The following is a 223,065-nucleotide window of genomic DNA, read 5'->3' as shown; positions in this document are numbered from 1 at the left end:
TGCGGGACATTTTTGTGCACCGCCCTGCTGCCGCACTATCCGGCGCTGCTGCGGGCGCTGCGTCAGCGCGGTTTTCAGGTCGCCGTGGATACCGGATGGCCGCCGCAAAGCTGGGACCCGGCGCTGCGCGAAGCGGCGCACCAGTGGCTTGCCGATTGCGACTGGCTGCTGCTCAATGAAGTCGAAACCCTCGGCCTCGCCGCGATGAGCGAGCTGCCGCAGGCGGCCCGCAGCCTGGCGTCGCGCCTCAGCGGCCGGGGCGGCTGCATCGTCAAGTGCGGCGCGGAGGGAGCCTGGTGGTGGACCGCGGAGCGCGGCGACCGCGCGCCGGTGAAGCCGGTCGAGGTGATTGACACCATCGGCGCGGGCGACAGCTTTAACGCCGGCTTTCTCGCCGGGTTGTTAAACGGCCAGCCGGCATCACAGGCGCTGCGCTGGGGCAACGCCGTCGCCGCGCACGCTATTAGCACCTCTCCCCGCCACTATCCTGACTGGCGAACCCTGCAACACCACATTGAGGAGACCGCCGATGGCCAGCGTTGAGCTGATAAAAGTCGCCAAACATTACGGCAAACAGACGGTGCTTCAGCCGCTGGATTTGACCATTCCTGACGGCAGCTTCACGGTGCTGGTCGGGCCGTCCGGCTGCGGGAAATCGACCCTGCTGCGGCTGCTGGCCGGACTTGAGGCCCTCTCCGCCGGTCAAATTTTGATGAACCGCCAGCCGATCGGCGATCTCGATCCCGCCGACCGCGACGTGGCGATGGTCTTTCAGAGCTACGCGCTCTACCCGCACCTGACGGTGGCCGAAAACCTCGCCTTCCATATGCAGGTCAAAAAGGTCGATAAAGAGACGCAGAAAAGCAAAGTCCAGCATATCGCCAGCCTGCTGGGGATCGATAAGCTGCTGGCCCGCTACCCGCGCGCGCTTTCCGGCGGCCAGCGCCAGCGCGTGGCGATGGGCCGGGCGATGGTACGCAACCCGCAGGTTTTCCTGTTTGATGAACCGCTCTCCAACCTTGACGCCCAGCTGCGCATGGAGCTGCGGGCGGAGATCAAATCGCTGCACCAGCGCTTTAAAACCACCATGATTTACGTCACCCACGATCAGGTTGAAGCTATGACTCTGGCCGACCAAATCGTGGTCATGCGCGAGGGCCTTATCGTCCAGCAGGGGCCGCCGCTGGAGATTTACGATCGCCCCTGCAACACCTTTGTGGCCCGCTTTATCGGCTCGCCGCCGATGAACCTGCTGGCGGGAGAGATCGTCAGCCGCGACGGGGTTCCCGGCGTGCGCTGCGGCGAGCTGTGGCTGGCGCTGCCGGAACGTTGGCAGCGGGCGGCGGCTCAGCAGGGAAGCGCGCCGGTCACCGTCGGCCTGCGCCCGCAGGATATCCAGCCGGCCGCTGACGGCCTGCCCGGGACGGTTAATATTATGGAGGTTACCGGGGAATCCACCCTGCTGCATCTCGACTGGCAGGGATTCCCGGTGCACGTGCAGGTTGCCGGACGTATCGACGCCCGGCTCCAGCAGCCGCTGAATCTCGCCGCCCGACGCGAGAAAATCCACCTCTTCGATGCCGCCAGCGGCGAGCGGCTGGCGGAGGAGGACTAGCCGACGCGGGTGCCCTGGGCGGCGCCCGCGCTGTTTTCGGCGAAACAGGGTAAATAGCGGATACCGGCGATGACGCCGGCCGCGGCGCAGATCATCAGCGACATTCCCAGCGATTGCCCCCAGCCGACCAGCGCCAGCCCGAGGCCAATCAGCAGATAGTAGGCGAGACCGAAAATGGCCCCGGCGGTGCCGCGACAATCGCTGTAGGCGCCGAGCGCCGAACCGAGCACCAGCGGGATCGCCATAGCGAAAGCCAGCGCGATGCCGGCCATCGGCAGCAGGAACCAAAGCGAGTCGCGCCAGAGGTACACCGCCGCGCCGCCGATAAGATGGAGCCAGCAGGCGAGCAGCAGCATCCGTCCCTGAGTCACGCCCCTGCGTAGCAGCCGGCGATTCAGCAACGCCCCGGCCAGGGAGCCGCTGGCCAGCGCAATACCGCTGTAGCCAAACGCGGCGACCGGCAGGCGCAGCTGCGCGAAGATAAACGGCGCCAGGCTGTAATAGCTGAACAGGCTGACGTTGAACGCCGCGATCAGGATGACCGCCAGGCCAATCTGCCCGTCCGTCGCCATCCGGCGCAGCACCGGCACAAACGCGGTCTTCGCGCTCTGCGCCGGCCGCGTCTCCGGCAGCAGCCAATGGCACAGCAGCAGCAAGACGCCGGCCAGCAGCGCCAGGGCGAAGAAAACGCCGCGCACTCCCCAGCCGGCGGCAAGTAAACCGCCGATCCAGACGCCTGCCGCCGGACTCACCGCCAGCGCCAGGCCAATAAGCGAAAACAGGCCGGCGAGCCGGCGGCCGCTAAAACGGTCCCGCAGTATCGTCTGGCTGACAACCGATCCGCTCGCCGCGCCAAATGCCGCTACGATCCGCGCCAGCAGCAGCAGGGTGAAATCCGTTACCGCCAGCGCCATCGCGCAGCCGAGGGCGTACACCGCGATCCCCGCCAGCAGCGCCGGACGCCGACCGTACAGATCGCTCGCCCGCCCCCAAAAAAGAACCCCGAGAGCAAAGCCGATAAAGTAAACCGCCAGGGTTTGCGCCGCCTGCTGCGCGCTGACGGCAAAACGGACGCTGATATCGGTCAACGCCGGGCTGTAAATGGTTTCCACAATCTGCGGAAACATCAGTAATGCGGTAACCAGCACTATGGCCGAACGCCCGAACATATCCACCTCCTGATAATAAGAGGCGCTATTGTAGGCAGGCCGCGGATCGGACATTATAAACATAGTGACTATATATATCGGAAATCGGACATTATGGCGTGGCTCGATGCGCAGGCGGCATTCAACCCGGATGCGCTGAACAAAACGGTGGTTGGCGTCCGGTCGGCGCTGGGCAACCATGACTCCGGCAGCCACCGGCACGACATGGCGCAGATCCTTTTTACCCGTCAGGGCTGCGTGAGCCTGACGCTCAACGACGGCGCGCTGTTGTGCCTGCTCCCTCCCACCCGGGCGGCGTGGATCCCGGCGGGCATACGCCATCGCGCGGAGATGAAAAGCATCGTCGACTATCGCTCGGTGTGGTTTGAGCCCTCCCGCTTTCCGGCTCTCCCCCAACGCCCGGCGATCCTCAACGTCGGCCCGCTGCTGCGCGAGCTGCTGGAGCGGGTGGCGGCGAGCCCGTGGGAAAGCGACTGGGAGAGCGGTACCGGCTGGCACCTTGCCGCCCTGTGCGCGGCGGAGATTAGCGCGGCGGCCCATGAGCCGATGATGCTCGCCCTGCCGCAGGATAAGCGCCTCGCCGCGCTGGGCGGCCACGCGCTGCCGCCGACGCTACGGGCGCTCTCCGCAGAGTGCGGCGCCAGTGAAAAGACCATCAGCCGTATTTTGCGCCGCGACACCGGGATGTCCTGGCAGCAGTGGCGGCAGCAGTGGCGATTGATGAAGGCGGTGGAGCTGCTGGCGACGGGGAAACGCATTACCGATGCCGCGCAGGCGCTGGATTTCGCCAGCGACAGCGCCTTTATCTACTTTTTCCGCACCATGACGGGGATGACGCCGGGGCGCTATCTTTCGTCATCGACCGTGATTTAACGCTCGCGCTCCGGCGCAAACGGCGGCAGCTTCTGGAACGTATTCTGCAGCCCTTCGGACCACGCCCTGCGGATGGTGTTGAAGTAAGGATCGCTTTCGGTTATCCGATGCTGCTCCGCGCCGCTCAGGCTGCCGCTGCGGTAGAGCAGCGTATCAAGGGGCAGGCCGACGGAGAGGTTGCTGCGCAGCGTCGAATCTATGGAGATCAGCGCGCAGCACATCGCCTGCTCCAGCGGCGTGTCTATAGTCAGCACCCGATCGATAATCGGTTTGCCGTACTTGCTTTCGCCAATCTGGAAATAGGGCGTATCGCGGGTGGCCTCAATAAAATTACCTTCCGGGTAGATATGGAACAGGCGGTGCGTCTCCCCCGCCAGCTGGCCGCCCAGCAGCAGGTTACAGTTAAAGTTGGTATTGCCGCAGTTTTGCTGGTTGCTGCTGTCGCGCTGAATAACCTCCTGCAGCGTTTTGCCCACCAGCATCGCCGCGTCATACATGGAGCTTACCTGCATCAGGTTAGGCTCCTGCTGGGTGCGAATTCGCGCGCTCAGCAGGCTAATCACGCTTTGGGTCGTAGCCAGATTGCCGGCGGACTGCAGCACCAGCACCCGTTCAGCCTCCTGCTGAAAAACATGAAGCTTTTTGAAAGTCGCAATATGATCCACGCCCGCATTGGTGCGCGAATCTGAGGCGAATACCAGCCCATCCGCTAAACACATGGCCACACAGTAGGTCATCGTTCTCCGTTCCTGCCTTTATTGCTGCTGTGCCTGTTGCGAATGCTCGCGCACTTCAGCGTTGGTTAACATAATTTCCCCGCCGCCGCCCAGTCGGGTACCGCGCACCGGACAGGCGTCAAGATAGTCCAGCCCGGTCGCCAGCCGCAGGTGCTGATTCAGGTTACGGGTATTATTGGTAATATCAAACGATTTCCAGCGCCCGTTGAGCCACACCTCGGCCCAGGCGTGCATCGCCACGTGCTGCGCGTTATCGCTATAAACATAGCCGCTAACGTAGCGCGCCGGGATCTCCATCGCCCGACAGCAGGCGAGGAAAACGTGGGTATGATCCTGGCACACGCCCTTAGATCGCGCGAAAGCGTCGGCGGCGGAGTCCTGCACCTGGGTGGCTCCCGGCGAGTATGGCATTTTTACCAGCAGTTCCGCCATCAGCTGATTGAGGCTCGCCTCCGGCTCATCGGCGCGGTACAGGTTCCGGGCAAACTCGCGGATCCGCTCGTCGGGGCGGGTCAGCGGCGTACAGCGTAAAAAGACCAGCGGTGAGAGCAGCTCCTCTTCGTCTACCCCGCACTCCTCATCCTCCTGCGCGATATCGACCACTCCGCTGGCGCGAATCGCGATCTCTTTATGCGGGTTATCCAGCGTCAATACGTGCAGCACGTTGCCCCACGCATCGGTGGTCGTAATGCTCGCCCCGTCCGGCAGCGTCAGCGTCCAGGAGCTGATTTTTTGCCGGCCGGAGCTGCGCGGCGTCAGGCGCAGATACTGAGTCGAAAACTTGACTTCTTCATCGTAGCCATAGCGGGTCAGGTGGTCGATAACCAGTTTCATAGCGCCTCCAGATAGGTTTGTCTGATGCTGTCGGACAGGGCGTTGATCCGCGCCAGCAGTCCGTTGAGGTAACTCTGCAGGTCGGCGCTGGCCAGGTCTTCCCGGGTGCTGAAGCGCAGGTCGACGTTCAGCTGATGCGCCAGGCGCAGCGGCAGATGGGAGCGATCGTTGGCGATATGCTCCAGCTGGCCGATCAGATCGGAAATTGAGGCCCGGAGCGAGCGCGGGACGTCGTTGCGCAAAATTAGCAGCTCCATAACCGTCTCCCGGCTCACCGGCTGGCGATAAATACTGTTGTAGGCTTCGCGCGCGCTGACCGCGTTCAGCAGCGTGTCCAGCCGGTAGTACTCGCGCACCGGGTCCGGGTCGCTGCTCAGCTGCTGGTCCTTGATCAGCAGCAGCTGGGTGGTCGCGTAGGCCCGTTCAATCAGCGTGCCGATGCCGATAAAGCTGAGGGCGTCGTTGCGCAGCAGCGTGCCCAGCACCGCGCCGCGAAACAGGTGCACCCGCTCTTTTACCCACTCAAGGAAACCATCGCTGCCGAGCTCGCTAATCCCCTGCTGGCGTAGCCTGCGCAGCTCAATCCGCGTCGCGTTAATGCACTCCCATACCTCCGCGGAGAGGCTGCCGCGCACCGCGTGGGCGTTATTCCACGCCATCTCGACGCAGCTGTAGATGCTGCCGGGGTTGTTGCCGTCGAGGGCAAAGAAGTTAAACAGATTGCCCATCGAGAAGCGCGCGTGGCGCTCCTGAAACAGCTCGTGGGTCTGCGACAGGTTCAGCGGTAGGGCCAGATCCCGCGCCTGCTGGCTATGACGGGGGATCATCGAGAGTTTCCAGGTTACGTCGAGCACCCGGGCGTAGCTTTCCGCGCGTTCCAGATAACGCGCCATCCAGAACAGTTCACTCGCTGTACGACTTAGCATGATTCGTCATCCTCCATCACCCAGGTATCTTTGGTGCCGCCGCCCTGCGATGAGTTCACCACCAGCGAGCCTTCCGTCAGCGCCACCCGCGTCAGGCCGCCGGGCACCAGGCGGATCTCCTGGCCGGAAAGCACGAAAGGACGCAGATCGATATGCCGGGGCGACAGGCCGTCTTCGACGAAGGTCGGGCAGGTCGAGAGCGCCAGGGTATCCTGGCCGATGTAGTTGGCCGGGTTTGCCAGCAGGCGCTGGCGGAACGCTTCACGCTCTTCTTTCGTCGAACGCGGGCCGACCAGCATGCCGTAGCCTCCGGCGCCGTGCACTTCCTTAACCACCATCCGATCGAGGTTGTTAAGCACGTACAGCAGGTCTTCCGGCTTGCGGCACTGCCAGGTCGGGATATTGTTGAGGATCGGCTGTTCGCCGAGATAGAAGCGGATCATCTCCGGCACAAAGGGGTAGATCGATTTATCGTCGGCCACGCCGGTGCCGATCGCGTTCGCCAGCACTACGCCTCCCGCGCGGTACACCGACAGCAGGCCGGGCACGCCGAGCATCGAATCGGCGCGGAAGGCCAGCGGGTCAAGATAGGCGTCGTCGACGCGGCGGTAGATCACGTCGACCCGCCGCGGCCCCTCGGTGGTGCGCATATAGACCGCGTCCGCTTTAATAAACAGATCGGCGCTCTCCACCAGCTCAACCCCCATCTGCTGGGCAAGAAAGCTGTGTTCAAAATAGGCGCTGTTAAAGCGGCCCGGCGTCATCACCACCACGCAGGGATCGTCCACGGGGGAGCTTTCACGCAGGGTTTGCAGCAGATAGCCCGGATAGCGCTCCACCGGCGCAATATGGTGCTGTTCAAACATCTCGGGATAGAGACGCATCATCATTTTGCGGTTTTCGAGCATATAGGAGACGCCCGACGGCGTGCGCAGATTGTCCTCCAGCACGTAGTACTGGCCGTCGCTGTTGCGCACCATATCGACCCCGGTGATATGGGCGTAGATATTATTGGGTAGATTAATCCCCTGCATGCAGGGCTGGTATTGATCGTTCGCCAGCACCTGTTCCGCCGGAATAATCCCGGCGCGCAGGATATTCTGCTCGTGGTAGATATCGTAAAGGAAGGCGTTCAGCGCCTTCACCCGCTGGCGGATGCCGCGATCGATGCGCCGCCACTCGGCGGCGGGGATAATGCGCGGTACGCTATCAAACGGGATCAGCCGTTCGGTCCCCTCGCCTTCGCCATACACGTTAAAGGTGATGCCAATACGGTGAAAAAGCAGCTCCGCCTGCTCTTTTTTTTGCCGGATAGAGAATTGATCGGTGTTGTGAAACCATTGCCACCAGGCGTTATAGTGCTGGCGCTGCTGTCCCTCGACGGTAAGCATCTCGTCATAATAATGCCCGTCAGGAAGCGTTATTTTTATCATGGCCGTCTCCTCCGGTTGTACTCACTTTGGGGTAACCCCGGGAAGAGATAAGCATTAATTATGCCAGGTCACGGCCGGTAACCTGGCTGTGCAAGCCCGCAGCCTCGCGCCGCTTAACTGTGCAAAAAACAACCCGTCATTTTTCTTATATTTCACCCGGACTGCACCACGATGAGGCACGGAAAGCCGCTTTGCGCCATTACGGCGAGAGCGTCTCCAGCCAGCGCGCATAGCGCTCCGGCCAGGCGACGGTTGGCGTGCCCGGGCGTCCCATCCCAAAGCCGTGACCGCCGCTGGCGTAGCGATACAGGCTGACCGCCACCTGATGCTGGCGGCAGGCGTCGGCCATAATCAGCGTATTGTGCGGATCGGACACCGGATCGTCCTGCGCCTGGGTTAAAAAGCAGGGCGGCGTGCGCCGGTTCACGTAGGTCTGCACCGACCAGGCGCGGTCAACCGCCGGTGAGGCGTGAGGTCCGGCGAGGACCCGGTGGGTCGCGGTATGGCTATAGGGCGGCTCCAGCGAAATAATCGGATAGATCAGCGCCGCTCCGTCGGCGCGGGCGGACAGCGCATCCCTCGCGTCGACCGGCGGATAAGAGGCAAAATCAGCCCGGCAGGCGGTCATTCCCAGCAGGTGGCCGCCGGCGGAAAAGCCCAGCAGGCTGACCTTTTGCTCGCGCTGGCGAATCAGACGCAGCGCGCGCTGGGCATCCTGCAGCGGCGCCAGGCCACCCGCCGCCCAGCCTTCGCCGGGAAGACGGTAGCTCAGCACATAGGCGGTATAGCCGCGGGCCGTTAGCCAGCGGGCGGCGGGCCACGCCTCCTTCGCCATTTCAATCCGCCGGTAGCCACCGCCGGCGGCGACCAGCACGCCGTGTCCGCGAGGCGCCGCCGGCTGCCACACCGACAGCTGCGGCCGCGCGATATGGCTGAGGGCGCCTCGGGCCGACCGCCGGCTCGCGCCCTGCGGCCCGCCGCCGCCCGGCGCGTCGCCGGGCCACAGCCACAGGGTTTCCTGCTCAGGATCGCGGGCGATGGCGCGGTTGGCCGCCAGCAGCGCCGCGGCGCTAAACAGTAGAAAATGACGTCGGTTCACGGCTCGCTCCCGGTGGGCTTTTAGCTCGTTGTTACGGTAGCGCGATTTTAGCAGAAAGCGGCCACCCGCATGGCGCCCTTATCCGCCCGGCGGCGGCGCAAAATGCAGGTAAATTATCTGTTTTCACGCAAAATGTTAGCTGCGACACGCGTAGCGGCGGATATTCGTCTAAGGTTTTCTGATGGTCAATCGCAGTGGCAAAATCGTCTGTAATGATAAGGAGAACTACCCATGACGAGATCCGTTTCACGTCGCCCGGCAACGCTGCCCTACGCTTTGCGTCTGGCGCTGGGAGGCGCCCTCTTTGCGCTGTCGGCGCTGGCAGCCCAGGCCGATGAGACAAAGCCCGCCCCGCCGCAGTCGCCGGATATTCTGCTAGGCCCGCTGTTCAACGATGTGCAAAGCGCCAAACTCTTCCCCGATCAGAAAACCTTCGCCGATGCGGTGCCGAACGGCGATCCGCTGATGATCCTCGCCGATTATCGCATGCAGAAAAATCAGGCCAGCTTCGACCTGCGCCACTTCGTCGGGCTCAACTTTACGCTACCGAAAGATAACGATACGTACGTACCGCCCAAGGGCCAGACCCTGCGCCAGCATATTGACGGCCTGTGGCCGGTGCTGACCCGCAGTACCGTTGAGGTCGAGAAATGGGATTCGCTGCTGCCGCTGCCCAGGCCTTACGTCGTCCCGGGCGGCCGCTTTCGCGAGGTCTACTACTGGGATAGCTACTTCACCATGCTGGGCCTGGCCGAGAGCGGGCACTGGGACAAAGTTGCAGATATGGTGGCTAACTTTGCCTATGAAATCGATACCTGGGGACATATCCCGAACGGCAACCGCAGCTATTATCTGAGCCGTTCACAGCCGCCGTTCTTTCCGTTTATGGTGGAGCTGCTGGCGACCCACGACGGAGACCAGGCGCTGAAAACCTGGCTGCCTGAGATGGAGAAAGAGTACCGCTACTGGATGGCGGGCGCCGATGCGCTGGAGCCGGGTAAAGCGAATCAGCGCGTGGTGCGCATGGAGGACGGCGCGCTGCTGAACCGCTACTGGGATGACAACGATACGCCGCGCCCGGAGTCCTGGCTCGATGATGTGACCACCGCCAAAAACAACCCCAACCGTCCGGCGACCGAGATCTACCGCGATCTGCGCTCCGCCGCGGCCTCCGGCTGGGACTTCAGCTCCCGCTGGATGGATAACCCGCAGCAGCTGGGCACCATTCGCACCACCAGCATCATTCCGGTCGATCTTAACTCGCTGATGTTCCGCATGGAGAAAACCCTCGCCCGCGCCAGCAAAGCCGCCGGCGATAGCGCGAAGGCGGCGCAGTACGACTCGCTGGCTAACGCCCGCCAGAAGGCGCTGGAGAAATACCTGTGGAATGACAAAGAGGGCTGGTACGCCGATTACGATCTCAAAAGCCACAAGGTGCGCAATCAGCTCACCGCCGCGGCCCTGTTCCCGCTGTACGTCAACGCCGCCTCCAGCGAACGCGCGGCCAAAGTTGCCGCCGCGACGCAGTCTCGTCTGCTAAAACCGGGCGGTTTAACCACCACTACCGTCAACAGCGGTCAGCAGTGGGATGCGCCGAACGGCTGGGCGCCGCTGCAGTGGGTGGCCGCCGAAGGGCTGCAAAACTACGGCCAGCAGAAAATCGCGATGGAGGTCAGCTGGCGCTTCCTCAGCAACGTGCAGCATACCTATGACAGCCAGCAGAAGCTGGTGGAAAAGTATGACGTCAGCTCAACCGGCACCGGCGGCGGAGGCGGTGAGTATCCGCTGCAGGATGGCTTCGGCTGGACCAACGGCGTGACCTTGAAAATGCTCGACCTGGTGTGCCCGAAAGAGAAACCCTGCGATTCGCTCCCGGCCGCGCGACCGGCGGCAAACGATAGCGCCGGTGGAACGGATAAGGCGGCGCCTGCCGCGCGACCGGCGGCAAACGATAGCGCCGGCGGAACGGATAAGGCGGCGCCTGCCGCGCGACCGACGGCAAACGATAGCGCCGGCGGAACGGATAAGGCGGCGCCTGCCGCGCGACCGACGGCAAACGATAGCGCCAGTGGAACGGATAAGGCGGCGCCTGCCGCCGCGCATTAACCCCTCACCGCTCCCGACTTACGCCCGGCGGCTCAGCAATGTCGGGCGTTTTCCCCTCCCGAATGGCCTTTCGACTTCACCTTACCCTTATGGAGTAAGGCGGAAACTAATGTGTCGATTTTTGATCTCTGGCAACTTCATCAACGTTATATATGTAAATATATAGCGGTTTTTTCATCACTTTGTTTCAGGATAGAAACATATGCCTTTTTCGCGCCGTACGTTCCTGCAGGCTTTAAGCCTCATGCTGTGCTTTCCCGGCCAGAAGAGTCGCGCCGCCACGCCTTTGGCCCTGAGCATTGGCGAACGCCCTGCGCCTGCGGCTATCCGGCGGATTGTCAGCGCGGGCGGGCCCGCCGATATGCTGCTGCTCGCCGCCGCGCCGGAAAAACTACTGGGATTTTCCTCTTTTGATTTTGCCCTCTTCCCGGACGCTCCGCTGCCCGAGCACATCGCCCGGCTGCCGAAAACGGGCCGTCTTGCCGGCCGGGCCAGCACCCTGTCGCTGGAGGGGCTGCTGGCGCTTGAGCCCGATCTGGTGGTGGACTGCGGGAATGCGGACGACACCTGGATCTCGCAGGCGCGCCGGGTTCACGCCCGCAGCCATATTCCGTGGGTGCTGATTACCGGCACCCTGGACTCCTCGGCGCAGCAGCTGCTGACGATCGGCGATATCGTCGGCACCGTCGAACGCACCCGGCGGCAGGCAGCGCTGGCGCAAACGTTTATCGCCGAGGCGCTCGCCTTCTCCTCCGGCGCCGGGGCGCGCACGCGTTTTTACGCCGCCCGGGGAGCCAGGGGACTGGAAACGGGCCTCGCCGGTTCACTGCACACGGAGGCGGCGGAGCTGCTGGGATTAGAGAACGTCGCGCGGGTGAGCGGACGCAGCGGGCTGGCCCAGGTCTCGCTGGAAAATCTGCTGGAATGGCAGCCGGATATCATCCTCACCCAGCAGGCCACGACGCGGGACGCGATTTTACACGACCCCGCCTGGCAGGGCGTCGCCGCCGTGGCGCAGCGGCGGGTTCTGCTGCTTGACGGCCTGCCTTTTGGCTGGCTGGACGCGCCGCCGGGGATCAACCGCCTCGCCGGGATGCGCCGCCTGCACGCCTGGCTCGATCCGCAGGTCCGCGCCACGCTGCAGGAGGATCTGACCCGCTACAGCACGCTATTCTGGCACGCGGCGTTAACGCCCGAGCGCTACACGAGGCTGGTGAATCGTCCATGAAGCCTGCAACTTTGAGCGCCGCGCTGCTGCTTGCCGCCCTGCTGGTCCTCTCGGCAGCCCTGCTAACCGGCCCGTGGAACCTGACCCTCGGACGGCTGTTCGATCTGCTGTTCGATCCGCACAGCGCCTCGCTTCCTCCGCAGGCCGGCATCGTATTCTGGCAGATACGCCTGCCGCGCATCGGCGCCGCGCTGGCCATCGGCGCGTCGCTCTCCGCCGCCGGAGCCGCCTACCAGGGAATGTTTCGCAATCCGCTGGTCTCGCCGGATATCCTTGGCGTCGCCGGCGGCGCCGGTCTCGGCGCCTGCCTGGCGCTGGTGTGCGGAATGTCGACGCTCTATATTCAGCTATTCGCCTTCTGCGGCGGCCTGCTGGTGGTGGCCGGCGTTGGGATCGTCTCCCGCGCCATCGTCCGCCACGATCCGGCGCTGACGCTGGTGCTGGTGGGGATTTGCCTCGGTACGCTGTGCGGGGCGGGAATTTCGCTTATCAAAATTCTCGCCGATCCCTACACCCAGCTCCCCTCCATCACCTTCTGGCTGATGGGCGGTCTCTCCGATATTACCCCCGCCGACCTGACCGTCGCCGCCCCGCTGATGATCGCCGGGTGCCTGCCGCTGTGGCTGCTGCGCTGGCGAATCAATCTGCTGACCCTGTCCGATGACGAAGCGCGATCGCTGGGGATCAACGTCGATCGCCTGCGGCTAATTGTGGTCGCCTGCGCGACCCTCGCGACCGCCAGCGCGGTCGCTATTGCCGGCATTATCGGCTGGGTCGGGCTGATCGTCCCCCATATCGGGCGGCTGCTGACCGGCAGCAATCATCAGCGCCTCCTGCCGGTGGCGATGGGGCTTGGCGCCGTGCTGCTGCTGCTCACCGACACCCTGGCGCGCGGACTGAGCGCCAGCGAAATCCCGCTCGGGATCCTGACCTCTTTTATCGGCGCGCCCTTCTTTCTGGCGCTGCTGCTGCGCAGGAGCCGACCATGACGCTACTGACGGTACGCCATGCCGAAATTGGCTATCCCAAACGCGCCGTTTTGCGCGACGTGTCGTTTTCGCTGCAGCCTGGCACGCTGTGCTGCCTGCTCGGCGCCAACGGCAGCGGGAAAACCACGCTGATGCGCAGCATACTCGGCCTCCTTCCTCTGCGCGACGGCCAGATCCTGATCGACGGTCTGCCGGTAACCCAGCTGTGCTCCCGCGATCGCGCCCGCGCGATCGCCTGGGTGCCGCAGGCGCACGACGGGGCCTTCGCCTTCAGCGTCCTCGATATGGTGCTGATGGGCCTTAGCCCCTATATCGGTACCTTCACCCAGCCCGCCAGAAGCGAACGCAGTATCGCCTACGCCCAGCTGGAGGCGCTGGGTATCGCTCATCTCGCCGAGCGGAACTGGGCCACGCTGAGCGGCGGCGAGCGCCAGCTGACCTTAATTGCCCGCGCGCTGGTCCAGCGCCCGCGTCTGCTGCTGCTGGATGAGCCGGCCTCAAGCCTCGACTTCGGCCACCAGATCCGCCTGCTCGACACCCTGCGCCAGCTGCGGCAAACCGGGATGACGCTGTTTATGGCCACCCACCATCCGCTGCACGCCCTCGCCATCGCCGATAGCGTGATCGCGGTCGAACCAAACGGCCTCGTCACTCAGGGAACGGCGGAGCAGCAGCTCTCACCGGGCAACCTCGCCACCCTGTACGGCGTGACGCCCGCCCAGATCCGCCACCATCTTGGCCACCCACACTTTCAGGAATAATTATGCTCATTGACGATATTGATTTTGCCGGGCTTTACCAACAGCAGCTCAGGCTCGCCGGACGCACCGAGAAATCGCCCGCCCACTGGGACGCGAGGGCGGAGAAAATGGCCGACAGCTGCGCCCAGCCTACGGACGGCTACCTGCTGCAGCTACTGGCAAAAATAGACTTAACCGGGGCGCAAAGCCTGTTTGATATGGGCTGCGGGCCGGGAACCGTCGCCCTGGCGCTGGCGGATAAACTCGCTGCGGTACACGGCGTCGATTACAGCCAGGGAATGCTGGAGGTAGCCGAAAAGCGCGCGGCGCAGATGCGCATCGCCAACGCCTGCTGGCATCTCCGGGCGTGGGAGGAGTCGTGGCACGATATTCCGCGCTGCGATATTGCAGTGGCCTCACGCTCAACGCTGGTCGGCAATATGCGCCAGGCGATGGATAAGCTCAACCGCCAGGCGCGGCTGCGCGTCTATACCACCCACCTCGTTCAGCCAACGTTTATGCCGCCGGCAATCCAGCGCGCGCTGGGACGCGAAGTGATCGAACTACCGAACTATATCTATGCGCTGAACGTCCTGTATCAAATGGGCATTCACGCGCGGGTCGATTTTATCCGTGGCCCCAGCTGCCAACGGGATAACGCCACCTTTGAACGTTTTGAAGAGAACGTCAAATGGACGCTTGGCGTACTCAACGAAGAGGATCGCGCGCGGCTTCGTCACTGGTATCAGCGGCAGGACCCGCAGGCCATCGCGCCAACCAACCGCGACTGGGCGCTTATCTCCTGGGAGTGTGGGGAAAACGTATGATCTACTTCCCCCAGGCGCTGACCGACGCGTGGCTGATGGAGGATATTCAGGGCGGCGACCTGACCACCCGTGCGCTGGCGATTGGCGCGCGCCCCGGCGTCATGACCTTCAGCCACCGTCAGGGCGGCTGCGTCAGCGGTATCTCTCCGGCTGGACAGATGCTGAAAAGCCTGGGATTAAGCGTAACCGCGCTACAGGAAGAGGGCGCGCACGTCCCGCCCGATGCGCCGCTGCTGCGTGCGACCGGCAGCGCTGAGGCGCTGCATCAGGGCTGGAAAGCGGCGCAGAACGTGCTGGAGTGGAGCTGCGGCGTATCGGCTTATGTCGCGGAAATGCTGACGCTGCTGCGCGCCCGCCATCCCGCAGCGCACATCGCCTGTACCCGCAAAGCCATTCCCGGCACCCGGCTGCTCGGTACCCAGGCCATCGTCGCCGCCGGCGGGCTGATCCACCGGGCCGGCTGCGCGGAAACCCTGCTGCTGTTCGCCAATCATCGCCGGTTCCTCGCCGACGACGGCGACTGGCGACACGCCGTTCAGCTCCTGCGCCGATCGGCACCGGAGAAAAAGGTTGCCGTTGAGGCCGACACGCTCGAAGAAGCGCTGGCCTCGCTGCAGGCGGAACCCGACATCCTGCAGCTGGATAAATTTACCCCGCCGCAGGCGCGCCAGGTTGCTGACCTGGCGCAGCGTATTGCCCCGCGCTGCACGCTCGCGCTGACGGGCGGAATTACCTTAACCACCTTAACCAACTACCTCGATTGTGGGATTGAATTGTTTATTACTTCGGCGCCGTGGTATGCGCCGCCGGCGGATATTCAGGTTCGCCTGGAGCCGGACAGTTCAAGATAAAAAAACGAAAACAGGAACAATAAAAATGAGAATCAGGAAGCGCTATCTTTGCACATTGATTAGCCTCAGCTTAGGTCAGACCGCCTGGGCAGACCCGGCGGAGGAGTCCATGACCGTCTGGTCAAGCCCCGTCCCGGCGGCGACCACCAATATCCTCGGACAGGAGACCATCAAGAGTCTGGATAAGCAGGATGTCGCGCACGCGCTATCGGTGGTCCCCGGCGTGGTGTTACAAAAGTCAGGCAGCCGCAACGAGCTGCAGGTAAAAGTCCGCGGCTTCGATGGCCGTCAGGTCCCGGTTTTTTTTGACGGCGTGCCGATCTACGTCCCCTACGACGGCAACCTCGACCTGGGCCGGTTTCTCACTTCCGATATCGCCTCGGTGGAGGTATCAAAAGGCTACTCTTCCCTGCTGCAGGGCCCCAACCAAATGGGCGGGGCGATCAACATAACCACCCCGCGCCCCAGTAAACCGCTGGAAGCCAGCATCGGCTATCGTCAGGGCTGGAGCCGCAGCGAAACTAATGCCTATGACACCCATGCCTCCCTTGGGGCCAGCGGCGATCTGGGCTACATCCAGCTCAGCGGCAGCCGCCTGAAGCAGGATTTCCTCGGCCTGCCTCACGGAACGAATAACCCCGTCGCCGGGGAAGACGGCAAGCTGGTCAACTCGGCAAGCGATGATAAGCGCGGCATTATTAAGCTCGGCTTCACGCCGCGCGCTAACGACGAGTACGCCCTGACCTATATCAAGCAGGATGGCGAGAAGCAGAACCCGCCTTACGCCGGAACCAGCAGCCAGAAATCCCGCTACTGGCAGTGGCCGGAGTACGATAAGGAGAGCTATTACTACCAGGGCACGACGCACCTCGGCGACAGCTTCACCCTGAAAAGCCGCCTCTATCACGACACCTTCAAAAACACCCTGCTGATGTATAACTCGCTGGCGGACCTGCACAATAAAAACGGCAGCTACAGCCACTATAGCGACTACAGCACCGGCGCGGGGCTGCAGCTCGCCGCCGACGTCCGCCAGAACGACCAGCTCTCTTTTGCCGTTAACTGGAAAGATGATGTGCATCGGGAGAAGAGCGCCGTCAACGGTCCTTACGATCGCTATAAGGATCGCACCTGGTCCGTCGCCAGCGAATACCAGTGGGCGGCGGCGGATAATCTCGACCTCGTCGCCGGGATGAGCTATGACTGGCGCAACAGCCTTCAGGGAATGAAGCACGAAAAGAACGGCAGCCTTACCCATTACGACGACAACCGGCAGAGCGCGTTTAACTGGGAAACAATGGCTCGCTACCGCTTTAGCAACGAAGATACCCTGTCACTCTCCTGGTCCGATCGCACCCGCTTCCCGACGCTCAAAGAGCGCTATACCACCTCGAAACCGTCGAAAGACCAGATTGCGCTGGTCAATCCGCAGCTCAAGCCCGAGCGCGCCCGCGGCGTCGATTTGACCTGGAATGGACACCTCAACGACCGCTGGGCCTACGAGATAAGCACCTACTATAACCGGGTCAGCGACGCCATCCTGGCGATCAATATCGATGCCGATACGGTGCAGAACCAAAACAGCGGCCGGGTTGACTATACCGGCCTGGATGTGGGGATCAAAGGCTCGCCGTTCGACCTGCTCGACGTCGGGCTAAGCTACGGTCTGATTCATGCTGATGCCAAACGCGAAGAGGCGGGCAAGGTCACCGACCTGCCGGTGCAGACGCTGACCGCCTGGCTGACGCTCAAGCCCGTCGAGCCGCTGCAAATCACGCTCTCTGAAGAGGCGCGCACCTCCAGCTATAGCAATAGCGACGGATCGCAAAAAGCGCCGGGATTTGCCATCACCCATCTGCGGACCGATTACGCCATCGGCCACGGTTTTAGCGTCAACGCCTCGGTCAATAACCTCTTCGATACCCGCTACTACTACGGCGAAGGATTTATTGAGGAAGGGCGTAACTTCTGGGCCGGCGTGGAATATAAATTCTGAGACCTTCTCCGCCGCGGCGGAGAAGAAGGAGGACATCATGATTGCAGATTTTCCGGTAATGCTGCGCAGCATTCTCGGCAACCAGCGCCAGGCGGACGGTTCCCTGCGTAAAACGGCGTTAAGCGGACGCGTCTTTCTCAACACCCACGGTCTGCAGGCAGAAAACGGTATTGAGGAGCATTTTGCCGATCCCGACTGCGCGCTGATGCACTACGCGCGGGAGCATTACGACTACTGGCGCGAACGCTATCCGGCGTTGGCGGGGCAGCAGCTGCATATCGGACTGTTCGGTGAGAACTTTTCCACCCGGGGGATGACGGAAGCCAACGTCTGTCCGGGGGATGTTTTTCGCCTCGGCAACGCTGAAATCCAGATCTCCTGGGGACGCGTGGCCTGTCAGACTATGGCCGAGCGGCTACGGGACCCTCACGCCCCGGAACTGATGCACCAGCAGTCGCGCAACGGCTGGTTTTACCGGGTACTCACCCCCGGCGAGGCCGGCTGCAGCGACAGCTTTGTGCTGCTCGATCGGCCGGCGGAGGGCTGGCCGCTTAGCCGGGTGCAGGCCATCGTCTTTAGCGACGGCGGTACGTCTGAAGAGCTGCTGGCGCTCTCAGCCATGCCGTTCCTTGCCGATGGCTGGAGAGCGCTGGCTCTGCTACGTCTGCAAAGCCGCTCTTAGCCCCCGCAGTTCCTTAGCGTCGGGCTACTAAATCTGGTAGCCCGGCGCGGCGGCTTTCGCCGCGACATCCCCTGTCCGCCACGCATGCGCCGATAAACACCATATTTATCATAGGGTTTTACTTTCCTGTGCGCCAATTACAACTTGATAACGAAAAAATAAACAATAATAATTCGCATTACTTTATGACGGAAATTGACACTTTCGCTTTTACTCGTGGCGGCGTACAGGAGGGAGTACCAGGCTGCGTAACTTCAGGATTATGCAATGATCGCTCGCGTCACCTTCAAACGCTCCGCCTTGCTGTGCGCCCTTGCTACCGCCTTCCCTCTCGCAGGCCTTGCGGAAGAGACGGTTGTCGTCACCGCCCAGCCCGTCGATTCCGCCAGCACGCCGACCACGAGCTATAGCGCAAAGACCTCCGCCGGGGCCACCAAAACCGATCAGCCGCTGATTACTACCGCCCAGTCGGTGTCGGTCATTACCCGACAACAAATGGCCGACCAGGGGGCGAATACGATTAGCCAGGCGCTGCAGTACACGCCCGGCGTCTACTCAAGCTTTGGCGGCGGCGCGACGCGTTTTGACACCGTCTCCCTGCGCGGCTATCACGGCGGCGACGTGGACAACCTGTTCCTCGACGGAATGCGCCTGATGAGCGATGGCGGGAGCCACAACGTCATTCAGGTCGATCCGTGGTTTATCGAGCGGGTGGACGTCATCCGCGGCCCCTCCTCCGCGCTGTACGGGCAAAGCGTGCCGGGCGGCGTGGTCAACCTGACCTCGAAGCGCCCGCAGTTCACTTCCGAAGGTCATTTCCGTCTTAGCGGCGGAACGCAAAATACCAAAGGCGCCGCCTTCGACTATACCGATGCCATTAACGACCAGTGGGCCTATCGGATTATCGGCATGACGCGCTCCAGCGATACCCAGTATGACAATTCCCGCGAAGAGCGTTACGCCATTTCGCCGTCCCTGCTCTGGCAGCCGGATACCGACACTTCTCTGCTGCTGCGCGCCTATCTGCAAAAAGATCCGTCGGGCGGCTATCACGGCTCGCTGCCGCTGGACGGCACCCGCTACGCGCACAACGGGCGTAAGCTCTCCACCGGCACCAACGAAGGCGATCCGTCCGATGGCTATCAGCGTCGCGAGCAGATCTACAGCTATGAATTTAATCACCAGTTCAGCGACGTCTGGTCGGCCTATTCCGCCGGCAGCTATACCCACACCAACGTCTCGTTAGATCAGGTGTATCAGGTGGGCTGGGTTGACGACAAGAATATGCTCTCCCGCGGCTACAGCGGCTCTCGCGGCTCGCTGGACGCGTGGTCCACGGATAACCGCCTGCGCGCCGATTTTAGTACCGGCGAGCTGGCGCATACCCTCATCCTCGGCGCGGAATACCACCGCTTCCGCAACGATTTATGGACCGGTGCCGGCGGCGCCTCGCCGCTCGATCCGTTTAGCGGCTATACAGCCCAAACCGGACACACCGTCACCTACAGCGATAACAATAACCGCCGCTACTATCAAACCGGGCTCTATCTGCAGGATGAGATGGTGTGGAATCGCTGGCATCTGGACCTCTCCGGCCGCTACGATCGCATCGTTTCCCAGCAGGTCAGCGACACGTTCGGCACCTCCAGCCGCCGTTCGGATGACCATATCAGCGGCCGCGCTTCCCTGCTGTACGCGCTGGAAAACGGCCTCTCGCCGTACCTGAGCTACAGCCAGGCAATTACCCCGGCGATGCTGCCGGGAGCCGACGGCACCCTGCTCAAACCGACGACCGCGGAACAGGTAGAAGCGGGTCTGAAGTTCCAGCCGCCGGGCAGCGCCGATATGTACAGCATCGCCATCTATGATTTAACCCAGAAAGACGTGGCCACCCGCGATCCGAATATCGCCACCGCGACCTTTGTTCCGGCCGGGAAAGTTCACTCTCAGGGCGTCGAGCTGGAGATGCATAACCAAATTACGCCGCAGCTGAGCACCATCGCCTCCTATACCTGGAACCGCCTGCGCTTCCAGGAAACCAAGGATGGCACCAACGATAATACGCCGCAGCTCTCGCCGGATCAGATGGCTTCCTTCTGGGCGCACTATCAGTTCCCGGCGGGGATCAGCGCCGGCGCGGGCGTACGCTACATTGGTAAACAGTGGGCGGATGACGCCAATACCGAGCGCCTGCCGTCGGTGACCCTGCTGGATGCGATGGTGCGTGCGGATCTCGGCGTCTGGTCGCCGTCGTTGAAAGGGGCGTTTGTGCAGGTGAACGCGAATAACCTCAGCGACCGGGAGTATCTGTCCGGCTGCTACGGAACCGGCAACTGCTACTGGGGCGCGGAGCGTAGCGTGACGGCCACCGTCGGCTACGATTTTTAAGAGATAGCCGATAACTCTCCCCCCGGCCGCTGCGCCTGCCGGGCTACAAAATCACGCGATCTGTAGCCCCGTTAAGCGCGGCGCGACCGGGGGAAGGCGGCAATGATTACATCGCATCCAGCGCTTTCTGCAGCTTCCAGATATAGCGTGGAGCCTGCGGAGCCGGATGCTTTTTCGCTACGTGCTCGAAGAAGTCGTCGGCATCCATATCATTGATCTCGTCAATCGCGTCCTGGCGATTCGACGAGAAGGTGCGCAGCAGCGCGCCGGCGCCGTTGGCGTAGGAGACCACCACCGCGTAACGCATCACCTGCGGATCTTTAATCCCGGCCAGCGGACCGTTCTCAAGAATGCTCAGGTAGGCCGCGCCCATCGAAATATTGCGCTCAGGATTTTTCAGCTCGCTAACCGACGGTTCGCCGCGCCAGCCCATGCGCTGATAGACGTCGCGCCCGGAGGTCGAAGGCTTCAGCTGCATCAAACCAACCGCGCCGGATTTACTCACTACCGTTGGATTACCGCCGGACTCAATGGCGATAATCGCCGTCACCAGCTGCGGGTCAACGCCCCACGCCGCGCCGGCTTTTTCGCTGATTGGCATCCACTGCATTGCCCGCTTCACCGGAACCTCGGCGTTCCACGGCGGATTGCGGTAATCATGTTTTGAGCTACAGCCGGCCAATAACACACATAAAAAAACGCACCATCTCAATTTCACACATCTATCCTTATTGGCTGAAGTTTGCCGCCTGGAGATGACAATAATCGCTCCAGGCGGCATGATAACCCTTTCATTCTTAGCAAGGAATTGTCATGTCTCAGTTTTATCTGGTCGCCCCCTCAGGCTACTGCACCAACCAGCAGGCCGCGGCCCGCGGCGTCAGCCGTCTGCAGGAAGCCGGACACCAGGTGATGCATCAGCAGGTCATTACCCGCCGACAGCAGCGCTTTGCCGGGACTGAGCAAGAACGCCTGAGCGATATCAACCAGCTCGCTACCCTCAGCGGCAGCAACCGCATCGTGATGCCGGTGCGCGGCGGCTACGGCGCCAGCCGCCTGCTGCCGCACATCGACTGGCAGGGCTTAACCGCGCGCCAGCAGCGCGACCCGCTGCTGATCTGCGGCCACAGTGATTTCACGGCGATCCAGCTGGGTCTGCTGGCAAAGGGTAGCATAATCACCTTCAGCGGGCCGATGCTGGCAGGTAACTTTGGTGCGGAAACGCTGGACCCGTTCACGGAATTTCACTTCTGGCAGGCGCTGAGCAGCCCGGAGTTTACCCTCGAATGGCACGGCGACGGTCCGGAGTGCCGCGCGCAGGGCACGCTGTGGGGCGGCAACCTGGCGATGCTCACCTCGCTTATCGGCACGCCGTGGCTGCCGCAGATTACCGACGGCATTTTGGTCGTGGAAGATATCAACGAGCACCCGTTCCGCGTCGAGCGTATGCTGCTGCAGCTGCTGCATAGCGGCATTCTTGCGCGCCAGCGGGCGATTATCCTCGGCAGCTTCAGCGGAGCCGCGCCCAACGATTACGACGCCGGGTACGATTTAGCGGCGGTTTACGCATACCTGCGCGCGCAGCTCGCGATTCCGCTGATCGACGGCCTGGATTTCGGCCACGAGCAGCGCACCGTCACCCTGCCGCTTGGCGCGAGGGCGCTGCTGGTGAACAATTCGGCCACCACCACCTTAACGCTGAGCGGCCATCCGGTGCTGACAGAATAAAATTTTCCGTGACACATTTCCGGATCCCCCGCAGATGGTTAATATGATGTCAAATTATCAAAATCTTCATACTCGTAAGGAGTACATGAACATTGGATGCCGGTGCGGTTATTAGTCTGTTTATTCTGGGTTCTGTATTAGTAACCTGTAGCATTTTATTGAGTTCCTTTTCCTCACGTCTCGGCATTCCGATTCTGGTCATCTTCCTGGCTATCGGGATGCTGGCGGGCGTTGACGGTATCGGCGGCATCCCTTTTGACAACTACCCTTTCGCCTATATGGTGAGTAACCTGGCGCTGGCGGTGATCCTGCTGGACGGCGGGATGCGCACCCAGGCCAGCTCCTTTCGCGTGGCGCTGTGGCCGGCGCTTTCGCTGGCCACCGTCGGGGTGCTGATCACCTCCTGCCTCACCGGGCTGATGGCGGCGTGGCTGTTTCACCTCAACCTGATTGAAGGGATGCTGATCGGCGCGATTGTCGGCTCAACCGACGCCGCGGCGGTGTTCTCCCTGCTCGGCGGCAAGGGTCTGAACGAACGCGTCGGCTCGACGCTGGAGATCGAATCCGGCAGCAACGATCCGATGGCGGTGTTCCTGACCATCACGCTTATCGAGATGATTCAGCAGCACGAATCCGGCCTGAGCTGGATGTTTGCGGTCCACATCGTGCAGCAGTTTGGCCTGGGGATCGTCATTGGTCTCGGCGGCGGCTACCTGCTCCTGCAGATGATAAACCGCATCGTGCTGCCTACCGGTCTCTATCCGCTGCTGGCGCTGAGCGGCGGAATTATGATTTTCGCCGTCACCACCTCGCTGGACGGCAGCGGCATCCTGGCGGTCTATCTGTGCGGTTTCCTGCTCGGCAACCGGCCGATTCGCAACCGTCACGGCATTCTGCAAAACTTCGACGGCCTGGCGTGGCTGGCGCAAATCGCCATGTTCCTGGTGCTCGGCCTGCTGGTGACGCCGTCCGACCTGTGGCCCATTGCGATCCCGGCGCTGCTGCTCTCGATGTGGATGATTTTTATCGCCCGTCCGCTGTCGGTTTTCGCCGGCCTGCTGCCATTTCGCGGGTTTAACCTGCGCGAGCGGATATTTATCAGCTGGGTGGGATTACGCGGCGCGGTACCGATTATTCTCGCCGTCTTTCCGATGATGGCCGGCCTTGAGAATGCGCGGCTGTTCTTCAACGTCGCCTTCTTCGTGGTGCTGGTCTCGCTGCTGCTGCAGGGGACCTCGCTGTCGTGGGCGGCGAAAAAAGCCAAAGTGGTGGTCCCGCCGGTGGGCTGGCCAATTTCCCGGGTCGGGCTGGATATTCATCCGGAAAATCCGTGGGAGCAGTTCGTCTATCAGCTCAGCGCGGATAAATGGTGCGTCGGCGCGGCGCTGCGCGATCTGCATATGCCGCCGGAAACGCGCATTGCCGCCCTGTTTCGCGATAACGCGCTGCTGCATCCCACCGGCAGCACCCGCCTGCTGGAAGGCGATATTCTGTGCGTTATCGGCCGCGAGCGCGACCTGCCCGCGCTGGGTAAAATGTTCAGCCAGTCGCCGCCGGTGGCGCTCGATCAGCGCTTCTTCGGTGACTTTATTCTTGACGCCAGCGCTAAGTTTGCCGACGTCGCGCAAATTTACGGCCTCGACGGCGGGGAAGAGTATCGCGATCGCCAGCAGTCGCTGGGCGACGTTGTGCAGCACCAGCTCGGGGCCGCGCCGGTGGTGGGCGACCACGTTGAGTTTGCCGGAATGGTATGGACGGTCGCAGAAAAAGAAGAGGACCACGTTCTGAAGGTCGGGGTGCGCGTTGCGGAAGATGAGGCGGAGTGAGCCGCCTCACGAGAAGTTACACGGTCACAACGGGAACGCGCGGCGCCAGGGCGCACATCAGCTCATAGCCGACGGTGCCGCTGGCGGCGGCAACATCGTCGATTTTAACCTCTTTGCCCCACAGTTCGACCGGCGCGCCGATCCCGGCCTGTGGGCAAGGCGTTAAGTCTACCGCCAGCATATCCATCGAGACGCGCCCCACCAGCGTGGTGCGCACGCCGTCAACCAGCACCGGCGTTCCAGCCGGCGCGATGCGCGGATAGCCGTCGGCATAGCCGCAGGCCACAATGCCAATCCGCTGCTCTTGCGTCGTCCGGTAGAGGCCGCCGTAGCCCACCGCCTCGCCCGCCTTCAGGTTCTGCACGGCGATAATCTCGCTGCTGAGGGTCATGACCGGCTTCAGGCCGCTGTTGGCGATGTCCTGCCACTGGCCGGACGGCGAGGCGCCGTACAGCACGATCCCCGGCCTGACCCAGTCAAAATGCGCTTCCGGGTGCCACAGCGTCGCCGCCGAATTCGCCAGCGAGCGCGAGCACGCCAGCCCTTCCGCCGCCTGCTCGATGCGGCGCATCGGCTCAACGATCCCCTGCGGGTTTTCCGCGTCGGCAAAGTGCGACATCAGCGTCATCTCGCTGACGTTGCCCAGCGCCCGCAGCTGCTGCCAGACGGTATGGATACGCTCCGGCATAAAGCCCAGCCGGTTCATTCCGCTGTTGACCTTAACGTAAATATCCAGCGGAGCGTGAAGCTTCGCCTGCTGTAGCGCCTTAATTTGCCAGTTGCTGTGCACGCTGGTGGTCAGGCGATACTTATCAAACAGCGCCAGCTCGTCGGCGTGGAAGAAACCCTCAAGCAGCAGAATCGGCCCTTTCCAGCCCTGCTCGCGCAGCAGGATCGCCTCTTCAAGATTCAGCAGCGCAAAGCCATCTGCGCCGCTCAGCGCGTGCCACACGCGCGCCAGGCCGTGACCGTAGGCGTTGGCTTTAACCACCGCCCACAGCCGCGAGCCAGGAGCCGCGCGCCGGACAATCTGTAAATTCTGCCGCAAGGCCGACAAATCAATGCTGGCCAGTACCGGACGGGACATGAAGACTCCTTAGTTGTGAACGCCGTGCAGGTGCTGAGCACGCGCCGGAGTGAAGCCCGGGCTATAGCGGGCGACGGCAAGATCGTCGTACGGAATAGCCGGAGTGCGACCCGATATTAAATCGCTCAAAAGCTGTCCTGAGCCGCATGCCATGGTCCAGCCGAGGGTGCCGTGCCCGGTATTCAGCCACAGGTTTTTATACGGCGTGCGGCCGACAACCGGCGTGCCGTCCGGGGTCATCGGACGTAAACCGGTCCAGAAGGTCGCCTGCTCTACGTGGCCGCCGCGCGGGAACAGATCGCGCACCACCATCTCCAGCGTTTCGCGACGCGGCTGCAGCAGCTCTTTGTTAAAGCCGACGATCTCCGCCATCCCGCCGACGCGGATCCGCTGGTCAAAGCGGGTAATCGCAATTTTGTATGTCTCATCAAGGATAGTCGATACCGGCGCCCCGTCTTCCTCGGCGATCGGGATCGTTAGCGAGTAGCCCTTCAGCGGGTAGACCGGAATGTCCACCAGCCCTTTCAGCATCGCCGTCGAGTAGGAGCCGAAGGCCATGACGTAGGCATCGCCTTTCACAATTTCATCGCCGCATTTCACGCCGGAGATCTGCTCTCCCTCGTACAGCAGCGCATCAACCGAAGTATTAAAGCGGAAGGTGACGCCCGCCTGCTCCGCCATCGCCGCCAGGCGCGTGGTAAACAGCTGGCAGTCGCCGGTTTCATCGTTCGGCAAACGCAGACCGCCGGTCAGCTTGTGGCTCACCTCGGCTAATGCCGGTTCGACTTCCAGCAGACGTTTCGCCTCCAGCAGCTGGTACGGCACGCCGGCATCTTGCAGCACGGCGATGTCGCGGGTGGCGTTCTCATACTGTTTTTCGGTACGGAAGAGCTGCAGCGTCCCGCCCTGCCGTCCCTCATACTGGATGCCGGTGCTTTCGCGCAGCGCCTTCAGGCAGTCGCGGCTGTACTCCGCCAGACGCACCATGCGGCCTTTGTTTTCCATATAGTGGCGGGTGTCGCAGTTGCGCAGCATCTGCCACATCCATTTGAGCTGGAACTGCGTGCCGTCAAGACCGATCGCCAGCGGCGCGTGGCGCTGGAACATCCACTTGATGGCCTTCAGCGGCACGCCGGGCGCGGCCCAGGGGGCGGCGTAGCCCGGAGAAATCTGTCCGGCGTTGGCGGCGCTGGTCTCTTCCGCCGGCCCCGGCTGACGATCGATAACCGTGACCTGATGTCCCGCCTGGCTCAAATACCACGCACTAGCTACCCCAACCACCCCACTTCCCAGTATGACGACTCGCATAGCGACTCCGTAATAGTTAAAGAACAATCATCTGATTACAAATTGATAACTCAGTTGAAAATATTATTCAACATACGCTTTATTTATGGTGACTAATCTCACACCAAACCGCACCAGCACTGACCCGGTAGATTTACTATCTCCTGCTGCGCTTCATTTTTCCTCAGAATAAAATTCTGCCATAAAGGCTGAATCAGGCCTTTAAGATTGTGAAATCGCGAAGAAAAGAAATTGTCCGCAGGCGCAGTTTGTCGAGCCGTGTTCTATGCTTATTGGGAGGCTCTCCGTATAGAGAGAGTCACCGACAATGAGGGCGCGCTAATGGCTACGATTGATTCCATGAACAGGGACACGACTCGTTTAAGCGATGGACCCGACTGGACTTTTGAACTGCTGGAAACCTACCTCGCCGAGGTTGACCGGGTGGCGAAGCTGTATCGTCTCGATACCTATCCGCATCAGATCGAAGTCATTACTTCCGAGCAGATGATGGATGCCTACTCCAGCGTCGGCATGCCAATCAACTACCCGCACTGGTCGTTTGGTAAGAAATTTATCGAAACCGAACAGGCGTATAAGCACGGCCAGCAGGGGCTGGCCTACGAAATTGTCATCAACTCCAACCCCTGTATCGCCTATCTGATGGAGGAGAATACCATTACCATGCAGGCGCTGGTGATGGCCCACGCCTGCTACGGGCACAACTCCTTTTTCAAGAATAACTACCTGTTCCGCAGCTGGACCGATGCCAGCTCGATCATCGATTACCTGATCTTCGCCCGAAAATACATCACCGAGTGCGAGGAGCGTTACGGCGTTGATGAGGTGGAGAAGCTGCTCGACTCCTGCCACGCATTGATGAACTACGGCGTTGACCGCTATAAACGTCCGCAGAAAATCTCGCTGCAGGAGGAGAAGGCGCGACAGAAAAGCCGGGAGGAGTATCTACAAAGCCAGGTGAATATGCTGTGGCGCACCCTGCCTAAGCGGGAAGAAGAGAAAGCCATCGAAACCGCGCGCCGCTATCCTTCTGAGCCGCAGGAAAACCTGCTCTACTTTATGGAGAAGAACGCCCCGCTGCTGGAGTCATGGCAGCGTGAAATCCTGCGTATCGTGCGTAAGGTGAGCCAGTATTTCTACCCGCAAAAGCAGACCCAGGTCATGAACGAGGGCTGGGCGACGTTCTGGCACTACACGATCCTCAACCACCTGTACGATGAAGGGAAAGTGACGGAACGCTTTATGCTGGAGTTTCTGCACAGCCACACCAACGTTATCTACCAGCCGCCCTACAACAGCCAGTGGTACAACGGGATTAACCCCTACGCGCTGGGCTTTGCCATGTTCCAGGATATCAAGCGCATTTGTCAGTCGCCGACCGAAGAGGACAAATACTGGTTCCCCGACATCGCCGGCTCAGACTGGCTGGAGACGCTGCATTTTGCCATGCGCGACTTCAAGGATGAGAGCTTTATCAGCCAGTTCCTGTCACCGAAAATTATGCGTGATTTCCGCTTCTTTACGGTGCTCGATGATGACCATCATAACTACCTGGAGATTTCCGCCATCCATAACGAAGAGGGGTATCGGGAGATTCGCGCCAAGCTTTCCGCCCAGTACAATCTGAGCAATCTGGAGCCGAATATTCAGGTGTGGAACGTCGACCTGCGGGGCGATCGTTCGCTGACGCTGCGCTACGTGCCGCATAACCGCGTACCGCTGGATAAGGGGCGTCGCGAGGTACTTAAGCACGTCCATCGCCTGTGGGGATTCGACATCCTGCTGGAGCAGCAAAATGCCGATGGCAGCATCGAACTGCTGGAACGCAGCCCGCCGCGGCAGAACGCGCTGTAAATCGCGGCAAACAAAACGCCCGGCATAATCGCCGGGCGTTTTTTATCTTATCGCGGGTCTTAGCGCATACCGATGACTAAATCACCCGGCAGCGTTTTCTGCATACGATGCCAGATTTCACCGCTGTCATGCCCGTAGCGACGGACGATCTCATAAACCTGCTCGTGCTGCCCCTCTTCACAGACTTTAGCCAGCTGGTGATAGAAGCCCAGCGCCAGGCTGCGCGCTTCCGGATTGGCAAAATAGTGACGGCCAATGCGGGTATAGAGGCCCTTCATGCCGTTGAGGATCAGACCGTAGATCGGGTTGCCGGAGGCAAACGCCAGGCCGCGGAAAATACCGTAATCGAGATCGGCGAAGGCGTCCGCGTGGTCTTCCACCTCACGCGCCGCGGCAAGAACCTGGAGCGCGTTTTCAGGATGCTGACGGAAGGCCGTGCGGATAAAGATAGTGGAGATATTGGTGCGCACCGACAGCAGGTTATCAATCAGCTGCGGGACGCTGTCGTGATCGAGGCGCGCCAGCGTTTCGAGAATATTCAGACCCGACGTTTCCCAGAAGTTGTTCACCTTCGTCGGTTTGCCGTGCTGTATCGTTAACCAACCGTCACGTGCCAGACGCTGCAGAACTTCGCGTAAGGTCGTACGGGTAACACCAATAAGTTCAGAAAGCTCACGTTCGGCGGGGAGAATTGTGCCCGGGGGAAAGCGATTATTCCATATACTTTCAATGATGTACTCTTCCGCGAAGCCCGCAGGGCTCTGCGCCTTAATGACCATAGTAAGATTTCCATTACACAGCGTTGCAAATTCTACTCATCATACCAGAGCAGCTATAGGGCAGATAGCGCCAGAAGGTAATTAAAAGGGGATCGCCGTTTCATTTTGAGATTTTGCTCCTGGTACTTGATGAAACCGGGCGCGAGGCGAACCAGGTTGCTACCCTTTTTACTCAACTGTTAGTCTTGCAAATAGTTATACGTAAAATCATGTCAATATTTGACGGGGAAGGATGTCTGTCGTGGAAATGTCTTATGGTCGCGCCCTGTGGCGTAATTTTCTTGGCCAGTCTCCGGACTGGTATAAGCTCACCTTAATTGTCTTCTTAATCCTTAACCCGCTGCTGTTCTGCTTCAATCCGTTTGTCGCCGGCTGGCTGCTGGTTGTTGAGTTTATTTTTACCCTGGCGATGGCGCTCAAATGCTACCCGCTGCTGCCCGGCGGCCTGCTGGCTATCGAAGCGGTATTTATCGGGATGACCAGCGCGGAGCATATTCGCGATGAGATCGCCGGCAACCTCGAAGTGCTCCTGCTGCTGATATTTATGGTGGCGGGGATCTACTTTATGAAGCAGCTGCTGCTGTTTATCTTTACCCGTCTGCTGCTGGGTATCCGCAGCAAAATGCTGCTGTCGCTGGCCTTTTGTCTGGCGGCGGCGTTCCTCTCCGCCTTCCTCGATGCGCTAACCGTGGTGGCGGTGGTGATTAGCGTCGCGGTTGGATTCTACGGTATTTATCATCGCGTGGCCTCCGCGCGGCCCGACGATCGCGATCTGCTGGACGATAGCCATATCGATCCGCACTATCGCGACGTACTGGAGCAGTTCCGCGGCTTTTTGCGTAGCCTGATGATGCACGCGGGCGTGGGTACCGCGCTGGGCGGCGTGATGACCATGGTTGGCGAACCGCAAAACCTGATCGTCGCGAAAGCCGCCGGATGGCACTTTGCCGGATTCTTCTTGCGCATGGCGCCGGTGACGCTGCCGGTCATCGTCTGCGGCCTGCTCACCTGCCTGCTGGTGGAGAAGTTCAGGCTGTTCGGCTACGGCGAACCGCTGCCGCCCGCGGTGCGTAAGGTTCTGCAGGATTATGACGATCGCAGCCGGCGCCAGCGCAGCCGTCAGGATCGCCTGCGGCTTATCGCCCAGGGGATTATCGGTATCTGGCTGATTACCGCGCTGGCCCTGCATCTGGCGGAAGTCGGCCTGATCGGTTTATCGGTGATTGTGCTGGCCACTACCTTCTCCGGCGTGACCGATGAGCACGCTATTGGTAAAGCCTTTACCGAGGCGCTGCCGTTCACCGCGCTACTGACGGTCTTTTTCGCCGTGGTCGCGGTGATTATCGACCAGCGCCTGTTCTCCCCGGTGATCCAGTTCGTGCTGCAGGCGTCGCCGCACGCCCAGCTGTCGCTGTTCTATCTGTTTAACGGCCTGCTGTCATCCATTTCCGATAACGTCTTCGTCGGCACGGTCTATATCAACGAGGCCAAAACCGCGCTCCAGCAGGGCACCATCAGCCTGCCGCAGTTTGAGCTGCTGGCCGTCGCGATTAATACCGGGACCAACCTGCCTTCGGTCGCCACGCCTAACGGGCAGGCGGCGTTCCTGTTCCTGCTGACCTCCGCGCTGGCGCCGTTGATTCGCCTCTCCTACGGGCGAATGGTATGGATGGCGCTGCCTTACACCATCGTGATGACCCTGGTCGGGCTGCTGGGCGTTGAGTTTACGCTGATGCCAGCGACGCAGTGGATGCTCGAACAGGGCTGGCTCGTGACGCCGCAGCTTCCCTGAAGCTGACGCGATATCGGCACATCCGCAACCCGCCGCCGGATGTGCAATATTTTTACGTAATATTTTCGGACTAGCTGCTGGCGTCGGTTCGGTTTTCGTTTACACTGCCATGATTTAGCATGTTTCAGGGAAAAGACTATGTTGCGATATTTAAACCAGTGCTCAAGGGGACGCGGAGCCTGGCTCCTGATGGCGTTCACCGCTTTCGCTCTTGAGCTGGTTGCGCTGTGGTTCCAGCACGTTATGTTGCTGCAGCCTTGCGTAATGTGTATTTACGAACGCTGTGCGCTATTAGGCATTATGGGAGCCGGTATCGTCGGCGCCATCGCACCGAAAACGCCGCTGCGCTATGTGGCGCTGGTTATCTGGCTCTATAGCGCGCTGCGGGGGCTGCAGCTGGCATGGGAACATACCATGATTCAGCTTCACCCTTCTCCGTTCCAGACCTGCGATTTTGCCGCCCGCTTCCCAACGTGGCTGCCGCTGGATAAGTGGCTGCCGCAGATGTTCGTGGCCAGCGGCGACTGTTCCGTGCGTCAATGGGAGTTTCTGACGCTGGAGATGCCGCAGTGGCTGGTGGGGATCTTTGCCGCCTACCTGGTTGTGGCGGTGCTGGTTGTGATTGCTCAGCCGTTCAAACCTAAAAAACGCGATCTGTTCGGTCGCTAATCCCGTCGCGGTGAAGTCGCGCCGCCGAGAGCAAAGCCTGTCAGTGAAACCGCTGGCAGGTTTTTTTTTGCCCCATCCCGTATTCTCTCCACGATGCTGAACGTTCGCTGATGAAAAGGCGCAGCGAAGGCGCATGTTCCGCCTGAGGTTCGGGTCGGCAGCATAGCGCCTTTGCGCGTTTTTTCTCTCCCGCGAGTTGACGTTCGCCCCTATAAGTTGCATATTAAATGCATCTTATTCGCGTCCGCTAAGGAGCTCACGATGTCTCACCTGCGTATTCCGGCTAACTGGAAAGTTAAACGCTCCACCCCCTTCTTTACCAAAGAGAACGTACCTGCCGCCCTGCTCACCCACCACAACACCGCCGCCGCCGTTTTCGGCCAGCTTTGCGTGATGGAAGGGACGGTAACTTATTATGGTTTCGCTGATGAACAGGCGACAGAGCCGGAGGTCAAAGTGGTGATTAACGCCGGGCAGTTTGCGACCAGCCCGCCTCAGTACTGGCATCGCATCGAATTAAGCGACGATGCCCAGTTCAATATCAACTTCTGGGTTGAAGATGACGCCGACGGCGAAAACGGGCTGTTCCACAGCAAAAAGTCGTAACCCCGCCTGCCGATGGCTGATAACAGAAAACCCGCCGGTGGCGGGTTTTGCTAACGTGGTTTGCAGAGTGAAGATTAAATTCGCTCTCCGCCGGGCAGGGTTATTAATACAGGCCCGCAACGTAGCTATTAATGGGTTGCGGCAACAAATCCTGAGGATGATCGCCACCGAAAGTGGCCCACTTACTCTTACCACTCAGAATGGATGAGGCGACCACGCGATCCGTGGAGGAATGATATACCGTGATTTTCACTTCAATTTTATCCGGAATTCCGGACCATTCTGTCGCTCTGTCTTCCCAATGCAGTATTTGAGGAATGACATAATAGCCTTCGCTAAGCGGGCGTTTATCCTTCAGGCAGCTCAGCGTCGTACACTCAGGGGCAACGGATACGCTGTCAGTATATCGGGAGAAAGCAGACTGAACCGCGAGAGCCGTAGCCTCCCCAGAGCCGCTGTATACTTTGGTTTCATAAACCCCGTTTGCCGGCTGAGCAATAACGACCGTTTTATCTTTCAGCAACAACTCAGTGCTTTTGGTAACTTCTGCTGTGTTGTATTTTGCCGAACATCCGCTAAGCAGGATCCCGGCAATTGCTATCATCACTATTTTTTTCATTTTATGTTTCCATTAATTGCAAACGGAAACACTTTATCACCAGTGACCATCGAGCTAAAACAGAAAACCCGCCGGTGGCGGGTTTTCTGTTTTAGCCGTTCTGTCTGGCGCGGCGGGCAGCGAGCGGCTACTGCGCCCAGTCAGGCTTGTTTAAAATAGGCGGCAGTATTTTTTGGTTCTGGGTTTTTATCTGGAGCATCTAGGTATATTTGAATAAGTTACCGCAGACGATTTCACCTCCTGTGTTTTAATGTGGGACATCTGCGGTGCTTTTATGCCCCATGCATGCCCCAGCATCAAATCGGGCAGTCATCCCGACGCAGATCGTTAACCGAAAACGTGACGACGCCGTAAACCTCTACTCCCTCCCCCTCGATCGCCTCCCCATCCCGGGTAATGAACGATTGCCCCTGCAGCCGGCCAAAATCCGTCATGCCGTCGTACCGGATAAGAACAATATCGTTCTGCTCTGGTCTCAGCGACATATCCAAAATAGCGTAGCCTGAGTCTGTTTTTACAACCCGTGAGTTGGCGTCCATCAGGCACAGTTTCGTGACGGTGAGAGTGTCCTCTACATAATCAGCTGCTGGCGACGAAAACCCCATCAGAGCACCCTCCCCATATTGCGAAGCATCCACAGCCTGTTTTCATTTCCATCCGTTGTTTTGTCGACAAAATACATCTGGTAGCGTTCTATCCACTGGTTCGCTTCGCGGCCGGAGAAATGAACGCCTCGTTCCTGCAGCGCGCAGACAAAGTCTCTGGTGCGTAAATATTGATACCCTTTAGGGTTGCGAGAGATAGAGGCGCAGAACGCCTCTCTGATTTTTGACTGGAGCATTGTCTGCCTCCCGATTAATGCTGGTTGTTCATACAGTAGTTTTATCGAGGAGGCAGATCAATAGCGGTTGCGCCTATCAATTTTCGCGACAGGAGCAACCTGTTGACTTAACTACCCGTAGTATTTTTCAAGCAGAATCTCTGCCAGCGCCTGGATCTCAAACGGCAACGGTGACGCTGCTGTGGTATTGAGGTTTGGCGGCCAGTTGTCCATTGGGCGAGGCATGGAGCCATCCGGGTTGATTTGCTCCTTCAGGTGGCCCAGCAGCGCCCGGCAGGCATTCTGCCCCGATAACCCCATCTGCTTATCCAGCGCATAAATCTGATAGGCATAGGTGAGAGAGCTCCCCTTGCGACTGTTTGAGATGCAGTAAATCTGCTCACGCAGGGCACCATACGCCGCAGTTGCCTGCAGCATGTACGTGCTCATGTTCAGTATCGGGGTTCTTTCCAGTAAATCGCAGGCCCTCAGATAGTCGTGATACGCATAGTCTGCATAGTGCAGGTAATGCGCCTGGCCCAGGATGGACGCGATATTCTCAGTGAAAATATTCTCCGTTTTCAGATACTGATTGATGTAGGTTTCCAGCCCCTGCAGGGCGGCGAGATATTTCCCTGTCGCGTCGCCGGTTAGTGCAATAGCTATTGCCAGGCAACGAATGGCGGTGGTGTTAGCATTTGATGGCGGTGCAGCAGTGAAGCTGTACTGCAACGGTACAAAACCTTTCTCGTTAAATGTCTGAACGAGAGCATCTGCGAGAGAGACGATACCCGCCTTCAACTGAGCCTGCTTCGCCGTGTCGCCATTTGCCACAGCCTCACGATAAAACCACTGGATGTTAGGCAGAATAGTCCGGCTGGCGAACTGCAGGACCAGAATATTATCGAAATACGACTGACCAAGATTAGTTATGCCGCCGTGGTACGTGACACAGTACTGCAGGAAATTCGCATAGATGGTTTCAAACGAATCTCCCTCACCCAGTAGCTTTCGAATCGCCAGATGGGCACAGTAGGCGACCGTTTTCGCGTTCGTTCCGTTCGCATCCCACCACGCTGATTGCGCATCGACATAATCCATCAGGTCCCGGTACAGTTGACGACGGGCTGCACGCTCAATGACGCCGCTCCCGGCCAGTCCATATGGCAGGTTGTGTGCTGCATTATTCGCAGAGAACAGGTTAGCGCGCTGCTGGTTCAGATCGATATAATACCCGTGCGCGAATGATCTTCCCTCTTCCAGCGCAACGACCGGGTAACTGGCTGAACGATACGCCCAGCCGCCGTACATGCGGACATGACCCGCGCTGGTACTGTTCAGGTCAACAATCGTGGACCAGGCCGGCAGCGTCGGCGCATACTGTGTACCGTCTCGGTGGATATCGCCGTGACAATAAAGCAGGTTCGCCGACCGTTTAACCCCACTGTTGCTCCAGAACGTCGTGGTTCTGTCCAGGTCGATCGCCTTGTCCGTCACAACGGAATCAAATTCCAGGCGCCCGGTAAGTCCGTAAACAGAATTGACAGGGATATCAGTAATGGCGGTAAACACGGTATCAATAAATACCTTCCCGCTGGCCATCATGCGGGTTTTTACCACGGCTTCTACATACTGGTTCTTCAGCGTGGTGGTGACCTCGACAAACACATCGCCGTATTCCGTCACCTGAACTGAGCCGCCCCACTGCGACATCGGCACATCATTACTCAGCCCAAACGCACAATATGCGGAGTATTTTGTCATCAGGGCGACGCTGTTTTCCGTGACAGAAGACAGCTGATAGCCGTTCGCACTACCGAAAAGATACGTTCTTCCCCCGAAGCTCAGTGCGTACCCGTCAGTTGTGGCAACCAGCAGCGGACGGACTGCCCGGAACCGGCGGTTCTGGTACACGTTGATAATGAAGTGCGCCACTTCACCCGAGGTGTAATTACGCTCAAAAATCAACGTACCGCAGCGCAATGAACCATCAGAGTGATAACCGTAACGCTCCCCTGTTGAGTAGTTCACGTTTGGCTCTGGAAGCCACTGGGCTGATACAGCATTTCCGTCGCCATCGGTCACTTCAATGCATGACGGATTCGGGCACTCCCCCGGGGCAAACTCCACGGAAATGCTGGATGGTATCGCCGACAGAGACGTGGAAATATTATTCTGCACATCAGCGCTGTATTTCACCGGCGTTGTGTCGCCAGGGTCAAACGCACTGATAGTCTGGGCATATGCGGATACCTGAAATGTTCCGGTTCCGGTCAGTGAAAGCGTGACGTCACTACCGGTCAGGAAAAGCCCCTGCGCAGGCTCCTTATGTGACTGAGCCGTTTTAACGAAAAACGTCCTGTCCAGATATGTCGCTACCACATAATCGTGAACGCCCTGATAAGAAATGTCATACCCGGCGGCAGTCACTTCCGTTTTGGGGATAATCAGCTGAATGCCGCCGTCCGTATGCGTAGAGATATAACGACCATTCCAGGTTTCCGGCACCTGAGTTGAGGCTGTAAATGTCCCTGTTTTATCAAAAACGTTACGTTGTGCTGTCTGACTGATAATGAAATCCACGTCCGGAAAAATTGCGATAAACCGGACAACGTCAGTATCAATACGCACCGAAAAATCAGAAAACGATGCAAGATGACGTGGAATAAATGGTGTGGTTTTGGTTTCGGCAGCAACCGACTCCCCCGGCAGCAGCATTAACGATGCAACAGCACCACCTGCAAAATTAAGGGTTGAGGCTGAAGATGAAGCATTCGCAAAGCTGTCGAGACGCAACAGGGTCAGCTCTCTGATAGTCAGTGTTCCGGCAGCCGATACCTGGTTGACCCGCTCACTAAAGACTATGCCAGTAAGTTGACTTAACGAAGACCCGTTATTGACCGAGGCAGATATCAGGTCGGCAACGGGATCGGATGATGCATAATTACCAACCAGTGTCTGGACCTGTCCGATGTTGGACATTGCAGGCATTTTCCGCCCGGTTGCCGTTAGCGTCCCACCATTATTGATATATTCATCAGCCAGAGAGCTGCCCGTGGCATTACGCACGTAAGTGGTGCTGCCATCAGGGATATTCGCAATATCAGCCTGGGCTGCCGTCAGCGTCATGTATTGTTTACCAAGGGGGATAAGGTTCAGGCGAGTTTCCTCAACCACTGCATCCCCTTCAGCCTTCATTCCATCGACGGTGTAGTGCACCCCACCAAGGCGATCCGTGTAGGTCAATTCAGTGCTGGTTACTACCTTATCCAGCATTCCACCTGCATAAATGTGGTCCCGAATATCATCACTCGGAACCGCCTTCTGCGTCGGGGTTGGTAATTCTGCCATTGTGCTTGTCGCCCTATATAAATGGCGCACGAAACCTTCAGAAACAAATCTGATGGAGTGCGCGAAGGTTGGTTATTGCTGCTGTGTGTTACGGATAAATCGAGTCTGAATATTCAGAAAGAGTTAGCGTCTGAGTGTCGTCGCCATTGGGTTTGGCTGTTTCGACGCGCCAGATGGTGGAGTTAAGTTCTGTGCTGGTTGCGATGAAATAGCGACTGGCGTTCTGCACCGTAGTGCGGTCGTAAATATTCAGGTCGAATGCATCAGCTGCAGCCTGGAACGCTTTAGTCTTTCCGGTTACGGGGTATGCTCGCCAGCGCCCGCGGTAATTACCCAGGCTATCCGTCATCACCACCCACAGATCTCCGAGAGTGAAATCAATGCGCTCTGACGTCGAAAACACATCCCCGCTGCGGGCGGTGATATAGCCGTTCTGCTGCTTGTTGTCGTACATGTCCGGACACTGCACCACTGCGCCGCGGATAACCTGCGTTGAGTCCAGCACTTTCACCGTCATACCGACGCGCGAGAGCAGAATGCGGCGCGCTTCCAGCCACGCCCGGTCCTCCGCCTGCGTTTTATTACGACAGCCGTCAAGACTGATCTGCAGCGCGTTGATAGTCGCATCTTCGACTTCAACGATGCCGCTCTGGTCTATCTGCAGATAGATGTACGACTTTTTATTGGTGAGCGGGTCGACATAATCCAACGTGACGCCGTCATAGCCGCCGGGCAGTGACATAGTCCATGTGACTTTGTACTCGTCCCAGAACATGTTTGAACGCGCAAAAACAGCATCAGGATTCGCTACTTTTTCATCGCGCCAGAACGTCAGCACATCGCCAATATTGTTCCCGTCGACGCGGGCTACATTGCAGATGGTTTTGATTCTCTCGCCAAGGGAGAGCTTTTCATCCGAGAAGGTGTAATCGAAATATCCTAACTCCGGAACGGTTATCGAGTCGGCGATCGCGTACAGCGTTGCGACATCGATACTCGAAACGTCCTGTCGGCCGATCACAATCCACTCGTGCAGAACCGCATCGGCAAAAGAGCGGCTCGGGCGCAGCGTATAGTCAATCAGACCAGTTGCGCGGTCATAGCTGATGGTATGGCGCTGAGCGAGCATGTTGTATTTCTGCTCGCGGTTACTGTTGCTGTTGTTCGGCCCCTTGATGGTGACCTTCGCGATAGTGTCATCTGGATAAACCACGTTTTCACGCGTATTGACCGCGTGGATCGCCATCAGCGTCACAACGTTGCCGTCATTGCTGTTATCCAGGCGTTCAATCGTCACAGCATACCGACCGGCGCCGGCGGCCGGTGTGTATTTGTGCGAGGTGCGAAAATACCGCGTAGTCACCTGGAAATCGTTATCGAAGAAATAATCGTACTGCTCGGAAGTGCCCGGTATCTGGTTGTTACTGTCGTCGACTTTCCAGAACCGGATCCGATAGCGTGACGTTCCCGCCGTTGCGCCGAGCTGAACCATTACGTGCACCCATACCTGAGATGACTCAAGCGGCGACACTGACGGCCCAATCACCAGCGGCGTCTGGTCGTTCAGAGTGAACAGCGTCAGGTTGATGGTTGCGTCCGCCGGTAGCGTGGTTATCTCCCCTGTCATCTCACCGAGATAGAAAGTGGTATAAGACAGGGTGTCGTCGCCGATAAAGCTCTCCGAATAGACGATATTGGCACTGCCGGTTACGTTGCGCGTTACAGTGCTGCCGCCAGCATTCCAGGTGGCATTGATAACGAACGTCACCGGGTGCGGAACGGCCAGAGCGGCGAAGTACGTAAAGTTGTCATCGTTCGAGAGCACCGTTGCCTTGATTTGGTTGCTCTCTATCACCATCGCCGTCGGCGCTGTAGTCGTCGCGGTCTGGGCCGGGAAATCCTCACTTTCGTTCAGGCCCGGAACCTCTTCGTTATCGACATCGTCAAACTGATACCCGACATCGATAGTCCCGATCGTCACTCCTGGGTCAAACGTCTGGTAGCTGGCGCCGGCCAAACTGCCGAGGTTTGATTCTGAGTAGCGCACAGAGGAAATCGTGTATTTCCCGTAGCCGACCTCAAACCATTCAGTGATGTATTTGTTGTTGTCGATAAACTCAAACAGCGCCTGCTGAATCAGGTCAGGAAAGACACGGCACTGGCCGTAAATATTCGGGCGCCCTTTATACAGTCGGGCCCGGTTGGTTTGCCCTGTTGCGTCGTTGTTCGGTGACTCGCCGGTTGAAATAGAGGGTGATGATGCAGTCTGTTGCCCGGTGATTCCCGCCAGCACCTTCTTGGTGAAGCGGATCGGGTTCAGGTGCTCAATCGGGTTAAGAAGCGTCTTTATCAGGCCTCCGCCCTCTGGCTGGTCAAATACGGCAACGACGTCGCCAGCGCGCAACGGACATGACAGGTCGAAATCATCATCCAGCTTACGGCCGTTGAGCTTAACCACGACGTTGTTATGCAATTTCAGCTTGTCGAGCAAGGCGATCAACTGAGTGCCAGGCTCTTCCGTTCCGCGTTGCTTGGGAGCGCCCGGCAGGCGCTGCAGCTCATATCGAACCATGCACCAGATACTCCGCGTTGTTATAGATTTTCTGAAGGATGACTGCGCTATCCATTCTCACGAAGCCGAACTCGCCGCGGGAGTGAAGGCATTTCCCCGGATTAATCATCACGCCGACGTGCGCCGGCTGATTGCCGTAATAGAACACCGCAAGGCAGCCGGAAACCGGCACCGGAACCCGGCGCCAGTGTTCGAGTTCTTCTTCGTAGCAGGTGATGAAATCTGAGCCAGACTCGTAGCCGGCGACGTGGTGAAGCTCCAGCCCCAGTACATGCCGGTAATACAACACCACGAGGCCCCAGCAATCCAGCTCGTCGAAAGTGCAGGCGCGGTTAGCCCAGGGCTTGCCATTAACCAGCCCGATAAATTCGCTCTGTGTCATACCGTAATTAGCCCAGGGTAGTCTTTCGTGGTGTAAATGATGGGGTTGGCCAGCGTGAGCGGGTTGGTCTTGCCAGAGTTCACAGTGACGTTGCTGCCGTCTGCACCGACGTCCTTCACAAAGAGTGACCAGGCCTTAAGCGGATCCGAATCACCGATCGCATTCCATTGTCGGTATACGCAGGTTATGGGGGTCATGCGCCCAGCTCCTTTCCAGCTCTTCAGCGTGTTCCTGACGTCCTCGGCGCCCTGCAGGAATGTGATAGCCATTGTGATGATGGCCGATCCGTTCTGTGTGGGCTCTGTAATTTCGAAGGCCGCAGGCTGGTAAACGTTCCCGCCGAACGACGCTTCACGAAACAGCTTATTGACCACGCGGTAGTAACCGAATGCCGGGTGATAAAACTCGACGGTCTGTTTGATATCGCTCGCCGGCCGGCGCTCCTTCCACTCTCTCAATGTCGGCATTAGTCAGCCCTCGGCATAACAGCAGTGACCAGATAATCCAGCCAGTAGCCGTAATTCTCTGGCGCCTCGACGATCCAGTCGTCGTAGTCCTCGGTGATGTCCTCAATGCCGTTACAGATGACGCTAGCGGTCCAGGTGACGATGTTCCCGTTTTTGCTGGTCTGTACCGGCATACTGATGAAATGCAGGGTCTGCAACTGCACGCCCTGCGTATCGCCAAGGTCAATCCGCATCTGGAACCAGTTACGCCCGCGGTCACAGTACGTCGGTGAGCGGAGCCACGATTTAAAGCGCTCGGCCTGCTGCAACGTGAATTTCCACTGCAGCGACCAGGTCGATTTCAGGTCAGTGGTTAACGGCGTGAAGATGACGGGACCGACCGCCGGAGTCGTCGTCTGCCACGCAGTATCCTGCGTCATGTTCTGGTCTGCGCGCTGAGGAAGCGGCAGCATATCCGGGTATGAAACTGTAGCCACGTTTCCTCCGGGCAATAAAAAACCCCGCCGGAGCGAGGTTTGTTGTTTGATGTGTCCAGAAAGCAAAAACCCGCCGGAGGGCAGGTTTAAGGAATTAATTTTTCTTAAATCTATCAATATCTTGAAATGTTATTTTTTGAATTTCTAGACAAACATTAGAAAAATCTCCGCCTTCAACTTCAAACTCCTTTAAGGTTGGATGGCTGCCAACGGTCACAAATAGACTTTTGGCATTGACGTCTGTTTTCAGTATCACCCAGCACCCCGCAACCTCGGGTTTAGATTGCTTAAATCCCAATACTGTGCCGATAAAGTATTTGCATGGGTTTGATTTTATGGCATTTGTTCCTTTAAGCACATACTCATCATTAACTAAATCCATAGGCAAAACATAACTTCTTTCAAAATTATCCTTATCCTTCCATGTTTTATCATCACTAAGACCAATCGACACGCGATAAGCCCGTAATAAATTTTTAATATTCTCTTCTAAGAATTTTATTCGAGTCAAAAACTGCTCATCGAGTAAATTTTTCTTATTAATCATGTCATTAAAGCTTCTAAACATAACGAATCTCCTTTTGCGTTAAAAAATAATATCCTATAAGAAATGCCTTTGGCTGAGAATGTATTTTTGTTGTCCAAACAATAAGCACTGATCATCTATCAGGATAGGAAAGCGCCAAAACCCAGGATAGTTTGTTGTCTCACACAGCAAAGGAGTTGAATATGGATTTTGGCTTACTGATTACGTCCCTCAAAAGTGGACTTGGTACTCTTTCTGCCGTTCAAAGCAACGAGGTTCTGCGCGAACGCATCGCTTTCATCGGCGAGCAGATTGACGTACTTCAGAAAGCCCATACTGCCACCGAGCAGAAACTTTCCGAGGCGGAAGCCAAAAACGTAGAACTTACGAAGCAGATAGAGGCTTACCGGGCAAAGGAGCAATTTGTCCTTCATCGCACTGCGGCCTTTAGAAAAGATTCCTCGGGTGGGTACGCAAGGGCTGTTTATTGCCCCAACTGTTTTAAAGCGGTCGGCGCCGACTTCAGTGACTCCACTTTTCATTGCGCATCCTGTGGTTGGGTTTCAGAGTTTGAGAGGCGAGATTTGGATGGGGTAATGAATTCTCTTCCTCAGTAATGAAACAACCCGCCGAAGCGGGTTGGTTTTAGTAATCGCCGTTTGCCTGCCGGCGGAGGCCGTAGGTGGACTCCATCTGGCTTGACATTGGGCCACCGGTTTCCATGTCGGTAATGAACGTTTCTATCAGCAGTTCGCTTCCATTCTGGCTGCTGCGCGTGTCAACGCTTACCCCGCTAGCGTAGTTGTAGACGTTATTGGTCACCTGCAGTGACCCGCCTCCGCCAGAACCGCTCAAATCCTTGTTGCTGATAACAGAACCATTATCACCGGGGATCATGTACTGGCTGCCATTACTGGCCTTGTAGATTTCAGGCATGCCGCCTTCGCCTATCTGGTACATCGAGCCCGCAGAAACTGGCCCGCCGTTTTTGCGCTTACCAGCCAGAGATGACCCTACAGCAAGGGCAGCAATCAGCGCGCCCAAGCCAATCACTGCCGCGCCACCGAAGGAACCGATGGATGCAACCAAGGCGGCCGGAGTCCATGCCGCTGTAGTCGCTGTCGCTGATGCTGCACTGGCTGTCGTGGTGGTGGCCAAGGAACCGACCTGCGCCGCAGTCGTGGTGGCAATCGCGGCATTCTGAGCCGTTGCCCCCATGATTGCTGATTTAGCCTGCTGGATACCCATTTGCACGAACGTGTTGATCACATCGTTCAAAATGGTGCTGCCAATTGAGCGGAGTGCGTCGCTCGCCGACATGCTTCCGGTGATTATTCCGGTTAGCGCATTAGATGCCTGGGCACCAAATGCGTCGACGGCGGCGCCCAGCGCCTCATAGCCCACACTCTGCTGAGTGAACAGAGCCCATTGCGCATCCGTCCTGGCCTTTTCATACTGCATGTCAGCTGCATTTTTCAACAGCAGAGCCTGGTTGTGAACAATAACGCCCTGCTGCTCATATTGCTGGATTAACGCAAGCTGCTGCGCGTGCTGGTTTGCCAGGTTCTGGACTGGGTCGACATCACCGGCGGCATGCTGCTGTGGCGTCACAGCCTGTTGTGAGCGAATTTTTGCGAGATTGGCCTGGTGCTGAGCCTCCAGTTGCTCACTGGTTTGGTCATACCGCTGCTGGGTGATTTTTTTTGCGTCCAGCGCAGTCTGTAAGTCCTTTACATCCTGCTGGTAAGACGCATTCTCTTTAGCTTCAGGGAGTAGTTTTTCAGCCGCTGCCTGAGCCCTGATGGCGTTAGCCGTATCCCACTTTTTAGCCGCATACTGGCCAGCAAGTGCGAGTTGCTCCTGAGTGGCTCCCTTACCGAGCGAAAGCTGAGCTGTCAAAATGGCCTGCTCTCGGCTCAACTCCTGAGTTGAGTCTGCAGCCAGTTCAGATTGCTGCTTGAGGTCGGAAAGTTTCTGAGTTACAGATTCCTGCTGATTACCAAACTTTTTAGCTTCTGAAGCTGCTTCCTTGGTCGCTTTCTTATTGCTTTGTTGAGCTTGCTGAGCATCATATTCAGCTGCTGCCCTATCCCTTGCGAGGTTTACATCAGCATCTGTGCCACCAAGTTTTCTTATGTCCTGCTCAGCCTTTAATTGAGCACGCTTTCTGTCATTAAGCTCACTCTGAAGCGTTACCTGATCCTGTAGCTTATCCAGATATTCCTGAACATCTTTCGGGCGCTCAACCATGAGACTGCTGGAATTAAATTTGTCTTTTGCCTTGGAAGCAAAATTAATCATATCTCCCAATTTGCTCATCATGCCGGCAGCAATTCCCGCTTCCTGTCCATCCCTGCGAAGCAAATCAATACCTTGCTTCATAGTTCCGTTTAGCGTAGCTCGACCAATATTAATGGCGTTTTGGGTTTGGCTTAGTCTGTTCTGGGCCTTCTCCAGCTCAAGGGTGGCTATAGCTAGGTTATCCTGTGCGCCGCCAAGCGCCTCGGCAGCCTGCCGCCCTCTCGTTGTATTCGTACCCCAGTTTGCAATTTCTCGCTGTTGTCGCTGGACAGCAGATGTCGCGTCATTGAATTCCTTTTGTGCGTCGGATACCGCGTCACTTAATTCAGGCAGGCTTTGGCTTAGCTTTCCTATCGTTGCCGCCAGCTCTGTATGCGACATCGTCTGGAATTTTGAGCTCAGATCGTTAACGCTATCTGCAAGGGCATTAGCGTCATTCCTGGCCTCTTTTGCGCGCTGTGAAAAGTAAAGGATTGCACTAGCAGCAAGCATTGCCGCTCCGGCAGGCCCACCAATTAACCCGAGAGCTCTGCTAGCCAGGCTGGCACCAGATGAGAGAGCCATTTGAGCAGCCCTGTTTGCCGCCAGTGCTCGATTGTAATTATCAACCGCACCGGCAGCCGCAACCCTGGCAACGGACAAGCGCTGTTCAGCTGCCGCAGCGTTGGTCTCGCTGATAGCAGTAAGCCGCATCATTTCTGCGAGCCTTATCTCATCTAAGGCCCGTTCTTTTGCGACCGCTGCAGCCCTGAGGTCTGCCGCTGCTTTATTCGCGGCAGCCTGAGCTGCTAATGATTCTTCTGCTGAAAGCGTGCGAGATGCGGCAGCTGCTTTGATTTTAGCCGCAGTGGCCATAGTTAAGGCGCCGACATACCGACTCCCAAGAATAGCCGCGACACCAGTCAGCAACGCGCTCAGTCCGCCAATATTTTCACTGATGGTGACGACTGCATCACTGAAAATTGCCGCGCCTGTTTTAACCGTAGAATTTTCACCAAAAAACTTAGTGATGTTGTTGCCAGCAACCTGAAGAGCCTGGCTGATAGTCGTAGTGGTGTTGGCAAATTCAGCACCGATTACACTCCCCTGGGAAAGCAGGCCGTTAACCACAACATCTGTCGTTAGCTTGCCCTGTGCCGCCATGTTGCGCATCTGGCCGATGCTGACCCCCATAGAGTCAGCAAGGGCTACGATAAGGCGGTTACCCTGCTCGTTTACAGAGTTGAATTCCTCACCGCGCAACGCGCCAGAGGCCAAGCCCTGAGATAGCTGAATAATGGCATTTTCAGCCTCTTGTGCCGTTGCGCCCGAAACCACAAATCCCTGATTGATAATCGTGGTTAATTTTGCCAGATCTCCAGCGCTGGTTCCGTATTGCCTGGTGGCTCTCTCTAAACGTGCATATAGGGATGCAGTAGCATCCAAGCTGCTGCGAGTCTGCTGCGTGATGTTGAAAACGCGTTCGGTTACATCAGCGAGTTGTTCAGACGGGCGAAGGGAGTTAGATAATTTATTATTAACCGTGGCCCACGCATCAGCATATCCAGCCACCTGCTGCACGGAAAGCGCCGCAGTAAGTCCAACAGCTACGCGCGATAGACTCGACATCGAGCGCTCTGTCGTATCAATAGAGCGTGACGTTTTATCAAAACCACGCTCCATCAGGTCCAGGCGCTGATTTACACGCTGCTGCGAAGTCAGCAGACCGCGTACATCCATCTCAATATCGTAATAAATGCCGCCGGCGTTCTCTGCCATTTACTTTTCTCCGGGGATTAAAAAACCCGCCGGAGCGGGTTGATAGAATTCTATGAGTTCGTGTGAAGGTACTACCCTGGATAATTATCTATATTGAACTTAAACTGTTTTTTCCCTTCCTGGTAAAATTCAGCCTCGATAATTACTTGCTTATGAGATTTAATGTTTTTTATGAATCCAGAGGGTGCTGAGAAGAAAATCACGTCAGCGCTGCCATCAGCAGCTTCATTCATTGAATATGTTTTTATCTTGTCTTGATCGAACTTAACAGACACATGGCAACCATCATACGAGTTACATAAAAACTGGCCTTTACTTATAAGTAACAGCGCCTCTGTTGGCATCAACTCCTCCGGCCTCTGACCCTTTTTCAAAGTGGTCTTTTTGGAGCGTAGGACAATTGACAGTTCAGAACCACCGTTATAGGGAAAATCAAAATCGGCAGAATTTTCAGAGTCAAGTGTTAGAAACTTCTGAGCTGTACCACGCATTTCATCGTTTTGATATGAAGGCGTCCAATCTTTTGCGTGTGTGCTAAATGCAACCAAAGCTATTGCTGCAAAAATAAATTTTTTCACATCCCTATCTCCATTGGTTTATTTTGGAACAGATTAGCAGGGATGTCTCAGGATTCAATGCAACCAGAAGCAAAAAACCTCACCGAAGTGAGGTTATCTTTGTGCTTAGTCGGCCCAGCCTGTCTTTGTGTTAATGGCCGACTCAGCCATCGTATACTTCGCCACAACGTCATCCTTAAACAGGATCGTAAGCTCTTTCTTTGTCCCGTTCGTACCGTTATGGAAAAGCCCATAGAACGGAATGAATGAGGTGCCATTAACTTTCACTTTAGCGAAGGAATACTTCCAGATTTCATTACCGCCGTCGGTATAAGACACGTTATCAGGCGATCCGAAGGTGTTCTTAACCTCTGCCTTGGTGGTTTTCCCTTCCTGAAGCTTTGACTGGACGCTGGTTTCAGACTCTTTACTGAGCTGCTGATTTCCAGAAGAGGCACAACCAGCCAGTGTTAAAGCAATCGCAGTTGCGACTAAAATTTTCTTCATTTTGTTTAATCATCCCTTTGGTATTGTTCTGAGCAATCCTATCAGGGATGTGGGGCACGACAAAAGCCATGGGGCGGAAACTATTTAATGAAACAGGACGTTTTGTCCTGTTTTTTATGCCAGAGATTCCCATAAATCAGATTAGGCTCTTACTGTTCTACTACCAGAACGTCTCTGCCTGACCGAGGATAAGAAATGAAACGACTGAAAAACGCTGTCAATGATCGCCGATTCACGAAAATGTGTGCATCCCTGGCAGCAATGGTGTCCGTGGGTGGTGCGGCAGGGGCCGGATCATTGATGATGGCGTTAGGGTTTGGTCTGGCTATCGTTGTCACACACGCCCGGTAATCCAGAAAGCAAAAACCCGCCGGAGGGCGGGTTTCATTCTTAACGCTACAGCCTTGCAACTTTAGTTCTAATCCTTCGCAGATTTTTTTCTTCTTTTTCTTCCTGCGACTTAAAGTTGTTGTAGGTTTCAAAATCAAAAAAGGATAAGTTTTCAATTTCTGAAACTGGGCATACAACCCTGAAGTCATTAAAGGTTAGATTGCTATTAACCCTTGGCGGACCATTTACACCTAAAACATCACCATATAAGCCGATGCTTTCATAATGGGTTATATAGTTTGTCGTGACGACAATTTTTAGCGTGTCTTTATCCCTATAACCGCTGAGCAGTGGGATGAAAGCCATGTGCTCAATTTTTCCATGCTCCAAGGGAGGACGAATAACCCATCCGACATAAAATTTCTTTGATTTCAAAGTGAAAATGACGGGCGCTAACGTAGCAGAAGCCTCAATGGCCAAAGTTTCAAGAGGATGGTTCCTTGCCGCCTTTGCGAGGGCTTTGAACCTATTGTTTCCCCATGCATGCCACCCCTTGTTTAGAAGGCCACAAAATGTAGAAAGTGCAATAGAGCCAACCAACCATAGAGCTATCTTTAAGCTCTTCCCTGTTGCAACTGCATCTGCAGACAGTGGAATAAGTAATTTGGCATTTTCCTTGTTCATTCCCACCAGTTTCGCTGAGAAATCAATGAGCCCCATGAATCCCATTATTGAGCATATCATCCAACTCAATATGCAGAACCCGGTTCCCCATGTCGCCACATAAAAGTAAGCGCCCCAACCATCAGAGCGCTTAAATTTGTATCTCGTAGATACTGATGTAACCGTAAAAATGTAACCACTGACCAGGATGACTGATAGCAAAAGAGTCCCCATCAGTCACCTTGCCTTGGCAGGTTCTACTCTTGCAAGGAACTGAAACTGGCGTTTCATCTCTTTGCGAACCTTATCGTTTTCCAGGTTTAAGCTGATTACGCCATCACGATCAATTGTGAGTCTGTCCTGGTTATCGACAAGGATATTCGTTAAGCGCTCTACGGGACTTTCAGCGCTAACTGTTGGCTTTCCTTTGTTCGAGAAACTAAACATAGCTCCTCCTCAATCTACCTTTTTGGGTGTAAAAAGAGCTTAGCGAACCATACGCCGCCAAGCCCTTAACCGAATTTTTTCAACAATATTTGTTGTTGTGATTGAAGATTAAGTTATGTTGATCTGGTGGTCAAGCGCGGCGCTCACAAACTTTGTGTTGTGACATGTCACGATTTCGATTCAATTGTCGATGCATTCCCGATTGCTAAGACGCTTTCTCCATCATCGCCTGCCAGCGCCGATCGTCTTCTTCCATGACTGTGTCGAACTCTTCGCGAGTAAATCCTTTCTGGTTCGGGTATTTGGCGTTGAGCATCATCGCGAATTCCGTCATGGTGAGGTTCTCAGCCTCATCCCGGCTTATGCCGAAATGGTTGCGTGCCGCCATGATGTAATCGGCAGCGCGGAATTCCGAGGTGGTTTCGTTGCTTTCATAGCGCTGCAACTGGCGAATCTTCGCCTTGCCAACGATGCCGTGCATCATCAGGTTTTGCGCGACTATAATCATGTTCTCCGGAGGCATGCTGCCAGGCCGCCAGACAAAGCCATGCTTTCGTGATTTAGCCGGCTTCATCCAGCCAACCAGATCGCCAATATCGTCATCGCAGCACGCCGTAAGCACTGTATGCGCCGCCATGATGGCTTTGCGAGTCAGAAGGCCGCTCTGGATATACCGCAACACACAATCCGGAAGCCGGCTGTACTCGTCGCGGATATAAGCCTCTGCTGCGCGCTGCACTAATGGCGTCGCATCATCGTTGCACAGCTCATAGAACGTCTGGACGATTTCCGCGGGCTCGCCTATACGTGCCATGTTGCGGAATGACGGTCGGAAAAAGAATTCCCGGTCATCGGTACCGATAAGGCACTCACCTAATTCTTTAATGGGGGTCATAGTCGCTCCATAAACAGTATCAAGGGCGCCGCAACGCCCTTTGTACTATTCACGAAACAGCCAGGTGATTAGCTGATCGTGACCGTGCATGCCACTGAGGTGATCTTGACTGGCGTCGCTGCAGAGTCCGTGACTTCGCAGGTGTAAACCCCGGCGTCACCAGAGACCGCACTGGCCTTGTTAAACGTAGCTGTGGTTTGTCCGCTGACTACGGATCCGTCTTTTTTCCATACGTAGGTGTATGGAGACGTGCCGCCTTCAACGACCACCTGCATGTTAAGAGCGGAGCCAGTAGCAACGGATTTAGTCGCCGTTAGGTTCGTGGTGAATGCCAGCGCCGGCGGAGCGACTTCAAATACGACGGTGTCCGCGTCAGCAACTTTCCACTCACCAGAGAAGGTGGAAATGTCGGAGGTGCCGAAGTCACCAGACCATGAAGTGGTGTTGAAGTACCCCATGATGTAGGTCCCGGCATCCTCGCCCACAAAGTCGAAGCGGACCCAGACCGTAGGCTGGCGGCCGGCCTGCACTTCATCGAAAATATATTTCGAGATAGCAATGGCGCCGATTTCAGTCGTTTTATCCTGCTTACGGAATTCCCCTTCCCCGGAGATGGTGAAATCCATGTTGTTGACCAGGTTCTCAACCAGACCTTTCGTATCGTCAGCCTCAGAGGTGACGGTATTCATGGAGTAGTCGAAACCTTTCGTGGTTAGCGCGCCCAGGCGCTTCCATTCGGAAAGAGCCGGAACGGTATCAGCACAGCCCATAGCCATGCGGAGTACCGCTACTTTGCCGATCAGCTTACCGGTATCATTCTGGCAGCCCTGCATGTGTACCTCTCAAATAAAAAAGGCCGCCAGATGGCAGCCTGATGGGTGATTCTGGCGATTATTCGCCGTATGTGCATGAGACGAGCAGCCGGGTTACTAACCGGCCCTCTTCGGTGGATATTGGCGCCGGAACGTTGCCGACAAGGCTCAGTGCGCCAACGCAGTCATCCGCGCCAGATTGTGCGCTGATATATTCGACAATGGCGTTAACCGCGGAGTCCGCGCCATCAGGATTCGATTTTGATGAAACGACATCAACCATCACATACCAGTCGCCGCCGCGGTCGTACTCTATATTGGTACCGCCAGAAGGCCGGAACACGATGAACTGGTCGGCATCCTTGCCAGTATCGCGCCATATCCGCCACTGCACCTTAAACCCGGAAGTTAGCCCTTCGGCTACAAACAGGTCTTTGAGGCGCATGTACATTGGAGGATTCATTGGCCTTCTCCACATGGAACGACTTCGACGCGCCCCTTTAGAGTACGCTCGTAGAGCTCGCCTTTATGGCGTTTATGGGCTCTGAATGGCCTTGGATGATATCGAACAATTCCGCGCTGGATATCAGCAAAAAACACCCCGTCGATTTGGTTGCCATTCACAAATACTTTGCGAGGACCGAGGCCGTCTCCGGCAAAATGGATAGTGCGATTCATAATGAGGATGTTGCGATTCATAATGACAACTCCTTCTTGACCGCGGCGTCGATCTGGCTGCGGGTATCCTCGAAGCCCTTCGTTAAGAACTCTTTCTGCGCAGTCGCGCGCCGGAAGTTTTGCTTCACTTCAGGGTCATGAACGAAGACGGCATAGTTAGCCGTATAGCCAACGCGCCCGGTCACCCGCACGCCGTTCGCGGTGATTTCCCGGAACTGGCTATTGATGAGCGTCGACGTGTCGATCGGGGTGTAGAGCGCCGCCTGTGCACTACCGATGAGCATCGCCGACTGCAGTGCGCGCACAACCTTGCGCCCCTGCACGTCCTTAATGATGCGGTCGAGATTGGCCTTAGCCTGGCGGATGCCGCGAACTTTAGCTCCCATGATCAGACTCCCGTAATAATGGCCCAGTCATCTTCAACACCGTCAAGGGTATCGTTCCACTGAGTGAAAGCCCTTATTTCGTCCGCTTTGGTGTTGTAGGGGTTGGTATCGGTGCTTGTTCCGATAAGGATGTAATCGCCCTCTTCAGCATCAGCGTAAGCAGTGAAGAAAGTGTTTTTTACGACAATCCCTTTCCCAAGCTCGCTGAGCTTTGACGAAAGTCCGCCAATGTAATCACACATGATGTTTATTGGAGGGTGGAAGCCATACGGCTGTCCGCCGCCATCAGTATCACTTCCATCAGCATCTCGAATCCTTTTCCAGAGAGTGCATGGCTTGTTGTATGACCATGAAGCTGTAGACGACATCAGCCATCCCTCCATCGCAGCACGATTGCGCCTGTAGCCTGTATGCGAGGGCAGTTAATCATCCACTGCCCGGCACCGTTAACGTATGCCGTCGTTTGCTCGCCGGTATCGGTCATGACCCACACCCGGGAGAACGTCCGCGGCAGCCGTTGCTGCACTGAAATCCATGCCATCAGCAGCCACCAACGACCATGAACAGGCCCACGCTGTTACCGGCGCTAATCGGCAGCTCACTGGTGCATCCGCTCGTATCGAGCTTCGCCAGCGAGTCACGCAGCCAGGTAATCCCGTCTTCGCCGTAATCGAACGAGCGCGACGCTCCTGATGGCGCCCCCTGCGATTTTATACGCCGGGCACCGGAAGACGTCGCCATGAGCGCGGCGGCATACATCAGGATGAGCTTTGCCGTGCATTCGTCGTATCCCGCACCGTCGAGGCACGGGATAATCTTGTTCACCACGCAGAGAATCGGATCGAGCAGCGCGCCGGGAATGGCATAACCCAACTCACCGAGGAACGCCTGCACGTCTGCCGCTGTGATTGGGTCAGCCATGATTATTTCGCCTTCTTCTGCAACTCAGCCAGTTGCTTCTGAGCCTCTTCGAGGTCAGCCTGCAGCTTGGTATTCGCTTCAGTCAGCGACGCTACCTTACCGTTGGCCTCTTCGAGGTCAGCCTGCAGCTTCCCCAGCTCGCCCGGGGTTGCCACCTCAAGTACCTGATCGCTTACGGGGATAGCCTTACCAGCCAGCCAAAGCGGGAGTGTTTCGCCTTTGTAGACTTCACCCTTTTTCAGTTCGTGACTGTCATGGGTAAGCAGCCATTGTTGTTCTTTACCAGCCATGCGGCCTCCGTAAAAAAGATGGGGCCGGAGCCCCATTGATTATGCTTTGGTAAGCTGGACGTAACCTGCCTGGCCGTTTGCATCGTGTTTGAACTGCGGCGCCGCGGCGGCGAGAACCGAGAAAACGTAATCATCTTCAGGGTTAAGGCGCGCTTTCGGCCGCATGGTCATCGGCATACCATTCAGGATCTGAACGACGTCCGGACGTTTAACCACGCCCAGAAGCTCATCCGTCGGAACTTTGGAGGCCGGAACCAGCGCGGATACACCAGGAATTTCCATGATGCGGGACAGGATGGTCTTCGGATAGTTCGCCGCATAGTCGTTCACAGACGCGTAGAACCAGTCCTTGTAGTTCAGGTAAATGGTCACCGGCGCATAGAAGTTTTCGTTATGCAGCAGATTAATCAGGTTGGAGATTGCCGCAACCCACTGAGCGCCGCTAGCGCCGTTCAGAGTCAGGCCGTGAGTGCCGGTTCCGCGGTTAGGCGCAGTACGCAGACCATAAATGGTAGCGCCGCCAACGTTGATATTCGGATCACCGTTCAGCACCATGTCTTCCAACTTCTCAGCGACTTTGCGCTGATGGTTGGAGATGGCGTCGCTGTCCAGCGAATAGCCTTCAGTCTGAGCCGCCAGCATCTGACGCCAGCCGAAGGTCAGTTCACTGTCGATGATCGGCAGCGGCGTACCTTCGTAATCCATGACGGGCTGATCACCCTTCGACTTGCCACGGCCATCCAGGCTGATATTCACATCACCGGAGTCGGACAGGGTCATAAAGTAATGGACGATTTTGCCGAGAGCCATCGGGCGGGATACGCTGGATGCAAGGTCATTAAATACCGCCAGCACATCACGCTGAACAGTGATCGCCGAACGGTCCCACTCGCCCCATACATCTCTAGGCAGCACTGACGCATTACCAACGAGCTCGTCGAAGGCGATGAACTGGCCGTTTGCGTCGTTAACCGCAAAGCCATGCTGTGCAGCCATGTTTCGCTGCATCATGTCCCAGCGGCGACGGGCGTTAAGGATTAGCCTCTGCTGTTGTGGTGTAAACTTTAACATTCGTGTTTTCCTTATGCCTTGGCGTACGGAGTGGAGAGGATCACCACGTCGGCGAAGCCTTCCGCCGCCAGAGTGCGCCCTGCTTTTTCGTCGAACGTTGCGACGACCTGGTTACCGGTTGCGGCCGCTTTGAACACACCGCCGGCACCGACGGTCAGTTCCTGACCTACGGTGTAGGCTGCCGCCACCAGACGAACGTTATATTCCTGCTCGCCTTCTACGCGGTACGCCACGCCAGTTTCGTTCGCTGCGTAGGCGGTAGTGATTGCCTGACCGATGAACCGACGGTTACCGAGAATGAACCAGCGACCGGTGGTGTCAGTAGCTACAGCCAGTTTTCCTGACGCAACTTTGACCGCGATGCCAGGGGTAGACGCTGCCGCAACTGGCAGGTTGATAGTTTCCGGTTCGCGCTCGACCGGACCACGATAGATAACATTCGGCATTATTTTTTCTCCTGATCCATGCCAGCGTTGAGGTCGTAATCTTTCCACTGGTCATTCTCAGCATTTACCTGCTGGAATGCCGGGTTAAGACCAGTACTGGTCTGGCACTGCGAGTACATGTCGTTCAGCGCATCGCCGTCCAACGAGTTAACCGCCGCTTCAGTCATGAACGGGAATTTAGCTTTGACGGCCTGACGCTTTGTAGTGAGGTCCTTCTCAGCGTTTGCCTGCAGTTGGGTTTTCAGCGTGTCGATCTCATCGGTCAGCGGCTTAATTGCCAGATTGACCGCCGCGGTAATCGCTTCGGAGTTAATCTGAGCCTGGCCAGGGTCGCCGCCGCCGTCTTTCTTCTGCACCTGTTGGTTGTAGGCATCCCAGACCTGATCGTCGGTCAGCCCCTCGGTTTTTACGCCGGCGGCATTAAGCGCGGCGATCATCTTCTCTTTCATCGGGTTTGTTTCTCCGTTGGTTTTGACTTCGTACTCAGTTGGTTTGCGCACGACTTCTACTGGATCGCCGACAAGCGTTACGACTTTGTCGGAGATGAGGTATTTCTGGTCGAGGAGTTTCGGCTTAGCGCCGTCGGCGTCTTCTTCGTAGACGAAATGGTCAGGCCAGACACTGACGACGTAGCGCCACTTTTTGTCGTCCTGCTTAATAGCCATCCGCAGCGCCTGGTAGATATCGTCGAATGACATTTCGGAAGCGTTGCTGATGAAAAACTTAACCCTGTCCCACCAGTTATCCTTCATGTTATTAGCGGCTTCGACGAGGCTGGCGGTTTCCACTTCCCCCTCCTGCCCGTCGGCGTTCACGAACATGCCTACACCCTCCGCTGGGGTGCCGGCGCCCGGCTCATCCAGCAAGATAGCGATGTGGTCGAACTGCATGTTCCGGGCAATCCACGAATGCTTCTTGCCCTTCGACTCACCGGACTTTTTCTCTTTGTTGGTGAGCAGCCCGGTAGAAAGGTGGATCGGGTCGGTGTTTGTGCCAGCGATCATCTCGTCGAGACGGTTAATCAGGCGCTTACCATCAGGCTTTGTCTCGGCGACCGCCTTATTGATGTAGACGTCCATGACGACCTGATCGCCTGACTTACTGACGTTCTGCGCCCATGCGCCTACGTGATAGGTATTGATGGCTTGTGGGTCATTAGCGCTGACATACTTGCCATCTACCATCGGATGCGGCAGAGGCATCAGCTTGCCTTCCATCGTCTGGTAGCTGTTGTTAATCTCCTCCGCCGGGTACAAGCCGCCATTCATCACGATGTCATCGACGATCGGGACCGCACCACGAATAACGTAGTGTTCCTGGCCGTTGAGAGTTGTCGTGGAGATGTTGGATGCGTTGATGGCGAGGGATTTAACGTGGATGCTGGATAGCTTCACGTTGCGTCCTCTTAGAGTTGTTTTGGTGGTGGAAGCACTTTGCTTAATGACGTTGTTTTACTCGGTTGATACCCGCCAGACGCAACTGGCCGGCAGTCATCGCAAAACCTCGCTGGTGCAGGAACATATTTACCGCAGAGATGGCAAGAGCATGGATCAGCCGACCCAGAACTTGCCCCCACAAGAATGAAAACCATTATGACCAGCAGAAACAGGACAATGACTGCAATCATGCTGCCTCCTTGGTGTTCCACTGTTCACGTTCTTTCGCCAACTTCTCAGCCAGCCCTTTGTTGAATATGCTGCCGTCGTCGTTGAGCAGAACCGGAATCTGGCCGCAGTAACAGTGATATTTGTTGCCGTCGCGAGAGTAGAACTCCCTGACCCATTCAGTCGTTTTGACTTTTCCGTGTTCGGCTGCATGCCACCACCTGGTCGTTGGCTTTAGCGCTGACAGCCATAACAGGCCTGTCTTAAGCCCCAACCTGTCGGCCGCCCAGTCCGTTTCGTTCCATTGCGCCTGCCGCAGCGCTCCTACCTGCTCAGTCTGCGCCATGTTCTTGGCGCGACTCATTGAGACATCGAGGCGCTTGCTTATCACCTGCGCCGTTTCGCGCGGATTCACGCCCCGGCCAATCGAATCAGCAATGACGTTTGCGAGGTCGCCGCGCGCCCGGTCGCTTTCCATTTTCCAGTCGCTGTACGTGCTGATGTAAGCAGCAGCGATCTGGCTCTGGTAAGCGGGGCTGGACAACAGCATCTGCAGCGTAGTCTGGCTGGCGTAGACCGGAGACTGCTGAGACAGGTTGTTGAAGGCTTCAAGCGTGCCGCGCTGAGCCTCTCTGGTGACGTACTCCATCGCCCAGAGGTTTTGCTCACCGCCTTGCAACAGATAATTGTCCAGAATGGTCTGTACGATGCCCAGCAGGTCGGCCATTTCCTGCGGCGACATGTCGTAGATAAAACGGCCAGCATTGACCTGGTAAAGCGTTTGATCTTCGCCGTTAACGTGGCACAGGAAGTGCCATTTGTGGCTGTTAACCTCGCGCTCTCGCCCGGTCATGCGCTGGTCGAAAAGAGCCTTCAATGCAACCTTTATCGCGTAGTAACGGTCCTCGATGTCGCGTTCCATCTTACTGACTGCTTTGCGCGACATCGTGGGGTCAACTTTCGACCGTGGTATCACCGGACTTTTCGGCTTCTGGTTCTGGGTCGGCCAGAGGATCAGGTTTTGGTTTGCGGTCATCAGGCGGAATCTCATCGTCAAGTTCAGGCAATGGCTGGAGTTCGCCCGCCGCGCGGATTTCGTTCTCTTTGATAGCAGAACGTCCAAAGGCATTCGTCGACTTCACAGCAACGTCTGCGAGCTTGTCCATGTTGGCAATCTTCTCTGCCTGACTTGGTGCAAGCAGATCAGACCAACCGACGGTGATTTCTTCGCCCTGTGAGGGAGGGATAATACCCAGCATCCAGAAGCGCGAGACAACATCAGTAATCACGTCGGTAAGAAATCCCTTGCGTCGGCTCATTCTGGTTCTGGCCCACCCTTTGGCATCCTCAGTGCTGGCTCGTTCGCCAGTCTGCATGCCAATCAGCTCTTTGACCGGGATCGGCACGGTAGCGCAAAACTCGCACAACGCTGTTCGCCATGTGGGTTCAGGGTCAGCCGCGGCAACACTCAACACCTCGGCGGTACCTGCCTGCATAAAGCTGGCACTATCGGTGCTGTCGTTAAGCCGACGAACTTGCTGATCCAGCGCTTCGGCGAGTTGGTTCTCGGCCACACCGAGGGCTTTTGCCAGAGCTGAGAAGTTTGTTTTCTCGCTGAATGAATAGTTGAGCTGCCGGCTGGCGTTCTTCAGGAAACCCTCGGAAGCCCCGCCGCTCACCTTCTCGATATCAAGCAGCTTGTTGAACCCCGCCTCAAGCAATGACTTACCTGATGTCATCACGCCATCGTCAGAGCCTTCAGCCAGGATAATGACGCGGTCCGGGTGGACATTGACGATCCGACCTGGACGCGCATCGAAGTTCCCGTCGACGGGCAACTCGGTGAACGAATACATGGTAACTTCGCCGAAGGTTTCACTTTCCGGGTTATCGTCCCAGTTAATTGGATCAATCTGCGCCTCCCAGACAGGGATCAGCTTAACGAGCGCCTTTTCCTGGATGCGACCAACCACGGAGGTATCGACCGGTTCCCACCAGTTTTTGCTGTCCTTAATTTGAAGCAGCAGCGCCGAATACCGGCCTACAAGATTGCGGCGGTCTGCACCTTTAATCTGCTCCCAGCAACGCTTTAGAAGCTTGTTAACGCGCTTATCCCATGGTGTTTGCTTCGATGCATCCTTCGTCTGATCCCCTTCATATACCTCCGGGTAGTCCTCCCAGCATCCGTCGACCATGCGAGTGACGGCGGCGCCGGCTACCGCATTTCTCCGATAGGCCCGGAAGAAATCTTCAAACGTTAAATGCTGCGGGTAGCCAAACTCTTGATAAAGTCGCTGGCGTTTTGTGTTGCTGGTTCCGTTAAAGAGCATCGACAGATTTTTACTGCGTTCCCGCTCAATGCTGGCGTTACTAGCGCGCTGTTGTTTCATTTCGCTTTCGGTCACGATGTCCTCCGTCAGCGCGAACGCACCAACATGCCGGTTATTTTTTGTGGTGAGTGAAGTACGCGGTAACGAGTGCCATCCCAGTCGTGGTCTTCCTGCTGGGTGTCTACGTCGTCAGGATTTTTATCGTCGCGGACAAGCACAGGGATACGGCTAATCCAGCCTCGGCAGTAGTCGAAAACGTAGAAGGCTGGCTTCTCAGGCACGCCTGCTTCCAACCTCTTACCTTCGATTACAGCTTCCAACATGTCAGCGAATATCGACGCACCATTGATGCGAGAGCCTGGTTTTTTGTCGGCAGCAAGCCATTCAACGCCTTGACTCTCCATCTTCTGAGCAATCGATAACTCGTTATCTCCGGTGTTGAATATCGCGCCGTCAGCTGGCCCCGGAATAACCTCGCTGCAGATGCCAGGCATAATGTGCAACTGACCCTGCGTAACCCCGTCGAATTGAATCTCTTCCGGCTCATCTGCATCTTCGCCAACCAGTCGCTTATCAATCCAGGCCACGCCTTTAGCGACGTTCGTGGACGACATATTCAGGCCCTTGTTCAGCTCATCCGGCGGGCAGCCATACCACTCGCCGATCAGGATAAGAGAGCCGGCTGGCGGGCAGAACTGATTACCATCTGGTAATTCAACTGCGGTTCCATCTGCCTGCGCCCACCACAGGTTAGAAAATGGCTTCGACTCACCCCAGTCATGGGATCGGTCAACAGTCCAACTATCGGGAATGCGGAACGGCTTAATGACATGGAGCGATTCATTCCACAGGTGGTCGAAGCGACCGCCGCTGGTGACGTCCCAGGAGCCCTCTACCCACGCTTTGCGCCGGTTCGGGTCTTTGATAGCCATCAGCGTTGCGATGTATTGAGGGTCGAGATACGGGTTTTCTTTGAACGAACCGTGAATTGCAACGCGTGTAAGCGTCACATCCTCTTCTTTCTCGGTCTGAGGGTTAAAGACCCGCTGAGTTTCGCGAATGATGGTGCCGCGAGGCGCTGGCTCAATGAAGCGTTTCTTCACCCACGTATGGCCGATACCAAAGGGGTTAGTCGTGCTGAACGTTTCAAGCGGGATCGGCCTAAGCAGAGAACCGTTAGCAAGCGGGTAGTTCTCAGGCCTGAACGATGAGCGCCGGCACGAGAACATCATTTCGTAGAACTCAGCGGATTGCTGCTTTGTCAGCTCGTTAAATCCAATAAACGGAAACTCCTGGCCGTGATAATCCCAGTAGTCGCTCTCTTCTTTCCCGAACCGGAAGAGAAGCTCTTCACCAGTCGGCCATACCCAGCGCAATTCCGAGGCTGAAGCGAGATATCGTGCGCCGTCATTGAACAGGCGATACATACGCTTCGACTGCGTGATGATGTCGGTGAGGTTTTTATACTCGGTATCGAAAATTACTCCACGCCAGAACGAGCCATAGCCGAGGCCAACCAGGCGACGGAAACGAGCCAACTGCGCCGCTGTTTTTCCGGGCCCGCGCGTTCCCTCGTAGAGAATCTCGTTACATGGGCAGCTAAGCGAGAGCGATTGCGAGCCAGGCAGAGGCTTCCATACTGCTTTGTAATTCATCCACCCAATACCTCGCCCTGCTGTTTTTGCGCCGCCTTTTCCCAGTCCTCAACGTTATCGCAGGACGGGACCGGCATAATGCTGTGGGTAGCCACAACTTTCTGTTCGACTTGCTCTTTGAATGCCTGCACGCGCACATGCTTACCGAGCAACTCAAGATTCTTCACCTTGTCAGGCCACTTAATCTTTTTGAGGATGGTCTCGGCTGTCTCTTCGTCGAAGCTCTGAATAGTTGTGCTGATATCCATTCCAGTGAGCGTCGTTCGCCACGACTTTGGCCACAGGCTGATTGCTTTGAGGCTGCCGTCGTCGTTAAGAATATCGAGAACGTCCATCTGGTCGATTTCAACCAAGCGCCGGAGTACATAATCGGCATCAATGCCCACATCTTCGTTGCGCTTCGTTTTGAGTTCGGCGATTCTATTTTGGATGACAGCTTTTGACAGCAACTTTGTAGCGGTACGATTGGCAGTTTTAGCGCTGTACCCCACACGAATTGCTGCCTGGGTGGCGTTTAAATCGATGAGGTACTCGCGACAGAACATTTCTTGTTTGTCGGTGAGTGCCATTTAAATACCTCTGGAGAGATTATGGACGCGTTAAAGTTTTCAACATTGTCCCGCATGCTAAGTCAGCACGGTGAAGATCTTCAATTCAAAGCAGAAAACCTGTTTGAACGTGTTTACAATTACTGGAACAAGTCACAAACACTTAACTCACAGATAAAATTTTCCAAAACTGCTGAAGGACTCAAAATTGTTATCCCACAGTGCGATTTTCACTGCTTTGGAGAGTCCAGGATAAGGTTTTACGATTCTAAACCTGTTAACGAGATTACGTTTTTCACAAAGGATAACGATAAAAAAATACCCTTCGCCGTTTTTCATATCAATCAAGATAATGAGTTAAGCGTTCCCGGCAATGCTGAGGCACCAATAGTGGATCTAGACTACGCAAGGTCAGTGGAAGAATATTTCATGAACGAACTAATTATGGCAGCCTCAAAGGCCAGCCTTGTATAGCAATTCAAGCCATTAAAAATGGCCACCCATGGGTGGCCTTTGTGATGCTGTTCAAAAAGCACCCGAATGAGTAATCCGTCCGCTTAAGTGTTATATAAATTAATGCAGATATTTTTTAGTTCCTTCATATCCATCTTGCCATTCATGTAGGAATTATGTGAGTCATAACTAAATTTGCCCCACAGTTGAGCATATCTATCATAGAACTCTTTTTCTAATTTAGGATTATGAGCCAAATGAACCTGAAGAACTTTCCAGCACTTAATACATTCGTATTGAAGCGCAGCAACCCTGGCAATATGTTGAGCATCATTTTCATTTTCCGAATTAATTCGGCATGGCAGATAAGATACTCCTGAAGCGAAATTCACTAGCGAGGCAATCCATTCAGCCTTAGCATTGCTAATATGCTGATCCTTCCATGAACTTAGACCTTTTCGTGCTACCAATACAGCCCAAAAGGTCACCACTCCCGCAATAAAGGCGATGGCTGCAGATAATCCAGATATCCACAAGGCGTATCTAGCCCATCTTGCTGAAAACTGTGCAACATAGAAAGTCTGAAGTGCGATTTCGTGGTCATTCATAGGCTCAACCCCAAGTAAAAGACGAATTTTACCTCAAACATTGAGTTTGAACATATTCCTGCAGATAACCTACCTGCTTCGTCACTGTGACAATTCGCCCTCTGAGGGTGAAATAATCCCGTTCAGCGGAGTCAGTAAGTCGGGGGCCGGAAGCATCGCCCACGCCGCCGGTTGCGGTCGCTCCGTTCGCTGAGCAGGTGGCGTTGAGCTGCAGCCGACGCTTGCCAGAAGCAACATCACGCTCAAGCTGATCGATAGTGGCTTTAGCATCAGCCAGTTCTCCGGTGTATTTGGCATCCAGCGCAGCAACGTCGCGCTGGCGGGTCTGCATGTCGGTGATGGTGGCGTTAGCCAGGTTAAGCTGCTCAGTTGCTTTATCGCGCTGCTCTTTGAATTCGGTGGCGTTGTCGTGGTAACGGTTAGCCAGCCACCCAAGGCAAACAATCAGGCAGATAACCACTGCGCTGATAATGGCGGTTAAGCGGCTCATTGGTCTATTCCCCAGCACGTCAGCGCGCTTTCCTGGTCTCGCCTTTCGACCTGACCGTAGCAACCGTTTTTCTGACCTTTTGTCAGCCGGCAATCGCGGCCACCGTCTTTAATCCACCAGCGAATCGCCTCGCATGCACCTTTTCGGTCGCCGGCGTTAATGCGCTGATAGAACGTCGATGGGAAACATTTACCCGGGCCGATGTTGTAGGGGCAGAATGACGCGATACCGACCTTTTGCGGTGCCGTGAGAGGAACCTTGATATTCCGGTCAACCCACGCCAGCGCGTTGTCTCGCTCGATAGCGTTTACCTGGTCGCATTTGGCCTGGGTTAACTTCATACCCTTCGTTACTGGCTTGCCGTCAATACGGGTTGCCCCGCGGCAAATCGTCCAGATGCCAGAACCATCACGGTAAACCGTCAGGCTGTTACCCTCTTTCTCATTCAGGAACTGATCCATTAGCGTTGGTGCTGATGCGCCGGTGGCAATTAGCGCCAGCATGGCCGCGCTGAGCTTCGTTTTCAGGTTAGCCATATCAATTATCCTGCGGAGGCGGGCCACCGTAGCCACGGTCCAGTGACTGCTGATACATCTTCGTCCAGCGGCGCTTGAAGTAGAGATTGGTGAAATAAGTCGCGGCGCCAATTATTACGCCGCTTGCCAGCGCAATGAAATTCCAGTCCAGCCCGTGAAACCAGTCGAAGGCTCTCGCAAGACCTGTACAGATAAGGCCGCCTGACGTGCAGTACGAGGCCGCCGAAAAGATTTTGTCAGGCATTTTCATAGTCTCCACCTCGCGTAGTTAGCGGGTGCTGTGTGTAAGAAAAGGGTCAGGCCCGTCAGGCTGGATTTATCAACAAAGCGTCAAGGATGATTCCTGCGGGACCTGATAATAAAAAACCCGCTCAAGGCGGGAAGAAATACCAAGGGTAAATAATGACGGCTCGGTAGCCGTAAGGGTCCCAAGGTAGAGGGATTGGAGCATCTGGCGGGGATCGAACCCGCATCTTCTGGGTGGAAGCCATACGTAATTACCAAACTACGACAGATGCAATCTGGTTCAGGGCTCTGCGCGGAAGGGCTTTGACGTGTCGTGCAGCACGCCTCTACCCAGGAGCCCTGACCGGATTGCACAACCACACTCTCGCAGTGGTCGCGCCCATGCCCTTGGGTACCTGTCGCGTCATCGCCGCTTATAACCGGTGCGCGTCTGGCGATCGCGCTGCTTTACCGGGGCTTATGTTATTTATGAACCCTTACCCATCACCACACAGGCTCGACATTAAGCGACTCGGGGCAGCATCACTACTGCAGCATGGCCATTAGGCCGCGGTCGACCCGTTCCCATTCACATTTCCTGCCTCCAGAAACGCAAAAGCCCCGACGTTTCCGCCAGGGCTCTTTTTATTCTTTATGCCGCCACTTAAAGTTAAGGCAGCATATCAAAGTAGACTCAAATATGACGTATTTAATCCAGTTTTGCAAGACTCACATCTAAATTTGTCGTCTTTTGTTGTGAACGTGATCGCGTCACCTGCAAAAGTGCATCGCTATCCAGGCCAATGAAGATGCTTATCATGCCCTCCCATCGCGCTGTGAAGGTTTCAGACCAGTTCTTAGGTGTCACCCCCACCATTGCCGCAAGGTCTCCGTACTGATACTGGTCGCGCCCTACCAGCACCGCTTTCGCATCCTGGGCAGCCAGCCAGATAAGCTGACGCAAACGCTCGATCGTTTTTTTCGCAATGCGCACGCCGGACAGTTGCAGGCTGAACTGCTCCCACGCCCACCGGGTGATTGTTTCCTGGTGTTCCCAGCGGATGTTTTCGCTGTAGTTCCAGAGCAGCCACGCTTTCTGGTGCTCTTCCAGCGACAGCAGCGCCCGGCGCCATGATGCGGTTGAGTATTCTACGGGCAGCACCAGGGCGATCGCCGAACCCTTGGCGCGCGACTGGCTGCCGGCCATCGGCGGGCTATCAGGGTTGACCATTCGCTTTTTCTGGGGGTCGTAAACCTTCTTGCGGCCGCGGCTGCGCGGAGTCGCCTCAAACATCGCGTTTTCAGCAAAGGCTACCAGTTGCCCTTTCGTCGCTCCGCTCAGATCTGCAGTTGCAACCATCAGTTGCTCGCGCACGTACTGGAGGTATTGAATGTTCATGCTGTCTCTCCCAGGGTCTGATAGATGCGGATGTAATTTCTGAGGATGCGATAGTCGGTCATCACCGTTCCGCGGTGCCGGCAGAGGCGGAGCTTTTGCCAGCGCTCCCGGATGCGCTCTATGGCGACCTGATTCATGCGGCCTCCGGGTGGCGGGCGCGGCGTTTTTCCATAGCGCGGGCTTTGCGGGTGAATATGGACTTGATGCGCTGCAGGTATGGGATGTCGAAATTACGAATGGTGTTGTCGTTGTTCAGGGTATCCACGGCCGCCGGACCGATTCGCTTGATAAGTCCCTGCTCGAATGCCTTTTGAGCGCCGGCGCGGTCACGATTGCAATAAACGCACTGCGCTGCTGTGTTGTGCAGATTGAACGACAGGTGACGAGCGGCACCGCGGGTGCGGTAATGTCCGCAGTCCATAGTCCCACCGAGTTTCTGCTCCGGCAGCCTGCCGCAGCTGATGCAGGGATTTCCGGCATCACGAAGTCGCACATATTTGTTAAATGCCGCTTGCGCCTCGCTGCGCCACTGTGACTTCGTCTTCAGCTCAATGCGTTTCGCCCGGCGGCGCTGGCGCCCCTCTTTTTCTGCTTTGGTCCGTTCTGCTTTCTGTTTGGTCAGAGCTTTAGCCCGATCCTTCTCGCGCTGCGCTTTGCCAACTTCTGCCGCACAGGCGATGCAGCAAACTGTTTGCTCGTTGCGGGTAGGATGGAACCATTCGCGGCAGTGGGAGCATTTACGGCGTGCTGTTTTACGCATGCGGCCTCCGCGCTCTCAAGCAGAGCCACTTCTTATCGACAAGGCGCGCGGTATAGCCGAGCATCGTTGGAATATCGGAGGGCTTAACCTCGACTTTGCGCCGGCGGCGCGCAGGAACGCGGAAGATGCCGCTCTCGATGACTTTAGCGAGTTGGCTGCTCATCATACCTCCTGCTTCTGCTGGAGTTGCTGATATTCGCAACCGTGAGGGATGGTCAGCGCCAGGCCAAACTGAGCGCACCACGCCTCTACCTTGCACAGAAAGATATGCATCTCCCCTGTGTCGAGTTCGGACGTGTGCCGAGGTTCCCAGGTGGTTTCTTTGGAGCCGGTTATGAAGTCGGTGTAGGTGACTTCCTGGCAACCGAGATAGGTTTTCTTGAGGTTGCGCTTAACCCACTCAGGTGTGGCGTCTGTGCGGCCGGATTTAATCAGATATTCACTGATTTCACCCAGCCACATATGCAGAAGTGAGTTCTGCGAAAGGCTACGCTTCTCACGCCACCGTTTGAGTATCAGCCGGTAGGTATCGCCATTGGCGAGGTATGGCTGCAGGTGCTGACCTATAGCGGCGAAATTGCCGTTATGCAGCTTTATGCCTTCTTGAGGGAAGTTCACGCTTCACCTCCAGAGAGGTCAAACGCTGAATGCAGAAAATCGCCGGTGGCTTTCGCCATCGGTGACAGGTATTGCTTTAAGGTTTTGTGCGCCATGTGTCCCCACTTGGCGCCGGTAATCGTGTCAGTTGCTCAGACTGACCAAGGAATTATGACGGGGAGTCAGGAGAAAAGCAAAACCTCATATAGTGATTATTTTTTTCGTTTTGTGCCGCCATCTCGATGTAACGCGGATCGGATGCCCGCAGCAACTGGATGTTCTGCTCCCGGTAGTAGCGCAATCTCTCCATAAAATACTCGCGCAGGAAGTGACTTTTACGGCCTGGACGTTCGAAAGTTTATTGTACTCCGAGAAATACCAGGCTTTCCGGGCTCAAACTTGCATTCTCTCACTGCTGATTTAGTCTCTCTAAAAAAGAGCTCATCACCAGTTGTCTCGACAGAAGTAACTTCCCCTTTTTCATTTACTGAGGCAGCGTATTTTACAGTGCCGCCAATCCCTAGAGCTTTTGCGGAAGCAGGATAGAGTGGGAAAGGACAACTTATTCGTACAGGTATTGTTTCTTTCGGATTTTCAACAGCAAATGCCATGTTTGATATAAGCACTGTACAAACCAGAAGTAATATATTTTTCATCGGCGGTACCAATTGTTATGTTTTTGAGCAAAGAACAGCATGTTCAGACGCTCTTTGTACGCAACGCAGGAGGCGGCAAGGTCAACGTTAACCTTGTCCTGCTCTTCTTTCGGTTTGGCTGCAATGTTCCACTTCGACATAAGAAAAATCCCCTCTGGTGTGGAGGGGATTGTAGCTTGCCAACAGACTGCTATCTAGGAATTAACGTATGGACTTGGAGACCATACTGTTATTATCTGCTCAATCCTTTCTTCAGATAATGGTTCAACAGGACCATAAGTTGCTATGAGGTAGGTATTACCATTAACCGACAAATGCTCTTTGACCAAAAACTCTTCAAGAGCAATTGGGTCAACTTTTCTATTTGAGTTTGGATCCCGATGCGTCACTAAAGGCTTTGCAAAAAGCATTGTTCTGCCTGTATGGCCTGACACATCAGGCTCTTTGAAGATTTCATAATCACCTGTAGTAATGGAACCATTATGGCACCCGCCAAAAGTAATGAAGTCATACTTATCAGATGTAAACATAGATCCCTCTCGTTCAGATTGTCGATTTCAGAGTCTATATTGCACTAATTCTCAAAATCATAAAATTTACAAAGCCATTGTTCCACGTCATTTACTGCGCGGCTTTGCGTTCTGCGGGGGATTTAGGCATCACCAATCCTCCGCTTAAGCTTGATAATTTGGCCTTCCAACTTCTGCCGCTTCTCCCGTTCAGCTACCAGAGTGCGCTTGTAGTTGGAAAGCCGCCGCTGGTAGAGTTCTTTGGCCCGAGTGGCATTGATAATTTGCGCCTTCTGTGCGCTGACCACCTTCTCAAGGCTGGCAATCTTCTTGCGCATCTCGTCACGCAGTTCAACGCCATGCTCAATAACCTTCTCAAGCCGCTCGGTGTGAGCTCTGATTGCTGTGCTACTCACCTTTCACCTCCTGCGGGCTGCTGCGAAATGCTCAACGCCTTTAGCCCAGATTTTTTTGATGGTTGTCCAATCAATCGGGATAGTGTTTGTCCATGTCCCCTCGCCGCTGCAGTCGTCGCACCCTTCACCAAAGCATTCATGGCAGGTCAGCGAGTATTCAAGGTTGAACTCCCCGAGAAGCGCTGCTTTCGCACCGTTCTCAGCGGTTAACCTCATAGGCACCATCACGTAACCATCCGGAATTACCGGAGAGTTTCCGGGTGCAGCCTGATACATTCGCCACAGTGCCTGCGTTACGGGATGCTTAAATACCTTGCCGTCCCACTCCATTCTCAGCTCGTAACCCCTGTCATCAGCACAAACCAGGTCCATTTCTGACCAGTTCCAGAACTCATTGCACAGGGAGATGAAGTGCTCGCGTGAGCGTCCTGTATTCCGTGGCACACATGCCAGCAGCTCATCGGCTGTTTTGCACTTCATTGATTGCGGAGAGTTGCCAGCCTGGAGCATGGCGGCGCAGCTGGGTAACCTCGTCAAACAGAGCGCAGCAATATTCCCCTGCTGAGTTGCTTTGGCGTGCGCCTTCTCCAGCGCCTCTACCAGCGCACGAACATTGGCAGGGTTAGCCAGGGCGATGTAATCCGCATCACGGGCGTCGAGCGTTGCGATTGCCACCTGCTCATAATCCACACCGTCATTAGTGGCGTATATCTCATCGCATAATTGAAGCACCCACTCGCCGGGAGTCGCTTTCTCTGCTGCCGCTTTCAGGCTCTGCGCCAGTTCGGTGATATCAGTTGTCATGCGGCACCACCTTCGACATGGCGAAACCAGATGCATACCGGGCCGTCTTCTGTGTCATGAATCGAACCGACAAACCAGCCGTCGCCGTCCGGGCGCTCCGGGCTCCATTTCGTGAATGAACCTTCGCCGCTTTCATACTCGGCGCGGGCCTCTTCATCGTCGCTACATTCCAGAAATGACATGGAGGATTGCAGGCCATTGGCATCAATCCACTCGTTAAACTCTGCGGTCGTAACCCCCTCGCGGTCGCCGCAAAGCTCGTCAAAGCAAGGATGGGTCCAGAATCCGTAGGTAGCGTTGCGTGTTACCGGTAGTGCTGTGATTTTGTTCATGCTGAAGGCTCCTGTTTTGGCATCAGCGCATCGCGGACGCTCTGGCGGTAGTAGTGGTGAAAGGCGAACGTCAGGCCGAGCTTTGTTGGCCGCTCCTGCTTACCCAGCAGTTTGAGACGGGTGCAAATGGTTGTTGCCGTCCAGCCAGAGTGATAACCGGCGGCACGCTTCATAACGGTTTCAGCCAGGATGGTTCGAAAGTCATCGCGCCCGAAGTTGGTGTTTTCGAATGCGGCGTTGATCACTTCGTCGGTGAGGTGTGCGTCGATAGCGTTGCTCATGCGGCACGCTCCTCGTCTTTCCGGCGACGGATATACGCACGGATGGCTTGCCGTAGCTCCTCGCGCTGCGCATCAGTGAGCGGAGCCGTTGGCTGCATCCAATCAGGGACGGTAGGTTTTTGAATCTTGCTCATTTGGCTGCTCCTTTACGAAGCTGTGCGGCAAACAAGCGCGCCGCCGAAGCCTCTGACCGCAAACACTTAACAGCGTCATCGTAACCACCTCGCTCCGCATCATCCGCGGCACTGTCAAGATTTTCGGCGTACTGCAATACCCCATCAGCCTTAATCCCGGCTACGATGCGATCGGTGGCGGGAGTTGGCTCTTGCGGCGATACAGCAATACGAATGGTTTCAAGGGCCGGGTCTATTTCAACTGTTGGCACCTTGATATAACCCAACTGCACCCCGTTCATGATGAACACGCGACGATCATCACTCGTCGCCTTCAGACCCACATTCTCCGCAGCCAGCTGCACATACGCTTTAGCCAGTTCCAGATACTTCCGCTCTTTGATTGAGAGCTCGCCTGCGCTCTCCAGAGAGGCTATGAGCTCGTTTACCGTTTCAATGTTCATTTTCTCACTCCCGCCAGGCACTGGTTAAACAGGTTTGTCATTGGGTTTTTGCAGCCAAAATAGGGCGTAAACTCGAATGTGAATTCCCGTACCGGCTCGACGATTTTTTGCCATGAAGGAAGTGAATATGTGTAAGCTCCTTTCGGGCCAGAACGCCTGATTTCTTTGCTTTCTGATAGCTTGCAAAGCGCTGAGTTAACGCAGGACTTAAGCAGGTCTGTGCCTTCGATAACCTCGGCAAAAGTGCATCCGGGGTGTTTGCCTATGTAATTGATAATTCGCTGCCTATTGCTGATAACTTTCATGACCGGTTCTCCCGATAGCTGTCCCAGGTAAACGAAATAGTGCATCCGCCGCCGTCGTTCATTCGGTCGATAACGCGCTCGCCAATGAACTGCGTCAGCTCCTCTTTGGGGAGGTTACTAATCAGGATCGTCGGCTTGAGGCGTTCATAGCGGGTGTTGATGATTTCGAACATGATCATCTTCTCGGCGTCAGTGCCGAACTGCACACCGACCTCGTCAATGATGAGCAGGTCAGGACTGGTGAAGTGGCGGATCACTTCGTCCTCAGTCCGCGTGGATGTTTTCGACCAGGTTGATTTGAACTCACGAGAGATTTTCAGCGCCGTTGTGAAAATGACCGGGCTCTGATGCTCAGAAATCACATGCCGCGCTATAGCCAGCGCGAGGTGGTTCTTTCCCGTCCCTGGCTTGCCGCACATGACGAGACCACCGCCCTGCTTCAGGCGTTCCGGCCAGCGGCTTGCGTATGCCTGGCAGATTTTCAGGGCACGTCCGGCGTCTTCGCTAACCGGCTGGTAGCTCTCCAGCGTGCAGGATTCGAATCGCGCAGGGATTTTTAGCTCAAGCAGCATGCGCTCTACGTTTGATCGACGACTCCTGTCATCCCAGCGGGATTTTTCGCTGAGCATGAACGCGAGTTCTTCCTGCAGGCATCCCGGACAGCGAGTTGGGGCTCCAGACAGTTTTACCGGGCTGGTTGAAACCCGTTTACGCTGCTCATACTCCCCGTGCTTTTCACAAACCACAGTTTCTGTCAGAACTTCGGTGTTTTCGATGAACGCAGCTGGCTGTGATAACTCCACCAGGTGTTTTTTCAGCAGAGTGATTTTTTCGTCGATGGTCATTGCTGATCCCCCATCCATGAAGGCATTTCAGTTTTGCCATAGTCCTTGCCGGAAAAGTTTTCGGTGACACGACTCTGAGGGCGCGGCTGTGGTTTAGAACCTTTCGGCTCAAACAGTCCCTGCCAGCCGTTGGCGATGCTCTGGTTGATAATTTCTTCAGGTGGGTACCCGCTCTGCCTGCAGCGGTCCAGCAGGTTGACGGCCTGGGTGACAGTCTGCTGGGACTTGATCGGCTTTTTCAGGTCACGACGGTATGCCACCCATGACGACCAGACTTCTGCAGAAAGCCAGCCTGGAAGTTGAACATTCGTCGGGTCGAACGAAACCGCCTTGGGGGATTTATGGGGGTTATTAATACTGTCTTTATTGTCTTTTGTATGTTTGTCTTTTGTGTTTACCTGATTTGGGTAATAGGCGTTACCTGATTCGGGTAAACTTTTCTTACCTGATTCGGGTAAATTTACCTCTTTAAGGTAAGCTTTATTTTCTTTACCTGTTACGGGTAAGGATGACCATTCACCGACCGCTTTGTTAATGCCCACGATCCGGCCGGCTTGAGTAAAAATCCCTCGCTTGACCAGCGCGCTTTTCGCTGCCGAGCACTTATGTGGAAGAATGCCTGTCAGCAATGAAATCTGTTCGTTGCTCACCCAGTCAGATTTTTTGTTGAAGCCGTATGTTTTGCGCATGACCGCCATGAACACCAAAAGCTGATGCTGGGATAACCCCGAAAGCATGACAGCCTCAAGGAGCTCATTGGCGATGCGCGTAAACCCATCGTCGAGATCTGCCACGCGCAGCTCCTGTAGTGCCACGACAGGCACAGGGAAATTGATTACTTCGGCAGTATTTGCCATAATTACTCCTGTGAATTGATCCAGTTAATTCGCCTGAAAGCCGTTGGTGTTCCAGCACCGCGGCTTTCTCCATTTTTGTTACCCTTCATGCCTCAAAATCCCCCTTCTCTCCCAGCCTGTTCGAAATCAGGATGGCCAGCAGCAGTGACATGTTCGGCAGCAAACTTTCCCGCCACCGACTCACCGTTGACTTGTTGACGCCGGCCACCTTCGCTATTGCCGTGGCGCCCAGGTCGTTTATCTGGCTGTGTAACCAGCTCTCTATCCTCCGGGCCTCCACTTTGTTGCGTGCTGTTGATGTCTCCATTTGTGATACTTCCTCTGGTGTTGTTTGAAAGGCCGCCGGTTAGGCGGCCGGAGAATGCGCACTCAGTAACTGCGCAAGGTCAGGGCGAATGTCTGCCGCTAGAACCCTGCCGTTAGTTGCAGACACGATTTTCATTACATAGCGTGCATCAATGCCGCCTCCATGCAGCCAGCGCCAAACCGTCGGCTGTGCTACGCCACACAGATCGGCCAATTTTTTTTGACTGCCAGCGATATCAATTGCCTTCTGGATGGTTTTGTTTGTCATATTCCAATTCCTATAAGTATTGGTGTGATTTGATAATAGCAATGCGTATTGACTTTGGCAATAGCAAAACGTTTTTTGACCATCAATACGCAAGCGTATAAATTTGAGACTATGAAAAAAGAAACTCTTGCAGATCGTCTAAACGAGGCCATGAATGTGGCTGGAATGTCCCAAGGGGCGCTTGCAAAAGCCTCCGGAATTGCGCAGCCGACCATATGGCGCCTTGCCAGTGGAAACGCTAGGGGATCAACAAAGATTGTTGAGATAGCTAATGCTTTGGGTGTCAGATCTGACTGGCTATCAACAGGGCGGGGGCCGATGCGAGAAGACGGGCAGCAGCCAAAATCAATTTCGCCGAAAAATGGTGATCCGGACGTTTTCAGATTGGATGTGTTGGATATTTTAGTCAGCGCTGGCCAGGGAGTGATAAATCAGGAGTTTGTGGAGATACTGCACTCTGTCGAATATGCGCCAGCTGAGGCCCGCCATATGTTCGATGGGCGCAAGGCCGAAAACATCAGAATTATCAACGTCCGAGGCGACAGCATGTCGGGTACGATTGAGCCAGGTGATCTGCTGTTTGTTGACATCAGCGTGAAGAGCTTCGACGGTGACGGGATTTACGCCTTCCTTTACGACGACACAGCGCATGTTAAGCGCCTGCAGAAGATGAAAGACAAACTGATTGTTATCTCAGACAACAAGATTTATGCAGCCTGGGAACCGATCGAGAAAGACGAAATGAACCGGGTATTCGTGTTCGGGAAGGTTATCGGTAGCATGCCCCAGACGTACAGGAAGCATGGTTAGCCAGCCAGTGGCCTGATGAGGTGTTTGGTAAGTTTTTTACACAGCAAAAGGATGAGTAATGGAAAGTGAAGAAATGCTACAAATGCCATCCCCTTTCGCTAAATGGAAAGGAAAAATCAATCTTGGTGGTGAGGACATTGATTGTTATGTTCTTGACACCGGTGAACGAGTAATTGCCCTGCGTGCGACAGTAAAAGCCATAGCAGAAGTTGAATCGAGTGCGCTGGCGGACTACATTGGCGCAAAAGCAATAAAACCTTTTATTAACAGCGACTTAATCCTGGCGGAACTTATTGAATTTTCAATCCCAGGAACCCAATTCAAAAGCCAAGGATTAAAAACAGAGCACTTCGAACTAATATGTCGTGGCTATGTTCAAGCATTATACCAAGACGCTCAGCTCACGGAACGACAGCGTCAAATAGCTATTAAGTGTGCAGTTCTTACCGCGGGCTTAACAAGGACAGGTCTGGATGCCCTTATCGATGAAGCAACCGGATATCAATACGAGCGCGCTGAGGACGCACTCCAGGTAAAACTCAGGGCCTTTATTGCTGAAGAGCTTAGGGCGTGGGAAAAGACATTTCCCGATGAGCTCTGGGAGGAATTCGGCAGACTTACCGGATGGAGTACGCCGCTTCAAACTCGACCAAAATGGTGGGGAAAGCTTGTTATTGAGCTTATCTACGATACGCTGGATGCCGATGTAGCAAGATACTTAAAAGAAAATAAACCGGCTGCGGGAGTTCATTGGCACAGGCAATTAACAGAGAACTTAGGCGTAAGACAACTGGTGTCACGATGCTGGGAGGTTATTGGTGTAGCGAAAACATGCGATACAATGCATGAATTGAGAGCCCGAGTGGCTCAGCACTATGGCAAGAAGCAAGTGCAGATGACCATGTACCTTCCCCCTGCTAAAACCGACGATAAAGACACTGATTAAACCAAGCCCAGCCCGGCCACCGCGCCGGGTTTTCTTTTGCCTGCTCCCTACCCCCCCCTTCCGCACCTCTTCAGCAGAAAACCCGTATGTCTGCCCATGCAGCTATGAACGCTTTGCGGTCCTCTTCCAACTCGTCACGTTTTATTAGTCGGCCTCTCGCGATGATTTTTTGAGCAAGTCATCACGCAAATAAAAATAAATTCGTTTTGCTATCAGTCATTTAATTCTTTTTGCTATTGATTAATATCAATACGCATTGCTATAACCAATAGCCATTGCTATTATCAACTCATCCAAACAACACCGGCAACGCCGGTAATCGTAACAAAGCTCAGCTTGCCGGCTATAAGGCGAAGGGGATGAGATGATCCGTGAAGAAGATAAACACGAGTGGTTTAAGTTCCTGGCCCACGCATTTGCAATTGTGGTCTGCGTTCTGGTTGTAAGCGCGTTCTGCCTGCTACCTGGTGGTGACGCATGAGCAGAAACGGCATTCGCTCATTAGTTTTCGCGGTTGCTATCGGGCTTGTCGTCTGGTCAGCGGTGATTATCAAGATTTTGCATGTTGCGGGGGTGTTCAATGGCTAAGCCAATTCCAAACAACGGCCGTGCAGTGATGATGCGCAACGCTAAAACTGGCGCCACATGGAAGGTATCGCGGGATTACCTGAAAGAAACCTTCTGGTTCGAGCCACAGGGAAACCTGCGCCACATTCGTAAGGCATTCGAGGCGCGCGACCTGCTGCCAAACCTGGTGCCAGCCGGGACGCATTAACCCGCGCATATCAGCGCACGAATTTAACTGAGCTATCAGGCGGCTTTTATCGCGCCGGACATCTCTCAACCTTTTGGAGGGTTAAACCATGCAACCATTACCACGCTTAACCGCCGATCGTCTCGCCGTTCTGCCTGCAGGCACTCGCCTGAAAATGGGCGGACACATCGTGAAACTGGTTGGCCTTGGGTCATTTACCAACGCCGCCGGCATCACTCAGAGCATGGTCGAATACATCGACTCCCGCGGTGTGCAGGGCAGCTTTGAGGAAAATATTTTCCTGTCCACCGCTACCGAACACCTTAATGCCGTGCGTTGTGAGTTCTGCGGCGTACTGCGCCATCCAACAGACTGCGTTAAACGCGCCATTCACACCTATATGACAACCCGTCAGGCCTGCTTCTGTGAGGACAAAGGGTGTGCTGAGTTCTATTTCGCAAAGCATTCGAACCGGCAGAAATCAACCCGGAGGGCCCAATGGTAAACCAACAAAGCGGAATGCTGGCGCTGGCAATGGTGATCCTCGCCTTTGGCCTGCAGCCTGAAGACCTCGAAAGCGCGGCCAGCCAACTGGCCGAATATGACGCAGTTACCGATGCGAACACGGAGATGAAAAATGTTACGCCTAGTTGATACCGAAACAACCGGCTTTGAAGGCGGCATCGTTGAGATTGCAAGCGTAGACATCGTTAACGGTGTCATCTGCAACCCTATGAGCGACCTGGTTCGCCCACCTGAAGAGATTGGCTTCGCAGCAATGGCTATCCACCACATCACCGAAGACATGGTGGCTGATGCTCCACTGATTTCTGACGTGATCGGTCGTTACCTTGGCGCCGATGTTTACGTGGCGCACAACGCCGCCTTCGACAAGAGCAAGTTACCGCAGATTGATGCTCCGTGGATTTGCACGCTGAAGCTCGCCAGAAAGCTCTATCCGGAACTGGAAAGCCATGGAAACCAGTATCTGCGCTACTGCCTTGGCCTGAAGCCTGATGTGCCAGAAGGGTTGTATGCGCACCGCGCGCTGTACGACTGCTACGTCACCGCAGAACTGTTGATGTACATGGGCCGGGAAGCTCAATGGACAATCCGCGAAATGCGTGAAATTTCAGCAAGCCCGTCCCTGCTTTACCGGATCCGCTTCGGCAAGCACAAGGGAAAAACCTTCGCGGAAATTGCATCAGAAGATAAGGGATATCTCCGCTGGCTACTCGGTACCGATCTGGATGAAGACATGGAATTCACCGTTAAGCACTGGTTGAAAGGAGCCTGATATGGGAACGCCTGTACTCATCCTGGGCGACAGCGGCGCCGGCAAGTCGTTCAGCCTGCGCAATTTCACGCCCGACGAAGTGATCCTGCTGCAATGCATTCCCAAGATGCTCCCGTTCCGCGCTACCGGATGGAAGCTGAACGGGAAAGAGTTACCGGATGGCTCTGTGCAGCGCGGAAACATCATCCGCTTTGATGCTTGGGATGCGGTGCTGGACTCCATTAATCGCATGGTTCTGTCGAAGAATCGCCGCATTCTGGTTATCGACGATTTTCAGGTTGTTATGCAGCACGAAAACATGATGCGCGCATACCAGACCGGGTATCAGAAATTTACCGAAATGGCCGATCACGTCTGGCAAATCATCATGGCTGCCACCCGTCTGCCGGATGACTTCCGGGTTTACTTCCTGGCTCACACAGAAGAGTCAGACGGGAAAATCCGGATGAAGACAACCGGCAAGATGCTGAACGAGAAGCTTACCCCTGAGGGCTATTTCTCCATCGTCCTGCGGGCCATCAAGAAAGACGGGAAGCACGTTTTTTTGATTAAGGGTGACGACAACGACACCGCCAAAGCGCCGCCAGACCTGTTCCCGGGGCTTACTGAAATGGATAACGACCTGAAAGCTGTTGACGTCGCTATCACCGAATTTATGACTGAATTATAAGGAATCACCACTATGAACCAACCAATGCCTTTTGTATGGAACACCGAAGCAGCGTCGATGGCTAAGAAAGCCGGCAGCACTGGCGGCATCAGCGAAACGGGAGCATATGAGGGGGTAATCGCCTCCGCAATTTATACCTTCGGGAAAGACGGCAGCCAGTCCCAGGCGCTTGAGCTTAGCCTGGACAGTAACGGAGCCAAAGCGAACTACCTGCGTATCAACTTTATCGGGAAAGATGGTCAGCAGACCTTCGGCATGGGCTTAATTTCAGCCATCCTTTGGGCTGCGCAAGTGAAGAACGCCCAACCAGAACAGATCCAGACTACTGAAGGCACTGAGTGGCATTGCCCTGCACTGGAAGGTAAGAAAGTCGGACTCTTCCTGCAGAAGGTCCTGTACACCAAAGGCGACGGTTCTGACGGCTATAAATTCGAGGTCCGCCATGTGTTCCAGCCTGGTACGCGCCGCACTTATGCGGAATACAGCGAGAATGAGCCGGCGACAGCGATCAGCGCTCTCGAGCAGTCTATGAAAGACAAAGACGATCGCGTTCAGGGTAGCGCTCAATTTTCCGGCGGTGGTCGCCAGCAGGCTGGCGCAAACCCTTACGCGCAAAACCCCAATGCTGTCCCTCAGTCTCGCCTGCAGACGGCGGCTAACCAGCATTCTCAACAAATCCAAAATCCGCCGGATTTTGACGATGACATCCCGTTCTAAAAAGGCGGGTGAGCATGAAACACGCTCAGGACGATATCAGGGTTGGCGCTGTGCGCCTCCCCTTCCTGAAGTTAAAAAGTGGCTGGCTAATGCCCTGGGGTGAAGTTGTTAGAAACCCGTTTAAGGCTCAGCGGCTGGCTGAAGCGATGGACATGAAAAGAGGTGCGCAATGATTTACGGATCTATTTGCAGTGGCATTGAAGCCGCGACGGTCGCCTGGGGGCCTCTCGGATGGAAGGCTGCATGGTTCTCTGAAATTGAAGCTTTCCCGTCAGCGGTACTTGCAGAACGCTGGCCCGAAGTCGTGAACCTCGGCGACATGACAAAAATCGCTGCTGCGGTTCGATCTGGAGATGTGCAAGCGCCGGATGTGATGGTCGGCGGCACACCTTGCCAGGCGTTCAGCATTGCGGGTCTGCGCAATGGCCTTGCCGATGCCCGTGGTCAGTTAACCCTTTCATATGTGGAATTAGCGAATGCAATCGACGACAAGCGCATCGAGCGCGGAGAAGAAGAAGCGATCTTCGTCTGGGAAAACGTCCCCGGCGTCCTCACAAGCCACGACAACGCCTTTGGTTGCTTTCTGGCAGGACTTGCCGGAGAAAGCAGTGAATTGCACCCATCAGGGGGAAAATGGACGCACTCTGGTTGTGTGTATGGACCCCAAAGGGCAATCGCTTGGATCGTCAAAGACGCCCAATATTTCGGAGTGGCCCAACGACGCAAGCGTGTGTTCGTTGTCGCAAGTGCTCGAAAAGGATTCGATCCCGGCCAAGTACTTTTTGAGTCCGAAGGCGTGCGCCGGGATACTCCGCCGAGCAGAGAACCGAAATCGGCAGTTGCCGCCCTTACTGCGCGAGGCGTTGGAACGTGTGGCGCAGATGACAATCAGGCCCAAGCAGGACACATCATCGCAGAGTGTGCCAACGGAGATATCAGCCACACGCTGAAAGCGGAAGGCTTTGATGGAAGTGAAGACGGTACCGGGCGAGGAATTCCTGTAATTGCTTTCGGTGGCGGAAATACCAGCGGAAACATCGATGTTGCCGCCTGCCTGACAGCCAAGGGCCAGCGTATTGATTTTGATGTCGAGACCTTCGCTGTGCATGGCACGCAGGATCCGGATACCAACCGCGAAGTAGCTCACACGCTGGGCCGAAATCACGGACAGGAAAATGCCTGTATCGCGTTCAGTTACAAAGACCATGGAGCAGACGCATCAGAAGACCTGTCTCCGACATTACGCGCCGGGAATTCAGATAAAGGAAACGCTAACAGCGGACAGCCTCCGGCCATATGCATTCAGCATGCAAGTATAGGCCGACATGATGATGCGGGCCCGCAAGGAAAGGGCTGGCAGGAAGACGTCGCGTTTACTATGGACTCTCAAGCATCTGCCGACGCCGTTCAGTTTGGGATGCAGGTTCGCCGCCTTATGCCTATCGAATGCGAGCGCCTGCAGGGCTTCCCTGACAACCACACGCTGATTTCATGGCGCGGGAAAGAAGCGGCTGAATGCCCGGATGGCCCCCGTTATCGCGCTATCGGCAATAGCATGGCTGTGCCAGTTATGCGCTGGATAGGCGAACGTATCGCAGCAGCTCTGCCTGCTAAAAAATCTGCGAGTGATTATGGCGGAAGCAAAACGCCTATAGAACAGCGCAACCTATGGCAGACGCCGATCCCTTTGTTCGTCGCTCTGGATGCGGAATTCTGCCTAAAACTGGATGCAGCCGCGTCAGCTGATAACGCGCTGTGCAACCGCTATATCACGGAAGAGCAGAACACGCTTGAAACGCCATGGGCTGATTACCTGAGCATTCCCGGCTACGTCTGGCTGAACCCGCCATACAGCGACATTACGCCATTCGTGAAAAAGGCAGCCGCCGAGAGCGCCAATCAGATCGGCACGGTGATGCTGGTCCCGGCAGATACATCCGTCGGCTGGTTCCGTGAGGCTATCGAGACTGCCAGCGAAGTACGGTTCATCGTCGGCGGTCGCCTGGCCTTCATCAATCCGGTATCCGGGAAGCCTGTTAGCGGCAACAACAAAGGCTCAATGCTGATTATCTGGCATCCCTACCCGCGCACCCACTGCCAGTTCACGACCGTTGAGCGTGATGCTCTGATGAATTTCGGGGCCCGTTTGATAGCTAAGCGGGAGGCAGCATTACTCCAGAAATCGAAAACGTTATGCGTAACCAAGGCCGCCAATGCGCGGAGGAAATACGCCGGGCTCTAAAGGCTAAACCAAAACCTAAATGGAATGACGTGGTGCCGCCGATCCTCAAAAAGCATCACGAAAAGATAAAGCCAATGGGCATCAGCCTTACGGCATTCGTCAGCAGCATTGGCCGCATGAATGGGCGGTATGGAGTGGAATCATGAGCAAAAAACTTTACATCGAACTTGGCGATACATACGTCGTCACCGGGTCAGCACAAGACCTTGTTTTGAGCGAGAAGAAAACAGTAACCGATGAGAAAAGTAAAAACTTCGGCAATGAAACCCTCTCTCGCATCGGTTACTACAGCAAATTTGAGCACCTGGTGAAAGAGTTATGCCACCGGGAAATCCTGCAATCAGAAGCGCAGTCACTGGAAGAGTTGCGCGACTACATCTTTGCACTCGGTGAGAATCTGAGTAAGGCGGTCGAGTTATGAGCTTCTTCGAAATTGACTCGCGATTTTTGATCGATACCGCATTTCACCGTCTGGAAATCATCCGTGATGATGGTCTGTATCGGCACCTGCGCATGCAGCAGCCGGGAACGTCCTGCTACTACTACGACGTGATCACCTGGCCTGGCTACCTGACCGTCACCGGTGACATGGGAACCTGGACCTTCTCCCGTATCGCGGACATGTTCAAGTTTTTTGGAGCCTTTGAAGGAGAGATTAATACCAGTTATTGGTCTGAAAAGCTGGAAGCTGGCGCTGGCTGTTCGGCGCGCGAAATGCTGGCAAAAGAATATAACCACGAGGCGTTCTGCAAAAGCCTGAAAGAGTCGCTTAGTGATTACCTGGAGGATGAGGAGGGCTTAGAACCAGAAGAAGATGAAGACTGGGACGACGATGACGATACGCCAGATAGCGATAAAGCAAGGGTGCGCGAAATTGTCCGTGAATTATGCAGGGCTGAGTTCAACAACGATTTTGAAGCTTATAACGCTGTTTATGATGCTGATTGGCCTGAAAGGTTTAGCGCCTGGGACATCTGCGACGGCCTGACCTTTAAGACGTATACCAGCCATTTCCGCTGGATTCTGTTTGCTATCACCTGGGCCATCAGCAAATACCACAACGCGAAGATTGTTGATAAAGCGATGACTACGTTTTTGGCCTTTAAAGGAGTCGACGCATGAGCGCAGAAATCATCGATCAGGCCAACGAGCTGGCCGAGCTTCAGCGAGAAGCCGCCATTGCAAAGTGCCGCATCAACCATAACGCAGTATCGGCGACTCATTGTGTGGAATGCGGGGATGAGATACCGATGCGGCGCCGGGAGGTGGTGGCAGGCTGCCAGCGCTGCGCGGATTGTCAGGAAGTGGCTGAAGAACGCGGAAAGCATCGGAGGTGATTATGGGTGAAGTTGTTGTGATGGTTTCCCCCGGAAAATGGGTTGCTGAAGACCAGCTGATCGCCATGAAGGGAATCAAAAAGGGGACGCTCAAAAAGGCTCGTGAAAACACCTTTCTCGAAGGGAAGGAATACCGTCACGTGTCTTTCGACTGTGAGCCCTGGGACAACAGCCCATGTTTTTACAACATCGATGAAATCGATATGTGGATCGAAAGACAGAAGCCGGCGAAACCACGAAAGCAATCTGTTTAAATACTCTTTCCTTTCAACCAACGAGGAATCGTTATGATCAAATACCCAACAGGGGTGGAAAACCACGGCGGCACGCTCCGCTTGTGGTTTATCTACCAGGGAGTCAGGGTAAGGGAAAGTCTTGGCGTACCAGATACGCCAAAAAACAGAAAAGTAGCCGGCGAATTGCGTACTTCTATCTGCTATGCGGTCAAAACAGGGGCTTTCAATTACCCCGCCCAATTCCCGCAATCACCTAACCTGCGAAGATTTGGTTTCAGCCAGCTTGGTGTGACATTGAAAAATCTGTCAGATCGGTGGCTCGAACTGAAACGCATGGAGATAACGGAGAATGCGCACAATCGGTACGTCTCTTACATTAAAATATGCACTGAAATTCTCGGGCCAGAGAAACCAGTAGGAGCATTCAGTAACGAAGATGTGCTGCTTGTGCGCAAAGAACTGCTAACCGGTTTTCAAATCTGCGGTAAACACCAGAAAAACCGATCGGCAAAAAAAGGGAGGACGGTCAGAACGGTGAACGTTTATCTGAATTGCTTTTCCCAGATGTTCAAGTTTGCTGAGATGAACGGATACATCGATAAATCGCCATTTGCCGGGATAGCTCCGCTCAGGAAAAGCAAAGCCGACCCGGACCCGTTAACAAAAACCGAATATCGGAGAATGTTGGATGGTTGCCCGTCTGAACAGATCCGCAATTTGTGGGTGCTCGCGATTAACACAGGTATGCGGCATGGCGAAATCTCTGCCCTTGCATGGGAGGATATCGACCTGAAAGAAGGCACGATAACTATAAGCCGGAACATCGCCATAAAAGGACATTTCACCCCGCCCAAAACTGAAAGCGGGAATCGGGTTGTTAATCTGACTGAGCCGGCCATCCAGGCGCTGAAGAACCAACTTGCGTATACACGGATGGGTAAGCAGCACCAGATTGACGTTCATCTGCGCGAGTTTGGACGGGTTCGGGTGGATGCCTGCACTTTCGTTTTCGTACCGCGGCTGACCGCCAGAAATGGAATGGGCGGCCACTGGTACGCGCCCGGGTCATTTGGTGCCACGTGGAATGACATTCTCAAGCGTGCGGGGATCAGACATCGCCGCGCGTATGAATCACGTCATACCTACGCATGTTGGGCGTTGAGTGCCGGGGCAAACCCAAACTTTATTGCAGCTCAAATGGGCCACACTTCAGCCCAGATGGTTTACAACGTTTACGGCAAATGGATGAGCGATAACAACGTCGATCAGTTGAGCATTCTTAATGCTAATTTCAACACCGATGCCCCACAGATGCCCCAGGCCATTTCCATGTAATGGAAAACACCTTATGAATCAAGCTATCACTGCGCCCAGTCAGGCTTGTTTAAAATATGGTCCTGCCAGTCGTTGACGGTGGACTCTTTCACCGCAATATGGCGCACGGAAATACGCTCGCCGTGCATCGCCGCCTTCGATCCGGTTAACAGCGGGTGCCAGTGCGGCAGCGGCTGACCTCCAGCAAGCAGGCGATAGGCGCAGGTTGGCGGCAGCCACTCAAAGGTCGGCAGGTTGTCTCGCGTAAGCTTGATGCAGTCCGGCTCATACTCGAAGCGCCGCTCATAGTTACGACACTGGCAGGTTTTAATATTTAACTGACGGCAGGCGACGTTAGTAAAATAGATTTCGTCAGTATCCTCATCCATCAGCTTATGCAGGCAGCACTGTCCGCAGCCGTCGCACAGTGATTCCCACTCCGCGTCGGTCATTTGCTCCAGCGTTTTATGTTGCCAGAAGAGTTGTTCGCTCATAGGGATGTCCGTCATTGCAATTCAGGGTGCACCTTATAACCAGTCTGGCACGCCGATGCAAGTTTTGCCGCCTCGGGAGGCGGCAAAAGGACGTTACAGTACGCGAGTGGACAGGGTTAAACCGTTAAAACCGACTTCCAGCTCGTCGCCGCTATTCAGCGGGCCGACGCCTTCCGGGGTGCCGGTAAGCACCACGTCGCCGGCCTTCAGGGTAAAGAAGCGCGACATATAGGCAATCAGCGGCACAATTTTATGGATCATATCGGCGGTGGTGCCCTGCTGGCGAGCAGCGCCGTTCACCTTCAGGCTCAGCGCCGTGTTCTGCGGGTCACCGTGGAACTCGGCTGCGGGGATAAAACCGGAGATCGGGCAGGAGTTGTCGAATCCCTTGGCCTTCTCCCACGGCTGGCCGGCTTTTTTCATTTTGCCCTGCAGGTCGCGCAGGGTCAGATCCAGCGCCACGCCGTAGCCCGCGATCGCTTTAAGCACGTGCTCTTCGGTCGCCTGCCGCAGCGTGCTGCCAATCAGCACCGCCAGCTCCACTTCGTGATGCACCGATCCCAGCCCCTCAGGAAGCACCAACGGCTGACGGATATCGCATAACGCCGTCTCAGGTTTAATAAACAGCACCGGTTCTTCCGGCGTCGCACTGCCCATTTCCTTGATGTGGTTTGCATAATTGCTGCCCACGCAAACGACCTTGCTTACCGGAAAATCCAGTAATGCTCCCTGCCAGTTATGATGTTGGTACATTATTTCCCCTTAGTGGGTGAATCAGAGTGATACCCTTTTACTTCAGGCCGCCTCGGCGCGAACGACGTTCTCCTTCCGGCAGTCTGAATTATTTAAGGATTATTCCCCTGTTCCGCCAGGTGTTTCTTGAGTAAATTCTCAGGCGGTGGAGGAAGCTGTAGATAATAGCCCTGATCGCTCAACGCCTGTTTGACTTTTTCCAGGTCAGCGCCGACCAGTTTTTTACGCCCGTCGAGCGGCAGCAGCATGGTCATTTTCGGCGCGCCGAAGCTGCTCATTAATTCAGGGGGCACACGTGAGAAATCGTCCTTTTTTTCGACATATAAATAGGTTTGCTCACGTTTAGTACTTCGATAGATCACACAAAACATAGTTTTACCCGGAATTAGACTCGTGGTCACTTGCCTCAATATATGAGTGACTATAACATGCCTTTTAGTCTTCGGAATATCACCGCACTTCGGCGGGTGATAAACAGCAAATTGAGTAAGGCCAGGATGTCAAATACGCCAATCGAACTTAAGGGCAGTAGCTTCACCTTATCTGTCGTTCATTTGCACGACGCAAATCCCGAGGTTATTCGTCAGGCGTTAGAAGACAAAATCGCCCAGGCCCCCGCTTTTTTACGTCACGCCCCGGTCGTTGTGAATATTAGCAACATCGAAAATGTCGTCGACTGGCGCGCTATGCAGGAGGCGATCGCCGGCACCGGTTTACGCATTATCGGCGTGAGCGGCTGCAAAGCCCCGCGTCTGAAAACGGAAATCGACCGCACGGGGATCCCTTTGCTGACGGAAGGGAAAGAAAAAATGCCGCGTCAGGCGCCGCCGGAACCGGTCGTCGCTGCGCCAGTTGTTAATCAGATCACAAAAACGCGTTTGATTGACCTGCCGGTACGTTCCGGTCAGCGCATTTATGCACCAAACTGTGATCTAATTGTTACAAATCATGTGAGTGCCGGAGCGGAACTTATCGCCGACGGCAATATCCATGTATATGGCATGATGCGAGGTCGTGCACTCGCAGGCGCAGGCGGCGACAGAGAAGCCCAAATATTTTGTTCACACCTCACGGCGGAGCTGGTATCCATCGCTGGGGAATACTGGCTGAGTGATAATATCCCGGCCGAATTTTATGGCAAAGCGGCGCGTCTGCGTCTGGGCGATAACGCTTTGACTATTCAACCGTTGAGTTAGTCCCTTTTTAACAAGGAATTTCTATGGCACGCATTATTGTTGTGACTTCGGGTAAAGGGGGCGTCGGCAAGACCACCTCCAGCGCGGCCATCGCTACTGGTTTGGCCCAGAAGGGAAAGAAGACCGTCGTTATCGACTTCGACATTGGCCTGCGTAACCTTGACCTGATCATGGGCTGCGAGCGCCGGGTGGTTTATGACTTCGTTAACGTTATTCAGGGTGACGCCACGCTGAATCAGGCGTTAATCAAAGATAAGCGCACCGAAAACCTCTACATCCTCCCCGCTTCCCAGACGCGTGATAAAGACGCGCTGACCCGCGAAGGCGTAGACAAGGTTCTTGAAGAACTGAAAAAAATGAATTTCGATTTTGTTGTCTGCGATTCACCTGCAGGCATCGAAACCGGTGCGCTGATGGCGCTGTATTTCGCTGACGAAGCCATCATCACCACTAACCCGGAAGTCTCCTCCGTTCGTGACTCCGACCGCATCCTCGGTATTCTTGCGTCCAAATCCCGCCGCGCGGAAAATGGTGAAGAGCCGATCAAAGAGCATCTGCTGCTGACCCGCTACAACCCAGGTCGCGTCAATAAAGGCGACATGCTGAGCATGGAAGACGTTCTGGAAATTCTGCGTATCAATCTGGTAGGCGTGATTCCGGAAGATCAGTCCGTGCTGCGTGCGTCGAACCAGGGTGAGCCGGTTATTCTGGATGATGCGTCGGACGCAGGTAAGGCCTACGCCGATACCGTCGAACGTCTGCTCGGAGAAGAACGTCCTTTCCGCTTCATTGAAGAAGAGAAGAAAGGTTTCCTCAAACGCCTGTTCGGAGGATAAATTATGGCATTACTCGACTTTTTTCTCTCGCGGAAAAAGAACACGGCCAACATTGCGAAAGAGCGCCTGCAAATCATCGTCGCGGAGCGTCGTCGCGGCGATGCTGAACCGCATTACCTGCCGCAGCTACGAAAAGATATTCTGGAAGTGATCTGTAAGTATGTGCAGATCGACCCGGAAATGGTCAGCGTGCAGCTGGAGCAGCGAGACGGTGATATTTCGATTCTGGAGTTGAACGTGACTTTACCAGAAACGGAAGAGTCGAAATCCTGACGCTGGCTCCTCCCGATAGCCTTGCGCTGTCGGGCCAGTTTGTTGCATAAGCCCGGAGATCACCCCGGGCTATTTGTCGTTGCCTAGCGCGGATATTCGCTTAACAGCGCCCGCAGGCGATCGGCCATCAGTTCGCTACGCCAGCCGGAAATCAGCTCCGGCAGAGCATTTCCGCTCTTCAACTGCCAGTGCCAGTTCAGCAGCTGGTTAATCTGCCGTCTGGACGCCAGCAGTTCGGCGCTCAGCCCGGTCCCGGTGCTCACCTCCTGCACCAGCGCTTTAATCTCTTTAAACACCTTGCGGTATCCCGGCATATCGACCAGGTTTTGCAGCGGTTCAGGCAACGCCTCTTCCGGCAGCTCCTGCGCTTTCGCCACCAGGCTTATCAGCGTTTTACCGTGGAAGCGAATTTCACTCCCGGATAGCCCGAGGCTATCGAGCTCTCCGAGGCTGCCGGGCATATAGCGCGCCACGCTCCACAGGTGCTCTTCACGCACGACAAAATTGACCGCCATGTCGCGATCCCGCGCTTTGCGCAGGCGCCACTCTGCCAGCAGCTGCAGGCAGCCGAGCTGGCGGGTGCGCAGCTGCCAGGCGTTGCCGATATCGCGCCACGCCTGCGCAGGGTCCTGCACTTCCTGGCGGCGCTGCTGCATCAGGCGACACTCGTCCAGCGCGGCTGGCAGCCAGCCGGCGGCTTCCGTTTCGGCCATCAGCCTGCTGGCGATGGGCAGCAGATACCAGACATCCGCCGCGGCATAGTCGCACTGGCGTTCGGTCAGCGGACGGGCCAACCAGTCGGTACGCGATTCGCTCTTATCCAGCGCCACGCCGGAATACTCTTCAACCATCGATGCAAAGCCCCATGACATCGGGCGACCGCAGAACGCCGCCAGGATTTGGGTGTCAATCAGCGGCTGCGGCATCAGGCTAAAGGTGTTGAGGAACACTTCCAGATCTTCACTGCCGGCGTGCAGGTATTTGGTGACGTTTTGATTTAGCAGCAGTTCACGCATCGGCGCCCAATCGGTGATTTCCAGCGGGTCGATGAGCGAAACCTGCTCGCCATCAAACAGCTGCAGCAGTCCCAGCTGCGGATAATAGGTACGGGTGCGGACAAATTCCGTATCCAGCGCAACCGCAGCTGCCGCGCTTGCCGCTTCACAGACGGTGCGAAGACCATCGTTGGTGGTAATCATCTGATAGTTCAAATCATGCTCTCTTAACTGGCGCCCATAAAAAACGCCGGCTTAGCCGGCGTCTGGCGATTCACTCTTAGCTCAGGCTTTATTGTCTACTTTAGCGCGAGCTTCGTCACGAAGTTCTCGCCGTAAAATTTTCCCGACATTCGATTTTGGCAGCTCATCACGAAACTCAACCAGCTTGGGAACCTTATAGCCCGTCAGCTGGCGGCGGCAGAAGGCGATCAGCGCCTCTTCAGTCAGCGTCGCATCTTTCTTGACGACAAAAATCTTCACCGCTTCACCGCTGCTGCCGGACGGTACGCCGACCGCCGCCACTTCCTGAACCCCGGAATGCTGCATCACCACGTCTTCAATTTCATTGGGGTAGACGTTAAATCCGGAGACCAGGATCATATCTTTTTTACGATCGACAATCCGCAGGAAGCCATCGTCGTCCATCACCGCGATATCGCCGGTGTGCAGCCAGCCGTCTTTGATGATTTCCGCGGTGGCGTCCGGGCGCTGCCAGTACCCCAGCATCACCTGCGGGCCTTTCACGCACAGCTCGCCCGGTTGGCCCGGCGCGACTTCGTTATCGTCATCGTCCACCAGCTTCGCTTCCGTCGACGGGACCGGCAGCCCGATGCTTCCGCTGTGGTAGTCAATATCGTGCGGGTTAACGCTGACCAGCGGCGCGCACTCGGTCAGGCCGTAGCCCTCCAGCAGATACTGTCCGGTGAGCTTCACCCAGCGTTCGGCCACAACCTGCTGGACCGGCATCCCGCCGCCGGCGGAGAGGTGCAGCGTGGAGAAATCGAGCTGCTGAAACTCTTTGTTATTCAGCAAGGCGTTAAACAGGGTATTGACCCCGGTCATCGCGGTGAACGGATATTTAGCCAGCTCCTTCACCAGCCCCGGAATGTCACGCGGGTTGGTAATCAGCAGGTTCTGCCCGCCAAGCTCGATAAACAGCAGGCAGTTCATGGTCAGCGCAAAAATGTGGTACAGCGGTAAAGCCGTCACCACCAGCTCTTTGCCCCGGTGCAGCAGCGGCCCGTAGGTGGCGTTGACCTGTTCAAGGTTGGCCAGCATATTGCGATGGGTCAGCATGGCCCCTTTCGCTACGCCGGTCGTACCGCCGGTGTACTGCAGGAACGCCAGGTCTTCACAGACGATCTCCGGCTTGACGTACTGCATCCGGTAGCCGTGCTGCAGCGCGCTGCGAAACGAGATGGCGTCAGGCAGATCGTATTTTGGCACCAGCCGCTTGATGTACTTGACGACGAAGTTAACCAGGGTGCCTTTCGCCGTCGACAGCTGATCGCCCATTCGCGTCAGAATCACGTGCCTGACCTGAGTTTTATCGACCACCTTCTCCAGGGTATGCGCAAAGTTTGAGACGATCACGATTGCCGCGGCGCCGCTGTCGTTCAGCTGATGCTCAAGCTCGCGCGGCGTATATAGAGGGTTGACGTTAACCACGATCATCCCGGCGCGGAGGACCCCGAACAGCGCAATGGGATACTGCAGCAGGTTGGGCATCATCAGCGCCACGCGGTCGCCCTTTTTCAGCCCCAGCCCCTGCTGAAGGTAAGCGGCAAAAGCGCGGCTGCGCTCCTCCAGCTTACGGTAGGTCATCACCTCGCCCATGTTGATAAACGCCGGCTGGTCGGCATAGCGCGCGGCGGCTTGTTCAAACAATTCAACCAGGGATTGATAGCGGTCAGGATTTATCTCCGCAGGAACATCGGCGGGATAACGGTTTAGCCAAACCTTTTTCACTGCATCACCTCTGAAATAGTTATTCGTCGTCATCACACCCCCTGATCAACAAACATTCTGTTAACATTATATTAACTCAGCGTACCAGTTTATTAATTAGGCGTTTTGCAGGTTGCGAAGCGCGTCACTATTTATTTTTCTTATCAGACCAGAAACAAAGAAACAGCGGACTGGCCGCTGTTTCTTTTAGCTTACGAATAGCTTAGAAAAACCGCAAAATCATTCGGTTACCACATTTCTGACTTCCGCAGGGCCTGGATTATACCAGCCCCAGCCGCCGTAGCCCCATGGGGATGGGCCGTAGCCCCAGCGACGCGGGCCGAACATCCACGGATCAATCGGCTGCGGCGGCATAACCACCTGCTGCACAACGTTCCAGCGCTTATAGCCGATGACGTTCATCTGCATAAACTTATACGGCGTGCCGCCGACCTTGCCGTCGACAACGCCGGCAATCGGGCCAACCACCGTTACCAGTTGACCGCGGAAGTCCACCGGGTCGAGGAAGCCGTTAACGTCGGCGAAAATACGCCCGCGCGAAGGCTCGCCCAGCTCGGGCCGGGCGGCGCTGTCCAGCGGCACCGTGGCGATTTCTAAGCGGGTTTTGCCCTGCTGATTCATAATGTTGACCACTTTGCCGCCAAAGCGAGCTTCCTGACCAACGTACAGCTGCGGTGCGGCCATGACCCGCACTAAATCCTGCTGCGGCGTCGGGGTAGAGCCCTTGATGGCATCCGGTACCGAAACGCAGCCACTTAACGCGGCGGCAACGGCGCCCGCCAACAGCCAACGTACTACTTTAGTTTGACCCGCCATGATGCGACTCCTTCTCTCAGTCTTATGCTTACTGAGATTCATCCTCGGCCAGGAAGTTTCTTCCAGGCCACTTCGTTACGCAAATAAACCGGCTCGGCGTTCTCTACGGCAACGGTTTTACCGACGGAAAGCAGGTGACAGGCCAGCGGCAGCATATCTTCCGCTGCCGGCAGCGCAATTTCGCCGTCGGTTAAGGTCAGCGAGGAGTCCTTCGCCAGATCGGGCCACGCCGGCCAGCCGGTACCAACGGTTGCCCAGGTCCCCTCGAGCTGCTGCAGACGTTCGCTGACGGCCTCCGGCTTGAGGACCGCTTCGGTCTCTTCGCCGTGCCAGACGCCCTGCTCGTCGCGCTGATATTCCGCCCAGTAAACCTCTCCCATGCGGGCATCAATGGCGGCCAGCACGCGGGTGGCGCCGGTTTTACGCCATGCGCCCTGCGCCATAGTGGCCAGCGTAGAAACGCCGATCATCGGCAGTTCGGCGCCGAGCGCCAGGCCTTGCGCAATGCCGATGCCGATGCGCACGCCGGTAAAGCTACCCGGCCCGCGGCCGAACGCCAGCGCATCCAGTTCGGTCAGTAAGACGTTGCTTTCATTGAGGACATCCTGCACCAGAGGCAGAATACGTTGCGTATGTTCGCGGGGGCAGATTTCGAAATGAGCACAAAGGGTGCCATCATTCCACAGCGCCGCGGAGCAGGCCTCCGTGGCGGTATCGATAGCCAAAATTCGCATGAGTTGTCGCGCTCTCGCTATAGCAGATTGACAAAATGGCGCGCAGTTTATCACATTTTACGCCAGATCACCGCCCCGGCGGCACGGCGAGGAAGCGCACCGCCCGGCGGATATCGCGGGTGCGCGGCGCGGGGGGCAGGCTGGCAAGGAATACCGCGCCGTAGGGGCGCATCACCAGACGGTTATCGCAAATGACCAGCACTCCGCGGTCGTCAATATCGCGGATCAGGCGCCCCACGCCCTGCTTGAGGGTGATCACCGCATCCGGCAGCTGAACCTCGTCGAACGGGTCGCCGCCGCGCAGCCGGCAGTCTTCCATTCGCGCTTTCAGCAGCGGATCGTCGGGAGAGGTGAAGGGAAGCTTGTCGATAATCACCAAAGAGAGCGCATCGCCGCGCACGTCAACCCCTTCCCAGAAGCTGCTGGTCGCCACCAGCAGCGCGTTACCGGCGCTGACGAACTGCTGCAACAGCTGTCCTTTGCTGGTCTCCCCCTGCAGGAGAACCGGCAGCGTCATGGTCGCGCGGAACTGCTCCGCCAGATCGCGCATCATGGCGTGGGAGGTGCACAGCATAAAGCAGCGCCCGTCGTTAGCCTCAATTAGCGGCTTAAGCATCGCGGCCAGATGACGCGCCGCGCCGGGCTGATTCGGCAGCGGAAGATTGCGCGGCACGCAGAGCAGCGTCTGGTGCGCATAATCAAACGGGCTGGGCAACAGCAGCGACTCGGCCTCTTCAATACCGAGGCGAGAGGTAAAGTGGCGCAGATCGTCATTTACCGACAGCGTTGCCGAAGTGAAAATCCAGCTGCCGGGCTTTTGCGCCATCACTTCTTTAAACTTTTCGGCGACGGTCAGCGGGGTCAAGGCCAGCGTAAAGTGGCGCGAGGTACATTCGTACCAGTAGCTGAAGCCCGGCTGGTTAATCTCTTTCAGCCGCTTCAGCCGCGCGCGGTAAACCGTCGCCCGCTCAAAGGCGGCATCCAGCAGCGCGGAGCGCCCAAGGGAGAGCTTAGCCACGTCGTAGCAGAGCTCCAGCGCGTCATCGAGCAGCAGCAGCGCGCGCTGGATATGGCTATCGGCCAGCAGGTCGCGCAGGTTGCCGCGATAGCCGGGGTCCCCGAGCTGCAGACGAAAATCCTGCGCGCTCTGGGCCAGGCGATCGGCGCATTTTTGCAGCTGCTGGGTATCTTTCAGTTCGGTGCGGTAGGCGATGGTGATGTCTTTCGCCAGGTCCTGCAGCTGGCGGCTGGAGAGCGACTGGCCAAAATACTGGCTGGCAATATCCGGCAGCTGATGCGCTTCATCGAAGATCATCACCTCCGCTTCGGGGATGAGCTCAGCGAAGCCGCTCTCTTTAACCACCATATCGGCAAGGAACAGGTGATGGTTGACCACCACCACGTCGGCATCCATCGCCTTTTTACGCGCTTTGACCACGAAGCAGTCTTTATACAGCGGGCAATCGCTGCCCAGGCAGTTGTCATTGGTGCTGGTGACCAGCGGCCAGGCCTGGGAGTCCTCCGCCACGCTGACGCAGGTGCTGACATCGCCGTCGATGGTTTGGTTGGACCACGATCGCAGCAGGATGACATCGCTCAAAATTTGCACCGGCAGATCGCCCCCGGCCAGCGCCTGTTGCTCAAGACGCTCCAGGCACAGGTAGTTCGACCGCCCTTTCAGCAGCGCCAGTTTACCTTTAAATTTAAGCGCCTTGGCCACGGTTGGCAGGTCGCGGCTGTAGAGCTGATCCTGCAGCGCCTTCGAGCCGGTGGAGATAATCACCTTTTTGTTTGCCCGCAGCGCGGGCGCCAGGTAGGCGTAGGTTTTACCGGTTCCGGTCCCTGCTTCGACCACCAGAGGCCGCGTTTCCTCAATAGCCTGCGTCACCGCCACCGCCATCTGGCGCTGCGGCTCGCGTGGTTTGAATCCCGGAATCGCGTTGGCCAACTGGCCGTCTGCTGCAAAATCGTCGATCACAATGCCCCCTGGTTATTTGGACAGTGATTATGTCAGGGAGGAGGTCTTTTCACCAGCCCGGGTAGTGACGCGGGCGGAACATTATGGCAGTCTTGCCCCCGTCAAATGGATATACCCGTCGTCTTTCGGGAGCTTTCCGCGCCGGTTCCGCCGGCAGAGCTGCCTGAAATTCATTGGATAGAGAGGAAACTGAAATGACTATTACGCGTATCGATGCCGAAGCCCGCTGGTCTGATGTAGTGATCCACAACCAGACGCTTTATTACACCGGCGTGCCGACAAATCTCGACGCGGGCGCTGAAGAGCAAACCGCCAATACTCTGGCGCAGATTGACGCGGTGCTTGAGAAACAGGGTAGCAACAAATCGCGTATTCTCGACGCCACCATTTTCCTTGCGGACAAAAGCGATTTTGCCGCGATGAACAGAGCCTGGGACGCCTGGGTTGTTGCCGGTCACGCGCCGGTTCGCTGCACCGTTCAGGCAGCGCTGATGAAAGCAGAATACAAAGTCGAAATTAAAATTATCGCCGCGGCGTAAGCACTTTTACGCTGAGCCTTTCCGGGGTCGGCGCAAGCGCCTCGCCCGGAAAGGTGCCTGTCCTATCTGGCCGGGCACCACATCAACTGCTCTTTTAACGGTAACGTCTCCTGAGGCAAGCACTTCAGGGCTTCGCGATAGGTTGCCAGCTGCTGTGGATATCCCCGCGCCGACTGCAATAACACTCTTAGCGCGCTATCCCAGACAATTCCCTGCAAGTCGCTATACGGCCACAGGTCCGGCTCACGGATAAACGGCACCAGATAATCAATCCCCTGCTTCACCCCTCGCCCGTCGCGGACTGTATTCCAGCGATCAAACTCGACGTGTTCAGCGTAGCGGTTAAGCAGCAGATGCGCTTCCAGGTTAAACAGCGAATAGTGAAACGGAATGGTGCGCTCCAGTTCCATCGTCTGCTTGCCGTCCTGGTCGATTTGCGCCGCCATCCGTTGGGTAATGCCCTGCTCGATTATCCGCGCCACCAGGCCTTTATCTCCATAGAACAGCGCGTTCACCGCACGCTGGGCGTCATACCAGGTGCCGTGGTTGTTGTGCCAGACATACTCAGAATGGCCTATTTCGCTGTAATACATCCAATGGTTGAAGTCGCGGAACCACTGGTGCAGGCCGATGATATCATCCGTATCCAGCACGCTTGCCGCATTAATCAGTCCGATGGTGTCAACCACCATCCACAGCAGGCGCGTGTCGATAAGCCCGGTACCGCGACCGGAGACAATCCCCGGGATCGCCTGACCGTAGTTCAGATGCGGGTTCATCCGCGTATCCGCATCAAGAAACCAGCAGCGGATCTGCAGCGCGGCGGCCTGCGCGTACTGTCGGTGGCCGGTGAAATACCATGCCAGCCCCAGCGTCAGGCAACGTTCGCACATACGGATAATGCGCGTGGTGTCGGTGTCGTTATTTTCGCACTGCGGATTGATATGCCCGTCGCGGCGAATATAGGGCAGCCCGTTGGGCCGCCGCGGATTAGGCCACCAGTAGGTACCAAGACTGTAGTAATCATGGGCGTCGCCGCTCGCCGGACGCAGTTTTTTATGCACCACACTTTCCGGCGGCTCGCGGCGCAGCAAGTCCGCTTCCGTCACCAGTTTCCCGAGCGCCTGCTGGAGTGGAGAAAATGGCTGCTTTAGTCCCGCGCGGGCATTCTCAAGACAGCTTTCATCAAGGGTGTACAGCTTCATCGCCACCTTATTCATCCTCCGCACAGGCGATGCGCAGGCCGCTTTGCGCATCAAACAGATGCACGCCGGAAAGCTTCGGCTGCAGCCAGATATTATCGCCCTCCTTGACCGCCAGACGCTGTTTGAACACCGAAGTGAATGCCCCGCCGCCAGTATCGCAGAACAGCTGCATATCCGAGCCGGTATTCTCCACCGCCGTGACCTTTGCCGCCAGCGCGTCGTCGCGAGCTTCGTGCACCACGTTGACCTGCTCCGGGCGAATAGCGTAGACCACCTGCTGCCCGTTTTGCACCCGCGATCCCGCAGGCAGCGCCAGCAGCGAACCGTCCTTCAGACGCAGAGCGGTGATGTTGCCGTTAAGCACCACTTCGCCCTGCAGCTGGTTGATTTCCGGTGAGCCGATAAAACCGGCGACAAACAGGTTCGCCGGCTGGTCGTACAGCGCCAGCGGGGTGCCCGCCTGCTCGATTCGCCCGTCGCGCAGCACGACGATCATTTGCCCCATGGTCATGGCTTCAATCTGGTCGTGCGTCACGTATACCGAGGTGGTTTTCAACCGACGATGCAGCTCGCGGATTTCACCGCGCACCTGGGTACGCAGCTTGGCATCGAGGTTTGATAACGGTTCATCAAACAAGAATACCTGCGGCTTACGTACAATGGCGCGTCCCATCGCCACACGTTGACGTTGACCGCCGGAGAGATCTTTTGGCAAACGCTCAAGCAGCGGTTCCAGCCCCAACAGCGCCGCCGCATCGTTAACCTTCTGGTTGATTTCCGCCTTCGGCAACCGCGACATTTTCAGCGCAAAGCCCATGTTTTCGCGCACCGTCATCTGCGGATACAGCGCGTAGCTCTGAAACACCATCGCGATATCACGCCGCTTCGGTTCCACCTCGGTGACGTTGCGTTCATTAATATGCACTTCACCAGCGGATATCTCTTCCAGCCCGGCAATCATGCGCAGCAGCGTCGATTTGCCGCAGCCGCTTGGCCCGACAAGGACGCAGAACTCACCGTCCGGGATAGTCAGCGACACGTCTTTAATGACGTGCGCATCACCATAAGACTTCCGCACGCTATTCAATACAACAGATCCCATAGGTAACTCCTTATCCTTTGACCGCGCCGGACATAATCCCGCGATTGAAATGTTTTTGCAGACCCAGATAGACGATGATGCTTGGCAGCATCGCCAGCAGCGTAATGGCGATAAAAATGTTCGGTGTGATGCTCTCATCGGTACGCAGCGTACCGAGGATCACCGGAATGGTGTTCAGGCTGTCCTGGTTAACCACAATCAGCGGCAGCAGGTACTGGTCCCAAATCATGATGAAGCCAAAGGTCACTACCGTGCCGAGCGCCGGTTTCACCAGCGGGAGGATCACATGGAAGAAGATTTGCCATTCGTTAGCGCCGTCGATGCGTGCCGCCTCTTCCAGCTCTTTCGGGATGGCCGACATAAACTCGGTCAGCACAAAGATGGAGAATGCCCAGCCCACCACCGGCAGAATCATCCCGAGGTAGCTGTTGTAGAGCGACGCATCGATAAACGGCAGCCGCCAGTTAATAATCATGTACAGCGGAATGGCGATAACCTCTTCCGGCAGCATCATGGTGGACAAAATCACCAGACTGACCAGCGCCACGCCGCGAAACTTTTTGCGTGCCAGCGCGTAGGCCGCCAGCGCGCTCACCGAGACCTGCAAAACTGTGCCGAAGAACACCACCAGCACTGAGTTCAGCAGGTACTGCCAGACGCCGATATCCATCCAGGCGAAGATAAAGTTATCGAAGGAGAACTGATGCGGCCAGGCCAACAGTTCGCCCGGCTTGACCGGCGCGCCGCTGAACGCGGTGGCGACGATGCCCCAGAACGGGCCGACAAAAACAATCAACAACAGCGCGTAAATGCACCAGCGTCCTGCGGTATCCCAACGTTTACTTAACATCACGGCTCCTTAGTAACGTGCGATACGTTTTTTTAGCGTTAAATGACAGATGGTTAAGATCACCGTAAAGGTGAACAGCAGGAACGACACCGCCGAGGCGTAGCCATAGTCGAACTGCTCAAAACCCAGTTTATAGATGTGGGTCATGACCATTTCCGTGGCGTTAGAGGGCCCGCCGCCGGTGGTGGCGTACACTTCCGCAAAGACACGGAAACCACGAATAAAGGAGAGCATCAGCACCACCGACAGCGCCGGGATCATTCCGGGCAAGGTGACGTAACGCAGGCGGTTCCACCAGTTTGCGCCGTCAACGTTCGAGGCGTCGTACAGATCGCGGCTGATGCCCGCCAGCCCGGCAATAAAAATAACCATGTTGTAGGGCACTGCTTTCCAGATATGCAGCAACATGATAACCCCCAGCGCCTGATCGGAGCTGGCAAGGAAACCCTGATCGGCAACGCCAAACCAGCTCAGAATATGGTTTACCACCCCGTTTGGCGTAGGGTTAAACAGGATGCGCCACATTTCGGCGACAATTGCCGCGCTGGTCACTGCCGGTAAAAAGATGGCGGTGCGAATAAATCGCAGGTGGCGCGCTGGCCCTTCAAGCAGCATGGCGAGGAAAAACGCCAGGATTGCGGCGGCAAACATGGTCACCACCACGTACAGCAGGGTATTCACCACTGCCGCATGTAGCTCAACGTCGGCGAAAGCGCGGGTAAAGTTCGCCAATCCCACCCACTCGTCCGGCTGATTAAAGTTAACCTTGTAAAAGCTCATCACCAGCCCCTGAATCATCGGGATGAACTTAAACCAGCTAAAAATAATCAGCGCCGGGGCTAAAAACAGCCACGGAATCAGCGCCCGCTTGCGCTTTGGCGTCAACCATCCGGTGGCGTCAGGCGAAGCGGTTTGCTTTAGCGGCGAAGACTTCGTCTCATGCAGCGTCATAACTTACTCCCTCACTTAGCCAGCACATTTTGCTTTTGCAACTCGGCGTCGACCTTGCCATCTATCGCTTTCAGCTCAGCGGCAATATCGCTGTTGCAATCGGCGAAAATACGGTTAAAGCCATCGGCAGCCACCTGACGAACCGGCGTCCAGTTCGGAATTTGCGGTACGTAACGGCCCTGCTCGTTGTAGAGCCGAGCGAAGGTTTCCCAGCGCGGGTCCTGATAGACTGCTTTGACATCGACATTTTTATTTACCGGCAGGCGCACCACCGGAATGTGCTTGCTGCCTTTACCCATGCCAATTTCCTGGCCTTCGGTCGATATCATAAATTCGATAAATTTACGCGCCGCCTCTTTTTGCTTGCTGCTCTTCATCATAAAGACGGAGGTCCCTTCAGCCAGAGTCGCTTCCCCTTTTGGCCCCACCACCGGCAAGACCTCAAAGTTGTCTTTACCCGGGTCTTTATCAAACAGCGCGATGTGGTATGGGCCGCTAAAGAACATGCCGCTTTGTCCGGAACGGAAGGATGGGATAACGTCGGCGGTGGTGGCGTTAATCGCCCCCGGCTGGGTGACTTTTTCACACATCATGGTACGCATAAACGTCAACGCCTGCGCGACTTGCGGGGTTTGCAGCGAGGCGCTGAACTTGCCGTTATTCTCTTTGACAAAATCACCGCCCGCCTGCCAGATAAAGCTGCTCATAAACCAGCTGGCATAGCCACGGGTCGTGGACGCCGGAACAACAAATCCGTAAGTGTCGTTTTTGCCGTTCCCGTCCGGGTCCTGGGTGGTAAAGGCTTTGGCCAGCGTTTGAATATCATCCCAACTTTTCGGCTGCGGCAGGCCTAATTTCTCGCGCCAGTCCTTGCGCACAAATAGCGCGAAGGTTTGCGCGGATGTTGGAACGCCATAGTATTTGCCGTCGATATAGCGGGTACTGTTCCAGGCGGTCTGATACAGCTGGTCACCCCCCTTAATGCCTGAGGGGTCGATCTCTTCCGCTATGCCCAGTTGAATAAACTGTCCCAGCGATGCCGCATCGTTAAAAATCAGGTCCGGTAAGGCGTTGCCCGCCGTCGCCCTCGCCAGGCGCTGTTCAAAATCAGTCGTGGCATTGAAATACTCAATTTTAATGCCGGTATTCTCTTCGAACTTTTCAGCCTCTTGTTTATAGATATTTTTGGAGTCATTGCTTGCACGGATCCACACGTTAAGGGTCGTGGCGGCGTAGCTTTGCCCGACGCCAACACCCAGAGCGGTAACAAGTAATAATGAACGTAATTTATTCGCAGACATGATTGCATATCCTTTATTGTAGGGCACAACGGTAATTAAATTCGCAACAGCTGTTTTTCTGTGAGCGCGATTAACATCGCGGCATTAATTCAATATGCATAAAAAAGTATTTCCAAACATTAAATAGAAATGTATTTCTCAATACAACCACACAAAAAAGAAATCGCATTTCAAAAACTTAAAAGTTGAATCAGATCACATAAAAGAGTGACATAAAAAGTGACATAAAACTTAATAGTTAAAAATCAATAAGTTATAAACTTGTTTATTTTGTTAAATTTATCAATAAAAATTGAAAAACATCGAAAACCGTGAACTACACCGCATTAAATGAGTCATTTTTCATCCGCCGCAACAATCATGATGAACATCACAAAAAAAATTACTTTGTCTTTTACACTGCACGCCACGCTATTCATCAAAGCATTATTTTTTAATTAATTCGCCTACCTTTTGCGTCATGGAAATACGCAACAGGCATAATTCTCTTGTTATCTTTTCTCATATTTGAAGAAGGGTTATTACTATGTATTCAATACCTCGCCGAGGAATATTAGGCATTACGCTTCTCTGTTGTAGCGTCAGTGCATCCCTGTATGCCGCTGAACCCTATACCCTTGACGGTGAAGATCTAGCCTATAGCCGCCAGCAGATAGCGGCTAAAGACCCGCTGTTCGTGCAGGCCGCAAGCGCGCTGTTCAACAAGGCGGATCTGGCGCTTAAACATCCGCTGCTTTCGGTGATGGATAAAACGCTGGTCGCCGCCAGCGGCAATAAGCACGATTACTACAGCTTTCCGCCGTACTGGTGGCCAAACCCGGAGACCAAAGACGGTCTGCCGTACATCCGCAAAGATGGGCAAACTAACCCGGACGCAAACAGTAATGCCACTGATAAAAATCGCCTGGTGAAAATGAGCAACGATGTCTCGACGCTGGCGCTGGCATGGTATTTCTCTCAGGATGAACGCTACGCGCAGAAGGCCGTTCAACAGATTAAAAGCTGGTTCCTCGACGCCAATACCCGCATGACCCCGAACCTGCAATACGCGCAGGCCATCCCCGGGATTAATACCGGACGTGGCATTGGCATTATCGATAGCCGGGCGCTGGTTGAGGTGGTTGATGCCATCGCCCTGCTGCAATCATCCAGCGCGCTGAGTGAAACGGACGTAACGGCGCTTAAACAGTGGTTCGGCGAGTTTTATCACTGGATGACCACCAGCCAGAACGGCTTTGAAGAAGAGAACTGGCACAACAATCACGGCACTTATTTTGATATGCAAGCCGCCACCTTTGCGCTGTTCAGCGGCAAAATCGAAGAAGCGAAAAAGCGCCTGTACATCACTCAATTGCGCCGTATCGCCGGGCAGTTTGATATGCAAGGCCGCCAGATGGCTGAGCTTGAGCGCACCCGTCCGTGGCACTACAGCAACTTCAACCTCGAAGCCTATAACCGTCTGGGACGTCTGGGCGAAAAAGCCGGTGTCGATATCTGGAACTTTACCCTCGACGACCATAGCCTGCAAAAAGGCTATCAATATGTGGCTGGCTTTATTAACAGCGGTACGCCGTGGCCGTGGAAAGACCTCGACAAAATGGACGATAAAAAAGCGCTACGCAACATTGCGAGCGCCGCCCACGCATGGCCGAACAATCCGCTATTTAGCGAGAAAGCGCGCTGGCTGAGAGCGAAATATCCTGACGATATCACCACGCTCATCGCCCCGCTTCCTGCGTCAACCGAGGTCGGGGATAACCAATAATGAAACAATTTTCTGGGCTATGGCCCGACATCGCCAGACGTGCAGCCGGTAATGTCGAGCAGATTGAACAGCTCGTGAAGGATGCACAACCGATACTTGAAGCCGCCGTTCGCATCCCGCAAACCGGGATAGCCAGCTGGAATCTTTATTACTTTTGTCCGCACCATGGGGTGCGGCTGACGTGGCAGGCGGACTCTCCCCACCAGCACGCTTGCCCGGTGGATGGCGAAACATTCAGCGGCGAGCCCTGGGACGGCGCATGGTGGCGTGAAATGAACGGTCGCAACGCCAGCGCCTGCCAGCAGTTGGGGCTGCTCTGGCGTCTAACCGGGGAAACGCCGTACCGCGACAAAGTCCGCACGCTGCTAATGGGCTATGCGGATGTTTATCCCGACTATAAAGTCCATGGCGATATCCCGCACAATGGTCCTGGCAAAATGAATGCCCAGACGCTGTGCGAAGCCAACTGCATTCTGGATATGGCGCTAGGATATGATTTTATTCGCGACAGCTTACCGCCCGGTGAGCAGCAGCACATTGGCGAGATCCTGCTGCGCTGTGCGGCAACGTTTCTGCGCGCGCATCGCAGCCCACAAATCCATAACCATGAAGTGAAAATCAGCGCGGCGCTCGGGGTGCTGGGGTTTGTGCTGGAAGATGAGAGCCTGCTGGATTTTGCCGTAAATCAGCCCTACGGCCTACGCTGGCAGCTCGAGCATGGATTACTGGCTGAAGGTTTATGGTTTGAAGGTTCGATTCACTACCACTACTACGCGCTGCAGGGGTTCTTTGCCTTTGAGAAGCTGGCGCGTGGCACCCGCTGGAGCCTGCTTGACGGCCCGTGGTATCCACGAATGCTCAGTTTCCCACTCTCGCTTGTGCTCCCTGACGGTACCTTCCCACGACTGAACGATTGCCTCGCCGGACAAGAGAAGCTGTATCATCGCGATCTGTACGAATTTGCCTGGTTTATCTGGCATGACCCGCTCTACGCGTCGGTCCTGCAGTTGACTGAAGATGACGCGGATTGGCGGGAGACGCTGCTGTGGCGCGACCGGGCGCTGCCTGAAACCGCAATCAATCCGATCCCACAACGCTCGATCTTTGCTCCGGGCGCCGGGCTGACGCTGTGGCGACGCCCGCAGCAGCAGTTGGCGGTGTTGATCAAACACAGCCCCTGGGGCGGCGAGCACGATCACTACGATCGGCTGAGTCTGATGCTGTGGCAACGCAACGGCTGGTTACTCCCGGATCTCGGCACCACAGGCTACGGTGCGAAAATGCACTACGATTATTACAAAAACAGCGCCACCCACAACACGCTGTCCGTCAACCAGACCAATCAGCCGCCTGCCAACACCGAGGTCTTAGGCTGGCATATGGGCGATGATTATCACTGGATAGACGCAGAAGTTAACTGGAAGAAGCCACCACCAACGCTTAAAAGCCATACGCGGGTAGAATGGGATGTCGAGGCATGGCGCGAAGTGCGCTTTCGCCGTCGCCTGTTGTGGCTGGACGATCTGCTGATTGACCTGTCAACGGTGGAAAACCCGCATCGTCAGCAGCTAGACTGGACGCTGCATCTGGCCGCGAAGGCGCTCGACCAAAGCGGCATGCCGCAACCCTTTTCGCTCAAAGGGCCGCTGCGTGATATGCGGGATTCAACCGTGACGCCGCTTCACGGCTGTCAGCCGCGCCACTTTGCCCGCGAGAACGACACCTTTGCCCTGTGGCTAGCCGGTGACGGTGAACTGTGGCAAGGGCTGGCTCCCGATAATCCGGCGATCGGCGACCTCAGCTATCTGGTATTACGCAACCATCTGCCGCAGGCGCGTTTTTGTTGTGTTTGGGATCTGGCGAAAACGTCACCGCTGACCGAAGTGAGCGTACATCACACGCCCCTCGGTACTCAGTTGAACTTCTGGCGTGGTGAGCGCGTGACCCACGTGACGCTGCATGAAGATCCCGGCCTGCTGCCAGATGTGATTATTTGACCCGCCGCCTTCCGGTAACGGAGGGCGCGTTTAACTTTTTTCGCCGGTAATCATCGGCCTGAAGGGGGACTGTCAGGGAACGGGCTCCCCTGCTGATATATCAAAGACGCTATCTACTTACTCATCGTCTTCATCATCTTCAAAGCGCGCTACGATCCGGTCGCCGGTATGCGTGGCGCGCAGTTCGTTGGCGACCAGACGAATCGCCTCACCGCTGCTCATCCCCTGCGACATCAGATCCTGGATACGTTCTACTGCTTTTTGCTGTTGCTCGTGGCTCAGCGAAGGTAAACCTGCAAACATAACTGACTCCTGCTACATTGTGGGGCGTAATTATTTCACGCCGTCCCCTTATAAGCCAGCGGGCGGTAACGATCAGGATCGAGGAAGATGTTGTCCCCCGCTATTATTACCCTGCCCTGGCATCCGGATGCCGCCGAGCGCTACTTTGCGCCCTTAAGCGCAGCGCCCTGGGCGATGCTGCTACACTCAGGCTTTGCCGATCATCCGCATAACCGTTTTGATATTATGGTGGCCGAGCCGCGCGCAACGCTGACTACCCGCGGCGGCCTCACCACGGTGAACGACGGCCGAACGCTGACGACGTCCGCCGACGATCCGCTAAAAATAGTGGCGCAACAGCTGGCGCAGTGCGGATTAGCGCCGCAGGCCCATCCGCACCTGCCGTTCCTTGGCGGCGCGCTGGGGCTGTTCGGCTACGATCTGGGGCGTCGTTTTGAAAACCTGCCGTCTCAGGCCGACGCGGATATTGCGCTGCCGGATATGGCGGTCGGCATTTACGACTGGGCGCTGATCGTCGATCACCAGCGTCGTGAAGTCTCGCTGCTGAGCTACGGCGATCCCCAGGCGCGCCTGCAGTGGCTGAGGGCGCAATCGGCCCCAGCGGCGGCACCTTTTAGCCTGACCTCGGCCTGGCATTCGAATATGAGCCGCGAGCAGTATGGCGAGAAATTCCGCCAGGTACAGGCGTGGCTGCAGAGCGGCGATTGCTACCAGGTCAACCTGGCTCAGCGCTTCCAGGCCCGCTATCAGGGCGACGAGTGGCAGGCATTTTGCCAGCTTAACCGCGCCAACAGAGCCCCGTTCAGCGCCTTTATTCGCCTCGAGGAAGGCGCGGTCCTGAGCCTCTCTCCGGAGCGTTTTATCCAGCTTCATCAGGGTGAAATCCAGACCCGGCCGATTAAAGGCACCCTCCCGCGGCTGGCCGATCCTCAGCAGGACGCTCGCCAGGCAGAAAAGCTGGCTAACTCGGCGAAAGACCGCGCGGAAAACTTGATGATCGTCGATTTGATGCGCAACGATATTGGCCGGGTTGCCGAGCCCGGTAGCGTGCGCGTGCCGGAACTCTTCGTCGTCGAACCCTTCCCGGCGGTCCACCATCTGGTCAGCACCATTACCGCCAGGCTACCGGCCCGTCTTCACGCCAGCGACCTGCTGCGCGCGGCGTTTCCCGGCGGCTCCATTACCGGCGCCCCCAAGGTGCGCGCGATGCAAATTATCGATCGGCTGGAGCCGCAGCGGCGCAACGCGTGGTGCGGCAGCATCGGCTATCTCAGCCTGTGCGGCAATATGGACACCAGCATTACGATCCGCACGCTGACGGCGTGGCAGGGGCAGCTATACTGCTCTGCGGGCGGCGGGATTGTCGCGGATAGCGAAGAAGAGGCTGAATATCAGGAAACGTTTGATAAAGTTAACCGCATTCTGCAACAACTGGAGAGCTAGGATATGGCGGATAACGCCCTTGAGCTGGACGACTTTCTTTCGCGCTTTCAATTACTGCGCCCGCAGCCTTCGCAAAGCGCCCTGAATCAGCGCCAGGCCGCGGTGCTGGTGCCGATCGTCCGTCGCCCGCAGCCGGGGCTGCTGCTCACCCAGCGCTCGCCGCGACTGCGTAAGCACGCCGGCCAGGTGGCCTTCCCGGGAGGCGCGGTCGATAACAGCGACGCGACGCTGATTGCCGCCGCGCTCCGTGAGGCGCAGGAAGAGGTGGCTATTCCTCCTGAGCTGGTGGAGATCATCGGCGTCCTGCCGCCGGTGGATAGCGTGACCGGCTTTCAGGTGACCCCGGTAGTGGGGATTATTCCGCCAAACCTGCGCTATCACGCCAGCCAGGATGAGGTGGCGGCGGTCTTTGAAATGCCGCTGGCCGAAGCGCTGCGCTTAGGCCGCTATCATCCGCTGGATATTCATCGCCGCGGGAACTCACATCGGGTCTGGCTTTCGTGGTATCAGCATTATTTTGTCTGGGGAATGACCGCAGGGATTATTCGCGAGCTGGCCCTGCAAATCGGCGTCAAGCCCTAGCGCCCCCCCTACTTTGCGCAGCCGCCTTGCCGGCGGCGCTCGCCCGCTGGACTCCCCCGCGACGCGCTTTTCTTCCCTTCTTCTGACGCCCTCATCGGCCACATTATTTAGGGTATATACTTAAATATGACGGCGCTCTCAGCATTAGTAAATTCATGGTTATCCATTAGTTTAATTCATGTGAATAGTTAAGCTGATGCTACGGTTCCCTCTTACACTATGCGCAGTTATCACATCGTTGCCGCAGCCGCGGCAACCCTGTACTGGAGTGTTATGGTGATTAGTATATTCGACATGTTCAAGGTGGGGATTGGTCCCTCATCTTCCCATACTGTAGGGCCGATGAAAGCCGGTAAACAGTTCGTCGATGACCTGGTCGAAAAGGGACTACTTAATGACGTAACGCGCGTGGCGGTTGACGTCTACGGCTCGCTGTCATTAACCGGCAAAGGCCACCACACGGACATCGCCATTATCATGGGGCTGGCGGGCAATCAGCCCGATACGGTCGACATTGACGCGATTCCGGCATTTATTCGCGACGTAGAGGCTCGCGGACGCCTGCTGCTGGCGCAAGGGCAGCAGGAAGTCGATTTCCCGCAGGATGACGGCATGCGTTTTCGCAGCGACAACCTGCCGCTGCACGAAAACGGGATGACGATTCATGCCTGGGCCAGCGACAAAGAAATCTACAGCAAAACTTACTACTCCATCGGCGGCGGTTTTATCGTCGACGAAGATCATTTCGGCAAAGAGGATGCGGGAGAGCTCAGCGTTCCTTACCCGTTTAAATCGGCGCAGGAGATGCTGGGCTACTGCAAAGAGACCGGGCTGTCCCTCTCCGGGATGGTGATGCAGAACGAACTGGCGCTGCACAGTAAAAAAGAGATTGAAGACTATTTTGCCAACGTCTGGCAGACCATGCGCGCCTGCATCGATCGCGGCATGAATACCGAAGGCGTACTGCCCGGGCCGCTGCGCGTACCGCGCCGCGCCTCTGCGCTGCGCCGCCTGCTGGTGGCCAGCGATAAGCTCTCCAGCGACCCGATGAACGTCATTGACTGGGTGAACATGTTTGCCCTCGCCGTCAACGAAGAGAACGCCGCCGGCGGCCGCGTCGTCACGGCCCCGACCAACGGCGCCTGCGGGATTGTGCCCGCGGTGCTGGCCTACTATGACCACTTTATTGAATCCGTCAGCCCTGATATCTACATTCGCTACTTTATGGCTTCCGGCGCCGTGGGCGCGCTGTACAAGATGAATGCCTCTATTTCAGGTGCAGAGGTGGGCTGTCAGGGCGAGGTTGGCGTGGCCTGTTCCATGGCCGCAGCCGGTCTTGCGGAGCTGCTCGGCGCCAGCCCTGAACAGGTGTGCGTGGCGGCGGAGATCGGTATGGAGCACAATCTGGGCCTCACCTGCGATCCCGTCGCCGGTCAGGTCCAGGTGCCGTGCATCGAACGTAATGCCATCGCATCGGTTAAAGCGATTAACGCCGCGCGCATGGCGATGCGCCGCACCAGCGAACCGCGCGTCTCCCTCGATAAAGTTATCGAGACGATGTACGAAACCGGCAAGGATATGAACGCCAAATATCGCGAGACCTCCCGCGGCGGTCTGGCCATCAAAGTACAGTGTGACTAAACCTTCGCAACCGAAATGCGCCCTAACCGGCGCATTTTTCTTCTTCTATTCATTTACACCCACTACACTTACTGTCTGACGATTGTTATTCTGAACGGTACTCAGAGTCGACAGGGTGTCGCGCATGCAGACTGCACATAAGGTCATCACGACATACCGCCGTAAACGTATCGTCGTATGTTTGATTGTTGCGTTATTAACGCTGACAACCACTCTGGTTATCCGATTTATTTCGCAGCGTAGCCTAAATCAGCAACGGATCCAGACGGTCACCAGTCAGATGGTGATGGCCATGGATAAAATTCTTCGCCCTCTTGAAAAGCAGCACCTGTCGATGCTGAATTTCGTCGGTCAGCCGTGCCGGGAAATTCACCTGCCCTTACGCAAGCTGGCGTCTTCGCTGCAAACGGTGCGAACTATCGCGCTGGTGAAAGCGGATACTCTTTACTGCTCCAGTATTTATGGCGAACGTAATTTTAACCTTCATCAGCGCCAGCCCATGCTGCCGAGCAACCACCCTCTTCTGGTCTTCTCCACCGATGGATCGCTGCTGGTCGGCTCGCCGGTATTAATTCAGTGGTATCCGGCATCGATTAGCGGCTCCGACGGCGTAATGCTGATGATTAATATTGAGCTGCTGGGGGAGTTAATTCTCAACGCGAAATCACCGTTGATTACCGGTATTGGGCTGCGGGTCGGTAACAAAAGCTTTATTAACGGCCTTGGACTGGTGGACCACGACGCCATTCCGGGCGAGCGCGTCATTTATCGCCAGAGCTCTTCGCAGTTCCCCTTTACCATCAACGTCAGCGGCCCCGGAGCCTCGGCAATCGCCCTGCACGAACTCCCCGCCGAGCTGCCGCTGGCGCTGATCTTCACGCTGTTAACGACCGGCATAACCTGGCTCATAACCGCAGGCAGGCTCAGCTTTTCCCGTGAAATCAGCCTCGGTATCACCGCGCGTGAGTTCGAACTTTGGTGCCAGCCGCTGGAGGATCTGCGCAGCCAAAGGTGCTGCGGAGTCGAGATATTACTGCGCTGGAACAATCCGCGCCGGGGGAGGATCTCCCCCGATGTCTTTATTCCCATTGCCGAGGGTTACAATCTTATCGTTCCCCTCACCCGCTACGTGATCGCGGAAACCGCACGCCAGCTCAACCTTTTCCCTCAGGACAAAAGCTTCCATATTTCGATCAACGTCGCCGCCCGCCATTTTGCTAACGGCGAGCTGCTGCGCGATCTGCATCACTACTGGTTTAGCGCCCATCCCGTCCAGCAGCTGGTAGTGGAGCTCACGGAGCGCGACGTGCTGCAGGATGGCGATCGCCATATGGCCGAACATTTGCATTTCAAAGGCGTGCAGCTGGCAATCGACGATTTCGGCACCGGCAACAGCTCGCTGTCATGGCTGAAAAAACTCCGCCCCGACATCTTAAAAATTGATAAGTCCTTCACCAGCGCAATCGGCATCGACAGCGTAAATTCAACGGTGACGGATATGATTATTTCCCTGGCGCATCGCCTGGAAATTGTCACCATCGCGGAAGGCGTTGAAACAGAGGAGCAGGCGGAATACCTGCGTAACCACGGCGTCGATATCCTGCAGGGGTTTCGCTACGCCCGGCCGATGCCGGTTAACGAATTCCCGCAATGGCTGGCGGCGCACGATCGGGCGGCGGATGAGGAAACGGATAGTCAATAGCCTGCCGGCCTCCTGAGGAGACCGGCAGGTCGGCGGGATTACTCTTCTTCGTCGTGCTCGTGCCGCGTTTTAACGACGCGGACCAGATCGACGCGGTAGCTGTTGGCCTCAACGATGGTGAACCGCAGCGGCTCCAGCTCAACCACATCACCGGTGCGCGGGATATGGCCGTTGACGGCGATCACCAGCCCGGCCACCGTCGCAATATCCTCTTCTTCATTGACGATGTCATCCAGCCCCAGCGTCTGCTGCAGGGCGTGCAGGTCGGTTGAACCTTTGATCAGCCAGCCGTCGCCATCGGCAACAATCTCCGGCGTCTCATCGGCGTCCGGGAACTCGCCGGCAATCGCCTCCAGCACGTCCAGCGGCGTCACCAGCCCCTGCACCACGCCAAATTCATTGGTCACAATGACGAAGCTGCCGCGGGCCCGGCGCAAAACGCCCAGCAGATTGATCGGGTCCAGGGTTTCCGGAACCACAATCGCCGGCGATGCCGAGGCGAGCGCCGCAACGTTCTCGCCGGCCTCCAGCGCCACCAGCATCTCTTTGGCGCGAACAATACCGATAATCTCATCCAGCTCGCCCCGGCACACCGGGAACAGGCTGTGCGGAGAGGAGAGCAGCTGGCGGCGAATCTCTTCTACGCTCTGCTCGGCGTCCACCCAGCTGATTTCACCGCGCGGCGTCATGATGCCGCGTAACGAACGCTGCGCGAGAGTCAGCACGCCGTTAATCATATAGCGCTCTTCTTCGGCGAACGCGCCCTCTGGCACCGGTACCGCGGACGGCATGTCGCCATCGTGCGTCACCGGATTCTGCTTACGGCTGCCCATCAAACGCAGGATCGCATCGGCGGTGCGCGCGCGCAGCGGCAGCGTCGACTGATGGCGGATAAAGTTGCGCCGCGCCACCTGGTTGAAGAACTCAATGGTGATTGAGAAGCCAATCGCAGCGTACAGGTAGCCTTTCGGTATATGGAAACCAAAGCCTTCGGCCACCAGGCTCAGGCCAATCATCAGCAGGAAGCTAAGGCACAGCACCACCACCGTTGGATGCTGGTTAACGAAGCGGGTCAACGGCTTCGATGCCAGCAGCATGACCATCATCGCAATCACCACCGCCGCCATCATGACCGGGAGGTGGTTTACCATACCCACGGCGGTAATCACCGCATCCAGCGAGAACACGGCATCAAGCACGACGATTTGCAGCACCACCACCCAGAAGCTGGCGTACCCCTTACCATGACCGGCATCATGCTGGCGGTTTTCCAGCCGCTCGTGCAGTTCGGTCGTCGCCTTGAACAGCAGGAATATCCCCCCCAGCAGCATAATAAGATCGCGCCCGGAGAAGGAAAAATCAGCGATGCTGAACAGCGGTTTGGTTAAGGTCACCATCCACGAAATAACCGACAGCAGCCCCAGACGCATGAACAGCGCCAGCGACAGGCCAATCAGACGTGCTTTATCACGCTGCTTTGGCGGCAGTTTATCCGCAAGGATGGCAATAAATACCAGGTTGTCGATACCGAGCACGATCTCGAGGACGACCAGCGTCAACAAGCCGACCCAAATAGAGGGATCCATTAAGAATTCCATGAGTTGCTCCAGTTAACGACGGACGCAGTCATCGCTATGTCATGCACAGGCGAGACAATTATTGCTGGTAAAAAAGCGTAGCAGATAGCGGTAGCGGTGGCAGACAGGTGCCAAAAGGTGAAAAGACGTCGATGAGGGTCCATACAGCGGGCTATGCCCTATACTCCTGAGTAGTTAAACGGAAGCTAAACATAGCAAAAAACAGAACCAGATTGGAAAAAAATTTACCTGTTTTTGCAATAGCTAAGGCTATTTTTTGCGCCGCGAAATTATTATTCGTAGATGCGTGATTAACGGATCTTCATCACATTAATTATTTTTTCACTATCTAAAATAATTCGCTGTAGTGATTATTTTATATCTTACACCCTTACTGAATCGATTTTGTTCGCAAGAGTGATTCAGGATGTATCACAACAGATGATGCATTCACCATAATAAAGGAGGTAGCAAGTGACGATTGCTATTGTAATAGGCACACATGGTTGGGCTGCAGAACAGCTGCTGAAAACGGCAGAAATGCTGTTGGGCGAGCAGGAAAACGTTGGCTGGATCGATTTCGTTCCCGGTGAAAACGCCGAAACGCTGATCGAAAAATACAACGCACAGCTGGCGAAGCTGGACACGGCTAAAGGCGTGTTGTTTCTCGTCGATACGTGGGGAGGAAGCCCGTTCAATGCGGCGAGCCGCATTGTCGTCGATAAAGAGCACTACGAAGTCATCGCCGGCGTCAACATTCCAATGCTGGTTGAAACGCTAATGGCCCGTGACGACGACCCGTCGTTCGACGAGCTGGTGGCGTTAGCGGTGGAAACCGGTCGTGAAGGCGTGAAAGCGCTGAAAGCGAAAGCGGTTGAAAAAGCGGCTCCGGCTCCCGTTCAGGCGGCAGCGCCACGAGCGGCAACCCCAGCTAAACCGATGGGTCCAAACGATTACATGGTTATCGGCCTGGCGCGTATCGATGACCGTCTTATCCACGGCCAGGTAGCGACCCGCTGGACCAAAGAAACCAACGTCACCCGTATTATCGTCGTCAGCGATGAAGTCGCAGCCGATACCGTACGCAAAACGTTGCTGACTCAGGTTGCACCTCCGGGCGTCACCGCCCACGTTGTTGATGTGGCTAAAATGATCCGCGTCTACAACAACCCTAAATACGCAGGCGAGCGCATTATGCTGCTGTTCACTAACCCGACTGACGTTGAGCGCGTTGTTGAAGGTGGCGTGAATATCACCACGGTCAACATCGGCGGTATGGCTTTCCGCCAGGGCAAAACGCAGGTGAACAACGCGATTTCGGTCGATGAGAAAGATATTGAAGCGTTCAAGAAGCTGAACGCCCGCGGTATCGAACTGGAAGCACGCAAAGTTTCCACCGACCAGAAACTGAAAATGATGGACCTGATCGCCAAGGTTAATAAATAACCCTGCGCTCGCGCCTGACTTTTCAACTTAAGACTTAATCAACAGGAGAAGTACAATGGAGATTACCCTTCTTCAGATTGTGCTGGTGTTCATCGTCGCGTGTATTGCGGGTATGGAGTCGGTACTTGATGAATTTCAGTTCCACCGTCCTCTGGTGGCCTGTACGCTGATTGGCGCCGTTCTCGGGGATATGAAAACCGGTATTATCATCGGTGGTACCCTGGAAATGATCGCCCTGGGCTGGATGAACATCGGTGCCGCCGTTGCGCCGGATGCCGCCCTGGCGTCCATCATCTCGACCGTTCTGGTTATCGCGGGTCACCAAAGCATTGGTGCCGGTATCGCGCTGGCTATCCCGCTGGCGGCGGCAGGCCAGGTTCTGACCATTATCGTCCGTACGATTACCGTTGCCTTCCAGCACGCTGCGGATAAAGCAGCGGAGAGCGGAAACCTGACGGCCATTTCCTGGCTTCACGTTTCGTCTCTGTTCCTGCAGGCTATGCGTATCGCTATCCCGGCCGTTATCGTCGCTATCTCCGTCGGTACCAGTGAAGTCCAGGGCCTGCTGAACGCCATTCCGGAAGTGGTAACCGGCGGTCTGAACATCGCGGGTGGCATGATCGTGGTAGTTGGTTACGCGATGGTCATCAACATGATGCGCGCAGGCTATCTGATGCCGTTCTTCTACCTCGGCTTCGTTACCGCTGCGTTCACCAACTTCAACCTGGTTGCTCTGGGCGTGATTGGTACCGTAATGGCAATCCTCTACATCCAGCTGAGCCCGAAATACAACCGCGTAGCGGGTGCGCCAGCGCAGGCTGCTGGTAATAACGATCTCGATAACGAACTGGACTAACAGGTGAGCGAAATGGTTGATATGACTAAAAATACCACCGAGAAAAAACTCACTCAGAGTGATATTCGTGGCGTGTTCATTCGTTCTAACCTGTTCCAGGGTTCATGGAACTTCGAACGTATGCAGGCGCTGGGCTTCTGCTTCTCTATGGTGCCGGCAATTCGTCGCCTGTACCCGGAGAATAACGATGCGCGTAAACAGGCGATTAAGCGTCACCTTGAGTTCTTTAACACCCACCCCTACGTTGCGGCGCCGGTGCTCGGCGTAACGCTGGCGATGGAAGAGCAGCGCGCTAACGGTGCGGAAATCGACGATGGTGCCATCAACGGTATCAAAGTCGGTCTGATGGGCCCGCTGGCTGGCGTAGGCGACCCGATCTTCTGGGGCACCGTGCGTCCGGTATTCGCGGCGCTGGGCGCCGGTATCGCGATGAGCGGCAGCCTGCTTGGTCCTCTGCTGTTCTTTATTCTGTTTAACGCAGTACGTCTGCTGACCCGTTACTACGGCGTAGCGTACGGTTACCGTAAAGGTATCGACATCGTTAAAGATATGGGCGGCGGCTTCCTGCAGAAACTGACCGAGGGGGCATCGATTCTCGGCCTGTTTGTCATGGGGGCGCTGGTCAATAAATGGACGCACGTGAACATCCCGCTGGTGGTATCGACTATCACCGGTCAGGATGGCCAGACTCGCGTGACCACCGTGCAGACTATCCTTGACCAGCTGATGCCGGGTCTGGTGCCTCTGCTGCTGACCTTCGCCTGTATGTGGCTGCTGCGTAAGAAAGTTAACGCCCTGTGGATCATCGTTGGCTTCTTCGTCATCGGTATCGTTGGCTACGCAATCGGCCTGCTGGGGCTGTAATTATCCTGCTGTACGCCGGGGGCTTGCCCCCGGCTTTTTTTTTAGTTTTTGTTCGGAGGATGGATGACACTCACGGATCTGGTGCTGGTGCTGTTTATTTTGGTTCTGCTGGCATTTGCGATTTACGACCAGTTTATTATGCCGCGCCGTAACGGCCCGCAGCTGCTGGCCATTCCCCTGCTCCGCCGCAGCCGCGTTGATGGAATAATCTTCGTCGGTCTAACTGCCATACTGATTTATAACAACATTATCAGCCACGGCGCGCTCATTACCACATGGTTATTATCTGCTCTGGCATTAATGGGTCTCTACCTGTTCTGGATCCGCACGCCCAAAATCATCTTCAAGCCCGCTGGTTTTTTCTTCGCCAATATCTGGATTGAATATAAGCGTATTAAAGAGATGAATTTATCGGAAGACGGCGTGCTGGTGATGCAATTAGAGCAAAGACGCCTGCTTATTCGCGTACGAAATATCGACGATCTGGAAAAAATATACAAACTTCTCGTTTCCACTCAGTAGGTTACAAATATAGCCTACGCTATATTTCAGCTCATTCAGGCAGATGGATATATAGCCCTTGCTATATTTCATCTGCCCACTTCCCTCATATTTATTAACCAATTCTTGACACCTAAATTCAAATGAAAATCGTTATCATTTGGTTATTAAAATATCTAAATAGTGTTATTGTTTTATATTCTAAAAATATGTTAAGGTTGCGCCCGTCGTTGGGGAGTAGCCGATGTCCTGTCCGCCAGGCCAGGAGATGTACGTGTCAACATACTCGTTGCAAAACGTGGCACGTACGGGTTGAAGAACGCATTCAATCAGGCGAGACCATAGACGCATCACTGCAGTACGCAATATATAATCATTAGACTTATTGCGTATATTTACTGGGGGCAGCGATGTGTCATATGGAATATCCCCGGTCAGGACGCACTTATGAACTTATCCGCAACGATTCTTCTGGCCTTTGGCATGTCCATGGACGCCTTCGCCGCATCTATCGGTAAGGGTGCAACTCTCCACCAACCTAAATTTTCCGAAGCGTTACGTACCGGGCTTATCTTCGGCGCGATTGAAACGCTGACCCCGCTTGTCGGCTGGGGAATGGGGATGCTTGCCAGCCAGTTCATCCTCGAATGGAATCACTGGATTGCCTTTGTGCTGCTGGTCTTCCTCGGCGGCCGAATGGTGATTGAAGGATTTCGCGGCGACGCCGGCGACGAGTGCGAAGCGCCCCATCGCCACGGCTTTTGGCTGCTGGTCACTACCGCATTTGCCACCAGCCTTGACGCTATGGCCGTTGGCGTCGGTCTGGCATTCCTGCAGGTGAACATCATCGCCACCGCGCTGGCGATTGGCTGCGCGACGCTGGTGATGTCAACGCTGGGTATTATGTTGGGACGATTTATCGGCCCGCTGCTAGGCAAGCGGGCTGAAATTCTGGGAGGAATTGTGCTGATAGGTATCGGCGCCGAAATTCTCTGGAGCCATTTCGCCGGCTAGCTATCAGGCATCACGCTGCCAGCAGTGGATCATAAAATCGGTCTGGCAGCTGAATAACGCCTGCTCACGCAGCGCCTCACGAACCGACGGTTTCGCCCGCCATGCAAACGGCGTCATCTGCAGCAGCGCCTCGGCTTCGCTCCCGCTTAGCGTCATTGGGTAAGCCAGCTGCTGCTGATGGCGCAGCGTAAAGCCGGTCATTGCTTCCGTATTCTGCTCATGCAGATGCACGTCGTCATAAATCAGACCTTTCAGCTCAAGCAGATGCTTCGGGCCCGGCGTCGCGGTAACCACCCAGCCGCCGGGCCTGACAACCCGCGCCAGCTCCAGAGCGTTGCAGGGCGCATAGATCCGCACCACCGCGTCAAAGCTGGCATCAGCAAACGGCAGGCGCTGGCTTGAAGCGACGCAGAAATTAACCTGCGGATAGCGTTTGGCCGCCGCGCGAACCGCAGATTTTGAGACGTCAAGGCCCCAGCAGCTGGCTGAGATAGCGGCAAACGCGTGAGTGTAGTAGCCCTCTCCACAGCCGATGTCCAGCAGATCGGCCGGCGCACAGGTCTGCAGGAACTCGCCGATCGCATCGCGCAGCGGCTGGTAGTGGCCGGCATCGAGGAAGGCGCGCCGCGCCTGCATCATCTCCGCACTATCGCCCGGATCGCGCGAGCGTTTGAACTGCACCGGCAGCAGGTTAACGTATCCCTCCTTCGCTAAATCAAACTGGTGCCGCTGCGGGCAGATATAGCTATTTTCACGGCGCTCAAGCGGCGCGTGGCAAAGGGGGCAACTGTAAGACATGACAACTCCGGTGTCGCTGAAAGAGCGAAAGTGTAGCGTTATTCGCTCTTTCAGACCACTGTTACAGCGCCGGGGGCAGGCTCTCGCCGTTATGCATAACGATAAGATTGTCCGAGCCCGCCGGCATTCCGTCCGGCATCACGTTTTCGAGACGCAGAACATCGCCCATTATCTGGCTAAATACCGGCGCCGAAACGGCCCCACCGTAATAGGCGCCGTTGCTGGGATCGTTGATGACCACCACCAGCGCAAACTGCGGGTTGCTGGCCGGCGCCACGCCTGCGGTATAGGCGATATATTTATCGATGTACTTGCCGTCGGGGCCAATCTTTTTAGCCGTGCCGGTTTTGACCGCAATCCGGTAATCGCGGACGGCCGCTTTTGTCCCGCCGCCGCCCGGTAACGCCACACTCTCCATCATATGTTCGACCTGATGGACGATCTGCTCCGGCATCACTCGCGTGCCGATGACCGGCGGATCGATGCGGGTAATCGACAGCGGCCGCTCGATGCCGAAGCCGCCGATGGTAGCGTAGACGTGCGCCAGCTGCAGCGGGGTGACCATCAGACCGTAGCCAAAGGCGAAAGTCGCCCGATCCAGCTGCCCCCAGTAGCGGCGCTGGGGCATCAGCCCCGCGCTTTCCCCGGTTAACCCCAGGCCCGTCGGATCGCCAAAGCCAAAGGCCTTATAGGTGTCAATCAGGTGCTGGACCGGCATTGCCAGCGACAGGTGCGAGACGCCGGTATCGCTGGATTTTTGCAGGATGCCGGTCAGGGTCAGCTCCGGGTAGTAGCCGACATCGCGAATGCGGTGACCGTCGAGGACGAAAGGATGGGTATCCACCACGCTGTCTGGCTGAACAATCCCCTGCTGCAGCGCCGTCATCAGCACCAGTGGCTTAACCGTCGAGCCCGGCTCAAAGGTATCGCTGATCGCGCGATTACGAAAATCATCCAGCCGGGCGTTATCGCGATTATTGGGGTTAAAGTCGGGATAGCTGGCCATCGACAGGATTTCGCCGGTATCGATCTTAATGAGCACCGCCGCCCCGGACTCCGCCTTGTTCCAGCTGACCGCATTATCCAGCGCATCCTCGGTGACCGTCTGCAGCCGCTCGTCGATGCTTAGCTGTAAATTGTGCGCCGGAACCGCCGGAACCTCGGTGATATTTTCAACCACGTGGCCGTGGCGATCTTTACGCACCAGCCGGCGGCCGGCCTTTCCGGTCAGCTGGGAGTTAAAGCTTTTCTCAACGCCTTCAATTCCCTGATTATCAATATTGGTAAAACCAAGCAGGTTGGCCGCAACGTGGCCGGCCGGATAAAAGCGGCGGGATTCGTCGCGCAGATTAATCCCCGGCAGATGCAGTTTATCGATCCACTCGGCCTGTTCCGGGTTAACCTGGCGGGCCAGATAGACAAACCGCATATGGGGATGAGCCTGAACCCGCTTTGCCAAATCGCCCAGATTAAGGTGCAGCGCTTCGGCCATAGCCTGCCAGCGCGGACCATAGCCGACGCCCCCTTTTTCCACTATCGTTTGCGGGTCGGCCCAGATAGCGCTAACCGGTACGCTGACCGCCAGCGGGCGATTCTCGCGGTCGCTTATCATCCCCCGCTGGACGTCGATAGGCTCTTCGCGCAGCGAGCGCATATCCTCTTGCTTAACAAGATTATCGGGGGAGACAATCTGCAGCCATCCCACCCGGCCCAATAGCAGCCCAAGGCAGCTGAGGATCGCCGCACACAGCAGCCCAAAGCGAATCGGGGTGAAATTCGCGCCTGACTTAGTTTTGTTCTTTTGCACCGTAGCTCCAGCATTATTTTGCAACCCTCTGATTTAACAGAAAATCGACAAAACAGGATGCGAAACAGTGCTAATAAAGATGTTGTTTTGCAACAAAGCACAACGAAGGGGAGAAATCGGAAATGTTTTGCAATAAACGCTAAAAAGCCCCGCAAAGGCGAGGCTTTCTTTACAAGATGAGTGGTCTTGAATCAGATAGCAGTTACGTTAACTGCTGCCGGACCTTTCTGGCCGTCCTGAATTTCGAACTCAACGTTCTGGCCTTCAGCCAGAGTTTTGAAGCCATTACCCTGGATAGCGGAGAAGTGTACGAACACGTCTTTGCTGCCATCAGCCGGAGTAATAAAGCCAAAACCTTTAGACTCGTTGAACCACTTAACTTGACCTTTAATCTTTGCCATTTGCAAAATTCCTTAGACTGTTTTCTTCGCCCGCAGGCACTTACATAGATAAAACTGACACACTACTGCATGAGGCACTAATATAAGGTTCGGCAGAGAAGCGGTATTCAACGACAACGTGTTTACTCAGGACTTCTTTACTGAAAATGCCACACATAAACAGAACTGTACCTCGTTTAACCCGAAAGGTGTTATCACATACAACGTTAATAATGGCAAGCCATTTTTAAACGGGTCTCGATCCTTCGCACAAAATATAAGGGAATCATTTGACCAACTGCACGTTTATGCGCCTTTTCCGCCCCGTCGTTAATCCCGCCCAGCGCGGCAAACATACAATTACGCATGGATGAGCGTGGCAACTTTTTCACCATTGCTCAACAACTTCGGTCCATCCAGGCCGGCAGGCATGCACCCTGCCAGTTTTCAGGGGGTTGCGGCAGGGTACGTGCATAACGATGCGCATAAACGCGCATATTGATAGTTGAAAATTGGCTTAGGCCGAGAATATGCAGGGTTAATTAAATGTTGTTCGCCCCACTATAAATAGTGTTTATATTGCACCTGAATAATGAAATTTCGATGACACTTTCTTTCATCATGCAATTAAATCACGATGTTATTATTTTATTTGATTAGCTCAAAAATCCATAGCTTATTGGATAAAATTGCGATCGCTAACACATTAAGTAGCCTAAGAAATGTGGCAATCAGGACAAAAGGATAAGAATAAGTTATTGCGCAAGGCGATGAGGCAGGCGTACACCAAGGCGGTGTACACCCGTTTATCAGCTACCGTTCAGCGACGAGACGGATAAAGTCGTCGTCATCCTTCCCCTTCTCAACGGCTGAAGGTCCGGTAGCCTCTTCCTTCTCCGGCTCATTGGCTTCGCAGAGACGACGCAGCAGCGCGTTCTGGCGCTTTTGCTGATCCAGCAGAGCCTGCAGCAGGGCAATCTGCTCGTTGGCGCGCGAACTTGCGCGATTAACAAAAAACCATAACAACAGGCCGACAAGCAACAGCACAATAGAAAGCGCCAGCGATGCCAGATTTACGATCCCAGAACTTAGTAACTCACTCATTTCACCACCTCAAAGAGAAGGCGTTTATTCTACCACCCGCGCAGCAGAAGAAAATCAGTCGTTATAAAAATGTCTTACCAGGGGATGAATTTGTTGATGGTGCAGATGCCGCTGAAAAACTGCACATCCTGATCGCACATTACGTTAAGCATCTGAGTCCACAGCAACAAACAGCCCGCTATGACAACAATCAGCAAAACCCAGCGTAATTTTTTCACTCCACACTCCGCATCAATACCAGATGTTGCCAGGATAGCACGCTCATCTTAAACCGCGGCTAACTGTAATACGAAAGGCAAGTTTAAGAATCATAGACTTGTTTCAACTCGTGTACCTGTCAAAATAAACGCCGAGGATAATACAAATTATGAGGCAACAATGCGATTGATCATTCGTACGATTGTGGTACTGGCTATCTTATGGATTGGCGTATTATTAAGCGGCTACGGCATGTTGATTGGTAGCAATGAGAACGCAGCGGGGCTGGGCCTCCAGTGTAAGTATCTGACCGCCCGCGGCACCAGCACCGTACAGTACGTTCATTCTGATAGCGGTATTATTGGCCTGACTGACTGTCCGGTTCTGCGCAAAAGCGAAACCGTTATCGACAAAGGTTAATCCGCTTCGGGCTACGGCAGGAACCCTCTTCCCGCAGTAGCCCGACGCAGCTAACGCCTGCCGCGATCAGAACGGATAGTCGTTATAGCCCATCTGTTCAGAAATTTTACGCGCCGCGGTATGCAGCATTTCAACGTATTCGTGCAGCCGCTCTTCCGAGAAGCGCAGCGTCGGGAACGAAATACTCAACCCGGCAATCACTACGCCAAAGCGGTCGAAGACCGGTACACCAATGCAGCGTAGCCCCTCTTCCTGCTCTTCATTGTCTTCGCCATAGCCCTGCTGACGAACGCTGTCCAGCACCCCCAGCAGCTCTTCGGTGCTGGTAATCGTCCGGTCGGTGCTGCGCTTATATTCGACGTCTTCGAGAATCTGCTCCACTTCGGCACGATCGCGCCACGCCAGCAGCACTTTGCCGATTGCGGTGCTGTACAGCGGGTTGCGGCGGCCAATGCGCGAATACATGCGCAGGTTGTACATCGAATCGATTTTATGGATGTAGACAATACTGTCCTCATCCAGCGCACCGAGATGGATAGTCTCTTTCGTCAGGCGCGATAGTTCGCGCATCTGGATATCCGCGCTGCGCACCAGATCGACATTCTGCAGCGCACGCGCGCCGAGCTCGAACAGCTTCAGCGTCAGGGAGTATTTCTCAGACTCACCTTCCTGGGCGACATAGCCCAGCGACTTCATAGTCTGCAAAAAGCGATAAACGGTGCTTTTTGACATCATAACGCGCTGAGATAGTTCGGTAATACCAATTTCACGCTCTTCGCCAAGCGCCTGCAGGATGCCAAAAACCTTCAATACTGAAGAGACAGAATCTGGCTGTTTATCCAAATCTGCAACTGCCATTTATCACCTCATCGCTACTGTTTTATAAAAATTAGAACCGGTTTTTATTATAAATTCGCAACCCGATGCCCGCAATCGTTCTTCTGCCCATTCGTTACAAATCTGCGACATACAGCCGAATAATCAATGCTAAAATCATTACCCAGAGAATAGTCACGATAAAGACACAAACTTAACATGGATAAAAACGTTTCCGATGGTCTGCCCCTGCCGCAGCGTTACGGCGCCATTCTGACCATCGTTTTAGGCATAGCGATGGCCGTACTCGACGGCGCCATTGCTAACGTGGCCCTGCCGACCATCGCCACAGATCTTAACGCTTCGCCCGCCGCCTCAATCTGGATAGTCAACGCTTACCAAATCGCCATCGTTATTGCGCTATTGCCGCTCTCCTTTTTGGGCGATATGTTTGGCTATCGGCGCATCTACAAAATCGGTTTGCTGGTTTTTACCTTTACCTCACTGGCCTGCGCCCTCTCCCACTCGCTTGAGATGCTGACTCTCGCCCGCGTCGCTCAAGGGCTCGGCGGCGCCGCGCTGATGAGCGTGAATACCGCGCTCATTCGTCTTATCTTCCCGAAGCGCTTCCTTGGCCGGGGAATGGGGATCAACTCGTTTGTGGTCGCCGTATCTTCCGCGGCCGGCCCGACGATTGCCGCCGCGATACTCTCCATCGCCTCCTGGCAGTGGCTGTTTTTAATCAACATTCCGCTGGGGATTGTTTCGCTGACGCTCGCCATACGCTACCTGCCGGCCAACAGCGGCCGCAGCCGAATTACCCGCTTCGATCTTCCCAGCGCCGTCATGAACGCGCTGACCTTCGGCCTGCTGATCACCGCGCTCGGCGGCTTTGCCCAAGGACAGTCCGGTCAACTGGTGCTGGCTGAAGTGGTTGCAATGCTGGTTATCGGATTCTTCTTCATTCGCCGCCAGCTGCGGATGCCGGTGCCGCTCCTGCCGGTTGATCTGCTGCGTATCCCGCTGTTCTCGCTCTCCATTTGCACGTCAATCTGTTCCTTCTGCGCACAAATGCTGGCGCTGGTTTCGCTGCCCTTTTTCCTGCAGGCAACGATCGGACGCAGCGAGGTGGAGACCGGGCTGCTGCTGACGCCCTGGCCTTTAGCGACGATGGTGATGGCGCCGCTGGCGGGTTATCTGATTGAGAAAATTCACGCGGGGCTGCTAGGTGCGGTGGGACTGGCGGTTATGGCCTGCGGTCTGTTTGGCCTGGCGCTGCTGCCCTCATCGCCGTCCGATCTCGATATTATCTGGCGCATGGCGCTCTGCGGCGCGGGTTTCGGTCTGTTCCAGTCGCCGAATAACCACACTATCGTCTCATCGGCCCCGAGCCACCGCAGCGGAGGGGCCAGCGGAATGCTCGGTACCGCCAGACTGCTGGGGCAAAGCACCGGCGCGGCGCTGGTCGCGCTGCTGTTCAATCTGCAAGGCAACGGCGGCACTCATACCGCGCTGCTGCTGGCCGGAGGGCTGGCGGTCATTGCGGCCACCGTTAGCGGGCTTCGCGTCACCCAGCCGCGTCCCGGACAGTAGCCGGGCCCGATTACGGCACAAAAAAAACCGCAGCCCGGTTAAGGCTGCGGTTTTTATTTTTGCGCTCGGAAGGACGTGATTACTTCAGATATTCCCCGCTGCGCAGAGCTTCAATACGTTTATCCAGCGGCGGGTGTGTCATAAACAGCTCGCTCATAGATTTCGCTTTGCCATTTATGCACAGCGCCATCATGCTGCTGGCTTCCTGCGGCTCGTAGCTGGTTTTCAAACGCTGCAGGGCGGCAATCATTTTCTCACGGCCGACCAGACGGGCAGAGCCCGCATCCGCATGGAACTCACGGTAGCGCGAGAACCACATGGTGATGATGCTGGCCAGGATCCCAAACACCAGCTCCAGGACGGTGGCGACGGCAAAGTAAATCAGCGGGTTGCCGTTGCTGTTTTCACCTTCATCGCGGTTGCCGCCAAGGAATCCTGCGGCAATTTGCGCGATAACGCGCGAGATAAAGATAACGAAGGTGTTCACCACCCCCTGAATCAGCGTCATGGTCACCATATCGCCGTTGGCAATGTGGCTGATTTCATGGGCAATAACGGCTTCCGCCTCGTCACGGCTCATGTTCTGCAGCAGCCCGGTGCTGACGGCAACCAGCGAAGCGTCACGGCGCGCCCCGGTGGCAAACGCGTTAATATCCGGAGCATGGTAGATAGCAACCTGCGGCATGCCGATCCCCGCCTGCTGCGCCTGCTGCGCGACGGTATTCATCAGCCAACGTTCGGTTTCATTACGCGGCTGCTCAATGACTTCCCCACCCACCGATTTTAGCGCCATCCATTTCGACATCATCAGCGAAACGATCGAACCACCAAAACCAAAAAGCAGCGCCATGATCAGTAGCCCGGTCATGCTGCTTGACTGTATTCCCGTCAGGCTTAGCACCAGCCCGAACACCGCCATAACGGCCAGGTTGGTCAACAGGAAGAGCGCGATTCGCATCATAATTTTCTTCTAACCTCGATTTAACAAAACGCACTATGCGATTACCCATATCGTATGGGTGCAACGTTAATTTTCAACCATCCTCCCCCGCTAAGTCACGAGAAAGACACAACTTTACATTTTGTAGCATATCGCTGACATCTGCATAATATATTGACATCAGGCACGGGGGAATCGAGGTTTTTGGCGGGAGGAGCAGATAAAAAAACGGGCACAACCATGTGTGCCCGTCGGGTGCTTATTGACTAACCGGTGGTTCCACCGCTGGCTGTTCTTTCTCCAGATGGGCCAGGTCGAGCGCGATATGTACCGTTTCATCAAGATACGGATCCGGCTCCTGGTAATCCTTCGGCAGATCGTCCAGTTTCTTAAGCTGCGGCTTACCTTCACGCTTCAGGCGATCGTTAATCCGGGCCAGACGAGTCGCATCATCCTCTTCGTTCTCTTTTTCACGCTGGGCGTAGTTCAGGGAAACGATATTGCGCTTGTCTTTCATCGCGTTATAGCGAGCAATGTCCTTCATGATGTACTGGAATTCCGGATCTTTGGCAATCCGCTCATCATGCAGCTTCAGCAAACCGGGGCCAAACGGCGTTAAGTCGCCGGACTTGACGTAGGTCGCTGCATTAACGCTATCCCACGGCAGGGCGTTATCTTCATACTGCTCGCCGGTCTCGCGATCTTCGGTGCCGGTTGGCATCATGATGTCCGGCGTTACGCCCTTACGCTGAGTACTGCCGCCGTTAATACGGTAGAACTTCTGGATGGTGTACTGCACGGAACCCAGCGCCGGCCAGTCAGGACGCAGCATCTGATCGTAAATACGGTTCAGCGAGCGGTACTGCTGCACGGTGCCTTTCCCGAAGGTTGGCTCACCAACGATCAGTCCGCGACCGTAGTCCTGCATCGCAGCGGCGAAGATTTCAGAAGCCGAAGCGCTGAAGCGGTCAACCAGCACGACCAGCGGGCCTTTGTAGTAAACGACGCCGTCAGTATCGCTGTCTTCACGCACTTTGCCGTTATTATCGCGAACCTGCACTACCGGGCCAGACGGGATAAACAGACCGGAAAGCGATACCGCCTCGGTCAGCGCGCCGCCGCCGTTGCTGCGCAGGTCGATAACGATACTGCTGACGTTCTGTTTTTCCAGCTTCTGCAGCTGAACCTTAACGTCATCCGTCAGGCCAACGTAGAAACCGGGGATATCCAGCACGCCGATTTTTTCTTTACCAACGGTTTTCACCGACATTTTAACCGCGCGATCTTCGAGACGAATTCGCTCGCGGGTTAGCGTGACGATGCGCGTTTTCGCGCCCTTGCCCGCCGGCAGCACTTCCAGACGTACCTTACTGCCCTTCGGCCCTTTAATCAGCGCCACGACGTCGTCAAGACGCCAGCCGATAACGTCAACCATGCCTTTACCGGACTGGCCGACGCCAACGATACGATCGCCAACGCTAATTGACTTGCTCTTCGCCGCCGGGCCACCGGCCACCAGCGAGTTGATCACCGTATAGTCGTCGTCCATCTGCAGCACCGCGCCGATCCCTTCTAACGAAAGGCTCATTTCGGTATTGAACTGCTCGGTATTGCGCGGCGACAGGTAGTTGGTATGCGGATCGATTTCGCGGGCGAAGGAGGTCATAACCAGCGAGAACACATCTTCACTATTGGTTTGCGCCAGACGGCGAATAGCAAACTTATAGCGGCGGGTTAGTGTTTCGCGGATCTCTTTGTCGTCTTTACCCGCAAGCTTCAGGCTCAGCTGGTCAAACTTAACCTTGGCATCCCACAGCGCGTTCAGCTCGGCCTCATCTTTCGGCCAGGGTGACTTACTGCGGTCAAGGTTGAAGTTATCGTTGCCGGTAAAGTCCATCGGACGCTCCAGCACCTTCAACGCGTACTGATAGCGTTCGAAACGGCGCTTCTGCCCCAGGTTATACAGGTCGTAAAAAACGTCCAGTTTTCCGCTGCGCAGCTCGTCACCGATTTGATTTTTCTTCGCGGCAAACTGAGCAACGTCGCTGGCCAGCAGCACGTTGTGGCTGTAATCCAGCAGGTTCAGATAGCGGTCAAAAATTTTTGCCGAGAAGGCGTTATCGAGATCAAACTGTCGATAGTGCGAACGAGTAAAGCGCGAGGTTACGCGCTCACTCACCGTCGCGTGCTGCGGCTCTTCTTTCAGCACGGGGATTTGATCGGCTCGGGTAATATCATCCACGGCGAACGCATGGCCTGCTATTGCTAGCAGGCCCGCAAGCGCGGTGAGCTTAAAGAATGTGTTCATGCCTGGCCCGGCCTCCGTTTCAGAACACCAGGTGTTCTGCGCGTACAATCATTGACATACCAGAAGTCAGCTGTACACGAACGCCATCTTTGGTGATTTCCAGAACGGTGGCGTCCATTGCGTTATTGCCTGCTTTCACCTTCAGAGCCTGGCCGACGGACAGCACGGTCAGATCTGATACAGGAGTATGACGCTCTTCGCGCGGTGCTTTCGCAACGGCAGGACGCGGCTTACGCTGTTCGGTGCCTTCTTTGCGGCGAACCTGAGGACGTGGCTTACGCTCACGACGGGTGCCGTCTTCCTGCTGACCAGCAGCGGCAGCTGCGGCTTCGCGTTTTTTAGCCTGCTGGCCTGCACGCTGTGCCTGGACGCGAGCTTTTGCTTCTTCGAGCTGCTGACGGGCATGAGCAACGTGCTGCTCTTCCAGTTCGCCGCACGGGTTGCCGTCGAGGTCGACGCGAATCGCCCCTGGCTTAACGCCGTACAGATAGCGCCAGCTCGAAGTATAAAGACGTAAAGCGGCACGAAGCTGGGTTTTGCTGAGATTCATCTCACCCCCAACGCGCTCAACGAGATCCTGAAAAATACCGACTTTCAGGGGGCGAGCTTCACCTTCAGCGCTGAAGCACTGTGGGAAACGTTCGGCCAGAAATGCGATAACTTCTTTACTGCTATTCAACTTAGGTTGATTTTCCATGAAATTTCCTGATTACAACGGACGTAGCCAACAAGCCGCAGGCATGAACAGGCGCCATTATAATGACGCCATCGCTAAATGCTACGTTATCCGTTGATTATCCTGCGACGTGGGCAAATATTTTTTGATAGTCGGTCGCAGAAATGAACTTTTCCAGCTGCGCTACCAGTTCCGTAAGCCCTTGTTCATCCTCAGCGGTGAAGCGGGAGTACGCGGTGCTGTCGATATCCAGGACGCCAATAATCCGCTCGTTCACCCGCAGCGGGAAGACAATCTCCGAATTGCTGGCGGCATCACATGCGATATGCCCGTCGAAGGCGTGAACGTCCTCCACGCGCTGCACGCGATTTTGTGAAACGGCAGTCCCGCAAACGCCCCGCCCTACCGGAATTCGCACGCAGGCCAGCTTGCCCTGGAAGGGCCCCAGCACCAGCGTATCGCCTTCGAGTAAATAGAACCCGGCCCAGTTAACCTCCGTCAGCCGCTCAAACAGCAGCGCGCTGGTATTAGAGATCGTGGCCAGAAAACTGGTTTCTCCTGCCATTAATGCCTGAAAATCACGGTTCAGATCCGCGTAAAACTCTGTTTTGCTCATTATATAATCACTTAGTTGTCTTACTGCCTTACACTCACTGCCTAATAAAATAAGCATTAAATGCGTTCAGGCTCAAGATGAATTCATTCCTAGGTTAATATAGTGAAATACATTCATTGCCGTACGTAATAAATGCCACTAAAAACACCCCAGATTACGCCAGCAAAAAAGATGACCGTACATGCGGTCAGCTCGCCATTGCCTCAGGCCCACTATCACCGCTGCCCGCAGTGCGACATTCTGTTTCGCCTGCCGGTGCTGAAGCGGAATCAGAGCGCCTGGTGCCCGCGCTGCAGCGCCAAAATACGCGACGGCCGCGACTGGTCGCTTTCGCGCCTTGGCAGTATGGCTATCGCCATGATGCTGCTGATGCCTTTCGCCTGGATGGAGCCGTTGCTGCGTTTGCACCTGCTCGGCGTCCGTATCGACGCTAACGTATTACAGGGCATCTGGCAAATGACCGACCAGGGCGATCCGCTGACGGCGGCGATGGTGCTATTTTGCGCCATTGGCGCGCCGGCGCTGCTGGTTATCTCCATCGCCTATCTTTGGCTAGGCAACGTGCTGGGGATGAACCTGCGCCCGGTGCTGCTGATGCTGGAGCGGCTCAAAGAGTGGGTGATGCTCGATATTTACCTGGTCGGGATCGGCGTGGCCTCGATCAAGGTGCAGGATTACGCGTTCCTGCAGCCCGGCGTCGGCTTAATCGCCTTCGTCTCATTAACGCTGCTCAGCATCCTCACGCTCATTCATATGAACGTCGAAGAGCTCTGGGAGCGATTTTATCCCCAGCGCCCGGCGCTGCGCCCGGACCCGAATTTACAGGTATGTACCGGCTGCCACTATACCGGCCACCGCGATCCCCGCGGACGCTGCCGTCGCTGCCATACGCCGCTACGCCACCGTCGGCCGCAAAGCCTGCAGAAGAGCTGGGCGGCGCTGATTGCGTCGGTGATGTTCCTGCTCCCCGCGAACCTGCTGCCGATCTCCATTATCTACGTCAACGGCGCGCGCCAGGATGATACGATCCTCTCCGGGATTATGTCTCTGGCCAACAGCAACGTCGCCATTGCCGGAGTGGTGTTTATCGCCAGTATTCTGGTGCCGTTTACCAAAGTTATTGTGTTGTTTACGCTGCTGGTCAGCATACAATTCAAGTGCGAACAGGGGCTGCGCACCCGCATCCTGCTGCTGCGGCTGATTACCTGGATTGGCCGCTGGTCGATGCTGGATCTTTTCGTTATCTCATTAACCATGTCGCTGATAAACCGCGATCAACTCCTCGCTTTTACGATGGGGCCTGCTGCGGTATATTTCGGCGCCGCGGTAATATTAACTATCCTTGCTGTTGAATGGCTGGACAGCCGCTTACTTTGGGACGCACATGAGTCAGGAAACGCCCGCTTCGCCGACTGAAGCCAAAATTAGAACCAAACGTCGCATATCGCCATTCTGGCTGCTGCCGGTCATTGCGCTGATGATCGCCAGCTGGCTGATCTGGACCAGCTATAACGATCGCGGGACGACGATCACTATCGACTTCCAGTCGGCGAACGGTATTGTCCCCGGGCGCACGCCTATCCGCTATCAAGGGGTAGAAGTGGGCACCGTGCAGAATATCTCGCTGAGTAAAGACCTGAGTAAGATAGAGGTTTCGGCCAGCGTCAAAGGCGATATGAAAGAAGCGCTGCGCAAGGACACGCAGTTCTGGCTGGTCACGCCGAAAGCCTCGCTGGCGGGCGTTTCCGGCCTTGATGCGCTGGTAGGCGGCAACTATATCGGCATGATGCCGGGCCAGGGCGAACCGGAAGATCACTTTGTCGCCCTCGATACCCAGCCGAAATACCGTATCAACAACGGCGAGCTGATGATTCATCTGCACGCCGCGGATCTCGGCTCGCTAACCAGCGGATCGCTGGTCTATTTCCGCAAGATCCCCGTTGGCCGGGTTTACGACTATGCGCTCAACGATAACAACCAGGGCGTTACCATCGATGTGCTGATCGAACGCCGCTTTACCAACCTGGTCAAAAAAGGCACCCGCTTCTGGAACGTTTCGGGCGTCAAGGCCGACGTCGGCCTGAGCGGCGCTAAAGTTGAGCTGGAAAGCCTTTCGGCCCTGGTTAATGGAGCGATTGCCTTTGACTCCCCCGGAGACTCCCAGGCAGCGCAGCAAAACGATGAGTACGGGCTGTACGAAGATTTAGCCCACAGCCAGCGCGGCGTGCTGGTGACGCTCGATTTACCTGACGGCGCGGGGCTGAAAGCCGGCTCTACGCCGCTGATGTACCAGGGCCTCGAGGTCGGACAGCTCACTAAGCTCAACCTCCAGCCCGGAAGTAAAGTTACCGGCGAGATGACCGTCGACCCCAGCGTCGTAACCCTGCTGCGTGATAAGACGCTTATTCAGATGAAAAAGCCGAAAATTTCGCTGGATAATCCGAGCCTCAGCGCCCTGCTGACCGGTAATACCTTTGAACTGGTACCGGGAGAAGGTGAGCCGCGCAGCCATTTCGTGGTGCTGCCGGCGGATAAATCGCTGCTGGAAGAGCCGAACGTCGCGGCCATTACGCTGACGGCATCGGAGAGCTTCGGCATCGACGCCGGACAGCCGCTGGTGCTGCACGGTGTTAAAATCGGCCAGGTGCTGGAGCGCAAGCTGACGGCGAAAGGCGTCACCTTCCAGGTGGCCATTACGCCGGAATATCGCGACCTGGTGCACGGCGATAGCAAATTTGTGGTCAACAGCCGCCTTGACGTTAAGGTCGGCCTCGACGGTATTAAGGTGCTTGGCGCCAGCGCCAGCGAGTGGGTTGACGGCGGCATCCGCATTATTCCCGGCGCACAAGGGGCGATTCAGTCCAGCTATCCGCTGTATGCCAATATGGAAAAAGCGCAGGAGAATAGCCTGAGCGACCTCCCGACAACCACGCTGAGCCTCTCTGCGGAAACGCTGCCGGATGTTCAGGAAGGCTCGGTGGTGCTCTACCGTAAGTTTGCCGTGGGCGAGGTGACCTCCGTCAAACCGCGCAGCAACGCGTTTGATATCGACCTGCACATTAAGCCGGAATACCGCCATTTGCTCACCAGCAATAGCGTGTTCTGGGCGGAAGGCGGAGCTAAGGTCCAGCTCGACGGCAACGGCCTGACCGTCCAGGCTTCGCCGCTGGCCCGCGCCCTCAAAGGGGCCATCAGCTTTGACGATCTGAGCGGGACCAGCGCCCGCGTCCGCAGTGGTAATAAGCGTATTCTGTATGCTTCAGAGACCGCCGCCCGCGCGGTGGGCGGGCAGATCACCCTCCATGCCTTCGATGCGGGAAAACTCTCCTCCGGGATGCCTATCCGCTATCTGGGGATTAACATCGGCCAGATCCAATCGCTGAACCTGATCACCGCCAAAAACGAAGTGCAGGCGAAAGCCGTGCTCTACCCGGAATACGTGGAGACCTTCGCCCGCGTAGGCACCCGATTCTCGGTGATCACCCCGCAAATTTCCGCGGCGGGCGTTGAGCATCTGGATACCATCTTCCAGCCGTATATCAACGTTGAGCCGGGCCGGGGGACGCCGCGTCGCGACTTCGAAATTCAGGAAACGACCATTAGCGACTCTCGCTATATCGATGGCCTGAGCATCGTGGTTGAGGTTCCGGAAGCCGGTTCGCTGGATATCGGTACGCCGGTGTTATTCCGCGGCCTCGAGGTGGGAACGGTCACCGGGCTGACGCTGGGATCGCTATCGGACCGCGTGATGGTCAAACTGCGTATCAGTAAGCGTTATCAGTATCTGGTGCGTAACAACTCGGTGTTCTGGCTCTCTTCCGGCTACAACCTCGACTTTGGCCTGATTGGCGGAGTGGTGAAAACCGGGACCTTCAATCAGTTCATTCGCGGCGGCATCTCCTTTGCCACGCCGCCGGGTACGCCGCTGGCGCCGAAAGCGCAGGATGATAAACACTTCCTGCTGCTGGAGAGCGAACCGAAAGAGTGGCGCGAATGGGGCACCGCCCTGCCGCGCTAGGCCGCTGGCCTACGGAGTTCAGCCGCCATCCCGACGCCTGAACTCCGCGCTGGCTAAACGCTCCGGTGTCCGATGCCGGAGCATTTATGTTAAACTGCGCACCCTTTTTTCTTGTGGTGCGCTCCAGTGGCTCAAAACGCTGTCTTTCTTCCTGACGAATTCCTCGCTCAAATGCGTGCGGCAATGCCGACGCATCTCTCATTCGACGATTTTATTGCCGCCTGCCAACGTCCGCTACGCCGCAGCATCCGCGTTAACACGCTGAAAACCAGCGTGGCTGACTTTCTGCAGCTGGTCGCCCCCTATGGCTGGCAGCTTACGCCGGTGCCGTGGTGCGCAGAGGGATTTTGGATCGAGCGCGAGGATGAGGAGTCCCTGCCGTTAGGCAGCACCGCCGAGCATCTCAGCGGACTCTTCTATATTCAGGAAGCCAGCTCAATGCTGCCGGTTGCCGCCCTGTTTGCCGATGGCGATATGCCGCAGCGGGTGATGGATGTCGCCGCCGCGCCGGGGTCAAAAACCACGCAAATCGCCGCCCGGATGGGTAACAAAGGCGGGATCCTCGCCAACGAATATTCCGCCAGCCGGGTCAAAGTCCTGCATGCCAACATCAGCCGCTGCGGAATAAGCAACGTCGCGCTGACGCATTTCGATGGCCGGGTATTTGGCGCCGCGCTGCCGGAGTGCTTCGATGCCATCCTGCTCGACGCCCCCTGCTCCGGCGAAGGCGTGGTGCGCAAAGATCCCGATGCCTTGAAAAACTGGTCCTCGGAAAGCAACCAGCAGATCGCCGCAACCCAGCGCGAGCTTATCGATAGCGCCTTTCACGCCCTGCAACCGGGCGGCACGCTGGTGTACTCAACCTGCACCCTGAACCGCGAAGAGAATGAGGACGTGGTGCACTGGCTGCTGGCGCGCTACCCGCAGGCGGTGGAGACGCTGCCTCTTGGCGCACTCTTCCCCCAGGCCAGCGAGGCCCTGACCACAGAGGGCTTTCTTCACGTCTTCCCGCAGATTTATGACTGCGAGGGATTCTTCGTTGCCCGTCTGCGTAAAACCGCCGCCGTTGAACCGCTGCCGGCGCCGGGCTACAAGGTCGGTAAGTTTCCGTTTGTTCCCCTCAAGCGGCGGGAAAGCGCCGCCGTGTCGGACGCCGCGGCGGCCGTTGGCCTGCGCTGGGATGAAAGCCATACCCTCTGGCAACGCGATAAGGAAATTTGGCTATTTCCGCACGCCCTGGAAGCGTTTATTGGCAAGGTCCGCTTTTCGCGGATTGGGCTCCGGCTGGCGGAAACGCACAACAAGGGCTTCCGCTGGCAGCACGAGGCGGTTATCGCCCTTGCCGCATCCGCGACGCCTTTTGAGCTAACGCAGAGTGAAGCCGAAGAGTGGTATCGCGGACGCGATATTTACCCGCAAACCGCGCCGCAGCAGGACGAAGCGATCGTCACTTATCAGGGCGCTCCCCTGGGCCTGGCGAAAAAAGTCGGTTCGCGCCTGAAGAACAGCTATCCGCGCGAGCTGGTGCGCGACGGGAAGCTATTTGCCGGCAAGGTGTGATTAAGCGCAGAAAAACAGCATTTTTTAACTGGCGATTTGCGCCCCATTGTCTACGCTGAAAATTGCGGCCTTAACTGGTCGTACCACAATTCAGCAGACAAACGGGGTGAATTTATGAGCAAAACAAGCATACGCATCGGCGCGTTTGAGATAGACGATGCCGAACTGCACGGTGAACAGCAGGGAGAGCGAACGTTAAGCATTCCCTGCAAATCCGACCCGGATTTATGTATGCAGCTCGACGGTTGGGATGCTGATACCAGCGTTCCCGCTATTCTTGATGGTCAACATTCTGTTCTCTACCGTAAGCACTACGATCAACAATCTGACGCCTGGGTCATGCGCGTAGCCTGACTCAAAAAGAACCCGTCGCCTGAGACGGGTTATTTACCCCCCGCACTCGCTAAACCCCCCTATACTTATTAGCATGTTAACCTGAACATGTGGCCAGGATGTTTGCCTTAGTTTTGTTCATTTGTTACCTGGACGGCGGCTGCGAGGATATTGTCGTGGATATTTATGACGACGAACGACGCTGTATAGTCGCGATGGACGATCAGCGGATCCGCCAGGGCGGCTGCTTTCCGGTAGAAGATTTTATCGACGGTTTCTGGCGCCCCGCCAGCGAATACAGCGATTTCTAACCTGCCTGCTGCAGCTGCACGAGGGTCAGCTCGCCGCCAAAGACGGCTCCGGTATCAATGTAGTGCTGGTTATCGCTGTCGTAGCGCTGCTTGAGCGGAGTATGGCCAAACCAGAAATGATCGGCGCCGCCGATAGCCCCATGTCGCCCGGCCAGATGGTCCGTCAGACGTTGACGGTTCCACAGGACCTGGGATGCGTCCACCGGCTGCTGCCACCGGTAGGACGACGCCGGATAGTCTGCGTGGGCAATAATATGCGTCTGCGAGCTGGCGCAGAGCTCAATAATCAACGGCAGCTGACGGCAGCGAGCAAAGAGCGGCGCCATCTGCCGTCGCGCGTTTGGCGAGCTCTCCTGGAACCAGCGCCCGCCGTTGAGCATCCACAGCGCCGGCTTCCCGCTCTCCTGCGCCTCCAGCGCCATCTGCTCATGATTGCCCCGCACCGCGCGAAACCAGCGACGGTCGAGCAGGCCCAGACATGCCGCACTTTGCGGCCCGCGATCGATCAGATCGCCCACTGAGATAAGCAGATCCTGGTACGGGTCAAACCTCAGCAGCCGCAGTTTTGCCGTCAGCTGCGCAAGGCAGCCGTGCAGATCACCGACGAGCCAAATATTACGCCAGCCTGAACCATCAAGATGCTGATACATATTGTTCCTCCAGCTATAATTATAGCGAGTTATTTCTCTTGTTCCCCTCCCGGAAACACACCTCAATAAAATTTAAACGAAACGGAAATATAGTCCGCCGGGGCATTAATCTCGCGTCCGAGTCTCACTAAAATAGAGACTAAATAACGCCGAGGTATTCATCGTGACGGACAATAGCCTGCATTCAGCCTACGTACTACAGCCACGCACAAATCTAATTACCGATCTGGTTATGGGCAGACTTATTCCCGCGCCAATCTGGCAAAAGCGTAATTACCGGCTTAAGTTCCTGCTGCGAACAGCATTATTTTACACGCCGACCCGGCTGATGCTGGATAATCTCGCGGCGCGGCCCAACTTCAGCCAGCTGCTCGCCGCTCAGGCAACTCTGCCGGGCAAAGTTCATCGTCAGTACCTGAGGCGCGGGCTCAACGCCGGCCAGCGCTCCGCGGCGATTGTCAGCCACTATCAATATATCGATACCTTACCCGCCAGCCGGCTGAGTGCCGCCATGACCGCGGTACAGGAGATGCCGCTGCTGGAGCTGCAGGGCAAAGATGACTCCCGGTTCACGATCTCGGCCTCCTCTGCCGGGAAAGCCGAGCGCGAAGGCGAAACTACGCTTTGGCTGCGCGACGGTAGCCAAACGGTGCTGGCCAGCGCGACGTTCAGCGTGGTGCGCGAACAGGAGCAGTGGCAGCTGACCATCGGCGGGCTGCAGGGGCCGCGCCGCAACGTCCCGCACGAGGCGATAAAGCAGGCTACCCGCGCCTGCTACGGCCTGTTTCCTAAACGCCTGCTGCTGGAGTTTATCTGGGCGCTGGCGGCGCAAAGCAATATCCGGGCGATTTATGGCGTCAGCGATAACGGCCACGTTTTCAGGGCATTACGCTATCGCTTGAGTAAAGGACGCCACTTCCACGCCAGCTATGACGAGTTCTGGAAGTCTATTGAAGGCGCGGCCGACGGCGCGTGGCGTTGGCGCTTGCCGCTGCGCCTTGAGCGCAAGTCTTTGGACGAGATTGCCAGCAAAAAACGGGCTGAGTATCGCCGCCGCTTCCAGCTGCTCGATGAGCTGAATGCCCGGGTTATCGCACTCGCCGCCGGCTCCTCGCAGGCGTAGCTTTCCAACAAATCAACGCCGTTTTAGCAACGGCGTTTGCATCTTATCCTGCGCTTTCGTTACTATCATCACTTCTCCGTTTCCGTTCAGGTAGCCATTGAAGTTATGAGTAAAGCAGAAGCAGTGCTGTTGGCTATCGTCTTGATTATTTTGACGACTTCCCTGTGGTTTATTTTCAGCGGTGAAATCTGGTCCCTCGTCAGCTATCTGGAGACGCAGCTATATCCCTCTTTAGTCGCTCCGGAATAAACCCGTTTTTTTATTTACGAATTCATTCTGCGCTTTCTTTTTCTCACTTCATCGCTCATTTTTGATGCCTAAAACAGTATCAATAATACTAATCATTACGGTTTACTCATCCACAAACAGACGAATCCGCCCGGTCAATTTATCCGGCGCTAAAATCGCTCCGGGTGCTGCGCAGGGACCCAATGCCGGGTCCGATGCCAATGCGCTCTTCCCTCTTTGAATCATCCGCTTAGAACCATCGTTCTCCTTGCATCCCTTTATCTGTAACCTCGTTTTGGTTCAGCTGACTCCTTTACCCTTGCAACTACGCCATCGGCCATCAGCAGGTGGTACTCAAGGTTACGCTGAAGGTGGCCAACGACTGCTTTCCTGGCAGCGCGCCCGGCAGCGACGGCTGGCGCCAGTAAGAGCGATACAGTCACCGTGACCGTCTCCTGGAGAGGCTTTAACGCCGCGTTTTTCTGTAAAGGAAATGTGAATGCGTTTTTTGTTGTGGTATAAGGGAAAAAGGTTGCGTCGGGAAATGAGGGATCGTTTCGGGCCTTCTGAAGATAGGTTTTTGAAAGATATAGATAAAAAGAGACCGAACACGATTCCTGTATTCGGTCCAGGGAAATGGCTCTTGGGAGAGAGCCGTGCGCTAAAAGTTGGCATTAATGCAGGCTAAGTCGCCTTGCCTTATAAGAATAGTTTACCGCGTCAGGTTTTCCAGTCCGCAACAAAAGTGGGCCAATAATTCCTGGTAAAATCGCGGAGACGCATAAAAAAACCGCCGTTCCTGATGCAGGTAAACGGCGGTTTTTTCATTTTAATACAGCCAGATAATTCCAAAAATCAGCACAGCTTTTGCGCACGCTCGATAAATGGTGCCAGGCTCATTTTTTGCCCCGGATGCAGGGGGTCATCGATCTGGATCACAGAAATCGGCTGGCCGCTGGTTTTACCGGCCTTGACCTGCTCAATGGCGGTATCATTCAACGGATACTGCACCAGGGTACTGGGATTGATGGCATACAGCGCATTTCCCGGACGACAGGTCAGCATGACCTCCTCCCGGTTAAATGCCCAGCTATCCTTACCGACTTCAAAGCGACTAACGGTGATAACCTGCGGGGCCGCCAGCGCGGCGCTGGAGCTTGCCAGTAACATCAGTGTCAGAACAATTTTTTTCATGATTTAACCAGTTAATTCAATAAGGTTCCCAGGTTGCAAACAGGCTGACGGCCAGCAGCGCCAGCGCCCCCAGCGCCATCTCCACCTGCGTGGTACGCAAAATGAGCTGCTCTGCCCGCGCCTCGTCCATCGACATTCGAGGTACCAGAACATACCGGTTCACCAGCGCGATTGCCACCATCCCCGCGACCAGAGCACATTTGATCAACAGCGCCCTGCCCCACGGAGAATCGCTGAACAACCCGCCCTGAATCAGCAGCGTATTCACCACGCCGCTGGCAATGGTTCCGGCCACCGCCAGATGCCCGTAGCGCGAAAAGCGCATCATGGCGCCAATCGCCGCCTGCCGCCAGCGCCCCTGCAGCAAACGCAGGCAGTAGATAAACGGCAGCAGCCCGCCAAACCAGCCGGCGACGCAGAACAAATGCACCGCATGATTGGTGCGCTGCAGCGCCCCCAGCCCGCCCTCACTCATCGCCGCATGGCCCACTCCCGCCAGCAGAAGCAGCTGGCCGCAGAGTAGCACCAGCAGCAGTCGCGCCGGATGGCGCGGCTTAAGCCAGACGACGATGAGCGTCACCCAGGCCAGCAGTATTTGCCACACCCACACGCTACCAAACCGCGTGCCGGCAACGGCTTGCCAGATGGCGGGTTGCCAGACATCCGGCCAGCCCTCGCCCATCAGGCCACCCTGCGCCATCAGCATCAGCAGCGCTGAAAGCGCGCTAATCAACAGCAGGTAGCGAAGCAGCGGATAAAACCGCTGCATCAGCAGGCGACGAAGCGTCGCTGGCGCCCACCACGCGCCGTACAGCACGCAGCCGAAAGCCACCATCAGCGAGCCGAAGTGGACAAAGCGTAAAGCGATATAGAGTGCCGCGAGCATCGTTTATTTGACGGTAAAGTGGTATTGCCCTTTGGTTTTATGACCATCGACGGAGACCACGTGCCAGTCAACGGTATATTCACCCGCCGTTAAGGGCTGCGCCAGCGGGACGATCAGCTGCGCTTTATTATCATCGCTAAGCGCCAGCTTGCCGGTAGCCACCGCTTTTTGCTGAGGGCCGTTAAGCGTCACGCCGCTGAAGCGGGTTTCGATACCCTCGGAAAAGCTCAGCGTTAGCGCCTGCGGCGAAGCGCTCACCGTAGAATCTGCGGCGGGGGTTTGTTGCTGCAGATGCGCGTGGGCAAAAGCCCCGGCGCTGACCAGCAAACCGGCGAGAAGAGCAGAAACGCGCAGCGCGCTACCGGCGAGAATACGCATAATCGTCATTCCTTTTCGTTATGTATGTAGCACAGAGAATAACCCTGTATAATGGCGTAGTCGAGCCATGCGTTTAAGTCTTACGTTACCCTCGACCGGCTTTCGGTATCACCCAGGAGAAACCCAATGGAAAATAATCTGGCAAAAATCTCGCAGGACGAGATGGACAAGGTCAATGTCGATCTTGCGGCAGCCGGCGTCGCCTTTAAAGAACGTTACAATATGCCGGTGGTCGCCGATTTAGTCGAAAGAGAGCAGCCTGCTCATCTCCGGGACTGGTTCCGCGAACGCCTGATCGCCCATCGCCTGGCATCCGTTTCACTCTCGCGCCTGCCCTATGAACCCAAAACGAAATAATTCGGCCCTCCTGCGGACGCCCGGGTTGGCAAGACCGGCGCATTCTATTACGCTGACCCCTTTGACCCGGAGCGCGCAATGCTACGCGTAATCGATACAGAAACCTGCGGACTGCAGGGAGGCATCGTAGAAATCGCCTCGGTCGATATTGTCGATGGCCAGATAACCAATCCGATGAGCCATCTGGTCCGTCCCGATCGGCCTATCAGCCCGCAGGCGATGGCTATTCATCACATCACCGAAGAGATGGTCGCCGACCAGCCGTGGATTGAAGAGATTGTCCCGCACTATTTGGGTAGTCCCTGGTACGTTGCCCATAACGCCAGCTTTGACCGGCGGGTGTTGCCAGAGATGCACGGCGACTGGATTTGCACCATGAAGCTGGCGCGCCGCCTGTGGCCGGGGATTAAATATAGCAATATGGGGCTCTATAAGTCGCGCAAGCTGAACGTCACCACGCCCGCAGGCCTGCACCACCACCGCGCGCTCTATGACTGCTATATCACCGCCGCGCTGCTCCTGGATATTATCAACGTCTCCGGCTGGTCGCCTGACGATATGGCGACCATCACCGGCCGTCCGGCGCTGTTGACCACCTTCACGTTTGGCAAGTATCGCGGCAAGCCGGTTGCTGAAGTGGCGGAAAACGATCCGGGCTACCTACGCTGGCTGTTCAACAACCTGGATCGGATGAGCCCCGAGCTGCGCTTAACCCTCAAGCACTACCTCGGGGATTAAGCGCCTGCCCTATACGTCGGCCTGGCCTGGCAGCGTTCCCTGCGCCAGGCCTATCAGAAACGCGTACTCGAGAGCCACGCCCTCATAGCTTTTAAAACGTCCCGATTTCCCGCCGTGCCCTGAATCCATATCGGTACACAGCAGCAGCAGATTATCGTTCGTTTTCAGTTCACGCAGCTTCGCCACCCATTTTGCCGGTTCCCAGTACTGCACCTGGGAGTCATGTAGCCCGGTGGTCACCAGCATATGCGGATAGGCCTGAGCCGTAACGTTATCGTAGGGGCTATAGCCCTTCATATAGCGATAGTACGTTTCATCCTCCGGGTTGCCCCACTCTTCAAACTCCCCGGTCGTTAGGGGAATCGACTCATCGAGCATGGTGGTGAGCACATCAACAAAGGGCACCTGCGCCACCACGCCATGAAACAGCTCCGGGCGCTGATTGATGGCCACGCCCATGAGCATCCCACCGGCGCTGCCGCCCATGCCATAGCACAGCTGCGGATCGCCGTAGCCCTGCTTCAGCAGCGCATCGCAGACGTCGAGGTAATCATTGAAGGTATTGTTCTTGCAAAGAAACTTCCCGTCCTCATACCACTGCTGCCCCAGCTCGCCGCCGCCGCGCACGTGGGCGATGGCGAAAACAAAGCCGCGGTCAAGCAGGCTAAGGCGGCTGGCGCTGAAATCTGCGTCCTCGCTGGCGCCGTATGAACCATAGGCGTAAACCAGCAGCGGGCTGGCGCTGCGGCGGAAGTATTCGTGCCGGTAGACCAGCGAGACCGGAACCTCAACGCCGTCGCGGGCCTGGATCCACAGATGTTCGCTGCGGTAATGACTGGCGTCGAAACCTTTAACCTCCTGCTGTTTAAGCACCCGCCGTTCACCGGTATCCATATCCAGCTCAAACAGCGTATCCGGCGTGGTCATCGAGGAGTAGCCGTAGCGTAAGCGTGAGGTTTCCGGCTCGGGATTATAGGCAAGCCAGGTGACGTAGGCCGGGTCATCAAAGGCAATACCCACCGCTTCCCGGGTCGTACGGTTGATCTGCCGCAGGCTGGTAAGCCCATGCTGGCGCTCCTCCACCACCAGCCAGTCGGTAAACAGCGTAAAACCTTCCAGCATCACGTCATCGCGCGGCGGGATCAGGGCCTGCCACTGCTGCTCGTCGCGCTGATGAGTAAGGTAGAGACCGAAGTTTTTGCCTTCACGATTAGAACGCAGGTAGAACGCGTGCTGATAGTGATCGAGGCTGTATTCATGATCTTTGCGCCGCGACAGAAAGCACACCGGCTCGGCGTCGGGCATTTCAGCATTCAGCAGCCGTACTTCGCTGGTGGTCGCACTCGCAATGTAGATAACCACAAACTGCTGCGAGGTGGTCTTATGGACGCTGACGTAAAAGGTTTCATCCTGCTCTTCGTATACCAGCACGTCCGCTTCCGCCGAGGTGCCGACGGTATGTCGCCAGACCTGGTACGGCAGCAGCGTGGTGGGGTGTTTGCGCACATACCACAGGGTGCGTGAGTCGTTGCTCCAGGCGAATCCCGGGGAGACGTTCTCCAGCACTTCGGGATACCAGCTACCGTCGGAGAGGTTGCACAAGCGCAGGCTGTACTGCCGCCGGGAGAGATAATCCTCCGCCAGCGCCATCAGACCGTTGTCCGGAGAGATCCCCAGCCCGCCGAGGGTGTAGAACTCGCTTTGCGCCGCGCGCTGGTTGCTATCGAGCAGAAGCTCCCACGGGTCCCACTCCTCTTTGAGCACCGACTGGCGTTGGTAAATCGCGTATTCGCAGCCCGGCTCATAGACCTGACGATAGCGATAGCCATTTTTACTGTAAGGCGCGGAGACTTCGCGCTGGGGGATGCGGTCGATAATCTCTTTCAGCACCCGCTCCTGCAGGCTACGCTGGGTGTCCATCACCGCTTTGCCGTAGGCATTCTCCTCGCGCAGATAATCCAGCACCGCCGGCTGCGAACGCTCATCGTCACGCAGCCAGAAGTAGTTATCAATACGCGTATCGCCATGTAAGGTCATCGCGTGGGGAACCCGTTTCGCTTTTGGTAGCATCTCTTTGTTCTTCTTCGGCTTAATTTTATGCGCACAACGTTAATCGACGCGCGTCCGGACGGCAAGACAAGAAATCTCCACGGCATAAATCGCTCTGCCCCGAAGGTTGGCAAACGGCCAACAGCGGACCGACGCTCGGCTACCGCTGGTGAGAAAACGCCGGAGAGAGGATCATCCCCGGCCTGCGCGACGTCAGGCTGAGAGATGACCCGTATATAAGGGTGGCAAAAGTTGCCAGCGATGCAAGCGGAACGTGATGATTTAAGAGGGAAGAGCCTGCTTTTGCGCCTGAATATCCTGTTCGATCTCGGACCGCACGTCCGCAGGGATTTTCAGCGCTTCGCCCAGGGCGTTGAGGTAGCTGCGCTCCATAAAATGGTCAATATCAATCACCGCACAGCTCAGATAGTAGACTTCCAGCGCTTCCTGCTCGCTGCTGATACCCTGCGCCAGGCGCTGCGGGTCCAGGGGCTGAGTCAATGCGCGATCGATAAGCACCCGCCCCTGCACGTCGATATTAGCCGCGCGCAGCTGCTCTTCGATGCTCGCGCGTTCGTTTTCATCAATATGCCCGTCGCTTTTGGCGGCAAAAACCAGCGCCTGAATCAGCCGCTCGCTGCGGGCATCAGGTTCAGGTGACGACGGAACCTGGCCGGCCGGCTGCGGCGAACCGGCGCGCATTTTCTGCTGATACTTGTTCCACAGCACGCTTCCTGCCACCGCGCCGCCGCCAACCAGCAGCGCGCTGGTGCCGTATTTCGCCAGCAGCTTACGCGACGATTTGCTGGCGACCAGCAGTCCCGCCAGGCCGCCAAGCGCGCCGGGCAGCAGCAGATTTTTACCGCCCGAACGATCGTCAGATGAAGAAGATTGACCCTGCTGACCCAGCAGAGACTGAAGTTGATTAAGCCAGTTAGCCATGATTTCCTCGTTGCACAATAGGCGATGTCATCAGCCTAAACGACGCGATGTCAGGAAATGTTATCAGTGGCTAAAGATGCGCAAATTCCGGGTGGCTCAGGCCGCTTTCGCCTTGCGCGATTTTGGCGCCGCTTTTTCCGCCGCTTTTTCCGCCGCGCCGTCATCCACGCTGTCATCCGCGCTGGCGCTGATGGCGTCATCGCCAGCGTCTGCGGACTGTTGTTCGTTTTCATCCTGCCCGGCGGCGTGCTCTTCCGCTTCCGGGAGTTTTCCGGACTTCATAATGTGATGTAAGGTGTCTTTGCGCTCCGCCAGCCACATCGCCATCTCATCACGCTGGGCTTCATCAAGCGTCAGCGGGCAGTCTACCAGCCAGTCGTTAAGGACTTCGGCAAGATCGAGCATTTTGTCGTAAGCATCGGCCTCTTTTTTGCTGGTAAAAGACATCTTTTCCTCACCTTCGCGAATCACCACATATTTGATTTCAACCGCCATTGTGCAGCACCTTTTTATACTGTATTTATATACAGTATAGCAAATTTAGGGCCAGGACTCAACTCACGCGCATAAAGACAGACGCAAACGTTTTCGTTTATACTACGGCGCATGTTTTTTTACTGCGGAAGAGAGTCATGACTGTATTAGGCACAGCGCTGCGCCCTGCGGCAACGCGAGTTATGCTGTTAGGTTCCGGCGAGCTGGGTAAGGAAGTCGCCATCGAGTGTCAACGTCTGGGCATTGAGACCATCGCCGTCGATCGCTACCCTGACGCGCCAGCCATGCAGGTCGCGCACCGTTCGCATGTCGTCAACATGCTGCACGGAGATGCCCTGCGCGCCATAATTGAGCAAGAAAAACCCGACTTTATCGTGCCGGAAATTGAAGCCATCGCCACCGATACTCTGGTCGAGCTGGAGCTGTGCGGACAAAAAGTCGTTCCCACCGCTCGCGCCGCAAAGCTGACGATGAACCGTGAAGGCATTCGCCGCCTGGCCGCTGAAGAGCTGCAGCTTCCAACCTCGGCCTATCGTTTTGCCGACAGTGAAGCCGCCTTTAACGACGCCGTGAACGAGATTGGCCTGCCGTGTATCGTCAAGCCGGTGATGAGCTCTTCCGGTAAAGGACAAAGCTTTATCCGCCGCCGCGAACAGCTGGCCGACGCGTGGCTTTATGCCCAGCAGGGCGGCCGCGCCGGCGCCGGCCGCGTTATTGTCGAAGGCGTGGTGAACTTCGATTTTGAAATCACCCTGCTCACCGTCAGCGCGGTCGACGGCGTGCACTTCTGCGCCCCGGTCGGCCACCGTCAGGAAGATGGCGACTATCGAGAATCCTGGCAACCTCAGCAGATGAGCGAGCTGGCGCTGGCCCGCGCGCAGGAAATTGCCCGCAACGTGGTGCTGGCGCTCGGCGGTTACGGCCTGTTCGGCGTCGAGCTGTTCGTGTGCGGCGATGAGGTGATTTTTAGCGAAGTCTCGCCGCGTCCGCACGATACCGGAATGGTTACGCTCATTTCGCAGGATCTGTCGGAGTTCGCCCTGCACGTCCGCGCCTTCCTCGGTCTGCCGGTTGGTGCGATTCGCCAGTATGGCCCGGCGGCTTCCGCGGTGATTCTGCCGCAGCTCACCAGCCACAACGTAACCTTCGGCAACCTTCAGGCCGCGGTCGGCGCGGGCCTGCAGGTGCGTCTGTTCGGTAAGCCGGAAATTGACGGTTCCCGTCGTCTGGGCGTCACGCTGGCGGTAGCGGAGAGCGTCGATGAGGCGGTTGCGCGCGCCAAAGCCGCGGCGTCAGCGGTGGTGGTTGAGGGATAAAAAAACCCGGTAGCGTTGTCGCTTACCGGGTCAGAACTGAGGCGCGGAAATTACTTCGCGCCTTCTACCGCTTCACGAGCCAGAGTGGTGATACGGTCGTAATCGCCTGCTTCCAGCGCATCCGCCGGTACCAGCCATGAACCGCCGATACACAGAACGCTGTTCAGCGCCAGGTAGTCGCGGTAGTTAGCCGGAGAGATCCCGCCGGTCGGGCAGAAACGAATATGGGCGAACGGACCGCCAATTGCCTGCAGCGCCTTCACGCCGCCGTTCGCTTCAGCCGGGAAGAATTTAAACTCTTTCAGGCCGTACTGCATGCCCAGCATCAGCTCGGATACGGTGCTGATACCCGGGATCAGTGGAATAGTCCCTTCTTCAGTCGCCGCCTTGAGCAGAGAATCGGTCAGGCCCGGGCTGATAGCGAACTGCGCTCCCGCCTCGGTCACTTCTTTCAGCTGCGCCGCGTTAGTCACGGTGCCGGCGCCGACAATCGCCTCCGGGACTTCTTTGGCGATTGCGCGGATAGCATCCAGCGCGCATTCGGTACGCAGGGTCACTTCCAGTACGCGTACGCCGCCTGCAACCAGCGCTTTTGCCATCGGCACGGCGTGTTCCAGCTTTTTCACCACGATCACCGGGACAACCGGGCCGGAGGTGAGGATTGCTTCTGCAGTTGTTTTCCAGTTTTTCATCAGAGTTTCTCTCTCGCCAGATCTACAAATTGTATGGTCTTAAAAAGTGATGCAGGTTGCGCCCTGTTCGGCTCCGGAGAGTTTCTCACGCAGCGCAGAGAACATTTCACGACCGGTCCCGACTCGCGAACCGCTCAGGTCAGGAATATGCGGCTGCCGCGCAGCCAGTTCAGCATCGTCCACCAGCAGCGTCAGCTCGCCGGTCTGGCCGTTGACGCGGATGATATCGCCATCACGGACTTTCGCCAGCAGCCCGCCGTCGTAAGCTTCAGGCGTGACGTGGATGGCTGACGGGACTTTGCCCGATGCGCCAGAGAGTCGACCATCGGTGACTAGCGCTATTTTGAAACGGCGGTCCAATAATACACCAAGTGGCGGCATAAGTTTATGTAATTCTGGCATGCCGTTCGCTTTTGGCCCCTGATGACGAACCACGACGACGCAATCTTTGTCCAGCATCCCGGCTTCGAAAGCAGGCAGTACGTCGTGCTGGCTTTCAAAAATAACCGCCGGCGCTTCGATAACCTGATTTTCCACCGGCACCGCCGAGGTTTTCATGACCGCACGGCCAAGGTTGCCGCTCAGTACTTTGGTGCCGCCGTGACGAGAGAACGGCTTGTCGAACGTCGCGATGACCTGGTCGTCGAGCGGCGCGCTTGCCCCTTCACGCCAGTCCAGCTCGCCGTTGTTCAACCACGGCTCCATGGTGTAATGCGAAAGCCCAAAGCCGGCCACGGTATTAACATCTTCGTGCAGCAGCCCGCCTTTCAGCAGTTCGCGGATCAGCACCGGCACGCCGCCTGCCGCCTGGAAGTGGTTGATATCCGCCGGACCGTTCGGATAGAGGCGCGCCAGCAGCGGCACCACGTCCGAGAGATCGGAAAAATCATCCCAGTTAATGATGATGCCCGCGGCGCGCGCCATTGCCACCAGGTGCATCGTATGGTTAGTTGAGCCGCCGGTCGCCAGCAGCGCCACGATGCCGTTAACCACCACTTTCTCATCAAACATTTTGCCCAGCGGCATCCACTCGTTGCCGTTGCCGGTCATACGGGTAACCTGGCGCGCGGCGGCGACGGTCAGCGCTGCGCGCAGCTCGGCATCCGGATGCACGAACGAGGAGCCCGGGAGCTGCATGCCCATAAACTCCACCACCATCTGATTGGTGTTAGCCGTACCGTAGAACGTACAGGTGCCCGGCGCGTGGTAAGAGGCGGCTTCCGACTCCAGCAGCGCCATTCGGTCGACCTTACCTTCGGCGTACAGCTGGCGAATACGCACTTTCTCTTTATTCGCCAGGCCGCTGGCCATCGGGCCAGACGGAATGAAGACGGACGGCAGATGGCCAAAGGAGAGCGCGGCCATCGTCAGGCCGGGGACAATTTTGTCGCAGACGCCAAGATACAGCGCGCCGTCGAACATATTGTGCGACAGGCCGATAGCAGTAGACATGGCTATCACTTCGCGACTCAGCAGGGACAGCTCCATTCCGTCCTGCCCCTGGGTTACCCCATCGCACATCGCCGGCACGCCGCCGGCAACCTGACCAACCGCATTCACCGAATGCAGCGCCCTGCGGATGATATCCGGATAGGACTCGTAGGGCTGATGCGCGGACAGCATGTCGTTATAGGAGGTGATGATGGCAATGTTGTTACGCAGCATGCTTTTCAGCGAGGCTTTATCATCCGACTGACAGGCAGCAAAACCGTGGGCCAGGTTACCGCACGCCAGCTGGGCGCGATGGACGGTATCCGTTTTGGCTTGATTAATCCGTGCGAGGTAGGCAGTACGGGCGTCGCGCGACCGTTCGATAATGCGATTTGTTACCCGTAACATTGTCGAATTCATAAAGGCTCCTAAAAATTTATCTGTCCGGCCGCGGCATTTTTACGATGTCAAAAGAGTTAAAAGGCACCAACACTGCAGCTCAGAGGCAAAATGTCTGCCCGCAGTGTAATAAAAAAAGCTCCGGGGGTGAATCCTCCCGGAGCTTAAAAGATTAAAAATTATGCGGCTTTCTGCGCCAGATCATGTTACCGGTAAAATAACTCCTCCGGATAACGAACGCTTACTCGAATTCGTTCCATGAACGACCGTCGCGGGTGATCATCGCCACGGAGGCAACCGGTCCCCAGGTACCCGCCTGATAAGGCTTCGGCGCATCACGGTCGGCGGCCCAGGCTTCGGTAATGGAGTCAACCCACTTCCACGCCTCTTCCACCTCATCGCGGCGCACGAACAGCGCCTGGATCCCGCGCATGGTTTCCAGCAGCAGGCGCTCGTAGGCGTCGGCGAGGTGCGTTTGATTGAAGGTTTCCGAGTAGCTCAGATCCAGCTTGGTGATCTGCAGGTTGTGCTTATGGTCAAGACCCGGCACTTTGTTAAGCACCTGGATATCGACGCCTTCATCCGGCTGCAGGCGGATAGTCAGCTTGTTCTGCGGCAGCTCCTGCCAGTTCTCTTTGAACAGGTTCAGCTCCGGCGTCTTGAAGTACACCACGACTTCAGAGCATTTGGTCGGCAGACGTTTACCGGTACGCAGGTAGAACGGCACGCCGGCCCAGCGCCAGTTGTCGATATCCACGCGGATCGCCACGAAGGTTTCGGTATTGCTGGATTTGTTAGCCCCCTCTTCTTCAAGGTAGCCCGGCACTTTTTTGCCTTGCGCAAAGCCTGCGGTGTACTGGCCGCGTACCGTTTTTTCACGCACGTTGGCGCGATCGATACGACGCAGCGACTTCAGGACCTTAACTTTCTCATCGCGGATGCTATCGGCGCTGAGATCCGACGGTGGAGACATGGCGATCATGCACAGAATCTGCAGCAGATGGTTCTGGATCATGTCGCGCATCTGTCCGGCCTGATCGAAGTAGCCCCAGCGCCCCTCAATACCCACCTCTTCCGCTACGGTGATCTCCACATGGTCGATGGTGCGGCAGTCCCAGTTGTTGACGAACAGGGAGTTGGCAAAGCGCAGCGCCAGCAGGTTGAGAACCGTTTCTTTACCAAGGTAGTGGTCAATACGATAAACCTGGCACTCTTCAAAGAACTCGCCGACCTGGTCGTTAATCTCGCGCGAAGTGTCAAGAGAGGTTCCCAGCGGTTTTTCCATCACCACGCGCGCCGGCTTCGCATTCAGCTTCGCTTCGCCAAGGCCTTTGCAGATGGCGCCGAAGGTGCTAGGCGGCATGGCAAAATAGTTGATGGTGACGCGGTTTTTCTGGTCGAGCATTTTGCCCAGACGGGTAAAAGCTTTGGTGTCGTTAACATCAAGGTTACAGAACTCCAGGCGCCCGCTCAGGGTATCCCACAGCCCTTCATCAATCTTTTCCTTCATGAAGGTTTCAAGCGCTTCACGAACTACCTTGGTGTAAGCATCTTTATCCCAGTCAGCACGTCCGACCCCGATAATGCGGGTATCCGGGTTGATCTGGCCAGCCTTCTCAAGCTGATACAGGGAAGGCAACAATTTACGACGCGCCAGGTCACCCTTCGCGCCGAAAATGACCAGATCGCATGCCTGGGCCGTTTGCGTTACCGCCATGTCATTCTCCTCAGTTGATAGTCTGGTGCTTATGCCAGGCTATAATTTGTAATTTTCTTACACTGCACTGTACTGTGTTTACGATTTTCCCGAAAGCCTCGGCCCCCCTTTCCAGGCGCTAAACCGCACAAGGAGAAAACTTCAGGCGACAATTTGGGCAGACGGCTAATATTGTTCGTTGTTCCGACCGATTATCAGTTAGTAAAATACGACTCTGATCATGTAATGAAAAAAAACAACATTTTTTTAGGTCATTCTTCCCCGCTAATGATTGCGGAGGGGTATATTCTTGCTAAAACGCCTGATGATTTCACCCATTAATGAAATCGCTTCCATTGATGAGCGCCTTGTTACCATGAATATGCTGGAAAAAATTCAGTCCCGGCTGGAACACCTTAGCAAATCCGAACGCAAAGTGGCCGAGGTCATTCTTGCGGAACCCGCGCAGGCCATCCACTCAAGCATTGCCGCGCTCGCCCTGGAAGCCGGCGTCAGCGAACCCACCGTCAATCGCTTTTGCCGGAGTCTTGAAACCCGCGGCTTCCCTGATTTTAAACTGCATCTGGCGCAAAGTCTGGCGCACGGCACCCTCTATGTTAACCGCAATGTCGATGAAGACGACAGCGTAGAGTCTTATACCGGAAAAATTTTCGAGTCCGCGATGGCCAGTTTAGATCAGGTCCACCATTCTCTCGATATGTCCGCGGTTAATCGGGCCGTCGATCTTTTAACCCAGGCGAAAAAAATCGCCTTCTTCGGCCTCGGCTCCTCGGCCGCCGTTGCCCATGACGCGATGAATAAATTTTTTCGCTTCAACGTGCCGGTTATCTACTCCGATGACATTGTCCTGCAACGCATGAGCTGTATGAACTGCAATGATGATGACGTGGTGGTGATAATCTCTCACACCGGCAGAACGAAAAGTCAGGTGGAGCTGGCGCAGCTGGCCCGTGAAAACGATGCCATGGTTATCGCGATTACCTCTGCGGGTACGCCGCTGGCTCGCGAGGCGACGCTGTCCATTACGCTTGATGTTCCCGAAGATACCGATATTTATATGCCGATGGTCTCGCGCCTCGCCCAGCTGACCCTCATCGACGTGCTGGCTACCGGCTTTACCCTGCGCCGCGGCGCAAAATTCAGAGATAACTTGAAGAGGGTCAAGGAAGCGTTGAAAGAATCGCGTTTTGATAAAGAACTTCCCGTACACAGCGACAACCCATAAAACCTGATAATAAGTAGTAACCCATTACACTTCGGTTACGTTTCAGCATAGCAACTTTACCGGCCGGAACGACCGATTCCATGTTCACGCAACACCAAAGTTGTTTTAGTCAACGGAGTATTACATGTCCAGAAGGCTTCGCAGAACCAAAATCGTTACCACCTTAGGCCCGGCAACCGACCGCGATAACAACCTTGAAAAGGTTATCGCTGCAGGCGCTAACGTCGTACGTATGAACTTCTCTCACGGTACCCCGGAAGATCATCAAATTCGCGCGGATAAAGTTCGCGTGATCGCGGCCAAACTGGGCCGCCACGTGGCCATCCTCGGCGATTTGCAGGGGCCTAAAATTCGCGTTTCGACCTTCAAAGAAGGCAAAATTTTCCTCAATATCGGCGATAAATTCCTGCTGGACGCAGAGCTGAGCAAAGGCGAAGGCGATAAAGAAAAAGTCGGTATTGACTATAAGGGTCTGCCAGCGGACGTGGTGCCTGGCGATATCCTGCTGCTTGATGATGGCCGCGTTCAGCTGAAAGTGCTGGAAGTTCAGGGCATGAAGGTGTTCACCGAAGTCACCGTCGGCGGACCGCTGTCCAACAATAAAGGCATCAACAAGCTTGGCGGCGGCCTCTCCGCCGAAGCGCTGACCGAAAAAGACAAAGCCGATATCCTTACTGCGGCAAAAATTGGCGTCGATTATCTGGCCGTCTCCTTCCCGCGCTGCGGGGAAGATCTGAACTACGCTCGCCGCCTGGCGCGTGAAGCGGGCTGCGACGCGAAGATCGTAGCGAAAGTGGAACGCGCGGAAGCCGTTTGCGATCAGGACGCGATGGACGACGTTATTCTCGCCTCCGACGTCGTGATGGTTGCCCGTGGCGATCTGGGCGTCGAGATCGGCGATCCGGAGCTGGTCGGTATTCAGAAGGCCCTGATCCGCCGCGCCCGTCAGCTGAACCGTTCGGTCATCACCGCCACCCAGATGATGGAGTCGATGATCACCAACCCGATGCCGACTCGTGCGGAAGTGATGGACGTGGCCAACGCCGTGCTGGACGGCACCGATGCGGTGATGCTTTCGGCTGAAACCGCAGCCGGTCAGTATCCGTCTGAAACCGTTGCCGCCATGGCTCGCGTCTGCCTCGGCGCGGAAAAAATCCCGAGCCTCAACGTTTCCAAACACCGTCTGGACATCCAGTTCGACAACGTGGAAGAAGCGATTGCCATGTCAGCGATGTATGCCGCGAACCACCTGAAAGGTGTAACCGCTATCATCACCATGACCGAATCCGGCCGCACCGCGCTGATGACCTCGCGCATCAGCTCTGGCCTGCCGATTTTTGCCCTCTCTCGCCATGAGCGCACCCTCAACCTGACTGCGCTGTACCGCGGCGTGACGCCGGTTTATTTTGACAGCACCAACGATGGCGTTGCCGCCGCTCACGATGCGGTAAACCTGCTGCGTGATAAAGGCTATCTGGTCTCCGGCGACCTTGTTATCGTCACCCAGGGCGACGTCATGAGCACCATCGGTAGCACCAACACCACGCGTATCCTGACCGTCGAATAAGCCATCGCGCAACGGACCCCGCGTACCACCTACCTGCCGACGTAAAATCGGCAGGTATTTTTTTATCCCGGCTCTGCGGCTGGCGCTCGCCGGCAAGAACATCACACCACCCAGTTCATCAGCAGCGTGGCGGCAATCACCGTCGACGCCCCGCCGATACGGGTCGCAATCTGCGCAAACGGCATCAGCGACATGCGGTTGGAGGCGGACAGAATCGCAACGTCTCCGGTACCGCCGAGGCCGCTATGGCAGCTGGTGACGATCGCCGCTTCCACAGGGTACATATTGAGTCGTGAAGCAATAAAGAACCCGCTCAGCGCCATAGCGATAACAATCGACCCGCACACCACGACATAGCCGACGGAGAATACCGCCACCACGCTTTCCAGCGGCACGTACAGCATCCCAAGCCCGATCATCAGCGGCCATACCAACGCCGCGGAGACAAATTTGTAGCAGCTGTAGGCACCGACCTCCATCGCCGCCGGGATCGCTTTGGTGTATTTACAAATGACGGCGGCGAGGATCATCAGTACCGGACCGGGAATATGCACCACCTTCTCCAACAGCCCGCCGACGATGAAAAAGGCGCAAATCATCAGCAGCCCACCGCCCATCAGCTGAAAGTCCGTCTGCTGCGGGCCCTGAGTTTGCGTGAAGACGCTGTTATCTTCATGGCTGCGGATCAGCATCCCGTCTCCGGAAAGCGAGGGGCGACGAACGCCAATTCTCGCCAGCACCCCGGCGCAGATAATCGCAAAGATATTGCCGACGACCGCCGCCGGGGCCAGCTGCGCAACGTAGACGTCGGGGGTTTGCCCAAGGATCGCTGAATAGGCCAGCGAAAGCGGTAGAATGCCCTCGCCGATCCCTCCCCCGATGATCGGGACGATAATAAAGAAGAAGGTATGGTACAGGCTGTAGCCGAACAGCGTGCCCACCAGCAGGCCGGTGAGGATGGCGGTAAAGGTCCCGACAACCAGCGGGACAAACATTCTGACCATCCCCTGAATCAGGATAACCCGATTCATCCCCAGGATGCTGCCCACCACCAGACAGGCAATAACGAAATAAAGCAGATTGGCTTCTTTCATCAGCAGATGCACCGTCGCTAGCGTATGCGGGGCAAACATTTCAAAGTAGACCAGCGCCGAAGGCACCATCAGGCACAGTATCGCCGGGCCACCGATATCTTTCAGTACCGGGACCATGCGGCCAATTTTGGCAAACGCAAAGCCCAGGGTCATAATCACCGCCAGGCCGCCGATCATATTTTTTGGCAGTACGCTGGCGTAGGCGGCAATAGCCACTACGATCGCGATACCGACAAACAGCACCAGGGGGACGGACCCCACTTCCGCATTCCCCAGCATTCTGAGCGCGGGCCGGTTGGGCAGTGAATTTTCAATAGGATGATTTAGTGAATTATTTTCCATCTTTCACCTGACTTTTTATAAATAGCTATGTAGGGGCATAAATAACAACAATGTTATTCAACCAGAATAAAATCGAGAATAAAATAGTACATCGAGCACATTGAACCTGAAAAAAAGTAGCACAGCCATCGAACATAAAAAAGCCATGCGCCATTTCTAATGATGCTTTTGTGATTGACCTTGAATCTCAACTTTAAGTAATTTAAGTCGGCATTTTGTAATTAAATTTATCGATGCGACTATTTTTAACCGCCCTCAATGAAAACATCGGGTTACCTCCCGGCTATATTTGTAAGTAAAGTCCTCGCTGTAAAAGTATTTAAAGAAAACAGACTGTGATTTCTATCACCCTGCACCGCACGAGGGATTGTTAGATTAAAAAAACAGTAGTCGCAGACCATACTTTATCAGGACATCCTATGCCTTCATTATTATTACAATCACTGTTCCCGCTGGTGTTTATCATGCTGCTCGGCTGGATCAGCGGCAAGCTCGGCTATACCCGTCGTGAAGATGCTACGGTTTTAGCTACCGTGGTTATTCGCTTCGCGTTACCTTTTCATCTCTTTATTGGTGCCCTAAACACCAACCCGGATAAAATTAAAAACTTCACTTTTATGGCCGTGCTGGTTATTGGCCTGATGGGCTCTTATTTTCTGACCCTGCTTCTTTCACGCTACGTTTTTCGCCACGATATCAAGACCAGCGCGATCCAGTCTCTGGTCTGCTCGTTTCCCGACATGGCCTATTTTGGCGCGCCGGTGCTGGCGGTCCTTATCGGGCCGGAAGGATTTCTTGGCGTCCTGATCGGCAATCTCATCACCAGCGTATTTATGATTCCACTGACGATTATCCTCATTCGTCTCGGCGATAAAAACGCCGATACTCAGGGAGCCGGGCTCAACCCCGCGATGCTGATATGGCAAAACCTGATGAAGGCGGTCAGAAACCCGATTGTCTGGATCCCGATATTAGGCGTCCTGTTAAGTCTTGCCGGAATAAAGCTGCCACACCTCCTGAGCGCCCCGATAGAAATGGTCGGTAAAATTGCCGGCGGTCTCTCCCTGTTTGCCCTCGGACTGCTATTTTATGGCGAGCGTCCGGCATTTAATCGCCAGGTATGCACCAACATTGGAATTAAAAATCTAATCCAACCGGGAATGATGGCCGCCGCCGGACTGGCGCTGGGCTTGAGCCATAGCTTAATGCAGCAGGTTATTATTATCGGCGCGACACCATCCGCTATTGCCGCAGGAATGTTTGCCCTGCGCAGCGATACATATATTGAATCGGCATCCTCATCTATTTTAATTGGCACCGCTATCGGCGTGGTGACGGAAGGCATAATGATCTATTTGATTTCATAAATTATGCCCGGCGGCACCACCCTATTAATTGGCTATCAATATTGACTACCGTTTTGCAAAATATATATTCAGGAGTAACCCATGTTAAACCAGGACACTATTTACACTCCCTATAACGGCTCCGTATTACTGGAAAACCCGTTACTTAATAAAGGGCTGGCATTCACCGACGGCGAACGCGACGCCTTTGGCCTGCACGGTTTTCTGCCGCAGAAGGTGGAGACGATTGAGGAGCAAACGGCAAGAGCCTGGGAACAGTTTTGCCAGTTTAAACGCGATATCTCTCGCCACGTCTATCTGCGCAATATTCAGGATACGAACGAGACGTTATTTTACAACGTCCTGCGCACGCATATGACCGAAACCCTGCCTATCGTCTATACGCCGACGGTCGGCGAGGCCTGCGAACACTTTTCGGAAATTTATCGTCGCGCCAGGGGCTTATTTATCTCCTGGCCGGACCGCCACCAAATTGATGAAATGCTGCACAGCTTCTCGCGCAACGACATCCGGGTCATCGTGGTCACCGACGGCGAGCGCATTCTCGGCCTCGGCGACCAGGGCGTTGGCGGAATGGGGATCCCGATTGGCAAACTCTCGCTCTACACCGCCTGCGGCGGGATTCATCCGGCCTCTACCCTGCCGATCATGCTCGACGTTGGCACCAACAATGCGCAGCTGCTCGATAATCCGCTCTATATGGGCTGGCGTCATCCGCGGATCGACGACGATAGCTACCTTGAGTTTATGGATATGTTTATTGAGGCGGTGAAGCGCCGCTGGCCTGACGTTCTGCTGCAATTCGAAGATTTTGCCCAAAAGAACGCCACCCGTCTCCTGCAGCGCTATCGCGATCGGCTCTGCTGCTTCAACGATGATATCCAGGGTACCGCCGCCGTTACGACGGGTACCATAATCGCCGCCGCTCAGGCGGCCGGCAGCCGCTTATGCGATCAGCGCGTGGTCTTCTTAGGCAGCGGCTCCGCAGGCTGCGGTATTGCGGAAAAGATCGTGGCGCTGATGGTCGATGACGGACTGTCTGAGCACGAGGCCCGCGGCCGGGTGTTTATGGTCGACCGCTGCGGCCTGCTGACGGACGCCATCCCTGACCTGCTCGATTTCCAGCAAAAGCTGGTCACCTCCCGGCACAGCATTGCGCACTGGGAGGTCGGCAGCGGCCCCATCTCGCTGCTCGACGTTGTGCGCCACGCGCATCCGACGGTAATGATCGGCGTCTCAGGGCAGCCCGGTCTGTTCAGCGAAGAGATTGTCAAAGAGATGCATCGGCACTGCGCCCGCCCGATTATCATGCCGCTTTCGAACCCAACCTCTCGCGCCGAGGCCCAGCCTGCGGACCTGATCGCCTGGACCCAAGGGGCGGCGCTGGTCGCCACCGGCAGCCCCTTTGCGCCGGTGGTTTACGCCGGCAAAACCTACGATATCGCCCAATGCAATAACGCCTATATCTTCCCTGGCCTCGGGCTCGGCGTACTGGCCGGCAAGGTTGAGCGGATAACGGAAAAAATGCTCACCGCCGCAAGCCGAACCCTGGCCGCTCACTCCCCGCTGGCAACGGCGGAAAGCGGCGGGTTGCTGCCTCCGGTAGGGGAGATCGAAACGATATCGCGCGCTATTGCCCTGGCGATCGTCAAGGTCGCTCAGCAGGAGGGCGTTGCGCCGCAGCTAAGTGAAGATCGACTGATCGAGCGCATCGAACAGACCTACTGGCAGGCGCGGTACACCGCCTACAAACGCTCATCGTTCTGATAAACGGGTCCGGTTGGTCATGTGCTGCCCGGGAGGCAAATGGCCTCCCGGCCTTAAAAGGAGGCCTGCGTGATAAATGTCCTTATTATCGATGACGATCCGATGGTCGCTGAGCTAAACCGCCTGTTTCTCAGCCGGCTTGCCGGCTTTTTCTGCTGCGGCATCGCTCCGACGCTCGGCGAAGCGCAGCGGATCATCAGCGAACGGCCGCAGGGTATCGACCTGATACTGCTCGATGTTTATATGCATAAGGAAAACGGGATGGACCTGCTGCCAACGCTGCGCCGGGCGGCGCACGATATTGACGTCATCATGATCACCTCCGCCGCCGATGCGCTTACCGTTCAGAGCGCGATGCGCTACGGGGTGGTGGATTATTTAATCAAGCCCTTCCAGTTCTCCCGCTTTGAAGAAGCGCTGATCGCCTGGAGCCACAAGCGTAGCCTGCGCCACGCCAGGCCCTGTTACGAGCAGTCTGACATTGACGGCCTGCTCAACCACGCTTCGCAGCAGCGCGCGGAGAGCCGCCGCTTGCCAAAAGGATTGACCGCCCAAACGCTGCGCACGGTATGTCGCTGGATAGGCGCGCATCCTGAAGCTGAGTTTTCAACGAATGAGCTGGCGGCGCAGCTGGATATTTCCCGGGTCTCCTGCCGCAAGTATCTGCTGTGGCTGGCGCAGATAAATATTTTACGCACCAGCAATCACTACGGCGCCACGGGGAGGCCGGAGTATCGCTATCGGCTGATTGTGGAACATGACTCATTACTCAAACAATTTAGCCACTGACGCCTCGGCGTGCAGTGGCTAAAGGATCGGTACCCTGAGCGTGCGCGGGCGCTATTTCCTCTTAGGAAAGAGCTCTTTGCGCTTATAGGGTTCGATTTCACCGGGTTTGCGGGTCTTCAGCAGCTTGAGGATCCAGGTGTACTGTTCGGTATGCGGCTTGACGAAAATCTCCACCTCTTCGTTCATCCGCCGGGCAATAGTATTATCGTCAGCCTCCAGCAGGTCGTCCATCGGCGGGCGTACCAGCACCGTCAGACGGTGGGTTTTGCCATCATAGACCGGGAACAGCGGCACCACCCTCGCCCGACACACCTTCATCAGGCGGCCAATCGCCGGCAGCGTAGCTTTATAGGTGGCGAAGAAATCGACGAACTCGCTATGCTCCGCGCCGTGATCCTGATCGGGCAGGTAGTAGCCCCAGTAGCCCTGACGCACCGACTGGATAAACGGCTTGATGCCATCATTCCGCGCGTGCATGCGCCCGCCAAACCGACGACGGACGGTATTCCACACGTAATCAAATACCGGATTACCCTGATTATGGAACATCGCCGCCATTTTTTGTCCGCCGGAGGCCATCAGCATGGCCGGGATATCCACGCCCCAGGCGTGCGGTACCAGGAAGATCACCTTTTCGTTATTACGCTGCATCTCGTCGATGATCTCTTTCCCCTGCCAGTCGACGCGGGAAAGAATGCGCTGCGGATCGCGCAGGCCCAGCTCTGCCATCATGACCATCGCCTGAGGCGCAGAGGCGTACATCTCATCAATAATCGCTTCGCGCTCCTGCTCGCTTTTTTCCGGGAAACAGTACAGCAGGTTTATCTGTGCGCGGCGGCGCGAGCTTTTGGCCAGCCTGCCGACAAAACGCCCCAGCTTACCGAGAATCGGATCGCGGAACGACGGGGGCGTCAGCGCAATCCCCGCAAAGGCAACAACGCCCAGCCACGCGCCCCAGTAGCGCGGGAGTAAAAAGGATTTCTCAAATTTTGGAATAAACTCAATATTATTTTTTTTCGTTTCCATGCCCGATCCGCAAAAATGGTGCTGAATAAAGATAAGGAGATACTCAAGGCTATAGTTTAGCGACACGTAGGGGAAGGTACAAAAGAAAAAGCCGGCGCGCTCTGGCACCGGCTTTTATTAACAGCGCGTTAGTCGAATCGCAGCTGCGGCATCACTTCTTTCACCTGCGCCAGATAATCCGTGCGATCGGAACCGCTCAGCCCTTCCGTACGCGGCAGTTTCGCCGTCAGCGGGTTTACCGCCTGCTGGTTAATCCATACTTCATAGTGCAGATGCGGCCCGGTAGAACGGCCGGTATTTCCCGACAGGGCAATACGGTCACCGCGTTTCACCTTCTGTCCAGGTTTCACCAGCAGCTTACGCAGGTGCATATAGCGGGTGGTGTAGGTACGCCCATGACGCACTGCAACATAGTACCCCGCCGCGCCGCTGCGTTTGGCCACCACCACCTCGCCGTCGCCGACGGAAAGAACCGGCGTGCCCTGCGGCATCGCGAAGTCTACGCCGCGGTGTGGCGCAACGCGCCCGGTCACCGGATTGAGGCGGCGCGGGTTAAAGTTTGACGACACGCGGAACTGACGCGCGGTTGGGAAACGCATAAAGCCCTTCGCCAGACCGGTACCGTTACGATCGTAGAACTTGCCGTCTTCGGCACGGATCGCGTAGTAATCCTTGCCATCTGAACGTAAACGCACGCCCAGCAGCTGGCTCTGTTCCCGCTTGCCGTTAAGCATTTCTCGTGACATCAGCACCGAGAATTCATCGCCTTTTTTCAGCTTGCGGAAGTCCATCTGCCACTGCATGGCCTTAATAACCGCGCTGACCTCGGTGCTGGTAAGGCCCGCGTTACGCGCGCTGGAGACGAAGCTGCCGCCAACGGTGCCCTTCAGCACATTGTTGACCCAGTCCCCTTCCTGCAGCTCGCTGCTCATCTTGAAGCCGTTGCCCACGCGATTATAGGTCCGGGTTTCGCGACGGGACATTTCCCAGGTCAGGCTTTGCAGATCGCCATCCGCCGTCAGGGTCCATGACAGCTGTTGACCAATCTTGAGGTTGCGCAGCTCTTTATCAGCGGTCGATAAAAGGGAGATATCGCCCATTTCGATACCGTACTGATTGAGGATGCTGCTGAGGGTATCGCCGGTTGATACGACGTACTCATGGCCGCCTGAATCGCCGTCCGCCTTATCGTCCAGCTCGTCCTGAGGGATAGCTTCTTCCTCCTGCGCGGCCTGATCGATAGGCTCAGAAGCTTCCGGCAGCAGGGAACGGATTTCGCTTTTTTCCAGCTCAATCGTTCTGACGATAGGGGCTGATTCATGGTGGTAGATGTACGGTCGCCAGACGGCGACCGCTAAGGTTAGAACGCTCAACGACCCCAGCATAACGCGGTGAGGTCGTGGCAAATTGTTAAATGCCTGAGTGACAGCGCGGGCTATCTGTTGCACGTATTCACTTCCTCGTTAATCTCCTTTCAGGCAGCTCGAATACTGGTTCGCCAGCTGGTTGAGGAACTGAGGGTAACTATCTTTACCCAGCTTAATTCCAATACCCAACGGATCCAAGGTCCCCATGCGCACGGAGGTGCCCCTGGCAACAGCTTCTATGACGGCAGGCCTGAACTGTGGCTCAGCAAAAACGCAGGTCGCTTTCTGCTCAACCAGCTGTGTTCTGATTTCGTGTAAACGCTGGGCACCAGGCTGAATTTCAGGGTTGACGGTGAAATGACCAAGCGATGTCAGACCGTAGTGTTTTTCAAAGTAGCCGTAGGCATCATGAAAAACGAAATACCCTTTCCCTTGCAGCGGTGCCAGCTCGTGACTCACCTGTTTATCGGTCGAGGCTAATTTTGCCTCAAACTCCTTCAGGTTAGCGTCAAGTTTGGCTCGACTCTGCGGCATAAGTTCCAATAATTTATCGTGGATTGCAACCGCCGAAAGCCGCGCTATATCTGGGGATAACCACAGATGCATGTTGTATATGCCGTGATGGTGATCGTCGTCACTTTTTCCGCCTGCAGCATGGTCGTGGTCGTGATGGTCATCGTCGTCATCCGCGCCTTTCATGAGCAGCGGTTTCACGCCGTCAAGCTGGGCGATTGTCACCTTTTTGTTTGGCGCAATGCTTTGCGTTGACTTATCCATAAAGGCTTCCATCTCCGGGCCAATCCACACCACTAAGTCTGCGTTCTGTAAGCGTTTTACATCCGATGGACGCAGCGAATAGTCGTGCTCGGATGCGCCATCGGGCAGCAGAACCTGAGTGTCCGTGACCCCGTCAGCGATAGCGGAAGCGATAAAGCCAAGAGGTTTCATTGAGGTAACCACGGCGGCATTCGCCGCGGAGGCATGGGTGAACAAAAAAACGGCGCTAAGTCCAGCGCAAAGAAGCGTATTTTTATGTAACATAATGCGTCTAATCATCGTAATGAATGAGAAAGATGTGATATTATAACATTCACTAGCTTGTGCAACCCTTAATTTGACATGACAAATCTTGTAACTTTGGAAAACGTCTCGGTGGCCTTCGGCCAGCGACGCGTGCTGTCTGACATTTCGCTAACGCTTAAGCCAGGCAAAATTTTGACCCTACTCGGCCCAAACGGCGCCGGTAAGTCCACGCTTGTGCGGGTCGTTCTCGGGCTGGTAGCACCAACTGACGGCGTTATCAAACGAGAGGGAAAGCTGCGGATTGGCTATGTCCCGCAAAAATTACACCTCGATGCCACGCTGCCGCTCACCGTCAGCCGCTTTTTACGCCTGCGTCCGGATACGCATAAGCAGGATATTCTGCCGGCGCTGAAGCGTGTCCAGGCCGGGCACCTTATCGATGCCCCGATGCAGAAACTCTCCGGAGGCGAAACGCAGCGCGTGCTGCTCGCCCGCGCGCTGTTAAACCAGCCGCAGCTGCTGGTGCTTGATGAGCCGACGCAGGGCGTCGACGTCAACGGCCAGGTGGCGCTTTACGATCTGATAAACCAGCTGCGACAGGAGCTTAACTGCTCTGTGCTGATGGTCTCCCACGACCTGCACCTGGTGATGGCGAAAACGGATGAAGTTCTGTGCCTGAATCAGCATATCTGCTGCTCCGGCACGCCGGAAGTGGTCTCAATGCACCCGCAGTTTATCTCGATGTTCGGCCAGCGCGGCGCGGAACAGCTGGGCATTTATCGTCACCATCATAATCACCGCCACGACCTGCAGGGGCGGATTGTACTGCGTCGGGGAAATGACCGCTGATGATTGAACTACTGTTACCCGGCTGGCTGGCCGGGGTGATGCTCGCCTGCGCCGCCGGCCCGCTGGGATCGTTTGTCGTCTGGCGCCGCATGTCCTATTTTGGCGATACCCTCGCCCACGCCTCGCTGCTCGGCGTCGCTTTTGGCCTGCTGCTCAACGTCAATCCTTTCTATGCCGTTATCGCGATCACGCTGCTGCTGGCCGGCGGGCTGGTATGGCTGGAGAAGCGCCCTCACCTGGCCATCGATACGCTGCTGGGGATTATGGCCCACAGCGCGCTGTCGCTGGGCCTGGTGGTGGTCAGCCTGATGTCGAACGTCCGCGTCGACCTGATGGCCTATCTGTTTGGCGATCTGCTGGCGGTGACGCCGACGGACCTGATCTCGATTGCCATCGGGGTGGCGATCGTGCTGGCCATTTTGCTCTGGCAGTGGCGCAACCTGCTGTCGATGACGATCAGCCCGGATCTGGCGTTCGTTGACGGCGTGAAGCTGCAGCGGGTGAAGCTGCTGCTGATGCTGGTCACCGCGCTGACCATCGGCGTGGCGATGAAGTTTGTCGGGGCGCTGATCATCACCTCGCTGCTGATTATCCCTGCCGCCACGGCGCGCCGTTTTGCGCGTACGCCGGAACAAATGGCGGCTATCGCCGTTGGCATCGGGGCGATCGCTGTCACCGGAGGATTGACCTTCTCGGCGCTGTACGACACGCCGGCCGGCCCGTCGGTGGTGCTGTGCGCTGCGGTGCTGTTTATCTTCAGCATGATGAAGAAAGCCGCCGCCTGATTACTCTTCTTCCGGTAGCGCTGCTTAGCAGGGCTACCGGCTGGAGCGAACGGCTACGGCATTTCCGGCGGCTTGATGCCAAAGTGGTTCCAGGCGCGGACCGTTGCCATCCGCCCTCGCGGCGTTCGCTGCAGGAACCCCTGCTGGATCAGATACGGCTCCAGCACGTCCTCAATGGTTTCCCGCTCTTCGCCGATCGCCGCCGCCAGGTTATCCAACCCCACCGGACCACCGAAGAATTTATCGATCACCGCCAGCAGCAGCTTGCGGTCCATATAGTCAAAGCCTTCGGCATCAACGTTAAGCATATCCAGCGCCTGGGCGGCAATGTCGAGGGAGATGCTGCCGTCGTGACGCACCTCCGCGAAGTCGCGCACCCGCCGCAGCAGGCGGTTGGCTATACGCGGGGTACCCCGCGCGCGACGCGCCACTTCCAGCGCGCCCTCTTCGCTCATCTCCAGCCCCATATAGCGGGCGCTGCGGCTCACAATATGCTGCAGATCGGCAATCTGATAAAACTCCAGCCGCTGGACGATGCCGAAGCGGTCGCGCAGCGGCGAGGTTAGCGAACCGGCTCGCGTGGTCGCGCCAATCAGGGTGAACGGCGGCAGGTCGATTTTTATCGAGCGCGCCGCGGGTCCTTCACCAATCATGATATCCAGCTGATAGTCCTCCATCGCCGGATAGAGCACCTCTTCCACCACCGGCGAAAGACGGTGAATCTCATCGATAAACAGCACGTCGTGGGGTTCAAGGTTGGTCAGCATCGCCGCCAGGTCACCCGCTTTTTCCAGCACCGGCCCGGAGGTGGTACGCAGGTTGACGCCCATCTCATTGGCGACAATGTTTGCCAGCGTCGTTTTCCCCAGCCCCGGAGGGCCAAAGATCAGCAGATGATCGAGCGCGTCTCCGCGCAGCTTAGCCGCCTGGATAAAGATCTCCATTTGCGACCGCACCTGCGGCTGGCCCACGTACTCTGCCAGTAATTTAGGGCGGATTGCGCGATCGACCGTCTCTTCAAACCCGGTGCTGTCTGCCGATACCAGCCTGTCTGCTTCAATCATCCCTTACCTCACAACGCGGCGCGCAGCGCTTCGCGGATTAGCGTTTCACTGTTGGCATCCGGACGCGCGATTTTACTCACCATTCGGCTGGCCTCCTGTGGTTTATAGCCCAGCGCCACCAGGGCAGCAACCGCTTCCTGTTCGGCGTCGTCATCGGACGGGCCGGCCGGCGAGGTCAGCACCAGATCCGCCGCCGGAGTAAACAGGTCGCCGTGCAGCCCTTTGAAACGATCTTTCATTTCAACGATCAGGCGATCGGCGGTTTTCTTGCCAATTCCAGGAAGCTTAACCAGCGCCGCGGCCTCTTCGCGCTCAACGGCGTTAACAAACTGCTGCGCCGACATGCCGGAAAGGATCGCCAGCGCCAGCTTCGGCCCTACGCCGTTGGTCTTAACCAGCTCGCGGAACAGCGTACGCTCCTGTTTGTTATTAAAACCAAACAGCAGCTGCGCGTCTTCGCGAACCACAAAATGGGTAAATACGACCGCCTCTTTGCCCACTTCCGGCAGTTCGTAAAAGCAGGTCATAGGCATATGCACTTCATAGCCAACGCCTCCCGTTTCCAGTAATACCAGCGGGGGTTGTTTTTCGAGAACGATGCCTCTGAGTCTGCCTATCACATGCTGCTCCTGCGTTAAGGGCTAAAGTATCTGCCGGTATCATAAAAAAAGGCTGGATAAATATCCAGCCTGATTTGAGGTTATCGCAAGCGTCCGCGCGCCAGATTTAGCCGGCTATCGCCTATCTGCGTCGCGTTCTGACTCACGTGGCAGTGGGTAATCGCAATGGCCAACGCATCCGCCGCATCCGCCTGCGGGTTAGCCGCCAGCTTCAGCAGGGTGCGCACCATATGCTGCACCTGGCTTTTTTCCGCGCTGCCGATGCCGACCACGGTTTGCTTGACCTGCCTCGCGGCGTACTCAAAGACCGGCAGATCCTGATTGGTCGCCGCGACGATAGCCACCCCGCGCGCCTGCCCCAGCTTCAGCGCCGAGTCGGCGTTTTTCGCCATAAACACCTGTTCAATGGCGAAATAGTCCGGCTGGAACTGGGTGATGATTTCCGTTACGCCCGCGTAGATCAGCTTCAGGCGCGACGGCAGATCGTCCACCTTGGTACGAATGCATCCGCTGCCAAGATAGCTTAACTGCCGCCCGACCTGGCGGATAACGCCATAGCCGGTAATGCGCGAACCCGGGTCAATACCGAGAATAATAGCCATCACGCATCTCCGGTAATAACGAATCCCTGAGACCCTAAATATTTCAGTTCACAGCCGGGCGGCCACGCAGCGCATCCCCGGGAGCGTAGATTCACTACGTGACCGGGGTAAGCGAGGAGAGCCAACGCCGCTGTGGGCTGAAAGATTACGGGCATCACAGCGTTGCGGCGACCTCATCAGAGATCTCGCCGTTATGATAAACTTCCTGCACGTCGTCGCAGTCTTCCAGCATATCGATCAGGCGCAGCAGCTTCGGCGCGGTTTCCGCGTCCATATCGGCTTTTGTCGACGGGATCATCGAAACTTCGGCCGCGTCAGCTTTCAGGCCAGCCGCTTCCAGCGCGTCGCGTACGGCGCCCATCTCTTCCCACGCGGTGTAGACGTCAATCGCGCCGTCGTCGTAGGTCACAACGTCTTCCGCACCCGCTTCCAGAGCCGCTTCCATAATCACGTCTTCGTCGCCAGCTTCGAAGGAGATCACCCCTTTTTTGCTGAACAGATAGGCCACCGAGCCGTCGGTGCCGAGGTTACCGCCGGTTTTGCTGAAGGCATGACGCACTTCGGCAACGGTACGGTTGCGGTTGTCGCTCAGGCACTCAACCATGACCGCCGTGCCGCCCGGGCCGTAGCCTTCATAAATGATGGTTTCCATGTTCGCGTCATCATCGCCGCCTACGCCACGAGCGATAGCGCGGTTCAGGGTATCGCGGGTCATGTTGTTGGACAGCGCTTTATCAATCGCTGCGCGCAGACGCGGGTTAGAAGCCGCATCGCCGCCGCCTAAACGCGCGGCGGTAACCAGTTCGCGAATAATTTTAGTAAAGATCTTACCGCGCTTGGCATCCTGTGCCGCTTTGCGGTGTTTGGTGTTGGCCCACTTACTATGACCTGCCATAAAAAACTCTCCAAAAATGCCGTTTTCCCGAAGCCTTCTGACCAGCAAAAGGCGGGGAATATTAGTTGGCGTTAATTACAAATTCTTCAATCGCCTGCCGGTTACTCCACGACTTGGTCAACGCGGCGGCTTCCGTCGCATCGACCCAGCGGTAATCCAGATGTTCGGTAAAAACAATCTGGCGTTCATGAGGGAGCGCAAGGCGGAACCAAAATTCCGTATTGCGCTCAACGCCCGGCGCATAGCGATGACGTAAATGAGAAAAAATCTCGAACTCCACCGTACGCTGACAGTCAATTAAGGCCAGATGCTCATCAGCAACATCTATCACGACCTCTTCCTTTACTTCGCGCGCGGCGGCTTGCAGCGCGGTTTCCCCCTCTTCCAGGCTGCCGGTTACCGACTGCCAGAAAGAGGCATCATCGCGCCGCTGCAACATCAGCACCCGCTTTGTATCTTCGGCATAAATCACCACCAGAACAGAAACGGGGAGCTTGAATGACATCTTACTTATTCTCCAGAGACTCTTTTGTCTCTTTCGCCACAACCTGAATACCTAATTCCCCCAGCGAAGTCGGATTAGCGAAGCTCGGTGCTTCGGTCATCAGACAGGCGGCGGCGGTGGTTTTCGGGAAAGCGATAACGTCACGGATGTTATCGGTGCCGGTCAGCAGCATCGTCAGACGGTCGAGACCGAATGCCAGGCCCGCGTGCGGCGGCGTACCGTATTTCAACGCATCCAGCAGGAAGCCAAATTTCTCCCGCTGCTCCCGCTCGTTGATCCCGAGGATACCGAACACGGTCTGCTGCATTTCGCCGCTGTGAATACGCACCGAGCCGCCGCCGACTTCGTAACCGTTAATGACCATGTCGTAGGCGTTAGCAATCGCCGTTTCCGGAGCGGCTTTCAGCTCGTCCGCGGTCATATCGCGCGGGGAGGTGAACGGGTGGTGCATCGCGGTCAGGCCGCCTTCGCCATCGTCTTCAAACATCGGGAAGTCGATAACCCACAGCGGCGCCCATTTAGCTTCGTCGGTGAGGCTGAGGTCTTTACCCAGCTTCAGGCGCAGCGCGCCCAGAGCGTCGGCAACCACTTTCTTATTATCGGCGCCGAAGAAAATCATATCGCCGTCCTGCGCAGCGGTGCGATCGAGAATAGCTTCAACGATTTCCGCGTTGAGGAATTTAGCCACCGGGCTGTTAATGCCTTCGAGGCCTTTTGCGCGCTCGTTGACTTTCATATACGCCAGGCCTTTCGCGCCGTAAATCTGCACGAATTTGCCGTACTCATCGATTTGCTTACGGGTCAGCGCCGCGCCGCCAGGCACGCGCAGGGCGGCAACGCGACCTTTGGCATCATTTGCCGGGCCGGAGAAGACGGCAAATTCAACCGCTTTCACCAGGTCAGCAATATCCACCAGCTCCAGCGGGTTGCGCAGGTCCGGCTTATCGGAACCGTAGCGACGCTCGGCCTCGGCAAAGGTCATGATCGGGAACTCGCCCAGATCCACGCCCTTCACGTTCAGCCACAGCTCGTGCACCAGCGCTTCCATCACTTCGCGCACCTGCGCCGCGGTCATGAAGGAGGTTTCCACGTCGATCTGGGTGAATTCCGGCTGGCGGTCGGCGCGCAGGTCTTCATCACGGAAGCATTTGACGATCTGATAGTAACGATCGAAGCCGGACATCATCAGCAGCTGTTTGAAGAGCTGAGGAGACTGCGGCAGCGCGTAGAACTTGCCTTTATGAACGCGGCTCGGAACCAGATAGTCGCGCGCGCCTTCCGGCGTGGCTTTGGTCAGCATCGGGGTTTCGATATCGAGGAAGCCGTGCTCGTCCATAAAGCGACGGACCAGGCTGGTGATTTTTGCCCGCGTTTTCAGACGCTGGGCCATTTCCGGACGACGCAGATCCAGATAGCGGTATTTCAGTCGCGCTTCTTCAGTGTTGACGTGGTTGGAATCCAGCGGCAGCGCTTCTGAGCGGTTGATGATGGTCAGATCGGAAGCCAGCACTTCGATGGCACCGGTGGCCATATCGCTGTTGACGTTTTTTTCGTCACGCGCACGCACGGTGCCCGTCACCTGGATACAGAACTCATTACGCAGTTCGGAGGCCAGCTTTAATGCATCCGCACGTTCCGGATCGAAAAACACCTGTACGATGCCTTCGCGGTCGCGCATATCGATGAAGATAAGGCTACCAAGATCACGACGGCGGTTGACCCAACCACACAGAGTCACCTGCTGCCCCACGTGGGACAGACGCAGCTGCCCGCAATATTCTGTACGCATGAGATATCCCTTAACTTAGCCACTGGCGGATTGTTGCCTGCTCTGCAGGCCACGAAGTTGCGGCTTTAGCTGAATGTCACAACTGAATGAAAAAAGGCGGCTATTATACTGGAAATTCTGCCGCGCGATAAGCCCGACGCAGTTTGTACGTTGCTTTGCTGCGCGCTTATTGGCTACGCTCACAAAAATTAACAAAATTTGTTACCCTGGAGCGGGAATGGCAACGGTATTGTAACGGCCAAACTACAGAAGATACGGGGATACTATGCCAGAACTCAATGCGAAAAAAACGGCGCTTGTGGTCATCGACCTGCAGGAAGGCATTTTGCCGTTCGCCGGAGGTCCACACCGCGCCGATGAGGTGGTCACTCGCGCCGCTCGTCTGGCGGAAAAATGCCGTCAGCAGGGCTCGCCGGTCATCTTGGTTCGCGTCGGCTGGTCTGCCGACTTCGGCGAAGCGCTGAAACAGCCGGTTGATGCGCAGACGGGCGCGCACGCGCTGCCGGACAACTGGTGGACCTGGCCGCTTGCGCTGGGCAAACAGGATGGCGATATCGAAGTCACCAAACGTCAGTGGGGCGCGTTTTACGGCACCGATCTCGAACTGCAGCTGCGCCGCCGCGGTATCGACACCATTATCCTGTGCGGGATCTCAACCAATATCGGCGTTGAATCCACCGCGCGCAACGCCTGGGAGCTGGGCTTCAATCTGCTGATCGCCGAAGACGCCTGCAGCGCGGCCTCCGCCGAGCAGCACCAGAGCAGCATGACGCATATTTTCCCGCGCATCGCCCGCGTGCGCAGCACTGAGGACATTCTCGCCGCGCTATGATCTACATTGGGCTCCCGCAATGGTCGCATCCGAAATGGGTGCGCCTTGGCATAACCAGTCTGGAACAGTACGCTCGCCACTTTAACTGCGTGGAGGGCAATACGACCCTCTACGCGTTGCCGAAAGCCGAGATAGTGGCCCGCTGGTTCGAGCAAACCCACGACGACTTTCGCTTCTGCTTTAAGTTTCCGGCAACCATTTCGCACAACGCGGCGCTGCGTAACTGCGGCGATCTAAGCCGCGAGTTTTTTACCCGCCTCGCGCCGCTGGAGACGCGTATCGGCCAGTACTGGCTGCAGCTGCCCGCGACATTCGGCCCGCGCGACCTCCCTGCCCTGTGGCAGTTTCTCGACGCGCTGCCCGCCGGCTTCACCTACGGCGTTGAGGTACGGCATCCGTCCTTTTTTGCCAAAGGTGACGACGAGCAGCAGCTCAACCGCGGGCTGCACCAGCGCGCCGTTAACCGCGTGATCCTTGATAGCCGCCCGGTGCACAGCGTTACCGCCCGTAGCCCGGCCGCGCTCGACGCGCAGCGTAAAAAGCCGAAGCTTCCGGTCCACGCGGTGGTCACCGCGCATCATCCGCTGGTTCGCTTCATCGGCAGCGACGATATGGCGCAGAACCATGAGATGTTTCGCGTCTGGCTCCAGACGCTGCCGAAGTGGAGCCGCTCGACCACGCCCTACCTGTTCCTGCATACGCCGGATATCGCCCACGCGCCGGCGCTGGTCGACACCCTGTGGGAAGATTTACGCACCGTGCTGCCAGAAGTGGGTGCGGCGCCGTCAATTCCTCAGCAGACCTCTCTTTTCTGATATCCTGCTATGATAATCGGAGCCATCTGACAAAGTGAAAGGGAGTTTTTTGTATGGTTAGCGCGCTGTATGCCGTCCTGGGTGCGTTATTGTTAATCAAGTTTTCTTTTGACGTCGTACGCCTGCGTACGCAGTACCACGTCGGATACGGCGACGGCGGCTTTAGCGAGCTACAGGTCGCTATCCGCGTGCACGGTAATGCGGTTGAGTACCTGCCCATCGGGCTTATCCTGCTGCTGTTTGTCGAGATGGACGGCGCGCAGAACTGGATGGTGCACCTTTGCGGTATCCTGCTTATCGCCGGCCGGCTGATGCACTCTTACGGTTTCCATCATCGGCTCTACAGCTGGCGCCGCTCGGGCATGAGCGCGACCTGGTGCGCGCTGGTGCTGATGGTGCTCGCTAACCTGTGGTATATGCCCTGGGAGTTGGTTTTCTCCTTACATTAGCGCACAATACGCCGTTTTCGTTTTTTCGGGTTTAACCTTATGTCTCACCGCGATACCCTTTTTTCCGCGCCGATCGCCAGCCTTGGCGACTGGACCTTTGATGAACGGGTTGCTGAAGTCTTCCCGGATATGATCCAGCGCTCCGTTCCCGGCTATTCCAACATTATTTCAATGATTGGCATGCTGGCCGAGCGTTTTGTGCAGCCTGATACCCAGGTCTACGATCTCGGCTGCTCCCTCGGCGCAGCCACGCTGTCCGTACGGCGTAATATTTCCCACGCCGGCTGCCGGATTGTGGCCGTAGATAATTCCCCGGCGATGGTTGAGCGCTGCCGTCGCCATATCGACGCCTACAAAGCGCCGACGCCGGTTGAAGTGGTGGAAGGCGATATTCGCCATGTCACCATCGAAAATGCTTCGATGGTGGTGCTCAATTTCACCATTCAGTTCCTTGAGCCCGATGAACGCCAGGCGATTTTGGATAAGGTCTATCAAGGGCTTAATCCGGGCGGCGCGCTGGTGCTGTCGGAAAAATTCAACTTTGAAGACGCCAACGTCGGCGAACTGCTGTTTAACATGCATCACGATTTTAAACGCGCCAACGGCTACAGCGAGCTGGAAATCAGCCAGAAGCGCAGCATGCTGGAAAATGTCATGCTCACCGATTCGGTAGAAACCCATAAAGCGCGGCTGCGCAAGGCCGGGTTCGAACACGCCGAGCTGTGGTTCCAGTGCTTTAACTTTGGCTCACTGGTGGCGGTGAAGTCCGGGGAAACGGCATGATCGATTTCAGCAATTTTTATCAGCGTATCGCCAAAGGTCCGCTCTCCCATTGGCTGGAGACGCTCCCTGCTCAGGTTGCCGCCTGGCAGCGCGAAGCCCTGCACGGTAAATTCCGCGAATGGGAGCGGGCCGTTGAGTTTCTTCCCGAGCTCTCCCCCTATCGTCTGGACCTGCTGCACAGCGTGACTGCGGAAAGCGAAGTTCCGCTGAGCGAAGGCCATCGGCTGCGGATTGAAAACCTGCTGCGCAACCTGATGCCGTGGCGCAAAGGCCCGTGGTCGCTTTATGGCGTGGATATCGACACCGAATGGCGTTCGGACTGGAAGTGGGATCGCGTTCTGCCGCATCTTTCCGATCTGACCGGCCGGACGATCCTCGACGTCGGCTGCGGCAGCGGCTATCACATGTGGCGCATGATCGGCGCCGGCGCTCATCTGGCGGTGGGTATCGACCCTACGCAGCTGTTTTTATGTCAGTTTGAAGCGGTGCGCAAGCTGCTGGGCAACGACCAGCGCGCCCATCTGCTGCCGCTAGGTATTGAGCAGCTTCCGGCGCTAAATGCCTTTGACACCGTATTTTCAATGGGCGTGCTGTATCATCGCCGCTCTCCGCTCGACCATCTGTGGCAGCTCAAAGATCAGCTGGTTGAAGGCGGCGAGCTGGTGCTGGAAACGCTGGTTGTTGAAGGTGATGAAAATACCGTGCTGGTGCCGGGCGATCGCTACGCGCAGATGCGCAACGTCTACTTCATTCCTTCGGCCGCTGCGCTGAAAATGTGGCTGGAAAAATGCGGTTTTGTCGACGTGCGCATCGTTGACGCCTGCATGACCAGTACCGAAGAGCAGCGCCGCACCGAATGGATGACCACCGAATCGCTGGCGGATTTCCTCGACCCGAACGACAGCAGCAAAACCCTCGAAGGCTATCCCGCGCCGCTGCGCGCGGTGATTATCGCCACCAGGCCCGAAACCCAGCAATCTCTGGCCAGAAAAGCGGGCTAACGCCGGCGGGCCAGGCATCGCGCCTCGGCGATCGGTAGCGAAATTTTGCCTAAAAAAAGGCCCCTGTTGAAATTGCAGGGGCCTGGTACGGGCAATCATCATATTGGGCGACATGATGTGCAGCAAAAAACGGTTTTCTTTCTCTACCCACAGAGTCTGAGCTCACCAGCCCGCAGGCTGCGCGCAAACAACTCGGGGCATTCAGGCGGAAATAATACTCTTCATTTCCGCCACCGCTGCGCCGTTAACGGCGTAGCGTGAATATTCATCTGCGTCGGCGTCTGTCGACATCGACAGCCGGGAATTACGAAAGCGCATCGGCGAAGGCAGCCACTGGCCGGCAGAGCTATGCACTTCCTTCACGCCGGCTTCCAGGAACTGCGACAGGTTCGCTGCCCTCACCCCTGCTCCGGCCATAATGATTGGAGTATCGCCCAGGGCAATAAGTTCCAAAATTAATGAAATACCTTTTTCTGCGCTCGCCTGCTGGCCGGAGGTCAGGATCCGCGCAACGCCTGATTCAGCCAACGCAGCGTAGGCCTGATGCGGGTTTGCGCACATATCGAAAGCCCGGTGGAAGGTGACCGCCAGCGGTCCCGCCGCGGCCATAATTTTATGCATACGCGCAGTATCAACCCGACCATCGGCGTCCAGAACGCCAATCACGAGGCCCGGGAAACCCAACTCCCTCACCGTTGCCACGTCGTCGAGCATCGCGGCAAATTCGCCCTCGGTGTAGCAAAAATCACCGCCGCGCGGGCGAATAATCGGATGCACCGGGATGGTCAGCGCCCTGCGGGCCGCTTTGAGCACGCCCAGCGACGGCGTTAGCCCTCCCTCCTGCGGCGCGGCGCACAGTTCGATGCGGTCAGCGCCGCGTCGCTGCGCCTCCTCGGCGCACTCCGTGCTGTAACAGCACACTTCCAGTAGCGTCATTCCCTTCTCCATTCACGCCGCGGGCAACACAGCATGTCACGATTTTTCCGTTCAGAAACCGCGTAGCTTCACACTGTTACGCATCCGTTTTTTCACTGGCGATAATTTGCTCGATGGACCACGGATGAAATTTGATCGTCACGCTCCCGTCCGTCACCGCCAGCGTCGGATTTGCCAGGCGCTCGCGCTCCCCTTTCGGCGAACTGGTTTTGACGAAGATCCCCGGCTGGCTGAGGCCGTCGTCGGAGAGCAGCGCCAGCGCGCGGGTATTAAGCGTTTCCGGGTCGCCGGCGAGCACAATCTCAACGTGCTCCCAGCCCTCGTGCGGATAGCACTTTTCCCCAGGCCACGGCAGCTCAACCACGCTAAAGCGCCAGTGCGCCGCGATGACAGGTTCATCCAGCTTAAACAGGCAGATTGGCCGACCGTTAATGGTGTTTTCTGAGAGCAGCGTGCCGCACTGCTCGAGCCCGAGCCGCCAGCGCTCAGCCGTCGTATTCTGATGACAGCGCAGAGAGATATGGTCCGCAGAGAGTGGCGCAATATCCAGCCCGAGCCGCGCGGCCAGCCTGCCTAACGCCTCGGTGAAGCGCGGCAGATCCGCGGTAATATCCTGAAGTTCTTCAATTTGCTGCCAGTTCGCCATTCTTGACCTCGGTGCTCGCTAAAGGGGGCTAATTTATCGCGTTTCCCGACGGCGACCAACCCGCAATCTTCTTTATTCCGCCCGCGCTGGTTATTCGTTAAGCGTGCCGCCCGGCGACGCGCGCGCAGGGCTGACGCAGGGGTGCAAATGCAGTATACTCCCGCCCTAATTTGTCCACATTCCGGCGCCACCCTGCAGGGGTTACGGCGCCTTAAAAGTAAGGTATTCCGGTGAATATTCAGGCTCTTCTCTCAGAAAAAGTCAGCCACGCCCTGATCGCGGCAGGCGCCCCTGCCGATTGCGAACCTCAGGTCCGCCAGTCAGCAAAAATCCAGTTCGGCGACTATCAGGCCAACGGCGTGATGGCGGTGGCTAAAAAACTGGGTATGGCACCGCGACAACTGGCAGAGCAGGTGCTGTCTCATCTTGATCTGAACGGCATTGCCAATAAGGTCGAAATCGCCGGGCCTGGCTTTATCAATATTTTCCTCGACCCGGCGTTTTTAGCGGAAAATGTTAGCCAGGCGCTGACCGCAGAGCGCCTTGGCGTTGCCCAGCCGCAGGCGCAGACTATCGTCGTCGACTATTCGGCGCCCAACGTGGCAAAAGAGATGCACGTCGGCCACCTGCGCTCCACCATCATCGGCGATGCCGCGGTTCGCACCCTCGAGTTCCTCGGCCACAAGGTTATTCGCGCCAACCACGTCGGCGACTGGGGCACCCAGTTTGGGATGCTGATTGCTTATCTCGAAAAGCAGCAGCAGGAAAATGCCGGCGAAATGGCGCTGGCGGACCTCGAAGGCTTTTACCGTGAAGCGAAAAAGCACTACGACGAAGACGAAGCCTTCGCCGAGCGCGCGCGCAGCTATGTGGTTAAACTGCAGGGCGGCGACGAGTACTTCCGCCAGATGTGGCGCCAGCTGGTCGACATCACCATGTCGCAAAACCAGATTACCTATAACCGCCTGAACGTGACCCTGACCCGCGACGACGTGATGGGTGAAAGCCTGTATAACCCGATGCTGCCGGGTATCGTTGCCGATCTGAAGGCGCAGGGCCTGGCGGTTGAGAGCGAAGGCGCCACCGTCGTATTCCTTGACGAGTACAAAAACAAGGAAGGCGAACCGATGGGCGTTATCATCCAGAAAAAGGATGGCGGCTATCTCTACACCACCACCGATATCGCCTGCGCCAAATACCGCTACGAAACCCTGCACGCCGACCGCGTGCTCTACTACATCGATTCCCGCCAGCACCAGCACCTGATGCAGGCGTGGACCATCGTACGCAAAGCGGGCTATGTGCCGGATTCAGTTCCGCTGGAGCACCATATGTTTGGCATGATGCTCGGTAAAGACGGCAAGCCGTTTAAAACCCGCGCGGGCGGTACCGTGAAGCTTGCCGACCTGCTGGACGAAGCGCTGGAGCGCGCGCGTCGCCTGGTTGCCGAGAAAAACCCGGATATGCCTGCCGACGAGCTGGAGAAGCTGGCTAATGCGGTCGGTATCGGGGCGGTAAAATATGCGGACCTGTCCAAAAACCGCACCACCGACTACATCTTCGACTGGGACAACATGCTGGCGTTTGAAGGCAATACCGCGCCTTACATGCAGTATGCCTATACCCGCGTGCTGTCGGTGTTCCGTAAAGCGGAGATCGACGAAAGCGCGCTGGCTGCGGCGCCGGTCATCATCACCGAAGATCGCGAAGCGCAGCTGGCAGCACGCCTGCTGCAGTTTGAAGAGACGCTGACCGTCGTCGCGCGTGAAGGGACTCCGCACGTCATGTGCGCCTACCTGTACGATCTGGCAGGTCTGTTCTCTGGCTTCTACGAACACTGCCCGATCCTCTCCGCTGAAAGCGAAGAGACGCGCAACAGCCGCCTGAAGCTGGCGCAGCTGACCGCCAAAACCCTGAAGACCGGTCTGGATACTTTAGGTATTGAAACCGTCGAGCGGATGTAATACCGCTCTGATAAACGATAAAGAAACCGGCTTATGCCGGTTTCTTTTTTTGCGCCCTCCTCCGGCCGCGCGGCGCAGAGCCGGTAAAGTTCGCCGTCAGAAATACCGGCGCAGATATTCCGTCATGCACAGGATCGCCATCGCCTGCCCGTACGGCATCGAGGTGAGCGGGATCTGGCGATAGAAATCGAGATTCGAGCCCATTCCGGTGCCGAATGAGGTTTGCAGCAGCTCCCCCTGTGGAGAGATATTTTGCACAATCCCGCGCATGGCCTTCTCCGCGACGCTCGCATACTCCCGGCTCACGTAGCGTTTACGTACCGCCTTCAGAATTCCGTAGGCAAAACCGGCGGTTGCCGACGCTTCAAGATACGAGTCCGGGTCGTCCAGCAGCGTATGCCACAGACCGCTCTCGTCCTGACATTGTGCCAGCGCCGCAATTTGCGTATTCAGTACCTGAAGCAGATAGCGCCGCACCGCGCTGTGCTCGGGGAGGTCCACCAGCTCGAGAAAGTCCGGGATCACCATCGTCAGCCAGCTGTTGCCGCGCGCCCAGCGGGCCCGGGCGAAATTATGCCGCCCTTCATAGCTCCAGCCGTGGAACCACAGCCCGCTTTCCCGGTCCATCAGGTTCTGCACGTGGAGTAAAAACTGGTACACCGCCTCTTCCACATACTGCGGTCGGTTGAGCAATTTACCGATCTTCGCCAGCGGAAGCACGGTCATCATCAGCGTGTCATCCCACATCTGCTGATGATTCTCCTCCGCCAGGGTAATGTGCTGCATCCCGCCATGATCGGTACGCGGCATCTCGTTCATCGCCCACTCGGCCCAGCTGTCGAGCCACGGCAGGTACTCCTGCCTGCCGGTCTCCTCATAGCGCCAGGCCAGGGTCAGGAATGGCGCCATGGTGTTGACGTTTTTGCTGGTCGCGCCTTCAGCGAAGCGATCCGCAAACCAGCTATCGATAATATCGCGCATCGCGATATCTCCGGTCTGCTGGTAGTACTGGTAGATCCCGTATAAACCGACGCCGTGGGTCCACTCCCAGCCGGCCCACCCTTTGGTATCAATGACCCTCCCATCGTCCAGCCGTAGCAGAAACGCGCCCGTTTCATCCTTAATATTGACCAGATTGTCGGTCACTTTTTGAATAAGCGCCTGCAGCTCGTTGCGCGCAATAAAGTGCTCCGGCTGACGCAGTAAGGGACTATGTTTGACAGGCCAAACCTTCATATTATTAACCTCTGTTGAATGTCGAATTCATTTCAGCACCCTGCTTCAGGGACGGCGCGGCAGGTTTATTACGATTCAAATAGCCAATGTTGTTATTTCCCCACAGGCATGAGTAAGGCATACCGGCCAGCATCTCCACCACCGCACGATCCTCGGCGCGGGTCAGCTCTGGCTGCACCCGGCCCGATTCGCGCATCTTGCGCGTTTCGGCGTGCAGCACGCCGTGGGTTTCGAGGTTGAGCTTAAAGCGCAGGGAGACGAGGAAACCGCAGGCCAGCACCAGCAGCGTGCCCACGCTGAGAATTAACAGGATGGTGTGGCTAACCTCATAGGGCTGCGTTTTCTGCCCGGAGACAAAGCCGGATAGCTGCATGATGATGCCCACCAGCATCACCGCCCCCGCCTGAGACGCCTTGCGGGTCAGCGTCATAATGCCGGCGAAAATGCCCTCCCGACGCTGGCCGGTAATCACCTCGTCGACGTCGGCAATATAGGTGTAGGTGTTCCACGGAACATAGTTGATCCCGCCGCGACCGAGGCCGGCAATGGCGGAAATCAGCAGCAGCAGCGAATAAACGTCGCTCAGCCCGGCATAATAAAGCATCGCATATGAGAGCGAGCCGAGGCCGAACAGAACCACCACCATCCGATAGGACGGCGCCGGCCCAAAGCGAATGCACAGCGGGATCATGGCAATGACCGCAATAAACTGGAAGATGGCCATAGTGCCGAGCAGGTTGGATGCCACCGCGGCTTCCTGCATCAGCACGAAGACCACGTAGTAGGTGAAGACGGCGTTAAACACGTCCTGAGCAATATAGCCGCCAAGATACATGCCCAAATGCTGGCGGAAGATCTTAATGCGCAGCGTCGAGGTGAGCTCGATAAACAGACGATTGAGGCTCTGCGCCAGCGAGAGATTACGCTTCTCCCCCTCGGCCCGCAGCGCCGTCTCCGACCACTCTTCGCGAGAGCGCTCCCAGGTAAAGAACCAGACAAACGTCAGCATCACTGCGCACAGGATCGAAAACACCAGGCTTGCGTAAAAGAAGGAGACGGCATTGTCCTTGCCAAAGTGGCTAAGCAGCACTCCCGGCAGGAACGAGGCCAGAATTGCCGACATTTGCGCCATCGAAATGCGCGCGCCGGAGAATTTTGTTTTCTGTTTAAAATCATCGGTCATTTCCGGAACCAGGGTTTCGTACGGCACCAGAATCATGGTGTAGACAATATCAAACAGCAGATAGGTCAGCAGGTAGTACCAGAACCCCATATCGCCCACCCACATCATTGAGTAGCTGAATACGCAGGGGATCCCCAGCAGGATAAAGAACTTTCGTCTGCCGAAGCGTTTGCCGAGCCGGGTGGAGCCAAAGTTATCGGTCAGGAACCCCATCAGCGGGCTAATGACCGCATCCAGCACTCTGGCGGTGGCAAAGATAAGCGTTGCCTGAATCGGCGATAAGCCGCAAAAGGTGGTGTAAAAATAGAGCAGCCATGCCGCGGTGAGCGCCGTGGTTCCCGCGCCGAGAAAATCGCCCGATCCATAGGCAAGATAATTAGCCAAACCGATTTTACGTGTTTTCATCGCCGTAAATCCTGTGTCGTTTTTTTTAGAGAACTCCGACAATCTTTCTGGCCAGGCCAAAAGGGAGTTGGTACCCGGCTACAGTAAAAGTATGGAAACGGGCTTACCTTTTCATTTTTGCCAGCCCTCGCCCGGCAATGGCAAAAACGCAAAGAGAGAGTGAACGCGCATCACCGATTTATAAAACAGCATTTCTTTTATAGCAAAACCAGAGACCAATTTTGTGGCTGGGTTGTCAAAATCGCGATTGCGCGCCCTCGGCAAGCGCGTACTTTGCAGCAGACAATAGCCCTTGCGGGAACAGGGAAATCGGAGTAAAGAAAAGAAGAAGGGTTATTTTGCGTATCTCAAGGAGGCTTGATGCCCTACTCACATCTGCTCGTAGCCGTTGCCCCAACGCCGGAAAGCCGTACGCTTATCAGCAAGGCGGTCTCTATCGCGCGTCCGCTTGACGCTAAAATTAGCCTGATAACGCTGGCAACAGACCCGGAAATGTATAACCAGTTTGCGGCGCCAATGTTAGAGAACCTGCGGGATCTGATGCATGAAGAGACCCGCGGCTTTCTCAACGGTCTGGCCCAGGATGCCGGGTATCCGATTGATAAAATCGTCATCGCCAGCGGCGAACTCGGCCATCACGTGAAAGATTTTTGCCAGCAGCATAGGGTGGATCTGGTGATTTGCGGCAACCACAATCACAGCCTGTTTTCCCGCGCGACCTGCTCGGCAAAAAATATCGTCGGCAGCAGCGGCGTTGACGTGCTGCTGATCTCGCTGGAAAAAGGCTAGCGCAGAAGCGCCAGCCTTACGACCGAGCTAAGCCAGTTTGGGGAAGGTTGCCACCTTATGCTGCAGGTGACTCTCCTCATTTCTCGGTTCTATCTGCTTCAGGTCGGCAATAAACCGCTCCTGCCAGCGGTGAATGTCATTATCCTTAACCACCGCCAGCATCGCCGAGTGGCGCGCAATACGTTCGGCCAGCGGCATGGTGAGCGCGCTGTCCAGCGCCGCGGCGACCTCATCGCGATCGTAGGGGTTGACGATTAACGCCGTCGGCAGTTCGTTTGCCGCTCCGGCAAACTGCGACAGCACCAGAACGCCGGGGTTCTGCGGGTCCTGGGCGGCAACAAACTCCTTCGCCACCAGATTCATCCCGTCGCGCAGCGGCGTCACCAGCCCGACGTCAGAATAGCGGAAAATTTTCATCAGCAGCTTGCGTTCAAAATGCTGATTCAGGTAGTAGAGCGGCGTCCAGCCCAGCTGACCATACTGGCCGTTAATGCGCCCGGCGGCGGTCTCCAGCTGGTGGCGGATATCCTGATAGGCCTGAACATCGCCGCGTGAGGTCGGGGCAATCTGGGTATAGCGAATCTTGCCGTGATGCTGCGGATATTTCTCCAGCAATGCCTCATAGGCCAGGAAGCGCTCCGGCAGCCCTTTCGAGTAGTCCAGCCGCTCTACGGAAAAGATATTCTGCACGCTCTTGAGTTCGCTTTTGAGCTGCGCCAGCTTCGGCGGCAGCGGCCCTTTGGCGCTACGCGCGATCTCATCAGGATCGATACCAATCGGGTAGACCGCGGTGCGGAACGGCTTGCCCCATGCGAGATGAGCTTTTCCGCTGCGGGTGGTCAGGCGGGTCTGCACCGCGATGCAGTCAAGAAATGCCTGCCGGTCGCTCTCGGTCTGAAAGCCCAGCAGATCGTAGTCGCAGAGCTGCTCAAGCAGCTCGGCATGCGGCGGCAGCGCGTTAAATATTTCCGGCGTCGGGAAGGGAATATGTAAGAAAAAGCCGACCCGATTATTGACCCCGCGCTGGCGCAGCTCGTGCGCCAGCGGCAGCAGATGATAATCGTGGATCCACACAATATCGTCAGGCTCAATCAGCGGCAGCAGTTTGTCCGCCAGCGTCGCGTTGACGCGCTGGTAGCCCTCCCAGGCGTCGCGCTGAAAATCGACCAGATCGAGGCGATAGTGAAACGCGGGCCACAGCACCGCGTTGGAAAAGCGGTTGTAGTACTCATCATGATCCTGCTCGCTAAGGTTAAAGGAGGCCCAGGTAATATTTCCCTGAGTCACCTTTTTCAACGGCTGACGATCGTCGCCAATTTCCCCGCTCCAGCCGAACCACAGCCCACCGGCCGCTTTTAAGGCCCCCATAATCCCCACCGCCAGGCCGCCGGCGCTGGCCTTTTTATCATCCGGTGGGGCAATACGATTAGATACTACGACTAAGCGACTCATAGCCATCTCTCCTGTCGGTTAGCGCGTCTGGTTGCTGTCCATTATTCGCAATATTATTTAGCCAAAGGTGCACCGCCGCGACGTCCGGCAAGCGCCAGCGCGCCTGCGTCTCGCCGCCGCCGACTTTTACCGAAACGCCGTCCAGCTGGTTAACGATGCCAAAACCCGCTTCATCGGTTAAGTCGTCACCGACGAATACCGGCCTGCGCCCCTCGAACGGCGCCTCCTGCATAAAGGCGGCAATCGCCTCGCCCTTGTTCACTCCGCGCGGTTTTATCTCGACCACGCACTTGCCTAACTGTAGCGCCAGCAGCGGATAGCTCTTCACCACCTCCTGGGCCAGCGCCAGCACCGCGCTTTGGTGCTGCGGCGCCTGACGATAGTGCAGCGCAAAAGCCATCCCCTTATGCTCAAGCTCACAGCCCGGCAGCGCCTCAAGCGCCAGCGCCAGGCGCGCATGAAGCTCCTTCTGTAGCGCATCCGGCAGGGAAACGATATGCGTATTCCCATTGATATCACGGCGCTCAGCTCCGTGGACGCCGGCCAGCGGCAGCCGGTGAGGACGGGTCAGCTCATCGAGCTCAACCATTGAGCGCCCTGAAATCAATGCCACCGCCCCACTGTGCTGCTGCGCGAGCTGCCGCAGCGCCTGAAGCGCGTTAACCGGGATAACAACCTGATCGGGATGAGGTTTGATATCGGCAAGAGTACCGTCAAGGTCAAAGAAAAATGCGCAATTTCCGGTTGGTACAGGCGGTACAGATATCTGGTCAGCCACCCTGAACTCCTCCTTTCATGACCAGCGTTTCGCTGGCTGTTAACGAATTGTTAGCCATGTAAGTATAGACAGTGTGACGGAGCTCGCCATTTTTGATAGTTATCACCAGCGCAGCGGGCGCTGGTGATATTCCAGGATTAAACTGAAAGGTTGGAGTATTTACACGCTACGCTTTGCCTTCTGCTTGTAGCGATCGAAGATAACCGCCGCCAGCAGGATCACGCCGCGCACCACGTACTGCGAGAAGGGAGAGATATTGAGCAGGTTCATCGCATTCTCGACGGTGCCGAGGATCAGTATCCCGGCGATCACGTACGAAATCTTACCGATCCCCCCTTTTAGCGACACGCCGCCCAGCACGCAGGCGGAGATCACAATCAGCTCATAGCCAATCGAGGTCATCGGCTGGCCGCTGGTCATTCGCGATGCCAGAATAATCCCCGCCGCGGCAGAAACCAGGCCGGAGATAACGAAGATAATAATCCTGGTACGCACTACCGGCACCCCGGCCAGACGCGCCGCCTCCTCGTTGCCGCCGATTGCCAGGGTATTACGGCCAAAGGTGGTTTTATTCAACAGCAGGCCGAAGATTATCAGGCAGCCCACGGTCAGCCAAATCGGCGCCGGCAGGCCGAACCAGTTGGCGTAGCCGAGGGTGAAGAAGCGCTCATCTTCAATGCCCACCGCTTTGCCATCGGAGATAATATAGGCCAGCCCGCGAACAATCTGCATCGTCGCCAGGGTGGTGATCAGGGCGTTGATTTTCAGCCTGGCGATAACAAAACCGTTGACCAGGCCGCTTAACGCCCCCAGCAGCAGGCCGGCGGCAATGCCAATCCACATGCTTTCGGTGAGGTTGATGACCACGGCGGTCGTCACGCCCGCACAGGCGATAACCGACGCGACCGAAAGATCAAAATCACCGGATGCCAGGCAAAACAGCATCCCGCAGGCTACCATTCCGGACATCGAAATCGCCAGCCCGAGTCCTTTCATATTGATGAAAGAGGCAAAGTTCGGCACAAAAATCACGCAGCCGATAAACAGCACGGCAAAGACGACCAGCATCCCAAACTGATCCCAGATACGGGCAAAGCTGAAGGCGGATCGACGGGTATTTGAGGTGGTAACAGAGGACATCATAGGCTCCTTTACTCAGGCGACCGCCTGGCTCACTTTTGGCATCGCAAGGCTTAACGCCTGCTGTTCATTCGCATCTTCATGCAGCAGCTCACCCGCCACTTCCCCTTCGCGCATCACGACGATGCGATCCGCAACGCCAAGCACTTCGGGTAAATCGCTGGAGGCAAAGACCACGGCCACGCCGGATGCCGCCAGCGCATAGATGACGTTGTAGATTTCATGCCTGGCGCCGACGTCGATACCGCGGGTCGGCTCGTCGAGCAGGATCACCTTCATCTCCTCGGAGAGCCAGCGCCCCAAAATCGCCTTTTGCTGATTACCGCCGGAGAGGTTCATAATCAGCTGTTCAGGTCCCGGCGTTTTAATATTAAGGGACTGAATATGTCGGTCGGCGTTCTGCGCCTCCCAGCCGTTGTTAATCAGGCAACCGGCGTGAATATGCTTACGTCGGGCGCTGATGTTGATATTGTCGCGCACCGAATGCACCGGAATAATGCCTTCGGCTTTACGATCCTCCGGACACAGCATCATCCCGGCCTGAATGGCCTGCGCCGGTTTACGAATATCGATGGCTTCCCCGTCGATGTACACCTGACCGCCGGCGATCCGGGTGCCGCCAAACAGCCCTTTCAGCAGCTCGCTGCGTCCGGCACCCACCAGGCCAAAGAGGCCGACGATTTCTCCGCTGCGCACCGCCAGGCTAACCGGCGTTCTCACGCCCGGCGCTTTTACCTGCTCCAGACGCAAGCGCTCATTGCCGTACTCGCGCGGCTTCCAGCCGTAGATATCGCCCAAATCGCGCCCCACCATCGCCTGTACCAGCGCGTCGTGGCTCACCGTTTGCATATCGTCGAAGGTGCGCACATAGCGGCCATCCTTGAAGACGGTGATCGCGTCGCTTAGCGCAAAGATCTCCGCCATGCGGTGCGAGACGTAAATAATGACCCGCCCTTCCTGACGCAGCTCGCGAATGACCCGAAACAGGTTGTCAATTTCACGGGCGGAAAGGGAGCTGGTCGGTTCATCAAAGGCGATAACTTTGGCGTTGCGCGTCAGCGCCTTGGCGATCTCCACCATTTGCCATTGACCAATAGAGAGATACTTCAACGGCGTCTGCGGGTCGATATCCAGACCCAGATGTTCCAGCTGCAGCCGCGCTTCGTAGTTAAGAAGCTTGCGGTCCACCATGCCGTATTTATGCGGAAGCTGGCCGAGGTAGATATTTTCCGCGACGGTCATTTCCGGTACCAGGTGCAGCTCCTGGTAAATAATGGCGATCCCGGCGTTAAGCGCCTCGGTGGCGTTGCTAAACGCCAGCTGCTGGCCGCGGATATGCAGACTGCCCGCGGTCGGTATATAGTTGCCGCTGAGGATCTTCAGCAGCGTGGATTTTCCGGCGCCGTTTTCTCCCATCAGGGCGTGAACCTGGCCGGCATAGCAGTCAAAGCTAATATCGGACAGCGCTTTAACGCCCGGGAAAGTCATGGTGATGCCGCGAAATGAGAGATAAGGGGTAGACTGTTGCATAACGACTCCGCTTTACTGCGCTCAGCCTCCCGCAGCTGCGGGAGGCATGGTTAGCAGGCCTTACAGCCCTTTTTTCGCCAGCTCTTCTTTGAAGTTATCGCGAGTAATCAGGACGACATCGGTCACCGCGGTGAATTTCGGCGGTTCGGCGCCCTTCGTTACCCAGTTGTAGAGCATCTCGCTGGTTTTGTAGCCGTGGATATCCGGGCTAGGCAGCAGAGAGCCGTAGAAGCCGGTGGCCTGCGCCTTGGAGAGCTCGTTGACCGCATCAACGCCGTTAATACCGATACCAATCACGTCCGGAGCCTTGAAGCCCTGCCCTTCGGTGGCGCGAACGCCGCCCAGGACGGTGTTATCGTTCATACCGACGATCAGCCAGTGTTTTACCTGCGGGTGCTGGACCAGCATCGAGTTGCCGGCATCGAAGGCGCCGGGAATATCGTTGGATTTCGTCGGCACGCGGTAGATCTGTTTATCCGGGAAGCCGGCGGCTTTCAGCGCATCCAGCGAACCGGTCGTGCGGCGACGCGCGGTATCGAGCTCATCGGCGGTAATCGCCATCACCCCGGTATCCTTCACCTCCCAGCCGCGTTTTTGCATCTCTTTATACAGCTCCTGGCCCTGCCGAGCGCCGATCTCGCTGGCGGCCATCATCACCAGCGGAACGCTCTCCATCGGTTTACCTTTGGCATTAACGAACTGATCGTCGACGGTGATCACTTTCATGTCATAGCCGCGAGCTTTGGCGACAATCGCCGCCCCGAGCTTCGGATCCGGGGTACAAATGACAAACCCTTTCGCACCGCTGGCGGCCAGGCTGTCGATAGCGTTGAGCGTTTTTTCGCCGTCCGGGACCGCGATTTTAATGACCTCAAAACCTAAATCTTTGCCGGCCTTATCGGCGAATTTCCATTCAGTTTGAAACCACGGCTCTTCCGGTTGCTTGACCAGAAAACCGAGCTTAAGCGTTTCCGCCATAGCTGATTGTGACATAACCGCAGCGAGACCAATCGCCGCCAGCGCTTTAGTAAATTTGTGCATGGTAAACTCCAGCTTAAATTCGCTTTTATGTAGGGAAATATCGGATCTAAAATTTTTATCAGGCTTAAAACAAGGCATTAGAAAAAACTCATCCAACGATGTCGTTGTTGAAATAGTAATAGCTGGAAATCAATTCTCCATACGAGAGCATTATCACACCACGGAATTACAGTAATTGAGTGCATAAATTCAGCGAAAAATGACATAAAAAAAGCGCTAATTGTCAGACAATTAGAGCAAGTATCAGCAGTATTATCCATATCACCAGCAGAGTTATCCCTGTGGCACGCCTCAGCGAAACGCGGGCAACATGCGGGCCCGCAATCGGCGGAATCTTTTTTCAATCCCCCGCTCCCGCCCTCCCGACGATTTCAGGCGGCAAAGATGACATCACGCTTTATTGATAAAAGCTTCATCGTCTTGAAATATTATTACGGAGAATATTCAGCAATAAAAATTAAAAAATGATCCAGCGCAATGTTAGCCAGCCGCATCATTAAATTAAATGCCGGGTTTAAACATCCGGCGCTTTTATTTGCACTAAGCAATACTCATGTAAACATCATATATCTACGTAATACGAATGAGCAGTTTGATAAGCCCGGTAAGAAAAACAATAAAAAATTAATAAAATCAAAATATTGTAAATTTACTCTCGTAGAGAAAACGTTGAGAAACGGCCTGCCACCACAGGATGGTGTAACTAAAGGTAAATCCCTCTGGTTAAGAGTTTTCTTAAGTAAATTCTGAGAGTATTCTATATTTGTGGTCATCAGCAATATCATTTCCGGCCACCAATGGAGAGCGTGGAATTATATTATTCCGCCAGTAAATTTTGCGTAAAGGTCTCGTATTGAAGCTGTTTGTAGGCGCAAGCCCTTAACCCGCGAAGGCCCCCTTCCAGATTAATAAGGATATTTTATGGTAATTGCAGAAATGGCTCAAAAGCTGAATAACCAGATGAATCTTGAGTTCCGCGCGTCGAACTCGTATCTGCATCTGAGCGAATGGTGCGCGCAGCGGCGCCTGAACGGCACCGCGACGTTTCTCCGCTCGCAGGCGCAGTCCAGCGTCACGCTGATGATGCGGGTATTCGATTTCATGAAAAAGGGCGGTGAGTGGCCTATCGTGAAAGCCGAAGGGACCTACCACCAGGAGTGCAGCTCCCTCGAGGATCTGTTTACCCAAACCCTTGCCGACTATGAACAGCGCAGCAGCCTGCTCGCCGGGCTGGCAGAAGAAGCCAAAGCGCAAAGCGATGATTCCACCTGGCGCTTTTTAACCCTGTTAGAGAAAGAGCAGCAGCAGGACGGCATTCTCCTGAAAACCGTCCTCGACGAAGTGCGTAACGCCGATAAGGCCGGCATCTGTCTGCAGCAAACCGACCGCCGCCTGATGGATCTGGTTGCTCAGCAGCGCCATTAATTCCGCTCCGGCGCACGCCGCATCAGCGGTTCCTTCAGACGGGATAAAGCCGGAAGCAACCGCTGCAACGCACCGTTGTAGGCACCGTTCGAGCGGTGAATGAAAGGTGCCTGATAATCCCCGTCCCGCTGCGTCCCGTCATCGCCAACCCTATTTCAGGGCGCAGTCGCCCTCTGTTCAGCATCGCTTCAGAGCTCCCCGGCATGACCCTCTCGTCCCGCTACCCTGACTTTTTGGCGCTCCAGCGCCATTTGTTATTCCTGAAAAGTATTAAAAACTTTTAACCCGATCGCATTACTGCGCAGGTAAATCACCTTACTGATGATTAGTGACCGGGATCACTTTTTACGCCATGAGTTAAGAATATAAAAACATCGTTTCAAAAATTTAAAACAAGAGGTTTATATTAATGGCAAGATACGCGGCTTCAGCCTCGCAAGGGCTGCAGGGAAGACCGATTTTGTTACGCCATCAGCTCGCCTACGGCGGCGGCAACTTACTGGGGAGCGGCGCGCTGGCAATCAGCGGCGCATGGTTACTTTATTTTTATACAACGTTTTGCGGGCTGACGCTGATCGAGGCCTCGTTAATTTTCTCGATCGCCAGCATTATCGACGCCATCAGTAACCCGTTAATGGGCTACCTGACCGATAACTTCGGTAAAACGCGGCTCGGCAAACGCTTTGGGCGGCGGCGCTTCTTTTTGCTCATCGGCATTCCGCTGATGATGTTTTACCCTCTGCTGTGGGTCGAGGGCCTCGGCTTTTGGTACTACCTCAGCACTTACGTCATCTTCGAAATTATTTATACCTCAATCATGGTGCCCTACGAAACGTTGGCCACCGAAATGACCGACGATTTCTCATTACGCTCTAAGCTAACCGGTTATAAAGCCATTTTTGGCAAGCTGGCGAACTTCCTCGCGGCCTTTATTCCGGGGCAGTTCATCCTGCTATACGGCAAGGATTCCGCTACTCCGTTCTTCCTGACCGGGCTGACCTATGGGATCATCCTTGTCACCGCTATCTCCTGCCTGTGGTACTGCAGCTGGGAGCGTCCGCGTGAAGAAGGAAGCAGCGTCAGCGAGAAGAAAGGGCTGCTTAATACGCTGCTGCTGCTGGCAAAAGATATGCGTTCGACTTTTTATTTACGCGTCTTCCGCAAGCATCTCGGCATGTATCTGTGTGGTTTTGGCGCAGAATGGCTGTTCGCCTCTATCTTTACCTATTTTGTGATCTTCGTTCTGCAGCACGATCCGGCGATGGTCGCCGGGCTAAACAGCCTGAACTCAATTCTGCAGCTCGTCTCTACCGCGCTGTTCATCGGCCTGTGCGTGAAAAAAGGCTTCAGCAAGCCCTATATCCTCGCGCTGAGCGTCGTCATTTTCTCGGTACTGCTGTACACCTCGCTGTGGTTCTTCCATCTTCCGGCGCACCTCGCCACCGTTCTGATGTTCGGGATCACCGTCCTGTTTGGCCTTGGCACCGGCGGCGTGTATTACATCCCGTGGACCGTTTACACCTTCCTTGCCGATGTGGATGAGATCTACACCGGCCGCCGTCGCGAGGGAATTTATGCCGGCGCGATGACCTTCTCCGGGAAAATATTACGCTCCGTCATCGTCTTCACCATGGGGGCTATTCTCAGCTTCTACGGATTCCAGTCGAAGGCGCACACCCAGCCGGAAAGCGCGGTAACGGCAATTGCCGTGGTGTTCTGTACCGGAGTGGTGCTGCTGGCTCTGGCAGCGATCGTGTTCAGCAAACAGATGAAGCTGGATCGCAAAGCCCATATGGTTGTCTTACAGGAGGTCGCGCGGATTAAAGCAGGAGGCAAAATCGCCGATATCGCGCCGGAGGTACGCGTTATCGTTGAGGATTTAGTCGGCCATCGCTATGAAGAGTGCTGGGGTAACAGCAAGCTGTTTAAGGGCGAAGAGGCTACCCCGGCCCGTCCCGCCGTCTCCCATCAGGCCTGATGACGCCCCGCCGCGGCCGGCGGCGGGGTAAAACGAATTAGTGCGCTTCGCTTTGCGGGGTGAACTTCAGCTCAATCAGCGCAATCGCCTTTTGCACCGCGCGCAGCGTAACCGGGTCGGATGACGAAGGATGGCTAGAAAAATCAATAGCTTTAAGCTGAGTCGCCATCTTTTCGCGCACCTCTACAGGGGCGATAACGTCAATGACGTCGAGGATCTGTTTGATAACCAGCTGACAGGCAACAACGTCGGAAACCAGTTCGTCTTGTTCGGTAAGGTGTTGAGACATTTTTTACTCCTTTTTGCAGGAGCGTAATAGTACCCTAAATCTGCTGAGATAAAAAAACCTGCCGCAGCAGGTTTTTTTATCAGAACATGCCGGCCGGCGGCACATCTTTGAAGGTCTTGCAGTAGGTGTCGAAAATGTTTTTCAGGATCTTGCGCAGCTTCATGGAGTCACTCCGTTTTGTTATGCAGGTGTTAATGTTTGTGCGACCATAATATGACCAATATCACAAAAATCAATTTAAATGTGCGCTAAATCACAAAAATAATTGCAGACTGAATTTTAAATTTAACAAAAAGCGAGCGGAGCCGGAGCGTTCCCCCTCTCCTGCTCACGATCTCTGCAGGCTATGGCAACAACACAATGACGACAAACATCTCCGCCCGGGAAGACCGGGCGTTCTCGGCGCCAGCGCTGCTGGTTGCCGGGGCTTTTTTCATGGAGTTTCTCGACGGCACGGTGATCGCCACCGCGCTACCGGACATGGCGAAAGATTTTGGCGTGGCGGCGGTGGACCTCAATATCGGGATCAGCGCCTACCTGATTACGCTAGCGGTTTTGATCCCGGCCAGCGGCTGGATAGCCGATCGTTTCGGCGCGCGCAGGGTCTTCACCCTCGCGCTGGCGATTTTTACCCTTGCCTCGGTATTTTGCGGCCTTTCAACCAACGTCGATACCTTCGTCGCCATGCGTATCCTGCAGGGGATGGGCGGCGCTTTGATGGTCCCGGTCGGCCGTCTGGCGGTGCTGCGTACCACCCCGAAACACCAGCTGATTAAGGCCATTGCGACGCTGACCTGGCCCGCGCTGGTGGCGCCGATCGTTGGTCCGCCGCTGGGCGGTTTTATTACCAGTTACGCCAGCTGGCACTGGATTTTCTTTATTAACGTCCCGCTGGGTCTCGCGGCGATGGCGCTGTCGCTGCGCATTATTCCCGATATCCGCGAGGAGGAGCGGCGGCCGTTCGATCTTCCCGGCTTCCTGGCCACAGCGGTTGCGATGGTCAGCCTGGTCAGCGCGATGGAGATCCTTGGCGATAACCGGCCCGAGGGCTGGAAAACCCTGGCTCTGCTGGGGCTTGGGATCGGCTGCATGCTGTTCTCGCTGCGCCACTTCCGCCGCGCAGCCTGGCCGATGGTGCGCCTCGATGCGCTGCAGGTCCCCACATTCCGGGTCACAATGTACGGCGGCTCGCTATTTCGCGCCTCCATCAGCGCCGTACCTTTCCTGCTGCCGCTGCTGTTCCAGGTCGGATTCGGTATGGATCCTTTCCACTCAGGGCTGCTGGTGCTCGCCGTCTTCGTCGGCAACTTCACGATTAAGCCCGCCACCACGCCGCTTATCCGCTGGCTCGGCTTTCGCCGTCTGCTGTTGATTAACGGTGCGCTCAACGTTATTTCGCTGCTGGCCTGCGCATTTTTGACCCCGCAAACGCCGGCGTGGTTAATTCTGCTGATCCTGTTTCTTGGCGGCGTGTTCCGTTCAATTCAGTTCACCGGCATCAGCACTCTGGCCTTTTCCGATGTGCCCTCCACGCAAATGAGCTACGCCAACACCTTGTTCAGCACCGCGTCGCAGCTGGCGGTTGGCCTAGGTATAACTCTTGGCGCGATAGGTATTCGTATCGGGGAAAAGCTGAGCGAATGGCTAACCTTAGCGACCCTGCCCGGCATCAGCTTTCGCCTGTCATTCGTGTTTATCGCGTTGATTTGTCTGGTAGGAATGGTGGATAGCCTGAAGCTGGCCGAGGATGCGGGAAGCAGCGTGTCGAACAAAAAAACCTAAGCGAAAGCAGGGCCAGCCGCGGCTGACCCTGCTGGTGATTAGCCGACGATTTGGCGAATAAACGCTTCGATCTCTTTATCCTGGCAATTCTCGAAGAAGCACTGCTGGAAGCGCGGGCCAGAGACGGCGGTTTTAACCAGTTCCGGGTCGATGGCGCGCAGCGTATCCAGGTAATTCTCTTTCACCACCGCCGCTTTCACCGTATTCAGGATACCGGCATTACGTACCTGCGGCTCTTTACGCTCTGGCGGATAGCCTTCTCCGTTACGGCCGGTGAACGCTTTTTCGAAAATAAAGCGCACGTTCAGCTCTGCGCCCCAGCCGAAACCTTTAGCAAACGGCAGAGAGAGCGCATTGCCGTTGTTGATCTGGGCAAACAGGAAAGCGTCGGCAGGATCGATACAGTAGCCGCACACCACGCCCGGGTGGATATTCAAAGACATCAGCGCGCCCTGCCCGGTGCCGCAGCCGGTGACTACGAAGTCCACCGCTTTTGAATTCAGCAGAATGCTGGCCATGATGCCCAGATGGATATAGGTCAGGTGATGATCGTGCTCATCGCTCATACCCACGTTGTAAACCGGGAAACCTTTCTCGTCGGCAACGGCGTTGAGCTCGTTGAGGATGATGGCATTTTTGTTTGCCTGGCTGTTTTCCATCATCAGTGCAATTTTCATGCTTTACTCTCCTGAATGCTTTGCGGGTACTTCCGCGCTAGGTCGTTAACGTTGGTATGACATTACTACTTAACAAACACACTTTCAAATTTTATGAAAAGTTGTTTTATAAATTACGTAGCGCTTCACACTTTTGCCCTCACGCTTCACTACCCGCCCTTCCCGCATCCGCTTTCCTGCCTGGCCCCAATCGGCAAACCCGCGCGAAGCTCTCAGTCGTCAGTCGTCCGGCATCTCATATTTATCCGGCGCGCGCTCATCGCTATTTTATTAAATATCAATTAAAACCATTCTCATTAATTATTAAATTGCCAATGCGTTTTATTCCCATTTGCATTTTTAATAAATGAGTTTTTTAATTTACTTTTTGCAAATAAATAAATAACAAATTATAGTGAGCACACAATAAACTTTATGCCTATATTTTGGAGCACGCGCTATGCTGAAAACAGAAATGATCGATAAGCTCAATGAGCAGATGAACCTTGAACTCTATTCCTCTTTGCTTTATCAGCAAATGAGCGCATGGTGCAGCTATCATAGCTTCGAAGGGGCGGCGGCGTTTCTCCGTCGTCACGCTCAGGAAGAGATGACCCATATGCAGCGCCTGTTTGACTACCTGACTGACACCGGCAGCCTGCCGTGCATCAACGCCATTGCCTCGCCGTTCGCCGAGTACGCATCGCTGGATGAGCTGTTCCGCGTCACCTACGAACACGAGCAGCTGATCACGCAGCAAATTAATGCTCTGGCCCACGCCGCGATGTCTGCTCAGGATTATCCGACCTTTAATTTCCTGCAGTGGTATGTTGCCGAGCAGCACGAAGAAGAAAAACTGTTTAAATCCGTTATTGATAAACTTACCCTCGCCGGTAAAAGCGGCGAAGGTCTGTACTTTATTGATAAAGACCTGGCAACGCTCGATACGCAAAAATAATGAAGTCGGCGACGATGCTTCGGCATTGTCGCCCGATTAATGCTGACAAATTTTGCTTTCGCTGGTATTAAACCCGGCGTCTGCGGCAATAAACTTCCCTTTCTTTTGTAGAAATATCACCAGCTCCCCAGCGGTCAGATTTTCCGCCGAACAGGTGTGAAAACGGGCGTCGCTACCAAAGCGGGCGACTATCGCAGCTTCAAGACTGGCAACGCTGTATGGTTCGCCCGAAGCGAGCATCATCTGCAGAACTTCATGACCGTGAATAGATTGCATAACTCCTCCTGTAAAGTGCCCAGATTAAACGACCTTACGGCCTAAAGTTTTGCGCCAGCGCAGCATTAGAGCGGTCTTCAGCATGTAAACTTTTCCTGACAAGCACTGTAACCCTCATTTGACGAGCCTGCCAATTTCACATACTCTGCGCGACATATTTTATTGTTAATTCCTTCATGGATAGAGAGAAACGTGAAGAACCGCACTCTTGGTAGTATTTTAATCGTGGCAGGGACCACTATTGGCGCAGGGATGCTGGCAATGCCTCTGGCATCCGCTGGCGTCGGTTTCGGCGTCACGCTCGGGCTGCTGATCGCCCTGTGGGCATTGATGTGCTATACCGCACTGCTGCTGCTGGAGGTCTACCAGCACGTCCCGGCCGATATGGGGCTAGGCTCTCTCGCCGCCCGCTATCTCGGACGCTATGGGCAGTGGGTCACCGGTTTTTGCATGCTGTTCCTGATGTACGCGCTGACGGCCGCCTATATTAGCGGCGCGGGGGAGCTGTTAGCCTCCAGCCTGAATCAGTGGCTGCAGTGGAACCTTCCGCCGGCCGGCGGAGTGCTGCTGTTTACCGCCATTGGCAGTGCCGTAGTTTGCCTCGGGACCTCTCTGGTCGATCTGTGCAACCGTTTTTTATTCAGCGCCAAAATTATTTTTCTCGCCATTATGCTGGCGCTGCTGATGCCGCATATTCATCAGATAAACCTGCTGACCTTACCGCTTCAGCAGGGGCTGGCGCTGTCGGCGATCCCGGTTATCTTTACCTCTTTTGGCTTTCACGGCAGCGTACCGAGCATCGTCAGCTACCTCAACGGCGATATTCGTAAAGTGCGGCGGGTATTTATCATCGGCAGCTTTATCCCTCTGGTTGCCTATATTTTCTGGCAGCTGGCGACTCTGGGCAGTATTAGCTCACCGACCTTTGCCGTCCTGCTGGGACAGCATGCGGGACTGAACGGCCTGCTGGAAGCCATCCGGGAAGTCGTCGCCTCACCGCACGTCGAGCTGGCGGTTCATCTGTTTGCCGATCTGGCGCTGGCCACTTCGTTCCTCGGCGTCGCGTTGGGATTGTTCGATTATCTGGCCGACCTGTTCCAGCGTAAAAATACGCCGGGCGGGCGCGTGCAAAGCGGCGTCATCACCTTTGTGCCGCCGCTGGCCTTCTCCCTGTTCTATCCGCGGGGTTTCGTGATGGCGCTGGGCTACGCCGGCGTGGCCCTGGCCGTACTGGCGCTGATGCTGCCTGCGCTGCTGGTGATGAAGAGCCGCCAGCAGCATCCGCAGGCGGCGTGGCGGGTTGTCGGCGGCACGCCGGCGCTATGGCTGGTCCTGCTGTGCGGTATCGCTATCGTGTTGATTCAGTTTTGTATCGCGATCGGCGTTTTACCTGCCGTCGGATAAAAGAGTAAGGGGCCCTGTCGGCCCCTTATTTTATTTCGCTAAGCAGCACTGCTTATATTTCTTACCGCTGCCGCACGGGCACGGATCGTTACGTCCAACCTTGGCATCATTTCTGATTGGCTGCTGCACTTCCGCCGGCTGCGCATGCTCCGTCCAGTATTGATAGAGCGCCAGCGCCGCGGGTTTAATACGCTCCACGCTGGCAAGAAAATCGTCGACAGAGAGCGCTTCAACCGCCGGGAACTGCGCTTCCGTCCCGTGCAGAGCGATGATATCCAGCTCGGCCTGCAGCTCCGCCGGTAAAGCGGCCCAGTTGCTCAAGCCGACGCCGCGCATATAGCCAAAGCACCACTCGCCAACGATAGTCAGCTCCTGGCCTTCCTCTTCACGCGTGCCAAACAGCGGCTCGAACTGCTCCGGATAGTCGTCCAGGCGCTCGGCGACATCGCTCATATGCTGGAGAGTGAGGTTAACGAAGCGGTCGCGCTCGCGATCGTTTGCCCAGCGCGGTACGTTGTCGGCACCGCCCCAGATAGCCAGCAGCCACCGGGCGGGCTCAATTTCAGCAGGCCCGGAGAGAATCGCCGTCAGCAGGCCATCAAGCTCGGAGACATCAAGAATGGCGCCGTCGGTGGCGTATTTCGACAGGATATCGTCCAGCCATTCAAGTTCGCTTTCGTTCAGGGGTCCGGTTTTCATAAACAGGCTCGTCGTCTTATAAAAATGGCGCATACAGTAGCGGAAATGCCGGGAGAAAACCACCCGGCGCGGGCATTCTGCGCGGGTTAAATATCTTTAATAATGCTCGAGCGCATCGTTTCATATTCACTTTCGCTGATCGTACCGTCATCGCGCATTTTCGTGGCCTGGGCCAGGCGCTCTCTGACATCGTCGGCGGAAGAAACGGGGGCGCTCTGCGCGCCGTCGGCGTTATCTTGCTGCGCATCGCCAAAGCGGTTAACCCCGGCGGTACCTCGGGCGAACAGCAGCCAAATCGACATCACCAGCGACATGATTCCGCCAGCGACCATCAGCCATACCCATGCCGCAGCCCCGCCGTCTTCAACGCTGCCGGCAACGCCAATCAGGCCGATAATCAGGATCAGAAAAGGCGCCAGCAGCCACCAGCCGGATCTGTTCAGATCGTGCAGGCGTCGTACCGCCACCGCGATACCCGGAATAATAATAATCAGGCTAAACAGCCCGCCGATAACCGGGATCAGCCCCAGTACCGCGGACAGCACAAAGTTAGCGACGGTAAATACGGCGTACTCTTTGCGCGCCGAGCGGCCGCGAAAGGTGGCATATTTCCGAAAACAGTTACCGTAGCTTTCAAGCAACGTGGCCATAAGATCCCTCATCAAAAATAATTATTATTGCCGTGACGGCATATTGTCCCAAAGGCAGTTTATCCGGCCCGCAGGCGCGCACCGGGCGCTATTTTAGCGCAGTTTTCCCGGAATGTGCCGGAGAAAACTTAGGGCTTGACCGCCAGGCGCCATGACGATAATGCGGCAAACCAGCCTCATACGCTGACGAAGCGTCCGTTTGCCACTTCCGTCTGGCCATCGTCATAGATCCACGCCCGCAGCGGATGGTTCGCTTTTGCCGCATTATAATCAACGCACACCACCCGCTCGCTCAGCGCCTGCGGTTCGGCGGATAGGGTGTAGTGCCCAACGACCACGGGAACCTCGGGCAAAAGGTGAGCGTTTTTTTCCAGCGCGATATCCGGGATGCTGTCAATCATCTCGGGCTGGACCTGAGCAATCTGGCGATAGGTTGTTGCCTCATTCAGCCACCAGCGGATACGAATATGGCGCCGCTCGATCCCGGTTTTATCCTGAAAGCTATAGCCCTCAGGCAGCGCCAGCTCTGGCCCCTTGAGTATCGTCTCCAGCAGGTGGAACAGGACGTGCCGTTTATCAAAGGCGTGTACCCAGCACTCCGGTTTCAGCCGGTTCTCTTCATCGAGCCACGGGCGAAGCTGGGCAATAGCGTCCTTGTCCCAGCACGCGTGCACCGCACGGATATCGCCAAAATCGACAAACAGCGGCAGCGTTTTAAACCACTCAACCCACCGCAGGTGCTGCGCGCTGTCTTCCGTGACGTCGTTGAGGAAGGCCTGATGCTGACGGCGGTTATTCGGCGTATGCGGGCGCAGGGGCTGCGCCGTCTCCGGATGCCGCATCAGCCAGCCAACGGCATTAAATTCATGATTGCCCATCAGGCAAACGGCGCGGCCCGCGGCCACATCTCCCCTCACCTGTTCCAGCACGGAGGCATGATCGATGTGGCTCCCCGGCTGGTTATCAATAAGGTCGCCGACAAAAATCAGGAGGCTGCGATCCAGATTCTCCCGGGACTGCAGATGACCCAGCAGAGCGGAAAGCTTGCCGTACTGGCCATGAATATCGCCAATAAAAATTTTGCGGCTCCTGGGCAGGCCTGAAACGGGCATCAGAACTCCTCGTTATTTTTGATAAGTACGATCTTACGGATAGTAACAGGGTTAGCGGGCGAAGCCCTGCGCGGCAAGGGAATATGCTGAAGGGAAAGATAATATTATGAAGTGATATTATAAATGGCGGATTTCAGACACAAAAAAACCACCCGTAGGTGGTTTCACGACACTGCTTATTGCTTTGATTATTCTGCATCATCCCAATGGTACCCGGAGTGGGACTTGAACCCACACAGCGCGAACGCCGAGGGATTTTAAATCCCTTGTGTCTACCGATTCCACCATCCGGGCTCGGGATGTAAATTGGAGGCGCGTTCCGGAGTCGAACCGGACTAGACGGATTTGCAATCCGCTACATAACCGCTTTGCTAACGCGCCCTTAATGCTGCAACACCCGCAACTGCCGATGTTTTTAAACTGGAGCGGGAAACGAGACTCGAACTCGCGACCCCGACCTTGGCAAGGTCGTGCTCTACCAACTGAGCTATTCCCGCATTATCAAGGTAATTGCTAATCACTTGATTTTGTTATCGTCTGGCGAGTCATGCCGCCGTTCGATGCGATGCATTCTACTTACCTGGCGCAATGAGTCAACGATATTTTTTAAAACCTTGCGTCGTTTGCTGAAAATTACGCCGAAACGATCACTGATCAAGCAAATCGCCGCGCGCCGCGTTCAAATATTGCAGCATTGACCACAGAGTTAGCACCGCCGCGACGAGGAACAGCACGATCCCTGCCCCTTCAACCCACTCATTTGGCCGCCACAGCATCCACACCAGCGCCGTCATCTGCGCCGTCGTTTTGACTTTGCCGATCCAGGAAACCGCCACGCTGCTGCGTTTACCCAGCTCAGCCATCCATTCGCGCAGGGCAGAAATAATGATTTCACGGGCGATCATCGTCGCGGCCGGCAGAGTAACCCACCAGGTGTGGTAATGCTCGGCAACCAGCACCATCGCAATCGCCACCATAACCTTATCTGCTACCGGATCGAGAAACGCGCCAAAGCGCGTGCTTTGATTCCAGCGGCGCGCCAGATAACCATCAAACCAGTCGGTTACTGCGGCGACGAAGAAGATCAGCGCACAGGCGAAAGGTGCCCATACCACGGGAAGGTAAAACGCCAGCACAAAGAACGGTATCAGTATGACGCGAAACAGAGTAAGCAATGTAGGGATATTAAATTGCATAGTGACGGGTAACTATCTGTTAGAAGTAAAAATTAGCCCTATGTTGCTACAGAGCCCCTAATGTTTCAACGAGTAGAAGATCTTTTCTGCCAGACCGTGAGATATACCCGGTACTTTGGCTATCTCTTCGACGCTGGCTTTCTGTAACCCCTGCAGGCCGCCCATATACTTCAGCAGCATCTGCCGACGCTTTGGCCCCACTCCTTCGATAGTCTCCAGCGTGCTGGTGCTTTTAACTTTTGCCCGCTTTTTACGATGTCCGGCGATGGCATGATCGTGCGACTCATCGCGAATATGCTGAATGACGTGCAGCGCGGGAGAGTCCGGCGGCAGGCTAAAGCCTTCGCCCTCAGGCTCAAAGAATAGCGTTTCCAGGCCCGCCTTACGATCGCTGCCTTTTGCTACCCCTAATAATAGAGGATGATGTTTATCCCAGGCCACATCCAGCTCGGCAAACACGCTTTTCGCCTGCCCGAGCTGCCCTTTACCGCCATCTATCAGGATAACGTCCGGGATCTTGTTCTCTTCGATAGCTTTACCGTAGCGCCGGCGCAGAACCTGGTTCATCGCCGCATAGTCATCCCCCGGCGTAATCCCGGTGATATTATAGCGACGATACTCGGCGCGCAGCGGCCCGTTGCTGTCAAACACCACGCACGAGGCGACCGTCTGTTCGCCCATCGTGTGGCTGATATCAAAGCACTCCATGCGCTTCACCGCCGGCAGCTTGAGCAGCGTTGCCAGCGCCTGCAGGCGCTGATGGATGGTTGACTGCTGGGAAAGCCTGGTCGTCAGCGCCGTCGCGGCATTGGTGCGCGCCAGCTTGAGGTAGCGGGCGCGATCGCCGCGAGGCTTAGTCTGGACATTCACCCGCCGCCCCGCCAGCTCGGAGAGCGAATCCGCGAGCAGGGTTTTATCGCCAAGGTTAAAATCGAGCAGAATCTCCCCAGGCAAGGTGCGCATCTGGCTGCCCTGCAGGTAGAACTGGCCGACGAAGGTCTCCACCACTTCCCCGAGCTCGGTGCCGCCGGGAACCTTTGGAAAATAGCTGCGGCTGCCCAGCACTTTCCCCTGGCGGATAAACAGCACGTGGACGCAGGCCATGCCTGAATCAAAGGCGACGCCGATAACGTCCAGATCGTCGCCATTATTTGAGACAAACTGTTTCTCCGTCACCCGGCGTACGGCCTGGATCTGGTCGCGAATGCGCGCCGCCTCTTCAAACTCCAGCGCCCGGCTGGCCCTCTCCATGCGGGCAATAAGCTGCGTCAGTACCTGATCGTCTTTGCCGGCAAGGAACAGCCGAACGTATTCAACCTGCTGAGCATACTCTTCGTCGCTAACCAGCCCGGCCACGCAGGGGCCCAGGCAGCGGCCAATCTGGTACTGCAGGCACGGACGCGAGCGGTTGCGATAGACGCTATTTTCGCACTGGCGAACGGGAAAGATTTTTTGCAGCAGCGCTAACGTTTCGCGAACCGCGTAGCCGTTCGGGAAAGGACCGAAATATTCGCCCTTTGCATGCTTTGCGCCGCGATGGGTCGCCAGCCGCGGATGGGTATCGGCGCTGAGAAAAATAAAAGGATAGGATTTATCATCACGCAGCAGCACGTTGTAGCGCGGCTGATACAGCTTGATATAGTTATGTTCAAGCAGCAGGGCTTCCGTTTCGGTATGGGTTACCGTCACGTCTATTTGCGCGATCAGAGCCACCAGAGCCTCGGTTTTACGCGAAGCCAGGTTGCTGCGAAAATAGCTGCTTAGCCGTTTTTTCAGATCTTTTGCTTTACCCACGTAGATAACGGTACCGCCAGCATCGTACATCCGATAGACGCCCGGCTGGCTGGTTACTGTCTTCAGGAAAGCTTTAGCATCAAAAACATCACTCACAGACTTGCTAACGACTCCGCATTGCACAGGCCATGGCGGATTGCCAGGTGAGTCAGCTCAACGTCACCGTGGATGTTTAATTTACTGAACATCCGATAGCGATAGCTGTTCACCGTCTTGGGACTCAGATTCAGCTGCTCTGAGATCTCATTGACCTTCTGACCTTTAGTGATCATCAGCATAATCTGCAATTCTCGTTCCGACAAACTGGCAAACGGCGACTCCGTCTTTTCCGGCTCGATCTGGCTGAGCGCCATCTGCTGGGCGATATCCGAGGCGATATAGCGCTGCCCGGATGCCACGCAGCGAATCGCATTGACCACCTCCTGCGGCGCGGCGCCTTTACTCAGGTAGCCGGCAGCCCCTGCCTGCATGACCTTCGCCGGCAGCGGGTTTTCGGTATGTACGGTGAGCATAATGACTTTGGTATCGACGATAGAACGCGCAATTTTACGCGTCGCCTCAAGACCGCCAATCCCCGGCATATTCATGTCCATCAGGACAACGTCAACGGGATTAGCCCGACACCATTTAACGGCATCCTCGCCGCAGCAAGATTCGCCGACGACGTTAATCCCTTTTATATCTTCCAGAATGCGTCGTATCCCTGCGCGCACCAGTTCGTGGTCATCAACAAGAAGGACGTTGATCAAAGGAATAATCTCCAGAATTAGGGATAACACAACTGATAGTTTATCGAACCCATATTACCGGGTTTTGGCATAATTTTAAAAGCCAAAAGTGTTCTTCAGAGGATTTATCTGCCATTTATGGCAAGTTGTTTGCACACCTGGTGGAAACCCATACATAACAGAGAGTTGTATAAGGTCGTATTTTTAACATTCGTCATACAGAAAACGTAATAAACACAACACAATACTAGTTGATAAATACGAAAGAAAATATGTAACAATAATTAACTCTAAAAATCACACCAAAAATTAACAATTTGTGGGCGGCGGAACGGGCTTTATCCAGGAAATTAAACCCTCTACAGCTCTGATCAGAGAACACAAATTACGCGCTCCTTTTTTTTGTTCCTCTTGTGGTATACTGCGCCGCTTTGAGATTTAGTATTGCGCAAAAGCGCAGATAGCAAACGAGGATATCGATGAGCACACCAGATTTTTCCACTGCAGAAAATAATCAAGAACTGGCGCAGGAAGTGACCTGCCTGAAAACGCTGTTGACGCTGATGCTCCAGGCAATGGGTCAGGCCGATGCGGGTCGGGTGATTATTAAGATGGAAAGGCAAATCACGCAGATGGAAGATGAGGCTCAGGCTGCCGTATTCTCCAGCACCGTTAAGCAAATTAAACAGGCTTACCGTCAGTAACAATAAACCGGCTGAAAGTATAACTGACAGCCGGTTTCACGCCTGACACGCAGAACGATGGGCGAACTCAAATTAAGCCAGTGGCGACCGCATAACAGGCTATTTGCGTTTTATTCGGTGCGTTGAACTTTCGTTGCATATTTTTCTGATGAAAATTGACGGTATTTTCTGAGATAGACAGAATTATCGCGACCTCCGCCGAGGTTTTCCCTTCCGCAGTCCATTTCAAAATCTCCAGCTCACGCCGGCTGAACTTCATTTCCGGCGGCATCACCATCGCGTCCTGCAGGCGTAATAGCGTTAACAAACTCAGCTCGATCAGCGTTCTCAGGCGCATTTCCAGTTCGTCTGCCGGATAGGGCCCCAGGCTACGACTCTGCCCTGAGACCGAAAGAAAACCCTGCGCGTGGTTGGGTAAGGTGAGGCACTGTGTGATCCCCTTGACCAGCCCGTGATCGCGCGCGCCATCCCAGAGCTCCGGGGCATCACGAAATAGCCCGTCATTCCACGGCAGGTGACCTCGAAGAAAGTTTTCCGGCCGCAGCACCGGATCGATGGCGAAATAGTTCTCGGCCTGATAGTGCGCCATCCACGCCTGCGGATAGGTCGTCTGCAGCGTTACCCTGGGGCGCGTGAAGGGCACGGGATGGCGTACGCAGAGAGCAAAATAGTCGTATTCCAGCCCTTCCGTTTGCTGCTGCAGGAGATTATAAACATCCTCCCCCGTCGAGATTGACTGAAATTGTTGCAGCATTTCCCGCCGCCAGCTGAAAAAATCATTGTCCCTCATAACCGACCAAATAACTCCTGAGTAATTATCATTATTACAAATACAAAAACTAACACATAAATCTTATTTATATGTATAAAATATCGTATACACCGCACATATTAGATCGTTACCGGTGCTATTCAGCGCCGACGGGAGAAGAGAATGTTGTCTCATTTATCTCAGCCGAGGATATATTCTCAACTGTGGAAGGAGTTTAGCGCTCAACCTGCCGCAGATATTGCATTCTCTCAGGCGCTCCTGTTTTGCCGTCAGCGATAAGGTCGGCGTATCGATCCGGCTAACCGGCACGAACCGACATAGTAAGAAGGGATTGTTCCGGGAAAACGCTGCGCGCTTCTAATATAAAAAAACCAATCGATAAGCAGCGTTTAATAGTTCTGCTCTCTCAGACCGACGCCATCGCTCAGCGCTATCGCCCTACTCGTCCAGGAGGATTGTCACTTCGCGACTCAAGCGCTCGTCGGCGTTCGGGCGCCGGCGTTTACCTATACGGCTGGCGGGAGCGCCGGTCATCTGGTCGCTCCCGCCCTCTTCGCCGGGCTCAGCTACCGCAAGCCGGTAGCCATTACTGCATCAGGAATTTTTCGAGGAACTGCCGCGTGCGCGGCTGCTGCGGATTGGCGAACAGCGCCTTAGCCTCACCCTGCTCGACGATACGTCCCTGATCCATAAAGATAGCCCGGTCGGCCACATCGCGGGCAAAGCTCATTTCATGGGTTACGATAACCATAGTGCGCTTCTCCTGCGCCAGCTGACGGATCGTATTCAGCACTTCGCCCACCAGTTCAGGGTCCAGAGCCGACGTGGGTTCATCAAACAAAATGACATCCGGACGCATCGCCAGCGCGCGCGCAATCGCCACGCGCTGCTGCTGGCCGCCGGAAAGACGGCGCGGATAGCTATTCTCTTTCCCGCTCAGCCCAACTTTCGCCAGCAGTTCGCGCGCCCGGGTGATGGATTCGTTTTTATCTTCACCCTTCACGATAACCGGCCCTTCGATGATGTTCTCCATCACCGTGCGGTGCGGGAACAGGTTGAAGTTCTGGAAGACGAAGCCGACGTGCTGGCGCAGACGGCGAATCAGCCCCTTCTGCTGGCTGAGACTGCGCGCGGTATCGATAGTGACGTCACCGACCCGAATGGTGCCGCTTTCCGGCTGCTCCAGCAGGTTGATGCTGCGCAGAAGGGTCGTTTTACCAGAGCCGCTGGGGCCGATAATCGCCACCACTTCTCCCTCCGCCACCTCCAGGTCAATACCGTGCAGCACCGTCTGGCCGTGGAACTTTTTCACCAGGTTTTTGACTTCAATGGCACTCATTTTGGATCACGCTCCTGGCGATTAAGCTGATTTTCAAAATAGTTTTGCAGCGTCGACAGCACCGTCGCCATCACCCAGTAAATCAGCGATGCGGCCAGATACATGGTGAAAACTTCCAGCGTGCGGGAGGTAATAAGCTGCGCCTGACGGAACAGTTCCGGTACCTGAATAGTCGCCGCCAGCGAAGTATCTTTCACCAGGCTGATAAAGCTGTTGGAGAGCGGCGGCAGCGCGACGCGCGCGGCCTGCGGCAGAACCGCCCGGCGCAGGGTTTGCCACGGCGTCATGCCGATGCTCGCCGCCGCTTCCCACTGCCCTTTATCAATAGAAGCAATCGCCGCGCGCAGCGTTTCGGCGGCGTATGCCGCGGTATTGAGCGACAGGCCAATCATCGCCGCCGGAACCGGATCCAGTTCAATGCCAAACTGCGGCAGGCCGTAGTAAATCATAAACAGCTGGGCGATCAGCGGCGTGCCGCGGAAAATAGAAATGTAGACCCGCGCCAGCCACTTTACCGGCCAGAGGGGCGACATTCGCATCAGCGCGAGGATAAAGCCCAGCACCAGGCCAAAGAACATGCCGCCGATGCTCAGCTGTAGCGTAAATACCGCCCCCTTGAGGAGATAAGGTGCGGAATCAAAAACCAGTTGGATACTCTCTTGCATTCTGTTTGTTCTGCTTTAGATATGAGGATGGTAGGCAAACAGCGCCGGCGCTCCGCCGGTGTGAATAAATAAGATCGGCCCTTCATCCTTAAAGCGCTTCTGCTGAATACCGTCGATCAGCCCGGCCATCGCCTTCCCGGTATAGACCGGGTCCAGCAGGATACCTTCAAGCTGCGCCAGCAGTTTTACCGCTTCCATTCCTTCGTCATTCGGCGTGCCGTAGCCTGGCGCAAAATAGTCGTCCCACAGCGTAATCTCTGCTTTTGCCTGCAGTTCGAGGCTATTCGCTACCGCCTGCTGCAGGGCAACGACTTTCGGTAGCTGGTCCGCGACTTTGCGCGACACGGTGACGCCAATCAGTTCGGCCCCCGGCATCAGCTGTTCCAGACCCACCGCCAGGCCCGCATGGGTGCCGGCGCTGCCGGATGCCACCACGACAGACGACAGCTCTACCGCGCCTTCGCACTGCTGGGCGATTTCCAGCGCGCTTTCCACATAGCCCAGCGCACCCAGCGCGCTGGAGCCGCCGACCGGGATCACATACGGCCGGTAGCCCTGAGCTTCGATACGCGTCGCCAGCTCTTCCAGCTGCGCATTGGGGTCGGTCAGCGCATCGCACATCTCAACCTGAGTATTGAACAGATCCAGCAGCAGGCGGTTGCCGTTAGTCAGGTAGTTCTCTGCGCGAGTGCCAATCGGGTTTTCCAGCAGCGCCACGCAGTGCAGGCCAAGCTTAGCCGCCACCGCCGCCGTCTGACGAACGTGGTTGGATTGAATAGCGCCGGCGGTGATCAGCGTATCGGCGCCTTCCCGCAGCGCATCGGCCGCCAGGAACTCTAGCTTGCGCAGCTTATTGCCGCCCATAGCAAGCGGGGTCACGTCGTCACGTTTGATAAAAATCTCGCGACCGAGATGATCGGACAGGCGCGGCAGGTATTCCAGCGGCGTCGGGGCGCCAATCAGCTCCAGGCGCGGGAAACGCGTTAAATTTTGCAGTGACATGATATCTCCTGACTGAGAGCCTATCCCTCAGGCGTTATTATTCCAGGCAAACTGGCCCATAAAATAGCCTGATGAAACAGGCCCTTTATCTTTATTATGCACGTAGTTGCGGACGAAATAAAAAAAGGCGCTACCATGAGCGCCCTTTTTCACCGCCGGCCGTTATTTCGTCACGTCAGCGCCAAACCATTTTTCCGACAGCGCTTTCAGGCTGCCATCTTTCTGCATGTCGGCAATGGCATCATCCACCGCTTTCAGCAGGTCTTCATTACCTTTACGCAGCGCTACGCCGGACTCCTGGCGCGAGAACGCTTCGCCGGTGACGGCCAGGGTATTACCCGTTTTCTTCACCAGATCCAGCGCCGCCAGACGATCGACCAGAATGGCGTCGATACGGCCTACGCGCAGATCCTGGTATTTAGTCGGGTCGTCATCATAGGTGCGGATATCCACGCCCTGCACGTTCTGGCGCAGCCACTCTTCGTAGTTGGTGCCCAGGCCCACGCCGACTTTTTTGCCTTTCAGATCGGCCGCCGTTTTGATAGCGCCTTCATTGCCCTTTTTCACCAGCGCCTGAACGCCAGAAACGGTATACGGGGTGGAGAAGTCATATTTTTTCTTGCGCTGGTCGGAAATGGTCACCTGGTTAATAACCACGTCAATGCGTTTGGAATCCAGCGACGCCAGCATCCCGTCCCATTTGGTCGGTTTGAGGTCGGCCTTCACGCCCAGATGCTTAGCCAGCTCGCTGGCAAAATCGACCTCAAAACCGGTCAGCTTGCCGTCATCACCCTGATAGCTGAACGGAGGATAGGTGCCTTCCAGACCCACGCGCAGCGTGCCGCGCTCTTTAATTTGGTTAAACAGGTTTTCTGCTGCGAGCGTTTTTACGCTAACGCCAGTCATCAAAACCACAGCCATTGCGCCCATCAGCGCATGGCGGCCCAGAAGTGCTAATTTCATAGAGACCCCACAGAGTGATATTTTTTTGTAGTGTAAGGCGTTTATCCTTACGAACCAACATCTATCCGCTACATCTTATTCCAATTTATTATATACGATGCCGTTTATGGCATAGTGAAAAACGCGCGCAAAATTGATCGTATTTGCTGGAGATCTCTCATACTGCAAGAGTCAGCTTGATGACGTCTGGAGCACGGAAGATGAAAAACCCCACGTTATTGCAGTGCTTTCACTGGTATTACCCCACCGGCGGCGAGTTGTGGCGTGAAGTTGAGGCGCTGGCACCTAACCTGAACGAAATCGGCGTCAATATGATTTGGCTCCCTCCCGCTTATAAAGGCGCTTCCGGCGGCTACTCCGTCGGCTATGACAGCTACGACCTTTTTGACCTTGGCGAGTTCGATCAAAAGGGCTCCATCGCCACCAAATACGGCGATAAGGCGCAGCTGCTGGCGGCCATCGCCGCGCTACGACAGCACGACATCGCCGTCCTGCTCGACGTGGTGGTCAACCATAAAATGGGCGCCGATAAAAAAGAGAGCATCCGCGTTCAGCGGGTGGACGAGCAGGACCGCACGCAAATTGCCGAAGAGGTCGTGGAGTGCGAGGCCTGGACCCGCTACGACTTCCCGGTCCGCGGCGGTAAATATTCGCAGTTCGTCTGGGATTACAAATGCTTTAGCGGCATCGATCATATTGAAAACCCGGACGAAGACGGCGTTTTTAAAATCGTTAACGACTATACCGGCGAAGGCTGGAACGAGCAGGTCGATGATGAGATGGGCAACTTCGACTACCTGATGGGCGAAAATATTGATTTCCGCAATCATGCGGTTACCGAGGAGCTCAAGTACTGGGCGCGCTGGGTGATGGAGCAGACCGGCTGCGACGGTTTTCGCCTCGATGCGGTGAAGCATATTCCGGCCTGGTTCTATAAGGAGTGGATCGATCACGTTCAGGAGGTGGCGACAAAGCCGCTGTTTATCGTGGCGGAATACTGGTCGCACGAAGTCGAAAAGCTGCAGCAGTATATTGCGATGGTTGACGGCAATACGCTGCTGTTTGACGCCCCTCTGCAGATGAAGTTTCACGAGGCCTCGCGCCAGGGCCGCGATTACGATATGAGCCAGATCTTTAGCGGCACGCTGGTTGAAGCCGATCCTTTCCACGCCGTCACCCTGGTGACCAACCACGACACGCAGCCGCTGCAGGCGCTGGAGGCGCCGGTTGAGCCGTGGTTTAAACCGCTGGCCTATGCGCTTATTCTGCTGCGCGAGAACGGCGTGCCGTCGGTCTTTTACGCCGACCTCTTCGGCGCCAGCTATGAAGATACCGGCGGAGATGGCCAGACTTACGCAATCGAGATGCCGGTGATCGAACAGCTGCATGAGCTGATTGATGCCCGCCAGCGCTTTGCCCACGGCGTGCAGACGCTGTGGTTCGATCATCCGAACTGCATCGCCTTCAGCCGCAGCGGTACCGATGACGATCCGGGATGCGTGGTGGTGCTGTCGAACGGCGATGACGGTGAAAAATCGCTGACTCTTGGCGCCAATTACGGCAATAAGCGCTGGAAGGATTTTCTCGGCAACCAGCAGGGGCTGGTAGAAACCGACGACGAAGGCTGCGCTACGTTTACCTGCAGCGGCGGGAGCGTCAGCGTGTGGGTTATCGAAGAGACGTTATAAATCAGGTAAATATCGCGGGCTGGACGCGCTGCCAGCCCGTCGATGCCTTAGCGCGCGCTTTTCGTCGCGGCGGCGGCTTTATTCCACGCCTGCTCACACTCAGGGGTCAGGCGGTCGACGCGGGTCAGGGTCATGCGATCGTATTGCAGGCTATTGCCAGAACGTTCTATAGGGTAGATATCCAGACCTGACGTGACGTTGTAAACCTGCTCGTCACGCTGCATTAATTTACCCGGCGTGGCGATAACCCGCTGCCACTGACGGCAATCGAGGGTATCGCCATCTTTGGTCACAATCAGGCTGGCAATCGCATCCGGGCTCATCATTTCGCTCTGCGGGCCTTTCGATTGCCAGTATCCCTCTAACCCGGCGGGCGCCGGCGCTTTGACAACCTCGTTATAATTATCTACCTGAACGCATCCGGCGAGAGTCAACAGCGCGCCAGCAATTACTATCTTTTTCATCATTCATCCCACACACCGATAAAAAAGTATTGTGGCATTAAAGCGTTAAGGCTGCCACCTCTCTTGCAGCGAACGAAAAGCGGTGTCCGACACCCGCGCTCAGCGGCCGTCAATCCACGCCGATCGCTCGGGTCGCTAAATGGCGGCGTGGTTTATTCAGACATTAATTAATATTTTTGATGAAACGGGCATATTGGTGAGGTGAGAATTTATCCAGCCAGTATAAGGAAAATCTGAAAAAAGAATAACTCATGGCCGCCAACCATATCTGTAACTGGAAGTTTTTGCTTTTAATTCTCTGACGTAACATGATGCACGCCTTTACTTTGGGAGTATTCCTGGCAAATTATAGGCAATATTACGGAATAGTTCAGGTTACTTAATGGTTTCAACACTGTACCTTGTTTTATTACCCACTTAAATGGACTTCATCGCGCTTACCGGCGAGGGATGAATTATCGTTACGTGTTGATTGAGGATGGGTCATGTCAACGATTATCATGGATTTGTGCAGCTATACCCGACTGGGATTAACCGGGTATCTGACAAGCAGAGGAATAAGAAAACGTGACATCAGAGAAGTAGATACGGCGGTAAGCCTGAAAGAGAGCTGTGAATCGTCCCGCCCGGAGGTGGTGTTTCTCAACGAAGATTGCTTTATTCATCGCGAAGATAGTAATCAGCTAATCCGGCAAATCATTACGGAGTATCCCGGCACGCTATTTGTCATCTTTATGGCGCTGGCTAACGTTCATTTTGACCACTATCTGCTGGTGCGCAAAAATTTACTTATTAGCTCGAAATCGCTTACGCCAAAAGACCTTGATGATATTCTGGGTAATCATCTGAAATACGATCGATTCAGCGCCGGAAGGATCAATATACCAACGCTGTCATTAAGCCGGGCCGAATCAAATATGCTGCAAATGTGGATGGCCGGACACGGGACATCGCAAATATCGACGCAGATGAACATCAAGGCGAAGACCGTATCATCGCACAAAGGCAATATTAAAAAGAAAATCCAGACCCACAATAAACAGGTGATTTACCATATTGTCCGTCTGACGGAAAACATTACTTCAGGAATTTACGTCAACATGCGGTAAAAGAACTGGCGGCAACAACCGCCAGTTTTGATTTTTAGCACGCTAGTCAACTTTCTCAACAAAGATACCGTCCGAATGCCCTTTCTCGTTGAAAAACCAGATCCCCAGCGGATAGTCTTCCAGCGAAACCAGATACATTGTCCCTTCGCTAAACGACTCTATTGCCAGTACTACCCCCGATCGACGTGGGCCACCGTCGGTCTTCACCGTGACACGATCGTTCACCTGCATAACTTGTCTCCTCTATTTTTGAGCCAGTGTAGAACAAAACCGCCAGATGCGCAGCGTCCCGCCCGACGAGCGCTGTTTTTATAGACCGTCTATACTTGAATAGGCACTGTCGGAGCCAAGCGAGGTAGCGAAGATGAAATCCGCCAAAGAGAGCAGTTCGGGTAGCGGCGGGGGCAACGTCAATGTTGACGCCCTGCTGGCGGCAATTAATGAGATTAGCGAAAGTGAAGTGCAGCGCACCCGCGACGATCCCCATCATGTGAGCATTGATGGTCGCGATTACCATACCTGGCGTGAACTAGCGGAAGCCTTTGAGCTCGATATCCATGACTTTAGCGTCACCGAAGTCAACCGCTAGGCGCAGGCGAAAAAAATCCCGACTCGCAGGAGTCGGGATGAAACTTGCTAATGCAAGAAGCACTTGAAAATTCGTTACACCGGGAGATCCGATGCGTGGAAAACATTATCCTCAATTATTTTGTATGACAAGAGCTATTGATGAAGTAAATAATTGAGAAATGTGGCCAAGGACGTCAGGGCGTTGAATAACCCAGGCGGCAGAAGGCTTCGTCGATATCGCTGCGCCATGAGTCACGTTTAACCCCGCCCCCTCTTTTAAGAAAAATCCCATATCAGGAGATAATCGTGCCGCCGCAACCGGATAACGACGGCCAGACCCGGACGCCTATCCCGCAAAACAGACCTGGTTTCGGCCGTTCTGTTTCGCAAGATAGAGCCGGCGATCGGCAATCGACTGCAGGTTTTCAAAGTTAGCCTCCGCGGAATCCTCGCTGCAGCTGACGCCCAGCGAGGCGCTGATACGCAGGCTCGTGTTGTCGCAGAGCAGTATTTCGCGGCTGTTAATGCGAATGCGGATACGCTCCGCTATCGCAGCCGCCTCCTGCAGCGTGGTATCAGGCATAACCACGCAAAACTCCTCCCCGCCCACGCGCCCGGCGAGATCGCCTTCGCGGATGTTGCTGGCTATCGTACCGGCGACCAGAGACAGCACCCGATCGCCGGACTGATGGCCGTGCAGGTCGTTAACCCGCTTGAAGTAATCCAGATCGAGCTGGATCACCGCCAACGGGCGCCTCCCGCGCTCGCACTCACCGGCCGCGGCAATAGCTCTTGCAAACAATGCCCCGCGGTTTAACAGCCGCGTTAGGGCATCGTGCCAGGCTTGCCACTCCAGCGACTTTTGCAGCACGCTCATATTGCGCACCATGCGCAGAATAACCAGCCAGGAGATTATCAGCATTGAGGTAAAGAGCAGCCACATCAGCATCAACGCGATGGTAATCGATCCGAATTCACCGCGGACTCCTTCCTGCAGGGTGTGGATACGCAGCAGGACGCCATCAAAATTATGCAGTTTTTCCCAGCTGATGTAGCGGGTTAGCAGGCGCATGCCGCCTTCGTTGTCATGCGAGAAGGCGTAGCTCAGCATCTCCTGCTCGCGGGGCGAGAGCAGCGTGAGCACCGTTCCCGGCGCGGAAGAGGCAATCAGGTTCAGCCGGTTGTCATACAGCTGATACTCGCCGTCCTGCCCGCCCTTTGCCGCGCTCACCAGAAAGGCCTTCATTTCGCGAACGGAGAAGTCCATAGCCAGCACGCCGTGCCAGTAGTGGCGGAAATCCAGCGGTACGGAAGCCGTCACCACCTGGGCATCGCGCAGCGCCCCCTCCTCAGGAAAGGTTTGCCAAACCACGCCGCGCCCGGGATTGGTCCGCTGGGCCTGGCGGGTAAACCACGGGGAGCGGGTGGCATCGCTATACCGCTCCAGCGCCTGGGCGGTGTTTTTTAGCGTTTCCGTGCTGATAAAAAAGCCGCTGCGCGACACATACAGCATACGCTCGGTGAAGCCGCGGTTATTATTGGTCAGGCGCAGCAGATAGCCCAGCTCAAGCGTGGCCATCAGCTCGTTGCCGGAAAGGGGGTTGTCGCGGGACAGGGTATTAGCTTTGTCGACAAAAGCATCGGACACGCCGTAGACCGGCAGCGTACGCCGGTTGTGTAGCGCCACCGACCAGATCGCTTGATGGCGCCTGCTCATATACTCCTGCTCGGCATTACGCAGGATCGTAAAATCTAACGGCGTTTCCAGCGCCGACTGCATCCCGTTGCGGAAAAAGATCATCCGGTCGATATTAAACTGCAGCAGGCCATCCATTTCATGGGCGACGTTTGCCAGATTGTTGCGCTGGTTATCGACATACGCCTCCTCCAGCACCATTATTTCTCGCCATATCAGCAGTGTGGAAAAGAACAGCACCGCAACAAAACAAAAATTTACCACATGTCCAGGGCTCGAAAAGCGGCGAAGTTTTCTCACCCACAGCGGCTTATTCATCGTTCTCTCGCAGTGCAATCATCAACGCTCCCTGTCGGAAAGACAGGCCATACCATGACAAAACGCCCGGTATATACCGGGCGTTATTGGGCTCAGGAGACCTGTTCCGCTCCCCCTCCCCCACGAACCAATTCATCTTCACGGAACGCCTCGCGCTTGACGGCATAACCGTCATACCAACGGCATTCAACCATGCCATTGGCAAAACCGGTTATAACCATGCGCGGCCCGCCGCTTTTTCGTCTCACTTCATCGCTGATGGACCAGACCATTTTTCGCTCCGTAATCCGGGAGAAACTGTTTCACCTTAGACGAAGCTGCGACATTTTGCATAACCGCCGGCGGATTTACTTTACCGCGCGACGAAGTCCGGAAACGGCTTTCACGCCCGCCAGCACCACGGCGCCAATGATGAAACCCAAAACCAGGTTTACGCCCGTCGGCAGCAGTGAAGCGGCGAACCCGGACATTCCGCTGGCCAGATTTTCCACCGCATGGTGCAGCGGGGTAATGCCATGGACCACAATTCCGCCGCCGACGAGGAACATCGCCAGCGTCCCGACAATCGACAGCAACTTCATCAAACGAGGCGCCACCGCCAGCAGACCTTTGCCGAGCCACTGAGCCAGCACGCCGCCTTTCTCCACCAGCCAGTAGCCCATATCGTCCAGCTTCACGATAATTCCCACCAGGCCGTACACGCCAACGGTCACCAGAATGGCAATTCCTGAAAGGACCAGAATCTGGTTTAACAGCGGCGCATCCGCTACGATGCCGAGGGTGATCGCGACAATTTCGGCGGAGAGAATAAAGTCGGTACGAATAGCACCTTTCACTTTATCGCGTTCAAATGCCAGCGGGTCGCGTTCAGCCAGCGCCTCCAGACGCTGTTGACGGGCCTGCGGGTCCTCTTTGTGTTTGCGAGCCTGCACGCTATGCAGCACTTTTTCGACGCCTTCAAAACAGAGGAAGGCCCCGCCAAGCATCAGCAGCGGCGTAATCGCCCACGGAATAAATGCGCTGATTAATAGCGCCAGCGGTACCAGGATCACTTTATTGACCAGGGACCCCTTCGCCACCCCCCAGACTACCGGCAGTTCGCGGTTCGCCCGTACGCCGGTTACCTGCTGGGCATTGAGGGAAAGATCGTCCCCAAGCACGCCTGCCGTTTTCTTCGCCGCCAGCTTACCCATAACGGAGATATCGTCGAGCAGCGTAGCAATATCGTCCAACAAGGTTAAAAGACTACTTCCCGCCAAAATACCATTCCTTCATTTTATGGTTATGAAACATAGAGTATGGGGCAAAATCGGCCTCTCGCCCAGCAAAGCGAATAGTCAACAAAAAATTAACAATCACCGGGCAATTAAAGCGCTCGCCAGCGAGGTAGTTTTCACGTTTACTATATGCCCCCTTCCTATTTTTGTACCGTCGTGAGGACGTATGTCTACCCGCCAGTTATTACCGCTTATCGGGGCGCTGTTTGCGCTATATATCATCTGGGGATCCACCTACTTTGCCATCGCCATTGGCGTTGCCAGCTGGCCCCCGCTGATGATGGCCGGCATTCGCTTCCTTTCCGCCGGAGGGCTGCTGATCGTCTATCTGCTGGCTACCGGCCACAAGCTCCCGGCGCGTAGACCGCTGCTTAACGCGGGGCTGATCGGTATCCTGCTGCTTGCCGTTGGCAACGGCTTCGTCACCCTGGCTGAGCATCAGCACGTGCCTTCAGGAATTGCGGCGGTCATGGTCGCCACCGTCCCGCTATTTACCCTGTGCTTTAGCCGCTTTTTCGGCATCGCCACGCGTAAAATCGAGTGGCTGGGCATTGCCATCGGCCTGGCGGGGATTATCCTGCTCAATAGCGGCGGCAATTTAAGCGGCAACCCCTGGGGCTCGCTGCTGATTCTGATCGGTTCCATTAGCTGGGCGTTTGGCTCAGTGTATGGTTCGAGAATTGAACTTCCGACCGGCATGATGGCCGGCGCGATTGAAATGCTCGCGGCGGGAATTGTGCTGATGGTCGCCTCGGCGCTGACCGGCGAAAAGCTCACCCATATGCCATCATGGTCCGGCATTATTGCCGTCGCCTACCTGGCCATATTCGGCTCGCTGATTGCCATTAATGCTTACATGTACCTGATCCGCAACGTCACCCCCGCCGTCGCCACCAGCTATGCCTACGTTAACCCGGTAGTAGCGGTGTTATTAGGCACCGGGTTCGCCGGAGAGAGCCTGTCGCTGACGGAGTGGACGGCGCTAGGCGTCATCATTTTTGCGGTAGTTCTGGTGACGCTGGGCAAGTATCTGTTTCCCGCCCGCAGCGAAGTAACGCCCTGTAAGGTTGAAAAGTAGGCTACGGCCCGATCCCCTGAGTATCAATCTGCGCGCGGTCGCCGCCGCCGCAGATCCACTCCTCCAGGCGTTCGCTAAGCGCTTCATCACTGAGCTTTTTCCGCCCGCGTAGCGCGCACTCCCAGACGATCAGCACCCGCCATCCCTGTTCGAGCAGCAGCGTCTCATCCCGCCGGTCTCGCGCCACGTTGCCGTCGATTTTTTTCAGCCAGAACTCCGTCCGGGTTGCCGGCACCTTGAACAGGTAGCAGTGATGATGATGCCAGAAACAGCCGTGGGTGAAGATAGCGCAGCGGTAATCATTAACCACAAAATCCGGGCGCCCCGGCAGCGTGGCCTCCTGAGCGGTAAAAGAAAAACCGGCCTGCGTGAGCAGCCCGGCCAGTCGTTTTTCAATCGCCGTATCGAATTTGCCGATGGCGCGCATATTTTTACTGCGGGTGGCCTTATCGTGAACGTCCATCAGCACCATCCTCGGGATCGCGGCGAGCCACCGCCTGCGCAATTCGCGGCTGTAGCAGTTTAGCGACTGCGGCAAACACCGGCACAACCACCGAGTTACCGAACTGGCGATACGCCTGAGTATCGGAAACGGGAATGCGGAAGCGGTATCCCTGCGGGGCCTCAAAGCCCATCAGCCGCGCGCATTCGCGGGGCGTGAGCCGGCGCGGGCGGCGCTGCTGGTTTTGCGGATCGTCAAAGTCCTTTTCGCCAAGCGGGCGATCCCAGCCGCGGTCGATAAGAATTTCGGCGCCGTCTTTGTAGTAACGAGCCGACAGCGTGCGCGCCACGCTATGCGGATTGCGCGGGTCGACTAACCCGTAGCCAAAACCGTTGCCCAGCGCCTGATGTTTACGCGCGTAGCGATAGAGGTACTTCCACAGCACCGGGGTAAGAATAAATTTGGCATCCACCGTCGGCTCAAGCAGATCGCCAAACGTCGGGCGCCGGGCCGGGTAAAGCGCGGAGATATCGCGCAGGGTAAACCCATCGTGCAGCTGCAGGTCACGGCGAAAGCCAACCAGCACGATGCGTTCACGGTGCTGCGGCAGGAAGTTGCGGCCATCGATAACTTTGGGATCGTCCGCCCCGCTATGCCCGGCATCAGACACCTCATAGCCAAGTTCGTCGAGGGTTTGCATAATAATGCTAAACGTTCGCCCCTTGTCATGGCTCTTCAGGTTTTTGACATTCTCCAGAACAAAGATTGCCGGCCGCCGCGCCGCTATAATCCTGACGACATCGAAAAACAACGTGCCCTGCGTCTCACAGGCAAAGCCGTGGGCGCGTCCGAGCGCGTTCTTCTTCGACACCCCGGCGAGGGAAAAAGGCTGGCAGGGAAAGCCGGCCAGCAGAACATCGTGCTGAGGAATGGTGTCACGGATATGCTGCGCGGCCTCATCATCGCTGATATCGAGACGATGGCTGAGGGTGACATCCCGGATATCGGCGTTGAAGCGATGCTGCTCTGGGTCGCAATACCAGTTCGCTTTGTAGGTGCGCACCGCATGTTTATTCCATTCGCTGGTGAAAACGCACTGCCCGTTAATGGCTTCAAAGCCGTTACGAATGCCGCCGATACCGGCGAACAGATCGACAAAGCGAAAAGCATAATTCGGATGGTGAGCCGGCGGCTGCGGCAGCAGCGATGCCAGATGCGCGAGCTCCCGGCGGCCTAAGCGGCCAGCCGCCCGGGACACCGTCGCAACGCGTTTGAGTATTGCCGGGCTCCAGTGCTGTTCGCCGACGGCCACCAGCTGCGCCACCAGCGTTTTCACATCATATATTGCCATCAGCTGGCGCAATAACGCCTGTGCATCTTCCCCGGCGCCCGTGACCGGCAGAGACGGGGGATTTTCCTTAGATAAATTTTGCGGCATAACCTCAACCAGCTGGACACTTTTCGCAGAGATTATCACAAATAGCGCAGGCAGTTTTAAGCCTGTGGGTCAAAGCGACGCAAAACCGCTTCATCCAGCGCGATGGGGTCGCCCTGCAGCGCCGAACTGAGCTTCGCCATAAACTGCACCAGGAAGCGGGCGTTGTGTTCCGCCATCTCTCCCTTCATTGGTTTGCATCGTTTTTGGCAGCCTCAGCAGCTTGATTACCAGTCAGGTTGCAATCATCACCTGCACATTCGCCAGCTCAAGGGCGGTGGCCAGCACTGCAGGCGGTGCGCTGTCGGTGATCAGCAGGTCGATATCCTGCCACTGCGCAACCTGCACCAGCGACATATGCTGGAACTTCGCGGCATCGCAAAGCAGCACTTTAAAGCCGGAGCGGCGGATCAGCACCCGCTTCATTTCCGTCTCATCCAGCGCGCTATCGTAAATCCCCTGGCTGGTAATACCCGACGCGCTGATAAACGCTATATCAAACCAGAACTGCTGGAATTGCTCAATGGCAGACGGTCCGACAATCGCCATCTCATCATCTCGCATCATTCCCCCCGCCAGATAGACTTCCGGCGCCTGCGCATAACGCCCCAGCGCATGGGCGATACGCACGCTATTGGTGAAGATTTTCAGGCGCTCATGCTTCACCAGTTCTTCGGCCATAAACAGGGTAGTGGTACCGATATCAAGCGCAACACTCTGATAGCGCCCGGCAACCTCGGCGGCCATTCGGGCAATACGCATCTTGCTGTCACGGTGCAGTGAAAGGCGCGCATCAAAGTGCGCCGGAAGCGGGTCCATAATCGCCTGGCTGACCGTTTCCGTCAGTACGGCGCCGCCGTGTACCCGGCTGAGTTTGCCTTCGGTTTCCAGTTCGGCCAGATCGCGGCGAACCGTCATTTCCGAAACCGCCAGCTCCGCCGAGATATCAACCACCGTCGCACGCCCCTGTTCGACCAGCATGTTTAGAATCCGCTTTTTGCGTTCCTGGGGAAGATAACGGGCCTGAATCTCGGGTTTGGCTGACATGACGATGGACACTCTGTTTCGGGTTGAGGGTGGCTTAAACGATATAGCTCACAATATTAAGGGGAAGTGGTGTAATTTAAAACCAGATTTGTTCGAATTTGTTCATTTCGTTGCGGGGACCTCCCTGCCCCACGCGAAACTGTGCGAATCAGAACCAGTCGAGGATCCGGGCCAGCGACGTTATCTCGGTTACCCCCTGCTCAGAGGCGGGTGATGCGCCATAAAAAGCCACGTGCATTCCGGCAGCCTGCGCCGAGCGCATTCCGGTTATACTGTCCTCAACCGCCAGGACGGCAGCAGCAGGCAGCCCGAACGCCCCCAACGCATGTTGATACGGCTCGGGAGCCGGTTTACCAGAGCGCACATCGTCCAGCGTCACCACCACGTCAATGAATTCCCGCACGCCTAAAGCCTCGAGATTCGATTCGACGATACGTCGGCATGAGTTTGACACGCAGGCCTGCCTGACGCCTTTCGCCGCCAGCTGGCGGATGGTTTCCCGGCTGCCGGGAATGGCAACCAGTTCACTGCTGTGGTCGTGGTAGTAATCCTCAATCGCCTGCAGCCATACGTCCCGATCTAAATCTGCGGGCAGTTCGGCGCGTAAGGCCAGCCAGACATCGTTAATATGCACGCCGTAAAAACGCGTCTCGGGAATATGGCTCAGATCCAGCCCGAAGCTATGGCAGGCAGCGAGCAGCGCCCGATGATGGAGAGGCTCGCTGTCCACCAGCGTGCCGTCAACATCCCAGGCAATAGCGTTAAATTTCATGGCGTCTCCTGGCGAGTCAGCGGGCGGCAGGCTTCATAAAGCTGGCGGAAACGCGGGTATCCCTGGCGATAGACATCCGCATGTTCAGGCAGCGGCGTAATCACATCTTTCAGCTTGACCCACGCGCTGGCCCCCTTCCAGTCTGTCGACACCCCGACGCCAATCGCCGCCGTCCAGGCCGCCCCCAGACAAGAACCGGGGTGACCGTCCAGACGATTGAGCGGCTGTCCCAGCACATCGGCGACAATCTGCATCCACAGTTTGCTTGCCGACCCGCCGTCTGACGCAACGTAGCGTTTTACCGGATAACCGATATCAACCAGCGTTTCAATATGGTGTTTGATGGCATAGGCGTAGGCTTCGAGCAGCGCGCGCCAGATATGACCTGCGTCGTGGGTAAGAGTCAGACCAAAGAGGATGCCACGGGCATCCGGGTCGTGCAGCGGGGTCTTCTCCCCGAGAAAATAGGGCAGAAAAATCAGGCCGTCGCTGCCCGCCGGACGATTTTCCGCCAGCGTGTCCAGATACTGGTGCAGACTCATCCCTTTTTCACGCGCCGCCGCTTCATGCTGCGCGGCGAAGTTCTGCACGAACCAGTTCAGCCCCGATCCGCCGGTCGACATACAGCCGTTCGGCATATAGCACCCCGGCACGAGGTGATAATCCAGATACAGACGCGGGTCCGGGTTGGCGGTTGCTGTCACGGTAAGAATGTCCACCGAACCGCCGAATTTAAGCAGCACCTCACCCGGAGCCGTCACACCCGCGCCGAGAGCGGACGCAATCAAATCTGCGGCCCCGCCAATCACCGGCGTGCCTTCACTGAGCCCCGTCCAGGCCGCCGCCTGCTCGGTGATGGAGCCAATGACCTCGTGGGAACGCGCCAGCCGGGGAACCGCGTGTCGCGGAAGATGGGCAAAGGCGATCAGTTCCTCATTCAGCGTATTGCTGCTAATATCGACAAACCCCGCCTCCAGCGCCCAGTTCTGCTCGATGATTTTCTCGCCCGTGAGCTTCCAGTTGATAAAATCATAGGAACCAAACACCGTCGCAATACGTTCAAACACAGCAGGTTCATGGCGCTCAATCCAGCGGATTTTGGCCCCCACCAACTGCTGATTGATACCGTTTCCTGCCCGCTGCAAGAAGTGCTGACCGTCCATTTCGCTGCGCATTTGCTGCACTTGTGCGCCGCTGCGGCCGTCGCTCTGCTGAATGCTCGGGCGCAGCAGCCGGTCTTCATTATCCAGCAGGACCACGGCAGGCAGCATCCCTGTCACGCCAATGCCGCTGATATCACTCGCCGCAATGCCGCTTTGCGACAGCAGTTGCCGGCAAATTTCGCCGACATTCGCCCACCACTGCTCTGGCGATTCTTCCGTCCAGCCGCTGTGCGGGGCCGAGAGCGTGACCGGCCGGGAGGCCGTACCGAGTACCTTGTCGGGCAAAGCGATCAGAATGCCGATGGTTGAGGTCGTACCAATATCAATACCTAATAGATACTGCATGTTATCCTCCCGTTCCGACGGCTGTGCTTAGCGCAGTTTTTCGACCACATCCATAAAGCGTTTTACGCGATCCCCATCAACCTGATTCCAGGTATGCCCTTCCACTTTAAAGTGTGTGCCGATGACCACGCCGCTGGCCACGCTCAGGATATCGGTGACGTTGTCGATATTGGTGCCGGTGTTAGCGAAAACCGGAACGCCTTCCACCGCTTCGCAGACTTTACGCAGGTTGGAATGTTCCGCCGGTTCGCCGGTGATTGGCCCGGAAACCAGGATGGCATCTGCCAGCGAAGAGAAAATGGCGCTGCGCGCACGCAGTTCGATGGGGCGTGCATCCAGAGAATGGGCGAATTCGGCGTTGATGTTAAAGAGCAATTTCATATCTTCCCGGCCAAGGTTGCGACGCAGGCGAGACGCGCTGGCGCAATCCGGTTCCCAGATCCCCATATCAGAGGCAAACACGCCGGTGAAAATTTCACGCACGAAGCTCGCCCCGGTGGCGGCACCGATGGCGACGCTGGCGTTGGGATCCCACAGGTAGTTCACGCCGAACGGGACTTTCAGCACCGATTTCGCCGCCTGCACCACGGCTGACATGGCGGAAACGCCTTCCAGTGAGGCTTTAAACACGTAAGGGCGATCGTTTTCATTGCCGAACATGATCGCATCCACGCCGCCTGCCTGCAGCTTCTCAACGTCGCTGAGGACATCGTCAATCAGCTTGTTGAGACCGCCTTTGGCGTCGTACAGCGGCGCGCCAGGCAGCGCGCCAATATGGGCCATTGCGATAACCGCTTTTTTCTTATTACCCAAAAAATCAAAGATCATAACTTTCTCCGGTGTTGGCTGGTATGTCATGGTGAAAAAGCGATCACGCGTCTTTCGACAGCTCAGGCGCGATGATCACATCAATATTTGCCGCATCGAGCATCGCTGACAGCGCGGGCGGCGGCGCCAGCTCGGTTATCAGGATGTCGAATTGCTCCAGCGTGGCCAGGTGAACCAGCGACATCCGTTGAAACTTACTGGAGTCGCACAGCACCACTTTCAGGCTGGAACGGTTGAGATAAAGGCGTTTGAGTTCCGCATCTTCGAAGGCGTAGTCATAAATTCCCTCCGCCGTCAGGCCCGAGATACCGATGAAGGTGATATCGAACCAGAGACCTGAAAACTGGCGCAGAGCCGCTGAGCCGCCGGTCGACATTTCATCCGGGCGCATCCGCCCCCCCGCGAGATAGATTTCCGCTTTCGCGGGGGCAATGTCGTGCGCCACGCGGATGCTGTTGGTGAAAATTTTCAAATGTGAACACTGGCCGAGATAACGCGCCGCAAGGAAAGTCGTGCTGCCGACATCCAGTGCCAGTGTGCGAAATTTCTTGCCTAACTCTGCTGCTGCAGCCGCAATGCGCAGCTTGGCATCGTGGTTTTGCCGCAGCCGGGATTCAAAGCTCGGCTCCACCTGGTCAATCACCACCGCGCTTCCACTCTGCGGCAATACCGCACCGCCGTGGGTACGACAGAGGCAGCCCTTCTGCTCCATCTCTATCAGATCGCGACGGATGGTCATCTCGGAGACCGACAGCCTCGCGGCCAGCGCTGGGACAGAAACCGCCCCTTGCTGGACCAGCAGCTGCATAACCTCAGTCTGACGCGACGCGGACGAACGACGTAAGCGCATACCGGATCCGGGTGTGCCAGGCTGAACAGGCAGTGTGTCGCTGTGCGTCATCGGTTTACTCCGAACATTCAAATTAACAAAAACAAACATACAAAACAAAAATTGTGATCGCAATTGTTTTTATCATAAGAAATTTGTTTTGTTGTGTTCGTTATATTGGTGTAAAAAATAACCATCAACACAGAGGGAAAAAACATGCACACATCACATTCGACGTCCGGGCACTATCCGGACCTGCAAGGCAAAGTGGCGATTGTTACCGGCGGTGCCACGGGTATTGGCTACGCCATCACCCGTAATTTGATTCGCCAGGGCATGCGCGTCGCCATCGGAGACATTAATGAAGAAGCCGCGTGGACAGCAGCAACCGAACTGGGCGCGGACACAGTGGCGTTTCACCTGGATGTTCGTTTACGTGAATCCGTTGAACAAGGGTTTAGCTGGGTAGATAAAACGCTGGGCGATTATCACTTGTTGGTAGCCAACGCTGGCGTATCGACTATGCAAAAGGCCCTTGCGCTGACGGATGATGAGTGGGATTTCAACTTTGACGTCAACACCCGTGGGATCTTCCTGACCAATCAGGTTGCCGCGCGCAAGTTCGTGACGCGTAAGTCCGGCACCATCGTCAACACCGCATCGCTTGCCGCCAAAGTCGGCGCGCCGTTACTGGCCCATTACTCCGCCAGTAAATTCGCCGTCCTCGGCTGGACCCAGGCGCTGGCGCGGGAACTGGCCGCCGATGGGATCCGCGTGAATGCTGTCTGCCCAGGCTTTGTTAAAACCGGGATGCAGAGCCGGGAAGTAGAGTGGGAAGCGCAGCTGCGCGGCATGACGCCTGAACAGGTGATTGATGATTACATTCGCCAGACGCCGCTTGGCCGCCTGGAAACGCCCGAAGATGTCGCCGAAGTGGTGGCCTTTTTGAGCTCCGACGCCGCCCGTTTTATGACCGGCCAGGGCGTCAATGTGACGGGCGGCGTTTATACAGGCTGATCGCATTTCACGATGAACACGCCAGATTCATTTCGCACAAAACCGAACATGGATGTTACCAGTCCCAGGGTGGGCAACACGTAACAGAGGTAACCCAATATGGCCTCCATTGAATTACGGAACGTGTCGAAGTCCTACAACGGCAATCAGCACAGCGTCCGTAATGTGAATTTGCATATCCGGGATGGTGAATTTGTTATCTTCCTTGGCCCTTCCGGATGCGGGAAATCCACCACCTTACGTATGATTGCCGGGCTGGAAAGCATCACCGACGGCACCTTATTAATCGACGGGCGCGATGTGAGCCATGTGGCGCCCCGCGATCGTAACATCGCCGTGGTGTTCCAGAGCTACGCCCTCTATCCGCACATGACCGTTGCCGAAAACATGGCCTTTGGCCTGAAAATGCGCGGCGTACCGGGCAACGTGATCAACAGCAAAGTGACAGAGACTGCCTCCATGCTGGGGCTGGATAAACTGCTACACCGAAAACCGGCCGCCCTTTCCGGCGGTCAGCGCCAGCGCGTTGCCCTGGGCCGCGCCATTGTGCGTGAACCGCAGGCTTTTTTGTTAGATGAACCGCTCTCGAACCTCGATGCCCAGCTGCGCGGCGAGATGCGCAGCGAGCTGATCAAGCTTCACCGTCGCCTCGGTAAAACCATGGTCTACGTTACCCACGATCAGGTCGAGGCCATGACAATGGCGGATCGCATTTGCATCATGCGTGATGGCCATCTGATCCAGTGCGGAACACCGCTGGAAGTCTATAACTATCCGGTGAATATCTTTGTCGCTCGCTTTCTCTCCTCGCCCTCCATCAACCTTCTTCTCTGCTTTGTGCAACGGACGGACGCGGGCGTCAGCCTGCAACTATTCGACGGCCCGCAGATCCCGGTGCCGCACTGGATGGCTGCCGACTATCAAAACCTGGCGGGAAAAAAGATGACTCTCGGCGTGCGGCCGGAAGATTTCCATGCCCACCCGCGCAGACCGGACTGGGTCCCCCTGGAGATTGCAGTCAGCGGGGTGGAAGCGCTGGGCGCGGAAAACATTGTCAGCGGCACCCTCGGCAACGTGCCGGTGGTTGTTCGCCTTGATCACCACACGCACCCGAAGGCAGGTCAAACGCTCAGCATCTGGCTGGATCCGAACGCACTGCATCTTTTCCACACCGGCAGCGGAGACGTCGTCGATCGCCGCAAAACCCCGGATAACGCTGACGCCATCGGAGCGTGAGGAGCAACCATGCTACGAAAAATCGGACTTCATATCGGGCTGGTACTGGCCTGCCTCTCCATTTTACTGCCGGTACTGTGGATTGTAAGAACCAGCCTGGTGCCGGAATCCATGGCCTACAGCAGCGATATCTTCCCGCAGTTTTCCGGGGAAAACTTTCGTTCGCTGATTGAGAACAACGGTTTTTTACGTCGCTACAGCAACAGCCTGATTGTCGCCACCGGGTCGGTGATCTTCGCCCTACCGTTCGCGGCCGCTACCGGCTACGCTTTTGCCCGCTTTAAAACGGGCGGTAAAGCGGCGCGTTTTATAATGCTGGCAACCCAGATGCTACCTGCGGTGGCGCTCGTGTTACCCGCCTTCGCCATGCTGCGTTCCGTGGGGCTCACCAACTCGCTGTTCGGGCTGACGCTGGTCTATGCCGCGTTAAACCTGCCGTTTTTGACGTGGATCCTGATGGGCTTTTTTGAAGGGATTCCGGTGGATCTGGAGTGGGCGGCGATGACCGACGGAGCTACCGCCTGGGGCGCGTTCTGGCATGTGGTGCTGCCGGTGTCGCTGCCGGGCCTCGCAGCCTCCGCCGTGCTGGGGTTCATCCTGTCATGGAATGAGTTTCTTTTTGCTCTGGTGCTCAGCGGACCAGAGACCGCCACGATCCCGGTGTCGCTTGCTGCGCTGCAAACCTCGAACGGCGTCCAGATTGGCAAGGTTTCAGCAGGCATTGTGCTGGCCGTGCTGCCGCTGATGGTCGCCTCACATTTTATTCAGCGTTACATCGTCAAAGGGCTGACCTTCGGCGGTGTTAAGTAAAGTCGTGCCAACCAGACCGAAAATCGTCGCCGTTAACACTCCGGCACCTTCACCAGGAGTTAATTATGTTGAATCGTAAGAAAGTCACATTGTTATCGGGTCTGATAGTCCTTAGCCTTTCGGCGTCCGTTCGGGCAGAAGATATTGTGCTGCGTGCGTTGATGGAAGATGTGCCGGAAACGCAAATCATTGAAAAAATGCTGCCTGATTTCGAAAAGCAGTACCACATCAAAGTGCAGTTCGAAAAAATCGGTTACGGCGATATGCATGACAAACTGGTTTCACAGCTAATTCAGTCGCAAAGCTATTACAACCTGCTGGAAGTGGATTTTCTGTGGGCGGGGGAATTCAGCAAAGCCGGCTGGCTGACGGACCTCACGTCGGACGTGAAAAAATCAAACTTTAATATGTCGGCCTTTATTCCGGCGACCGTATCGCTCATTAATGTCACGGCCAATAAAACCTCTCTGATCCCGATGTACAACTATTCCATGGGCCTGATTTACCGTACGGATGTGTTGCAGGATGAGAAGTTAAAGAGCGCGTATCAGACCGAATTTAAAAAGCCGCTCGAGCAGCCCAAAACCCTGGAAGAGTACGTATCGCTTGCCAAATTTATTAAAAAGAACAGCGACATGTCCGGAGCGGCCATGCAGGGGCAGCGCGGAGATCCAAACAGCATGGAGTTCTCGAACTATCTCTTCGCCAGCGGCGGCGCTTATATTGACGATAAAGGCAAATCGGCCCTGAACAGCCCGGCGGGGAATAAAGCGATGACGCTGTATGCAGACGCCATCAAGAATGCCGCGCAAACCGGCGCGCTTTCTGCCACCCTCGACGATACCGTGCGTCTGATGTGTAGCGGTAAAGCGTTCAGTATGTTGACCTACTGGTGGATGCTGCCGCAACTGGATAACGCCACCACCTGCCCGGCCGTAGCCGGTAAACTCGCGTTGACAACCGTTCCAGGTGGACACGGAGAGAGCGGCGGCTGGGGTTGGGGCATTCCGAAAAACGTCTCAGATAAAGAAAAACAGGCCGCATGGACCTTTATTCAGTGGGTACAGAGCAAAGAGGTCACCACCGCACGGGCATTGCAGGGGCATGCGCCTGTTCGCGCCGATGCGTATGAAAACGCCGAGGTACTGAAGAAGTATCCTTACTATAAAGACGCGCTGAATATCGTGGCGTCCGGCAAATCCTTCCCTGTTTTCTCTTATTCCGCCCAGTATGAAGATGTTCTGGGGACGCAGCTGTCCCTGCTGGCGAGTGGCGAAAATACCGTCGACAAGTCTCTGAAAAGCGCATCAGACCAACTTGATAAGTTACTGGTGAAATAAGAAAAGGGGGCCGGCAGATGGCTTTAGCTGAGGAATTTATCGTGAAACCGAAGTACCGTGTAACAATAGACAGATTCCGTGTAACAGGCTGGGCATTCGCCCTGCCTGGGTTGCTGGCCCTGGCGATTGTGCTCGGCTTCCCTGTTATTTATTCTGTCGTACTGGCTTTTTCGTCATATACGCTGCTGCATACTGAAATATTCCCTTTTGCCGGGCTGGATAATTTTATCAGCGTGCTGAGCAGCGATACTTTCTGGCATTCTGCCTGGCTGACGATCCGTTATTCATTACTGACGGTGAGCGGTGAATTTATTGTCGGGCTGGGTATCGCCCTGATGCTTAACCGGGTGGTGAAGACCCGTCCGGTCTATTTCGCCTTACTGACCATTCCTATGGCGATGTCACCGGTGAGCGTGGCGCTGATCTGGCGTATGTTGCTGCAGCCGAACCTCGGCATTATCAACCATATGCTGGAAAGCATCGGCCTGCCGGGCGTCGACTGGCTGGGCAACCCTACGTTGGCGTTCTGGAGCATGGTGTTTATTGATGTCTGGCAGCAGATGTCATTTGTGGTGCTGATCCTCGCCGCAGGGCTGGCATCACTACCTAATGACCCGTACGAAGCCGCCGAAATTGACGGGGCGAATAGCTTGCAGCAGTTCTGGTATATCACCCTGCCGATGCTGCGCCCGGTTTCGGCGATCGCCATTGTTATCCAGTTGATTAACGAGCTTCGGACCTACGACCTGCCCTATATCCTGACCCGTGGCGGGCCGGGAAATGCCACCGAAGTGCTGAGCTTCTTCGCCTATCGCCGGGCGTTCCTGGGCCTGTCGCTCAATGAAGGGGCCGCCGCCGCGCTGATTTTACTGTTGATCGTGCTGGTGATGACCATCATCTATTTTGTACTATTGGAACGCCGCCGATAGATGTGGAATAACGAGCGGCTGAAAGAGAATGATCGCCACCTCCATAGCGGTAGTTTAGGATTGATAATTGATAGCAGAAAACCGCTTAAGTAACCTTAAGCGGTTTTTCCTTATATTCATATTAGCGACTCCTCGATGTCTTATTATAATAAGACGGTGCTATTTATTAGCAGTATATAAAAACTTCTCTTCATCTTCCTTAATCATCAACAGAGAACGACGATAGATCAATGCTATATTAAATATGCTGTCGTTGAAGGGTAGGAATTTGGCGTTGAAATGCCGACAGTAAAGAAAAGGCATTTGAGTAAATATTTCGGCTATTGTTAGAAGATGAACTACTGTGCAGCGACATTCCGAGCAATGAGTATCTGCGATGACGAAGGGCACCATAATCAACAATTTGCCTGGCTACTTCTGTTAAACATGGTCCGTTTCAGGACTCATCCATCCATTTCTTTTCCCAGACAGGCCAGATGCCATCGTTTTCCATTACTGCGCAGCATCGTCACGCTTAATGGTTGAATATCAATCAGTTGAAAGGCGCTAACGGGCGCATTGAGCAGCTGAATAACTATCGCACGAATAACTGCAGAGGAAACAATCGCGCCCTGCTCCCCTCGATCAGCCGCTCTAACAGACAACCATGTTCCCGCGCGGTCCATAACTTGTGCAATGCTTTCCCCTCCCGGCGGAGCTTCCCCGGAAAGCCAGCGCTGAAATTCCCCATAATCTTGCTCAACAACCTTTTTAATCGGGCTCCCTGCCCAGCGGCCATATCCGGGTTCAGCAAGTTCCGGAACTGACTCGCCACGCAGGCCCAGCTCACGCGTAGTCTGCCGTGCTGCCAGCTCCGGGGCGGTCCAGATTTGACTGAATGGCCCAAAGCGCTGCCTGAGCTGGCGGACCTGGTTCAGGGAAGTTTCGGTAAGGGGATCGTCAAACGGGAAGCGCGAGTTCCTGTTTGCCAGGGTTTCACCCTGGCAAATCAGCTGGATCACTGAGGTCATGCCATCAGCATCCTTCCGCCAGGTCACGATGCCTCGGTTTGCGCAGCGTCCTTTCTGCAAAGGTACCAAACAGCAGCCCCGTTACGCACCACATTGTCAGCTGAGTACCGAAAGCGCTCAGGCGAAAACGCCACAGCAGATCGGCGGAAAAGACCTCCGGGATCTCATTCACTGCGGGCATCAGCATGCAGGCGGTAATCAGCATCGCCAGCCCCGCCAACCCTCCCCACAGCGCAGCGTTCCAGCTCCCCAGCCGCGGTCTGAGATGATGGGCACTCCAGGCAGCAGTCACCACAATCACAGCGGAAACCAACAGCATGCTGAAGTAGAGCGCGGTCCGATAGCCAATCGTTGA

Annotated in this window: 239 protein-coding genes, 4 tRNA genes and 7 pseudogenes (2 of these 250 cut by a window edge); 97 read left to right on the top strand and 153 right to left on the bottom strand. The window is 56.0% G+C overall.

Annotated elements, in window-relative coordinates:
• Together QFI97_RS12315 and QFI97_RS12310 are read left to right on the top strand one after the other, a co-directional pair.
• Nucleotides 1–543: the 3' portion of a carbohydrate kinase family protein gene (locus QFI97_RS12315; RefSeq protein WP_346431272.1), read on the top strand. 420 nt of this gene lie to the left of the window's left edge; only the last 543 of its 963 coding nucleotides appear in the window; its start codon lies beyond the left edge, outside the window; its stop codon occupies nt 541–543.
• Nucleotides 530–1,615 carry an ABC transporter ATP-binding protein gene (locus tag QFI97_RS12310; RefSeq protein WP_331834390.1) on the top strand — a complete coding sequence of 362 codons (1,086 nt, stop codon included), beginning with the start codon at nt 530–532 and terminating at the stop codon, nt 1,613–1,615. Before QFI97_RS12315 ends, QFI97_RS12310 begins: the two co-directional genes overlap by 14 nt.
• Here QFI97_RS12310 and QFI97_RS12305 read toward each other — a convergent pair.
• On the bottom strand, nt 1,612–2,784 hold the full coding sequence (locus tag QFI97_RS12305) for an MFS transporter (protein WP_331834391.1): 1,173 nt from the start codon (nt 2,782–2,784) through the stop codon (nt 1,612–1,614). The two genes, QFI97_RS12310 and QFI97_RS12305, sit on opposite strands and share 4 nt — an antisense overlap.
• A gap of 93 nt (nt 2,785–2,877) precedes the next feature.
• On the opposite strand from QFI97_RS12305, the gene QFI97_RS12300 reads away from it, so the two are divergent.
• On the top strand, nt 2,878–3,657 hold the full coding sequence (locus QFI97_RS12300; RefSeq protein ID WP_346431271.1) for an AraC family transcriptional regulator: 780 nt from the start codon (nt 2,878–2,880) through the stop codon (nt 3,655–3,657).
• Here QFI97_RS12300 and QFI97_RS12295 read toward each other — a convergent pair.
• The 5 genes from QFI97_RS12295 to QFI97_RS12275 form a co-directional block, all read right to left on the bottom strand.
• The gene (locus tag QFI97_RS12295) at nt 3,654–4,394 is read right to left on the bottom strand and encodes a proteasome-type protease (protein WP_095101887.1); all 741 of its coding nucleotides are present in this window, start codon (nt 4,392–4,394) and stop codon (nt 3,654–3,656) included. The two genes, QFI97_RS12300 and QFI97_RS12295, sit on opposite strands and share 4 nt — an antisense overlap.
• Before the next feature lie 18 nt (nt 4,395–4,412).
• Nucleotides 4,413–5,228, bottom strand: a complete 816-nt coding sequence (locus QFI97_RS12290) for a transglutaminase family protein (protein WP_346431270.1) — start codon at nt 5,226–5,228, stop codon at nt 4,413–4,415.
• A complete protein-coding gene (locus QFI97_RS12285; protein ID WP_095101883.1) occupies nt 5,225–6,154 on the bottom strand; it encodes an alpha-E domain-containing protein in 930 nt (309 codons plus the stop codon). The genes QFI97_RS12290 and QFI97_RS12285 overlap by 4 nt, the downstream gene beginning before the upstream one ends.
• A complete protein-coding gene (locus tag QFI97_RS12280) occupies nt 6,148–7,587 on the bottom strand; it encodes a circularly permuted type 2 ATP-grasp protein (RefSeq protein ID WP_095101881.1) in 1,440 nt (479 codons plus the stop codon). The genes QFI97_RS12285 and QFI97_RS12280 overlap by 7 nt, the downstream gene beginning before the upstream one ends.
• Before the next feature lie 199 nt (nt 7,588–7,786).
• Nucleotides 7,787–8,686 (bottom strand): alpha/beta hydrolase, encoded by a 900-nt coding sequence (locus tag QFI97_RS12275; protein WP_095101879.1) that lies wholly within the window; start codon nt 8,684–8,686, stop codon nt 7,787–7,789.
• Between the two features lie 231 nt (nt 8,687–8,917).
• Between QFI97_RS12275 and QFI97_RS12270 the strand changes: the two genes are divergently transcribed.
• The 9 genes from QFI97_RS12270 to QFI97_RS12230 all read left to right on the top strand — a co-directional run bounded on the left by QFI97_RS12270 (nt 8,918) and on the right by QFI97_RS12230 (nt 20,493).
• Nucleotides 8,918–10,792 (top strand): alpha,alpha-trehalase, encoded by a 1,875-nt coding sequence (locus QFI97_RS12270; protein ID WP_346431269.1) that lies wholly within the window; start codon nt 8,918–8,920, stop codon nt 10,790–10,792.
• A 202-nt stretch (nt 10,793–10,994) separates the two neighbouring features.
• Complete coding sequence (locus QFI97_RS12265) at nt 10,995–12,020, top strand: ABC transporter substrate-binding protein (protein ID WP_346431268.1); 1,026 nt, start codon at nt 10,995–10,997, stop codon at nt 12,018–12,020.
• Nucleotides 12,017–13,009 (top strand): FecCD family ABC transporter permease, encoded by a 993-nt coding sequence (locus tag QFI97_RS12260; RefSeq protein WP_346431267.1) that lies wholly within the window; start codon nt 12,017–12,019, stop codon nt 13,007–13,009. The genes QFI97_RS12265 and QFI97_RS12260 overlap by 4 nt, the downstream gene beginning before the upstream one ends.
• Nucleotides 13,006–13,770: an ABC transporter ATP-binding protein gene (locus QFI97_RS12255; protein ID WP_095101871.1), complete on the top strand. Its 765-nt coding sequence runs from the start codon at nt 13,006–13,008 to the stop codon at nt 13,768–13,770. Before QFI97_RS12260 ends, QFI97_RS12255 begins: the two co-directional genes overlap by 4 nt.
• A gap of 2 nt (nt 13,771–13,772) precedes the next feature.
• On the top strand, nt 13,773–14,576 hold the full coding sequence (locus QFI97_RS12250) for a methyltransferase domain-containing protein (RefSeq protein ID WP_331834398.1): 804 nt from the start codon (nt 13,773–13,775) through the stop codon (nt 14,574–14,576).
• The gene (gene modD, locus QFI97_RS12245; RefSeq protein WP_346431266.1) at nt 14,573–15,427 is read left to right on the top strand and encodes a ModD protein; all 855 of its coding nucleotides are present in this window, start codon (nt 14,573–14,575) and stop codon (nt 15,425–15,427) included. The genes QFI97_RS12250 and modD overlap by 4 nt, the downstream gene beginning before the upstream one ends.
• A gap of 25 nt (nt 15,428–15,452) precedes the next feature.
• Nucleotides 15,453–17,423: a TonB-dependent receptor plug domain-containing protein gene (locus QFI97_RS12240; protein ID WP_346431265.1), complete on the top strand. Its 1,971-nt coding sequence runs from the start codon at nt 15,453–15,455 to the stop codon at nt 17,421–17,423.
• A gap of 37 nt (nt 17,424–17,460) precedes the next feature.
• Nucleotides 17,461–18,105: an MOSC domain-containing protein gene (locus QFI97_RS12235; protein WP_346431264.1), complete on the top strand. Its 645-nt coding sequence runs from the start codon at nt 17,461–17,463 to the stop codon at nt 18,103–18,105.
• 267 nt (nt 18,106–18,372) lie between these two features.
• Nucleotides 18,373–20,493, top strand: coding sequence for a TonB-dependent siderophore receptor (locus tag QFI97_RS12230; RefSeq protein ID WP_331834402.1), 2,121 nt, complete (start codon nt 18,373–18,375; stop codon nt 20,491–20,493).
• 106 nt (nt 20,494–20,599) lie between these two features.
• Here the strand turns inward: QFI97_RS12230 and emtA are convergent, their stop codons facing one another.
• Nucleotides 20,600–21,211: a membrane-bound lytic murein transglycosylase EmtA gene (emtA, locus tag QFI97_RS12225; RefSeq protein ID WP_095101859.1), complete on the bottom strand. Its 612-nt coding sequence runs from the start codon at nt 21,209–21,211 to the stop codon at nt 20,600–20,602.
• A 95-nt stretch (nt 21,212–21,306) separates the two neighbouring features.
• Between emtA and ldcA the strand changes: the two genes are divergently transcribed.
• Together ldcA and QFI97_RS12215 are read left to right on the top strand one after the other, a co-directional pair.
• Nucleotides 21,307–22,221 (top strand): muramoyltetrapeptide carboxypeptidase, encoded by a 915-nt coding sequence (gene ldcA / locus QFI97_RS12220; RefSeq protein WP_095101857.1) that lies wholly within the window; start codon nt 21,307–21,309, stop codon nt 22,219–22,221.
• 92 nt (nt 22,222–22,313) lie between these two features.
• Nucleotides 22,314–24,047 (top strand): potassium/proton antiporter, encoded by a 1,734-nt coding sequence (locus QFI97_RS12215; protein WP_095101855.1) that lies wholly within the window; start codon nt 22,314–22,316, stop codon nt 24,045–24,047.
• Nucleotides 24,048–24,063: 16 nt separating this feature from the next.
• Here QFI97_RS12215 and dadX read toward each other — a convergent pair whose 3' ends face one another.
• Both dadX and QFI97_RS12205 read right to left on the bottom strand, forming a co-directional pair.
• Nucleotides 24,064–25,134 (bottom strand): catabolic alanine racemase DadX, encoded by a 1,071-nt coding sequence (dadX, locus tag QFI97_RS12210; RefSeq protein WP_095101793.1) that lies wholly within the window; start codon nt 25,132–25,134, stop codon nt 24,064–24,066.
• Nucleotides 25,135–25,143: 9 nt separating this feature from the next.
• On the bottom strand, nt 25,144–26,442 hold the full coding sequence (locus QFI97_RS12205; protein ID WP_095101791.1) for a D-amino acid dehydrogenase: 1,299 nt from the start codon (nt 26,440–26,442) through the stop codon (nt 25,144–25,146).
• Nucleotides 26,443–26,763: 321 nt separating this feature from the next.
• Between QFI97_RS12205 and QFI97_RS12200 the strand changes: the two genes are divergently transcribed.
• Entirely contained in the window at nt 26,764–28,296 is a 1,533-nt protein-coding gene (locus QFI97_RS12200; protein ID WP_346431263.1) for a SpoVR family protein, read from the top strand.
• A gap of 59 nt (nt 28,297–28,355) precedes the next feature.
• Here the strand turns inward: QFI97_RS12200 and fadR are convergent, their stop codons facing one another.
• On the bottom strand, nt 28,356–29,075 hold the full coding sequence (gene fadR, locus QFI97_RS12195; RefSeq protein ID WP_095101787.1) for a fatty acid metabolism transcriptional regulator FadR: 720 nt from the start codon (nt 29,073–29,075) through the stop codon (nt 28,356–28,358).
• 241 nt (nt 29,076–29,316) lie between these two features.
• Between fadR and nhaB the strand changes: the two genes are divergently transcribed.
• From nhaB to QFI97_RS12180, 3 genes are all read left to right on the top strand, one after another.
• Nucleotides 29,317–30,867, top strand: coding sequence for a sodium/proton antiporter NhaB (gene nhaB, locus QFI97_RS12190; protein ID WP_346431262.1), 1,551 nt, complete (start codon nt 29,317–29,319; stop codon nt 30,865–30,867).
• 138 nt (nt 30,868–31,005) lie between these two features.
• Nucleotides 31,006–31,536 (top strand): disulfide bond formation protein DsbB, encoded by a 531-nt coding sequence (gene dsbB / locus QFI97_RS12185; RefSeq protein WP_095101783.1) that lies wholly within the window; start codon nt 31,006–31,008, stop codon nt 31,534–31,536.
• A 261-nt stretch (nt 31,537–31,797) separates the two neighbouring features.
• A complete protein-coding gene (locus QFI97_RS12180) occupies nt 31,798–32,142 on the top strand; it encodes a TehB family protein (protein ID WP_041146175.1) in 345 nt (114 codons plus the stop codon).
• 103 nt (nt 32,143–32,245) lie between these two features.
• Here the strand turns inward: QFI97_RS12180 and QFI97_RS12175 are convergent, their stop codons facing one another.
• From QFI97_RS12175 to QFI97_RS12135, 9 genes are all read right to left on the bottom strand, one after another.
• A complete protein-coding gene (locus QFI97_RS12175) occupies nt 32,246–32,761 on the bottom strand; it encodes a DUF4823 domain-containing protein (RefSeq protein WP_346431261.1) in 516 nt (171 codons plus the stop codon).
• A 296-nt stretch (nt 32,762–33,057) separates the two neighbouring features.
• Nucleotides 33,058–33,366 (bottom strand): S24/S26 family peptidase, encoded by a 309-nt coding sequence (locus QFI97_RS12170; protein ID WP_346431260.1) that lies wholly within the window; start codon nt 33,364–33,366, stop codon nt 33,058–33,060.
• The gene (locus tag QFI97_RS12165; RefSeq protein ID WP_346431259.1) at nt 33,366–33,602 is read right to left on the bottom strand and encodes a hypothetical protein; all 237 of its coding nucleotides are present in this window, start codon (nt 33,600–33,602) and stop codon (nt 33,366–33,368) included. The genes QFI97_RS12170 and QFI97_RS12165 overlap by 1 nt, the downstream gene beginning before the upstream one ends.
• A gap of 111 nt (nt 33,603–33,713) precedes the next feature.
• The gene (locus QFI97_RS23510) at nt 33,714–36,932 is read right to left on the bottom strand and encodes a hypothetical protein (protein ID WP_438943430.1); all 3,219 of its coding nucleotides are present in this window, start codon (nt 36,930–36,932) and stop codon (nt 33,714–33,716) included.
• A gap of 88 nt (nt 36,933–37,020) precedes the next feature.
• Nucleotides 37,021–39,504 (bottom strand): host specificity factor TipJ family phage tail protein, encoded by a 2,484-nt coding sequence (locus tag QFI97_RS12155; protein ID WP_346431258.1) that lies wholly within the window; start codon nt 39,502–39,504, stop codon nt 37,021–37,023.
• The gene (locus tag QFI97_RS12150; RefSeq protein ID WP_346431257.1) at nt 39,491–39,886 is read right to left on the bottom strand and encodes an NlpC/P60 family protein; all 396 of its coding nucleotides are present in this window, start codon (nt 39,884–39,886) and stop codon (nt 39,491–39,493) included. The genes QFI97_RS12155 and QFI97_RS12150 overlap by 14 nt, the downstream gene beginning before the upstream one ends.
• Nucleotides 39,883–40,353 (bottom strand): hypothetical protein, encoded by a 471-nt coding sequence (locus QFI97_RS12145; RefSeq protein WP_346431256.1) that lies wholly within the window; start codon nt 40,351–40,353, stop codon nt 39,883–39,885. Before QFI97_RS12145 ends, QFI97_RS12150 begins: the two co-directional genes overlap by 4 nt.
• Complete coding sequence (locus QFI97_RS12140) at nt 40,353–40,829, bottom strand: hypothetical protein (protein ID WP_064386338.1); 477 nt, start codon at nt 40,827–40,829, stop codon at nt 40,353–40,355. The genes QFI97_RS12145 and QFI97_RS12140 overlap by 1 nt, the downstream gene beginning before the upstream one ends.
• A 94-nt stretch (nt 40,830–40,923) precedes the next feature.
• On the bottom strand, nt 40,924–41,397 hold the full coding sequence (locus QFI97_RS12135) for a hypothetical protein (protein WP_346431255.1): 474 nt from the start codon (nt 41,395–41,397) through the stop codon (nt 40,924–40,926).
• A gap of 161 nt (nt 41,398–41,558) precedes the next feature.
• Here QFI97_RS12135 and QFI97_RS12130 point away from each other — a divergent pair, with 161 nt between their 5' ends.
• Nucleotides 41,559–41,972: a hypothetical protein gene (locus QFI97_RS12130; RefSeq protein ID WP_346431254.1), complete on the top strand. Its 414-nt coding sequence runs from the start codon at nt 41,559–41,561 to the stop codon at nt 41,970–41,972.
• Between the two features lie 28 nt (nt 41,973–42,000).
• Here the strand turns inward: QFI97_RS12130 and QFI97_RS12125 are convergent, their stop codons facing one another.
• From QFI97_RS12125 to QFI97_RS12115, 3 genes are all read right to left on the bottom strand, one after another.
• Nucleotides 42,001–45,414, bottom strand: coding sequence for a tape measure protein (locus QFI97_RS12125; RefSeq protein WP_346431253.1), 3,414 nt, complete (start codon nt 45,412–45,414; stop codon nt 42,001–42,003).
• A gap of 71 nt (nt 45,415–45,485) precedes the next feature.
• A complete protein-coding gene (locus QFI97_RS12120) occupies nt 45,486–45,992 on the bottom strand; it encodes a hypothetical protein (protein ID WP_346431252.1) in 507 nt (168 codons plus the stop codon).
• A 105-nt stretch (nt 45,993–46,097) separates the two neighbouring features.
• Nucleotides 46,098–46,478 carry an SEN1984 family lipoprotein gene (locus QFI97_RS12115; RefSeq protein WP_049264438.1) on the bottom strand — a complete coding sequence of 127 codons (381 nt, stop codon included), beginning with the start codon at nt 46,476–46,478 and terminating at the stop codon, nt 46,098–46,100.
• A gap of 195 nt (nt 46,479–46,673) precedes the next feature.
• On the opposite strand from QFI97_RS12115, the gene QFI97_RS12110 reads away from it, so the two are divergent.
• Nucleotides 46,674–46,829, top strand: a complete 156-nt coding sequence (locus QFI97_RS12110) for a hypothetical protein (RefSeq protein WP_346431251.1) — start codon at nt 46,674–46,676, stop codon at nt 46,827–46,829.
• A 45-nt stretch (nt 46,830–46,874) separates the two neighbouring features.
• Here QFI97_RS12110 and QFI97_RS12105 read toward each other — a convergent pair whose 3' ends face one another.
• From QFI97_RS12105 to QFI97_RS12040, 14 genes are all read right to left on the bottom strand, one after another.
• Nucleotides 46,875–47,705, bottom strand: a complete 831-nt coding sequence (locus tag QFI97_RS12105) for a hypothetical protein (RefSeq protein WP_346431250.1) — start codon at nt 47,703–47,705, stop codon at nt 46,875–46,877.
• A 3-nt stretch (nt 47,706–47,708) separates the two neighbouring features.
• Nucleotides 47,709–47,918, bottom strand: coding sequence for a hypothetical protein (locus QFI97_RS12100; RefSeq protein WP_346431249.1), 210 nt, complete (start codon nt 47,916–47,918; stop codon nt 47,709–47,711).
• Nucleotides 47,919–48,123: 205 nt separating this feature from the next.
• Nucleotides 48,124–48,813, bottom strand: coding sequence for a DUF6246 family protein (locus tag QFI97_RS12095; protein WP_346431248.1), 690 nt, complete (start codon nt 48,811–48,813; stop codon nt 48,124–48,126).
• A gap of 68 nt (nt 48,814–48,881) precedes the next feature.
• On the bottom strand, nt 48,882–49,646 hold the full coding sequence (locus QFI97_RS12090; RefSeq protein WP_346431247.1) for an immunoglobulin domain-containing protein: 765 nt from the start codon (nt 49,644–49,646) through the stop codon (nt 48,882–48,884).
• Between the two features lie 58 nt (nt 49,647–49,704).
• Nucleotides 49,705–50,088 (bottom strand): phage tail termination protein, encoded by a 384-nt coding sequence (locus tag QFI97_RS12085; RefSeq protein ID WP_346431246.1) that lies wholly within the window; start codon nt 50,086–50,088, stop codon nt 49,705–49,707.
• Nucleotides 50,085–50,324, bottom strand: a complete 240-nt coding sequence (locus QFI97_RS12080) for a hypothetical protein (protein ID WP_346431245.1) — start codon at nt 50,322–50,324, stop codon at nt 50,085–50,087. Before QFI97_RS12080 ends, QFI97_RS12085 begins: the two co-directional genes overlap by 4 nt.
• Nucleotides 50,321–50,689: a hypothetical protein gene (locus tag QFI97_RS12075; RefSeq protein WP_024358937.1), complete on the bottom strand. Its 369-nt coding sequence runs from the start codon at nt 50,687–50,689 to the stop codon at nt 50,321–50,323. The genes QFI97_RS12080 and QFI97_RS12075 overlap by 4 nt, the downstream gene beginning before the upstream one ends.
• Nucleotides 50,690–50,691: 2 nt before the next feature.
• The gene (locus QFI97_RS12070; RefSeq protein ID WP_099843107.1) at nt 50,692–51,057 is read right to left on the bottom strand and encodes a hypothetical protein; all 366 of its coding nucleotides are present in this window, start codon (nt 51,055–51,057) and stop codon (nt 50,692–50,694) included.
• On the bottom strand, nt 51,057–51,230 hold the full coding sequence (locus QFI97_RS12065; RefSeq protein WP_346431244.1) for a hypothetical protein: 174 nt from the start codon (nt 51,228–51,230) through the stop codon (nt 51,057–51,059). Before QFI97_RS12065 ends, QFI97_RS12070 begins: the two co-directional genes overlap by 1 nt.
• A complete protein-coding gene (locus tag QFI97_RS12060; RefSeq protein WP_346431243.1) occupies nt 51,230–51,610 on the bottom strand; it encodes a DUF7370 family protein in 381 nt (126 codons plus the stop codon). Before QFI97_RS12060 ends, QFI97_RS12065 begins: the two co-directional genes overlap by 1 nt.
• A 2-nt stretch (nt 51,611–51,612) precedes the next feature.
• Nucleotides 51,613–51,900, bottom strand: coding sequence for a hypothetical protein (locus tag QFI97_RS12055; RefSeq protein WP_346431242.1), 288 nt, complete (start codon nt 51,898–51,900; stop codon nt 51,613–51,615).
• 39 nt (nt 51,901–51,939) lie between these two features.
• The gene (locus tag QFI97_RS12050) at nt 51,940–52,971 is read right to left on the bottom strand and encodes a major capsid protein (RefSeq protein ID WP_346431241.1); all 1,032 of its coding nucleotides are present in this window, start codon (nt 52,969–52,971) and stop codon (nt 51,940–51,942) included.
• Nucleotides 52,972–52,982: 11 nt separating this feature from the next.
• Nucleotides 52,983–53,417: a hypothetical protein gene (locus QFI97_RS12045; protein ID WP_346431240.1), complete on the bottom strand. Its 435-nt coding sequence runs from the start codon at nt 53,415–53,417 to the stop codon at nt 52,983–52,985.
• Nucleotides 53,417–54,811 (bottom strand): DUF2213 domain-containing protein, encoded by a 1,395-nt coding sequence (locus QFI97_RS12040; protein ID WP_346431239.1) that lies wholly within the window; start codon nt 54,809–54,811, stop codon nt 53,417–53,419. Before QFI97_RS12040 ends, QFI97_RS12045 begins: the two co-directional genes overlap by 1 nt.
• Here QFI97_RS12040 and QFI97_RS12035 point away from each other — a divergent pair.
• Nucleotides 54,795–55,001 carry a hypothetical protein gene (locus QFI97_RS12035; protein ID WP_346431238.1) on the top strand — a complete coding sequence of 69 codons (207 nt, stop codon included), beginning with the start codon at nt 54,795–54,797 and terminating at the stop codon, nt 54,999–55,001. The two genes, QFI97_RS12040 and QFI97_RS12035, sit on opposite strands and share 17 nt — an antisense overlap.
• 39 nt (nt 55,002–55,040) lie before the next feature.
• Here QFI97_RS12035 and QFI97_RS12030 read toward each other — a convergent pair whose 3' ends face one another.
• From QFI97_RS12030 to QFI97_RS12015, 4 genes are read right to left on the bottom strand one after another with little or no spacing between them, the layout of a single operon-like run.
• Nucleotides 55,041–55,943, bottom strand: coding sequence for a phage minor head protein (locus QFI97_RS12030; protein WP_346431237.1), 903 nt, complete (start codon nt 55,941–55,943; stop codon nt 55,041–55,043).
• 31 nt (nt 55,944–55,974) lie between these two features.
• Complete coding sequence (locus QFI97_RS12025) at nt 55,975–57,426, bottom strand: DUF1073 domain-containing protein (protein WP_346431236.1); 1,452 nt, start codon at nt 57,424–57,426, stop codon at nt 55,975–55,977.
• An 11-nt stretch (nt 57,427–57,437) separates the two neighbouring features.
• Nucleotides 57,438–59,006, bottom strand: coding sequence for a terminase large subunit domain-containing protein (locus QFI97_RS12020; protein WP_346431235.1), 1,569 nt, complete (start codon nt 59,004–59,006; stop codon nt 57,438–57,440).
• Nucleotides 59,003–59,575, bottom strand: a complete 573-nt coding sequence (locus QFI97_RS12015) for a terminase small subunit (RefSeq protein WP_346431234.1) — start codon at nt 59,573–59,575, stop codon at nt 59,003–59,005. The genes QFI97_RS12020 and QFI97_RS12015 overlap by 4 nt, the downstream gene beginning before the upstream one ends.
• A gap of 21 nt (nt 59,576–59,596) precedes the next feature.
• Here QFI97_RS12015 and QFI97_RS12010 point away from each other — a divergent pair, with 21 nt between their 5' ends.
• Nucleotides 59,597–60,028 carry a hypothetical protein gene (locus tag QFI97_RS12010; protein WP_346431233.1) on the top strand — a complete coding sequence of 144 codons (432 nt, stop codon included), beginning with the start codon at nt 59,597–59,599 and terminating at the stop codon, nt 60,026–60,028.
• An 83-nt stretch (nt 60,029–60,111) separates the two neighbouring features.
• On the opposite strand, the gene QFI97_RS12005 is transcribed toward QFI97_RS12010, so the two are convergent.
• The 24 genes and pseudogenes from QFI97_RS12005 to QFI97_RS11895 all read right to left on the bottom strand — a co-directional run bounded on the left by QFI97_RS12005 (nt 60,112) and on the right by QFI97_RS11895 (nt 70,778).
• The gene (locus QFI97_RS12005) at nt 60,112–60,615 is read right to left on the bottom strand and encodes a hypothetical protein (RefSeq protein ID WP_346431232.1); all 504 of its coding nucleotides are present in this window, start codon (nt 60,613–60,615) and stop codon (nt 60,112–60,114) included.
• A 28-nt stretch (nt 60,616–60,643) separates the two neighbouring features.
• Complete coding sequence (locus QFI97_RS12000; RefSeq protein ID WP_346431231.1) at nt 60,644–61,105, bottom strand: lysis protein; 462 nt, start codon at nt 61,103–61,105, stop codon at nt 60,644–60,646.
• Nucleotides 61,102–61,641 carry a lysozyme gene (locus QFI97_RS11995; protein ID WP_346431230.1) on the bottom strand — a complete coding sequence of 180 codons (540 nt, stop codon included), beginning with the start codon at nt 61,639–61,641 and terminating at the stop codon, nt 61,102–61,104. Before QFI97_RS11995 ends, QFI97_RS12000 begins: the two co-directional genes overlap by 4 nt.
• A gap of 1 nt (nt 61,642) precedes the next feature.
• Complete coding sequence (locus QFI97_RS11990; RefSeq protein WP_346431229.1) at nt 61,643–61,891, bottom strand: phage holin; 249 nt, start codon at nt 61,889–61,891, stop codon at nt 61,643–61,645.
• 193 nt (nt 61,892–62,084) lie between these two features.
• Nucleotides 62,085–62,159: transfer RNA gene (locus QFI97_RS11985), tRNA-Gly, on the bottom strand.
• A 416-nt stretch (nt 62,160–62,575) separates the two neighbouring features.
• Nucleotides 62,576–63,265 carry a bacteriophage antitermination protein Q gene (locus QFI97_RS11980; protein ID WP_346431228.1) on the bottom strand — a complete coding sequence of 230 codons (690 nt, stop codon included), beginning with the start codon at nt 63,263–63,265 and terminating at the stop codon, nt 62,576–62,578.
• A complete protein-coding gene (locus QFI97_RS11975) occupies nt 63,262–63,402 on the bottom strand; it encodes a YlcG family protein (protein WP_346431227.1) in 141 nt (46 codons plus the stop codon). Before QFI97_RS11975 ends, QFI97_RS11980 begins: the two co-directional genes overlap by 4 nt.
• Nucleotides 63,399–64,025: a recombination protein NinG gene (locus QFI97_RS11970; protein ID WP_346431226.1), complete on the bottom strand. Its 627-nt coding sequence runs from the start codon at nt 64,023–64,025 to the stop codon at nt 63,399–63,401. The genes QFI97_RS11975 and QFI97_RS11970 overlap by 4 nt, the downstream gene beginning before the upstream one ends.
• A complete protein-coding gene (locus tag QFI97_RS11965; protein WP_346431225.1) occupies nt 64,018–64,188 on the bottom strand; it encodes a NinE family protein in 171 nt (56 codons plus the stop codon). Before QFI97_RS11965 ends, QFI97_RS11970 begins: the two co-directional genes overlap by 8 nt.
• Complete coding sequence (locus QFI97_RS11960) at nt 64,188–64,643, bottom strand: YbcN family protein (protein ID WP_346431224.1); 456 nt, start codon at nt 64,641–64,643, stop codon at nt 64,188–64,190. Before QFI97_RS11960 ends, QFI97_RS11965 begins: the two co-directional genes overlap by 1 nt.
• Before the next feature lie 314 nt (nt 64,644–64,957).
• Complete coding sequence (locus tag QFI97_RS23450; protein ID WP_369125008.1) at nt 64,958–65,233, bottom strand: TonB family protein; 276 nt, start codon at nt 65,231–65,233, stop codon at nt 64,958–64,960.
• A gap of 68 nt (nt 65,234–65,301) precedes the next feature.
• A pseudogene (locus QFI97_RS11955) lies at nt 65,302–65,418 on the bottom strand (DNA polymerase III subunit theta); the annotation flags it as partial.
• A gap of 54 nt (nt 65,419–65,472) precedes the next feature.
• A complete protein-coding gene (locus tag QFI97_RS11950) occupies nt 65,473–65,808 on the bottom strand; it encodes a hypothetical protein (RefSeq protein ID WP_346431223.1) in 336 nt (111 codons plus the stop codon).
• 122 nt (nt 65,809–65,930) lie between these two features.
• Nucleotides 65,931–66,203, bottom strand: coding sequence for a hypothetical protein (locus tag QFI97_RS11945; protein WP_346431222.1), 273 nt, complete (start codon nt 66,201–66,203; stop codon nt 65,931–65,933).
• A 3-nt stretch (nt 66,204–66,206) separates the two neighbouring features.
• Nucleotides 66,207–67,007 (bottom strand): ead/Ea22-like family protein, encoded by an 801-nt coding sequence (locus tag QFI97_RS11940; RefSeq protein ID WP_346431221.1) that lies wholly within the window; start codon nt 67,005–67,007, stop codon nt 66,207–66,209.
• Entirely contained in the window at nt 67,004–67,339 is a 336-nt protein-coding gene (locus tag QFI97_RS11935; protein WP_346431220.1) for a hypothetical protein, read from the bottom strand. The genes QFI97_RS11940 and QFI97_RS11935 overlap by 4 nt, the downstream gene beginning before the upstream one ends.
• Complete coding sequence (locus QFI97_RS11930) at nt 67,336–67,620, bottom strand: hypothetical protein (protein WP_224266366.1); 285 nt, start codon at nt 67,618–67,620, stop codon at nt 67,336–67,338. The genes QFI97_RS11935 and QFI97_RS11930 overlap by 4 nt, the downstream gene beginning before the upstream one ends.
• Nucleotides 67,617–67,754: a hypothetical protein gene (locus QFI97_RS11925; protein ID WP_201621079.1), complete on the bottom strand. Its 138-nt coding sequence runs from the start codon at nt 67,752–67,754 to the stop codon at nt 67,617–67,619. The genes QFI97_RS11930 and QFI97_RS11925 overlap by 4 nt, the downstream gene beginning before the upstream one ends.
• The gene (locus QFI97_RS11920) at nt 67,751–68,197 is read right to left on the bottom strand and encodes a hypothetical protein (RefSeq protein ID WP_346431219.1); all 447 of its coding nucleotides are present in this window, start codon (nt 68,195–68,197) and stop codon (nt 67,751–67,753) included. Before QFI97_RS11920 ends, QFI97_RS11925 begins: the two co-directional genes overlap by 4 nt.
• Nucleotides 68,194–68,502 carry a MarR family transcriptional regulator gene (locus QFI97_RS11915; protein WP_346431218.1) on the bottom strand — a complete coding sequence of 103 codons (309 nt, stop codon included), beginning with the start codon at nt 68,500–68,502 and terminating at the stop codon, nt 68,194–68,196. The genes QFI97_RS11920 and QFI97_RS11915 overlap by 4 nt, the downstream gene beginning before the upstream one ends.
• The gene (locus QFI97_RS11910; RefSeq protein WP_346431217.1) at nt 68,499–69,347 is read right to left on the bottom strand and encodes an ATP-binding protein; all 849 of its coding nucleotides are present in this window, start codon (nt 69,345–69,347) and stop codon (nt 68,499–68,501) included. Before QFI97_RS11910 ends, QFI97_RS11915 begins: the two co-directional genes overlap by 4 nt.
• Nucleotides 69,344–70,204 (bottom strand): replication protein, encoded by an 861-nt coding sequence (locus QFI97_RS11905; protein WP_346431216.1) that lies wholly within the window; start codon nt 70,202–70,204, stop codon nt 69,344–69,346. The genes QFI97_RS11910 and QFI97_RS11905 overlap by 4 nt, the downstream gene beginning before the upstream one ends.
• Before the next feature lie 85 nt (nt 70,205–70,289).
• On the bottom strand, nt 70,290–70,511 hold the full coding sequence (locus QFI97_RS11900; protein WP_346431215.1) for a CII family transcriptional regulator: 222 nt from the start codon (nt 70,509–70,511) through the stop codon (nt 70,290–70,292).
• Nucleotides 70,512–70,550: 39 nt separating this feature from the next.
• Nucleotides 70,551–70,778, bottom strand: a complete 228-nt coding sequence (locus tag QFI97_RS11895; RefSeq protein WP_346431214.1) for a helix-turn-helix domain-containing protein — start codon at nt 70,776–70,778, stop codon at nt 70,551–70,553.
• Between the two features lie 111 nt (nt 70,779–70,889).
• Between QFI97_RS11895 and QFI97_RS11890 the strand changes: the two genes are divergently transcribed.
• From QFI97_RS11890 to QFI97_RS11810, 17 genes and pseudogenes are all read left to right on the top strand, one after another.
• Complete coding sequence (locus QFI97_RS11890) at nt 70,890–71,588, top strand: XRE family transcriptional regulator (protein ID WP_346432084.1); 699 nt, start codon at nt 70,890–70,892, stop codon at nt 71,586–71,588.
• 58 nt (nt 71,589–71,646) lie between these two features.
• Nucleotides 71,647–72,534 carry a P63C domain-containing protein gene (locus QFI97_RS11885; RefSeq protein ID WP_117245254.1) on the top strand — a complete coding sequence of 296 codons (888 nt, stop codon included), beginning with the start codon at nt 71,647–71,649 and terminating at the stop codon, nt 72,532–72,534.
• Nucleotides 72,535–73,114: 580 nt separating this feature from the next.
• Nucleotides 73,115–73,309, top strand: a complete 195-nt coding sequence (locus QFI97_RS11880; protein ID WP_346431213.1) for a hypothetical protein — start codon at nt 73,115–73,117, stop codon at nt 73,307–73,309.
• Nucleotides 73,310–73,397: 88 nt separating this feature from the next.
• Nucleotides 73,398–73,793, top strand: a complete 396-nt coding sequence (locus QFI97_RS11875; RefSeq protein ID WP_346431212.1) for a hypothetical protein — start codon at nt 73,398–73,400, stop codon at nt 73,791–73,793.
• On the top strand, nt 73,787–73,942 hold the full coding sequence (locus QFI97_RS11870) for a hypothetical protein (protein ID WP_346431211.1): 156 nt from the start codon (nt 73,787–73,789) through the stop codon (nt 73,940–73,942). Before QFI97_RS11875 ends, QFI97_RS11870 begins: the two co-directional genes overlap by 7 nt.
• Nucleotides 73,926–74,585 carry an exodeoxyribonuclease X gene (gene exoX, locus QFI97_RS11865; protein WP_346431210.1) on the top strand — a complete coding sequence of 220 codons (660 nt, stop codon included), beginning with the start codon at nt 73,926–73,928 and terminating at the stop codon, nt 74,583–74,585. The genes QFI97_RS11870 and exoX (QFI97_RS11865) overlap by 17 nt, the downstream gene beginning before the upstream one ends.
• A gap of 1 nt (nt 74,586) precedes the next feature.
• Nucleotides 74,587–75,255: a DEAD/DEAH box helicase family protein gene (locus QFI97_RS11860; RefSeq protein ID WP_346431209.1), complete on the top strand. Its 669-nt coding sequence runs from the start codon at nt 74,587–74,589 to the stop codon at nt 75,253–75,255.
• Nucleotides 75,256–75,267: 12 nt separating this feature from the next.
• Nucleotides 75,268–75,972, top strand: coding sequence for a single stranded DNA-binding domain-containing protein (locus QFI97_RS11855; RefSeq protein WP_346431208.1), 705 nt, complete (start codon nt 75,268–75,270; stop codon nt 75,970–75,972).
• Nucleotides 75,973–75,986: 14 nt separating this feature from the next.
• Nucleotides 75,987–76,145: a DUF1317 family protein gene (locus tag QFI97_RS11850; RefSeq protein ID WP_346431207.1), complete on the top strand. Its 159-nt coding sequence runs from the start codon at nt 75,987–75,989 to the stop codon at nt 76,143–76,145.
• Nucleotides 76,142–77,554, top strand: a pseudogene (gene dcm / locus QFI97_RS11845) (DNA (cytosine-5-)-methyltransferase); the annotation flags it as partial. The gene QFI97_RS11850 and the pseudogene dcm, both read left to right, overlap by 4 nt.
• Complete coding sequence (locus QFI97_RS11840; protein ID WP_346432083.1) at nt 77,543–78,214, top strand: phage N-6-adenine-methyltransferase; 672 nt, start codon at nt 77,543–77,545, stop codon at nt 78,212–78,214. The pseudogene dcm and the gene QFI97_RS11840, both read left to right, overlap by 12 nt.
• Entirely contained in the window at nt 78,142–78,360 is a 219-nt protein-coding gene (locus tag QFI97_RS11835; RefSeq protein ID WP_047721000.1) for a hypothetical protein, read from the top strand. The genes QFI97_RS11840 and QFI97_RS11835 overlap by 73 nt, the downstream gene beginning before the upstream one ends.
• Nucleotides 78,357–78,635: a hypothetical protein gene (locus QFI97_RS11830; RefSeq protein ID WP_049266898.1), complete on the top strand. Its 279-nt coding sequence runs from the start codon at nt 78,357–78,359 to the stop codon at nt 78,633–78,635. Before QFI97_RS11835 ends, QFI97_RS11830 begins: the two co-directional genes overlap by 4 nt.
• Nucleotides 78,632–79,336, top strand: coding sequence for a hypothetical protein (locus QFI97_RS11825; RefSeq protein WP_346431206.1), 705 nt, complete (start codon nt 78,632–78,634; stop codon nt 79,334–79,336). Before QFI97_RS11830 ends, QFI97_RS11825 begins: the two co-directional genes overlap by 4 nt.
• Nucleotides 79,333–79,551 (top strand): TraR/DksA family transcriptional regulator, encoded by a 219-nt coding sequence (locus QFI97_RS11820; RefSeq protein WP_346431205.1) that lies wholly within the window; start codon nt 79,333–79,335, stop codon nt 79,549–79,551. Before QFI97_RS11825 ends, QFI97_RS11820 begins: the two co-directional genes overlap by 4 nt.
• Before the next feature lie 2 nt (nt 79,552–79,553).
• Nucleotides 79,554–79,805: an excisionase family protein gene (gene xisR, locus QFI97_RS11815; RefSeq protein ID WP_346431204.1), complete on the top strand. Its 252-nt coding sequence runs from the start codon at nt 79,554–79,556 to the stop codon at nt 79,803–79,805.
• A gap of 33 nt (nt 79,806–79,838) precedes the next feature.
• Nucleotides 79,839–81,122, top strand: a complete 1,284-nt coding sequence (locus QFI97_RS11810; RefSeq protein ID WP_346431203.1) for a site-specific integrase — start codon at nt 79,839–79,841, stop codon at nt 81,120–81,122.
• A 26-nt stretch (nt 81,123–81,148) separates the two neighbouring features.
• Here the strand turns inward: QFI97_RS11810 and ycgN are convergent, their stop codons facing one another.
• The 3 genes from ycgN to QFI97_RS11795 form a co-directional block, all read right to left on the bottom strand.
• Nucleotides 81,149–81,595, bottom strand: coding sequence for a cysteine cluster protein YcgN (gene ycgN, locus QFI97_RS11805; protein ID WP_438943428.1), 447 nt, complete (start codon nt 81,593–81,595; stop codon nt 81,149–81,151).
• A 93-nt stretch (nt 81,596–81,688) separates the two neighbouring features.
• Nucleotides 81,689–82,348 carry a fumarylacetoacetate hydrolase family protein gene (locus QFI97_RS11800; RefSeq protein WP_095101781.1) on the bottom strand — a complete coding sequence of 220 codons (660 nt, stop codon included), beginning with the start codon at nt 82,346–82,348 and terminating at the stop codon, nt 81,689–81,691.
• 92 nt (nt 82,349–82,440) lie between these two features.
• On the bottom strand, nt 82,441–82,719 hold the full coding sequence (locus QFI97_RS11795; protein ID WP_095101779.1) for a YcgL domain-containing protein: 279 nt from the start codon (nt 82,717–82,719) through the stop codon (nt 82,441–82,443).
• Nucleotides 82,720–82,845: 126 nt separating this feature from the next.
• On the opposite strand from QFI97_RS11795, the gene minC reads away from it, so the two are divergent.
• Genes minC through minE form a run of 3 tightly spaced genes read left to right on the top strand, consistent with a single transcriptional unit; the run spans nt 82,846 to nt 84,653 of the window.
• Nucleotides 82,846–83,544, top strand: a complete 699-nt coding sequence (gene minC / locus QFI97_RS11790; RefSeq protein ID WP_095101777.1) for a septum site-determining protein MinC — start codon at nt 82,846–82,848, stop codon at nt 83,542–83,544.
• A 23-nt stretch (nt 83,545–83,567) separates the two neighbouring features.
• A complete protein-coding gene (gene minD, locus QFI97_RS11785; protein WP_041146180.1) occupies nt 83,568–84,380 on the top strand; it encodes a septum site-determining protein MinD in 813 nt (270 codons plus the stop codon).
• A gap of 3 nt (nt 84,381–84,383) precedes the next feature.
• On the top strand, nt 84,384–84,653 hold the full coding sequence (minE, locus tag QFI97_RS11780) for a cell division topological specificity factor MinE (RefSeq protein WP_002910902.1): 270 nt from the start codon (nt 84,384–84,386) through the stop codon (nt 84,651–84,653).
• Nucleotides 84,654–84,736: 83 nt separating this feature from the next.
• Here minE and rnd read toward each other — a convergent pair whose 3' ends face one another.
• The 5 genes from rnd to yoaA form a co-directional block, all read right to left on the bottom strand.
• The gene (gene rnd / locus QFI97_RS11775; RefSeq protein ID WP_189339888.1) at nt 84,737–85,852 is read right to left on the bottom strand and encodes a ribonuclease D; all 1,116 of its coding nucleotides are present in this window, start codon (nt 85,850–85,852) and stop codon (nt 84,737–84,739) included.
• A gap of 81 nt (nt 85,853–85,933) precedes the next feature.
• A complete protein-coding gene (gene fadD, locus QFI97_RS11770; protein WP_331834404.1) occupies nt 85,934–87,619 on the bottom strand; it encodes a long-chain-fatty-acid--CoA ligase FadD in 1,686 nt (561 codons plus the stop codon).
• A gap of 219 nt (nt 87,620–87,838) precedes the next feature.
• Nucleotides 87,839–88,435 carry a Slp family lipoprotein gene (locus QFI97_RS11765; RefSeq protein ID WP_095101771.1) on the bottom strand — a complete coding sequence of 199 codons (597 nt, stop codon included), beginning with the start codon at nt 88,433–88,435 and terminating at the stop codon, nt 87,839–87,841.
• Between the two features lie 38 nt (nt 88,436–88,473).
• Nucleotides 88,474–89,169, bottom strand: coding sequence for a tRNA (adenosine(37)-N6)-threonylcarbamoyltransferase complex dimerization subunit type 1 TsaB (gene tsaB, locus QFI97_RS11760; protein WP_346431201.1), 696 nt, complete (start codon nt 89,167–89,169; stop codon nt 88,474–88,476).
• A gap of 67 nt (nt 89,170–89,236) precedes the next feature.
• Nucleotides 89,237–91,147, bottom strand: coding sequence for a DNA repair helicase YoaA (yoaA, locus tag QFI97_RS11755; RefSeq protein ID WP_095101767.1), 1,911 nt, complete (start codon nt 91,145–91,147; stop codon nt 89,237–89,239).
• Between the two features lie 194 nt (nt 91,148–91,341).
• Here yoaA and QFI97_RS11750 point away from each other — a divergent pair, with 194 nt between their 5' ends.
• The gene (locus QFI97_RS11750) at nt 91,342–91,686 is read left to right on the top strand and encodes a RidA family protein (RefSeq protein ID WP_346431200.1); all 345 of its coding nucleotides are present in this window, start codon (nt 91,342–91,344) and stop codon (nt 91,684–91,686) included.
• A gap of 62 nt (nt 91,687–91,748) precedes the next feature.
• Here QFI97_RS11750 and QFI97_RS11745 read toward each other — a convergent pair whose 3' ends face one another.
• The 5 genes from QFI97_RS11745 to QFI97_RS11725 are packed head-to-tail and all read right to left on the bottom strand — an operon-like array spanning nt 91,749 to nt 97,095.
• Nucleotides 91,749–92,891: an alginate lyase family protein gene (locus QFI97_RS11745; protein WP_331834471.1), complete on the bottom strand. Its 1,143-nt coding sequence runs from the start codon at nt 92,889–92,891 to the stop codon at nt 91,749–91,751.
• Nucleotides 92,892–92,898: 7 nt separating this feature from the next.
• Complete coding sequence (locus tag QFI97_RS11740) at nt 92,899–93,993, bottom strand: ABC transporter ATP-binding protein (protein ID WP_331834405.1); 1,095 nt, start codon at nt 93,991–93,993, stop codon at nt 92,899–92,901.
• 10 nt (nt 93,994–94,003) lie between these two features.
• Nucleotides 94,004–94,843, bottom strand: coding sequence for a carbohydrate ABC transporter permease (locus tag QFI97_RS11735; RefSeq protein WP_133598455.1), 840 nt, complete (start codon nt 94,841–94,843; stop codon nt 94,004–94,006).
• A 9-nt stretch (nt 94,844–94,852) separates the two neighbouring features.
• Entirely contained in the window at nt 94,853–95,794 is a 942-nt protein-coding gene (locus tag QFI97_RS11730; protein WP_241723377.1) for a carbohydrate ABC transporter permease, read from the bottom strand.
• An 11-nt stretch (nt 95,795–95,805) separates the two neighbouring features.
• The gene (locus QFI97_RS11725) at nt 95,806–97,095 is read right to left on the bottom strand and encodes an ABC transporter substrate-binding protein (RefSeq protein WP_241723375.1); all 1,290 of its coding nucleotides are present in this window, start codon (nt 97,093–97,095) and stop codon (nt 95,806–95,808) included.
• A gap of 526 nt (nt 97,096–97,621) precedes the next feature.
• Between QFI97_RS11725 and QFI97_RS11720 the strand changes: the two genes are divergently transcribed.
• Together QFI97_RS11720 and QFI97_RS11715 are read left to right on the top strand one after the other, a co-directional pair.
• On the top strand, nt 97,622–98,860 hold the full coding sequence (locus tag QFI97_RS11720; RefSeq protein WP_346431199.1) for an alginate lyase family protein: 1,239 nt from the start codon (nt 97,622–97,624) through the stop codon (nt 98,858–98,860).
• On the top strand, nt 98,860–100,857 hold the full coding sequence (locus QFI97_RS11715) for a heparinase II/III domain-containing protein (protein ID WP_346431198.1): 1,998 nt from the start codon (nt 98,860–98,862) through the stop codon (nt 100,855–100,857). The genes QFI97_RS11720 and QFI97_RS11715 overlap by 1 nt, the downstream gene beginning before the upstream one ends.
• 117 nt (nt 100,858–100,974) lie before the next feature.
• Here the strand turns inward: QFI97_RS11715 and QFI97_RS11710 are convergent, their stop codons facing one another.
• On the bottom strand, nt 100,975–101,160 hold the full coding sequence (locus tag QFI97_RS11710; RefSeq protein WP_331834409.1) for a YoaH family protein: 186 nt from the start codon (nt 101,158–101,160) through the stop codon (nt 100,975–100,977).
• 87 nt (nt 101,161–101,247) lie between these two features.
• On the opposite strand from QFI97_RS11710, the gene pabB reads away from it, so the two are divergent.
• The 4 genes from pabB to pdeD all read left to right on the top strand — a co-directional run bounded on the left by pabB (nt 101,248) and on the right by pdeD (nt 106,528).
• Nucleotides 101,248–102,603 carry an aminodeoxychorismate synthase component 1 gene (gene pabB, locus QFI97_RS11705; protein WP_346431197.1) on the top strand — a complete coding sequence of 452 codons (1,356 nt, stop codon included), beginning with the start codon at nt 101,248–101,250 and terminating at the stop codon, nt 102,601–102,603.
• Nucleotides 102,604–102,606: 3 nt separating this feature from the next.
• Nucleotides 102,607–103,185: a CoA pyrophosphatase gene (locus QFI97_RS11700; RefSeq protein WP_331834411.1), complete on the top strand. Its 579-nt coding sequence runs from the start codon at nt 102,607–102,609 to the stop codon at nt 103,183–103,185.
• A 276-nt stretch (nt 103,186–103,461) separates the two neighbouring features.
• Nucleotides 103,462–104,826, top strand: coding sequence for an L-serine ammonia-lyase (gene sdaA, locus QFI97_RS11695; RefSeq protein WP_346432082.1), 1,365 nt, complete (start codon nt 103,462–103,464; stop codon nt 104,824–104,826).
• A 124-nt stretch (nt 104,827–104,950) separates the two neighbouring features.
• Nucleotides 104,951–106,528 carry a cyclic di-3',5'-guanosine monophosphate phosphodiesterase PdeD gene (gene pdeD, locus QFI97_RS11690; RefSeq protein WP_331834412.1) on the top strand — a complete coding sequence of 526 codons (1,578 nt, stop codon included), beginning with the start codon at nt 104,951–104,953 and terminating at the stop codon, nt 106,526–106,528.
• A gap of 38 nt (nt 106,529–106,566) precedes the next feature.
• On the opposite strand, the gene yoaE is transcribed toward pdeD, so the two are convergent.
• The gene (gene yoaE, locus QFI97_RS11685; RefSeq protein WP_095101757.1) at nt 106,567–108,126 is read right to left on the bottom strand and encodes a CNNM family cation transport protein YoaE; all 1,560 of its coding nucleotides are present in this window, start codon (nt 108,124–108,126) and stop codon (nt 106,567–106,569) included.
• 453 nt (nt 108,127–108,579) lie between these two features.
• Here yoaE and manX point away from each other — a divergent pair, with 453 nt between their 5' ends.
• From manX to mntP, 5 genes are all read left to right on the top strand, one after another.
• Entirely contained in the window at nt 108,580–109,551 is a 972-nt protein-coding gene (gene manX, locus QFI97_RS11680) for a PTS mannose transporter subunit IIAB (RefSeq protein ID WP_095101755.1), read from the top strand.
• Between the two features lie 55 nt (nt 109,552–109,606).
• Nucleotides 109,607–110,407: a PTS mannose/fructose/sorbose transporter subunit IIC gene (locus QFI97_RS11675; protein WP_045859157.1), complete on the top strand. Its 801-nt coding sequence runs from the start codon at nt 109,607–109,609 to the stop codon at nt 110,405–110,407.
• Nucleotides 110,408–110,419: 12 nt separating this feature from the next.
• On the top strand, nt 110,420–111,271 hold the full coding sequence (locus tag QFI97_RS11670) for a PTS mannose transporter subunit IID (protein WP_041146195.1): 852 nt from the start codon (nt 110,420–110,422) through the stop codon (nt 111,269–111,271).
• Nucleotides 111,272–111,334: 63 nt separating this feature from the next.
• Nucleotides 111,335–111,793: a DUF986 family protein gene (locus QFI97_RS11665; RefSeq protein ID WP_095101753.1), complete on the top strand. Its 459-nt coding sequence runs from the start codon at nt 111,335–111,337 to the stop codon at nt 111,791–111,793.
• Nucleotides 111,794–112,219: 426 nt separating this feature from the next.
• A complete protein-coding gene (mntP, locus tag QFI97_RS11660) occupies nt 112,220–112,786 on the top strand; it encodes a manganese efflux pump MntP (protein ID WP_095101751.1) in 567 nt (188 codons plus the stop codon).
• 3 nt (nt 112,787–112,789) lie between these two features.
• On the opposite strand, the gene rlmA is transcribed toward mntP, so the two are convergent.
• From rlmA to mgrB, 6 genes and pseudogenes are all read right to left on the bottom strand, one after another.
• A complete protein-coding gene (gene rlmA, locus QFI97_RS11655; RefSeq protein WP_346431196.1) occupies nt 112,790–113,584 on the bottom strand; it encodes a 23S rRNA (guanine(745)-N(1))-methyltransferase in 795 nt (264 codons plus the stop codon).
• A gap of 61 nt (nt 113,585–113,645) precedes the next feature.
• On the bottom strand, nt 113,646–115,391 hold the full coding sequence (ftsI, locus tag QFI97_RS11650) for a peptidoglycan glycosyltransferase FtsI (RefSeq protein ID WP_346431195.1): 1,746 nt from the start codon (nt 115,389–115,391) through the stop codon (nt 113,646–113,648).
• 191 nt (nt 115,392–115,582) lie between these two features.
• A complete protein-coding gene (cspE, locus tag QFI97_RS11645; protein ID WP_001062678.1) occupies nt 115,583–115,792 on the bottom strand; it encodes a transcription antiterminator/RNA stability regulator CspE in 210 nt (69 codons plus the stop codon).
• Between the two features lie 12 nt (nt 115,793–115,804).
• Nucleotides 115,805–115,949, bottom strand: a pseudogene (locus QFI97_RS11640) (DUF2627 domain-containing protein).
• Nucleotides 115,950–116,584: 635 nt separating this feature from the next.
• Complete coding sequence (locus tag QFI97_RS11635; RefSeq protein WP_346431194.1) at nt 116,585–116,875, bottom strand: YebO family protein; 291 nt, start codon at nt 116,873–116,875, stop codon at nt 116,585–116,587.
• Nucleotides 116,876–116,949: 74 nt separating this feature from the next.
• Nucleotides 116,950–117,093 carry a PhoP/PhoQ regulatory lipoprotein MgrB gene (gene mgrB, locus QFI97_RS11630; RefSeq protein WP_041146201.1) on the bottom strand — a complete coding sequence of 48 codons (144 nt, stop codon included), beginning with the start codon at nt 117,091–117,093 and terminating at the stop codon, nt 116,950–116,952.
• 160 nt (nt 117,094–117,253) lie between these two features.
• Here mgrB and QFI97_RS11625 point away from each other — a divergent pair, with 160 nt between their 5' ends.
• Nucleotides 117,254–117,493 (top strand): YobH family protein, encoded by a 240-nt coding sequence (locus tag QFI97_RS11625; RefSeq protein WP_095101742.1) that lies wholly within the window; start codon nt 117,254–117,256, stop codon nt 117,491–117,493.
• Nucleotides 117,494–117,559: 66 nt separating this feature from the next.
• Here the strand turns inward: QFI97_RS11625 and kdgR are convergent, their stop codons facing one another.
• Nucleotides 117,560–118,351: a DNA-binding transcriptional regulator KdgR gene (kdgR, locus tag QFI97_RS11620; RefSeq protein ID WP_041146203.1), complete on the bottom strand. Its 792-nt coding sequence runs from the start codon at nt 118,349–118,351 to the stop codon at nt 117,560–117,562.
• A 177-nt stretch (nt 118,352–118,528) separates the two neighbouring features.
• Here kdgR and QFI97_RS11615 point away from each other — a divergent pair, with 177 nt between their 5' ends.
• Nucleotides 118,529–119,902, top strand: coding sequence for an MFS transporter (locus QFI97_RS11615; protein WP_346431193.1), 1,374 nt, complete (start codon nt 118,529–118,531; stop codon nt 119,900–119,902).
• A 79-nt stretch (nt 119,903–119,981) separates the two neighbouring features.
• On the opposite strand, the gene htpX is transcribed toward QFI97_RS11615, so the two are convergent.
• From htpX to QFI97_RS11595, 4 genes and pseudogenes are all read right to left on the bottom strand, one after another.
• A complete protein-coding gene (htpX, locus tag QFI97_RS11610) occupies nt 119,982–120,863 on the bottom strand; it encodes a protease HtpX (RefSeq protein ID WP_095101738.1) in 882 nt (293 codons plus the stop codon).
• 238 nt (nt 120,864–121,101) lie between these two features.
• Nucleotides 121,102–123,150: a carboxy terminal-processing peptidase gene (gene prc / locus QFI97_RS11605; protein ID WP_331834415.1), complete on the bottom strand. Its 2,049-nt coding sequence runs from the start codon at nt 123,148–123,150 to the stop codon at nt 121,102–121,104.
• A gap of 19 nt (nt 123,151–123,169) precedes the next feature.
• Entirely contained in the window at nt 123,170–123,847 is a 678-nt protein-coding gene (proQ, locus tag QFI97_RS11600) for an RNA chaperone ProQ (RefSeq protein ID WP_041146207.1), read from the bottom strand.
• Nucleotides 123,848–123,928: 81 nt separating this feature from the next.
• Nucleotides 123,929–124,442: pseudogene (locus QFI97_RS11595) on the bottom strand (GAF domain-containing protein).
• Between the two features lie 132 nt (nt 124,443–124,574).
• Between QFI97_RS11595 and yebS the strand changes: the two are divergent.
• From yebS to QFI97_RS11570, 5 genes are all read left to right on the top strand, one after another.
• Nucleotides 124,575–125,858 (top strand): membrane integrity lipid transport subunit YebS, encoded by a 1,284-nt coding sequence (yebS, locus tag QFI97_RS11590; RefSeq protein ID WP_095101732.1) that lies wholly within the window; start codon nt 124,575–124,577, stop codon nt 125,856–125,858.
• The gene (locus tag QFI97_RS11585) at nt 125,827–128,460 is read left to right on the top strand and encodes a PqiB family protein (protein WP_346431192.1); all 2,634 of its coding nucleotides are present in this window, start codon (nt 125,827–125,829) and stop codon (nt 128,458–128,460) included. The genes yebS and QFI97_RS11585 overlap by 32 nt, the downstream gene beginning before the upstream one ends.
• Before the next feature lie 126 nt (nt 128,461–128,586).
• Entirely contained in the window at nt 128,587–130,020 is a 1,434-nt protein-coding gene (rsmF, locus tag QFI97_RS11580) for a 16S rRNA (cytosine(1407)-C(5))-methyltransferase RsmF (protein ID WP_346431191.1), read from the top strand.
• Nucleotides 130,021–130,134: 114 nt separating this feature from the next.
• The gene (locus QFI97_RS11575) at nt 130,135–130,374 is read left to right on the top strand and encodes a YebV family protein (protein ID WP_095101726.1); all 240 of its coding nucleotides are present in this window, start codon (nt 130,135–130,137) and stop codon (nt 130,372–130,374) included.
• Nucleotides 130,375–130,472: 98 nt separating this feature from the next.
• Nucleotides 130,473–130,664, top strand: coding sequence for a YdfD/YebW family protein (locus QFI97_RS11570; protein ID WP_331834417.1), 192 nt, complete (start codon nt 130,473–130,475; stop codon nt 130,662–130,664).
• Here QFI97_RS11570 and pphA read toward each other — a convergent pair.
• Nucleotides 130,661–131,314 (bottom strand): protein-serine/threonine phosphatase, encoded by a 654-nt coding sequence (pphA, locus tag QFI97_RS11565; RefSeq protein ID WP_346431190.1) that lies wholly within the window; start codon nt 131,312–131,314, stop codon nt 130,661–130,663. The two genes, QFI97_RS11570 and pphA, sit on opposite strands and share 4 nt — an antisense overlap.
• 163 nt (nt 131,315–131,477) lie before the next feature.
• Here pphA and QFI97_RS11560 point away from each other — a divergent pair, with 163 nt between their 5' ends.
• From QFI97_RS11560 to QFI97_RS11550, 3 genes are all read left to right on the top strand, one after another.
• The gene (locus QFI97_RS11560) at nt 131,478–132,437 is read left to right on the top strand and encodes a VirK/YbjX family protein (RefSeq protein WP_346431189.1); all 960 of its coding nucleotides are present in this window, start codon (nt 131,478–131,480) and stop codon (nt 132,435–132,437) included.
• Nucleotides 132,438–132,542: 105 nt separating this feature from the next.
• Nucleotides 132,543–132,686: an Ecr family regulatory small membrane protein gene (locus tag QFI97_RS11555; protein WP_346431188.1), complete on the top strand. Its 144-nt coding sequence runs from the start codon at nt 132,543–132,545 to the stop codon at nt 132,684–132,686.
• Nucleotides 132,687–133,164: 478 nt separating this feature from the next.
• Nucleotides 133,165–133,353 (top strand): hypothetical protein, encoded by a 189-nt coding sequence (locus tag QFI97_RS11550; RefSeq protein ID WP_346431187.1) that lies wholly within the window; start codon nt 133,165–133,167, stop codon nt 133,351–133,353.
• A 167-nt stretch (nt 133,354–133,520) separates the two neighbouring features.
• On the opposite strand, the gene QFI97_RS11545 is transcribed toward QFI97_RS11550, so the two are convergent.
• From QFI97_RS11545 to yobA, 3 genes are read right to left on the bottom strand one after another with little or no spacing between them, the layout of a single operon-like run.
• Nucleotides 133,521–133,859, bottom strand: coding sequence for a YebY family protein (locus QFI97_RS11545; RefSeq protein ID WP_346431186.1), 339 nt, complete (start codon nt 133,857–133,859; stop codon nt 133,521–133,523).
• Nucleotides 133,860–133,875: 16 nt separating this feature from the next.
• On the bottom strand, nt 133,876–134,745 hold the full coding sequence (gene copD, locus QFI97_RS11540) for a copper homeostasis membrane protein CopD (RefSeq protein ID WP_346431185.1): 870 nt from the start codon (nt 134,743–134,745) through the stop codon (nt 133,876–133,878).
• Nucleotides 134,746–134,748: 3 nt separating this feature from the next.
• Nucleotides 134,749–135,123: a CopC domain-containing protein YobA gene (gene yobA, locus QFI97_RS11535; protein ID WP_331834422.1), complete on the bottom strand. Its 375-nt coding sequence runs from the start codon at nt 135,121–135,123 to the stop codon at nt 134,749–134,751.
• Between the two features lie 126 nt (nt 135,124–135,249).
• Between yobA and QFI97_RS11530 the strand changes: the two genes are divergently transcribed.
• Nucleotides 135,250–135,480, top strand: a complete 231-nt coding sequence (locus QFI97_RS11530) for a DNA polymerase III subunit theta (protein ID WP_041146219.1) — start codon at nt 135,250–135,252, stop codon at nt 135,478–135,480.
• A gap of 78 nt (nt 135,481–135,558) precedes the next feature.
• Nucleotides 135,559–136,218 carry an exodeoxyribonuclease X gene (exoX, locus tag QFI97_RS11525; protein WP_095101708.1) on the top strand — a complete coding sequence of 220 codons (660 nt, stop codon included), beginning with the start codon at nt 135,559–135,561 and terminating at the stop codon, nt 136,216–136,218.
• 9 nt (nt 136,219–136,227) lie between these two features.
• Here exoX (QFI97_RS11525) and ptrB read toward each other — a convergent pair whose 3' ends face one another.
• From ptrB to QFI97_RS11510, 3 genes are all read right to left on the bottom strand, one after another.
• Nucleotides 136,228–138,288: an oligopeptidase B gene (gene ptrB / locus QFI97_RS11520; RefSeq protein WP_346431184.1), complete on the bottom strand. Its 2,061-nt coding sequence runs from the start codon at nt 138,286–138,288 to the stop codon at nt 136,228–136,230.
• 261 nt (nt 138,289–138,549) lie between these two features.
• Nucleotides 138,550–139,209, bottom strand: coding sequence for a tellurite resistance TerB family protein (locus tag QFI97_RS11515; RefSeq protein ID WP_095101704.1), 660 nt, complete (start codon nt 139,207–139,209; stop codon nt 138,550–138,552).
• 96 nt (nt 139,210–139,305) lie between these two features.
• Nucleotides 139,306–139,704 carry a YebG family protein gene (locus QFI97_RS11510; RefSeq protein WP_346431183.1) on the bottom strand — a complete coding sequence of 133 codons (399 nt, stop codon included), beginning with the start codon at nt 139,702–139,704 and terminating at the stop codon, nt 139,306–139,308.
• A gap of 137 nt (nt 139,705–139,841) precedes the next feature.
• On the opposite strand from QFI97_RS11510, the gene purT reads away from it, so the two are divergent.
• Nucleotides 139,842–141,020 carry a formate-dependent phosphoribosylglycinamide formyltransferase gene (gene purT / locus QFI97_RS11505; protein WP_331834426.1) on the top strand — a complete coding sequence of 393 codons (1,179 nt, stop codon included), beginning with the start codon at nt 139,842–139,844 and terminating at the stop codon, nt 141,018–141,020.
• Nucleotides 141,021–141,070: 50 nt separating this feature from the next.
• On the opposite strand, the gene QFI97_RS11500 is transcribed toward purT, so the two are convergent.
• The 4 genes and pseudogenes from QFI97_RS11500 to QFI97_RS11485 form a co-directional block, all read right to left on the bottom strand.
• On the bottom strand, nt 141,071–141,712 hold the full coding sequence (locus tag QFI97_RS11500) for a bifunctional 4-hydroxy-2-oxoglutarate aldolase/2-dehydro-3-deoxy-phosphogluconate aldolase (RefSeq protein WP_095101698.1): 642 nt from the start codon (nt 141,710–141,712) through the stop codon (nt 141,071–141,073).
• 39 nt (nt 141,713–141,751) lie between these two features.
• Nucleotides 141,752–143,563: a phosphogluconate dehydratase gene (edd, locus tag QFI97_RS11495; protein ID WP_095101696.1), complete on the bottom strand. Its 1,812-nt coding sequence runs from the start codon at nt 143,561–143,563 to the stop codon at nt 141,752–141,754.
• A 220-nt stretch (nt 143,564–143,783) separates the two neighbouring features.
• The gene (gene zwf / locus QFI97_RS11490; protein ID WP_095101694.1) at nt 143,784–145,259 is read right to left on the bottom strand and encodes a glucose-6-phosphate dehydrogenase; all 1,476 of its coding nucleotides are present in this window, start codon (nt 145,257–145,259) and stop codon (nt 143,784–143,786) included.
• A 10-nt stretch (nt 145,260–145,269) separates the two neighbouring features.
• Nucleotides 145,270–145,420, bottom strand: a pseudogene (locus tag QFI97_RS11485) (formate--tetrahydrofolate ligase).
• 159 nt (nt 145,421–145,579) lie between these two features.
• Here QFI97_RS11485 and QFI97_RS11480 point away from each other — a divergent pair.
• Nucleotides 145,580–146,484, top strand: a pseudogene (locus tag QFI97_RS11480) (MurR/RpiR family transcriptional regulator).
• A 124-nt stretch (nt 146,485–146,608) separates the two neighbouring features.
• A complete protein-coding gene (gene pyk / locus QFI97_RS11475) occupies nt 146,609–148,051 on the top strand; it encodes a pyruvate kinase (protein WP_095101692.1) in 1,443 nt (480 codons plus the stop codon).
• Between the two features lie 101 nt (nt 148,052–148,152).
• Here the strand turns inward: pyk and QFI97_RS11470 are convergent, their stop codons facing one another.
• Nucleotides 148,153–149,487: a 2-hydroxycarboxylate transporter family protein gene (locus QFI97_RS11470; RefSeq protein ID WP_331834427.1), complete on the bottom strand. Its 1,335-nt coding sequence runs from the start codon at nt 149,485–149,487 to the stop codon at nt 148,153–148,155.
• A gap of 419 nt (nt 149,488–149,906) precedes the next feature.
• On the opposite strand from QFI97_RS11470, the gene QFI97_RS11465 reads away from it, so the two are divergent.
• The 3 genes from QFI97_RS11465 to dcuR all read left to right on the top strand — a co-directional run bounded on the left by QFI97_RS11465 (nt 149,907) and on the right by dcuR (nt 153,410).
• Complete coding sequence (locus tag QFI97_RS11465) at nt 149,907–150,854, top strand: AEC family transporter (RefSeq protein ID WP_095101688.1); 948 nt, start codon at nt 149,907–149,909, stop codon at nt 150,852–150,854.
• Nucleotides 150,855–150,935: 81 nt separating this feature from the next.
• Nucleotides 150,936–152,621: an NAD-dependent malic enzyme gene (locus tag QFI97_RS11460; RefSeq protein WP_346431182.1), complete on the top strand. Its 1,686-nt coding sequence runs from the start codon at nt 150,936–150,938 to the stop codon at nt 152,619–152,621.
• A 69-nt stretch (nt 152,622–152,690) separates the two neighbouring features.
• Entirely contained in the window at nt 152,691–153,410 is a 720-nt protein-coding gene (gene dcuR, locus QFI97_RS11455) for a two-component system response regulator DcuR (protein ID WP_346431181.1), read from the top strand.
• A gap of 51 nt (nt 153,411–153,461) precedes the next feature.
• On the opposite strand, the gene lpxM is transcribed toward dcuR, so the two are convergent.
• From lpxM to znuA, 3 genes are all read right to left on the bottom strand, one after another.
• Nucleotides 153,462–154,436: a lauroyl-Kdo(2)-lipid IV(A) myristoyltransferase gene (gene lpxM, locus QFI97_RS11450; RefSeq protein ID WP_095101682.1), complete on the bottom strand. Its 975-nt coding sequence runs from the start codon at nt 154,434–154,436 to the stop codon at nt 153,462–153,464.
• Between the two features lie 128 nt (nt 154,437–154,564).
• Nucleotides 154,565–155,884: a murein DD-endopeptidase MepM gene (gene mepM, locus QFI97_RS11445; protein WP_095101680.1), complete on the bottom strand. Its 1,320-nt coding sequence runs from the start codon at nt 155,882–155,884 to the stop codon at nt 154,565–154,567.
• A 15-nt stretch (nt 155,885–155,899) separates the two neighbouring features.
• On the bottom strand, nt 155,900–156,844 hold the full coding sequence (gene znuA, locus QFI97_RS11440; RefSeq protein ID WP_346431180.1) for a zinc ABC transporter substrate-binding protein ZnuA: 945 nt from the start codon (nt 156,842–156,844) through the stop codon (nt 155,900–155,902).
• Between the two features lie 78 nt (nt 156,845–156,922).
• On the opposite strand from znuA, the gene znuC reads away from it, so the two are divergent.
• Both znuC and znuB read left to right on the top strand, forming a co-directional pair.
• Nucleotides 156,923–157,675: a zinc ABC transporter ATP-binding protein ZnuC gene (gene znuC, locus QFI97_RS11435; protein WP_095101676.1), complete on the top strand. Its 753-nt coding sequence runs from the start codon at nt 156,923–156,925 to the stop codon at nt 157,673–157,675.
• Nucleotides 157,675–158,460 (top strand): zinc ABC transporter permease subunit ZnuB, encoded by a 786-nt coding sequence (znuB, locus tag QFI97_RS11430; RefSeq protein WP_095101674.1) that lies wholly within the window; start codon nt 157,675–157,677, stop codon nt 158,458–158,460. The genes znuC and znuB overlap by 1 nt, the downstream gene beginning before the upstream one ends.
• A 53-nt stretch (nt 158,461–158,513) precedes the next feature.
• Here znuB and ruvB read toward each other — a convergent pair whose 3' ends face one another.
• The 6 genes from ruvB to aspS all read right to left on the bottom strand — a co-directional run bounded on the left by ruvB (nt 158,514) and on the right by aspS (nt 163,935).
• Nucleotides 158,514–159,524, bottom strand: a complete 1,011-nt coding sequence (gene ruvB / locus QFI97_RS11425; protein ID WP_095101672.1) for a Holliday junction branch migration DNA helicase RuvB — start codon at nt 159,522–159,524, stop codon at nt 158,514–158,516.
• Between the two features lie 8 nt (nt 159,525–159,532).
• A complete protein-coding gene (gene ruvA, locus QFI97_RS11420) occupies nt 159,533–160,144 on the bottom strand; it encodes a Holliday junction branch migration protein RuvA (RefSeq protein ID WP_095101670.1) in 612 nt (203 codons plus the stop codon).
• 80 nt (nt 160,145–160,224) lie between these two features.
• The gene (gene ruvC, locus QFI97_RS11415) at nt 160,225–160,746 is read right to left on the bottom strand and encodes a crossover junction endodeoxyribonuclease RuvC (protein ID WP_041146240.1); all 522 of its coding nucleotides are present in this window, start codon (nt 160,744–160,746) and stop codon (nt 160,225–160,227) included.
• A 154-nt stretch (nt 160,747–160,900) separates the two neighbouring features.
• Nucleotides 160,901–161,641 carry a YebC/PmpR family DNA-binding transcriptional regulator gene (locus tag QFI97_RS11410; RefSeq protein WP_095101668.1) on the bottom strand — a complete coding sequence of 247 codons (741 nt, stop codon included), beginning with the start codon at nt 161,639–161,641 and terminating at the stop codon, nt 160,901–160,903.
• Between the two features lie 61 nt (nt 161,642–161,702).
• A complete protein-coding gene (gene nudB, locus QFI97_RS11405) occupies nt 161,703–162,146 on the bottom strand; it encodes a dihydroneopterin triphosphate diphosphatase (protein ID WP_095101666.1) in 444 nt (147 codons plus the stop codon).
• Between the two features lies 1 nt (nt 162,147).
• Nucleotides 162,148–163,935 carry an aspartate--tRNA ligase gene (aspS, locus tag QFI97_RS11400; RefSeq protein ID WP_095101664.1) on the bottom strand — a complete coding sequence of 596 codons (1,788 nt, stop codon included), beginning with the start codon at nt 163,933–163,935 and terminating at the stop codon, nt 162,148–162,150.
• Nucleotides 163,936–164,200: 265 nt separating this feature from the next.
• On the opposite strand from aspS, the gene QFI97_RS11395 reads away from it, so the two are divergent.
• The 5 genes from QFI97_RS11395 to cmoB are packed head-to-tail and all read left to right on the top strand — an operon-like array spanning nt 164,201 to nt 167,815.
• On the top strand, nt 164,201–164,767 hold the full coding sequence (locus tag QFI97_RS11395; RefSeq protein WP_346431179.1) for a hydrolase: 567 nt from the start codon (nt 164,201–164,203) through the stop codon (nt 164,765–164,767).
• Entirely contained in the window at nt 164,764–165,582 is an 819-nt protein-coding gene (locus QFI97_RS11390) for a DUF72 domain-containing protein (RefSeq protein WP_095101660.1), read from the top strand. Before QFI97_RS11395 ends, QFI97_RS11390 begins: the two co-directional genes overlap by 4 nt.
• Nucleotides 165,583–165,635: 53 nt before the next feature.
• Complete coding sequence (locus QFI97_RS11385) at nt 165,636–166,031, top strand: MAPEG family protein (protein ID WP_045859239.1); 396 nt, start codon at nt 165,636–165,638, stop codon at nt 166,029–166,031.
• Nucleotides 166,032–166,070: 39 nt separating this feature from the next.
• Complete coding sequence (gene cmoA, locus QFI97_RS11380; protein ID WP_346431178.1) at nt 166,071–166,814, top strand: carboxy-S-adenosyl-L-methionine synthase CmoA; 744 nt, start codon at nt 166,071–166,073, stop codon at nt 166,812–166,814.
• Entirely contained in the window at nt 166,811–167,815 is a 1,005-nt protein-coding gene (gene cmoB / locus QFI97_RS11375; protein ID WP_095101657.1) for a tRNA 5-methoxyuridine(34)/uridine 5-oxyacetic acid(34) synthase CmoB, read from the top strand. The genes cmoA and cmoB overlap by 4 nt, the downstream gene beginning before the upstream one ends.
• Nucleotides 167,816–168,016: 201 nt before the next feature.
• Here the strand turns inward: cmoB and cutC are convergent, their stop codons facing one another.
• Both cutC and QFI97_RS11365 read right to left on the bottom strand, forming a co-directional pair.
• A complete protein-coding gene (cutC, locus tag QFI97_RS11370; RefSeq protein WP_346431177.1) occupies nt 168,017–168,751 on the bottom strand; it encodes a copper homeostasis protein CutC in 735 nt (244 codons plus the stop codon).
• 76 nt (nt 168,752–168,827) lie between these two features.
• Nucleotides 168,828–169,397 (bottom strand): VOC family protein, encoded by a 570-nt coding sequence (locus QFI97_RS11365; protein ID WP_346431176.1) that lies wholly within the window; start codon nt 169,395–169,397, stop codon nt 168,828–168,830.
• A gap of 230 nt (nt 169,398–169,627) precedes the next feature.
• Here QFI97_RS11365 and argS point away from each other — a divergent pair, with 230 nt between their 5' ends.
• Nucleotides 169,628–171,361 (top strand): arginine--tRNA ligase, encoded by a 1,734-nt coding sequence (gene argS / locus QFI97_RS11360; protein WP_331834434.1) that lies wholly within the window; start codon nt 169,628–169,630, stop codon nt 171,359–171,361.
• 96 nt (nt 171,362–171,457) lie between these two features.
• Here the strand turns inward: argS and bglB are convergent, their stop codons facing one another.
• Nucleotides 171,458–172,597 carry a beta-galactosidase BglB gene (gene bglB / locus QFI97_RS11355; protein WP_331834435.1) on the bottom strand — a complete coding sequence of 380 codons (1,140 nt, stop codon included), beginning with the start codon at nt 172,595–172,597 and terminating at the stop codon, nt 171,458–171,460.
• Nucleotides 172,598–172,601: 4 nt separating this feature from the next.
• Nucleotides 172,602–174,185, bottom strand: a complete 1,584-nt coding sequence (locus QFI97_RS11350) for an MFS transporter (protein WP_346431175.1) — start codon at nt 174,183–174,185, stop codon at nt 172,602–172,604.
• A 360-nt stretch (nt 174,186–174,545) separates the two neighbouring features.
• On the opposite strand from QFI97_RS11350, the gene uspC reads away from it, so the two are divergent.
• Nucleotides 174,546–174,974, top strand: a complete 429-nt coding sequence (gene uspC, locus QFI97_RS11345; protein ID WP_331834437.1) for a universal stress protein UspC — start codon at nt 174,546–174,548, stop codon at nt 174,972–174,974.
• Between the two features lie 27 nt (nt 174,975–175,001).
• Here uspC and otsA read toward each other — a convergent pair whose 3' ends face one another.
• The 5 genes from otsA to QFI97_RS11320 all read right to left on the bottom strand — a co-directional run bounded on the left by otsA (nt 175,002) and on the right by QFI97_RS11320 (nt 180,915).
• Nucleotides 175,002–176,426, bottom strand: coding sequence for an alpha,alpha-trehalose-phosphate synthase (gene otsA / locus QFI97_RS11340; RefSeq protein ID WP_095101642.1), 1,425 nt, complete (start codon nt 176,424–176,426; stop codon nt 175,002–175,004).
• Nucleotides 176,401–177,204, bottom strand: coding sequence for a trehalose-phosphatase (gene otsB, locus QFI97_RS11335; protein ID WP_346431174.1), 804 nt, complete (start codon nt 177,202–177,204; stop codon nt 176,401–176,403). The genes otsA and otsB overlap by 26 nt, the downstream gene beginning before the upstream one ends.
• Nucleotides 177,205–177,363: 159 nt before the next feature.
• Nucleotides 177,364–178,344, bottom strand: a complete 981-nt coding sequence (gene araH, locus QFI97_RS11330; protein WP_095101638.1) for an L-arabinose ABC transporter permease AraH — start codon at nt 178,342–178,344, stop codon at nt 177,364–177,366.
• 15 nt (nt 178,345–178,359) lie between these two features.
• Nucleotides 178,360–179,874, bottom strand: a complete 1,515-nt coding sequence (araG, locus tag QFI97_RS11325) for an L-arabinose ABC transporter ATP-binding protein AraG (RefSeq protein ID WP_095101636.1) — start codon at nt 179,872–179,874, stop codon at nt 178,360–178,362.
• 60 nt (nt 179,875–179,934) lie between these two features.
• A complete protein-coding gene (locus tag QFI97_RS11320; protein ID WP_095101634.1) occupies nt 179,935–180,915 on the bottom strand; it encodes an arabinose ABC transporter substrate-binding protein in 981 nt (326 codons plus the stop codon).
• A gap of 477 nt (nt 180,916–181,392) precedes the next feature.
• On the opposite strand from QFI97_RS11320, the gene QFI97_RS11315 reads away from it, so the two are divergent.
• The 3 genes from QFI97_RS11315 (at nt 181,393) to QFI97_RS11305 (ending at nt 184,318) form a co-directional block, all read left to right on the top strand.
• The gene (locus QFI97_RS11315) at nt 181,393–181,665 is read left to right on the top strand and encodes a hypothetical protein (RefSeq protein WP_346431173.1); all 273 of its coding nucleotides are present in this window, start codon (nt 181,393–181,395) and stop codon (nt 181,663–181,665) included.
• 171 nt (nt 181,666–181,836) lie between these two features.
• Entirely contained in the window at nt 181,837–182,340 is a 504-nt protein-coding gene (locus QFI97_RS11310) for a non-heme ferritin-like protein (RefSeq protein ID WP_346431172.1), read from the top strand.
• A gap of 409 nt (nt 182,341–182,749) precedes the next feature.
• The gene (locus QFI97_RS11305; protein WP_487333630.1) at nt 182,750–184,318 is read left to right on the top strand and encodes an MFS transporter; all 1,569 of its coding nucleotides are present in this window, start codon (nt 182,750–182,752) and stop codon (nt 184,316–184,318) included.
• A 37-nt stretch (nt 184,319–184,355) separates the two neighbouring features.
• On the opposite strand, the gene QFI97_RS11300 is transcribed toward QFI97_RS11305, so the two are convergent.
• Together QFI97_RS11300 and azuC are read right to left on the bottom strand one after the other, a co-directional pair.
• Complete coding sequence (locus tag QFI97_RS11300; protein ID WP_095101628.1) at nt 184,356–184,607, bottom strand: DUF2766 family protein; 252 nt, start codon at nt 184,605–184,607, stop codon at nt 184,356–184,358.
• Nucleotides 184,608–184,686: 79 nt separating this feature from the next.
• Complete coding sequence (gene azuC, locus QFI97_RS23445; RefSeq protein WP_095101626.1) at nt 184,687–184,770, bottom strand: stress response protein AzuC; 84 nt, start codon at nt 184,768–184,770, stop codon at nt 184,687–184,689.
• Nucleotides 184,771–184,967: 197 nt separating this feature from the next.
• On the opposite strand from azuC, the gene QFI97_RS11295 reads away from it, so the two are divergent.
• The gene (locus tag QFI97_RS11295) at nt 184,968–186,389 is read left to right on the top strand and encodes an MFS transporter (RefSeq protein WP_095101624.1); all 1,422 of its coding nucleotides are present in this window, start codon (nt 184,968–184,970) and stop codon (nt 186,387–186,389) included.
• A gap of 38 nt (nt 186,390–186,427) precedes the next feature.
• Here QFI97_RS11295 and QFI97_RS11290 read toward each other — a convergent pair whose 3' ends face one another.
• Nucleotides 186,428–187,066 (bottom strand): RpiB/LacA/LacB family sugar-phosphate isomerase, encoded by a 639-nt coding sequence (locus tag QFI97_RS11290; protein WP_095101622.1) that lies wholly within the window; start codon nt 187,064–187,066, stop codon nt 186,428–186,430.
• A gap of 439 nt (nt 187,067–187,505) precedes the next feature.
• Here QFI97_RS11290 and ftnA point away from each other — a divergent pair, with 439 nt between their 5' ends.
• Nucleotides 187,506–188,003 carry a non-heme ferritin gene (gene ftnA / locus QFI97_RS11285; protein ID WP_045859271.1) on the top strand — a complete coding sequence of 166 codons (498 nt, stop codon included), beginning with the start codon at nt 187,506–187,508 and terminating at the stop codon, nt 188,001–188,003.
• Between the two features lie 36 nt (nt 188,004–188,039).
• On the opposite strand, the gene QFI97_RS11280 is transcribed toward ftnA, so the two are convergent.
• Nucleotides 188,040–188,279, bottom strand: coding sequence for a YecH family metal-binding protein (locus QFI97_RS11280; RefSeq protein WP_095101620.1), 240 nt, complete (start codon nt 188,277–188,279; stop codon nt 188,040–188,042).
• A gap of 192 nt (nt 188,280–188,471) precedes the next feature.
• Here QFI97_RS11280 and tyrP point away from each other — a divergent pair, with 192 nt between their 5' ends.
• Complete coding sequence (tyrP, locus tag QFI97_RS11275) at nt 188,472–189,683, top strand: tyrosine transporter TyrP (RefSeq protein ID WP_346431171.1); 1,212 nt, start codon at nt 188,472–188,474, stop codon at nt 189,681–189,683.
• A 30-nt stretch (nt 189,684–189,713) separates the two neighbouring features.
• Here the strand turns inward: tyrP and QFI97_RS11270 are convergent, their stop codons facing one another.
• The 9 genes from QFI97_RS11270 to uvrY all read right to left on the bottom strand — a co-directional run bounded on the left by QFI97_RS11270 (nt 189,714) and on the right by uvrY (nt 195,883).
• Entirely contained in the window at nt 189,714–190,382 is a 669-nt protein-coding gene (locus tag QFI97_RS11270; protein WP_331834442.1) for a YecA/YgfB family protein, read from the bottom strand.
• An 86-nt stretch (nt 190,383–190,468) separates the two neighbouring features.
• Nucleotides 190,469–191,032, bottom strand: a complete 564-nt coding sequence (locus QFI97_RS11265) for a DUF805 domain-containing protein (RefSeq protein WP_095101616.1) — start codon at nt 191,030–191,032, stop codon at nt 190,469–190,471.
• 176 nt (nt 191,033–191,208) lie between these two features.
• Entirely contained in the window at nt 191,209–192,144 is a 936-nt protein-coding gene (locus tag QFI97_RS11260) for a metallophosphoesterase (RefSeq protein ID WP_095101614.1), read from the bottom strand.
• Nucleotides 192,145–192,351: 207 nt separating this feature from the next.
• Nucleotides 192,352–192,438: transfer RNA gene (locus tag QFI97_RS11255), tRNA-Leu, on the bottom strand.
• A 13-nt stretch (nt 192,439–192,451) separates the two neighbouring features.
• Nucleotides 192,452–192,525 (bottom strand) — tRNA-Cys (locus tag QFI97_RS11250).
• A gap of 40 nt (nt 192,526–192,565) precedes the next feature.
• A tRNA-Gly gene (locus tag QFI97_RS11245) sits at nt 192,566–192,641 on the bottom strand.
• A 150-nt stretch (nt 192,642–192,791) separates the two neighbouring features.
• Nucleotides 192,792–193,340, bottom strand: a complete 549-nt coding sequence (gene pgsA, locus QFI97_RS11240) for a CDP-diacylglycerol--glycerol-3-phosphate 3-phosphatidyltransferase (protein ID WP_041146269.1) — start codon at nt 193,338–193,340, stop codon at nt 192,792–192,794.
• A gap of 57 nt (nt 193,341–193,397) precedes the next feature.
• Entirely contained in the window at nt 193,398–195,230 is a 1,833-nt protein-coding gene (gene uvrC / locus QFI97_RS11235) for an excinuclease ABC subunit UvrC (RefSeq protein ID WP_346431170.1), read from the bottom strand.
• On the bottom strand, nt 195,227–195,883 hold the full coding sequence (gene uvrY, locus QFI97_RS11230) for a UvrY/SirA/GacA family response regulator transcription factor (RefSeq protein WP_095101610.1): 657 nt from the start codon (nt 195,881–195,883) through the stop codon (nt 195,227–195,229). The genes uvrC and uvrY overlap by 4 nt, the downstream gene beginning before the upstream one ends.
• Before the next feature lie 458 nt (nt 195,884–196,341).
• On the opposite strand from uvrY, the gene QFI97_RS11225 reads away from it, so the two are divergent.
• On the top strand, nt 196,342–196,566 hold the full coding sequence (locus QFI97_RS11225) for a DUF2594 family protein (RefSeq protein ID WP_041146272.1): 225 nt from the start codon (nt 196,342–196,344) through the stop codon (nt 196,564–196,566).
• Nucleotides 196,567–196,633: 67 nt separating this feature from the next.
• On the opposite strand, the gene sdiA is transcribed toward QFI97_RS11225, so the two are convergent.
• From sdiA to tcyJ, 5 genes are all read right to left on the bottom strand, one after another.
• The gene (gene sdiA / locus QFI97_RS11220) at nt 196,634–197,356 is read right to left on the bottom strand and encodes a quorum-sensing transcriptional regulator SdiA (RefSeq protein ID WP_095101608.1); all 723 of its coding nucleotides are present in this window, start codon (nt 197,354–197,356) and stop codon (nt 196,634–196,636) included.
• A gap of 568 nt (nt 197,357–197,924) precedes the next feature.
• Nucleotides 197,925–198,677, bottom strand: a complete 753-nt coding sequence (gene tcyN / locus QFI97_RS11215; RefSeq protein WP_095101606.1) for an L-cystine ABC transporter ATP-binding protein TcyN — start codon at nt 198,675–198,677, stop codon at nt 197,925–197,927.
• On the bottom strand, nt 198,674–199,342 hold the full coding sequence (tcyL, locus tag QFI97_RS11210; protein ID WP_095101604.1) for a cystine ABC transporter permease: 669 nt from the start codon (nt 199,340–199,342) through the stop codon (nt 198,674–198,676). The genes tcyN and tcyL overlap by 4 nt, the downstream gene beginning before the upstream one ends.
• A 15-nt stretch (nt 199,343–199,357) precedes the next feature.
• A complete protein-coding gene (gene dcyD / locus QFI97_RS11205) occupies nt 199,358–200,344 on the bottom strand; it encodes a D-cysteine desulfhydrase (protein WP_095101602.1) in 987 nt (328 codons plus the stop codon).
• A gap of 162 nt (nt 200,345–200,506) precedes the next feature.
• Nucleotides 200,507–201,307 carry a cystine ABC transporter substrate-binding protein gene (gene tcyJ, locus QFI97_RS11200; protein WP_346431169.1) on the bottom strand — a complete coding sequence of 267 codons (801 nt, stop codon included), beginning with the start codon at nt 201,305–201,307 and terminating at the stop codon, nt 200,507–200,509.
• Between the two features lie 200 nt (nt 201,308–201,507).
• Between tcyJ and amyA the strand changes: the two genes are divergently transcribed.
• The gene (gene amyA / locus QFI97_RS11195; protein ID WP_095101598.1) at nt 201,508–202,995 is read left to right on the top strand and encodes an alpha-amylase; all 1,488 of its coding nucleotides are present in this window, start codon (nt 201,508–201,510) and stop codon (nt 202,993–202,995) included.
• A 47-nt stretch (nt 202,996–203,042) separates the two neighbouring features.
• Here the strand turns inward: amyA and yedD are convergent, their stop codons facing one another.
• Nucleotides 203,043–203,462 (bottom strand): lipoprotein YedD, encoded by a 420-nt coding sequence (gene yedD / locus QFI97_RS11190; RefSeq protein WP_189339884.1) that lies wholly within the window; start codon nt 203,460–203,462, stop codon nt 203,043–203,045.
• A 482-nt stretch (nt 203,463–203,944) separates the two neighbouring features.
• Between yedD and rcsA the strand changes: the two genes are divergently transcribed.
• Complete coding sequence (gene rcsA / locus QFI97_RS11185; protein ID WP_095101594.1) at nt 203,945–204,568, top strand: transcriptional regulator RcsA; 624 nt, start codon at nt 203,945–203,947, stop codon at nt 204,566–204,568.
• A 42-nt stretch (nt 204,569–204,610) separates the two neighbouring features.
• Here the strand turns inward: rcsA and dsrB are convergent, their stop codons facing one another.
• Nucleotides 204,611–204,799: a protein DsrB gene (gene dsrB / locus QFI97_RS11180; protein ID WP_095101592.1), complete on the bottom strand. Its 189-nt coding sequence runs from the start codon at nt 204,797–204,799 to the stop codon at nt 204,611–204,613.
• A gap of 133 nt (nt 204,800–204,932) precedes the next feature.
• Between dsrB and yodD the strand changes: the two genes are divergently transcribed.
• Nucleotides 204,933–205,157 (top strand): YodD family peroxide/acid resistance protein, encoded by a 225-nt coding sequence (gene yodD, locus QFI97_RS11175; protein WP_095101590.1) that lies wholly within the window; start codon nt 204,933–204,935, stop codon nt 205,155–205,157.
• Between the two features lie 327 nt (nt 205,158–205,484).
• On the opposite strand, the gene dgcQ is transcribed toward yodD, so the two are convergent.
• From dgcQ to QFI97_RS11160, 3 genes are all read right to left on the bottom strand, one after another.
• Nucleotides 205,485–207,152: a cellulose biosynthesis regulator diguanylate cyclase DgcQ gene (dgcQ, locus tag QFI97_RS11170; protein WP_346431168.1), complete on the bottom strand. Its 1,668-nt coding sequence runs from the start codon at nt 207,150–207,152 to the stop codon at nt 205,485–205,487.
• A 92-nt stretch (nt 207,153–207,244) separates the two neighbouring features.
• Nucleotides 207,245–207,424 carry a YodC family protein gene (locus tag QFI97_RS11165; RefSeq protein WP_331834446.1) on the bottom strand — a complete coding sequence of 60 codons (180 nt, stop codon included), beginning with the start codon at nt 207,422–207,424 and terminating at the stop codon, nt 207,245–207,247.
• Nucleotides 207,425–207,499: 75 nt separating this feature from the next.
• A complete protein-coding gene (locus QFI97_RS11160) occupies nt 207,500–208,411 on the bottom strand; it encodes a DUF808 family protein (protein ID WP_331834447.1) in 912 nt (303 codons plus the stop codon).
• A 184-nt stretch (nt 208,412–208,595) separates the two neighbouring features.
• Between QFI97_RS11160 and yedA the strand changes: the two genes are divergently transcribed.
• On the top strand, nt 208,596–209,507 hold the full coding sequence (gene yedA, locus QFI97_RS11155; RefSeq protein WP_095101582.1) for a drug/metabolite exporter YedA: 912 nt from the start codon (nt 208,596–208,598) through the stop codon (nt 209,505–209,507).
• A 1-nt stretch (nt 209,508) separates the two neighbouring features.
• Here the strand turns inward: yedA and QFI97_RS11150 are convergent, their stop codons facing one another.
• The 8 genes and pseudogenes from QFI97_RS11150 to QFI97_RS11115 form a co-directional block, all read right to left on the bottom strand.
• Complete coding sequence (locus tag QFI97_RS11150; protein WP_095102266.1) at nt 209,509–209,973, bottom strand: very short patch repair endonuclease; 465 nt, start codon at nt 209,971–209,973, stop codon at nt 209,509–209,511.
• Complete coding sequence (locus QFI97_RS11145) at nt 209,954–211,387, bottom strand: DNA cytosine methyltransferase (protein WP_095101581.1); 1,434 nt, start codon at nt 211,385–211,387, stop codon at nt 209,954–209,956. Before QFI97_RS11145 ends, QFI97_RS11150 begins: the two co-directional genes overlap by 20 nt.
• A 56-nt stretch (nt 211,388–211,443) precedes the next feature.
• Nucleotides 211,444–211,609, bottom strand: a pseudogene (locus QFI97_RS11140) (phosphohydrolase); the annotation flags it as partial.
• A 9-nt stretch (nt 211,610–211,618) separates the two neighbouring features.
• Nucleotides 211,619–212,431, bottom strand: a complete 813-nt coding sequence (locus QFI97_RS11135) for a DeoR/GlpR family DNA-binding transcription regulator (protein ID WP_095101579.1) — start codon at nt 212,429–212,431, stop codon at nt 211,619–211,621.
• 148 nt (nt 212,432–212,579) lie between these two features.
• Nucleotides 212,580–213,203, bottom strand: a complete 624-nt coding sequence (locus tag QFI97_RS11130) for an HAD family hydrolase (protein WP_346431167.1) — start codon at nt 213,201–213,203, stop codon at nt 212,580–212,582.
• Nucleotides 213,200–214,711 carry an FGGY-family carbohydrate kinase gene (locus tag QFI97_RS11125; RefSeq protein ID WP_346431166.1) on the bottom strand — a complete coding sequence of 504 codons (1,512 nt, stop codon included), beginning with the start codon at nt 214,709–214,711 and terminating at the stop codon, nt 213,200–213,202. The genes QFI97_RS11130 and QFI97_RS11125 overlap by 4 nt, the downstream gene beginning before the upstream one ends.
• 27 nt (nt 214,712–214,738) lie before the next feature.
• Entirely contained in the window at nt 214,739–215,539 is an 801-nt protein-coding gene (locus tag QFI97_RS11120) for a BtpA/SgcQ family protein (protein WP_095101573.1), read from the bottom strand.
• Nucleotides 215,540–215,582: 43 nt separating this feature from the next.
• On the bottom strand, nt 215,583–216,389 hold the full coding sequence (locus QFI97_RS11115) for a DeoR/GlpR family DNA-binding transcription regulator (protein WP_346431165.1): 807 nt from the start codon (nt 216,387–216,389) through the stop codon (nt 215,583–215,585).
• 195 nt (nt 216,390–216,584) lie between these two features.
• On the opposite strand from QFI97_RS11115, the gene QFI97_RS11110 reads away from it, so the two are divergent.
• The 5 genes from QFI97_RS11110 to QFI97_RS11090 all read left to right on the top strand — a co-directional run bounded on the left by QFI97_RS11110 (nt 216,585) and on the right by QFI97_RS11090 (nt 221,700).
• The gene (locus tag QFI97_RS11110) at nt 216,585–217,385 is read left to right on the top strand and encodes an SDR family NAD(P)-dependent oxidoreductase (RefSeq protein ID WP_095101569.1); all 801 of its coding nucleotides are present in this window, start codon (nt 216,585–216,587) and stop codon (nt 217,383–217,385) included.
• A gap of 99 nt (nt 217,386–217,484) precedes the next feature.
• Complete coding sequence (locus tag QFI97_RS11105; protein WP_095101567.1) at nt 217,485–218,621, top strand: ABC transporter ATP-binding protein; 1,137 nt, start codon at nt 217,485–217,487, stop codon at nt 218,619–218,621.
• A gap of 9 nt (nt 218,622–218,630) precedes the next feature.
• The gene (locus QFI97_RS11100; protein WP_331834452.1) at nt 218,631–219,431 is read left to right on the top strand and encodes a carbohydrate ABC transporter permease; all 801 of its coding nucleotides are present in this window, start codon (nt 218,631–218,633) and stop codon (nt 219,429–219,431) included.
• Nucleotides 219,432–219,496: 65 nt separating this feature from the next.
• On the top strand, nt 219,497–220,771 hold the full coding sequence (locus QFI97_RS11095; RefSeq protein WP_346431164.1) for an extracellular solute-binding protein: 1,275 nt from the start codon (nt 219,497–219,499) through the stop codon (nt 220,769–220,771).
• A 17-nt stretch (nt 220,772–220,788) separates the two neighbouring features.
• Nucleotides 220,789–221,700, top strand: a complete 912-nt coding sequence (locus QFI97_RS11090) for a carbohydrate ABC transporter permease (protein ID WP_331834454.1) — start codon at nt 220,789–220,791, stop codon at nt 221,698–221,700.
• Between the two features lie 443 nt (nt 221,701–222,143).
• On the opposite strand, the gene QFI97_RS11085 is transcribed toward QFI97_RS11090, so the two are convergent.
• A complete protein-coding gene (locus QFI97_RS11085; RefSeq protein ID WP_346431163.1) occupies nt 222,144–222,710 on the bottom strand; it encodes a histidine phosphatase family protein in 567 nt (188 codons plus the stop codon).
• Nucleotides 222,711–222,714: 4 nt separating this feature from the next.
• Nucleotides 222,715–223,065 carry the 3' portion of a CbtA family protein gene (locus QFI97_RS11080; protein WP_346431162.1) on the bottom strand. The gene runs 414 nt beyond the window's last position, so the window shows 351 of its 765 coding nt (coding positions 415–765); its start codon lies off the right edge, out of view — the gene reads right to left on this strand; the stop codon is at nt 222,715–222,717.

Source organism: Klebsiella scottii, from assembly GCF_036561945.1.
GTDB lineage: Bacteria > Pseudomonadota > Gammaproteobacteria > Enterobacterales > Enterobacteriaceae > Klebsiella > Klebsiella scottii.
Note: the sequence above shows the minus strand (reverse complement) of the source record. Positions and strands in the feature narration are given on the sequence as shown.

Excerpts from the sequence above, each read along its gene's own strand:
- QFI97_RS12115 (WP_049264438.1), bottom strand. The coding sequence starts at position 46,478 with ATGAAGAAAATTTTAGTCGCAACTGCGATTGCTTTAACACTGGCTGGT.
- QFI97_RS11530 (WP_041146219.1), top strand. The coding sequence starts at position 135,250 with ATGGAAAATAATCTGGCAAAAATCTCGCAGGACGAGATGGACAAGGTC.
- dadX (WP_095101793.1), bottom strand. The coding sequence starts at position 25,134 with ATGTCCCGTCCGGTACTGGCCAGCATTGATTTGTCGGCCTTGCGGCAG.
- QFI97_RS11710 (WP_331834409.1), bottom strand. The coding sequence starts at position 101,160 with ATGTTTGCAGGTTTACCTTCGCTGAGCCACGAGCAACAGCAAAAAGCA.
- yebS (WP_095101732.1), top strand. The coding sequence starts at position 124,575 with ATGCCACTAAAAACACCCCAGATTACGCCAGCAAAAAAGATGACCGTA.
- aspS (WP_095101664.1), bottom strand. The coding sequence starts at position 163,935 with ATGCGTACAGAATATTGCGGGCAGCTGCGTCTGTCCCACGTGGGGCAG.
- QFI97_RS11795 (WP_095101779.1), bottom strand. The coding sequence starts at position 82,719 with ATGTTTTGTGTGATCTATCGAAGTACTAAACGTGAGCAAACCTATTTA.
- QFI97_RS11470 (WP_331834427.1), bottom strand. The coding sequence starts at position 149,487 with ATGGAAAATAATTCACTAAATCATCCTATTGAAAATTCACTGCCCAAC.
- QFI97_RS12015 (WP_346431234.1), bottom strand. The coding sequence starts at position 59,575 with ATGGCACTCACCGACAAACAAGAAATGTTCTGTCGCGAGTACCTCATC.
- QFI97_RS11100 (WP_331834452.1), top strand. The coding sequence starts at position 218,631 with ATGCTACGAAAAATCGGACTTCATATCGGGCTGGTACTGGCCTGCCTC.
- QFI97_RS11350 (WP_346431175.1), bottom strand. The coding sequence starts at position 174,185 with ATGAAAACACGTAAAATCGGTTTGGCTAATTATCTTGCCTATGGATCG.
- QFI97_RS11120 (WP_095101573.1), bottom strand. The coding sequence starts at position 215,539 with ATGATCTTTGATTTTTTGGGTAATAAGAAAAAAGCGGTTATCGCAATG.
- QFI97_RS12065 (WP_346431244.1), bottom strand. The coding sequence starts at position 51,230 with ATGGCATGGATTTCAGTGCAGCAACGGCTGCCGCGGACGTTCTCCCGG.
- amyA (WP_095101598.1), top strand. The coding sequence starts at position 201,508 with ATGAAAAACCCCACGTTATTGCAGTGCTTTCACTGGTATTACCCCACC.
- tcyN (WP_095101606.1), bottom strand. The coding sequence starts at position 198,677 with ATGAGTGCCATTGAAGTCAAAAACCTGGTGAAAAAGTTCCACGGCCAG.
- pyk (WP_095101692.1), top strand. The coding sequence starts at position 146,609 with ATGTCCAGAAGGCTTCGCAGAACCAAAATCGTTACCACCTTAGGCCCG.
- QFI97_RS12090 (WP_346431247.1), bottom strand. The coding sequence starts at position 49,646 with ATGCAGGGCTGCCAGAATGATACCGGTAAGCTGATCGGCAAAGTAGCG.
- yedA (WP_095101582.1), top strand. The coding sequence starts at position 208,596 with ATGTCTACCCGCCAGTTATTACCGCTTATCGGGGCGCTGTTTGCGCTA.
- QFI97_RS11145 (WP_095101581.1), bottom strand. The coding sequence starts at position 211,387 with ATGCCGCAAAATTTATCTAAGGAAAATCCCCCGTCTCTGCCGGTCACG.
- QFI97_RS11925 (WP_201621079.1), bottom strand. The coding sequence starts at position 67,754 with ATGAGCAAGATTCAAAAACCTACCGTCCCTGATTGGATGCAGCCAACG.
- cutC (WP_346431177.1), bottom strand. The coding sequence starts at position 168,751 with ATGACGCTACTGGAAGTGTGCTGTTACAGCACGGAGTGCGCCGAGGAG.
- QFI97_RS11720 (WP_346431199.1), top strand. The coding sequence starts at position 97,622 with ATGTATTCAATACCTCGCCGAGGAATATTAGGCATTACGCTTCTCTGT.
- znuC (WP_095101676.1), top strand. The coding sequence starts at position 156,923 with ATGACAAATCTTGTAACTTTGGAAAACGTCTCGGTGGCCTTCGGCCAG.
- QFI97_RS11940 (WP_346431221.1), bottom strand. The coding sequence starts at position 67,007 with ATGACAACTGATATCACCGAACTGGCGCAGAGCCTGAAAGCGGCAGCA.
- QFI97_RS12100 (WP_346431249.1), bottom strand. The coding sequence starts at position 47,918 with ATGTTTAGTTTCTCGAACAAAGGAAAGCCAACAGTTAGCGCTGAAAGT.
- QFI97_RS11575 (WP_095101726.1), top strand. The coding sequence starts at position 130,135 with ATGAGCAAAACAAGCATACGCATCGGCGCGTTTGAGATAGACGATGCC.
- QFI97_RS12105 (WP_346431250.1), bottom strand. The coding sequence starts at position 47,705 with ATGGGGACTCTTTTGCTATCAGTCATCCTGGTCAGTGGTTACATTTTT.
- minD (WP_041146180.1), top strand. The coding sequence starts at position 83,568 with ATGGCACGCATTATTGTTGTGACTTCGGGTAAAGGGGGCGTCGGCAAG.
- QFI97_RS11750 (WP_346431200.1), top strand. The coding sequence starts at position 91,342 with ATGACTATTACGCGTATCGATGCCGAAGCCCGCTGGTCTGATGTAGTG.
- araH (WP_095101638.1), bottom strand. The coding sequence starts at position 178,344 with ATGTCCTCTGTTACCACCTCAAATACCCGTCGATCCGCCTTCAGCTTT.
- QFI97_RS11290 (WP_095101622.1), bottom strand. The coding sequence starts at position 187,066 with ATGAAAATTGCACTGATGATGGAAAACAGCCAGGCAAACAAAAATGCC.
- ptrB (WP_346431184.1), bottom strand. The coding sequence starts at position 138,288 with ATGCTACCAAAAGCGAAACGGGTTCCCCACGCGATGACCTTACATGGC.
- exoX (WP_095101708.1), top strand. The coding sequence starts at position 135,559 with ATGCTACGCGTAATCGATACAGAAACCTGCGGACTGCAGGGAGGCATC.
- ycgN (WP_438943428.1), bottom strand. The coding sequence starts at position 81,595 with ATGAGCGAACAACTCTTCTGGCAACATAAAACGCTGGAGCAAATGACC.
- copD (WP_346431185.1), bottom strand. The coding sequence starts at position 134,745 with ATGCTCGCGGCACTCTATATCGCTTTACGCTTTGTCCACTTCGGCTCG.
- QFI97_RS11550 (WP_346431187.1), top strand. The coding sequence starts at position 133,165 with ATGCGTTTTTTGTTGTGGTATAAGGGAAAAAGGTTGCGTCGGGAAATG.
- QFI97_RS11110 (WP_095101569.1), top strand. The coding sequence starts at position 216,585 with ATGCACACATCACATTCGACGTCCGGGCACTATCCGGACCTGCAAGGC.
- rlmA (WP_346431196.1), bottom strand. The coding sequence starts at position 113,584 with ATGTCTTACAGTTGCCCCCTTTGCCACGCGCCGCTTGAGCGCCGTGAA.
- QFI97_RS12150 (WP_346431257.1), bottom strand. The coding sequence starts at position 39,886 with ATGACACAGAGCGAATTTATCGGGCTGGTTAATGGCAAGCCCTGGGCT.
- QFI97_RS11385 (WP_045859239.1), top strand. The coding sequence starts at position 165,636 with ATGGTTAGCGCGCTGTATGCCGTCCTGGGTGCGTTATTGTTAATCAAG.
- QFI97_RS11800 (WP_095101781.1), bottom strand. The coding sequence starts at position 82,348 with ATGTACCAACATCATAACTGGCAGGGAGCATTACTGGATTTTCCGGTA.
- dsrB (WP_095101592.1), bottom strand. The coding sequence starts at position 204,799 with ATGCAGGTGAACGATCGTGTCACGGTGAAGACCGACGGTGGCCCACGT.
- QFI97_RS12125 (WP_346431253.1), bottom strand. The coding sequence starts at position 45,414 with ATGGCAGAGAACGCCGGCGGCATTTATTACGATATTGAGATGGATGTA.
- QFI97_RS11740 (WP_331834405.1), bottom strand. The coding sequence starts at position 93,993 with ATGGGATCTGTTGTATTGAATAGCGTGCGGAAGTCTTATGGTGATGCG.
- QFI97_RS12005 (WP_346431232.1), bottom strand. The coding sequence starts at position 60,615 with ATGAATGACCACGAAATCGCACTTCAGACTTTCTATGTTGCACAGTTT.
- dcyD (WP_095101602.1), bottom strand. The coding sequence starts at position 200,344 with ATGTCACTGCAAAATTTAACGCGTTTCCCGCGCCTGGAGCTGATTGGC.
- QFI97_RS12045 (WP_346431240.1), bottom strand. The coding sequence starts at position 53,417 with ATGCCGAATGTTATCTATCGTGGTCCGGTCGAGCGCGAACCGGAAACT.
- cmoB (WP_095101657.1), top strand. The coding sequence starts at position 166,811 with ATGATCGATTTCAGCAATTTTTATCAGCGTATCGCCAAAGGTCCGCTC.
- QFI97_RS12070 (WP_099843107.1), bottom strand. The coding sequence starts at position 51,057 with ATGTCGTCTACAGCTTCATGGTCATACAACAAGCCATGCACTCTCTGG.
- QFI97_RS11585 (WP_346431192.1), top strand. The coding sequence starts at position 125,827 with ATGAGTCAGGAAACGCCCGCTTCGCCGACTGAAGCCAAAATTAGAACC.
- QFI97_RS12145 (WP_346431256.1), bottom strand. The coding sequence starts at position 40,353 with ATGCCGACATTGAGAGAGTGGAAGGAGCGCCGGCCGGCGAGCGATATC.
- QFI97_RS12175 (WP_346431261.1), bottom strand. The coding sequence starts at position 32,761 with ATGAAAAAAATAGTGATGATAGCAATTGCCGGGATCCTGCTTAGCGGA.
- QFI97_RS11885 (WP_117245254.1), top strand. The coding sequence starts at position 71,647 with ATGGAAAGTGAAGAAATGCTACAAATGCCATCCCCTTTCGCTAAATGG.
- QFI97_RS12285 (WP_095101883.1), bottom strand. The coding sequence starts at position 6,154 with ATGCTAAGTCGTACAGCGAGTGAACTGTTCTGGATGGCGCGTTATCTG.
- QFI97_RS12155 (WP_346431258.1), bottom strand. The coding sequence starts at position 39,504 with ATGGTTCGATATGAGCTGCAGCGCCTGCCGGGCGCTCCCAAGCAACGC.
- QFI97_RS11860 (WP_346431209.1), top strand. The coding sequence starts at position 74,587 with ATGGGAACGCCTGTACTCATCCTGGGCGACAGCGGCGCCGGCAAGTCG.
- yedD (WP_189339884.1), bottom strand. The coding sequence starts at position 203,462 with ATGATGAAAAAGATAGTAATTGCTGGCGCGCTGTTGACTCTCGCCGGA.
- QFI97_RS12270 (WP_346431269.1), top strand. The coding sequence starts at position 8,918 with ATGACGAGATCCGTTTCACGTCGCCCGGCAACGCTGCCCTACGCTTTG.
- QFI97_RS11310 (WP_346431172.1), top strand. The coding sequence starts at position 181,837 with ATGGTAATTGCAGAAATGGCTCAAAAGCTGAATAACCAGATGAATCTT.
- modD (WP_346431266.1), top strand. The coding sequence starts at position 14,573 with ATGATCTACTTCCCCCAGGCGCTGACCGACGCGTGGCTGATGGAGGAT.
- QFI97_RS11935 (WP_346431220.1), bottom strand. The coding sequence starts at position 67,339 with ATGAACAAAATCACAGCACTACCGGTAACACGCAACGCTACCTACGGA.
- QFI97_RS11125 (WP_346431166.1), bottom strand. The coding sequence starts at position 214,711 with ATGCAGTATCTATTAGGTATTGATATTGGTACGACCTCAACCATCGGC.
- QFI97_RS12000 (WP_346431231.1), bottom strand. The coding sequence starts at position 61,105 with ATGAGCCGCTTAACCGCCATTATCAGCGCAGTGGTTATCTGCCTGATT.
- pgsA (WP_041146269.1), bottom strand. The coding sequence starts at position 193,340 with ATGCAATTTAATATCCCTACATTGCTTACTCTGTTTCGCGTCATACTG.
- nudB (WP_095101666.1), bottom strand. The coding sequence starts at position 162,146 with ATGTCATTCAAGCTCCCCGTTTCTGTTCTGGTGGTGATTTATGCCGAA.
- sdiA (WP_095101608.1), bottom strand. The coding sequence starts at position 197,356 with ATGAGGGACAATGATTTTTTCAGCTGGCGGCGGGAAATGCTGCAACAA.
- azuC (WP_095101626.1), bottom strand. The coding sequence starts at position 184,770 with ATGAAGCTGCGCAAGATCCTGAAAAACATTTTCGACACCTACTGCAAG.
- QFI97_RS11970 (WP_346431226.1), bottom strand. The coding sequence starts at position 64,025 with ATGCGTAAAACAGCACGCCGTAAATGCTCCCACTGCCGCGAATGGTTC.
- QFI97_RS12055 (WP_346431242.1), bottom strand. The coding sequence starts at position 51,900 with ATGGCTGGTAAAGAACAACAATGGCTGCTTACCCATGACAGTCACGAA.
- QFI97_RS11825 (WP_346431206.1), top strand. The coding sequence starts at position 78,632 with ATGAGCTTCTTCGAAATTGACTCGCGATTTTTGATCGATACCGCATTT.
- zwf (WP_095101694.1), bottom strand. The coding sequence starts at position 145,259 with ATGGCGGTAACGCAAACGGCCCAGGCATGCGATCTGGTCATTTTCGGC.
- QFI97_RS11840 (WP_346432083.1), top strand. The coding sequence starts at position 77,543 with ATGCGCTGGATAGGCGAACGTATCGCAGCAGCTCTGCCTGCTAAAAAA.
- ldcA (WP_095101857.1), top strand. The coding sequence starts at position 21,307 with ATGTCTCAGTTTTATCTGGTCGCCCCCTCAGGCTACTGCACCAACCAG.
- QFI97_RS11920 (WP_346431219.1), bottom strand. The coding sequence starts at position 68,197 with ATGAACATTGAAACGGTAAACGAGCTCATAGCCTCTCTGGAGAGCGCA.
- QFI97_RS11365 (WP_346431176.1), bottom strand. The coding sequence starts at position 169,397 with ATGGCGAACTGGCAGCAAATTGAAGAACTTCAGGATATTACCGCGGAT.
- otsA (WP_095101642.1), bottom strand. The coding sequence starts at position 176,426 with ATGAGTCGCTTAGTCGTAGTATCTAATCGTATTGCCCCACCGGATGAT.
- QFI97_RS12240 (WP_346431265.1), top strand. The coding sequence starts at position 15,453 with ATGAGAATCAGGAAGCGCTATCTTTGCACATTGATTAGCCTCAGCTTA.
- QFI97_RS23510 (WP_438943430.1), bottom strand. The coding sequence starts at position 36,932 with ATGGCAGAATTACCAACCCCGACGCAGAAGGCGGTTCCGAGTGATGAT.
- tcyL (WP_095101604.1), bottom strand. The coding sequence starts at position 199,342 with ATGCAAGAGAGTATCCAACTGGTTTTTGATTCCGCACCTTATCTCCTC.
- QFI97_RS11915 (WP_346431218.1), bottom strand. The coding sequence starts at position 68,502 with ATGAAAGTTATCAGCAATAGGCAGCGAATTATCAATTACATAGGCAAA.
- QFI97_RS12235 (WP_346431264.1), top strand. The coding sequence starts at position 17,461 with ATGATTGCAGATTTTCCGGTAATGCTGCGCAGCATTCTCGGCAACCAG.
- QFI97_RS11095 (WP_346431164.1), top strand. The coding sequence starts at position 219,497 with ATGTTGAATCGTAAGAAAGTCACATTGTTATCGGGTCTGATAGTCCTT.
- QFI97_RS12080 (WP_346431245.1), bottom strand. The coding sequence starts at position 50,324 with ATGAATCGCAACATCCTCATTATGAATCGCACTATCCATTTTGCCGGA.
- QFI97_RS11115 (WP_346431165.1), bottom strand. The coding sequence starts at position 216,389 with ATGCGCTTACGTCGTTCGTCCGCGTCGCGTCAGACTGAGGTTATGCAG.
- QFI97_RS11995 (WP_346431230.1), bottom strand. The coding sequence starts at position 61,641 with ATGGCTAACCTGAAAACGAAGCTCAGCGCGGCCATGCTGGCGCTAATT.
- QFI97_RS11295 (WP_095101624.1), top strand. The coding sequence starts at position 184,968 with ATGACGACAAACATCTCCGCCCGGGAAGACCGGGCGTTCTCGGCGCCA.
- QFI97_RS12060 (WP_346431243.1), bottom strand. The coding sequence starts at position 51,610 with ATGGCTGACCCAATCACAGCGGCAGACGTGCAGGCGTTCCTCGGTGAG.
- QFI97_RS11730 (WP_241723377.1), bottom strand. The coding sequence starts at position 95,794 with ATGACGCTGCATGAGACGAAGTCTTCGCCGCTAAAGCAAACCGCTTCG.
- QFI97_RS11410 (WP_095101668.1), bottom strand. The coding sequence starts at position 161,641 with ATGGCAGGTCATAGTAAGTGGGCCAACACCAAACACCGCAAAGCGGCA.
- ruvB (WP_095101672.1), bottom strand. The coding sequence starts at position 159,524 with ATGATTGAAGCAGACAGGCTGGTATCGGCAGACAGCACCGGGTTTGAA.
- cmoA (WP_346431178.1), top strand. The coding sequence starts at position 166,071 with ATGTCTCACCGCGATACCCTTTTTTCCGCGCCGATCGCCAGCCTTGGC.
- minC (WP_095101777.1), top strand. The coding sequence starts at position 82,846 with ATGTCAAATACGCCAATCGAACTTAAGGGCAGTAGCTTCACCTTATCT.
- ruvC (WP_041146240.1), bottom strand. The coding sequence starts at position 160,746 with ATGGCTATTATTCTCGGTATTGACCCGGGTTCGCGCATTACCGGCTAT.
- QFI97_RS11305 (WP_487333630.1), top strand. The coding sequence starts at position 182,750 with ATGGCAAGATACGCGGCTTCAGCCTCGCAAGGGCTGCAGGGAAGACCG.
- QFI97_RS12035 (WP_346431238.1), top strand. The coding sequence starts at position 54,795 with ATGCTGGATAGCTTCACGTTGCGTCCTCTTAGAGTTGTTTTGGTGGTG.
- exoX (WP_346431210.1), top strand. The coding sequence starts at position 73,926 with ATGTTACGCCTAGTTGATACCGAAACAACCGGCTTTGAAGGCGGCATC.
- QFI97_RS11545 (WP_346431186.1), bottom strand. The coding sequence starts at position 133,859 with ATGAAAAAAATTGTTCTGACACTGATGTTACTGGCAAGCTCCAGCGCC.
- QFI97_RS11715 (WP_346431198.1), top strand. The coding sequence starts at position 98,860 with ATGAAACAATTTTCTGGGCTATGGCCCGACATCGCCAGACGTGCAGCC.
- QFI97_RS12130 (WP_346431254.1), top strand. The coding sequence starts at position 41,559 with ATGGATTTTGGCTTACTGATTACGTCCCTCAAAAGTGGACTTGGTACT.
- QFI97_RS11225 (WP_041146272.1), top strand. The coding sequence starts at position 196,342 with ATGAGCACACCAGATTTTTCCACTGCAGAAAATAATCAAGAACTGGCG.
- mntP (WP_095101751.1), top strand. The coding sequence starts at position 112,220 with ATGAACTTATCCGCAACGATTCTTCTGGCCTTTGGCATGTCCATGGAC.
- htpX (WP_095101738.1), bottom strand. The coding sequence starts at position 120,863 with ATGATGCGAATCGCGCTCTTCCTGTTGACCAACCTGGCCGTTATGGCG.
- QFI97_RS11910 (WP_346431217.1), bottom strand. The coding sequence starts at position 69,347 with ATGACCATCGACGAAAAAATCACTCTGCTGAAAAAACACCTGGTGGAG.
- QFI97_RS11975 (WP_346431227.1), bottom strand. The coding sequence starts at position 63,402 with ATGAATCAGGTCGCCATAGAGCGCATCCGGGAGCGCTGGCAAAAGCTC.
- proQ (WP_041146207.1), bottom strand. The coding sequence starts at position 123,847 with ATGGAAAATCAACCTAAGTTGAATAGCAGTAAAGAAGTTATCGCATTT.
- pabB (WP_346431197.1), top strand. The coding sequence starts at position 101,248 with ATGTTGTCCCCCGCTATTATTACCCTGCCCTGGCATCCGGATGCCGCC.
- uspC (WP_331834437.1), top strand. The coding sequence starts at position 174,546 with ATGCCCTACTCACATCTGCTCGTAGCCGTTGCCCCAACGCCGGAAAGC.
- QFI97_RS11090 (WP_331834454.1), top strand. The coding sequence starts at position 220,789 with ATGGCTTTAGCTGAGGAATTTATCGTGAAACCGAAGTACCGTGTAACA.
- QFI97_RS12180 (WP_041146175.1), top strand. The coding sequence starts at position 31,798 with ATGTCTCACCTGCGTATTCCGGCTAACTGGAAAGTTAAACGCTCCACC.
- QFI97_RS11390 (WP_095101660.1), top strand. The coding sequence starts at position 164,764 with ATGATCTACATTGGGCTCCCGCAATGGTCGCATCCGAAATGGGTGCGC.
- pdeD (WP_331834412.1), top strand. The coding sequence starts at position 104,951 with ATGCAGACTGCACATAAGGTCATCACGACATACCGCCGTAAACGTATC.
- edd (WP_095101696.1), bottom strand. The coding sequence starts at position 143,563 with ATGAATTCGACAATGTTACGGGTAACAAATCGCATTATCGAACGGTCG.
- QFI97_RS12020 (WP_346431235.1), bottom strand. The coding sequence starts at position 59,006 with ATGAATTACAAAGCAGTATGGAAGCCTCTGCCTGGCTCGCAATCGCTC.
- cspE (WP_001062678.1), bottom strand. The coding sequence starts at position 115,792 with ATGGCAAAGATTAAAGGTCAAGTTAAGTGGTTCAACGAGTCTAAAGGT.
- QFI97_RS12305 (WP_331834391.1), bottom strand. The coding sequence starts at position 2,784 with ATGTTCGGGCGTTCGGCCATAGTGCTGGTTACCGCATTACTGATGTTT.
- QFI97_RS11500 (WP_095101698.1), bottom strand. The coding sequence starts at position 141,712 with ATGAAAAACTGGAAAACAACTGCAGAAGCAATCCTCACCTCCGGCCCG.
- QFI97_RS12300 (WP_346431271.1), top strand. The coding sequence starts at position 2,878 with ATGGCGTGGCTCGATGCGCAGGCGGCATTCAACCCGGATGCGCTGAAC.
- QFI97_RS11855 (WP_346431208.1), top strand. The coding sequence starts at position 75,268 with ATGAACCAACCAATGCCTTTTGTATGGAACACCGAAGCAGCGTCGATG.
- QFI97_RS11625 (WP_095101742.1), top strand. The coding sequence starts at position 117,254 with ATGCGATTGATCATTCGTACGATTGTGGTACTGGCTATCTTATGGATT.
- QFI97_RS23450 (WP_369125008.1), bottom strand. The coding sequence starts at position 65,233 with ATGGCATTTGCTGTTGAAAATCCGAAAGAAACAATACCTGTACGAATA.
- QFI97_RS11735 (WP_133598455.1), bottom strand. The coding sequence starts at position 94,843 with ATGTTAAGTAAACGTTGGGATACCGCAGGACGCTGGTGCATTTACGCG.
- QFI97_RS11265 (WP_095101616.1), bottom strand. The coding sequence starts at position 191,032 with ATGGCCACGTTGCTTGAAAGCTACGGTAACTGTTTTCGGAAATATGCC.
- QFI97_RS11105 (WP_095101567.1), top strand. The coding sequence starts at position 217,485 with ATGGCCTCCATTGAATTACGGAACGTGTCGAAGTCCTACAACGGCAAT.
- QFI97_RS11930 (WP_224266366.1), bottom strand. The coding sequence starts at position 67,620 with ATGAGCAACGCTATCGACGCACACCTCACCGACGAAGTGATCAACGCC.
- QFI97_RS12095 (WP_346431248.1), bottom strand. The coding sequence starts at position 48,813 with ATGACCCCCATTAAAGAATTAGGTGAGTGCCTTATCGGTACCGATGAC.
- QFI97_RS11830 (WP_049266898.1), top strand. The coding sequence starts at position 78,357 with ATGAGCAAAAAACTTTACATCGAACTTGGCGATACATACGTCGTCACC.
- QFI97_RS11395 (WP_346431179.1), top strand. The coding sequence starts at position 164,201 with ATGCCAGAACTCAATGCGAAAAAAACGGCGCTTGTGGTCATCGACCTG.
- QFI97_RS12280 (WP_095101881.1), bottom strand. The coding sequence starts at position 7,587 with ATGATAAAAATAACGCTTCCTGACGGGCATTATTATGACGAGATGCTT.
- fadR (WP_095101787.1), bottom strand. The coding sequence starts at position 29,075 with ATGGTCATTAAGGCGCAGAGCCCTGCGGGCTTCGCGGAAGAGTACATC.
- QFI97_RS11085 (WP_346431163.1), bottom strand. The coding sequence starts at position 222,710 with ATGACCTCAGTGATCCAGCTGATTTGCCAGGGTGAAACCCTGGCAAAC.
- QFI97_RS11300 (WP_095101628.1), bottom strand. The coding sequence starts at position 184,607 with ATGTCTCAACACCTTACCGAACAAGACGAACTGGTTTCCGACGTTGTT.
- QFI97_RS11165 (WP_331834446.1), bottom strand. The coding sequence starts at position 207,424 with ATGGTCTGGTCCATCAGCGATGAAGTGAGACGAAAAAGCGGCGGGCCG.
- QFI97_RS11270 (WP_331834442.1), bottom strand. The coding sequence starts at position 190,382 with ATGAAAACCGGACCCCTGAACGAAAGCGAACTTGAATGGCTGGACGAT.
- QFI97_RS11810 (WP_346431203.1), top strand. The coding sequence starts at position 79,839 with ATGATCAAATACCCAACAGGGGTGGAAAACCACGGCGGCACGCTCCGC.
- QFI97_RS12135 (WP_346431255.1), bottom strand. The coding sequence starts at position 41,397 with ATGTTTAGAAGCTTTAATGACATGATTAATAAGAAAAATTTACTCGAT.
- QFI97_RS12290 (WP_346431270.1), bottom strand. The coding sequence starts at position 5,228 with ATGAAACTGGTTATCGACCACCTGACCCGCTATGGCTACGATGAAGAA.
- dsbB (WP_095101783.1), top strand. The coding sequence starts at position 31,006 with ATGTTGCGATATTTAAACCAGTGCTCAAGGGGACGCGGAGCCTGGCTC.
- araG (WP_095101636.1), bottom strand. The coding sequence starts at position 179,874 with ATGCAACAGTCTACCCCTTATCTCTCATTTCGCGGCATCACCATGACT.
- QFI97_RS12170 (WP_346431260.1), bottom strand. The coding sequence starts at position 33,366 with ATGGGGTTTTCGTCGCCAGCAGCTGATTATGTAGAGGACACTCTCACC.
- QFI97_RS12110 (WP_346431251.1), top strand. The coding sequence starts at position 46,674 with ATGAAACGACTGAAAAACGCTGTCAATGATCGCCGATTCACGAAAATG.
- yoaE (WP_095101757.1), bottom strand. The coding sequence starts at position 108,126 with ATGGAATTCTTAATGGATCCCTCTATTTGGGTCGGCTTGTTGACGCTG.
- QFI97_RS11905 (WP_346431216.1), bottom strand. The coding sequence starts at position 70,204 with ATGGCAAATACTGCCGAAGTAATCAATTTCCCTGTGCCTGTCGTGGCA.
- QFI97_RS11635 (WP_346431194.1), bottom strand. The coding sequence starts at position 116,875 with ATGAGTGAGTTACTAAGTTCTGGGATCGTAAATCTGGCATCGCTGGCG.
- QFI97_RS11895 (WP_346431214.1), bottom strand. The coding sequence starts at position 70,778 with ATGACAAACAAAACCATCCAGAAGGCAATTGATATCGCTGGCAGTCAA.
- QFI97_RS11675 (WP_045859157.1), top strand. The coding sequence starts at position 109,607 with ATGGAGATTACCCTTCTTCAGATTGTGCTGGTGTTCATCGTCGCGTGT.
- QFI97_RS12075 (WP_024358937.1), bottom strand. The coding sequence starts at position 50,689 with ATGGGAGCTAAAGTTCGCGGCATCCGCCAGGCTAAGGCCAATCTCGAC.
- tsaB (WP_346431201.1), bottom strand. The coding sequence starts at position 89,169 with ATGCGAATTTTGGCTATCGATACCGCCACGGAGGCCTGCTCCGCGGCG.
- bglB (WP_331834435.1), bottom strand. The coding sequence starts at position 172,597 with ATGAAGGTTTGGCCTGTCAAACATAGTCCCTTACTGCGTCAGCCGGAG.
- QFI97_RS12085 (WP_346431246.1), bottom strand. The coding sequence starts at position 50,088 with ATGAATCCTCCAATGTACATGCGCCTCAAAGACCTGTTTGTAGCCGAA.
- prc (WP_331834415.1), bottom strand. The coding sequence starts at position 123,150 with ATGAACACATTCTTTAAGCTCACCGCGCTTGCGGGCCTGCTAGCAATA.
- yobA (WP_331834422.1), bottom strand. The coding sequence starts at position 135,123 with ATGCGTATTCTCGCCGGTAGCGCGCTGCGCGTTTCTGCTCTTCTCGCC.
- QFI97_RS12250 (WP_331834398.1), top strand. The coding sequence starts at position 13,773 with ATGCTCATTGACGATATTGATTTTGCCGGGCTTTACCAACAGCAGCTC.
- QFI97_RS11875 (WP_346431212.1), top strand. The coding sequence starts at position 73,398 with ATGCAACCATTACCACGCTTAACCGCCGATCGTCTCGCCGTTCTGCCT.
- QFI97_RS12260 (WP_346431267.1), top strand. The coding sequence starts at position 12,017 with ATGAAGCCTGCAACTTTGAGCGCCGCGCTGCTGCTTGCCGCCCTGCTG.
- rcsA (WP_095101594.1), top strand. The coding sequence starts at position 203,945 with ATGTCAACGATTATCATGGATTTGTGCAGCTATACCCGACTGGGATTA.
- QFI97_RS12265 (WP_346431268.1), top strand. The coding sequence starts at position 10,995 with ATGCCTTTTTCGCGCCGTACGTTCCTGCAGGCTTTAAGCCTCATGCTG.
- QFI97_RS11460 (WP_346431182.1), top strand. The coding sequence starts at position 150,936 with ATGTTAAACCAGGACACTATTTACACTCCCTATAACGGCTCCGTATTA.
- QFI97_RS11130 (WP_346431167.1), bottom strand. The coding sequence starts at position 213,203 with ATGAAATTTAACGCTATTGCCTGGGATGTTGACGGCACGCTGGTGGAC.
- QFI97_RS11950 (WP_346431223.1), bottom strand. The coding sequence starts at position 65,808 with ATGTTTACATCTGATAAGTATGACTTCATTACTTTTGGCGGGTGCCAT.
- QFI97_RS11700 (WP_331834411.1), top strand. The coding sequence starts at position 102,607 with ATGGCGGATAACGCCCTTGAGCTGGACGACTTTCTTTCGCGCTTTCAA.
- QFI97_RS11510 (WP_346431183.1), bottom strand. The coding sequence starts at position 139,704 with ATGGCGGTTGAAATCAAATATGTGGTGATTCGCGAAGGTGAGGAAAAG.
- QFI97_RS11990 (WP_346431229.1), bottom strand. The coding sequence starts at position 61,891 with ATGAAAATGCCTGACAAAATCTTTTCGGCGGCCTCGTACTGCACGTCA.
- QFI97_RS11765 (WP_095101771.1), bottom strand. The coding sequence starts at position 88,435 with ATGGCGGGTCAAACTAAAGTAGTACGTTGGCTGTTGGCGGGCGCCGTT.
- QFI97_RS12165 (WP_346431259.1), bottom strand. The coding sequence starts at position 33,602 with ATGCTCCAGTCAAAAATCAGAGAGGCGTTCTGCGCCTCTATCTCTCGC.
- QFI97_RS11820 (WP_346431205.1), top strand. The coding sequence starts at position 79,333 with ATGAGCGCAGAAATCATCGATCAGGCCAACGAGCTGGCCGAGCTTCAG.
- QFI97_RS11515 (WP_095101704.1), bottom strand. The coding sequence starts at position 139,209 with ATGGCTAACTGGCTTAATCAACTTCAGTCTCTGCTGGGTCAGCAGGGT.
- QFI97_RS11315 (WP_346431173.1), top strand. The coding sequence starts at position 181,393 with ATGTTAGCCAGCCGCATCATTAAATTAAATGCCGGGTTTAAACATCCG.
- QFI97_RS12295 (WP_095101887.1), bottom strand. The coding sequence starts at position 4,394 with ATGACCTACTGTGTGGCCATGTGTTTAGCGGATGGGCTGGTATTCGCC.
- QFI97_RS11965 (WP_346431225.1), bottom strand. The coding sequence starts at position 64,188 with ATGAGCAGCCAACTCGCTAAAGTCATCGAGAGCGGCATCTTCCGCGTT.
- QFI97_RS12200 (WP_346431263.1), top strand. The coding sequence starts at position 26,764 with ATGGCTACGATTGATTCCATGAACAGGGACACGACTCGTTTAAGCGAT.
- QFI97_RS11320 (WP_095101634.1), bottom strand. The coding sequence starts at position 180,915 with ATGCACAAATTTACTAAAGCGCTGGCGGCGATTGGTCTCGCTGCGGTT.
- QFI97_RS11260 (WP_095101614.1), bottom strand. The coding sequence starts at position 192,144 with ATGCCCGTTTCAGGCCTGCCCAGGAGCCGCAAAATTTTTATTGGCGAT.
- QFI97_RS12205 (WP_095101791.1), bottom strand. The coding sequence starts at position 26,442 with ATGCGAGTCGTCATACTGGGAAGTGGGGTGGTTGGGGTAGCTAGTGCG.
- QFI97_RS11570 (WP_331834417.1), top strand. The coding sequence starts at position 130,473 with ATGTTTGCCTTAGTTTTGTTCATTTGTTACCTGGACGGCGGCTGCGAG.
- QFI97_RS12050 (WP_346431241.1), bottom strand. The coding sequence starts at position 52,971 with ATGTTAAAGTTTACACCACAACAGCAGAGGCTAATCCTTAACGCCCGT.
- QFI97_RS12030 (WP_346431237.1), bottom strand. The coding sequence starts at position 55,943 with ATGGAACGCGACATCGAGGACCGTTACTACGCGATAAAGGTTGCATTG.
- QFI97_RS11980 (WP_346431228.1), bottom strand. The coding sequence starts at position 63,265 with ATGAACATTCAATACCTCCAGTACGTGCGCGAGCAACTGATGGTTGCA.
- QFI97_RS12230 (WP_331834402.1), top strand. The coding sequence starts at position 18,373 with ATGATCGCTCGCGTCACCTTCAAACGCTCCGCCTTGCTGTGCGCCCTT.
- QFI97_RS11850 (WP_346431207.1), top strand. The coding sequence starts at position 75,987 with ATGAAACACGCTCAGGACGATATCAGGGTTGGCGCTGTGCGCCTCCCC.
- QFI97_RS11725 (WP_241723375.1), bottom strand. The coding sequence starts at position 97,095 with ATGTCTGCGAATAAATTACGTTCATTATTACTTGTTACCGCTCTGGGT.
- QFI97_RS12255 (WP_095101871.1), top strand. The coding sequence starts at position 13,006 with ATGACGCTACTGACGGTACGCCATGCCGAAATTGGCTATCCCAAACGC.
- dgcQ (WP_346431168.1), bottom strand. The coding sequence starts at position 207,152 with ATGAATAAGCCGCTGTGGGTGAGAAAACTTCGCCGCTTTTCGAGCCCT.
- QFI97_RS11880 (WP_346431213.1), top strand. The coding sequence starts at position 73,115 with ATGGCTAAGCCAATTCCAAACAACGGCCGTGCAGTGATGATGCGCAAC.
- yodD (WP_095101590.1), top strand. The coding sequence starts at position 204,933 with ATGAAATCCGCCAAAGAGAGCAGTTCGGGTAGCGGCGGGGGCAACGTC.
- QFI97_RS11890 (WP_346432084.1), top strand. The coding sequence starts at position 70,890 with ATGAAAAAAGAAACTCTTGCAGATCGTCTAAACGAGGCCATGAATGTG.
- lpxM (WP_095101682.1), bottom strand. The coding sequence starts at position 154,436 with ATGGAAACGAAAAAAAATAATATTGAGTTTATTCCAAAATTTGAGAAA.
- QFI97_RS11745 (WP_331834471.1), bottom strand. The coding sequence starts at position 92,891 with ATGAAGCTGTACACCCTTGATGAAAGCTGTCTTGAGAATGCCCGCGCG.
- QFI97_RS11870 (WP_346431211.1), top strand. The coding sequence starts at position 73,787 with ATGGTAAACCAACAAAGCGGAATGCTGGCGCTGGCAATGGTGATCCTC.
- purT (WP_331834426.1), top strand. The coding sequence starts at position 139,842 with ATGACTGTATTAGGCACAGCGCTGCGCCCTGCGGCAACGCGAGTTATG.
- QFI97_RS11900 (WP_346431215.1), bottom strand. The coding sequence starts at position 70,511 with ATGGAGACATCAACAGCACGCAACAAAGTGGAGGCCCGGAGGATAGAG.
- rnd (WP_189339888.1), bottom strand. The coding sequence starts at position 85,852 with ATGATTACCACCAACGATGGTCTTCGCACCGTCTGTGAAGCGGCAAGC.
- QFI97_RS11135 (WP_095101579.1), bottom strand. The coding sequence starts at position 212,431 with ATGTCAGCCAAACCCGAGATTCAGGCCCGTTATCTTCCCCAGGAACGC.
- kdgR (WP_041146203.1), bottom strand. The coding sequence starts at position 118,351 with ATGGCAGTTGCAGATTTGGATAAACAGCCAGATTCTGTCTCTTCAGTA.
- QFI97_RS12310 (WP_331834390.1), top strand. The coding sequence starts at position 530 with ATGGCCAGCGTTGAGCTGATAAAAGTCGCCAAACATTACGGCAAACAG.
- QFI97_RS11665 (WP_095101753.1), top strand. The coding sequence starts at position 111,335 with ATGACACTCACGGATCTGGTGCTGGTGCTGTTTATTTTGGTTCTGCTG.
- ftnA (WP_045859271.1), top strand. The coding sequence starts at position 187,506 with ATGCTGAAAACAGAAATGATCGATAAGCTCAATGAGCAGATGAACCTT.
- QFI97_RS11555 (WP_346431188.1), top strand. The coding sequence starts at position 132,543 with ATGAGTAAAGCAGAAGCAGTGCTGTTGGCTATCGTCTTGATTATTTTG.
- QFI97_RS11465 (WP_095101688.1), top strand. The coding sequence starts at position 149,907 with ATGCCTTCATTATTATTACAATCACTGTTCCCGCTGGTGTTTATCATG.
- znuA (WP_346431180.1), bottom strand. The coding sequence starts at position 156,844 with ATGTTACATAAAAATACGCTTCTTTGCGCTGGACTTAGCGCCGTTTTT.
- xisR (WP_346431204.1), top strand. The coding sequence starts at position 79,554 with ATGGGTGAAGTTGTTGTGATGGTTTCCCCCGGAAAATGGGTTGCTGAA.
- tcyJ (WP_346431169.1), bottom strand. The coding sequence starts at position 201,307 with ATGAAATTAGCACTTCTGGGCCGCCATGCGCTGATGGGCGCAATGGCT.
- QFI97_RS11615 (WP_346431193.1), top strand. The coding sequence starts at position 118,529 with ATGGATAAAAACGTTTCCGATGGTCTGCCCCTGCCGCAGCGTTACGGC.
- pphA (WP_346431190.1), bottom strand. The coding sequence starts at position 131,314 with ATGTATCAGCATCTTGATGGTTCAGGCTGGCGTAATATTTGGCTCGTC.
- QFI97_RS12010 (WP_346431233.1), top strand. The coding sequence starts at position 59,597 with ATGGACGCGTTAAAGTTTTCAACATTGTCCCGCATGCTAAGTCAGCAC.
- QFI97_RS11670 (WP_041146195.1), top strand. The coding sequence starts at position 110,420 with ATGGTTGATATGACTAAAAATACCACCGAGAAAAAACTCACTCAGAGT.
- znuB (WP_095101674.1), top strand. The coding sequence starts at position 157,675 with ATGATTGAACTACTGTTACCCGGCTGGCTGGCCGGGGTGATGCTCGCC.
- minE (WP_002910902.1), top strand. The coding sequence starts at position 84,384 with ATGGCATTACTCGACTTTTTTCTCTCGCGGAAAAAGAACACGGCCAAC.
- QFI97_RS11280 (WP_095101620.1), bottom strand. The coding sequence starts at position 188,279 with ATGCAATCTATTCACGGTCATGAAGTTCTGCAGATGATGCTCGCTTCG.